This is a genomic window from Mesorhizobium sp. WSM4842, from assembly GCF_055901575.1.
In genome coordinates this window covers 4,658,677-4,878,098 of the sequence record NZ_CM148372.1, presented here as the reverse complement: position 1 = coordinate 4,878,098, position 219,422 = coordinate 4,658,677, and the positions used below count along the sequence as shown (strand labels likewise).

Genomic DNA, 219,422 nt, shown 5'->3' with positions numbered 1-219,422 from the left:
CGAGCTCGGTAAAGCTCGGCTCGCGCCCGACCAGGTCGAGGATGCGCTGATATTCGTCGGGCTTCAGCCCGTGCGCGGCAATGAGTTCCGGAGTGATCGGCACGGAATTGGAAATGGTCATGGGCGGCAATTTATATCCTTGGGATCGAGTCCCCTCTTATCGCAAGCGCGAAGGCCGATACACCCATCAAGCGACGAAAAACGATGGAAAGCCACAGGGGCAGCAACCAGCGAAAGATCGCTACTCGATCCGCAGGTTTCAAGCTGACTCAGGAGAAACTGTCGTAACCGGCACGGCCTTCGTCCAGAAGCCGCCTGATCGCGCCGACGCCGCCCGCGATGTCCTCTCGCCGACTCGGCTGTGAAACGCCGAAACGCACGCCGTGGAAAACCTGCTCGGAACGGCCCGCCTTGAACTCGTCCTCATCATCGATAAGCACGCCATGTTCGAGACAGGCATTCTTGAACGTGCCGGAAAGCCATGGATCAGGCAGGGTGAGCCAGACAAAGGGCACATTGTCCACGGCCTTGAAGTCGAACCCGGCCAGCGTCTCGCGCACGATCGCAATGCGCGCATTGATCTCGACGATGCTGCGCTTGCGCATCTCGCTGGCCTGGCCGGACAGAACCAGCCGGCTACACACTTCGGCCAGCAGGAAGGGGAGGCCGCCCGTCAGCATCTTGTGAGCGACCCGGATCCGGTGGCGATAGGCCGGCGGACAGGCGAGCCAGCCGCCGCGAACACCAGCCGCGACGGATTTCGACAGGCCGCCGGCAACGATGGTCCGTTCGGGGGCATATTCGGCCAAGAGCGGCGTCGGGTCGTCGGTCAGATCGCCATAGAGATCGTCCTCGATCAGGACGACATTGTATTCGCGCGCGACGCGCGCGATGGCCTCGCGCCGCGTTGCCGACAGCGTCACCAGTGTGGGGTTCTTCGCCGTCGGCATCAGGAACAGCATTTTCGGGTGTTTTTGCGCGCAGACGCGCTCGAAATCCTCTGGATCGAGTCCTTCCTCGTCCGACGTCACCAGCGCGGTCCGGCGGCCGATCAGGCCGGCGCTGCGAGAAATCTGCGAATAGGTGAGGTGCTCGAAGACGATATAGTCGCCGGGCGTGGTGAGCGCGGCAATCGCCGCCATAACCGCGGCATGGGTGCCGAGCGTCGGAACGATGCCATCAGGGCTCGGGCGAAACGAATTTCGCGACAGCCAGCTGCAGCCGGCCTCGAACCAGCGGTCGGGAAAATCCCGTGTATAGCTTGAAATTTCATACGGATGGTCCTGCGCCGTGCGCGAGAGCACATCGGCGACAATGTCGCCCTGGCCAATATCCGGCGCAGCCGTGCTGTCGAAGCGCAGCTTGCCGCGAGGCGCATCGATATAGCGCGTGCCTTCCACCTGCGGGTCGGGCGCCAGCAGATCGGTCTTGGTCTCATGCCCGCCCAGGACATAGGTTCCGCGCCCGACTTCGCCGCTCACCAGCCCCCGCTCGCGCAACAATTGGTAGGCTCGGCCGACCGTACCCACGGTCGTGCCGATGTCGTATGCCAGATCGCGCTGCGGCGGCAGTTTTGCCCCCGCGTCGATCACGCCGCGGTCGATGTCCGTTTCAATGGAATCTGCAAGCCGCTGATAGAGGGGCCCGGAGCCGGACGTAAGGTCAGGAAGCCAATTTGTCATGGTGACAATTTTCTATATTGCACCGAATTGAGAGTCAATACATATCGGTTTCGCAATAAAAAGGTACAATCTCGAATTCTGGTAGCAAGAAAATGGCTGCAATCGATACAATCCGTCACACGAGAGCTGAATTGCCCGGAGGCCGGCAAGGCTACATCCGCCGCCTGGTGCGCACGGTCCAGTCACTCGCAAACCGGATCGGCAGCCTGCTGGATCGCAGGCGCAGCCGTCTGGTCTTGCTGGAAATGACCGACGATCAGCTCAAGGACATCGGCATCTCGCGCGCCGATGCCCATCGTGAGGGTCTGAGGCCGTTCTGGGACTGAGAATGCGTCTCGCGTGCCCCCGTCTCGAATAGCGGCGTGGTATATCGGCAGGCCCACCAGGCTGGCGATCTGCAGCAAGCGGGCCGTGACGCTACGCAGCCGCACCGCAGGCCGGATTGCCTGTTTGCCAGCGCGCGATGTCCGAACCGATGCGTTCACCGAGCGGCTCGTTCATCAGCGGACCGTAGACGTCGACGCGGCGTGAATTGCCTTGCGCCTGCACGACCAGCAACGGCTTTCCGCCATAGTGCTTGGCTGGGACCAGCAGGAAGCGCGGTGTGCCGGTGAATGAATTCAGCTCATTGGCCATCTGATAGGGCTTGAAGGCGGGATCCTTGCTGGCGATCCAGCATTTGTGGGCGGCGATCGCCACCTGTTCCATGGCAAGCAGTGCCGCGCTCTTACCCGAAGCCGCCGGCGCGTTCTTCGGCTTCGATTGGCAGGAGGCGAGCACAAGGCCGACGGTGGCGACGAGAGCGAGGCGGGCAATCGTCTGTCTCATGGTCAGGCGGCGCCTATTTCGAGTTCGGAAAAGGGATGAGCGCCGAAGATATCAAGCGGCGATGCCGAGGGCACTTTCGAACAGTGCCCGGCCGTCGCTGCCGCCATGCGCCGCTTCGATCAGGTTCTCGGGATGCGGCATCAGGCCGAGCACATTGCCCTGGCCGTTGATGATGCCGGCAATGTCGTTTATCGAGCCGTTGGGATTGGTGCCTTCCGCATAGCGGAACACGACCTGGCCTTCGCCTTCGAGCCTGCGAAGCGTCTCGGCGTCGGCAAAGTAATTGCCGTCGTGATGCGCCACCGGCGAGCGGATGATCTGGCCCGGCTGATAGCGGCGGGTGAACATCGTGTTCGCGTTGGCGATCTGCAGCTTGACTTGCCGGCAGACGAATTTCAGCGATGTGTTGCGCATCAAGGCGCCCGGCAGCAGCCCGGCCTCGACCAGGATTTGGAAGCCGTTGCAGACGCCGATGACCATGACACCCTTGGCCGCCTTTTCGGCGACCGCCCGCATCACCGGCATGCGCGCGGCAATGGCGCCGCAGCGCAGATAGTCGCCGAAGGAAAAGCCGCCGGGAATGGTGATCAGGTCGACGTCGGGGATTTCGGTGTCGGTCTGCCAGACGGTGACCGGTGGCGTTCCCGAAATCTTGGTCAGCGCCGCGATCATGTCGCGGTCACGGTTGAGGCCTGGCAGGAGGACGACGGCTGATTTCATTTTGGTTCGTAAGGCCTCTGGGCTTCGGCAAGTTCGCGCAGGTCTAAGCGCCGTTCAATATGTTCCAGGCACTCGTCCTCGCGAGCCAGCACGCAGTAGATGTTCTTCACGTCACCCTCGGTGGCAATGAGGTGGCCGCGGATGGAGCCGAGTTCGGACCTTACCTCCCCGAGCGTCAAATCCATCCTGTCCAGCCGCGACTGAATGGACCTGAGGACTTCAAATATCAAGCTTCCATCAAGCTCGGCCATCTGCCCTCCGGCACAACCTCAGGTAATGGCCACACTATAGTTCTCAATCACCGTATTCGCCAGAAGCTTGTCGCACATGGCTTTGAGATCGGTCTCGGCCTTGGCCTTGTCGCTCTCCGCAAGTTCGACGTCGAAAACCTTGCCCTGCCGCACCTGGCCGACGCCGTCAAAGCCCATCCCGGACAGCGCATGTTCGATCGCCTTGCCTTGCGGGTCGAGCACGCCGTTCTTGAGGGTTACGGTAATGCGGGCCTTGATCACGCTGGACATGCTCCTGTTCGAAGTGTTGAGCGGCAAAAATCTCAGTGCGGCTTGCCTTTGACGCCATCGGTCGAGGCGACGAGCACCGGCCCGGCGGGGCGCGGCGGCTCGTTCTCGTTCATGATGCCGAGGCGGCGGGCGACTTCCTGATAGGCTTCGACCAGACCGCCCATGTCGCGGCGGAAACGATCTTTGTCGAGCTTGTCCTGCGTCGCCACGTCCCAGAGACGGCAGGAGTCCGGCGAGATCTCGTCGGCAACGACGATGCGCATCATGTCGCCTTCGAACAGCCGGCCGCATTCGATCTTGAAGTCGACGAGCTGGATGCCGACGCCCATGAACAGGCCGGAAAGGAAGTCGTTGACGCGGATGGCCAGCGCCATGACGTCGTCGATTTCCTGCGGGCTCGCCCAGCCGAAAGCGGTGATGTGCTCTTCAGACACCATCGGGTCGTCGAGCGCGTCGGCCTTGTAATAGAATTCGATGATCGAGCGCGGCAGCACGGTGCCTTCCTCGATGCCGAGACGCTTGGCCAGCGAACCGGCAGCGACATTGCGCACGACCACCTCGAGCGGGATGATCTCGACTTCCTTGATCAGCTGCTCGCGCATGTTGAGCCGGCGGATGAAGTGGGTCGGAATGCCCATCCGGTTGAGATGGTTGAAGATGTGCTCGGAAATGCGGTTGTTGAGCACGCCCTTGCCATCGACGATTTCGTGCTTCTTCTTGTTGAAAGCGGTCGCATCGTCCTTGAAGAACTGGATCAGTGTTCCCGGCTCAGGTCCCTCATAGAGGATCTTGGCCTTGCCTTCATAAATGCGGCGGCGATTTTTCATCTGATCTTTTCTCTGGATTTCCGGGCAGGCGGCAAGCGACCAGTTCCTGTCCGTCTGCCTAAATTAGTGCGGCAACGGTAGGGGTTCAATGCCGGTGTCTATCCCAATCGCACTGTTTGCTCAATCGGCAAATCCTTTCAATCACCGCTTTCCGGAATGAAATGCCGCAGCGCAGCAAGTGACGTACCATATTGACCGGCCCGCAGCCTTTTGGTTTGTGCTGCGGCAATACACATATTTCAACTGCCAACGAATCGGATTGACCGGAGGGATGCCATGAGCAGCATGAAAGATCGCGAGGAGGGCTTCGAGCGCAAATTCGTAATCGACGAGGAACTCCGGTTCAAGGCCTCGGCCCGCCGCAACAAGGCGCTCGGCCTGTGGGCCGCCGAAAAGCTCGGCAAGGCCGGGGCCGACGCCGAAGCCTATGCTAGCCAGGTAGTCCTCGCCGACATCGAGGAAGCCGGCGATCACGACGTTTTCCGCAAGATCCGCAAGGATTTCGACGAAGCCGGGGTCGTCCAGTCGGACCATCAGATTCGCCGCACCATGGACGATCTGATGGCGCAGGCAATCGAGCAGATCAAGAACACCTGATCCTTGCTCTGAGCCAATTGACTCACTGGACCAATCGACCGCCTGGTCTCTCCAGGCGGTTTTTCTTTGCCTTTGCGGCCGTTTCCGGCTGAACTGCATTAGAGCGACATGCATCCATTCGGACGCACAAAGTACGCTCTAAAACTTTGAGTCCTCGCATCGGGCTTTCCGATTTTTTTGGGCCGATGCGAGCGAATAAGGAAGGCGCCCATGCCCCTGAAGTCACGCCTTGCGGCCGATGAAACGTTGTGCACCGCATGGTCCGGCGTGCCTGATGCCCTGACGGTCGAGATTCTTGCCAGACAGGGTTTCGATGCCGTCACGCTCGACATGCAGCATGGCGGACACCACGAGGACAGCGTGCTGCGCGGTCTTGGGCCGGTGCTGGCCGCCAACAAACCGGCGCTGGTGCGCATTCCGGTCGGCCGCTTCGACATGGCCAGCCGCGCGCTCGATTTCGGCGCCGAGGCGGTGATTGCGCCGATGGTGAATTCGGTGGCGGACGCCAGGCTGTTTGCCGCCGCCATGAAGTACCCGCCGCTCGGCGAGCGTTCCTGGGGCCCGACTTATGGCTTTCCGCGTCATGGCAAGGGCGACTATGCCGACTGGCTGCGCGACAGCAACGAGCGCACCATGGCCTTCGCCATGATCGAAACCCGCGCCGCCCTCGATGCGCTCGACGGCATCCTCGACACGCCGGGTATCGACGGCATCTTCCTTGGCCCATCAGATTTCTCGATCGCCTGGTCGAACGGCGCCGCCGTCAACTCGACGCTCGAAAGCATGATGGAAACCGTAGCCTCGATCGCCGAGCGGACACGCAAGGCAGGCAAGCATGCCGCAATCTACGTCATCGAGCCGGCCATCGCCGGCCGTGTCGTGTCGATGGGCTATCGGCTGCTGGCGATGGGCTCCGAGCATGCGCTGATCGGTCTGGGGGCAAAGACCCTGCTGAAGAGCGTGAGGGACTCGATCGGCCCCTAAAGGTCGGTCAGAAATTTCGCAAAAGTCATCGATCCTTCGGGCCATGGGCCGAAGCCGGAATCCGCATTGAGATGGCCAGCATCGCCGGCATCGATGAACAGCGAGCCCCAGGCGCCGGCAATGTCCTCGGCCACATCGAACATGCAGAACGGATCGTTGCGGCTGGCGATCACCACCGAGGGAAATGCCAGCGGCTCGCGCGGGTAGGGACCGAAGGTCATCAGGTGCCTGGGTTTTATCTTGGGATTGGCGACGTCGGGCGGCGCCACGAAGAAGGCTCCGGCGACCAGACGCCGGAACTGCGGCATTGCCTGGACAACGGCGGCGACGCCGAGCGAATGCGCGACGATAACGACCGGTCGTTCTGCCTCGTTGACCGCCTTCGCCACGCTCGCCGTCCAGTCTTCGCGCACCGGCTTCGACCATTCCGCCTGCTGGACACGGCGCGCCGTCGACAATTTCGATTGCCAGCGGCTCTGCCAATGGTCGGGCCCGGAATTGGTGTAGCCCGGCACGATGAGAATGTCTGCATCCCTGACTTTCATGGCGCGCATGTAGCGAGGGACACGGTTTCGTGCAACCGTGCATGATCCCAAAAAGTGTGAAGCGGTTTTTGGACAAGATCATGCGCAAAACAGGGTCTAATCGGTGCGATTGCTCACAAATAGTGAACACCATGTTCGCTTTTTGCCGTCTTGTGTGAACGATCGCGATCGACGATCTGTCATCGGGAAGAAACAGCCGTGTAAATGAGAACCCGGATTTGGACCTGACACGACGTACAATGGTAGGTGGCGCCGGGCTCCTGGCTTTTGGGATCTCGTCGAAGGCCGCCCAAACGGAGACTTTGATGAGCGAACTGCCTTTTGCCGCCACGACCCCGGTCAGCGTTGCCCGCGTCGGGTTGCGCGCGCGGAATGCCGAAAGCCTGGCCGCTTACTATCGCAACGTCGTCGGTCTGCGGGAACTGAGCCGCGCCGGCGGCACGATCACGCTGGGCGCCGCCAATCGTCCCTTGCTCGACATCGAGGCGGATGCAGCGGCGAAGCCCGACGATCCGCGCAGAGCCGGCCTCTTCCACACAGCCTTCCTGCTGCCCAGCCGGACCGATCTCGGGCGCTGGATCAACCATGCCATCGCCAACAAGATCGGCATTGAAGGCGCATCGGACCATCTGGTCAGCGAGGCACTTTACCTGACCGATCCTGAAGGCAACGGCATAGAGATCTATGCCGACCGCCGCCATGAGGACTGGAAGTGGAATGGCGACAAGATAGCGATGGCGACCGAACGGCTGAATATTTCGTCGGTCGTCGCCGACGTGCCGGCCGGCGATGCCGGCTGGCATGGCATGCCGGACAACAGCATTATCGGCCACGTCCATCTGCGCGTCGGTCGCCCGGAAGACGCCGAGGCCTGGTGGCACCAGGAGTTCGGCTTCGACACGGTGGCGAAATATGGTAGCGCGGCGGTATTCCTGTCGTCAGGCGGCTACCACCACCACATCGGCGCCAATTCGTGGCAGAGCGCCGGCGCCGGCCGTCGCGATTCTTCCCGGTCCGGCCTGGCCTGGGTCGAAATGCGTTCCGATAATGTGACTGAGGCAACCACCCGCGAGGATCCATGGGGAACGGTGATCAGGACCGCTCCCGGCAAGGCTTGAGCGTTCTGGAAGCCTGTTAGAGCCGGGCCTTTTCCAACAAGCGGCCGAGCATGAGCAGGCCCGCCGGCCAAAGGCCGAGGCGGGTTTCGTTGCCCATATGGCCGAGATCGCCGGCGTCGGCGAGGTCCGCGCCCCAGGCGGCGGCGAAGGCGGTCGCCTGGTCGAAGGTGACGCGCGGATCGGTACGGCTGGCCACCACCAGGGTCGGAAACGGCAAGCGTTTCAGCGGCATCGGCGCAAAAGGGCGAACCAGGTCGAAGGAAGGATCAGGGTCGTCGACATTGGTTGCGGCAACCAGCAACGCGCCCGCAACCTTGTTGAGTTGGCTTTCGCTGGCGCTGGCCGCCCACTTCACCGCCGTCGCCACCGCCAGTGAGTGCGCAAGCAGCACCACGCGCCGAGGTGCCGCGGCAATCGCTGCGTCCACCCGGCCAATCCAGTCCTCGGGGGTCGGCCTGTCCCATTCGGCCTGCAGCACGCGGCTCGAATTGGGGAACGCCCGGCACCAATGCGACATCCAATGATCCGGCCCGGAATTGCCGCGTCCTGGCAGGGCGAGAAAATCGAATTCTCCAGCCGCGGAAATCATCACGCTTCCCCGAACACACGCTTGAAGATCGTGTCGACATGCTTGGTATGATAGCCGAGGTCGAATTTTTCACGAATCTCGGCTTCGGGCAAGGCTGCGGTGACCTCTTTGTCAGCCAAAAGTTCCTCAAGGAAATCAGCGCCTTGCTCCCACACTTTCATGGCGTTTCTCTGCACCAGCCGGTAGGCGTCCTCACGGCTGACACCGGCCTGGGTCAGCGCCAGTAGCACACGCTGCGAATGCACAAGGCCGCGGAACTTGTTCATGTTCTTCAGCATGTTGTCGGGATAGACGAGCAATCTGTCGATGACACTGGTCAGCCGCGACAGTGCGAAATCGAGCGTCACGGTCGCATCCGGGCTGATCATGCGCTCGACCGACGAATGCGAGATATCGCGCTCGTGCCAGAGCGCCACGTTCTCCATCGCCGGTAGCGCGAAGGAACGCACCATGCGCGCAAGCCCGGTGAGGTTTTCGGTAAGCACCGGGTTACGCTTGTGCGGCATCGCCGACGAGCCTTTCTGTCCGGGCGAAAAATACTCTTCCGCCTCCAGCACCTCGGTGCGCTGCAGATGGCGGATCTCGATCGCCAGCCGTTCGATCGACGATGCGATGACACCGAGTGTCGCGAAGAACATCGCGTGGCGGTCGCGCGGGATCACCTGCGTCGACACCGGCTCCGGCTTCAATCCGAGTTTCTTCGCCACATGCTCTTCGACATAGGGATCGATGTTGGCGAAGGTGCCGACAGCACCTGATATGGCGCACGTCGCAATATCCTCACGCGCGTGCACCAGTCGCTCGCGGCAGCGCGAGAATTCGGCATAGGCCTGCGCCAGCTTGACGCCGAAGGTGGTCGGCTCGGCATGGATGCCGTGGCTGCGGCCGATGGTGATTGTGTCCTTGTGTTCGAAAGCGCGGCGCTTGAGCGCCGCAAGCAGGCCGTCGATGTCGGCCAGAAGGATGTCGCTGGCGCGGGTGAGCTGCACGGCAAAGCAGGTGTCGAGAACGTCCGAGGATGTCATGCCCTGATGGATGAAGCGGGCATCCGGCCCGACGAATTCGCTGAGATGGGTGAGGAAGGCGATGACGTCGTGCTTGGTCACGCGCTCGATCTCGTCGATGGCCTCGACGTCGAATTTCGCGGCCCCGCCCTTTTCCCAGATGGTCTTGGCGGCCTCCTTCGGGATCACGCCGAGCTCGGCCAGGGCGTCGCAAGCGTAGGCCTCGATCTCGAACCAGATGCGGAACCGGGTTTCGGGCGACCAGATGGCCACCATTTCCGGCCGGGAGTAGCGAGGGATCATCCGTCAGTCCTGACTTGCGAGGGCATTCGCCCGCGTCCTAACAGAGCCGGACAAAATGCTCAACGCTGCTGCCGCGCAAACCAGATGCTGGCGAGAGCGAGCGCGATGAAACCGAGCGGAAAATAAAGCCGGATGCCTAGAACGATGAATTGATAGAACGCCGTCGCCATTGTGTGCACGAACTGGATGGCCCAGGCGATGGTCAGTGCGGGTTTCATGCCACTGGGCATAGTAGGAACGGTATTGCAGCGCAAAGAGCCCACCGGTAAGGCCGATCGTAGTGGCAAGAAGGCAGACAAACGCGGCCGCCAAGGCAACTTGCCAATGCCGTCCGAGCGAGACGAGCCGCGCCAGGAACAGGCCAACCGGAAAAGCGAGCGCACCGCCGGCCGCATAGAGCAACGAGACAAAGCGGATCTTTGCCGGAGTCTCCCAGTCGTCCAACAGCAGATTGGCAAGCGCGCTGGCGCCCATCGCTGCGGCCCACAGCAGGGTGCCGCAAACCGCGGCGCGCGGCGATGGCAAGGCCTTGCCGATACGATCGAGTCGGTTGTGTATGGCGGCGAGCGGCGTCACAGCCGGCCGGTTACCGCGATCCAGCGATAGTCCGGCCCTTCGAATCCGTACTGGCGTACCGCGATCAGCACGGCATAGGCGCTGAGGCCCTGCATGGAAAATGTCTGCACCGCGCCGATCCGATAGCCGTTCGGGCAGCCTCTGCTCTTAGGGATCGACTTGTCTTCGTGCAGGAGCTCAGTCTTGCCGCCGTCTTTCGCCTCGATGCGCAGCAAACGAAAGCCGTTGATCTCGCCGAGGCTCTGGCAGGCTTCCGTGTCGTTCATACCGATCTCGTCGAGCCGGAACTCGAGCGGATCATCGACCGGCGAAAAGATCGGCCGCGGGTTGACCACCATGCGGAACGGATCGGCCGAAAGCTCGGTCACCGGGTTGAAGCCGGCGGTGATGCCGCGATTCGCGGTCAATTCCGCCTGCTTGATGATAGCTTCGCCTTTCTGCCGAGCTGCAAGGCGCGCCGCGTCGAGGGTTGCGTTCTCGTTGTCAAGCCGCACCCTGATCGGCGTGCCCTTGAGAAAACTGTCGTCGGCCGTGTCGATATAATAGCGATTGGCATAGGGGAATCCCGACCCGTCCTGGACACCATATTCCTCGAAGGCGAAGATGCCGCCATCCCCAGCGAAGCCGAGGATTTCAAGCTCGGCGACGTCGCCGGCATGCGCGGCGAGCGAGATTGCAAACTGGGCAAGGAGGGAAACGGCAAACAGGGCAAGAATTCGCATCGGATTTCCGTTTGAGCAGCCAGCGTTGTTTCGATCACTATCACGACATCGTCAAAACGTCGTGCCCTCTGAGACGCGAACCCGATGCATCCAATCGCGCTGTCATTTGTTTATGGTGGCAGCTTCACCGCATCGGCCCGAAAATCGGAATCGATTTTCGGAAAGTACGATGCGCTGATTTAAAGTGTTTAGAGCGTCCTTTGCGCGTCCAAAAGGACGCGCGGCGCTCTAATGGAGAACCCACAATGACCGATGCAGCCAGCATTCGCGAACAAATGGAAGTGATCGGCGCCGACGGCGTCCATGTCGGCACCGTCGACAAAGTTGAGGGACAACGAATCAAGCTGACCAAGCGCGACAGCGGCGAGGGCGCTCACAGGGGGCATCACCACTTCATTCCGCTCAGCCTCGTAGCCGAAGTCGAGGGCCAGAAAGTGCGGCTGTCGGCAAATTCGGATGTTGCGGTCACATTCGAGGAAGAGAAATCCGACCCCACCTGATCACGGCCAATAATTACGACCCCATTTTGATTACGGCAGCGCGCATTCAGCGCGACGACCAGACCGGAAACAGGTCGCCATCGGCTGGCGTCGCGGCAAAGACGCCGCGGCTGATGGCGCGCGCCATGGTGGCGCCTGCCGCTGCGTAGAGGTCGATGGCGTCATTGGGCGCGAGCTCGATGCCGCTCTTGCCGGTCGCCAGCGCGAAAACCAGATCCCCGTCGGCCGGCGTGTGTGTCGGCCAAATGGCGCGCACGAAGCCGTCATGCGCTGATATCGCCAGGCGTTTGGCGGCGGCCTTGGTGAGGACGGCGTCCGTGGCGATGATGGCGATGGTCGTGTTGCCGCCGACCTTCGCCCGTTTCCCGATATGCTTGTCGCGAAACTTCAGCAGGATCGTTTTCGCGTCCTCCGGCATCGGCGAGGGATAGCCAAGCCCGCCGAACTCGTCGCCGATCTCGAAGGCCGCTGCCCAGAAGTGGCGGGTTTGGGCGATCGTCACCGACCCGGTCGGATTGACGGCGGCGAGCGCGCCGATGGTGGCCCCGCTGTCGAGCACCGTCGAGGCCGATCCGAGGCCGCCCTTCAGGCCGGAACTCAACGCACCACTGCCCGCGCCGACAGTGCCGAGCGGAAAATCGATGCCGACTGCCTGTGCCGCCTCATAGCCGAGATCGCGGTAAGGCGGATAGCGACCCCAATCCTTGTCGCCGCCATTGCGCAGGTCGAACAGGATCGCCGCCGGCACGATCGGTACCCGAAAGCCGCCGACCTCGACACCGATGCCCCTTTCACGCAGTGCCGCCTGTACGCCGGAGGCGGCGTCGAGACCGAAGGCCGAACCGCCCGAAAGCACCACAGCATGGATCGCCTCGATCGAATTGTGCGGCTCGAGCAGGTCGGTCTCGCGGGTGCCCGGCGCACCGCCCAGGATCTGGACACCGGCCACCGCCGGTTCGTCGCAGACGATGGTGGTCACCCCGGACTTCAGCCTCACGTCGGAAGCGTTGCCGACGCGCAGGCCGGCGACATCGGTGATGAGATTGCGCGGCCCTGTCCGAAACATTATTTGGCCTCCGCCGGCACGAAATGTGCGCCGTCGAAACGGAAGACCCGATAGAGGTTCTCGGTCAAGTCGCCCTTGCCGTCAAAGCGGATGGGTCCGATCGCGGAGCTGAAGTCATGCGCGGTAAGCGCATCGGCTAATGGCTTGCCGGAAGTTTCCGCCAGCGCCGTTGCCGCTTCGGCGATCTCGACCGCCGCAAAGGCCGGCAGCGTGTAGCCGTCCGGCACGATCTTTTGCGCGGCAAAGCTGTCGAGCACCTTGGAGGCGGCGACATCATCCCATTCGGGCGGCGCGATCATCAGCGTGCCCCTGGCATAAGCCACGTCGCCGGGCGGTGTGCGCAGCGCTTCGCCGCCGGCAAAGGTGATGCCGGCATCGAGCTGGCCGGCGTCGCGACCCATGATGGCGATGTCGTCGCCGTCGCCGCCGGCGAAGACATGCGTTGCGCCGGCTTTCCTCAGCCGCCCGATCAGCCCGATCTGGTTGTCGAGCTGCGGCCGGAATGTGTCGACGAACACCGGTTTCAGCGCCGCCTGCTCGGCTGCCGCCCGAAGCGTCTCGGCGATTTCGCGGCCGTAGATGGTGCCGTCGTCGACGACGGCGAACAGTTCGTTCTGCCATTGGCGGGTGAGGATGGAGGCGACTGCGTTGCGCTCGTCGTCGCCGCGCGGCCCGAGACGAAAGATCGGCCAGCCGGTCTTGGCGCGCCGGTCGGTCAGGCTTTCGGTGCGCACGCCGACGGTGATGACCGGTATGTTGGCGTCCTTCAGGATCGGCAGTGCCGCCTCGATCGCCTCGGTGCAGAGGAAGCCGACGACCACGCCGACTTTCGCCGCAGCGAATTCCCTCGCCGCGGCAGCCCCGCCATCGGCCGTGCAGGCGTCGTCGACAACCTTGAGTTGAGCGCCGTTCGCCGCTGCCGCCAGGCCAGCGCCCGCCTCGATCTGCTTGCCGAGGATCGCCGACGGCCCGGACAGTGGTGCTGCGACGCCGACCAGCAGCGTCTCAGCGTTCGCATCACCAGCGAGAGACAGCCAGGCCAGCACCGCTATTGTCGTTGTCCTGGGTCGCATGCGAGCGAAGAATTCCTCTGCCGCGGTCGCCTGTTTGCCGGGGCCACTTCCTGCCAAGACCTAAAGGCTGGTCAGCTTTCACGCAACACGCGAAATTCAAGATGCATGTCAACCACTTCGCTTGTGGCATGCAATATGCCGCCATATATAGCGGTTCGGTTCACCTCGCTTCAAACCAATGGAAATCGCCGGTGCTGAAGAAGAACGACATAGGGCCGCAGGCCTATCGCGACGCGATGAGCCATTTTGCCGGCCACGTCCATGTGGTTACCACCGACGGTCCCGCCGGCAGGCGCGGTGCGACTGTCATTGCAGCCTGTTCGGTCTCGGACACGCCGCCGACCATCCTGGTCTGCCTCAATTGCGAAAATCCCAAGAATGAGCCGTTCGTGAAGAATGGCAGGTTCGCCTTGAACACGCTGGCTTCGGACCAGGAGGCGCTGTCGGTCGGCTTTTCCGGCCTCACAGGTCTGCCCGTCGAGGAACGTTTCGCGTTGGGCGATTGGGACGTGATCTCGACCGGTGCGCCGACGCTGAAGGGCGCGCTCGCCGTGTTCGACTGCGAACTGATCGACACCAAGGATCTGGCCACCCACCGTGTGCTTTTTGGCAAGGTGACAGGCCTGCGCACCGGCGATAATTTGCGGCCGCTGATCTATCACGACCGCGGCTATCACGCTCTGTAGAGGCTCTGGATGGCTGCACCAACGGAGAGAGAATGACCGAGTTGAAACCGCGTCCCGCGCCGCGGACGATCGACGAGACGCTCGATCTGCTGACCGGTGCGGACTATGTGGCAGACCGGTCACTGGCGACCGTGCTGTTCTTATCGCTGCGCATGAAGCGGCCGCTGTTCCTTGAGGGCGAGGCCGGCGTCGGCAAGACCGAGATCGCCAAGGTGCTGGCGCAAGCGCTCGGCCGCCGGCTGATCCGCCTGCAATGCTATGAAGGCCTCGACGTCTCGTCCGCCGTCTACGAGTGGAACTACGCCGCGCAGATGATCGAGATCCGCATGGAAGAGGCGGCCGGCAAGGTCGACCGCTCCGACATGGAGCGCAACGTCTTTTCCGAAAAATACCTGATCCGCCGCCCGGTGCTCGACGCACTGACCGGCAAGGCGGGCGCCGCCCCGGTCTTTCTGATCGACGAGCTCGACCGCACCGACGAGGCCTTCGAGGCATTCCTGCTCGAAATTCTCTCCGACTTCCAGGTGACGGTGCCCGAACTCGGCACGATCAAGGCGCAGGAACCGCCGATCGTCATCATCACCACCAACCGCACCCGCGAGATCCATGACGCGCTGAAGCGCCGCTGCCTCTATCACTGGGTCGACTACCCGAATGCCGAGCGCGAGCTGGAGATCGTGCGCAGAAAAGTACCGCAGGCCAACAGCCGGCTGTCGGCAGAGGTGGTTTCGTTCATTCAGAAGCTGCGCCAGATCGAGCTGTTCAAGGTGCCGGGGGTTGCCGAGACCATCGACTGGGCAGGCGCGCTGACCGAACTCGACAAGGTGGCGCTCGATCCGGAAACCGTTTCCGACACGATCGGCGTGCTGTTGAAATACCAGGACGACATTGCCCGTATAGAACAGGGCGAAGGCCGGCGCATCCTCAACGAGGTGAAGGCCGAGCTTTCGGCGGCGGAGTAGGCGATGGCAACGCCGCGTCCCGAACCGAAAGAGGCCACGCCCGATGGGAGGATCGCCGATAACATCGTCTATTTCGCCCGCACCCTACGCAAGGCCGGCATGCGGGTCGGCCCGGCCTCGGTAAAAGATGCGATCGAGGCGGTGCTGGCCGCCGGTATCGGCTCTCGCGACGATTTCTACTGGACGCTGCACGCCGTACTGGTGTCGCGGCACGAGGATCACCCTACCTTCGACGAGACTTTCCGGCTGTTCTGGAAATCGCACGAGCTGATCGAAAAGATGCTGGCGATGTTTTCGCCAGTTGCGCCGAACAGTCGTGAGAAGCAAAAGCCGCGGGCTGCGGAAACCCGCGTCAGCCAGGCAATGTTCGAGGGCCACCAAAAGAACCAGCCGGTGCAGGAAATCCCCGAGATCGAGGTCGACGCTCGCTTCACGTTTTCCGGGAACGAGGTGCTGAGGGGCAAGGATTTTGCCCAGATGAACGCCGCCGAGATGACTGACGCCAAGAAGGCGATCGCCGAGTTGCGGCTGCCCTTCGACATGGTCAGGACACGGCGTTTCAAATCCAACGCGCATGGCCGACGTATCGATCCGCGCGCCATGATGCGCTCGGCCGCGCGGACAGGCGGCAAACTGATCCTGCCGAAATTCCGGTCGCCGCGCGAGGTTCACCCGCCGCTGGTCGTGCTTGCCGATATTTCCGGTTCGATGAGCCAGTACACGCGCATTTTCCTGCATTTCCTGCATGCGCTGACGGAAAAGCGCCGGCGCGTGCACGCCTTCGTCTTCGGCACCAGGCTGACAAATCTGACGCGGCAGATGCGCCATCGCGATCCTGACGCGGCACTCGCCGATTGTTCGGCGGCGGTGATGGACTGGTCGGGCGGCACCCGTATCGGCGATACGCTGGCCGAATTCAACCGGTTGTGGTCGCGGCGTGTGCTGGGGCAGGGCGCCGTGGTTCTCCTGATCACCGACGGGCTGGAGCGTGACGACGTTGCCGGCCTGTCGGAGGAAATGGAACGCCTGCACAAATCCAGCCGGAGGCTGATCTGGCTGAACCCGCTGCTGCGCTTCGACGGCTTCGAGGCGCGCGCCCGCGGCGTCAAGGCGATGCTGCCGCATGTTGACGAATTCCGCTCGGTGCACAATCTCGACGCGCTCGCCGATCTGTGCGCGTCGCTGGACAAGAATTCGGCGCGCTCCGTCGACCCACGCAGATGGATTGAGGGTGGCGCGAGAAGCGCCGCATAGCCATATGTTTCCTCCGGGAGAAACGGTGATGGAAAACAGCATTTATCTTGATGAGGCGCGCGATCCGCTGATCATTGCGGAAGGCTGGATGAAAGACGGCAAGGATGTCGCCATTGCTACCGTGGTCGAGACCTGGGGCTCGGCGCCGCGCCCGGTCGGCAGCCACCTTGTCATCGACGCGGAAGGCAATTTCCACGGCTCCGTCTCGGGTGGCTGCGTCGAAGGCGCGGTGGTCACCGAGGCGATCGATGTCATCGACAGCGGCAAAGCAAAGATGCTGGAGTTCGGCGTCGCCGACGAAACCGCCTGGCAGGTCGGCCTGTCCTGCGGAGGCCGCATCAAAGTCTATGTCGAGCGGTTGGGTTAGAAGCATGATCCCGAACCAAAGGTCCGCGTCAGCGAAAAGTGGGAACCGGTTTTCGGACAAGATCATGCTCAAACAAGAGATCTTTTGATGGATCCATATGCGCTGAAAACGCTGAACGTCGAACGCCGCGCCCGCCGCGCGGCGATCTTGGTCACCGATCTCGGCGACGGCCGCGACCGCATCGTGCGCGAGGGCGATCAGGTCGCCGGCGAATTGGGCGCTGCGATCGCCAAGGCGTTTCGGTCAGGCAATTCGGGCTCGGTCGAGGCGGAAGGGCGAACCTTCTTTCTCAACGCCCACCTGCCGCAGCCGCGCCTGATGGTGATCGGCGCCGTCCATATCAGCCAGGCACTGGCGCCGATGGCCAAGATCGCCGGCTATCCCGTCGAGATCGTCGATCCGCGCACGGCCTTCGCCACATCAGACCGCTTTCCCGATGTCGCGCTGCATGCCGAATGGCCGGAGGATGTGCTTTCGCGCCAGCCGCTCGACAGCTATACGGCGTTGGCAGCCGTCACCCATGATCCGAAGATCGATGACTTCGCGCTGAAGGCGGCGCTCGACGCCAACTGCTTCTATGTTGGGGCGCTTGGCAGCCGCAAGACCCATGCTAAGCGCGTCGAGCGCCTGCTGGCATTGGGCGCGACCGCCGACCAGATCGCCCGCATCCACGCGCCGATCGGCTTGGACATTGGCGCTGCCAGCCCGGCAGAGATCGCCGTCGCGGTGCTGGCGCAAGCGATCAAGGCATTTCGTTCGCGCGGCTTCGAAGCGAAGGACGCGGCGGCGTGAAGTTTGGGCCGATCCCCGTAGATACGGCTGAAGGCGCGGTGCTGGCGCACGCCACCACCGCCGGAGAACGGCGCTTCCGCAAGGCGCATCGGCTGAACGCCGATGATGTATCTTTGCTCAAGGCAGCAGGGATTTCGGAGGTTGTCGCGGCTGTTCTCGCTCCCGACGATTTGAGCGAGGACGCTGCCGCCGAAAAGATCGCGGACAGCATGATTCATCGCAACATCGAGGCCAAGTCCGCTTCGACCGGCCGGGTTAATCTCCACGCTCAGGCGGCCGGCATCTTCACCGTCGATGCGGCGATGATCGACGCCATCAACGCCGTTGATCCGACGATCACCATCGCCACCTTGGCGCAGCACGCGCCGGTTGAAAAGGGCCAGATGGTTGCAACGGTGAAGATCATTCCCTTCGCGGTCAGCTCCATGCTGGTCGATTCGGTGGCGAGGATCTGCGCCGGCGGCGAGATCTTTGCCGTCAATGTCTATCAGCCGGTCCGTGTCGGCGTCATCCAGACGGTTCTGCCCGGCATCAAGCAGAGCGTGCTCGACAAGACGTTGCGTGTCACCGAAGCCCGCTTGGCGCGGTCGGGCGGCCGGCTGACGGCGGAGCGCCGCACGCCGCACGACGTTGGCACCGTTGCGGAGGCTGCGGTCTCGCTGGCGCGCGATAACGACATGGTGGTGATCTTCGGCGCCTCGGCGATGAGCGATTTTGGCGACGTCGTCCCGGCGGCGATCGAGAAGGCCGGCGGCATCGTCATCCGCGCCGGCATGCCTGTCGATCCTGGCAATCTGTTGGTGCTCGGTACGCTTGGCGGCAAGCGCGTCATCGGCGCACCGGGCTGCGCCCGCAGCCCCAAGGAGAACGGCTTCGACTGGGTTCTTGACCGGTTGATCGCCGGCCTCGACGTGACGGCCAAGGATATCGCCGGCATGGGTGTCGGCGGTCTGTTGATGGAAATCCCGACGCGGCCACAGCCGCGCGAGCCGCTGCCGGCCAGAGCCGAGTTGAAGGTCGATGTCGTGCTGCTGGCCGCCGGCCGCTCCAGCCGCATGGGCGGCCCGAACAAGCTGCTGGCGCTGTTCGACGGCAAGCCGCTGGTCCGCCGCACCGCCGAGCGCGCGCTCGGCTCGAAAGCCTCTGATACAATTGTCGTCACCGGCCATCAGCGCGAGCGCGTGCGGACAGCGCTGTCGGGCCTGGACATCACCTTCGCCGACAATCCGGATTTCGCTGACGGCCTGTCTTCGTCGCTGAAGGCCGGCATCGCGAAAGTTGCCGGCGACGCTGCCGGTGCCATGATCGTGCTTGGCGACATGCCTGGCGTCGCGTCAGCCGATCTCGACAGGCTGATCGATGAATTCCGCAAGTCCGAGGGCCGATCGGTCGTGCGCGCCTCTCATGAGGGAAAGCGAGGCAACCCGGTGCTGTTGCCGCGCTCACTGTTTGCGGCGATCGCTCATCTCGAAGGCGATACCGGCGCGCGCCATCTAGTCGAGGCCGAAGGGCTCGATGTCGTCGATGTCGAGATCGGCAAGGGTGCGTCGATCGATGTTGACACCCGCGAGGCGCTGGAAGGCGCCGGCGGCGTGCTGCAGGATTGACAAACCGAGGCCGAAAAACGCATCCCTGAGGGATGGCTCTCCGTTTACAGCTTCTGACCTTGATTTTTCTTTTGTTTTCGGGTTTGGCGTACGGTCAAACGCTGTCGCTAAAGCCCTTCAAGGACGACCTGTTCGCCTATCCGGCCATCCTCTCTTCCGAGGGCGCCTATACTGTCGTCGACTATCGCGAGCTGCGCGATATCAACGCTCGCGACAAGGTGCCGGAGCGCCGCGCGCAGCCGCGATATGTCGACACCGGTGTGCGCAAGGTGCAGCAGGATCTGCTGCTGAAGACCGACGCCGGCAATATCCGCCACGTCGCCGTCGGTCGCACGCAAGGTGCTGCCATCATCGTGCTCTATTTGCATGGACAGGGCGGCAGCCGTAAGCAGGGCGTCGACGATTTCACCTTCGGTGGCAATTTCAACCGCATCAAGAACCTGATGGCCGGCAATGGCGGCCTCTATCTGTCGCCGGACTTTTCCGATTTCGGCGACACAGGTGCTGCCCAAATCGCCGCGCTGATCGGTCACTATGCCGAACGGTCGCCGGACGCGAAGATCTTCGTTGCCTGCGGCTCGATGGGCGGCGCACTGTGCTGGAAGCTTGCCGCCCGCAAGAATACGGGCGGCCGCATCGACGGGCTCCTGCTGCTCGGTTCGCTGTGGGATGAAAGTTTCTTCTCGAGTCTGGCCTTCAAGCGCCGTGTTCCGGTCTTCTTTGGCCAGGGCAGCAAGGACCCGGTGTTTGCAGTCGAGAAACAGGAAGCCTTCTTCCGTTCGATCCTGACCAAATCGAAAACCTATCCGGCCCGCTTTGTCCGCTTCGAGACGGGCACGCACGGTACGCCGATCCGCATGACCGACTGGCGCGGCACGCTCAACTGGATGCTGTCGAAGGCCCCTTAAGGCGCGGTGTTGTAGTCCACCACCGTCTGCGGGTTGATCTCGCCGTCATAGGAGGCGTCGACATCGTACTGCACCAGCGAGAAATTGCCGTTGCGAAACAGATAGGTCCCGACTGACGAGGCATCGCCGACGCCGCGCCACTTGTTGAGCGACGAGATCGTCTTGGTGGCGTCGTCATATTCGGAATTGACCAGCTGGTCGTCGGTCTGGAAGCCAATGACGTTGATCGCCTCGACCTTACCTTCGCTATTGTTGTTCTCATAGTGGATATCGAGTTCCGGCGAGGCGAACTGCAACTGCCGGACGCCTGATACGTCGTCGTAGACATAGTAGACGACACTCTCATTATAGGCGGCCATCGAGCAGAAAAAGCGGAATAGCCGCGTCTCGAGTTCCGGCTCGTCGGCCTCGGAGCCCGGATACTTGTAGCGGACGGAGTAGGCGTCCGGCTCTGCCAAGGGCTCGCCGCCTGGCATTTCCTTGTCGCATTGTTCGCCATAGGTGGCTGCAAACGCTTTCTTGACCTGCTCCAGCGCCGCATCTTTCTTCGGCGGCGGCGGTCCGTCGCCGCAGCTTGCCGGCACCGCGTCCTCGAAATCGGCCTTGGATGGTTTCAGCGCGCCCTTGTCGATGAAGATCGGGCGGAATGGCGGTTCCTGGATCTGGGCGTTGATCTGGCGCAACGTATAGCAACCGGCAAAGACATTTTCGCTGCCGTCCTTGGCTGTCGCCCGGATGGCGACCGGAACATTGTAATAGATGCTGCCGGCCGCACCGTCTTCGGACACACCACCGGTTTTGACTTCGACGGTGTCGGTGCCGTCATAGCCTTTAACGAAGGCGCCGAAATCCTTGGCCGGCTTGGTTTCGCCGAAATAGTCCCAGGCGCGCGCGAATTCTTGCCGGTTGATGGCGCTGTAGAACGAGCGGATGACCGCTTCGGCGTTCGACCTGTCGTCGACATAGGGCGCTTCGGCGGCGAGCACTGGCTGGCCTGTCACGGCAAGGGAGAAAAAAGCGGTCGCTGCGAAAAGGGCGCTTCTCATCGGGAATCTCCACCAGATGGGAATCCTATCATACCGATTGCGGCGACGTGGTGGCGCTTGAAGAATCGCCCGCGGAGGCGCTAGGTGCCGCCCTCGGCGTTCCCGCCGGATAGGAGATTCATGTGACCATATCGATGTACGAAGCGTCCGTTCCGGTGTTTTCGGCCAGGTTGAAGGCGCTATCCAACGTGCTGAACATCGCCGAGCAGAATGCGCTCGACCGCAAGATCGATCCGCAGGTGTTTTTGACGTCGAGGCTGGCGCCGGACATGTACGCGCTGACCAGGCAGGTGTAGATCGCCACCGACCACGCTAAGGGCGCGCCATCGCGGCTTGCCGGCCGCGAGGTGCCGAAATACGAGGACAGCGAGGCGAGCTTTGCCGATCTCCAGGCGCGCATCGCCAAGACCGTCGACCATCTGGCGACATTTTCGGCTGCCGATATGGACGGCTCCGATGACAGAATGATCGAGCTGAAGCTTGGCCAGCGCGAGTTCTCGATGGCCGGCATGCAGTATCTGCTGCATCTCGCCATGCCCAATTTCTATTTCCACGTGACCACCGCCTACGACATCCTGCGCCACAATGGCGTGCCGCTGAGCAAGGCGATTTTCATGGGATCGCGTTGAAGAATGGCGAGGAGATATCCCGGTCGAGCCGGGATATCCGTGACTAACGTGAGGACATTTCGCGAGCGACACGCGGAAAATCGGCTGGTTTGATGCCGATGTCGGCACGGTCGGCATTGCTCATCGAATGAAGCAGCGCCAGAGCCGCGCGGTAGCGCAGATGTTCCTGCGGACGCGGACGGGCGAACATTTCAGTGAGAAAACCCATGATTCAAGCCCCTGGTTGGTCCTCCCCGAGTCGCAATATAAGCAAATCATGACAATTGTGCAGTGCAGCATTTGCATGGCAGCCATGCTGCACAGGTTTTTTTGATTACCGGTGAAACTTCCGGCGCGGACGGACCGTATAGCTGAACGCCGGCACAGGGCCGGTTTTTCCTCGCCATTCCTGGCGAAATTCCGGACTGCATGAAAAATGCAGTCCGGCTTTTTGTTGTCTGCTGCGTAGCCGTTGGCTGGATTTCATGGAAAAGTCGTCGGCGATTGGCGGCGGGCTTGGAGACAGCCCTCGCATTCCTGTATGCTGTGCCTTCCTCCCCGCGCAGCCGCGCAAAAACTTCCCGCCGGAGAAAGTTCCATGCACAAACGCCGCCTCGGTCGGACCGATCTTCTTGTTTCCCAGATCTGCTTGGGATCGATGACCTGGGGCCAGCAGAACACCGAAGCGGACGGCCACGCCCAGATGGATCTGGCCTTTTCGCGCGGCATCAACTTCATCGACACTGCCGAGCTCTACCCGATCCCGCCCAAGGCGGAGACGCAAGGCTGGACCGAGAAGATCATCGGCAGCTGGATGAAAGCGAAAGGCAACCGCGATCAGGTGATCCTCGCCTCGAAGGTGGTTGGCCGCACCGCCAATGCATGGTTCCGCGGCGGGCGTCCGTCGAAGCTGGTGCGCGCCGACATCTTGGATGCCGTCGAAAAATCGCTGACCAGGCTCAACACCGATTATCTCGATCTCTATCAAATCCATTGGCCGGAGCGCGCCGTGCCGTGGGGCGCCAACCCGAACCGCGTCGGCGCCGTGCCGCTGCGAGCCGATGCCGTCGGCACACCGGCCGGCGAGACGCCGATCGCCGAGACCCTCGCCGTCTTCGACGAATTGGTGAAGGCCGGAAAAATCCGCCATTTCGGCCTGTCGAACGAGAGCTCCTGGGGCGTCATGCGGTTCATCGCCGAAGCCGACAAGGGCCTAGGTCCGCGGCTGGTGTCGCTGCAGAACGCCTATAACTTCGTCAACCGCGGCTTCGAGGTGAATCTTGCCGAAGTCTGCGAGCGCGAACAGGTTTCCCTGCTCGCCTATTCGCCGCTGGGACAAGGTTACCTGACCGGAAAGTACGACCATGGCGCGCGGCCGCTGGGCTCGCGTTCTCAGCTCTTCAACCGCGGTCAGCGTTACGAGACGCCCAATGCCGCGGAGGCGCAGCTCGAGTATAACGAGCTGGCGCGCTCATTCGGCATGGAGCCGGCACTGTTTGCCAACGCCTATGTCGCGAGCCGGCCTTTCGTCACTTCGAGCCTCATTGGCGCGACGACCCTTTCGCAGCTCGAAATGGCGCTGTCTTCCGCCGATGTCGTCTGGACCGAGGAAATGCAGAAGGCGGTCGACGCAATCCACCAGCGTGTCGGCAACCCGTGTCCGTGAGCTGCTTTCCGGCGCTGTAAGGTGTGATTGCCAAACGATTACAAGAGGGAGGGAGAAAAAGTGACTTTTCCGATTGAGGTCGTGCGCGAGAAATTCCCGGCACTGTCGCTGACCGACAAGGGCCGTCGCCGCATCTATCTCGACAACCCGGCCGGCACCCAGGTGCCGCAAGCGGTAGCCGACGCGGTGTCACGCTGCCTGCTGACCACAAACGCCAATCTCGGCGGCTTCTTCGAAACCACGATTGCGGCGCAACAGATCGTCGACGACGCCCATGCGGCGATGGCCGATTTCCTCGGTGCTGCGAGCCCGCAGGAAATCATCATCGGCGCCAACATGACGACGCTGACCTATCACATGTCGCGCACGCTTGGCCGCACGATGCAGCCCGGCGACGAGATCATCCTCACCCGCATGGACCACGAAGGCAACGTATCGCCCTGGCTGCAGCTGGCCGAAGACCTTGGCCTTGTCGTGCGCTGGCTGCCTTTCGACCAGCAGAGCTGGCAGATCGAGGAGGCGGCGCTTGCTGCGCTGCTCACCGACAGGACGCGACTGGTCGCCTTGAACTACGCCAGCAATCTGACCGGCTCGATCAACCGGGTGAAGGCGCTGACGCGCATTGCCAAGCAGGCCGGCGCGCTGGTCTATGTCGACGCCGTGCAGTTCGCGCCGCACGGCCTGATCGACGTCAGGGATCTCGGCTGCGATTTCCTAATCTGCTCGGCCTATAAATTCTTCGGCCCGCACATGGGCATCCTATGGGGCAGACTTGACGTCATCGACGCCCTGAAACCGTATAAATGCCGCTGTTCGTCCAATGCTCTGCCGGAGCGGTTCGAACTCGGCACGCCGCAGATCGAACTGATGGCCGGACTGACGGCCGCGGTCGATTATTTTGCGGAGCTGGGCGCGGCGGCAGGCGGTTCGCGCCGCGCCAGGATCGCCAAGGCGTTCGAAACATCAACAGCTTACGAAAATCCGCTGGCGCAAAGGCTGATCGACGGGCTGTCGGACGTTTCAGGCCTGACGATCCACGGTATCACCGATCCGGCGTGTATCGGGGAGCGCGTGCCGACGGTCTCGTTCACCGTCGACGGCATCGTGCCGGAGACGATCGTACGGCAGATGAATGCGGACAACATCTTCCTGTGGTCCGGCCACAACTACGCCTGGGAGATCGTGCATCAGCTCGGCATTCCGGCCGAGCAAGGCGTCATACGCATCGGCATCGCCCACTACAATACGGCGTCCGAGATCGACGAGACGCTGGAGAGCGTGCATCGGGTTATCGCGATGCTGCGACAGGAGCGATCCTGACGCGACATCCGGCTGATATTAGCGTTTCTTGCCGCCGCCGAACCCGGTGAGGAAGGCAGTAAGATTGTCGCCGAGTTCGTCGCAGAGATAGCCGCCTTCCTGGACGATTACCGTCGGCAGGCCGCGACCGGCGATAGCCTCGCCGATGCGCGAGAAGCCCTGCGTCGTCAGCGATAGTCCGCCGAACGGATCGCCCTCGAAGGCGTCGAGGCCGAGCGCCACGACAAGCGCTTCCGGCGCAAAGGCGCGGATACGCTGGAACGCCACGTCGAGTGCTTCGAGGAACGCGGCATCGCCGGATTTGCGCGCCAGCGGCAGGTTGAAATTGTAGCCGAGTCCGGCTCCTTCGCCGCGTTCGTCTGCATGACCCCAGAAGAACGGATAGAAGCGCACCGGATCGGCATGCAGCGAGACGGTGAGCACGTCCGGCCGTGCGTAGAAAATGCCTTGCGTGCCGTTGCCGTGATGCAGGTCGACGTCGAGGATCGCCACCCGCGCAGCTTGCTTGCGGAGCACCTGTGCCGCGACCGCCGAATTGTTGATGAAGCAGAAGCCGCCGGCGACATCGGCAAAGGCGTGATGGCCGGGCGGACGGCAGAGCGCATAGGCAGCCGGTGCGCCCGACATCACGCCCTCAGCGGCCTCGACCGCGCTCCAGGCGCTCCACAGCGCGCTCCGCCACGTCTCGCCGGAGATCGGGCAAGCGGTGTCGGCCATGTGGTAGCCGGCCTGGCCGACCGCCGATGCCGGATAAGAGCCGCCCCGCGCGATCGGATGGATGTTGGGGATCACTTCGGCCGAAGCGCCTTCGATGCGCTGCCAGCGCACAAAGATGTGCTCGAGAAAATCAAGGTATTCGGGCGCATGGACCGCCGCAACCGGACCAAGCCCGTGATCTCTCGGCCGTTCGATCGTGCAGCCGGCGGCCTTGGCGCCGACGAGCAGCCGTTCGACGCGTTCCGGCTTTTCCGGATTGGGTTTCTGGGCGCCGCTGGAGAGGAACGCCTTGGGATCGTGGCGCTTCTGCTCTTCGGCATAAAAGGCTTTCATCTTGGCTCCTCATCATCGGGTGCATCGGCGAAGGCAAAGAACGCGTCGCCGACGATCTTCTGCACCTGCTCGTAGCTCGACCAGGCAATGCCCAGCCTTTCGTAGAAGGCCTTGGCGGTTTCATTGTCGGTATCGACGGACAGTCTGAGATAGGCGCCGCCGTCCTTCCGGCATTCTCGCGCGGCACGCCGCAGCAGGCGTTCGCCGATCCTGCGGCCGCGAAACCGATCCTCGACATAAAGGTCCTGCACATAAACGCCGGGCCGCCCCATCCAGGTCGAGAAGATCGGGAAATGCAGGCACAGGCCGGCAAACTCGTCGCCGACCTCGGCGATCAGCGTCGAGAAGGCAGGGTTTTCGCCAAAGCCATAGGTGCGAAGGTCCTCGGCCGTAGAAGTGATTTCCCCGGGCGCGCCGATATGAGCGCCAAGTCGCAGGATTGCGGCATGGATCGTTTCGACGTCCTCGACGGTGCCGGGCCGGATGAGAATGTCGTTTGCAGGATCGGTCACGATAAGTGGGGCGCCAAGGTACCCCCCTCTGTCCTGCCGGACATCTCCCCCGACAGGGGGGAGATTGGCAGCGTCAATCTACCCGCACATCCTGCGACGTTCGCGATTGGCGAAAACGACTGGGACATCCGATCCCCCCCTTGCGGGGAAGATGCCAAGTGGCGGCAAAGAGGGCAGGACAGAGGGGGGTGGGACGGAACGCAAGCATCTCAGATCGTCTCAAAAAGCTACCCTATCGCCACCCTTGAGCGCCAGCATCTCGCGCACCTCAGTGGGCGTGGCGACGTCCAGCGACAGCCCGTCGAGCACACTGCGGATACGGCGCACCTGATTGGCATTGGACTTTGCCAGCTGGCGGCCGTCGTAAAGGCTGTCCTCCAGCCCGACGCGGACATTGCCGCCCATCGCCGCCGCAATCGAGATCATTGGCATCTGGTGGCGCCCGGCGGCCAGCACCGAAAACTGGTAACTGTCGCCGAACAGTTTGTCGGCGATGCGCTTCATATGGACCAGATTGTCGGGATCGGCGCCGATACCGCCGAGAATGCCGAACACGAACTGGATGAACATCGGTCCCGACACCAGCCCCCGGTCGCGAAAATGCGCCAGTGAGTAGAGGTGGCCGACATCGTAGCATTCAAATTCGAAGCGTGTGCCGCAGCCCTTTCCAAGTCTTTCGAGCACGGTCTCCATATCGGCAAATGTGTTTTTGAAGATCGTGTCGCGTGTCGCTTCCAGCAGTTTCGGCTCCCACTCGTACTGCCATTGCCTTGGCCGGTCGAGCATCGGGAACAGCGCGAAATTCATCGAGCCCATATTGAGCGAGCACATTTCGGGCTCGGCCCTGAGCGGTGCGGCCAGCCGCTGGTCGAGCGTCATCAGCGATGAGCCGCCGGTGGTGATGTTGATCACCGCGTCAGTCGCCTGCTTGATGCGCGGCAGGAACTGCATGAACACATCAGGATCGGCGGTCGGCCGCCCATCCCCGGGATCACGGGCGTGAAGATGCAGGATCGAGGCGCCGGCTTCGGCGGCCGCGATCGCTTCTTCGGCGATCTGGTCCGGCGTCACTGGCAGGTGCGGCCACATCGACGGCGTGTGCACCGACCCGGTGACGGCGCAGGTGATGATGACTTTTCGTGGCGCCATTTTCAGCTTTCGACCGGCAGGTCGAGCTCGCCGGCCAGCACCTGCAGCGAGTCGCCGATGATGGCGACGATCTCGCCGATCTGCTCGGCAGTGACAATCATCGGCGGCGCCACCATGAAATTGTCGCCGTCGACGCCGCCCTTGACCTTTCGCCCATAGATGATCAGGCCACGTTCATAGGCGAGGTCGAGCAGACGCTGGGTGGCCTTCTTCGCCGGTGCGATCGGCTTCAGCGTATCGGGTTCGGCGACCATCTCGGCACCTAGCAGCAGGCCCTTGCCGCGCACGTCGGCGATAAACGGAAACCGCTTGGCCAATCCCTTCAACTCGGCCATCAAAATATCGCCCATGTCAGCCGCGTTGGCGATCAGGTCCAGACGATCCATCTCGCCGAGCACGGCGAGCCCGGCGGCGCAGGCGAGCGGATTGCCGGCGTAGGTATGGCCATGCTGGAAGCCGCCGGAGGCGAGCAGCGGCTGCACCAGCCGCATCGGTGCGGCCAACGCGCCAAGCGGCGCATAGCCTGAGCCTAGCCCCTTCGACAGCGCGACGATGTCAGGCTTGCAGTTCCAGTGGTCGCCGCCGAGGAACTTTCCGGTGCGGCCCGCACCGCTCATCACTTCGTCATGGATGAGCAGGATGCCGTAGCGATCGCAGATTTCGCGGATGCGCGGGTAGTAGCTGTCCGGCGCCACCAGCGCCGCTGTGGCAGCACCGCCGACCGGCTCCATGATGAAGGCGAGGACGCTTTCCGGTCCCTCGGCGAGGATTTTCTCCTCCAGCATGTCGGCGTAGCGAATGCCGCGCTGTTCCATCGAGAGATTGTCACGGTCGCGCCAGGCGGCCGGCGCCGGCACGGTCGGCATGACCTGCATCATAGGCGCAAAAGTTTCGGCCAGCGCATCGTCGCCGGTGACGGACAGCGAACCAAGCGTGCCGCCATGATAGGAGGGAAAGCGGGTGATCACCTTCCAGCGCCTGGGCTGGCATGTCGCCACTGCCCACTGCCGGGCAAGCTTAATGCAGGATTCCGTCGCTTCCGAGCCGCCCGAGACGAAAAAGATGCGGTCCATGCCTTCGGGGAGTTTGGCGGCTAATGCCCGCGCCAGTTCCTCGGCCGGCTCGTTCTCGAAATGCAGCCGGTAGGCGAAGGTGGCGCGGTCCATCTGCCGCTTCATCGCATCGAGCACGTTGCGGTTGGAATGACCGATATTGGCGACCATCGGTCCGCTCGATCCGTCGATGAAGCGACGGCCATCCTGTGTCCAGATTAGATACCTTCGGCGCGATCGACCAGCGGCCTGCGCAAACTGGACAGATAGAACAGATGCGACGGCGGGCGCGTCTCGGTGTCCGGGGCAGGGGTCTGGGACTTCAGCATGTCAGGATTTTCCGAGATAGCGGTCGAGTACATTCTTGGTGACGCGCTCGACCATCGCGTCCTGCCTTAGCAGGCCGGCGACCCATTCGCAGCTTCCGGCGTGGAACACCTCGCCCTTGCCGCGCGGGAAATTGACGATCATGCCGTTGCCGCGCTTGACCTTTTCGAGATTGGCTTCGCTCGCCTCGCCGAACAGCGTTTCGGCGGTGAAGCGTCCGTCCTCGTCGCCGAGAAACTGGTCTTCGAACGCGATGTCGGCGCTCTCCTCGACTTGGGCAGCCATGCCGACCGCGAGAATTTGCAGCCCGTCCGGTGCGCCGCTGTCGGGGGTGGGGTAAGGCAGGCCGCCACGGATTTCGTGATCGAGCCCATCGACCTCATAGCCATAGACATGGCTGTCGGCGCCGAGCAGGTCGCCGTAGTAGATGCCTGTGCCGGCAAACGCCCAATGCTCCGGCCGGTAGACCGGATAGCCGCGCACGCCGCGCGGCGCGCAACCGCCCCAGCCGGCGTAAAGGCCCCTGGTCGCATTGAGCCCGAAGGTCATGGCACCCGGCCGGCCGATTTCCGGCGCTTCCCAGGAATTCGTGGCGCGGCTCACGTCGCCGCCCCGATAGGCCGGATCCTCGTCGCGGGCGCGGTATTTGTAGCAGATCTGGCGGCGGCCCTCGTCCTCCAGCCTGGTCTGCCACATGAAATTGCCGGCAAAGCGCGCCGCATGGCCGCCGCGTTCGACATGGGCATCGACAGCGTCGCGCATCTCCCAGGTCCAATATTCGTCATGGCCGACGAACACGACGCAGTCATAGCCGTCGAGGATTTCGGGCGAGAAATGCAATTCGTGCTGGCTGGCAAGGTCGACGGCATAGCCGGCGCGTTCGGCAAAACGAAAGAAGTGGCTATCATAGCTTGCCCAGCCGGACGAGGCGTATTTCTTCGAATGGCCGGTGGCGAAAGCCCATTCCATATGCGGATAGCGCGGCGCGGTCTTCGGCGGCACGGCGACCTCGAGCGGCACGCGCGGCGCCTCTTTCGGCAGAACAACAAAGCCGCGGCACCATGGCCGCTGCGTCGACACCATTGGGGCATACTGGTCGCGGTTCGGGCCGGTGATGCCTTCGTAATGATTGGAGCCGCCCCAAGTGTTGTAGGCAAGCCAGGTGCCGGTGGCGGCAACCTGCAGCACACGACCGCGTTTCTTGCCGGGCTGCGGGGTAACCATAAAAAGGTGGTAGCAGCGGATCGGCTTGCCGTCGCGGCCATCCGCCGTCAGCGTGGCGCGGTAGGCTCCGGACGGCCAGTCGTCGCCGACGCGGAATTCAAACGATGCGTCCCAGCCGCAGCCCACGACCGAACATTGGTCGGGTGTATCCTGCCAGCGCGCCGCGATCCCGGCCGTCTCGAACATTTTCGTTTCGGTGCCGCCGTCGCGGACGATCGCCACGCTGAAGCTGGAGGCTGTCGAACTGACATGCAGCGCCACTGTCTCGCCCCGGCTGTATGAAAAACGGTCGCTGTAGCACCAGATCTCGCCGCGTTCGCCATCCATGCCCGGCCACTCCCAGTAGTGGCCGCGCACGGCTTGCCGGCGCTGGTGGGGCGTTAGGCCGAAATCGGGGAATTCGGTCGGCAAGTCAGTCATGGACACCGGCATGATCGGAGATCGCCATTTCGACCATCTGCCGGGCAAGCGTCAATTGGAAACGATCGGGCCAGCGATAGCTGACAGCCGGCCTTGGCCTTGCCTGCCAAACAGATTATCTCACATAGGGCGGCCTTTTCCGCCACGGGAGCCGATATGCTGAGAGTGCAAAAGGTCAAGGTGGACGACATCTACGTGCCGACCGCGCGCAGGAAGACGCTGCATCCCGAGACCGTCCGGCATCTGGCAGAGGACATTCTGGAGAACGGCATGAAGACGCCGATCCAGGTGCGTCATGACGGCAAGCGCCATATCCTGGTCGAAGGCCTGCACCGGCTGGAAGCGGCGAAGTGGCTCGGCGAGACCGAGATCGACGCCTATCTGGTGCAAGCCAAGCGCCACTAAGCTCTCATTCGGCGTCCGCCGGAATCGGCCAGACGAAGTTTTTCGCGAGACCGTGTCGGGCTGCGCGTTGCCCACTCGTCCTTGAGACGGAAACCGGCATTCAAGCCAACTCTTTAGCAAGCAAGTGAGGAGACCATCATGACGACCAAGCTCGATATCGCCCCCAGCTCGGACCGTGAACTGGTTCTTGCCCGCATCATCGATGCGCCGCGCGAGAACGTCTATCGCTGCTGGACCGAGCCGAAACTCGTAACGCAATGGTTCGCGCCAAAGCCGTGGACGACGCCGCGCGCCGAAATGGACGTGCGCACCGGCGGCTCCAGCCTGGTCGTCATGGCGGGACCCGACGGCAACGAATTCCCGAACCCCGGCATCTTCCTCGAAGTCGTGCCGGGCAGGAAGATCGTTCTCACCGACGCCTATACAAAGGCCTGGGAGCCGTCCGAAAAGCCGTTCATGACGGTCGTGCTGACTTTCGAGGATGAGGGCGAGGGCAAGACCCGCTACATCGCCCGGGTTGCGCATTGGTCCGTCACTGACCGCGAAGAGCACGAGAAGATGGGCTTTCACGAGGGCTGGGGCCAGTGCGCCGATCAGCTCGAAGAAGTTGCCAAGCGACTTTGATATCGGCGGGACGCAAGGAGACCGACATGTCCAGATCGATGTTTTTCGCCATTTTCGCCTCGGCTGCGGCGCTCTTCACTGCGCCGGGCGCCACCAAAGCCGAGGAGGCAAAGCCCGCCATGACCTCCGAAATGAAAGCAATGCCGAAGCCGGCGAAAGCCGGCCTGCTGCCGATCAACGGCCTGAATTACTATTACGCCGTCTATGGCCAGGGCGAGCCGCTGCTTCTGCTACATGGTGGGCTCGGCACGACCGACATGTTCGCGCCGATTCTGCCGAAGCTTGCCGAAAATCGCACCGTAATCGGCGTCGACCTGCATGGTCACGGCCGCACCGCGCTCGGCGACCGGCCGCTCAGCCTGGAGGCGATGGGTGACGACATGGCGGCGATCGTCAAGGCGCTCGGCTACGAGCAGGTCGATGTCATCGGTTACTCGCTGGGCGGCGGCGTTGCCTTCCGCATGGCCGTCCAGCATCCCGAAGCCGTGCGCCGGCTGGTCCTGGTCTCGACCGGCTATGCCTCGGACGGCTTCTATGCCGACATGCGCACCCAGCAGGCGCAGGTCGGCGCGGCGATGGCCGACATGATGAAGGACACGCCGATGTACAAGTCCTACGCGGCGGTTGCGCCGCATCCGCAGGACTTTCCGAAGCTGCTCGATCAACTGGGCGCCCATATGCGCAAGGACTACGACTACTCCGCCGACGTGGCGAAGCTGAAGATGCCGGTCATGCTGGTTTTTGGCGACAGCGACATGTACCGGCCCGAGCATGAGATCAAGTTCTATCAGATGCTCGGCGGCGGGCTGAAGGACGCCGGCTGGATGCGCGAGAACCTGTCGCAGAACCGCTTGGCCATCATGCCGAACCGCACCCATTACGACGTGTTCTTCGCGCCGGAACTGGTGGCTGCCGCGCTGCCCTTTCTCAATGGCGAGACCAAGGTCAAGACCTGGGACGAGATCGTCAGCGAAACGAACTGACCGCCTGACAACTGCCTGCCGGCCGTCTCCGGAGATGGCCGGCGACGCTTGTTTCACGTCACGCCTGACCAGAACAGCAGAGCGGCTGCTGAAACCGCACCGCAAGTCCCGCCGGCCGCATCACGCCAACAGATGGCGCCATCAAAGCTTTTCAATTGACGCTGCTATACCGGCAGCTACCTTGCCGCCAATCTTCAGAATGAGGGATGCAGATAATGAGGGGTGCAGATAATGAGGGGTGCAGATATGGCCGGGTATCAGGGTGGCTGCCTGTGCGGGGCGGTGCGCTATCGCACTGATGCTGCACCGATCAACGAGCGCGTCTGCCATTGCCGGCTTTGCCAGAAGGCGTTGGGCGCGGCCTTCAACGCCCGCGTGCTGTTCCGCATCGACGACGTGACGACAGAAGGACCGGTGGCGCTGGTGAATTCCTCGCCCGATCTCAAGCGCGGCTTTTGCCCGGGCTGCGGCACGACGTTGTTTTCCCGGCGCGACTCCGCCGGCATCATCGGCGTCACCTCCGGCTCGCTTGACGATCCTTCCGTGTTCAAGCCACAGATGCATATGTGGACCGCCTCGAAGCAGCCCTGGGTACAGCTCGACGACGGACTGCCGCAATATGAAGGCGCCCCACCCCCGAACTGAAGCACAGGCGAACTGAAGCACAGGCGAACCGAAGCACAGGCGAACTGAAGCACAGGGAGTGCCCAATTTTTTTTCATCCGGGACACGAGATCGCCGGCAAAGCGTCATTGGCGAGCCATCATTGCCGCCTATCTATTACGTGCGGGTCGGCAGTCGAGGAGGCGACGGATGAAGGACAGAATCAACACCCTGGATGAGCTTTTGAGCGATCCGATGGTCAAGCTCGTGATGGAGCGCGACCGCGTGCAGCCGGCCGAGCTTCGCTCGCTGCTTGAAGAAAAGGTTCGCCGGGATGATGCGCCGGTCAATCCCGTCACCGATCGCCCCGACACCGACCGCTTCGTACCGCCCGCTCACATGGTAGCCGAGAGCTGCCATAAGCTATGGCTGTGCGGCTAGGCAGCGGGCCTGCAGGCATCGGCGATCCTTCGCGCCCTCTCTGTCCTGCCGGCGTTCCAAGCAATCACCGCTGCGGCGATGAAGCCATGTATTCTGCTTGCCCTCTCGTCCTAACAATTTGATTCAAACTTTGTTGGTAATTTCTCGTTAGTAATCTGGACTGGTTTGTCCGGCGGCGTTGTCTTGCCCTCGGTCTGTTGTGTTCTGCGTACAGGTCCAGATGCGGTTTTCAGGCGTCGTCATCTTTGTGCTCGCGTCTCTGTGCCTTGCCGGCTGCACATCCACGTCCGGCGTCGACGCGTTGCAAGTGCCGTCCAGCGAGACGACCAGTTCGGTTGTGCGGCCGCCCGCGCCGGTAGCGTCGGTCGGTGCGGCCGATGCGGCACCCGACTTCGCGCAGGAAGAGGCGGGGCAGACTGTGGCTATGGCCACTCCAGAGCCTGTGGAAAGCATCGAACCACCCGCCGAGCCGATTGCCCTGGTGGCGCCGACGCGGCTGGCACAGGCAGCACCGATGCTCGCCGAGCCGGTCCAGCGCTATCGTTTTCGTGACGCCAAGCCGATCAATTTCGGCAGGGCCTCGCCCAGACACCTCGCCGTTCACGGCGTCGACGTCTCGCGCTGGCAGGGCAACGTGAACTGGGGCAAGCTGCGCGCGCAGGGCGCGAACTTCGCCTACATCAAGGCGACCGACGGCGGCGATCATCTCGACCCGATGTTCAGGAAGAACTGGCGCAATGCCGACGCCGCCGGCCTCAAGCGCGGCGCCTATCACTTCTTCTACTGGTGCCGCACGGCAGGCGAGCAGGCCGACTGGTTCATCCGCAACGTGCCGAGGGTCGAGGGCGCCTTGCCGCCGGTGATCGATGTCGAGTGGAACGGCGAATCCAGCTGCAAGCGGCGGCCGTCGCGGCAGAAGGTGCTGGAGAAGATGCAGGTCTTCATGGACAAGCTCGAGCGCCACTACGGCCAGCGGCCGATCATCTACACCGCGCCCGATTTCTACCGCGACAATCTGCGTGGCGCATTTCTGGACTATCCATTCTGGCTGCGCGCGGTGGCACAGCACCCGGCAAAGGTCTATCCCGGCCGCAAATGGGTGTTCTGGCAGTATTCCGGCTCCGGCCTGTCGCACGGGGTGAGGGGCCGCATCGACCTCAACGTGTTCCACGGCGACGAGGAAGCCTGGCGGAACTGGGTTGGTGGGCGGCAGATGGTGGCCGAGGCGGAGTAGGGCGTCCTTCCGGGGCTGGAGCTTCTTGCTGTTCGCGCCTGTGGGGGCTGATCGCGGCCGCAGAAAGCCGCCATTTGCAGGCCAGCATGAGGTGAATATCGACGGACCCTGACCGCCTGTCGCGGAAGTGTCATCGATCCGTCATCGCTTTGAAATGTGGTTCCCGCAAATCAGGTGGCTTCCATTCGAACAGGAGACGCCACCCGTGCCCCGCCATTCCGCGCTTTTCGTCCTGACGGCAGCGCTTGCTGCCTCCGTTTCGCTGCCGGCCCATGCCGACATGATGTTCAACCGGGTCGCGAGCTTCGCGGTCGCCGGAAACCTCCCGGCGGACGTCGAGAAGACCACGCCGACTTCGTCCGAGATCATCACGGCGAGCGAAGACGGCATGACGCTGGTTTATTCCGATAGCCCGCTCGGTGCGGTCGGCTTCATCGACATCGCCGATCCCAAGGCGCCCAAGGCCGGCGGCATCGCCAAGATCGACGGCGAGCCGACCTCGGTTGTGGTCATCGGCGGCAAGGTGCTGGCCGGCGTCAACACGTCTCAGAGCAAAGCCAAGCCTTCGGGCAACCTCACCGTCATCGATCTTGCCTCCAAGGCGATCGAAGGCACCTGCGACCTCGGCGGCCAGCCGGACTCACTGGCGTTCAGCAAGGACGGCAAGTTTCTGGCCATCGCCATCGAGAACGAGCGCGACGAGGATCTGAACGACGGAGAGATTCCGCAGATGCCGGCGGGCGACCTCAAGATCTTCACGCTTGCCGAAGGCCACCCTGATTGCGCGACAATGAAGACCGTCAACCTGGCGGGCATTGTCGAAGTCGCGGCGGAAGATCCGGAGCCGGAATTCGTCGCCTTCAACGAGGCCGGCGAGATAGTGGTCACGCTGCAGGAAAACAACCACATCGCCATCGTCAACGCCGAAACCGGTGCGATCGTCAAGCACTTCTCCGCAGGCTCCGTCACGCTGGACAAGATCGACACCAAGAAGAACGGCGCCTTGTCCTTCGATGGCAAAATGGAAAACGTCGCGCGCGAACCCGACGCCGTGAAATGGCTCGACAATGACCGTCTCGTCGTCGCCAACGAAGGCGACTACAAGGGCGGCTCGCGCGGCTTCACGATCTTCAGCAAGAAGGGCGAGGTTCTCTACGAATCCGGTCCGTCCTTCGAGTACGAGGTCGCCAATGCCGGCCATTATCCCGACGACCGCAACAAGAAGGGCGTCGAGCCGGAAGGTCTCGAGACCGGCACGTTCGGCGAGGACAGACTGATTTTCGTCGCTTCGGAGCGTGGCTCCGTTGTCGGCGTCTACAAGGACACGGGTGCGGAGCCTCGGTTTGTGCAGATCCTGCCGTCCGGCATCGGCCCGGAAGGCCTGGTGGCGATTCCGTCGCGCAATCTCCTGGTCACCGCCAACGAGGCCGACCTGGTCGAGGACGGGCTCGCCCGCTCGCACGTGATGGTCTACGAGCGCTCCGAGGGTCCCGCCACTTACCCGATGATCACGGCAAAGCTCACGGCAGACGGCACGCCGCTGGGCTGGGGTGCGCTTTCGGCGCTCGCGGCAGGCGACACCGCCGGCAAGCTCTTCGCAGCCTCGGACTCGTTCTACGCCAACGCGCCGTCGATCTTCGAGGTCGATGCCACGCAGACGCCGGCGCTGATCACCGGCAAGACCATCGTCACGCGTGGCGGCCATCCTGCACAGAAGCTCGATATCGAAGGCATTGTCGCCGACGGTGAAGGCGGCTTCTGGCTGGCCAATGAAGGCGATCCGGCAAAGCTCGTCCCGCACGCCATCCTGCGCGTCGACGGCAAGGGCGAGATCAAGCAGGAAATCGGCTTCCCGACAGAATTGCTCGCTCATCAGAGCCGCTTCGGCCTCGAAGGCATCACCACCATTGGCGAGGGCGACGACCTGACGCTGGTGATGGCGGTGCAGCGCGAATGGGCCGACGATCCGAAGGGCCAGGTCAAGCTTTTGGCCTACAAGCCGCAGGCCAAGGAATGGTCGGCAGTGCGCTATCCGCTCGAAGCGACCGAAGCTGGCTGGATGGGGCTGTCGGAGATCACCGCGCATGACGGCAAGCTCTACATCCTCGAACGCGACAACCAGATTGGCGACCTGGCCAAGGTGAAGCGCATCTATTCGGTGGCGCTCGACGCCTTCAAACCGGCCAAGCTCGGTGGCGAACTGCCGTTGGTCGAAAAGACGCTGGTGCGCGACATCGTCGGCGACCTGAAATCAGCCACCAACGGCTATGTCATCGACAAGGTCGAAGGTTTCACCATCGACAAGAACGGCGATATCTTCGTCGCCACCGACAATGACGGCGTCGACGATTCTTCCGGCGAAACGCTGTTTTTACGCTTGGGCAACATCAGCGCCGTGAACTGAGGGTGTTATATGGAGCGTCCCCCTCATCCGTCCGCTTCACGGCCACCTTCTCCCCGCTGGGGAGAAGAGGCTGGCATCAACGCTGGCGAACTCCTCTCCCCTTGGGGAGAGGTCGGATTGCCCCGAATTGCCCTTCGCAATTTGGTTGGCAATCCGGGTGAGGGGGCACTTCCGCGAAGCCGGGCGTGGCACGGTCGCTTAGCCAGCGCGCGACGTCTTCCCTGACGGGACATAGACAGGTCTTCGCTGCGGCTGGTTTCGTCGGTGGCATCCGCGGCCGTTTCCACAAGACCCAAGCCGCAGCACATCGGTTGCGGCGTAGCTAGGGCACCTCTACATATTCCGCCAGGCTGACCCCTTTGGGCACATCCAGCCCATCGGCATGCAAGCCTTCGATATGAAAGCGTATTGCGTCGCGAATTTCGGTTTCCACGTCAGGAACCGACGCGCCGGTCGCGATGCAGCCGGGCAGGTCCGGCACGTACGCGGAAAAATTGTTTCCGGCTTTTTCGATCACCACCGCGTAGCGCATGTCATCACTCCTTTAAACCGGACTGCTTGAGGATGCTATTCAGTGTTCCCGGTGCAACCTCTTCAGACGGCTTGCCGGCCACCGTGACGCGGCCGGCTTTGATTTCATGCTTAATATTGGCGATGACTGCCTTTGGTTGCAACCAGATACCAGCTGTCGGTTTCCAGCAGGCGAATGACTTCGCGGACCGTAAGCCGAGGTGGCATCGGTCCTCAGCTGCACCCGCTCGTAGCCCCGCAAGTGTCGCACTTCTCGCACGTGCCGTTCCGCACCATCGTAAAATTGTGGCATTCCGAGCATTCGTTGCCGGTGTAGCCCTGCATCAAGGATTGCTGACGCCTTGTAGCGGCAAGCGCTTTCGCCTCGGCCGCCTCCTGCGCGGCGGCATCGGTGAACAGGCCCGAAGCCTCTTCGGCTTCCTCGTAGACGATATCCTCGACCAGTTCCCTGGCCCGCTCCTCATAGTCACGCTTATAGGCGATCGCTTCGTCGCTGGCCGGCTTCAGCGCCAGCACATTGGAGCCTGAGAACGCCGTCGGCGCCGAGCGAGTGGGGGCGGGAGAGGGACTTGAACCGCCAAACCCCTTAGGGTCGGCGCTCATTCCCGACACCAGTTTGACCGGCGAGACGCCGCGCGTCAGCCCCTTCGAGAACGGCGTCGCCTTGCCTTCGTTGATGCCGCGGCCAAGTGCGGTCTTGTCGAAATCCGACTGGTCGACATGAGCGAGGTCGTGGCGTTCGAGATAGGAAACCGCAAGTTCGCGGAACACATAGTCGAGGATCGACGTGGCGTTCTTGATGGCGTCGTTGCCCTGCACCATGCCGGCAGGTTCGAACTTGGTGAAGGTGAAGGCTTCGACATATTCCTCGAGCGGCACGCCATATTGCAGGCCGAGCGAAATGGCGATGGCGAAGTTGTTCATCATCGCCCGGAAGGCGGCACCTTCCTTGTGCATGTCGATGAAGATTTCGCCAAGACGACCGTCATCGAATTCGCCGGTGCGCAGATAGACCTTGTGGCCGCCGACGACCGCTTTCTGGGTATAGCCTTTGCGGCGGTTCGGCAGCTTTTCGCGGTCGCGATAGAGGCGTTCGACGACGCGTTCGACGATCTTTTCAGTCACCTGCACGGCGCGCTGTGAAGCCGGTGCCGCAATCAGCTGCTCGACGGCCTCGTCCTCGTCGTCTTCGACGTCGGCAAGCAGTGAGGCGTTGAGCGGCTGGGAAAGTTTCGAGCCGTCGCGATAGAGCGCGTTGGCCTTCAGCGCCAGCTTCCACGACAGCATGTAGGCGCCCTTGGCGTCTTCCACCGTCGCATCGTTCGGCATGTTGATGGTCTTGGAGATGGCGCCGGAGATAAAGGGCTGGGCCGCCGCCATCATCTGGATATGGCTGTTGATCGACAGCGAACGCTTGCCGATCTTGCCGCACGGGCTGGCGCAGTCGAACACGGGCAGGTGTTCGGCCTTCAGGAACGGCGCGCCTTCCAGCGTCATTGCACCGCAGACATGGATGTTGGCGGCCTCGATGTCCTTCTTCGAGAAGCCGAGCGCCGGCAGCATCTCGAACGAGAAATCGTTGAGCTGCTCGTCGGTGAAGCCAAAGGTCTCCTTCACCCAGTCGGCACCCAGCGTCCACTGGTTGAAGACGAACTTGATGTCGAAGGCCGATTTCAACGCTGCGTTGAGTGCCGCGATCTTGTCGTCGGTAAAACCCTTTGCCTTGAGCGAGCCGGGGTTGACGGCGGGCGCCTGGTTGACGTTGCCGTGGCCGACAGCATAGGCCTCGATCTCGGCGATCTGGCTTTCCGAATAGCCGAGCGTGCGCAGCGCTTCCGGAACGGCGCGGTTGATGATCTTGAAATAGCCGCCGCCGGCCAGCTTCTTGAACTTGACCAGCGCGAAGTCGGGCTCGATGCCGGTGGTGTCGCAATCCATGACCAGGCCGATCGTGCCGGTCGGCGCGATCACCGTCGCCTGCGCATTGCGGTAGCCATGCTCCTCGCCGAGCTCGATGGCGCGATCCCAGGCAGCCTTGGCGTGGGCGGCAAGCTCCGGCTGCTTCAGGTCGGAGGCGACCAGCGGCACCGGGTTGACGGCGAGTTTCTCGTAGCCGTCCTTGTCGCCACAGGCAGCGCGGCGATGGTTGCGCATGACGCGCAGCATGTTCTGCGCATTGCGGTCGTAATCGGGGAAGGCGCCGAGCTCGGCGGCCATTTCGGCCGAGGTGGCATAGGCCGTGCCGGTCATAACAGCGGTGAGTGCTGCGCAGATGGCGCGGCCCTCGTCGGAATCATAGGGAATGCCTGATGTCATCAGCAGGCCGCCAATATTGGCGTAGCCGAGGCCGAGCGTGCGGTATTCGTAGGAGAGCTTGGCGATCTCCTTCGACGGGAACTGCGCCATCATGACGGAAATTTCCAGCACCATGGTCCACAGCCGAACCGTGTGCTCGTAGGCGGCGATATCGATGCTGCCGTCCGCGTTGCGATAGGGCAGCAGATTGATCGACGCCAGATTGCAGGCGGTGTCGTCGAGGAACATGTATTCCGAGCACGGGTTAGACGCCCGGATCGCGCCGGCCGCGGCGCAGGTGTGCCAGTCGTTCATCGTCGTGTTGAAGTGCAGGCCCGGATCGGCCGACGCCCAGGCGGCATAGCCGATCTTTTCCCACAAATCCCGGGCCTTCAGCGTCTTCAGCACCTTGCCGTCCTTGCGGGCGGTGAGGTGCCAGTCGGCATCCTCTTCGACGGCGCGCAGGAAATCGTCTTTCAGCGAGACCGAATTGTTGGAGTTCTGGCCCGAAACGGTGAGGTAGGCGTCCGAATCCCAGTCGGTGTCGTAGGTCTTGAACGACATCGAGGTGTAGCCCTGCTTGGCGAACTGGATGACGCGGTAGATGTAGTTCTCCGGCACGCCGTCCTTCTTGGCTGCCTTGATCTCGCGCTTCAGCGCGGTGTTGATCGCCGGGTCGAAGCAATCGTCGTCCTGGCCTTCGCAGTTGATGCAGGCCTTCATGATCGCTTCGAGGTGCTTCTTCACGATCTTCGAGCCGGTGACCAGCGAGGCGACCTTCTGCTCCTCATTGACCTTCCAGTCGATGAATTCCTCGATATCGGGATGGTCGGCGTCGACGATGACCATCTTTGCGGCGCGGCGCGTCGTGCCGCCCGACTTGATGGCGCCCGCCGCGCGGTCGCCGATCTTGAGGAAGCTCATCAGGCCGGACGAGCGGCCGCCGCCGGACAGTTTTTCGCCTTCGCCGCGCAGGAACGAGAAATTGGAGCCGGTGCCGGAGCCGTATTTGAACAGGCGCGCTTCACGCACCCACAGGTCCATGATGCCGCCTTCGTTGACGAGATCGTCCTGCACGCCCTGGATGAAGCAGGCATGCGGCTGCGGATGCTCGTAGGAAGATTTCGACTTGGTCAGCTTGCCGGTGAACGGGTCGACATAGAAATGGCCCTGGCTCGGGCCGTCGATGCCATAGGCCCAGTGCAGGCCGGTGTTGAACCATTGCGGCGAGTTCGGCGCGACGCGCTGGGTGGCCAGCATATAGGCGAGCTCGTCGCGGAAGGCGCGCGCGTCTTCCTCCGACTTGAAGTAGCCGCCCTTCCAGCCCCAATAGGTCCAAGTGCCGGCGAGGCGGTCGAAGACCTGGCGGGCGTCGATCTCGGAGCCGTAGCGCTCAGCCTCGGGCAGTTTTGCCAGTTCGGCCTCGTCGGCGACGGAGCGCCACAAGAAGGAGGGGACGTCATTCTCCTCGACCCTCTTCAGCCGCGCCGGCACACCGGCCTTGCGGAAGTATTTCTGCGCCAGGATGTCGGCGGCAACCTGGCTGAACTGCGCCGGCACATCGATGTTGTCCAAGCGGAACACCACCGAGCCATCCGGATTCTTGATCTCCGAAAGCGCCTTGCGGAATTCGATCTCCGCATAAGCCGACTGCCCTTGCTTGGTGAAACGACGCTCGATGCGCATTGGTCCTATCCCTTTGTGTGTCTACATATAGCGCATTTCCCGGGGGATTTCTGCCCCATTGCGAAACGCGCATGTCCGCCGTCTGCCGGCGTTCGAAAACGGCCGGCTCCTTTTCACAGGCTCCGCCCGCCCTGCTGGTCGAACTCCTTGCGAAGTAGCCGTCCAACGCGCTGGCGAACCCTGCGGGTCCCTCAAAACTGAAGTTTTTTCGATTCCCTCAATCGAGGGAAGCTCACACTATCTAGCGCCGAACCTACCTGCAAACACTAAATATAGTGTTAACAGACAATTTATTCCAGTCCGACACTTTTCCCTTTCGTCCCCAAAGACCCCACAATCCCAACGCTTCCGCCGGCCTCGTAAACAGGCGGAAATGCGGCCAAAACGCACATAATCCGGGAAAAAGACCGGGCTCAGAACTTTCCGGTCGCACTCTCAACAGGAGCGCATCGCCTATAAAAGGCGACTCGTTTTGCGCCGTCAAGGATTCGTTTGTGCCGCTTTTGTGACCCCAACATCTTGTGTGTCACATATGTGGATAACGGGGATAGAAAGTGGCCCAGGGAATTTCGATTTGCCCACGCGCGGGCAATCGGCCGCGACAACGCATGCCAAAGCTGGAGTGGCCAAATCGATTCTCTTCGCCAAACAACATCGCCGGTGATGCGCGGCAGGTGCGCGGCTTTGGCCGGTGCGCCTATGCTTGCTCAGGAGAACTGGTGCGGGTCGGCACAGAAATAGGCGATGATCTGGCCAAGGTCCGGCTCGTTGACCATGCGCACGGCCTCGGCGGGGCTGACCCATTTACGGGTGCGCGACCGCTTTTCCTTCCATCGGTCGGCGATCTTGTCGACCTGCAGCGGAAATACCAGGACTTCGCAAGGCACTTCCTCGCCGGAAGCCAATCCCTTGGCATAGAAGTAGCGGCCGGCTTCGTGGTGGGAGACCGTGCCGCGCAGTCCGGCTTCCTCGCCGGCCTCGCGCGCCGCCGCTTCGCAAAGCAGTTCCTTGGCCTCAGGCCAGCCCTTGGGAAGCACCCAGCGGCCGGTATCGCGGCTGGTGATCAGCATGATCTCGACGCCATGCCCGGTATCGCGCCAGGGCAATGCTGCAACCTGCAGGCGGCACGGCGCTGTGCCGAAGAGCCGCTGGACCCTTTCGGCCAAATGGTTGTGCGTTACTGGCGTCGTCAACATCGGAGAAGCTTGCCCCAGCCTCCAGAATCACTTGCCGTCTCGTGAATCTTACGGCTAATCATAAGCAATAAAAGTAAAAAACCTCATACGAACGGGTTAACCACGCCACCAGGCGTCGATTCAGGAAATATCGTGCGCTGCGGCGCTCTTTCAAGAAGTGCTCGCCGGTGCTCTCCGAAGGAACGGCTTGCGCGAATCAGCCGGCGTGGTCGTCAGCGATCGGCTTCTGGTAGGTGAAGCCCATATCCCACGGAAAATAGATCCAGGTGTCCTGGCTGACTTCAGTGACGAAGGTGTCGACCAGCGGCCTGCCTTTCGGCTTGGCGTAGACGGTGGCGAAATGCGCCTTGGGCATCATGGCGCGCACGATGCCCGCGGTCTTGCCGGTGTCGGTGAGGTCGTCGATGATCAGCACGCCGGCGCCGTCATCGGCGAGCAGTGCCGGCGTGACCTCCTTCAGCACCTGCAGCTGCCCCTGGCTGGCGTAGTCGTGATAGGAGGCGACGCAAACCGTCTCAATAACCCGGATGCCGAGTTCACGCGAGATGATAGCGGCCGGAACCAGGCCGCCGCGCGTGATGCAGACGATCGCTTTCCATTGGCCTTTGTTGGCGCCGGCAAGCCGCCAGGCGAGTGCACGCGCGTCGCGGTGGAACTGATCCCAGGAAACGGGAAAGGCCTTTTCGGGAAGGGACATTTTTCTGCGCACTCCGCAGCGCGCGAAAAACCGCGCGCAGACACTTGAAGGAATGCGTGCGGAATTAACTGGAAAGCCTTGGCCTTGGCAAGGGCGGCGGCAGGCGATCCCTGTGGACCTGGTCCTTGTGGACTTACCGTGACAGGAAAGCTGCCACGGGCAGGGTGCGCAGCACCGTGCGGGTGACCCCGCCGAACAGCAGCTGGCGCAGCCAGGAATGGCTGTAGGCGCCAAGTACGAGCAGGTCGGCGCCGGTTTCGGCGACCCTGGTCTGGATCACCTCGTCGACCGAGTGGCCGCCCGATTGCAGCACCGAGACGCTGACGGTGGCGCCGTGCCTGGACAGGGCGGCGGCGATTTCGGCGCCGGCCGCCTCAGGGGCCTCGTCGAGCGTATCCGGCGGGTCGATGACGACAATATCGGTCTTCTCGGCCTCGGTGATGAAGGGCAGGGCGTCGAAGGCGGCGCGCGCGGCTTCCTTGCTGCCGTTCCAGGCAAGCAGCACGTGCTTGAAGCTGGTGATGAGTGGGCCTGAGTGCGGCACGACCAGCACCGGCCGGCCGGCGTCATAGACCAGCGTGTCGACATCGGCGCTCGGATCGCCGCCCGACTCGCGCTGCGCGGCGATGATCAGGTCCGCAGTGCGGACGGTTGGGATGCCGGTCAGCGCGCTGTCTCCGGAAAAGCTCTCGAGACTGCGCCACTCGAAGGACAGGCCGGAATCCTCGATATGCCTGAGGAAGACCGCCCGCAATTTTTCGGCACGCTCCTTGTTCATGTCGGCCGAAACCTGCAGGAATTCGGTGTCGGGAAAGCCGGTCGCCGAGGTGTAGGGGACGGGAAGCGCTTCGGCATGAATGCCGATGAGATGGCTCTCGAACCTGTCGGCAAGCGGAATGGCGCATTCGAGCACGCGCTCCGCGTCCTGTTCGTTCTGCAGTATGGCGACGATGGTCTTGAATCGCATGGTAACCCCTCATTTTACGGCGATCGAAACTCGCCCGCATGAAACGTTACAGCACCACGCTTGGTTCCGGCTAATGCATGTCGCCCAAAGGCATGCCCTCGGGCTTGAACCGAGGGTGCGCAGCGGTTGGGATAACGACATGCATAAAAACAAGAACCTAAAGCGCGTCGAATGAATCCTTTCAGACGCGATGCGCTTTAGATCAGCTGGCCGCGCTGGTGAGGCCTGCGACCATCGCCTCGACATCGGCGCGGGCGGCGTCCAGCGCGTCCTGGCTGCGGGCACGAACGACCAGCTCGGTCCAGAACTTGCCGTCGCCATATTTCGGGTAGGAGCCGATAATCGTATCCGGATGCGCCCTCTGGATGTCACCCAGCGGTCCGCCGACCAGGCCTTCGCCGAACGGACAGTGCACCGTGGCCGACAGCATTTTGGTGCCGGCCTTCAGCGTCGGCACCACATTGTCGAGCATGGCCTGGAAAATCGCCGGCACGCCGGCCATGACATGGACGTTGCCGATGCGGAAGCCGGGCGCGATGGACACAGGATTGTCGATATGGTCGGCACCGCGCGGCATCCGCGCCATGCGCTTGCGCGCCTCGGTATATTCGATGCCGCGCGCGGCGTAGCTCGCTTCCAGCATGGCATGGGCCTTGGCGTCGTATTCGCAAGGCACGCCGAAGGCCTTGGCAATGGCATCCGCGGTGATGTCGTCATGCGTCGGACCGATGCCGCCGGTCGTGAAGACGTAGGTATAGCGGGCACGCAGGGCATTTACTGCGGCGACGATCTCGTCTTCCTCGTCGGGAACGATGCGCACCTCCTTCAGGTCGATGCCGATCACCGTCATGATATCGGCGAGGTGGCCGATATTCTTGTCCTTGGTGCGGCCGGACAGAATCTCGTCGCCGATGACCAGCATGGCGGCGGTGACGATTTCAGGCATGGGAGGCTCCGGCAAAAAGTCAGTTGAGATAACGCGGCGGATGGTTGGCGGCAATGCCCGTATTGATAACGCTGCTGCAGCAGAGCAATCGCATCAGGTCGGCTTCGCCCCTCATTGCCCTGCCGGGCATTTCTCCCCGTATAGTGACGGGGAGAAAGACGCCTTCGCAAAGGATTTCGCCAATCTCCAGGGTTGCAGTAGGGGGTGCCGAGATTGCGGCCAGCACCTTCTCCCCGTCACTATACGGGGAGAAGGTGCCGGCAGGCGGATGAGGGGCGGCGCCGACTTCGACAATTGGCCGAGCACCTGCTTTTGTCTGAAGAGATTGCGCTGGCTGCCGCAGCCTAGCAGGAACGCGTCAATGCCTTCAGGCGCATCGCCGACCGCGAGACTGTCACAGGCGCTATTCCTTCACCGCACCGGTCATCGAGGAAACGTAGTGCTCGACAAAGAACGAATAAAGCACGACCACCGGCAGCGAGCCGATCAGGGCTCCGGCCATCAGCGCTCCCCATTCATAGACGTCGGAGCGGACAAGCTCCGTGAGCACCCCGACCGGCACAGTCTTGTTTTCGGACGACTGGATGAACGTCAGGGCATAGATGAATTCGTTCCATGACAGGGTGAATGCGAATATGCCGGCGGAAATCAGGCCGGGCACCGACAGCGGCAGCACGATCTTGGTGAGGATCTGCCACCGGCTCGCCCCGTCAATGAGCGCGCATTCTTCCAGTTCGAACGGGATGGAGCGGAAGTAACCCATCAGCAGCCACGTGCAGAAGGGTACCAGGAAAGTCGGGTAAGTAAGAATGAGCGCGAAGGGTGTGTCGTAGAGCCCAAGGTTGAACACCATCACCGACAGCGGGATGAACAGGATCGACGGCGGCACGAGATAGGCGAGGAAGATCGCGAGCCCGACCTGCCGCGCCCCCGAAAACCTCAGCCGTTCGATCGCATAGGCCGCGAACACCGCAGCCAGCAGCGACAGGAAAGTGGCGGCAGTTGAGATGATGATCGTGTTGAGCAGCCAGCCCGGATAGGACGTGTCGAACAAGAGATAGCGGATGTGCTCGAATGTCGGATGCACGACCCATAACGGATTGAAATTGGCGTAGTCGGTCATCTCGAGATTGGGCTTAATCGCCGTGATCGTCATCCAGTAGAACGGGAACAACAGCACGATGACGAACACCAGTAACGGCAGATAGACCGTCACCACGCGCCGCGGCAGGCTCTGAAGGTAGCCCATGCCGCCTTCGTCGAGTTCCGGACGTTTCGTTTTTTTTATCGTGGCCATGTCAGTCTCCGCCGCCTTGCTGCCATTTGCGGCGTTGCAGGCCGAAATAGCTGAACAGGATCGCCGCAAGCAGGAACGGGATCATGGCGACCGCGATGGCGGCGCCCTCGCCAAGCTGGCCTCCCGAAATGCCGCGCTGAAACGACAATGTCGCCATCAAATGGGTGGCATTGACCGGTCCGCCGCGGGTCAGCACATAGATCAGCTGGAAATCGGTGAAGGTGAACAGCACCGAGAACGTCATGGTGATGGCGATGATCGGCGTCAGCAGCGGCAGCGTCACAAAACGGAACAGTTGCCAGCGGCTGGCGCCGTCGAGCGTGGCGGCCTCATAAAGCGACTGCGGAATCGTCTGCAAGCCGGCCAGCAGCGTGATCGCCACGAACGGGATGCCGCGCCAGATATTGGCGGCGATGACCGAAGCGCGCGCGTTCACCGGATCGCCGAGGAAATTGATCCGATGGTCGATCAGGCCCATTTCCATAAGCGCCCAGGACAGGATGGAGAACTGCGAATCGTATATCCACCAGAAGGCGATGGCCGACAGCACCGTCGGCACCACCCACGGCAGAAGGACGATCGCGCGGAAGAACGATTTGAAGGGAAGGTTCTGATTGAGGATAAGCGCCAGCCAGAGGCCGAGCGCGAACTTCAGGATCGAGGCGCTTATCGTGTAGAGCAAGGTGTTGAAGACGGAGAGCCAGAAGACCGCGTCATCCGACAAATATTGGTAGTTTTCGATGCCTATGAAGATACCGGGGCGGCCGATTCGGGCATCCGTAAAGCCGAGCCAGATGCCGAGCCCCAGCGGATAGGTGAGGAAGACCAGCAGCAGCGCTGCCGCCGGCAGCATGAAGCCGAAGCCAAGCGCGTTCCGGCTGTCGGCCAGGAGCGACAGGCTCCGCGACAGGATCGACGGACGCGGCTGAACGGCAGCGGACGACACGGCCATAGGACGGCTCCTCATAAGTCTGCTGGCATGGTGGCCTGAGTGGCCGCCACACGATTTCAGGAACCAGACCGGGCAGCGCGGTCGCGGCTGCCCGGCTCGGCTGTGATCAAACGCGATAGTACCGGTTGGCGCGTTTCTCCGCCTCTTCCATCGCCTCCTGCGCCGTCGCCTGGCCGGTCACCGCCTTGGCGAACATGTCGACCAGGACATAGTCGGCCATGGTCGCCGCCGAAGCGTAGCCGAGCGGCCCGGCATAACCGTTGGGACGCAGCGTCGCCGAGGCTTTGGCGTAAGCGGCGTTGTTCGGGTCGGCCGTCCACACAGGATTGTTCTCGAAGGCTTTGAGTGTCTGGCAGCAATAGCCGGCCGAGGAGGTGATCCACTCTGCCATTTGCTGTTCCTCGAACATGAACTGCAGATAGGCCTTGGCCGCGTTGGGGTAGGGCGTGTAGTCGAAGATCACGGCCGTGGTCACCTGGAACAGCTCGACGGATTTTCCGACAGGACCGATCGGCAGGCTGGTCGTGCGCATGTCCTTGGCGATTTCAGCCAGTTTCGGATCATTGTCCTTGTTGGTCTTGGCCGTGTTATACACGGAAATGCCGTTGGCGATGACGCTGAGTTCGCCGGCCAGGAAGGCGCGGTTGTTGTTCACGTCGAGCCAGCTTTCGGTGCCGGGGATAAAGGTCTTGTAGAGTTCCTGCGCGTATTCGATCGCCTTGAGCGTCTCGGGGCTGTTGATCGTCACCTTTCCGCTCTCGTCGACCATCTGGCCGCCATGGCTCCACAGCAGCCAGTGAGCATAGTTGTTGCCGTCGCCGACGCCATGGCCGTGCGTGAAACCGGCCGGATGGCCCTTCGCCTGCAAGGCCTTGCAAAGCTCGAGGAAGCTCGCCGTGTCCTTCGGAAACTCCGAGAAGCCAGCCTCCTTCACCCAGCTTTCCCGATAGACGATGGCATTGCCGATGGTGGCCAGGGGCAGGCCGAGGAATTTCCCCTCCCGCGTCGCATATTGCTTTGGTCCGTCGTGCCAGCCGCCGTATTTCGTGCCGAGATACTCACCCAGTTCCGTCACGTCGTGCAGCTTGTCGGGGTACTGATGCGGGTCGTCGAACCAGACCAACATGAGATCTGGGCCGGAGCCGACATTGGCGGCGACCGCCGCCTTGGGGCGGATGTCCTCCCAGCTTTCCTTGTCGACGCGGACCTCGACGCCTGTCGCCTCGGTGAACCGCTTGGTGTTGGCCAGCCATTGATCCTCATCGCCCTGTACGAAGGGCGACCAGCGCAGCATCCGCAGCTTTGCGCCGTCCTCGGGCTTGTATGTCAACCCCTCCTGGGCAAAGGCGGAAGAGCCGACGAACCGGCTTCCCAAGGCTCCCGCCGCCACGCCGGCGGTCGTGCGGATCACGTCACGTCTGGTGAATTTCATGCTCGTCTCCTCCTGTTTATGTCCTTGCCGTGGTTCTTACTGCCGGGTGCGCATGTCGAAGCGCTGCCCGGTTTCGCCATGAAAAAGATGGATGAGGCCGGGCTCGGCCGTAAGCCGTACGGTCTCGCCCGGCGTGAAGGAATGGCGCTCGCGGAAATTGGCGACGATCTCTTCGCCGCCGGCCGTCCGGCCGATGAGCTGCACTTCCGATCCGGTCGGCTCGACCACCGCGACGGTGACCGGAATACCCTGGTCATCGGACAGCTGCAGATGCTCGGGCCGTATCCCCAGCACCACCTGTTCGCCGCTGCCGATCGAAGGTACTGCGGCCAGCGGCAGGGAAATTCCGCCGGAGCCGCGAAAAGACGGTGAGCCGCCATCAGTTGCGATTTCGCCCCTCAGCATGTTCATGGCGGGCGAGCCGATAAAGCTGGCGACGAAGAGATTGTTCGGCCGGTCGTAGAGTTCCAATGGCGGCCCGATCTGCTCGACGATGCCGTCATGCATGACCACGATCTTGTCGGCCATGGTCATCGCCTCGATCTGGTCGTGGGTGACATAGACCGTCGTGGTCTTCAGCCGCTGGTGCAGTTCCTTGATCTCGGCGCGCATCTGCACCCTGAGCTTGGCGTCGAGATTGGACAGCGGCTCGTCGAACAGGAAGACCGCCGGATCACGCACGATCGCCCGGCCCATGGCGACGCGCTGGCGCTGGCCGCCGGAAAGCTGCCGGGGATAGCGCTCCAGCAATGGCACCAGCCCCAGGATTTCGGCGGCGCGCTTAACGCTGGCAGCGCTTTCGGCTTTCGAAACACCCTTAAGCATGAGCGAGAACGCCATGTTCTCGGCGACGGTCATGTGCGGGTAGAGCGCGTAGTTCTGGAAGACCATGGCGACGTCGCGTTCTTTTGGCGCAACATTGTTGACGACACGCTCGCCAATCGCGATCTGGCCGCGCGAAATCTTTTCCAGGCCGGCGATCATCCTGAGAAGGGTCGATTTTCCGCAGCCCGACGGACCTACCAGCGTGACGAATTCGCCGTCATCTATGTCGACGCTGACGCCGTGCAGAATCTCGACGGTTCCGAATGATTTGTAGACATCGCCAATTGCGACAGACGCCATCGATTTCCTCCCGAATGCTTCCTGCGACGTCTTCGAAGGAAACCGCTTTCCTAACTGGCCGCGGCAGCTCCCAAGTTCCTCCCTGGTCACGCGCGATGATGAAACGGTAGCGCTACCAAGGCTGCCTGTAAAGCGGCTGCGCCGCGAGCACTCTTCTTTGTTGCTCTTGATCGTGAGCGTTCCCAGCGGAACTGAAATTCGCCACGTCCGGGATCATAGCAAGAGCATGACTTGTCAAGCCCCAGCTCTTAAAACCAGAGATGCGAGAAGCCATCAGCAACGACACCAGCCTAGTCGGAAACTTCGGTTTGCGGGCGGTCCCGGCCGTCGGCGAGCTCGTCGTGCCATTTGCCGTCGGCATCCTCGTACTGGATACCGTCCGTGGTGCCGGCGACCTGCTGTTCGGCCGAGGCGATCTCGGCTGCCCGCAGCGCGTCCTCGTGGGTGGGGAACGTCTCCGAAAATGTCTCGCCGACCTTGTAGGCCCAGCCCCCGTCATGCTCGACGATCTTGTAGGTCAGCTTCGCCATGAAATCCTCCAGTGGAAAAAGCTCCGTCTGCTCAATGCAGTTTGCCTTGGGGCAGTTTGCCTTGGGGCAATCTCTCGTCGGGAACCAGCACGTCCGATTCTTTCGCGGCCTCGACCAATGCCCGGCGCGCATCCGCTGTCGAACGATAACCTTCCAGCACTTTTAGGCAAGTGTCGAGAGCATCGCGATGCCGGGGACCACGATTGAGTGGCCAGACCGTCATCAGGCACTCCGCTGCTTCCTGGGTGCTGCGGATCTCACGGTATTTGCCGACATGGCCAAGTTCGACCACGACCGGCTTTTCAAAGGGCTTGTTGTCCATCATCGCCGCCAACGCGGAGCGGCCGATTTGGTTGCACGCCCCTCCGCGTAAAGGTCTCAAGGGTCGCGGGGTCGCGGTCATCGGCGCTGCAGCCATTGGAAATGGCCGCTCAGCCCGCCGCCTTCATCCAGTGCTGCATCGTCGTCACCGAGCGGGCAAGCTGCGGCGCCGGGTGGATCGTCTCGCCGAAGGTGGCCGCGGCGCGCCACGCCCAGCGCGGGTCAGCGAGGAAGGCGCGGGCCAGAGCCACCATGTCGGCACGGCCCTCAGCAACGATCGCCTCGGCCTGCTTCGGGTCGTCGATCAGGCCGACGGCCCGCGTCGGGATGCCGGCGCCGTTGCGCACGGCTTCCGCCAGATGCACCTGGTAGCCCCGGCCCGTCGGCAGCTTCTGCAGGGGCGAATTGCCGCCGCTCGAGCAGCAGAGATAGGCGACGCCCGCTGCCTTCAGCGCCTTGGCCACTTCGATCGCGTCCTCGACATCGAAGCCGCCATCGACCCATTCCTTGACCGACAGGCGCGCCCCAAGCATCAGCTTGGGCACTGCCTTCCTCACCGCCCTGGCGATCTCGATGACAAAACGCATGCGGTTTTCCAGCGAGCCGCCCCAGCGGTCGGTGCGCTGGTTGGAAAGCGGCGACAGGAACTGGAAGATCAGATAGCCGTGTGCCGCGTGCAATTCGATGAAATCGAAGCCGGCCCGCTCGGCCCGCCTTGCCGCCTCGGCGAAGCGTTCGATGATCTGCAGGATCTCTTCATCCTCCAGCGCCCGCGGCACCTGCCAGCCGGTGTCGTAGGCGATGGCCGAGGCAGACACGATCGGCCACGGGTCCTGATCGGCCTTCAGCGGCCCGCCGCCTTCCCAAGGTTTTTGGTTGGAGGCCTTGCGGCCGGCATGGGCAAGCTGCGTGCCGAACCTGGTGCCGGGCGCGGCGACGCGCCTGGCGGCATCCAGCGCACGCCGGGCGGCGGCCTCGTTGTCGTCGGAATAAAGGCCGAGGCAGCCATGCGAGATGCGGCCGCGCCGCTCGACGTCGGTCATCTCGACGGTGACCATGCCGGCGCCGGACATCGCCAGGTTCATCCAGTGGTACAGGTGCCAGTCGCTGGCCGAACCGTCTTCGGCGGAATATTGGCACATCGGCGCCACCGCGATGCGGTTGAGGAAGGTGAGGCCGTCAAGCGTGATCGGATGGAAGAGGGATGTGGTCATCAAAAAGACTCCGGGAGGGGCTGTCGCTATTTAGGCAATGGATTGCGCCCGCGCCATACACGAGGCGGTGAAGCGCTCTGGACCAGTTGGTCAGCAAATGATGCCGCCCAGTCCGGAACAGCCGCCGTCGGCGAAGCTGCCGATCTCCCACTCGAGGGGGAGATCGAACGGCACGCCGGCCTTCGCCAATCTCAAGTCCTGCAACCTGAAGCGGTTGCCCCGGTCACCTCCCGGCTGCCGTTGCTATCGGGATTGCGCGAAGTCCGATTCGCGACTACCCCTCGCGCGGCAGCACGGAGTTCATCATGGAAGACCGCATTCGCATCCGTTCGGAAGAAGTCCTTTCCGACGACTGGGCCGTCCTGAAAAAGACCGTCCTCGATTATCGCCGGCGTGACGGGCAATGGGAGACGCAGATCCGCCAGACCTACGATCGCGGCGACGGCGCGGTGATCCTGCCTTACGACCCCGAGCGCTCGACGGTTCTGCTCGTGCGGCAGTTCCGCTACCCAGCTTACGTCACCGGCCACCGCGAGCCGCTGATCGAGGCATGCGCCGGCCTGCTCGATGAACACGACCCCGAAACCTGCATCCGCAAGGAGGCGGAAGAGGAACTCGGCTACCACCTGAAGGACGTCGAACGGCTGTATTCGCCTTATATGAGCCCTGGCAGCGTGACCGAGCGGCTCTGGTTCTTCGTCGCGCGCTATTCGCCGACCGACCGCATCTCCGACGGCGGCGGCGCGCCGGACGAAGGCGAAGACATCGAGGTCCTGGAAATGCCGCTGGACGAAGCACTGGCCGGCATTTACGACGGCCGCATCATCGACGCCAAGACGATCATCCTGATCCAGCATCTGAAGCTGAACCCGATCCGGGTGTGAGGGCTTTAATTCCTTTCAGTAACGGGCTGAGATGCAACTGGAGGGGAGCAGATCCATGATTGTCAAAAACTTGTCGAAGTTGTTCGGCGCGACCTCGATGGCTGTCTTTCTCCTGGCATCGACTACCCCATCACACGCTGAATCCTAGACGGATCCGAGCTCGTCGGGATCGAGCACTGGGGTTACAGAACGGCTCAATGGTGTATGAGGAAGGCGCCGGCGGATTGGGAACCTATGCCAGCGGGCCACAGGCAAGCCGCAGAGCGCGCCTGGCAGGAATGGCGAGCAAAGCAGCAGCCGGCAGAGTCGCGCGCTGGCGAACGCTCCTACCTAAGCTGCTAGGCCAAGGTCTTAGATGCTGAGGCAAAGGTCTGATCGGCCCTGTTTGGTCCATCCGAAGCCGCGTGAGAGGACGATTAGAACTCCAGATCGCTACTGGCAATGACGAGCGTGGGAGCAAGCGCGCCGGCACCACAACCACGCCCTCGAATACCCCTCCGACGCGGGACGAGGCACGGAATTTGCGACTGCATCATCATATCAGGAAGAGGAGTCAAAATGATGCGTCAAGATGGAACAACAGCGCGAAAAGCAGCAACACGGTGCGTGCCAGAATGGCGCCTCAACAAGAGAACGTTTGAGGTTCCGTACCTCATGAAGCTCGGCAACATTGGCCGCCAGGAAGCGCTGGCTTTGATCGCCAAGCATAATGGGGACAGGGACGAAATCACTGCCGAGCTGTTTTCGCAGAGAGGTCGATCACAATAGCTTACACAATAGGGTTGGACCCATGACCCACCGGGCGTTCGCCGAGAGACTCGAGGATGCTGCCGCGCATATTTCGGAGGTCTCGCGCGCGGACCTGCAAGTCATGTTGATGAACGCAGCCTTGCGGCTGAGGAACACCTCGGGCTTTGCCTTGGAAGCCGAGGTTGACGAGGCGATCGACTTGTTGGCAGCGCAGTTGAAGCTGTCGCGGCCTGAAGTGTTGCAAACGATCGTGCGAGATTGGTTGGTCATTGCCGGCCGGCTGGGTGCCGATACCTTTGATGAGGAGAGCGAGACTGAGGGAATGGCCTAGGCTCGGAACGCGTCGCTGACTCTATCGCCACTCTTCGAGCCCCGGCAACTTCGCGCGCTTCGATCAGCCGGCGGGACCGGCAAAACGCGCCGCGGTCACAGGCGGGCGCCAGGACGCCAAGCGCTTCGCCGGTGTAGGGAGAAATCTGCCAGCCGAAACACACGCTCAGCGCGCGCTCACGCGCCGCGCGGAGGCCGGCCCCGGGCCGCGCATATAGTAGAGCTCTGGCCGGTAACGCGGTGCAACGAATTCGCGAAAGGCTGATGCCAACCGCGTGATCAAAGCCCAATGTTCCATGACCCAAACTTTCCCTTTCAGGAATGCTATGCGCGACCACATCCAGGGGCTCGCGTCCATCGAGGCGCTCCCTATGACCTTGTGTCGGCCGGCGGACATGATGGCAAAGTCCGCGACGCCGACGCCGATACGGTCTCGGGTGATGGACCGCTTGAACAAAACACCGAGTCGGATTGGGCCGCAGTCAGAAATCCCCATGAGGTCTCGGACGACAAGAGAGCCAGCCCTAGGGCCGCGGCCAAGAACACTGCGGGAAGGCCGAACAGAAGCTTGCGCGACATCATTGTCCCAACCTCACACGCCGGTGTTGATATGGAACAGGTCTTTGCGCCCGGCATGCCTGACGCTACGGGGGCAAGAACCGTGCCACGCTTGCCCCGCGCACGATTTCCCGCCGGACTAATCTTAGCCGATGCCGCCTAAGCCGGGGCACGTAGGCGTCCTGTAATGGGTCAATACGCCTTGGCACCGCGATTGCATGGTCAGCTACGCCGGGTGTTGGGACCGGCATTGGGGCGATGGGGGCCTCGCCGCTTCGCGAATGGAGCGGCGAGGTTTTTCATTCAGCCATCAGCCTCTAAGGCGGCTCGACAGCCGATCCGGAGTGACGAGAGGCCGCCAAGATAATCCTGCACATCGATCCTAAGAAAAGACCCCGAGCGGGGGCGGGCTGTCTTCCCCGAGTTCTCCCGCTACCGGTTGACCAGCCACAGAATAATCGAGAGCACGATGCTGATCAGGATCCCGGTGGCGATCGGAAAATAGAACGTGAAGTTCTCACGCTCGATCACGATGTCACCAGGCAGTCGGCCAAGGCCGATCCGTAACAACCACGGCCACAATAGGCCCACCGCAACTATGATGAGACCAACGACAATCAGGGTTCGCGACATGGGGCTGCGTCATGCCAGAAACAATTAGCGCGGGGACAGAGCACTAGCAGAATCCCGTTATGTTCACTGAAACAAAAGCCAAGGATCGGGCCGTTTGCAATCTGACGTCCCACACTCTGGCGACTCCAGTAGACCCTCCCGCTGCCGGCGGGCTTTTTGTTCCGCCTGAGGGACATTTCTGCCGCCGCGCTGTGGCCAGCGCGGCGGCAGAGTGAAGGTCTTCGAAAAGAGCACGGGCGAGCCGCCCTTCAGTGGTGATGGGCGGAAACCTTCTTGACGTATTCGGACACCAGTTCCGTCGGTGCCGACTGACTGACGTCGCCGACGCTAAGGATGCCGACCATCCGCATATTCTTGTTGATCACCGGCAACCTGCGGATTTTCAGTTCTTCCATGTGCCGTACGGCCTTGGCCAGATCGTCGTCTTCGCGGCAGCAGTGAATGCCGGCCGTCATGACATCGCGTGCCGTTGCGGTGCGGCTGTCGAAACCATCCTCCGCCAGTCCTTTGCAGACAATATCGCGGTCGGTCACCATTCCGATCAGTCGGTCGTTCTCTCCGATGGGAATCGACCCGATATCCTGGGCTCGCATCATTTTCGCCAGTTCGGTTACAGCGATTTCGGGGCTGACCCAGTCGACACCCTTATGCATTGCGTCTTTGACTTTCATGGCGGACCTCCCTTGCTGGGGTTGGAGAATGTCCCTCTGTCCCATGTTACCGCGGACGGGGCTTGGCTGCCAGAGTTCGTTCCTCCTGCCGACAGAATAGCGAGTACGAACGAATGTTCCGCTTGGCATTTCAGCAAGAGCTAACGGAACGGAAACGGCTCTCCGCTATTAAATCAAATTCGAGTTTTGCGTGGGGCGTTCCGATGAGTAAGCGCGCCGGGGACCGGCTGGAGTTTATCGAGCCGTTACTGCCGACCCTGGTCGAGAAGCCGCCCGAGGGAGGCGACTGGATCCACGAGGTCAAATGAGGCCTTCCTCTCGATCGCTGCCGATGTAAGGCGCCTTGCCGCGGCGGAGGCGACGTCATGAGCGAGCAACGCCGATGTCGGACGCGCCTGTGATGTATGCGCGATAATCCGCGTCTGCGAACTGGCGGTCGAACAAGCCCGCTGCCTCACGGCGGCGGGGCTTTTTCATTGCCTTCCGGCTACCCCTACGGCTATCCAGAGTCGACTTTTCCAGGGTATCCGCGAGATCCTAAAAAACCAGATTATCATTTGATTTCAATATGGTGCGGACGACGGGAGTCGAACCCGTACGATCAGAGATCGAGGGATTTTAAGTCCCTTGCGTCTACCAATTCCGCCACGTCCGCAGGCCAGTCCTTTTCAGACGCCAGCCAAAGGCCGTCAAGCCATCTTCTGCCATCGAAAAATCTGATCCTGGAAGCACGCCTTTGTCGCTGCGCTGCAAACACCCCTCCACTTCGTCATCCCAGGGCGGAGCAAGGAGCGAAGCGACGGGGCGCAGACCCTGGGATCCTCGCCGTTACCCGCCGGCAGTGCTCCGGCGGACCAGAACCGAACGCTACCACCCGGTTCCGCGAAAAAGCTCGAATCACTCCCGATTGGTCGTCTCGATCAGGTCGATGTTCCATTGGCGCGGCCAGCGCTTGAGCGACTTCTCGCGCTGGATGGCGTGGCGAATGCCGAAATGTTCTTCGTACCAGACCAGACCGCTGCACGCCGTAGCGGCTGGTGAAGCGGGAGCCTTCGCCGGATTTGTGCTCCGGCATGCGGCCGAGATCATGGCGAGCCGATGTAGATCGTGCCGCGCTTCCGGCTCGCGGTCATGGTGGCATAGCCGGTCATGGTGGAAAGGTAGCTGGCGCCGTTGCGGATACAAGCGTCGTTCTGAGCCGTTGCATTCTTCGGCTGAGGTAACGGAATGGATCCCAGGGTCTGCGCCGCGTCGCTTCGCTCCTTGCTCCGCCCTGGGATGACGAAGTCGCAGGGGCCGGCTAATCGCAGACCTTGGAGATTGGTGGTTGCAGGCGGGTCGTCAGCGACGGTCAGTCGAAGAACCAAATCCTCTGTGCAGAGGAACTGGTACAAAACCGCCTTGGCGGCAGGTCCGTGGCGCAAATCAGCGCCGTGCCGAAATCCACAGCCTAGCTGCACCGCGACCCGGCCAGCGGCAACCCGTCCAGCGCGGGGCCAATCACCCGCTGAGATTCAAACAAGATCGCTGGAACCATTTCGGCGCGGCTGAGTTTCGGACTGAAGCTACTGGAACCCCTGACATGGCAGAGTTTGACACAGGACAAGGGAAGTCTGTTTCCAACGCCGTACGGCAATTGCTCCGTTCCGAAGATAATCGCCGGCATTTGCACGACGTGCTAAATCTTGCCGTCGACCCACGACTGCCCAGCACCCTTGCCTCATTGCTTGAGGTGCTTGATCAGGCTAGGCGGGAACCATTTCGGCAATCCCGAAACGAGCGATGACCGGGTAAAACGCGCTAATCTTCTCCTCCACCCCATGGCTCAACGCTACGATATTGAGAAGACACCTGAAGGCACCTGGGACATCATCGATATGTTCACGGGGCTGCCGGTTGTCGAGGTGGGCGTCCCCTTGATCGACATGGCGATCGAAGAGGCCGACGATCTGGTCGAGCTTCTCAACAGCCGCGACAGGGAACAGCGGGACGATACTTAACGGCCGCTTCCCAGGCCACCGCGAAAGCGCGTCCCCCGTTCGGAGGATGCGTTCGGGCTTGCTGACTTGGTAGGCTCCAATTGGTAAGTGGTTCAGCGTCTATTTTGACGCTGTCCCCTACGAACCAAATGGAGAGATTGTCATGCTCAAGCTCGCCTCTGCTCTGGCGCTGCTGCTTGTTGGGACAGCGCCTCTGTTTGCCGACGACATGCCGATGAACGCGGACAGCATCAAATGGGGGCCTGCTCCTGCTGTCCTTCCGGCTGGCGCGGAACTGGCCGTTATGGCTGGAGATCCCTCAAAGGACGGCGCTTATGTGCTGCGGTTGAAGACGCCTGCCGGCTACAAAATTGCCGCACACAATCACCCCACCTCGGAATATGTAACGGTGCTTTCCGGTAACTTCCATATTGGAATGGGCGATAAGCTCGACGAGACGAAAGGCACCGAACTGACTGCCGGCGGCTTCGGGATTGCGCCGGCCGGAATGAATCACTTCGCGTGGACGACAAGCGATACGATTATCCAGGTTCATGGCGACGGGCCGTTCGCGATCACCTACGTCAATCCGGCGGACGATCCGAGCAAAAAGTGACAATTTCTGGGAGTGCAAAGACCCTCTGAACGGCCGGATCAGGCAATTCGAGTTTCTGATCGAAGGTTTCCCCGAACGTCGATTCAGAAAGATCCGCTAACGAGGGGCAACCTGGTCTGCCCAAACTGATTCGTATTCCGGTTGGGGGAGCTTGCCGTGCATGGCGCCTGAAACAGAAACCCGCCATGGCGGCGGGTCGTTGGCGCAAATCAGCACCGTGCCGAAATCAACAGCATAAATGCCGTCACGAAGCAACGAATCGCGGGCTCGCGACGAGACCCGAAAATCGCGGTCGATGTTAAGGCCGGGGAGCGCCCAAGCATCCGCTGATCTTGCTGGTCAAAACGCCATCGGCTTGGCACAGTCGGGAAAACAGGAGTCTCTTCATGGCGAAGACCGCGCGTGCGACGAAACCAAAACCTTGGGCCGAGGCGGCGACGCATCTGGTCGACGTCGCGATGGGCAGGAGGCCCGCCGATCTCGTCATCCGCAACGGGCGCTGGGTCAACGTTCACTCCGGCGAGATCATCGCCGGCACCGACATTGCCGTTGCCGGCGGCCGCTTCGCCTATTGCGGGCCGAATGCCGGTCACGCCATAGGGCAGGGCACCAAAGTGGTCGATGCCGGTGGGCGCTATCTGGTGCCAGGCCTTTGCGACGCGCACATGCATGTCGAGAGCGGCATGGTGACGGTGACGGAGTTCTGTCGCGCGGTCATCCCGCACGGCACCACCTCGATGTTCATCGACCCGCACGAGATCGCCAACGTGCTCGGCCTGCCGGGTGTGCGGCTGATGCATGACGAGGCCGTCGCCATGCCGATCAACGTGCTTGTGCAGATACCGTCCTGCGTGCCTTCGGCGCCGGGGCTGGAGCATGCCGGCGCCGAGCTGACGGTCGCCGATGTCACCGAGGCGATGGCGTGGCAAAACATCATCGGGCTTGGCGAGGTTATGAACTTTCCCGGTGTCGCGGCCAACGATCCGGTGATGGCGGGCGAGATCGCCGCGACGGTAAGGGCGGGCAAGACAGTCGGCGGCCATTACGCCTCGCGCGATCTCGGCCTGCCGTTCCACGGCTACGTCGCCGGCGGCCCCGAGGACGACCACGAGGGCACGCGCGCTGAGGACGCCATCGCCCGCGTCCGCCAGGGCATGAAGGCGATGCTCAGGCTGGGCTCGGCCTGGTACGATGTCGCCTCGCAGATCAAGGCGGTGACAGAGAGCGGGCTCGACCCGCGCAACTTCATCCTGTGCACCGACGACAGCCATTCCGGCACGCTCGTCCATGAGGGCCATATGGACCGGGTGGTCCGCCACGCCATCAGCCAGGGACTGAAGCCGGTGACAGCGATCCAGATGGCGACGCTCAACACCGCCCAGCATTTCAGGCTGGAGCGCGAGCTGGGTTCGATCGCGCCGGGGCGGCTCGCCGATCTGCTGATCGTCTCCGATCTGGCCGCAATGACCATCGACGAGGTCTATGGCCGCGGCGTCAGGCTGGCCAAGGGCGGCAAGCTCGACATCGACATTCCGGCCTATGACTATCCTAAGACGGCAAAGAACACCGTCAAGCTCGGCAAGAAGCTCAAACCAGGGGATTTCGACATCATGGCGCCCATCGGCGCCAACGAGGTGCGGGTGCGGGTCATCGGCGTGATCGAGAACCAAGCGCCGACGCGGGCGCTCGAGGCCGATCTTCCGGTCGAGGACGGGCTGGTCGCCATGGACCGCCGCAACGACGTCTGCCAGATCGCGCTGGTCGAGCGCCACCGCGGCACGGGCGGCGTCACCAATGCCTTCGTCTCCGGCTTCGGCTATATGACCGACTGCGCCATGGCCTCCAGCGTGGCGCATGATGCGCACCACATCATCGTCGTCGGCACCTCCAAGCAGGACATGGCATTGGCGGTCAACCGGCTGGGCGAGGTCGGTGGTGGCGTCGTGCTGTTTTCCAAGGGCAGGGAACTGGCGCTGGTCGAAATGCCGATCGCCGGGCTGATGTCGGACGAGCGCGCCGAAATCGTCGCGGCCAAGGCCGACAAGCTGACCGAGGCGATGCGCCAGATGGGCTGTTCGCTGAACAACGCCTACATGCAGCACTCGCTGCTGGCGCTGGTCGTCATCCCGGAACTGAGGATTTCCGATGTCGGCCTGATCGACGTGACGACGTTCCAGAAGGTCGACCTGTTCGTCTGACAACGACCAAGGGCGAGCCCATGTCACTCAACCGCCGGTGGCGATGGTCAGCACCCTGAACGGCGTGGTGATGACGATCTCGGCGACGGAGCCGACGGCCTTGCCGATGCCCTGGCCGAGATTGTCGATCGGCTGCGCCGGATTGGCTTCCTCCGATGCCAGGCCGGCTGGCGGCGCAGCCGGTCGCCGAGCAACTGCACCAGGAAAGGGTTGTCGGCGAATTTGGCGTGGTTCAGGCGGTCGCCGCCTTTGGTCTTGCTCAGGTCGACCACCGAAACGCCATAGCTGGCGAGGTCGGCCGCGTCGCCATAGTCGCCGACGCGCGGCTTGTCGCCGGAGATCAGGGAGGACAGCCTGAGGGCGCGATCGTCGCCCGAAAGCAGGATGGCGAAAGGCTTGTCGGGCTTGCCGTAGCGGATCATCTGCTTCTTGAACACATCGACGTCGATGTCGGGCGAGGCCAGGATGACATAGCCGAGCTTGTCGCTGAGATCGCGGTCGCCGGTGATGGCAAGCTGGCGCAGCGCTTCCATCGTCACCCAGGTACCCATCGAATGGGCGATGATGTCGATGCTCTTGGCCTTCGTCTTGGCCAGCATGCGCAGCGTCTCTTCGAGATCGTCGCGCGCGGCGTTGGCGCTTTCCTTGTCGTAGATATAACCCGTGGTCTTGCCGCTCGACGCCCATGAGAACAGCACCGGCGTGCCGGAGTATTTCGTGTCGTGCGCGATCTGCGTCAGCCGGTAGATGCCGTCGTTGAAACCGTTGTTGAAGCCGTGTACGAAAACCAGGGCGCGGTCGCCGCGCATCGCGATGTCGGCGCCGACCGCCTTGGCGAATTGCGGGGCGCCTTCGTAGAATTCGACCTCAGTTGCCGTGAAATCCTTCGCCGGATTGCTGTTGGCGGTGCCCCTGACCCGCTCGATGGCGCCGACCCGATGGATCTTCGGAACGGTGACCTCGACGCTGGCAAAACTGGTGGTCGGTGAACGATCACCATCAAACACCTGCCGCGGATCTTTCGTCGCCTTTTTTCGGGTGGTGGCGACGAAGATCTCATGTCTGGCGGCGATGTCGGAGGCAGGCACCGTGACGGTCGTCGTGTTGAGAAGGTCATGTGTCTTGCGACCGGCGCAGCCGGTAACGGCGAGCGCAAACGCTACGGCGAGAACAACCTTCGAACGCACGGTCACGCAGGCTCCCGCAGGAGGGACGTCAAGCTGGTGACGTCGCTCGCCATTTCGATAAAGCCGGGGGCCGGCCGGTCCAGTTGAAAGTGATACGGCGCTGCCGCAACCGTCACCATGCGGGACGAAAGTAACAGGGCGTCGAACGCACCTCACTGCCCGAGCAGGCTGATGCGGTCGGTCACGTCGCGGTCGCTGGCAAATCCGTCATCCTCGCGCAGCCGCTGGCCGATCATCTTCACCAGTTCGGGGTTGTCGGCAAATTTGGTGTGGTTGAAGCGATCCGATCCCTTGACGCTGGAGAGATCGACGACGCTCACCCCGTAGTCGGCGAGGTCGGCCGCGTCCTTGTAGTCGCCGACGCGCGGCCGCGAGCCGGCGATCAGGCCGGAGAGCCGCAGCGCCCGGTCGTCGTCGGACAAAAGCAGGATGAATGGCTTGTTCGGCTTGCCGTAGCGGCGCATCTGGCTCTTGAACACGTCGACATCGATGTCGGGCGAGGCCAGCACGACGTCACCGAGCTTGCCGCTGAGATCGCGGTCGCCATTGATGGCGAGCTGGCGCAGCGCTTCCATGGTAACCCAGGTCCCCAGCGAATGGGCGACGATGTCGATGCGCCGCGCGCCGGTCTGCGAAAGCATTCTCAGCGTCACTTCCAGTTGATCGCGGGCAGCACTGGCGCTTTCCCTGTCGTAGACATAGTCCCGGGTCTTGGCGCCCGACGCCCAGGAAAACAGCACCGGCGTGCCCGGGTAACCGGAATCATGGGCGATCTGGGTGACGCGGTAGACGGCGGCGTCGAAGCCGGTGTTGTAGCCATGGACGAAGACCATGACGCGGCCGCCGCGCGCGGCGATGTCGGCACTGAGCGCGCTGGAGAATTTCGGCGCGGTGTCGTAGCCGACGACGTCGGAGGCCATGAAGTATTTGGCCGGGTCGTTCGACTTGCCGCGCGAGCGCCGCTCGATCTGACCGGTTTCATGGGTCCCCGGCACAGTGACGTTGGCGCGGGCATAGTTCAACGTGGCCGAGCGCTCACGGTCGAAAACCTTGCTGGGATCGTCGGAGCGCTTGCGCGTCGTGGCGATGAAGATGCTGTGGTTGCCGGCGATGTCCGTCACCGGCGCGGACACCATGGCGCTGCCGAGCAGTTCCTCGGTCTGCCGGCCGCCACAGCCGGCAACGAGCAAGGCAAGGACAAGGATGCAAATCTTCTTCAACTCTAGAATTCCACTCCGGCCGAAAGGCTTAATCCAACCTCCGCGAACCCTCCCGGACAGCCGAAGTGCGGCAGAAGTAAGTCATATCCACCCGAAATGCGCTCAGCGCCGCGCGACAGCCATCGCACTGTTGCGCGAAAGCCAGAACGATTGCCCTGATCAAACATGCACGGCGTGTGCTAGCTTCGCGAACACCACAGACGATCCGGGGTAATTTTTCCGATGTCCAGTTTCTCCTCCCGCGTCGCTGCCGCCGCTGCCGCGATCCGCCGGATTTTCCCGGAGACGCCGCTGCAGGAAAACGACTATCTGTCGAAGAAGACCGGCGCGCGCGTGCTGCTGAAACGCGAGGACCTGTCGCCGGTGCGCTCCTACAAGATCAGGGGCGCCTTCAACTTCTTCCGCAAGGCGCTCGACGCCGGCAACGATGCCGAGCTGTTCGTCTGCGCTTCCGCCGGCAACCATGCGCAGGGCTTTGCCTTCGTCTGCCGTCATTTCGGCAAACGAGGCGTGGTGTTCATGCCGGTGACGACGCCACAGCAGAAGATCGACAAGACGCGGCTGTTCGGTGGCGAGTTCGTCGAGATCAGGCTGGTCGGCGACTTTTTCGACGACTGCTACCGCGCCGCCTTCGAATTCACCGAGAGTGCCGGTGCGCACATGGTGCCGCCGTTTGACCACAAGGACATCATCGAGGGGCAGGCGACCGTCGCCTACGAGATATCGGGCCAGATGCCTGGCGCGCGGATGCCCGACATCATCATGCTGCCGGTCGGCGGCGGCGGTCTGGCGGCCGGGGTGACGCATTATTTCGCCGACCAGCGCCGCGACGCGCGCTTCGTCTTCTGCGAGCCGGCCGGCGCGCCAAGCCTGAGCGAGAGCCTCGCCACAGGCAAGCGCATCAAGCTCACCAAGGTCGACAATTTCGTCGATGGCGCGGCGGTGGCCGAAATCGGCCGCGAGCCGTTGCGGCATCTCAGGGCGTTTGCTGCTGACACAGTGCGGCTGATCCCGGAAAACCGGCTCTGCGCGACCATGATCGAGATGCTGAATGTCGAAGGCGTGGTGCTGGAGCCAGCCGGCGCACTGGCAATCGACGCGCTCAAGGATTTTTCGAAGAAGGAAATCAGAGGCAAGACCATCGTCGCGGTGGTTTCGGGTGGCAATTTCGATTTCGAGCGGCTGCCGGATGTGAAGGAAAGGGCGCTGCGTTTCGAGGGGCTGAAGAAGTACTTCATCATCCGCTTTCCGCAGCGGCCGGGCGCGCTGCGCGACTTCCTCGAATTGCTCGGCCCTGACGACGACATCGCCCGCTTCGAATATCTGAAGAAATCGGCGCGCAATTTCGGTTCGGTGCTGATCGGCATCGAAACCAAGGACCGCCGCAATTTCGAGTTGCTCAACGCCAATTTCGAGGCCGAGGGCGTCCAGTATCAGGATATCACCGACAACGAGACGCTGGCCGGGTTCATCATATGAGCGGCCAGGCGAAGATATTCGTTGCGTTGTTTTCCGGCATCAATGTCGGCGGCAACCGCATCGTCAAGATGGCCGAACTCCGGTCGTTCTTCGAGGAGCTCGGCTTTCGCGACGTCGCCACCTATGTGCAGAGCGGCAACGTCGTGTTCCGTTCGGCAAAGGGCAATGCGGCCACGCTGACCAAACAGCTGGAAGCGGCCTTCGAGAAGAAATGGGGATTTCACTCGCGCATCATGGTGCGCGATCTCGGCTGGTTCGAGCGGCTGGTGGCAGAAAATCCCTATCCGGAAGTTGCCGGGGAACCGACGAAGCTTCACGCCTATGTGCTGGAGCGGTCGCCGAACGCCGATGAGGTCGCGCGGCTGGCCGAAAAATGCACCGGTCCCGAACGGTTCGAGATCAGGGGCGACGTGCTTTACCTTCACGCCCCGGAAGGTCTCGGCAAATCGGTGTTTGCCAACCTCATCCCGCGCACGCTGAAAGTGCCCGGCACCGCGCGCAACTGGCGCACGGTGCAGGCGCTGCTGGATAAGGCTGGCCGCGGCGGCTGAACGTGGTCGCCTACGCTGCCGGAGCCTTTTTCCAGTCGAATGTCAGCTCTTCGCGGAAAGCAAAGCGTTTGATGTGGTCGGCGACGACCGTTTCCAGGCGCTCCAGCGAGCCGGCTTCGTCAGCGGTTACCGCGATATGCAGCGCTGCCGGATCGGCATCGAGCACCGTGCGGCCCAGCGAGAGATCGATCGTGCCATGGTTCGGGTCGAACTCGACGGGAAACTTGTGTGCCCAGTGCTTGCAGAGCTGCTGCAGATAACGGCTCGCATGTTCAGTGGCGACATCGGCATGGCTGGTCGGCATGAATGGATTTCTCCTGAGGCAAGATGCGCCAATTTCGGAAGCAGGCGCGATCGCCGGACAGATAGGCGCGATCTCGAGGAACGCCATAAGATGTCCGGCTTGGTCGTACCCGCTCTCGATCTTGTGATGGTTACCAGCTTCCGGTGTTCGGCATCGAAGCCCAAGGCTCGGCCTTGGCCTTGGCCGGGCCTTTCTGCAGAAGCTCGATCGAGATGCCGTCCGGCGATTTGACGAAGGCCATGTTGCCGTCGCGCGGCGGCCGGTTGATGGTGACGCCCTTGTCCATCAGCCGCTGGCAGGTGGCGTAGATGTCGTCGACCTCGTAGGCGAGGTGGCCGAAATTGCGGCCGCCCTTGTAGTCCTCCGGATCCCAATTGTAGGTGAGCTCGATCAGCGGCGCCTTGTGGGCGATGCCGCTCTGCTCGTCCTCAGGCGCGGCGAGGAAGACCAGCGTGTAGCGCCCCTGTTCGTTTTCGTGGCGGCGCACTTCCTTGAGGCCGAGCTTGTTGCAGTAGAAATCGAGCGATGCATCGATGTCGGCGACGCGGACCATGGTGTGGAGGTAGCGCATGTGATCTTCCTCGAAATGTTGCGTTGCGGCGGAACATAGGGGCCACCCGGCCAAAGGGCAATTCCCGATAGCCGGTCCCGCCGGCAAACAACAAATCCGGTATTCCTGCAATGAACCGTGAAAAAAGGCACGGAAGGTCTTGCACACAGCGGAAGCGGCAGTGTTAATCTAACGTCAAGAATCAGTTGCGGTATTCTTGGAAAAAGGGGGGCGTTGTTATGGGGGAAAAGGCCTCTTTCATGGGGCGGGACGGAACCGGTAACGCCTTGCGAAGGGACGAGAGCGGCGATGCGGCCGATCTCGTTGAAGTTGCGGGCGCCATCAAATGGTTCGACGTGGCCAAGGGCTACGGTTTCATTCTTCCCGATGACGGCTCTTCCGGCGATATTCTCCTCCATGTGACGTGTCTTCGGAAGGACGGTTTCCAGACCGCCCTGGAAGGCGCTCGCGTCGTCTGCCTCGTCAAGCATGGCGAGCGTGGATTGCAGGCGTTCCGTGTGCTCTCCATGGATCTCACCACCGCGACCCATCCCGCGGAAATGCAGGATCAGCGCACGCATGTCTCGGTGACGCCGGAAAGCGGGCTCGAGCGGGCGCTGGTGAAATGGTTCAACCGCACCAAGGGGTTCGGTTTCCTGACCCGGGGCGAGGGCACCGAGGACATCTTCGTCCACATGGAAACGCTGCGCCGCTACGGCATTACCGAGCTCAGGCCGGGGCAGGTCGTGCTGGTCCGCTTCGGGCGCGGCGACAAAGGCCTTATGGCTGCCGAAATTCACCCGGATATGGGTACCTTGCCGGTCTCGCACTAAGGTCTCATCCCGATCGAATCGGGACGCTACCTGATGCTTTCTGCTTGACCATGATCTTTTCCGAACCGTAGGTTCGGGATCATGGTTTAGGGCGATGGCCGAGGATTCTGAATGACTTACAGGAACTGGCTGACAACGGGCGTAGTTTGCGCCGCGATCGCCTTTATCGTCGCGACAGGCGCTTTCTTCCATTCGCAGCAACCGGCTTCGGCAGACAGCCGGGCGATGATCCTTGCCGTCGACCCGCAGCCGCTGGTCGCGGTGACGAAAGGCGGCGAACGCTCGTTCTCCGTCGAAATCGCTGACACCTCCGCCGAGCGCGAGGCCGGCCTGATGTTTCGCGAGGAGATGGCCGACGATCATGGCATGCTGTTCGTGTTCGAGGAGCCTCGGGATGTGAGCTTCTGGATGAAGAACACGCCGATGCCGCTCGACCTGCTCTTTGTCGATCAGGACGGCAGGATCCGGGCGATCAAGCAAGGCGAGCCGCAATCCGAGGCGATGATCTCGCCCGGCGAGCCGGTTCGCTTCGTGCTCGAGCTCAAGGCGGGCACCGCCGCCAGGGGCGGCATCGAGGCTGGCGACCTGCTGCGTCACCCGGCAATCGGCACTGCGCACGACTGACCGCGCAGGAACCGTCGCAAATGCAGTTTTTCTCCCATGGCAGCTTTGATCTTGCCTTCCTCGACCGCCAGCCGGCAACGGGGCAGGGCGATCCGGTGCTGATGATCCACGGCTTTGCCTCGACCCATTACGTCAACTGGGTGTCGCCCGGATGGTTCAAGACGCTGAACGATGCCGGCTACCGCGCCATCGCCTTCGACAATCGCGGCCATGGCGCCTCGTCGAAGAGCTATGAGGAGGCCGATTATACGCCGGACCGGATGGCGTCCGACGCTGCGGCCCTGCTCGACCATCTCGGCATCGAACGCGCCCATGTCATGGGCTATTCGATGGGCGCGCGGATTTCGGCCTTCCTGGCGCTTTCCGACCCGGACAAGGTGGCGACGCTGGTCTTCGGCGGTCTCGGCGTCGGCATGGTCGACGGCGTCGGCGACTGGGATCCGATCGCCGCCGCGCTTCTGGCCGACGATCCCGATACCACCAGCCATCCGCGCGGCCGCTCGTTTCGCGCCTTCGCCGACCAGACTCGCAGCGACCGCCGCGCGCTGGCCGCCTGCATTGCCACCTCGCGGGAATTGCTGGCCGAGGCCGACATTGCCCGTATTGCCCAGCCGACGTTGATTGCCGTCGGCACCAAGGACGATATCGGCGGTTCGCCCGACGAACTGGCCGCCTTGATGCCGAACGCCAGGGCCTTTCACATCGAGGGCCGCGACCATATGCTGGCCGTCGGCGACAAGACCTTCAAGCAGCGGGTGCTGGAGTTCTATGCTGAAAATCCGCTGTGAGTTGAGCGGCGGTTGAGTTTGGATGGCTCATGGCTCATGGCTCATGGCTCATGGCTCATGGCTCATGGCCTGAAGAATGCATCGGCTCAGATAAAAGCCGATCGGTAGCGATCCTTCGCGCCCCCCTCTGTCCTGCCGGACATCTCCCCCACTTGGGGGGAGATCGGCCGTCATCCTAGTTTTCGCCAATCGCCACCGCCGCAGGAGTGCGTGGAGCGCCGAAGCTGCCAATCTCCCCCCTCGTGGGGGAGATGTCCGGCAGAACAGAGGGGGGTGCTGTCCCATAGGCGCTAACTTAGGGCATGAGCGTTATCCTTGCTGCGGCGGATTGGCTTTTTCGTCGCCTCGGTGGATCGCAGACGTGGCGGATGATTTCGGCAAAGCGCGCCACGATTTTTCCCGGCCGCATCACGATCAGTATGGCGTTGAGGATTGCAGGACGCAGGAGACTATGCAGCCTCCAAAGGGACAGCGATTGCGCTGTGGGTGGTTTCATCTTCACAGGGGGGAGAGTCGAGAACGTCGGTGACGGCCTCGTCGATCATCAGCGCCAGGATCAGATGGGCTGTCAGCCAGCTTCGAGCGAGCCGCTCATCGCGTGCGGGAAGCTTATGGATACCCATTCCACTCTTGAGCCGCTTGAAGGTGAGTTCGACTTGCCAGCGCAGCCGATAGGTTTGCAGAACCTCGTCGGCCGCCAATTCATCGGCTGGGATCGACGTCAGCAGCATGACGAAGCCTGCTGCGGTGAGGGTCATCGGGTGCAGCCTCTTGCTGCCACGTCGCTGATGCCCTCGCCTTGCCGCCTTCTGTGCTTTTTGCGTGGCCTCCTCATCCTTGCGCTTGACGATGAGCCTCGCCGGCAAGAGCGGCTTGCCTCGGCTCTTGCTTGTGCGGCCTGAATGCTCCAGGAGCACGCTCATCTCGCAAACTTCACCGGGCTGCAAGGGCTCAAAGATGGCGTTCCAGTCGACCCGTTGCCCTTCGGGCGTGGTCAGCCGAACACTGTTCCAGCCCGTGCGCACGATGAAGTCGCCGCCCGCCGCCACCACCTTTTCAAGGGACGGGGTACGAGCGTAGGCGCGATCGCCGACAACGATGTCGCCTTGGCAAAGCGGAACACGAAAGAAGCCTTCACCGCCGCGAGCGTCGCTAATCTCCAGATGCGTGAACCGCGCAAGCGCAGGTTCGTAGGTGGCGTGCAGCCGCCAGTCCGTGCCGGCACTGCCGGGGTGCGAGATCGAACTGCCATCGACGACGCGCAGCCGACGCCCCGTCGCCGCGGTACTTTTGACACAAGCGTTTTCCAGCAAGGCGCCTGCGATGCAGCCAAGCCAATCGGCCGCTCCACGCAAGCGCTTCAAAAGAGCAACATCGGAAAGGCTCGCAACGTCGTTCATCCCGGCCCAGGCGGCCGCCGAGCGCAGGCTCATCCCGCCGGGGCCATAGGCCAAGGCCAGACGCAGCAATGTCGCTGCGTCCGCAACATTGCGACGACGTACCAGCGCTCCCGTCGCTCGCGCCGTCGTGTCAAGATCAACACATTGCGACAGTCTCGAGATCAGAGCCTGCCAGTCGCTTTCAATCGAATCATTCCTCTGCATCTGGCCTAGGAATCACATCTCGATTCCACCAGTCTACCCCTAAGGTTAGCGCCTATGGGGCGCTGTCCCTCCGGCATCAAAAGTTCTGCATAGCAGCGCGCTGATTCGGTGGTTGCGACGCGCTTTAGCAGTTACGCAGCTCATGCCTCAAGCGCCTTGAGCGAACGCGCCATGTTTTGCCGAGCCTGAGCCTCGAACCGCTGCCGGAACTCCTCAGTGTGAAAGATATGCGGGCGGGCGAGGAAACTCTTCAGAACAGCACTGCGACCGGCACGCCACATTGGCTCTTCCACCCAGCCATATTCGCGGCGAACCGCCTGTTCATAGGCATCGAACGCATCAGGCGGCGCACCCAGGATCGCCAGGTCCATATCGAGGAACAGCGCTGCGTCGCGGACGGCGTTCTCGTCGTCAAAGTGCGGCAATTCATGCGTGGCGGTGGCTGATATCATCGCCGTGATGCGGCCAAGGCGCTGCGCATCGGTGCGGCCGGCTAGCTTTTTCTCGGCAAGGGCGGCACTCCTGGCCTCGTTGTCTCTGGCCCGACTGTCATAGATGGCGTCGTGGAACCAGATCGCCGCCTCGACTGCCTCGGGATCATGCAGCAATGCCTTGTAATCATTGGCCAGCACCAGCATCGCCTCGATATGGGCAAGGCTGTGATAGTGGCGGCCCTCGGCCCGGTAGAGCGCGGAAAGCTCGTGCTTCAGCGGCTCGTCGATCAAGGGTTCGTTTTCCATGGCTGCTTGAATTTCCGTGAACCAAATCCATTTGACAAAGCACTAAGGAAAATTGAGTTCAACCGTGTTATGATTTGGCTTATAGAGCATGTCGCCCAAAGTGCGCAGCGGTTTTGGCACATGCGCATCGCCTGACTCACTTTGATCGCGATTCGCATTATGCGGCCGGAGAATAGGCAAGCCGCCAAGCCGGAGACATTAGATGGCCGGAGACCATTGATGAACAGCGTTACGATTGCCCGCCCGACCATGGTGAAGCCGATCGACCCGATCTGGCGCTCGATCCGCGACGAAGCGATGGAGGCGGTCAACCGCGATCCGCTGCTGGCGGCGTTCCTCTATTCGACCATCCTTAACCAGGAAAGCCTGGAGGAAGCGGTTATCCATCGGCTGGCTGAGCGGCTCGCCCATCAGGATATCGGTTCCGATCTCATCCGCCAGACGTTCAAGGCGATGGCAGCCGACGACAACGACTGGTCGTCGACGGTGCGTGTCGACATCCAGGCCTATTACGACCGCGATCCGGCCTGCGACCGCTTCATCATGCCGGTGCTCTATTTCAAGGGTTTTCATGCCATCCAGACGCACCGGCTGGCGCATTGGCTATGGAACCAGGGTCGCCAGGATTTCGCGCTCTACCTGCAGAGCCGGTCGTCCTCGGTGTTCCAGACCGACATCAACCCGGCCGCCCGCATCGGCAAAGGCATCTTCCTCGACCACGCCACCGGTCTCGTCGTCGGCCAGACGGCGGTGATCGAGGACGACGTGTCGATCCTGCACGGGGTGACGCTGGGCGGCACCGGCAAGGCCGGCGGCGACCGCCATCCAAAGATCCGCTATGGCGTGCTGATCGGCGCCGGCGCCAAGATCCTCGGCAACATCGAAGTCGGCCATTGCTCGAAGATCGCGGCAGGCTCGGTAGTGCTGTCGCCGGTGCCGCACAACAAGACGGTTGCCGGCGTGCCGGCCCGCGTCGTCGGCGAGACCGGCTGCGACCAGCCTTCGCGGCAGATGGACCAGCTTTTGCCGTCGCAGTCGATGGACCACGTCGTCAGCTTCGATATCTGATTTCAAGTCCGCGGGGCGGGCAATCGAACTCCGTTTGCCGGCTCCGCCGCCTCTCGGTTCTCGCATATCCGGTCGGCTTGCCTTTACATCGCCATTGTCGACGTGCCAGAAGCGCGCTCAAATGAGCAAGACCGACGATCGGAGAAGACTTTTGAAGCCGGACGAAATCAGAAAGCTGGACGCCTATTTCAAGCGCGTCTTCCAGAACCCCAAGCTTGAAGTGAAGGCGCGGCCGCGCAAGGACGATTCGGCCGAGGTCTATGTCGGCGACGAATTCCTCGGCATCGTCTTCAAGGACGAGGACGACGGCGACTATAATTTCTCGATGGCGATCCTCGACATCGATCTGGCCTGAGCCGGGGATTCGCGGTTACCGGCACGCGCCCGTCATCCCTGGGCGGAGAAGGGGGCTCCGCCGTTTGCGATTTGCCCCCAAAGCGCGTCGCATAATCCCTTCAGACACAATGCGTTAGCGCCCTGTCTTCAGCAAACGCGCAGCCTCGGCGGCGATGGCTGCGTCGAGCGCCTGCCAGTAGCCCAGAAATTCCATGGGAAAGCGGTAGGTGAGGGTGAGATTGTCGCCGACCAGAATGTCGCGTTCGCAGGGCGCCAGCGATTGCGCGGCACTCGGGCCGCTCAGGCAGCGGGCCACGAAGGGGTCCTTGCCCCGGCGATTGGCAACCGCCAGCACCTCGTTGAAATAGCCTGATTTTTCACTGAAGCCGTAGAGCGTCGTGCCGCCCGGGCCGGGCGTGCCGGGCTGGACGATCAGTGCGCTGTAGATCGGCGCGATGCGGCCGCTCATGTCACGCGACATGACCTGTCGTTCGAACGACAGAAAGATGATCCTCTTGCTCGATCCGGTGTGGTTGAAATCGTCGCGGGCGGCCTCGCTGTAACCGTCCATCTCGGGATAGCGCAGATAGAGGTCGAGCCGCGAGGCGGTGCCGTCGCGCCGGGCCTGGTCGAAGCGGATGACATTGGCCGGCACGGCGATGACGTTGTTGCCGATCACCACCTCGTGGATTGTCATGTCGTCGGTGTATCCGGCCATGGCGATCGAGCGGCCAAGCCATTTGCCGCCAAGGCTGATCGCCACCGAAAGCATTGCCAGCCCCGCGAACACGTAGAACACCCGCTTCATCAGCTTGGAATCGACGACGGTGAGTTGCGGACTGTTAGCGGTAGCTGTCTGCTTCATCGCGATCCCCAATTTCGGCCGCCTATCCCAAGATATTTGTCCCCTTGGGGTGTCCTTAGGCGGCACATGTGGCGCGGCACGGCTCTTGCAACGGCGCCTGTCGAACACGACTGTGCGATTTCATGGTAAATGGAAGGTAAAGATGGGTCCGGTCGAACACACACTCTTTGCTTTTACGGTTGGGCTGACGGCGTGCAGCCTGGCCGGATCGGCTATGGAGCTGATATCAGGCCGCCGGCTTGCCTTCGTCGAGCCCTATGTGTCGCCGGCGCATGTGCTGCGCTCGCTCTTCGCGACGGCCTGCGCTGGGCCCCTGATGTTCGCCAACGAAGCCCTCCACACCTGGCGGGAAGGCCGCATTTCCGCCCTGGCGCTGATCTCTTGCGGTTGCACCGCTACGGTCTGGGCCTTGGCGTTGGGCGTCGTGCTGATCGACATTGCATCCCGAGCGGGCATTCTCCTAGGTTCGGCTGATTTTTCAGCGTGAGACGATTCGGAGGCGAAAAATGCCGCTCTATGCGATCGACGGAAAGGCGCCCGGTTTCGAGGACGCGGACAGCAACTGGATCGCGCCCGACGCGACATTGATCGGCGATGTCAGGGTCGGCTGCAATGCAGGCTTCTGGTTCGGCGTCGTCATCCGCGGCGACAACGAGCCGATCGTTATCGGCGCTGATACCAATGTGCAGGAGCACACGGTCATGCATACCGACGTCGGTTTTCCCCTGACCATCGGGCAAAGCTGCACGATCGGCCACCGGGCCTTGCTGCATGGCTGCACGATCGGCGATAACAGCCTGATCGGCATGGGCGCCATCGTGCTGAACGGCGCGAAAATCGGCAAGAACTCGCTGGTCGGCGCCGGCGCGCTGGTCACCGAAGGCAAGGAATTCCCCGACAATTCGCTGATCATTGGCTCGCCCGCGCGTGTGATGCGAGTGCTGGACGATGCCGCGGTCGCAAGGTTGCGCGATTCGGCCGCGCACTACGTCGCCAACGGCAAACGCTTCAAAGCGGGACTGACGAAGACCTGAGGCCAGCCTTGGTCAAATCTTCGGCTATATGGTTCACCGGCATCGCCGCCCCACTCACCGTCCATTGGAGCCGCGCCTGGTCATCGCATTGCGCAGCAACGAAGCGCCGGCTTCAAAGCCGGCATTGTCGGCGTCCTCGAGGGCTGTCGTATAGTCGTCGATGCGGGTTTCGAGCGACGGGTCGGCGCCCGCCGCCAACAGCAGGCGGATGGCATCGACGCTTCGGATGGCGACCGCATAGTGAAGCGGCGTCCAGTCGTTTACGCCCCGCATGTTGAGGTCTGCGCCACCATCGATCAGGATTCGGACGATTTCCAGTCTGTCAGCTCGGTCGGTGGACAGTGCCGCAATGATTGCCGGAAAACCGCCGTGGTGGTGATAGTTCGGGTCCGAGCCCGCATCTAGTAAGATCGATATGAAAGCGGTGGGACTCCAATAGATCGCATACTCCAGTGGATGCCCAAGGCCGAGTTCAAAGGGCATCTGCTCGTCGAACCAGCCGGGTGAGCCGCTGAGAGCCACACCGAGGGCCTCGAAGTCGCCCGCCTTGAACGCGTCGTCGATGGCCTTGAACAGGCGGTGGCGCTCGCATCGATCTTCCGGGATTTCCAACATCGCAGCGATCCGGAGGTTGAATCGGCCGCCATATTGCTCCCATCCGCCGCTGCCTGAAAGCCTCATTGGCGGATTGCGATTGGAGAGCAGATCGATAGCTTTGCGCAGCCGTACGCCGAACTTATCGCATCGACATCAAGTTCGTGATCAGACCTGCCTTGATGTCGAGCGCGGGTCGAGGGGCCTCCGGATGACCGATGTCGTTCAGCTGATCGGGCGTCAAGTCGGCTAGTGCCCTGCGTCTTGCGGCGGTTCGCTGCCACCCCCTGAAGGCAGCGATCATTAGTGCTACGCTTTTCCTGCTAGATCCAAACAGGCGTTTTTTCGACGCGCTGCGCCCGGCGCGAGTTTCCGTATGAGCCATTTCTAGTCTCCCATTTCGAGATTTGCGGCTGGGAGCGTGCCATGCGGGTGTTTTCGGGCTGTTCGGCTGTGCGTGAAAAAAACGGAAAAGGCCGACGAGCTGCCGTTAAATCGGTGTTAAATCGATCTACCGAAATGCTATTCTGCCGCGGCGGTCAAAGTCTGGAGACGGTCTGTGCGCATCAGGTTGCTTGGCGGCCTCGAGGTTACTTCGCCGGAGCGCCGGCCCGTCCGCTTCGCCACGCGCAAGACTTCGCTGCTTTTTGCTGCCCTGGTGCTGGCGGGCCGCCGCGGCCATCGTCGCGAGCAGCTTTGCGAAGCCTTTTGGCCGGGACGAAGCAACGGCCAGGCCCGCAACAGTTTGCGGCAAGCGCTGGTCGACATCCGGCGCTCATTCCCGACTAGCAAGGATGCCACCCTCTACATCGACGGGGATCAGGAAGCCGTCGCGCTGATTGCCGGTCCGGATGAGACGGACATCTCGATCTTCGACCGCAAACTGGAGGAGGGCCGGGTGGCGGATCTCGCCCTCGCCGCCGACCTCTACCGCGGTGGGGTGCTTGCAGGGGAAGCCATTCCTGAGGAACTGGATGAGTGGTTTGGACCCTATCTGAACCGGTATCAGCGCAAGGCGCTGCAGTTGGTCGATCGGCTGAGCCTCGCGTTGCCTACCCCCGACTCAGCGGAAGAGACGGCCTGCGAAGGGCTGGCGGAGAGATTGCTCGCCTCAGATCCCACCGCGGAGGCCGCCCATCGGGCGCTGATCCGGATCCACGCCCATCGCGGTCACGAAAACGCGGCCTTGCGCCAGTTCGAGGTGTGTCGGACTGTGCTGAAAAAGCAGCTGGACGCGGAGCCGGAGGCGCAGACAAGCTCACTGGCGGCTTCCCTGCAGTCCCGCGATCGAACTGGACATCAGCGACCGGGGCCAAGCTCTGGCGTCGCGGCGCCGGCGCAGGTGCTGCCAGTCCCAACGAGACATGATGATCGACCGTCGGTGGCAGTGTTGCCGTTTCAAAATCTGAGCGGCGATCCAACGCAGGACTATTTTGCCGATGGCATTGTCGAGGACATTATCACCGTCCTGGCTCAATTCCGCCATTTGTTCGTCATCGCCCGGAACTCGAGCTTCACGTACAGGGAACGGGCTGTCGACATTAAGCAGATCGGGCTGGAGTTGGGCGTCCGCTATATCGTCGAGGGAAGTGTGCGGAAAGCGGGTGAGCGCCTGCGCATCTCCGGACAACTCCTCGACGCTTCGAGCGGCCTCCACCTGTGGGCTGACCGTTTTGAAGGTACTCTAGCCGAGGTTTTTGATTTTCAGGACCAGATCGCCTCGAGCATAGTCGGCGCGATCACCCCAAAGGTCGAGGAGGCGGAAATTGAGCGCGCCAAGCGCAAGCCGACTGAGGACCTCGACGCCTACGACTATTATCTGCGCGGGTTGGCGTCCCACGACCGAGCGGTCAACACCAAGGAAACCATGGATGACGCTCTGCGGTTCTTCATGAAGGCGATCGGCTGTGACCCGGTGTTCGCTGCCGCCTATGCCCGGGCGGCGCGCTGCTATGCGGCGCGAAAGAGCAACCGCTGGATGATCGATCGCTTAGAGGAGACTGCCGAGGCGACCCGACTGGCAAAGAGAGCGATCGAACTTGGATGGGACGATGCAATTGCCCTTTCGTACGGCGGATACGTGCTCGGCTATGTAGGCGGCGATGTGGAGGAAAGCGCGGCTTGCATCGAACGTGCGCTTGGCCTGAACCCGAACTTGGCTGCGGCGTGGGGTTACAGCGCCTGGGTTCAAGCGTGCTTAGGTGAGCCGGAGAAAGCCGTCGAGCGCGCCGCGCAGGCAATGCGCCTCAGTCCGTTCGATCCTCGCTTTTTTGTTTGGGAATTTTGCACCGCGCTCGCTCACTTTTGTGCCGGGCGCTACAACGATGCTGCTGAGTGGGCGAAAAGGTCTTTGCGCTCGCAACCAAACTACGCGAGTGCGACGCGTGTGGCGACGGCAAGTTACGTCTTGGCCGGTCGGCTTTCGGAAGCCGAGAAGATGATGGCTCGCCTGCGCGAACTCGATCCTACGTTGCGGCTTTCGAATCTCGCCGAGGTGCTGCCGCCGTTTTATCGACCGGACGATCGCAGCAGATATATCGAAGGCCTTCGCAAGGCGGGCCTGGCAGACTAACGCGGTATCACCGTGAAGCGAGGCATGTCGGCTTCACCGACGCATACTGGATTTCGAAAACCTAGCGTAGCCGGATGCTTATTCAGCCGCAGTGGCGGCGGCGCGGTTGCTGGGCACGCGTCACGTAGCCATGTTGGCTAGAAGAACTCACGCGCCGCCCGCGCATCCTGGCTGTCGTCGAGCTTACCGACAAGCTCGCCGTGAGGCGCGATAAATTCACGCGCTTTCTCGACATCTCCAAGGCTTCGAAGACAGCGAGCGAGTTCCACAGCGATACGCAGTTGGCCAATCGCGGAACGCTGCAAGGTAGCGACGTTCGCAGCCTTGTGGAGCATCGTCTCGATCTCGTCAGGTCCGCCACCGCTCTTTTCGCGGATACAGGCTTCGATCCTAAGTACTTCGGCGAGCTGGAAATAGGTTCCGTTGTAGCGGCCGAGCTCGAGGGCAGCTTCAACCGACTTGCGAGCGCTGTCCAGCCTGCCGCTGTCGCCCAGCGCTTCGGCGTAAAGGCCTATCAGATAAGGCAGCCCCATTTCAGCGCCGGTCCGGCGAATGGCAGATATAGCTTCCTCCATGCCGCGCAGGCCGGCCCCCCGTTCCCCGAGCCGGAATTGCCCCCATCCAACCTGGAACGCGGCTTGGCCGACAAGGAGCGGCAACTGGAACTTCTCTGCTATCTGCAACTCGCTTTCCGCCGCCCGAAGCGCGGCCTCAGGCTCCCCCGCGAACATATGGAGGTAGCTGGTCCCCCAATACGCAAGCGCCATGCTCAGCGGATGCTCGAAACGTCCGGCGAGCGCGGTTGCGTCTTCGCACCGTAGCCTTGCCTTATCCGGCTCGCCGGCCAGCCAGGCCGACAATCCCGAGAAGCAGCGGCAGCAGACGCCCGGGTCATGACCGGAGTACTTGTACGTCAGATAATGATCGCGGTCGGGGTCGTAGAGGCCGATGGCGCGTTCCGCATGGTTCTGGGCCGCCGCGGTCTCCCCAAGGAAGAAATTGTTTGTCCAGAACATGTGCTCGGTCTCGATCGCGAGACCGGGATCGCTGTCGTCCTTAGCCATGCCAGCCCATCGGCAGGCCAGTTCCTGCGCCGCTGCCGGCTTACCGCTAAGCATGTAGTATTGGGCTCTCCCGCGCAGCGCCGTGAACAGACGCGCCTGGTCGCCGATCTTACCGCAAAGTTCCTCGGCGCGCTCGAACGCGGCGAGCACTTCGGTCGCACCCCAGCCACGAGCCGCCATGAGGGCCACGCCCCTCGCGAGCTGGAACTCGATCTCTTGCTCATCGGCGTCGGCGACATCGTTGCTCCTCAGCAGCCTGACCCCAAGGTCCAGCTGCTCAAGCGCACTGACGTGCGCCGACCGCCTGATCGCCTTGCGAGCCGAGATCAGAAGATAGCCGACGGCTTCGACCCAGAGGTGAGCCTGTTGCGCGTGTCTGGCCAGGCGTTCGCTGTGCTCCTCAAGCCGGTCCGCATAATGGGCCTTCAATTCGGCAAGCGCAGTCCTGTGGAGCTCAATGAGCGCCGACGATACGATACGTCCTGACACGGCAGTTCGGATGAGGACGTGCTTGAAGCGGACGAAAGCCTCGGGAAAAACCTGAAGCTCCACTAGGAGATCGGCCTTCTTCAAATTCTGGAGGGCGGCATCGAAGCGCAGGCTCGACAGCGTCGCCATCCTTCGTAGCAAGGGCACCGGAATCTCTCCGCCGAAGATCGAGGCGACCTCGGCTACCCGCTTCGAATCCTTGTCGAGACGTTCGAAGCGAGCGTCGACGATCGTCTGGATACTCACCGAAACGATGATCTCGTCGACCTCGCCAGAAGGCCGGTAGTGGCCCGGCTGCCCTTCCAGCTTGCCGGTCTCGGCGAGAGCGCGGACGGTCTCTTCCAGGAACAATGCATTGCCTTTGCACGCATCCCCGACTGCACCGCGGAGCTGCGCCAGCTCAGGGTCCCTGCCAACCAGGTAGTCAAGAAATGCTGCTGCTTCGGCCGTATTGAACGCCGGCAGGCGGATTTCGGAAGGTCCTGCAGCGGCGAAGGCACCGCGATCGTATTCGGGTCGACAGGTCAGGATAAGCAGGCAGCGGACAGTGGGCAGTGCCTGCGCCAGCCGCACCAGGACCCCCTCACTCTCGGGGTCTATCCAATGAAGGTCCTCGACCAGGAGAACGACGGGCTTCCTGCGGCCAAGGAAGAGTAGAAGCCCAACCGCTGCTTCCTGCATGCGCCGGGATCGCTCCTGGCCAGAGATGATAGCCCAGTTCGGATCCTGAATGGGCAGTTCCATGACTGCCATGATCGGATCGAGGAGCCGCTCATCGAAGCCTTGCGCGCTTTGCGCGGCCAGTACCTTTTCGATTGCTATTGGCGGCGCTTCGGTGTCGCCCACGCCGAACAGGGTTTGCAGCAGCTTCCGAATTACGACGAAGCCGCTGCGCAGGTCCGTTTCGAGCGCGCCGACCTCCAGATTCTCAGCGTCATCGTGAGGGATGGCCCCAACGAATTCATGCGTGACACGCGACTTGCCGTGACCGGGATCGCCGACCACGAAAACCGTCTGACCTTCGCCGTCGAATACGTCATGCCAGGCCTTGTTCAGAATCTGCAGCTGCATCTCGCGGCCGACGAACGGCGACAGCTGCGTTTCGGCGCGCAATTGCCAGCGCGAGCGGCCCCGTCTGATCTCGATCACTTCAAAGAGCCGCTGGTTCTTCGGGTATTCCGACAGAAGTGGCGCTGCCAGCGCTTCCATACTGACGAAGCCGCCGGCCGATGCCCGGGTCCTGGCGGTTGCCACCACGAGATCGCGCCCCAACGCCTGGCTCAGCGTATGGGCCACGGACACCGGCCCGCCGCGCACCTCCAAAGCCCGGTCACGTGCCGGGCTGACGATGACGATGCCTGTGTCCAGGGCAGCACGAACGCCGGTCATCCAATCGCCATGGCGCAGCGCGAGCTCGCGCAGCGCGAGTGCGGTCCGGCAGGCAAGTGCAGCATGTCCTTCGAGCGGCTCAGGCGCGCCAAACGACGCGACGAGCTCGTTCTCGGAAATCGTCAGAACCGTTCCTCCGTTGTCGCGCACGAGTGCGGTGGCCTGCATGAGGAAGGGATCGACCCGCTCCAGCGCGACATCGGGAGGCAGGTTCTCCATCACCGGTTCGGCGTATTGGAAATCGGCGCACAGGATCGTTGCCTGTCGCCGGGTCCTCGGGTCGACCGCAACGACCGTTTGCGCCTGAAGCGCCTCGTTGGCAAATGCCGACGCCTCGAGAATGAAGTTGCGGAACGCGGGTTCCTCGGCAAGAAGGATGTGATTGGCGCTTTCCAGTTCGACGAAGCGGGCACCAGTTATCGATCTGGCGAGCTCCAAACCTTCCGAGAAAGGCGCGACCCGGTCGCCGTTGGCATGCAGGACGAGCGCTGGCACATGCAGCCTTTCAAGCGATCGCGATATGTCAATGTCGGCAAAGACATAGCTCAACCGCATCGCGTTTTCCGGCGTGAGTGTCCGGCGCTGCAGCTCATTGAACCAATCCATCTGCACGCGATTGGCGCCCGGTATAAACAGGTTGGTGAACATTTGGCGGAACAATGGGTCGTCCTGACCCCAGCCCCGGCGCATCAACGCCGAGATTGCTTCGCGTCTGACGATCTCCGCCGCATTTCCGCGCGCTCGCCATCCACGAACATATCCCCCCCAAATCAAGAGACCCGCGACCTTCTCGGGATGGCGAATGGCGTATTCGACCGAGAGAGCACAGCCTTGCGATATTCCAAGGAGGACGAAACGGTCGAGGCCCACGGCCTCTACGATGCATTCAAGATCGTCGACGAATGCATCGAAAGACACATCCTCACAGACTGTGTCGGAAAGGCCGTTCAGGCGCCCGTCGTAGCGTACAAGCGTGAAGCCGCTGGACAGGCCGTCGATCCAATGTCCCCAAACCGGGCTTTCCCAATCGAAGTCGAGATGGGACATCCAGTGCGAGGCACGCACGATCGCTGGCCCGGATCCGCTGATGGCATAGGCGATCCGGGTGCCATCGCGGGCATTGACGTAGCGTATCTGCTGCTTACCTGACGAAACCTTCGTCGAAGGCGACGGGACGGGTTCGGGCATAGGCCCCGTCAGCGGAGGTTCGGGGGCCGGCCGGCTAACAGGTCCAGCGGTCGTGCCACTTCGGATCGGGGCAGCGGCGACGGTCAGTCGAGCCTGATCGTTAATGCGGGCGATCTCGTCTGCTAGATCATTGTCTGGAAGAAGTGACTGCAGCGTGTGCAGGTGGGGAAGCGCCCGCTCAGGCTCGTCGCCCAGGCGATCGATCAGGGCGCGTAACGCCTTCATGTGCAGAATCTCGGTCTCGTTCGAACAATAGACGCGCCAAGCCTCGAACGCCTGGCAGCGCGGCAGATAGAGGTCCGACAAGAACGGGCCGGCGAAAGCCGCAGCGATCGCTTCCAGACGCTCTGTAGGCAGCGAACCAACCGCATCGGCCGACAGGCCCCTGATCAGATCGTAGTCGAGCCAGATTAATCCCGGCTTCAGTTGGACCACGTTGCGATCGGCCGCAAGCCGGGTCTCGCCGTCGGCGTTTAAGATCTGGCGCAGCTTCGAAAGGCTCCAACGCAGCGCGCCCCGAGGATCATCAGGGACGTCCCAGAACATCTCACAAAGCCACTCGCGGCGCTGCTGCTTTTGCTGCACGGCCAGATAGGCGAGTAACGCCCGCGTCTTGCGCGATTGCGTTAGGGCCACAGGCTCGCCGTCACGGCGAACCGTGAGGTCGCCAAAGACCCTTACTTCGAAGGCCGAGCTCAATCCGGTTGTCCTAACCGTATGGTCGGCCTTACATTAGCGACGAAGCATTTGGGTTCGCAACACCCAAACCGATGGCGGACGTGTCTTCACGCCCGCCATCGCATTTGACCCGTACTCCGTCACCGGACCTCAGCCCTGCGAGCGATCTCGCAAAGGCGTCTGAAGTTAATCACCCGGTCGAGGTGCTCCCGGACTGCCTCGAGCGGCGGACCTTTGCGGATGTCTTTCCACAGAGTGGATGTCGGGGTTGCATAGATACCGAATGAGATGTTCATAAAGTTGGCTCCTTGGTTTGCAGCGGACCATTCCGCTTAGTTCCTCGAACATGCGTTCTGCCCGTTGGAGACAGCGTGTGGGAGAGCATGGAAATGCGGAGCCGCCCGGCAGCCTATGGCGGCTAATCGAGCGGCACAGTGTAGGTTGTTGCCGTGCCGGACAGGCAAATCTCGCCTGCCGAGTTTGCGATGGTGGTTGACAGCGTGCAGATCGGCTTGTCTTCCCGCACGCTAAGCACCTCCGCGCGTGCGACGATCTCCTCGCCGATCCCGACGGCCTTGAGGAACTTCCACTCGACGCCAAGAAAGACGCTGCCGGGTCCCGGTAAGTCCTCGGCCACCAGAGCATTGAGCAGGCCGGAAGTGACACCGCCCTGAACTATGAGACGGCCGAATACGGTGCGGGCGGATAGGACATCATCGTAGTGGAGTGGGTTTCTGTCGCCGGTCATGTCGCTGAACGCAATGATGTCGCTAGCCCGAGTGATGCGCCTTCGCTCAGCACTGGCCCCGACTTCCGGTTGTCCGAACCGGACTCCGGACCATCCGGATCGTATGGTCGTTTGCATAGCCTTGCTCCTTGTTTTGTGTTTCAGATTGCCTCTAGCTGCGACGTCACTAGCCCTTGCGGGAGAGGCGGAACCTCGCGATCGCGCGCCGCCCGGGCCAAGAGCACAGCGACTTCGGATTTCATCGCCTCGCTGAAGCGCTTGTGGCGTTCAGGTAGCTCTTCGAGGGACCAGTCGAAGGCACTGATGGCGTCCGTGGTCTCAAGGATGGGCAGCGCGAGGCTGTCGCGTACTTCCTGGAACTCCCGCAATGCGGACTCGCGACAGGAAAGTATTGCCGTCGCGGCCCCTTCGGCATCACGCAGGGCGTCGGAAATACCATGCGAGGTCAGCGGATCGCGGAAGAAGCCGGCATCGCCGACCAGCATCCAGCCAGGGCCGTATGCCTGCCGCAATCGGCCGGGCGTGCCGCGGAAGGCCTTCAGACGTTCGCCACCATTGCCGAAGACCCGCGATTCCAATCCGGGTGCCAGCGCTGCCAGGGCAAGCTGTGCGGCGGAAAGATCGAAACGGAACTCCGCGTCAAACCGCTCGGTCGGAACGGATGCGACGATACAGGCAAGCCCGTCATTCGTCGGTATCACGCCGCCGGATAAGTTCTGGCCGAAATACCAGTGGTATCCCGAGAACGCCGGCGCGGGGGCGTAGCCGAAGACATGTGCCACCGAGCACCGCCCCTGCACCAGCGTCCGTGCCTCGACCTTGCGAGCGATAAACGAGCCGAGCCCGTCTGCTCCGACCACGATATCGGCGCTTATCTCGCGAGTTTGGCCGCCGGCATCTCTCAATGCGACGCCGCGAACACGGCGATGTGCGTCGAACATGAGATCATGGACCGGAGTGTCGTGCATAATCGTGGCTCCAGCGGCTCGTGCTGCATCGACCAACATGCGATCAAGCACCGTGCGGCGTGGAGCGATCAGGCCCGGAATATCTGGCTCGGGCCGAATGGGCACCGTGACCTCCTGCTCGCCATAGTGAAAAGTGGTAGACCTGATCACCGGCGCACCGCTTTGGATCAACGGTTGGAGCAGGCCCCAACGCGAAAGCTGCATGACGGCTGGTCGCATCAGCGCGTGTGTAGACAGCGTGTCAGATCTATAGGACTGGCGGTCGACTGCCAGCACCCGCAATCCTGCCCGGGAGAGCAGCATTGCCGTCGAGGCTCCGGCGCAGCGTGCGCCGACGATGATGGCGTCGTAGTGAGAATGTGCGGGGACGACATTGGAAAGCATCGGAATGTCCTTATGCTGCCTTGAGGCCGCTCTGACCGAGATAGTGTGAGACATGGTCGGCGATCGCTTGCGCGTCCGGCCCAACGCCTCCAATGAAATTGGAATCGCGCTTGCGCAGAAAGCGAAAGCCAAGCGCATAGAGGCCGGCGACGGTCGTTATCCCGCCCTTGTGGGCCAGTTCGCCATCGGCGGTGATGACGGGCAGTTTCAGCCATGAAAACGAGCGGCTGTAGCCGGTCGCCCATATGATGGTGCCGATGTCGTCGTTCGCGAACGACAGGCGCTTGAGGCAATTCGTCGGCACCTCGATCGGGGCGGGGGCGCCGGCCATGGATTTGTGACCCGCGAACTGGTCGACCTGGCGAAGGAGCCGGTCCTGCTTGGCGTCCGCCGCCGTGATGCTATCTTTGAGATCATCGGCAAAGCCAATTATCCCGTTCGAGATGCCTTTCAACCGCCCGGTGAGTTCGACTCCGATGCCCTGAAGGGTCGCCAGATCGACATTGGAGCGATCCGCCCGACCGGCAAGTTGAAGTGAAGGCTGTCGTCTGGCGCTGTCGGGATCTGTCAAATCGTCCAGCCGCTGGGACATGAATCCCATATGGTAGAGCCACCAGAAGATATCCTTGTCTCGCCAGATGCGCGGCAAACGCGTGTGCTTGCCGACGGACAGGATTACGCGTCTGCCACTGCGTCGCAGCTCGTCGGCAATCTGGACGCCCGACGACGATGCGCCGACAACCAGCACGCCGCCTGACGCAAGCTGGTCGGGACTTCGGTACTGCGAAGCGTGGATGCTGACCGGTTGGTCCGCGCTGGTATGCAGCGGGAAGGGCATGCTCGGCACGTCGCAATGACCGGTGGCCACAACGACGACTTTCGCCGACCAGTCGCCGGCGGTCGTCCGCAGCCTGAAGCCTTGCCCATCCGGTTCGCACGACAAGACATCGACGTACGAGCGCACCGGCGCTTGCGATCGATGGGCATAGCCAACCAGGGTTTCCACAAACGCGTCGCGGCTCATGTAGCCGTCGGGTTCGGAGCCACAATATGGGGAGCCTGGCAGCCCGTTCAGCCAATTGGGCGTCAAAAGGCGGAGCGAACGCCATGTCGAGGACCGCCACCGTTCGCCAATGCGCCCGCGTTCCAGAACGACATGCGAGATCCCGCGTTTTCGAAGGCAATGGCTCAAGGCGATGCCCGCCTGGCCAGCGCCGACGATGACAACGTCAGCCTGTTCCATATTGTTTCCATCAGTTTTGGAGGCGACGGTTCAGACACCCTCCGAACCGCCTTTCCGGGTGGATCACTGGATGGTTTTGACACCGACCGAAACGGAAACACCGTTCGTCAGCACGTCGAAGACCGCGGACCGTGCCCGTGCCTGCTCGACCAGTTGCTGGAGCTTCTCGGACGGCGCATCGCCCTCGATTTCGAACGCCACCGTGATGTTCTGAAAGCCGTTTCGGACCGCGTCGGAAATCCCGAGGATGCCGCGCAGATCGATGTCGCCATCGACCGAACACTGCACCTTGGTCAGCTTGATGCCGCGCGCCGCGGCGATGTTGGCGACGCCCGCCATCAGGCAGCTGGCGAGCGCATGCAGCAGCCATTCGACCGGGGTGGGGCCGTGATCGGCGCCGCACAGCACGGCCGGGTGGTCGCTGTCGGCGTAATAGGCTTTGGCATGCTTCTGTTCCTGGCCGGCGCCGTGGAAGCCGAGCATGACGCTCTTGCTGTGGGTGCCTTCGACCCACTCGTTGTGGGCGCGGAACTGGAAATTGGCCAGTTCAGGCTGGCCGGCGACAAAGTTGATCGTTGCCAGAAGGTTCGGCGTGTCGACGCCGTTCAACGGTGGCCTTGAGGCCTTGGTGGTGTGTTGCATCGTCTTCTCCAAGTGAATAGTGCGGCGAATTTGCCGGACCGCTTCTTTGTGACGGCGCTGCGTTTGAACGAGGGTGGTTGCGTTCGTGGAATTTGCCATGGAATTGCTTGATCCACATGCTTCCACGCTACGAAACGATCTGCGAGACGTGGGCCTTGTTCAAAGCGCCAAAACCCCGGCGAGGTGATCGCCAGGGATTGCGCGGTTGAGTAATTCTTGTGTTGAAGGCCTGGCCCGACTTCGGGGCAAACCTCTCGCGCCCGTCGAGCCGAGCCTGTTCAGCAGGCCGGGTCAATGTGGATCAGCATCATTTCGCGTTCAAGCGACCGCGTTGAGCGCTGTTGGCAATTGTAAACCGCATGGACGTGACGTGATCGATCTCCGAGCGGCCGATGCCCATGTCGTTGAGCAGATAGTCGGGCATTGAATGTAGCGTGACTCGCTCGCTGCGCATCTTCAATGCACGGAAGGCCAGGCAGATCGCGTATTTGGCAAAGCCGATAGCGTCGAGCCTGTCTCTCGAGGCGGAATAGTTTGCGTGATCGATAGTGGTCATTTTTGTCTCCATCCTCGCGACGCGACCATTCGCGCCGTCGATTAGAGGAGGTTGCGATAAGACCAGGGGAGTGAGCGTTTGAGCCTCCGTCGAATTATGGTCGAATTCGAGGGAGTGGATCCGTTAAACTGCGGATGCAACCACGGGAATCGACAGCCACTGTCAATCCCGGCCGCCGGGCTGGGCCACGGGCGCGTTTGGTTTCAAAGCGCGAACATCGCTAACTTAAGTGCCGATTGTTCCGGCATCGGATACCTCACGCTGCGAGCTGATCCTCGCGGGCAGCCGCGATCATCACACTTGCGAGCGACGCATAGGCTGCCTCCCAAGCCTCGCGGACCGCCGGCGTGAAGGCCGTGCCGAGGCCGGCCGCCATCGTGTCGATGAGCGCTTGCCCGACGATCGGGTAATGATGCTCCTTGAAACCGCAGGCCACATGACGCTTGGCGAGCTCGCGTACGGTCGGAAGGACGGTGTTGGCACGATCCAGTCCGCGCACGACGGAGCCCAGGCTCGCCATCAGCTCTGCGCCTTGCTTGGGCATGTCGCTCGCCAGAAACAGTGCGCGAAGATCCGAGTCGATCGCGAACAGGCGTTCATAGAACAGAGCCGCGGCTGCCACGCGTATCGGGAGGACCTCGTGGAAACTATCCTGGACAAGTCGAATCTGGTCGGGTGTCATTGGCGACGCTCCTGCGCTCATGGCCTGCGTGCGGCTCGACCATCCGCCCAAAACGTTTCGTATGCATGTCGCCCGGCGCGTCGATGTGTTTCAGTTGTGTCTCAATTGGGGTTCGGTTTGCGCCCAGTTGTATTCAGATTCCTTCTGTGTCCTGACGGTGCCCGGAAACCTCTCAATGTGACCAAGCGTCTAGGAAACATTCCCGAACAGTTCTCTGATCACAGATCACTCGAATTTTCATCGCCTGGTAGCTCACGGCCGAAGCTTATTGCGCCGCTGAATTTGTCGCAATCGGACCAATGTCCGCACCGGTCGTCTCCCGCCATTCCCAACGCGCAAGTCGGATCGTCATCACCAGAAGCCAGTACCGCTTGAAAAAGTGGAGCCGGCCCGGGGACGGGGCCGGCTCCTAAAACCCGGTCGTTGGGGACGGGGAGAGTGGGGACTCGACCGGGTTTTTGCGTCGCGTCCTTAGCGGACGCTGGCGACCGCTTCGGAGCGGCCGTCGTTGATCGTTACCCAAACGCCCGAATTCTGGCTCGATTGGCGTTTCAGGTAGGTGTACTCGGTGGCGGTCCAGGACAGCACCCTGGTTTCGAGATTGTCGAGGATGAACTCTCCGAGGCTGGTGCGCACGGTCAGCACCGCGTGGCCGTCTCCGTTCGGCTGGCGCGCAACCGTCATCAGCAGGTCACCGGCCGGAACGCCGATGTTCATCAACGCGCGGCGCTTTTCCAGCGCATAGTCCTCGCAGTCGCCGAAGCCGCTGTTGGGATAGGACCAGACTTCTTCCTTGCCCGACAGTTCCATATCGGTGCGTGGCGCGATCCTGCTGTTGATGGAATTGTTGATGCTCACGATCTTCGCCCACAGCTTGCGGGTCAGCTCGACCGGCGCCTGCTTCGGCGTCCGCTGATTGCATTCCTGCGGAATCTTCTGGCAGAACTCGTAATGGCCGACCGGCTGTGTGGTGCGGCTGCCGGTGTGCATGAAGGCAGGTCCCGCTGCATACGCTGTTCCCCAGGCGGTAAGCTGCATCGCCATTGCCAAGAGCAACAGCTTGCCCCTCGTCTTCTTCATCGTCCAGTCTCCCCGTTTGAGGAGACAATGACACGGTTGGATTTATTCGACGCAAAGGTCCGAAGTAGACATTAAGTAAAACTCCTATAGAATAAACATAAAATTTGAATCGTTTCAGTATAAAATTGTTGAGGCGGTTTCGCGGGAGTCACATCGGCGCGACGCGGTGCCTTGGCGCGGCATCGGTTGGCAGCCCGCGACGGCCGGCGCGGGTCAACAAAAAAACCGGCCGAAATGGGCCGGTCGATTGCGGCAATGTGCGCTGTTTGTCAGGTGCCGGATGCGTTGAATTCGGAATCGAGTGTTTCGGGCCGCTGGATGACCGCGAACTCGATGGCGACGCCGTCCTCGAAATGGCGCACCACCTGGCCGCGCATGGTGCCGAGCATGATCTGGATGCCGATCGCCGGCTTGACATCGATCTCGACCGCGGCGCCCGAAAGCGACAGATCGATGATGCGGCACTGGTACTGGCGCCCGTCACTGAGCTGAAGCACGCTGTTCGGATTGCGCGGCGCCACGCGTTCGTGACGACGGTCCTCCGGCAGATCGAGCTCGTGCTTGTTGGCAAGCCAGGTCAATTGCGCGGCAAGCTTGTCCTTCTTGCGTTCCGACGCGATGACCGTCATCGCGAAACCGTCCTGCAAAATGCGGGTGACGACGCCCTCGATGCGGCCGATGTGATCGATATAGGCGATGACTTTCTCGCCCGGCATGCCGATGCGCTCGGTGCGAAGCGCTACATTGCCCGGCGACATGTCGACCACCTGGCACGGATGTTCGGTGCGATCCTCCAGCATGAAGCGTCCGTAGATCTTCACGCGGACGCGCTGAAAGTTACGCCTTTCAGCTCGGGACGGCGCGGTGTCGACCGCCGCTGACCTCATGACTGCCTACACCCCGTTTGGCATTCCGCGCGTTGATGCGAGGAACTTCGTCGGAAAGCTACAGCAAAGCAGGTTAACAAAGGGGAAAGCCTGACCCCGCTACTTTAGCGTTTTGGACTATTCCTCGCGCCCGCCGTCGAACACGACCAGATGGCGGATGCGGCGCGCCTGGCCGAGCGCCGAAATCGTCTGGGGCGGATCGAGTTCCGACGGGACAAGCGAAGGAACGTCGATGGCCGGCCGGCTCCTGGGGAATTTCGGTTCCTTCTCCGGATCGACGACACGGATTGAATCGATCAGGGCGTCGGCGATCGGATCCGCGCCCAGCCAGAAGGGTTTTTCAGCAGCGCTTATCACACCGAGGCAACGCGGATTTTCGACGCCGCCGTCGAGCGGCAGGGCGAGCAGCTCGAACTTGCTGGAGCGGTCGGTGCGGCTAAAACCTTCATAGGTGATGAGCACTACGGATTTCTGATCGAAGACGCCGTGGATCAGTTTTGAGACAAGCCGCTGGTCCTTCTCGCGCCATAGCGAGGGAAAGGAAAACCCCTTGAGCTCACGGCCATAGACCGCGCAAAGCCTGGTGCCGGCGAGCCGGAATACCGCTTCGCCGCGCGTATCCTTTTCCAGGATGAAGGTGTCGGCCAGCAGCGACTTGATGTCGGCTGGCTCGACTTCCGAACGCTTCGGGGCAGGGCGCCCGTCACGCAGCCGGTTCCAATAATGGAACAGCGTGATCGATCCGTTCTGGTTCATGCTATGCTGCTCCGCGCAATCTGTCGTCTGATGTCCCATCGGTGAACAGAAGGGCGCCCTCCGAGGACCTACATGCGTTGCGGAGCAGGATGCGTGCCAGCATCGTTAACACTTGTTCACGGGTCGGGGTCGTTAAGGTTAACAAGTGGTTTACGTTGCGCCCCGCCCACCCCCGTGGCACGCTAAAACCACTCCAGAAGCGGTCGTTTTGCAGCGATCGGCAGTAGTTCAGTCAAGAGTTTGGGGGAGCACGGGGGCTCGACCAGCCGTTCAAGGGCAACCTTGGACGGCTTCTTTTTGATTCGCGCCAATTTTGATTCGCCCCAGTTTTGACTTGCGTGGGGCGATTCGCCCCTTTGTGAATCGGGTGACCGTGATCTACATGCTCGCGAAGTCGAATCCAGCGACTGAGTGCGAGCCATATGAGCGAACCAGCAAGCCCATCGGAAATCGAACAGGGCGAGGGCGGACCTGTCGGCCGCGAGCCGGAGCCGCGCCGCGAGCCGGTATTCAACATGCCGCCGGTTGTGCTGGCGCTGATCGGCATCTGCGTCGTCGTTCACCTGATCCGGCTCTACTGGCTCACCGAGGACCAGGATTTCTCCCTGCTGATCCGGACCGCGTTCATTCCGATCCGCTATTCCGGTCGCTTCGACCTCGATTTCTACGCGTTTTCGAGCCCCTTCACCTATGCCTTCCTGCATGGCGGCTTTGCTCATCTTGCCGTCAACATAGTGTGGCTGGCGGCTTTCGGCTCACCGCTGGCGAACCGCTTCGGCGTGCTTCGTTTCAGCCTGTTCTTCGCGGCGACGGGGCTGGCGGCGGTGGTTCTGTTCTGGGCCGTGCATCCGCTCGGCCAGGCGCCGCTGGTCGGCGCATCGGGGGCGATTTCCGGCATGATGGGGGCCGCCGCCCGCTTTGGCTTCCGCACCGACCGCTCGTCCGGCAAGGCCGCCTTCGCCGGCGCGCCGCTGCCGATGGCGGCGGTGTTCCGCTCGCGCGGCGTTGTGACTTTTCTTGCCATCTGGATGGTGATCAATCTCGCCACCGGCCTCGTTGCCTTCGCGCCCGGCATCGAAAGCCAGATCGCCTGGGAGGCTCATATTGGCGGTTTCGTCGCCGGCTTCTTCGGCCTACCCGCTTTCGATCGACGGCAGCAGGCGGATGAGTTCATGGTCTGAGCCTCGCCGCACTTGAAAAGCAATCGATCGCGGCGCACGATGTCTGGCACCATCGAAAGCCGGTCAGGGCAGGAAACCGGCAAGTAAAACTGAGGAGGACGCCATGACGGTTAAGGCAATTCTCGAGCAGAAAGGCCACGACGTGTTGACGCTCGGGCCGAACGAAAAGCTGAGCGAGGCCATTCGCATCCTGGCCGAACACAGGATCGGTGCGCTGGTCATCACCAATGGCGATCACAAGATCGTCGGCATTCTTTCCGAGCGCGACGTCGTGCGGGTCCTCGCCAGGGAAGGAGCCGCCGCACTGGATATCGCGGTGCGCTCGGCAATGACGCCCAAGGTGAAGATCTGCAATGAGAACCACACCGTCAACGAGGTCATGGAGATCATGACCAGTGGCCGTTTCCGCCATCTGCCGGTGGAAAAGGACGGCCTGCTCGACGGCATCGTATCGATAGGCGACGTGGTCAAGCGGCGCATCGAGGATGTCGAGCGCGAGGCCGCGGAGATCAGGGCCTACATCGCGACGGCGTGATGCCTTGTTTCTTCAGCCGGCCGGCCGGCTGGATTCGATGTGAAGCGCCAGCTTTGGCTTTGCGCTTGTCTCTTTTTGTGGTTTGCACTAGCGAGTGACTTTCACGTCCGACGTGACGGAATTCACGTTGAGAATTGAATTCCGTCACCGATAACTCGCAGGCCACTATGACCCTCATCGACACCCGCACGCCCGAGCCCAAACGCCTGATATCAGGCGCCACCGGCGACTGGGAGATCATCATCGGCCTCGAGGTGCACGCGCAGGTGACCTCGCAAGCAAAGCTGTTCTCCGGCGCCTCGACGGCTTTCGGCGCGCCGCCAAATGCCAATGTCAGCCTCGTCGATGCGGCGATGCCGGGCATGCTGCCGGTCATCAACGAGGAATGCGTCAAGCAGGCGATCCGCACCGGCCTCGGACTGAAGGCCGAGATCAACCACAAGTCGGTCTTCGACCGGAAGAATTATTTTTATCCCGACCTGCCGCAGGGCTACCAGATCTCGCAGTTCAAGCAGCCGATCGTCGGCGAGGGCAAGGTGATCGTCTCCGTCGGCCCGGACCGGCAGGGCGAGTTCGAGGATATCGAGGTCGGCATCGAGCGCCTGCACCTGGAGCAGGATGCCGGCAAGTCGATGCACGACCAGCATGCGACGATGTCCTATGTCGACCTAAACCGCTGCGGCGTGGCGCTGATGGAGATCGTCTCCAAGCCCGACATGCGCTCCGCCGACGAGGCCAAGGCCTATGTCACCAAGCTGCGCACCATCGTGCGCTATCTCGGCACCTGCGACGGCAATATGGACGAAGGCTCGCTGCGCGCCGACGTCAACGTCTCGGTGCGCCGGCCCGGCGGCGAATTCGGCACGCGCTGCGAGATCAAAAACGTCAACTCGATCCGCTTCATCGGCCAGGCCATCGACTACGAGGCGCGCCGCCAGATCGCCATCCTCGAGGACGGCGGCAAGATCGACCAGGAAACGCGGCTGTTCGACCCCAACAAGGGCGAGACGCGCTCGATGCGTTCCAAGGAAGAAGCGCACGACTACCGCTATTTCCCGGATCCCGATCTTCTGCCGCTGGAATTCGACCAGGCCTATGTCGATGCGCTGGCAAAGGATCTGCCTGAACTGCCCGACGCCAAGAAGGCGCGGCTGATCTCCTCGCTCGGCCTGTCGACTTACGACGCCTCGATCCTGGTGTCGGAAAAGGCGGTCGCCGACTATTTCGAGAAGGTGGCCGCTGGTCGCGACGGCAAGCTCGCCGCCAATTGGGTCATCAACGATCTGCTGGGTGCGTTGAACAGAGCCGGCAAGGGTATTGAAAATGCTCCGGTTTCGCCCGATCAGCTCGGCGCGGTCATCGACCTGATCAAGGAGGGCACCATCTCCGGCAAGATCGCCAAGGATCTGTTCGAGATTGTCTGGAACGAGGGCGGCGATCCGCGCCAACTGGTCGAAAGCCGTGGCATGAAGCAGGTCACCGACACCGGCGCCATCGAAACGGCGGTCGATGAGGTGATATCAGCCAATCCGGACAAGGTCGAGCAGGCGCGCGCCAAGCCGAGCATGGCCGGCTGGTTCGTCGGCCAGGTGATGAAGGCGACAGGCGGCAAGGCCAACCCGCAAGCGGTTAACGACCTCGTCAAGGCCAAGCTCGGGATCGAATAGGATGATGTTCGTTCGCACCGCTGGCGAGCGCGATCTTGCCGCGGTCCGCGCGCTGCTGGTCGAAACCTGGCACGCAACCTACGATGGTATTTATGGTGCTGCCAAAGTCACCGAGATCACTGATGAATGGCATTCGATCGCCTCGCTCAAGGCGCGGCTGACACGGCCGAATTCCGAATTCCTGGTCGCAGACGACGGCAAGCGCATCGGCGGCATGACTTTCGCCGCAGCCACCACCGATGCGAAGATCGTCATGCTGAACCAGCTCTACGTGCATCCGGCCTGCCAGAGGCAGGGGATCGGCCAGGCGTTGCTGGAAGAGGTCGAAGCGAGCTTTCCGGAGGCGCGGACGCTGCGTGTCGAAGTTGAAGAGGCAAACGCTCAGGCAGTCGCCTTCTACCGCTCGAAAGGGTTTTTGCCGGCCGGCAACACCGCCGACTGCGGCGGTGGTTCAGGGCTGCCGGCGCTGATTTTCGAGAAGACGATCGGCTAGATTTGCCTGCCCGGATATGTCGCAGTCGGTTGCGTTTTACGGGCTGCGCCGGTCGGTTGCGGCGCCCTCAATGTTGTCCCTTGAGGACGACAAGATAGCCTCGTTCGACGTGAAGGCGAAAAGCGACTTGCCCCGATGTCTCAGGGTCTTTGAAAGATTTGTCGATGACATAGCCGCCCGTATGGGAGCGCAGCCATCCCTCGGGATTGTCAGTGCTTTCGAACGGCTTCTGCAACCGGGCAAGGAAGCCGACTTCGTCCTGATAGTCGAAGTCGACAGCCCAGGCCGCGTCCTTCCGTTCGTCGATGAAATTCGCCAGCGGCGTGAGATCGTAAAGTTTGAAGGCCGTAGCGGACGCGATTGCATGTCCGATGCCGAACATGGCAAGCATGCAAAAGGCGGCGGCCTTGATCCTGGCGGGCGGCACCTCGGCCATGAAATACCCGAACACGATCGTCGCCAGAGGCAACTCCGGAACGAGGTAATGTGGCTGTTTGCCGGATATAGCGCTGAAAACCAGCACGACGGCCACGAACGACATCGTCAGCAGACGCAGTTCCGAAAGATCTCTTGACCGTGTTTGTATCAAGCCGCGTATCCGCGCCGGCAGGTGCAACCGCCAGACATGCGGCACGAAAATCCACGGGATGAACAAAAGCGGCAGCAGCACGACATAGAAATAGAACGGCCGGCCGTGGGAGTTGTGCAGGTTGCCGGTGACACGCCCTGCCGACTGGTTCCAGACGAGATCGTAGACGAAATCGCCTTTCGTCAGGATGGTCGCAGGCACCAGCCAGATCGCCACCGGGATCAATGCGGCGAGAATTGCCAAGCCCGCCCCGGCGAAGAATTTCGGCGTCGCCAGCCCGCCCTGCCGATCGCGCCAGAACGGATAGAGCAGGATGGGAGCGCCGACATGGATGAGCACCACCGGACCTTTCGTCAAAATACCCAGTCCGATGAACAGGCCCGCCAGCACGGCGTGCCAATGGTTGCCGCTCCTGGCAAAGGCAAGCAACGACAAAAGTGCAGCGAGCACGAAGACCGTCAGCAGCATGTCGAACAGGATCAGCGTCGAATAAATGACGAAGATGGTGCTTCCGGCGACGAGCCAGGGGACACGGCTTACGATGTCGTCGCGTCCGGGAAAGAGGGTTTTTGCCAGACGCGTCGTCAGCCAGATGACGAGCGACGATGCGACGAAGATGACGAGCATCGCGGCAGCCCGGCTTGCGCCGAAAATGTCCCAGGCCAGATCGATAAGCCAGAACAGCAGCGGCGGCTTTTGCAGATAGGGCGCGAAATTCATCGTCGGAACGAAGATCTGTCCGCTCTGATACATCTCCCAGGTGACGCTGAGATATCGCGTTTCATCCACAGGCAGGAGCGGCCGGAAAGCGACCGCGATGCAGATCAACGCAAGCAGGAACAGATAGGGGAGCAGCCGCTCGACATGTGCCGGTATCAAGATTGGGATCCGCGCCAGGAATCGTTCTCATTCCAGCCGAGCATCGATGCTGCGCTCCTGGAGCGCGCAGGACCGCACCATGATTTTGGCCGAATTGTAGCGGAGCCGGCCTGGTAGCTTGGATTCTAAAGATGTCGTCCACAAAGGTCGGAAAAATATGCGGATTGCCTGAACTAGAATTACGGGAATTACGGGAAGTCCGCAAAACACGCCGCAGGTAAGAATTCGGCAGTGGCTAACGCTGAGGCAAAAAAAGGCATGGTGCGACGCACAAAAATATTGCAATGCACTGCAGATGCCGTAACGTCAGGCTCCTGAATGAACGAGGCGGCTTTTCTAAAAGGCCGCCCACCGCAAAGGATGGAAACTATGACCAAGACCGCCGATAAAACTGCTGAAATCACCGAGAACGCAGAAGTCCCGACCGAGGCAACCGATCAGATCCTCGCTGTCGCCGAAAAGGGCGTCGAGCAGTCGAAAGAAGCCTTGTCGAAATTGGCGACCGGCGCCGAGGCGACCCAGAAGGCTCTTGAGTCGTCCTTCGAAACAGCCAAGACCGCCAGCAATGAGCTGTCGCTGAAGACGATCGCCGCGCTGCGCGCAAATGCTGAGGCCAGCTTTGCTCACCTCGAAGCCCTGGTAGCCGTGAAATCGCCCTCCGAGTTCATCGAACTGCAGACTGACTTCTTGCGCAAGCAGGTGGAAAAGACCGTCGAGCAGAGTAAGGAGTTTCAGGCGGCGGCGACGAAAGCCGCCGAAGACGTATCCAAGCCGATCAAAGATGTCTACGAGAAGGCGATAAAGGATCTCAAGGTCGCCTGATTGGCCTAGGCGGAGGGAACTTCCACATTGTCGATGAGCCGGGTTTTGCCCAGCCAGGCGGCTGCGAGCAGGCGTCCGTCACGGTTTCGCAGCCACGGCGCGAGCGCCAGACTCTCGCGCGCCGCGACATAGTCGACTTTGTCGAAGCCAGCCTTGACGAGCGCGCGGCCGGCCTCGGCGATCGCGCTGCCTTCATCCGCGCCTGCCGCTAGTGCCGCTGCCGTCCGGCGCAATATGGCGTTGAGCTGGCGCGCCACCCCGAGCTCGGCTTCGCTCAGATAGGCATTGCGTGACGACATGGCGAGGCCATGTGCGTCGCGTACCGTTGGTGCGCCGAAGATTTCCACCGGCAGATCGAGGTCGCGGCAGAGCTGCCTGACGACGCAAAGCTGTTGGTAATCCTTTTCGCCGAAGACCGCATAATCGGGCAACGTCTGCAGGAAGAGCTTTGCCACGACCGTCGCGACGCCGTCGAAGAAGGTCGGCCGGAAATCGGATTCCAGCCCGGCGGCCGGCCCGCCGACGGAGATTCTGGTGGCGAAGCCGGCCGGGTAGATCTCCGCGACATCAGGGATGAAGGCGAGCTGTGCGCCGGCCTCGGCCAGCCGGTCGAGGTCGCGGGCGAGCTGTCGCGGATATTTGTCGAAGTCTTCACTCGGCGCGAACTGCGTCGGGTTGACGAAGATCGAAACAACGCAGCGTTCGGCCTTTTCCAGCGCGATCCTGACCAGCGAGATATGGCCGTCATGCAGCGCACCCATGGTAGGCACCATGGCAACGCCGAGACCATCGCAACGCCAGTCGCGGATTTGCGCGCGAAGAGCGGCGACACTGTCGATGACGAGAGGCCGGCTCATGCTTTGTCCCGGCTCATTCTTTGTCCCCACTCGTTCTCTGTCCCCACTCATTCTTTGTCCCCACTCATTCTTTGTCCCCACTCATTCTTTGTCGTTGTCGGCTGCGGTTGAAAAGACATGGGCCGGGCCGGGGAATGTCCGGCTTCGCACCTCCGCTGCATAGCTGGCCGCCGCCTGCAATATGACGCTGCGCAGGTCGGCATATTGTTTGACGAATTTAGGCACCCGGTCGACGGTCAGGCCGACCATGTCGTCGATGACCAGGATCTGGCCGTCGCATTCGCCGCTGGCGCCGATGCCGATGGTTGGAATGGAAATGTGCCGGGTGAGGTCGGCGGCGACGGTCTCGACGGTGCCTTCGATGACCACCGAAAACGCGCCGGCCTGTTCGACCGCGTCGGCGTCGCGATAAAGCGCCGTCACATTCTGCTCGGTCCGGCCCTTGATCCTGTAGCCGCCTTCGCTTTCCACCGATTGCGGCTGCAAGCCGATATGTCCCATGACCGGAATGCCGGCAGCGACGATCGCCGCGATCTGCGGGGCAACTGCGACGCCGCCCTCCAGCTTGACCGCCTGGCAACCGGTTTCGCCGACGATCCGCCGCGCCGAGGCAACGGCTTGGCGCGGCGTTGCCTCATAGCTTCCGGCCGGCATGTCGACCACCACGCAGGCCTTGGCTGAACCTCGCATCACCGCTTGTCCATGCGCGATCATCATCTCCAGCGAGGCGCCCAGCGTGGTCTTGTGGCCATGGAGAACCATGGCGACGCTGTCGCCGACCAGAAGCAGGTCGACATGGCCGTCGAGCAGGCGAGCGACCGGGTAGGTATAGGCGGTGAGGCAGACGACCGGCACGCCGCCCTTGCGCAGGCGAATGGCGCCGGCACTGATCCGCAGTTCAGGGTCGGATGCATCCGGGGCCATCTTTACCTCCCTCAACCGCCAATCAGGCTGGGTACCTGCATGGGACGCGCAGAGCATTAGAAAGACCAGGCAGCCTTGGCAAGGCATGCCTCGACAGAGGCGAAAGGCTTGCCAGGTTTGCATCGGTTTTCCGACCGCGATTTGCGTGACGCTTGCGGCAAAACCCTTGCCTTAGCGATGGCCTGACGCCATAAGCAGGAAACAGGCGCCGCCGCTGCCGCCGCGAGGACTTGCCACTAGGACTTGCCACGAGGACTTGGATGAAGACGTTCCTTCTGCAGTTTTTCACCTGGTGGAACAGCCAGACGCTGGGCACGCGCTTCCACACCTGGCGGCATGGCAAGAAAGTCGGGCAGGACGAGGCTGGCAACGTCTACTACGAAGGTGGTGTCGATTCGGAAGGCCGCGCCCGCCGCTGGGTCATCTATCGCGACTATTCGGAAGCCTCGATGATTCCGCCCGGCTGGCATGGCTGGATGCATCACCGCGTCGATACGCCGCCGCCGAGCGACAACTACAAGCCACGCGACTGGCAGAAGCCGCATCAGCCGAACCTTACCGGAAGTGCCGCCGCCTATCGCCCCAAAGGCTCCGTGCTCACCAATCAGCACCGCCCGCAGGTGACGGGCGACTACGACGCCTGGACGCCGGGGACGTAACCGCTCGTCGAGACGGATCGGTCCTTTATCGCCACAATTGGCGTTTAGCTGCTTGCCGATCTGACAGCAGCGACTAGCCTTGGGCGCGACAGAATCACCCCGGGCGCAAACCACCGGACCCTGCATGAGCATTTTCAGCCGAATCTCGATGGGCGGACTGACGGCCGCCGCCGCTTTTGTCGCCTGCGCCATCGCCGCCGCACAGACGCTGGAGGCGCCAGTGGAACCGGGGGCACCGATGGGGCTGGAGCCGCCAATGGAACCGGGGGCGCCGATGGAATTGGAGCCGCCAGTGGAACCGGGGGCGCCGATGGAGATGGAGCCGCCAGTGGATCCGGGGGCGCAAGCGGCACCGGAGGCGCCAGTGGAGCCGGATGCGACAGTGGAACCGGATTCGACAGGGGAACCGGATGCGACAGTGGCTCCGGCGGCACCGGCGGCACCGGAACGCATCACCAATCCCGTCGCCGAATTCGCCGGCATCGACAAGATCACCGGCCGCATCATCACCTTCGATGTCTATATCGACGAGACGGTGCAGTTCGGTGCTTTGCAGGTGACGCCGCGCATCTGCTATTCGCAGCCGCAAACCGAAGAGCCGAAGACCGATTCCTTCGTCGAGGTCGACGAGATCACGCTGGATCGCAAGATCCGCCGTATCTTCACCGGCTGGATGTTTGCCGAAAGCCCCGGCCTCAACGCCGTCGAGCACGCGGTCTACGACGTCTGGCTGAAGGGCTGCAAACAGAAGTCGGAGGTGCCGGCACCCGACGCTGCTAAATCCAATTAGGGCGCCAGATGCGGAATCACCTGTTCGGGATCACATGCTGAGCCTTCCGGAACCGCCTTATTCTCCGTGCGTTGGTCATGGCTGGCATTACGGAGATGTCCCCATGATGGCCAAGAAGAACGAACTCCTCGATCTCGAAAGAGGGTTCTGGACCGGCGACGCTGCCTATTTCAAAGCCAATGCCGACACCGAATGCCTGGTGGCCTTCCCACAGATGGCGCAAACGATGAGCAACGCCGACCTGGCCGGAACCGCGACGGACCCGAACCGCTGGCGCGATCTCGACATCGACCTCAAGGGCATCATCGAGCCGGGCAGCGACATTGTCATGCTGACCTATGAGGCCCATGCCACGCGCGAGAATGGCGAGCCATATGCGGGCGCTGGTCAGCACCGGCTATGTCCATCGCGTCAATGGCGGGAAGATGATGTTCCACGCGCAGACGCCTCTTGAGCCTGCCGCAAAACACTGACCCTGGCGCAGATCACGGGAAAAAGACCGCTTCGCCCTTCAGCGCGTCAGCCAGCATCTTTTCATACTTGCCCCTTGGCACGTCGACCGCGCCGAAGCGTTTGAGGTGCTCGGTGGTGAACTGGGTGTCGAGCAGCGCAAAGCGCCGTTCCTTCAGGCGTTCGACCAGATGCACTAGGCAGACCTTCGACGCGTCCGTTTCCCTGGCGAACATGCTTTCGCCGAAGAACACCCGGCCGAGCGACACGCCGTAGAGGCCGCCAACCAGCCGACCCTCACGCCAGGCTTCGACCGAATGGCAATGGCTCATCCTATGGAGTTCGACATAGGCCTCGCGGATCGGCGCATTGATCCAGGTCGACCGGCGTTCCTCGCGCCTTTCGGCGCAGCCATCGATCGTCGCCTCGAAGTCGAAATCGAAACGGATGTCGAACAGGTTTTTCCGGATCGCCTTCCTCAGGCTTTTGGGCGTGTGAAAACCATCGAGCGGGATGATGCCGCGCGTCTCCGGCCGTACCCAGAACACTTCGGGATCGGTGGCGCTTTCGGCCATCGGGAAGACACCCGAGGCGTAGGCCTTGAGCAACAGGTCGGTCGGGATGCGATAGCCTGGCGCGTAGGGACGGGTCATCGCATCATTATATTCTATAAGTTCACGACCTAATCCTCTTTGGCCAGATATTTTTCCAGCCAGTGGATGTCATACTCGCCATTGGCGATATCGGCATTGCCGACGAGATCGCGAAACAGCGGCAGCGTCGTATTGATGCCGTCGACGACGAATTCGTCGAGTGCCCGCCGCAGCCGCATCATGCATTCGACACGGTTGCGGCCGTGCACGATCAGCTTGCCGATCAGGCTGTCGTAGTAGGGCGGGATCTTGTAGCCGGAATAGACGCCGGAATCGACACGGATGCCGAGGCCGCCCGGCGTGTGGAAGTGGGTGATCGTGCCGGGCGAGGGGGTGAAGGTGCGCGCATCCTCGGCATTGATGCGGCATTCGATGGCGTGGCCCTGGAAGCGGATGTCTTCCTGACGCACCGAAAGCCCAGCGCCCGAGGCGACGCGGATCTGCTCGTGCACGAGGTCGATACCGGTGATCGCCTCCGTCACCGGATGCTCGACCTGCAGGCGCGTGTTCATCTCGATGAAGTAGAATTCGCCGTTCTCGTAGAGGAATTCGATAGTGCCGGCGCCGGAATAGCCAAGATCGGCGATCGCCCTGGCGCAGACGCCGCCGATATGCGCGCGCTCCTCGGCATTGAGGGCCGGCGAGGGCGCTTCTTCCCAGACTTTCTGGTGACGGCGCTGCAGCGAGCAGTCGCGCTCGCCGAAATGCACGCCGTGGCCGGCACCGTCACCGAATACCTGCACCTCGATGTGGCGTGGCTTTTGAAGGTATTTCTCGATGTATACGGCGTCGTCGCCGAAGGCAGCACCGGCTTCCGAACGCGCCGTCTGCAGTGCGACTTCAAGATCCACTTCGCTGCGCGCCACCTTCATGCCGCGTCCGCCGCCACCGGCCGACGCCTTGATGATCACGGGGTAGCCGATTTCGGCGGCGATGCGTTTGGCTTCCTTTTCCTCGGTGACCGCGCCGTCGGAGCCGGGCACCACCGGAATGCCAAGACGCTTTGCGGTGCGCTTGGCCTCGATCTTGTCGCCCATGATGCGGATGTGATCGCCGGTCGGGCCGATGAAGGTGATGTTGTGCGCGGCGAGGATATCGGCGAATTTGGCATTCTCCGACAGGAAGCCGTAGCCCGGATGCACCGCGTCGGCGCCGGTGATCTCGCAGGCCGCGACGATCTGGTGGATGTTGAGATAGCTGTCGCGCGACGGCGGCGGCCCGATGCAGACGCTCTCGTCGGCGAGCCGCACATGCATGGCGTCGGCGTCGGCTGTCGAATGCACCACTACCGTCTGGATGCCGAGCTCCTTGCAGGCGCGCAGCACTCTCAAAGCGATTTCGCCGCGATTGGCGATGAGGATTTTCTGGAACATTTTTCGGCTGTTCCCGGCTCTACTCGATCACGACGAGCGGCATGCCGTATTCGACCGGCTGCGCATCCTCGAACAGGATCGCCGTCACCGTGCCGGCACGGGGCGAGGGGATCTGGTTCATCGTCTTCATCGCCTCGATGATCAGCAGCGTCTGGCCTTCCTTGACCTGCTGGCCGACCTCGATGAACGCCTTGGCGTCGGGCGACGGCGCCAGGTAGGCGGTGCCGACCATGGGCGAGGCGACTGCATTCTTGGACACGTCGGCCGCTGCCGGGGCGGCTGCGGCCGCCGGCTGCGCTGCCGGCGGCGCGTAGGCGGGCTGCGGTGCGGCGACCGCATGGACGGCCGGCGCCTGTCGCGACACGCGCACCTTCAAGTCACCCAGCTCGACCTCGATCTCGGTGAGGTTGGTGTCGTTCAGTATGCCCGCCAGATCGCGGATAAGCTGCTGGTCAACACCATTCTTCTTAATCGACATTTTCGAGCCTTCTGTTTGTTGGCCAGTCATAGGCGTGCGGCCAGCGCCTGTAGCGCCAATGTGTAGCCGAGCGGCCCGAACCCGCAGATCACGCCGACGGCGACCGGCGAGACCATGGAGACGTGGCGGAATGATTCCCGCGCATGGATGTTGGAAAGATGAACTTCGGCGACGGGCAATGGCGCGACTGAGCGGATGGCGTCGTGAATGGCGATCGAGGTGTGGCTGTAGGCGCCCGGATTGATGACGATGCCGACAGCCTTGTCGGCGGCTTCCTGTATCCAGTCGACGAGGTCGCCCTCATGGTTCGACTGACGGAAATCGATCTCGAGCCCAAGCGCCGCACCTGCCTGCTTGCAATCGTCGGCGATCGCGGCAAGCGTCTTGCCGCCATAGATGCCCGGCTCGCGCTTGCCGAGCGCGTTGAGGTTGGGACCGTTCAGGACGAAAACCGTTTTCAAAATGCCGACCTTTTTCCAGTGTGGTTTTGAATCCGAAATTCGCAATACCTTGGAGCAGCGCTTTGAACGAATTTCGGATTCAAAGCCACACTGGCAATTTATACATTTCTGATGTGGTGGATTTGAAGTTCCTGAACGCTGGTGCCACCAAAGTAGCAGGAACTTCAAATCCACCACATCAGCGCCGGCATCAGTCGGCGCGCCGGACCTCTATAATGGGCTTAGACGCCTGCGAAAAGAGCGCAAGTGGGTTCTTTCGCTGTCCACAACAGGCGGAAAATGGCTCGCGCCGAAACCGATTAGAGTGCGGCCTTGGCCGCCTCGATCTTCTCCGCCAGCACTTGCTGGCCGAGTGCCCCGAACACCACCTCGTTGCCGACCACATAGGAGGGCGTTCCGGTGATGGCCAGCTTGTTGGCAATGTCATAGGTCTTGGAGAGGGCCTCGGCGATCGACGGGTCCTTCATCTTCTCGCGCAGCGTCGCTTCGTCGGCGCCGAGCGAAAGCGCTACCTTGATGGCCGCTGCTTCGGTGGCGCGTCCCTGGGCGCCGAGCAGCGCGTTGTGGAACTCGCCGTATTTCTCCGGCATCATCAGGTGGAAGGCCATCGAGACGACGCTCGCCTTCTGCGAATCCGGGCCGAGGATCGGGAACTCCTTGAGCACGAAGCGCAGGTCCGGATCGGCTGTCGTCAGCGTCTTCATGTCCTCCATGGCGCGTTTGCAGTAACCGCAATTGTAATCGTAGAACTCGACGATGGTGACCTTGCCGTTCGGATTGCCGACGACGCCGTCGAAAGCCGAGTTGAAGATCTGGTCCTTGGCATCTTTGATTATGGCGAGACTGGCGAGGCGCTGCGCCTCCTTCTGCTTGGCCTCGAGCGCTTCCTGAGCCTCCAGCAGCACTTCGGGGTTCTTGAGGAGATAGTCGCGGATGATGCCTTCGACTTCGGCCCGGTCGATCTTGGTGTCGGCGGGCGCCGCCTGGGCGATCTGCACGGCATCGGCCTTTGCCGTCTGCGGACTTCCGGTCACGAACCCGAAACCCAGCATGGCGAGAGCGACCGCCACTCCCGTGGTGCCCAGCAGAATTGCCTTGTTCATCGTCCCTAATCCTCTTGCCTGGTTTCCGGCCCGATTGGTCTGACCTCGATTGGTCCGACTACATGTCGCCGCGCACGGTCGGAAGGTTCACTTTTTCTTGCCTGATGGTGCGTAGTTTATGATGTCCTGCGCGCGGATCCAGCCCGGTTCGCCGCGCTTCATTTTCATCTGCGCGCGCATTGCGAAGATCTTGGCATCCTTGTAGGCGCCGGAATAGAAATGGCCTTCGGCGGTTGCAAGATCGGCGGCCGGAATGTTGCCGAGCTCGCCATAGGCCTGCGCCAGATGGCGGTAACCGACGGCGTTTTCCCGGTCGCGCCCGAGGCCCTTGTTGATCTGCACCACCGCTTTCTCCAGGGATTCGGGCGTGCCGATGGCCATCAGCGCCTGGCCGTAGGAGACCGACAGCAACCCGGATCGCGCCGGATCGAGGCTGACCGCCTTGGCATAGGCTTCGGCGGCGGCCTTCGGTCTATTCGCCTTCATCAGGATGTCGCCGCGCAATTCCTGGAAATAGGGGTTTTTCGGCTGTGCCTTGATCAGCGCGTTGGTCTTGGCGAGCGCCCCGGCCAGATCGCCGAAAAGATAGCTCGTCTGCGCGTCGCCATATTGCGAGGCGAGGCTGGCCGGGTTCTTGCGCATTAGCCGCGATGCGGCGGCCTTGCCTCCCATATAAGCGGCGATCTTGATGCGCATCATGTCGTGCCGCTGCTGCAGTGCCGGCGTATCGACCTTGTCGACATAGGGGCTCTGCTTGACCAGGACTTCGAGATTGGCGATGCGTTCCCGCGGCAGCGGATGGCTGATCCGGTAGGGATCGACCTGCGCCCCTGACAGCGAGAGCGCGCTCTGAAAGCGGCCGAAGGTCTTCAGCATGCCCAGGCCGGACTGACCGGTGGCATTGAGATAGGTTATCGCCGAGCGGTCGGCGGTCATCTCTTCGGTGCGCTGATAGGCGAGGATACTGCGCTGCGCCATCTCGCCGCCGCCAGCCGCGACCCCCATGCCGGCGCCGGCGAGGCCCCGGCTTTTGGTGGTGGCGCCGGCGACGATGGCGCCGGCGCCAAGCAGCGTCGCGATGATGGCCATCGTCTTGGCGCGTTCGAGCTGGTTGCGCAATTTTTGCTGGTGCCCACCGGCAATGTGGCCGGCTTCGTGTGCGATGACGCCGATGATCTCGTTGGGCGTCTCCGCCGACATCAGGGCGCCGGTGTTGATGAACAGACGGGACCCGGCAACGAAGGCGTTGAAACTCTGGTCGTTGACCAGCACGATGTCGACGCCGTCTTCCGGCAGGCCCGCGGCCCGGAAGATCGGCCGCGCATAATCGCGTACCAGCGCCTCGATCTCGGCATCGCGCACCACCGGCACGTTTTGCGCTAAGGCGCTGATGGTGCCGGTCACAGCGACCGTCGCGGCAAGCGAAAGCGTCGCGAAGGCGCGCGCTGCCCTGGCTATCGTCGATTTGGGTCGGCTAAACATGGCAGGTCCACTGGTAGACGAGCGGGCGAAGGATGAAAAGTCGGCACTGAAACATTACCGAACTTGTGATCCTCACATCAATCGGGCATTTGTGCGGCGCAGGACGCCAAAGCTCGGCGCCGGCAGCCGACAAGTGCCGACCAAAGGGCCGACCCAAGGGCCGCCCAGGAATGAGGTCAAATGGTTGTATCGCTTTCGCGTCGCGGCGAAGTCGAGCCGTTCCACGCCATGGACATTCTGGCGGAAGCGAATCGGCTGAAGGCAACGGGCGTGCCGGTTGTTTCCATGGCCGTTGGCCAGCCGTCCGACCCCGCGCCGGCCGGGGTCAGGCAAGCGGCGACGAACGCATTGAAGATGGGGCGCATCGGCTACACCGACGCATTGGGTCTTTCCGGCCTGCGCGAGGCGATCGCGCAGCACTATGCCGACCACTACGGGCATGCCGTTTCACCCGGCCGGATCGCCGTCACCACCGGATCGTCGGCCGCCTTCAACCTGGCCTTTCTGGCGATGTTCGATCCAGGCGATCGTGTCGCCATCGCCGCACCCGGCTATCCGGCCTATCGCAACATCATGGCAGCGCTCGGCATCGAGATCGTCGAGATCGAGCTCCACGGTGATGCCTATCTCCACGCCGAACATCTGAAGGCCGCGCATCGCGAAAAGAAGCTGAAGGGTGTGTTGTTTGCCAGCCCGGCCAATCCGACCGGGGCAATTATCCCCGCCGACGAGCTGTCGGCGCTGGTGACGACGGCGCAAGAGCTCGGCATCGCCGTGATCTCCGACGAGATCTATCACCGGCTGGCTTACGCTGCGCCGGACACGACGGCGCTTGCCTACGGCCAGGACGTGACGGTGATCAATTCCTTCTCGAAATATTACTGCATGACCGGTTGGCGTATCGGCTGGATGGTGCTGCCGGAAGCATTGGTGCGGCCGGTCGAGCGCATCGCCCAGAGTCTCTACATCTCACCGCCGGAACTGTCCCAGATCGCCGCGATCGAGGCATTCAAGGCGACCGGGGAATTGGAGGCGGTGAAGGCGCGCTACGCCTGGAATCGCGAGCTTTTGATGACACACCTGCCCGAAATCGGCTTTGCGCTGGCGGCACCGATGGACGGGGCGTTCTACGCTTTCTGCGATGTCACCAGGCACACCAACGACAGTATGGCCTTCGCGCGCAAGATGCTGGCCGAGGCGCATGTGGCGGCGACGCCCGGCCGCGATTTCGATCCGCTTCAAGGCCATCGAACCATGCGCTTTTCCTACGCCGGCAGCCACGATGAGATGGTCGAGGCGATGATGCGCCTCGAACGCTGGCTGAAGTAGCGCGAATGCCGGAACTCGAACAGGCTTTGACCGAAATTGCCGCCGAAATGGCGGAGCGCACGGATCGCGGCGAAGTCGCGACCTACATTCCGCAGCTCGGCAAGGTCGATCCGAAAAAGTTCGGTATCGCCGCCGTGACCAATGACGGTCGCGTGCTGATGGCGGGCGACGCCGATGAGCCGTTTTCGATCCAGAGCATTTCGAAGGTGTTCACGCTGACATTGGCGCTCGGCAATGTCGGCGACGCGTTGTGGCAGCGTGTCGGGCGCGAGCCTTCGGGCAACCCGTTCAACTCGATCGTCCAGCTCGAGCATGAGAACGGCATTCCGCGCAATCCGTTCATCAATGCCGGCGCTATCGTCATTTCCGACATTCTGCTCGCCGGCCACCAGCCGCGCGAGGCGATCGGCGAGATCCTGCGCTTCATCCAGTTCCTGGCCGACGACGAGACCATCATCATCGACCGCGAGGTCGCGGCTTCGGAACGGGCCACCGGTTTTCGCAACTTGGCGCTTGCCAACTACATGAAATCCTTCGGCAATCTCAACCACGCGCCGGACCTGGCGCTGGGCGTCTATTTCCATCATTGCGCCATCGCCATGAGCTGCCGGCAACTGGCTTTGGCCGGCCGCTTCCTTGCCAATGGCGGCAAGAACCCGGCGACCGGCCATTCCGTTGTTTCGGCCGAGCGCGCCCGCCGCATTGGCGCGATGATGCTGACCTGCGGTCATTATGACGGCTCCGGCGATTTCGCCTTTCGCGTCGGCATCCCCGGCAAGAGCGGCGTTGGCGGCGGCATTTTGGCGATCGTGCCGGGCGTGGCTTCGCTCGCCGTCTGGTCGCCCGGCCTCAACGCCAACGGCAATTCCAGGCTGGGGTCGATTGCGCTGGAAAGGCTGGCGAAGATGATGAACTGGTCGGTCTTCGCGCCATAAAGATTTGGGGGCGCCATAGAGATTTGTGAGGCTTCAGACAAGAAAATTCCCGCGCTGTCGACAGGACAGCGCGGGATTCTTTGGTCAAAAGATCAGGCTAAACTACCGAAAAGCTTAGAAAAAGCCTTTCCGCTGCCACCAGCCGGCACGCTTCGGCTTTTCCTCGGTCTTTTCCTCTTCGGCAACAGTCGAAGACACGATCGGCTCAACCGGAGCATCTACCGGTACAGGCTTGCGTCGCGATGGGCGGACCTTCGGTTTTTCGTCGACGGTGGCCATGACTGTTTCCTCCGGAACAGGTGCGGGAGCCTCGGCAGAGGTTTCCGGCTCGGCTACCGGCGTCTCGGCGACGACGTCCGCCGCAGCCTTCTTCGGCTTGGCGGCGCGGCGCGGCTTCTTCGGCTTTTCGGCGCTCGGCATGTCGTCATTGGCCGGAGCAAGGTCCACAGGCTCTTCGACCGGCGTTGCTGCTACCGGCTCGCTGGAGACGGCTACGCCCTCCAAGACTTCGCCTTCGGACCTGTCAGCCGACTCGGCAGTGCCTGCATCGACCTCGCCTTCGTCCTCGCGGCGATTGCGCTTGCCGCCGCGCTTGCCGCGCCGGCGCTTCTTGCCCTGACCTTCATCCACCACTTGACCACCATCCGACGCTTCCACCGCCTCAGTGACGCCGACCTGGTCCTCGTGGTCTGCTTCGACGCCTTCATCGCTTAAGGCCTCGGATACGCCTTCGGCAGTGGCGGGGAGGGACGCGCCTTCCATTGGGGCGCCATGCTCGCGGTCGCGATCCTTGCCGCCGCGCCGTCTGCGGCGCTTGCGGCGCTTGCGGTCGCGGCCTTCGCCATCCTCGCTTGGTCTTGGCTGCTGCGGCTGCTGGGCTTGGCGCGGTTGCTCCGTCGGTGCAACGGCCTCGTCTTCCTCCTCCTCGATGACGATTTCGTCGGCGGGCTCTTCCGGCTCGACATAGGCGGGCAAGGTGCGCACCTCGACGAAGCCTTCAGGCTTTTCAGCCAGCGCGCCGCGGAAGATCGCATAATGCTGGGCGCCGACCGTGTCGTCGGCTTCGACGGTGATGGTCAGGCCGAAGCGGCTTTCGAGCTCCACCAGCGTGCCGCGCTTGTGGTTGAGCACATAGAGCGCGGTCGCCGCCGGCGTCCGCACCGTGATGTGGCTGCGCGAATCCTTGAGCAGAAATTCCTCGATCGCCCGCACCACCATCAGTGCGACAGACGAATCGGACCGCACATGGCCGGTGCCGCCGCAATGCGGGCAAGGCTTCATCGTCGATTCCAGCACGCTGGCACGGATGCGCTGGCGCGACATCTCCATCAGGCCGAAATGCGAGATGCGGCCGACCTGGATGCGGGCGCGATCGTTCTTGAGGTGATCCTTCAGCCGCTTTTCGACGGAGCGGTTGTTGCGATTCTCCTCCATGTCGATGAAGTCGATGACGATCAGGCCGGCAAGATCGCGCAGCCTCAACTGCCGTGCGACTTCCTCGGCCGCTTCCAGATTGGTGTGAAGCGCCGTGTCCTCGATCGAGTGCTCCTTGGTGGAGCGGCCCGAATTGACGTCGATGGCGACCAGAGCTTCGGTCTGGTTGATGATGATGTAGCCGCCGCTCTTTAGCGTCACCTGCGGCTGCAGCATGCGGTCGAGTTGCGCCTCGATGCCATTGCGTACGAAGATCGGCGTGGTGTCGCGGAACGGCTGCACGACCTTGGCGTGGCTCGGCATCAGCATGCGCATGAAGTCCTTGGCCTCGCGATAGCCCTCTTCGCCGGAAACCAGGATCTCGTCGATGTCCTTGTTGTAGAGATCGCGCACCGAGCGCTTGATCAGGCTGCCTTCCTCGTAGACCAGGGCAGGGGCCGTGGACTGCAGCGTCAGATTGCGGACGTTTTCCCAAAGCCGCATCAGATATTCGTAGTCGCGCTTGATCTCGGCCTTGGTGCGGCTTTCGCCGGCTGTGCGCAGGATGACGCCCATGCCCTGCGGCACTTCGAGATCGGCGACGACCTCCTTCAGCCGCTTGCGGTCCTGCGCGTTGGTGATCTTGCGCGAGATGCCGCCGCCACGCGCCGTGTTCGGCATCAGCACCGAATAGCGGCCGGCAAGCGACAGGTAGGTGGTGAGCGCCGCGCCCTTGTTGCCGCGCTCTTCCTTCACGACCTGCACCAGGAGGATCTGCCGGCGCTTGATCACTTCCTGGATCTTGTACTGGCGGCGCACCGGCTTGCGGCGGTTGCGCGCTTCTTCCAGCGCATCCTCGGCGCCGACCGATTCGACCTCATGGTCGTCCAGATGCGAGGACTGCACCTCTTCCAGCATGCCGCGATCATTGTCGGTGGACGTGGCTTCGCCGGCCGAGTCCGGCTGCGCCACGGCTTCGGAAATCACATCCGCTTCAATGCCGGCGGCGATGGAATTGGGTCCGCCTTCGGAAGGCCCAGTCTCATCATGGCTCGTCTCATCATGACTCGCGTCAACATGACCGGCGACATCCTCGCCATGTTCCGAAGTATCGGACGGCGTGTCGATATTTTCGGAAACGGCAGCGACGTTCTCCGCGACCGCATCCTTGCCGTGTTCGCCGCGCTCATTGGAACCGCTGTCATTGGAATCGACAGAATCGTCCGAATCGGCCGCACCTGCATCACGCTTGTGCTCGCCTCGGTCGCGGCTCTTGCCGCCGCGCCGGCGTCCGCGCCGCCCGCGATCGCGGCTCTGGCGGTCGTCGCCTTCGCCGTCCTCATCGTCCTCGTCTTCAGCCTCCTGCGCTTCCGCGCGCAGCAGCGCCTGACGGTCGGCGACCGGAATCTGGTAGTAGTCGGGATGAATTTCACTGAAGGCGAGGAAACCGTGACGGTTGCCGCCATATTCGACAAAGGCTGCCTGAAGCGAGGGTTCGACGCGCGTTACGCGGGCGAGGTAGATATTTCCTTTGAGCTGCTTTTTGTCCTGGGATTCAAAGTCGAATTCTTCAATACGGTTACCGCGAACGACGACAACACGTGTTTCCTCCGGGTGGGAGGCGTCTATCAGCATCTTGTTGGGCATTATTTCGTTTCCCCCCGGCAGCCGTCAGCCGCAGCTTGCGGGGCAAAGCCCGCCGCTGTGAGTGTGGATGAACATGGGTGCCGGGCAATTGAATGTCCGCCGGCCGCTGCCTGAGCGCCATAGCGGTGCCGCCCGCAGCCATAATGGCGCGGTTTGCTGCGGACCTTTCCATGATTGCGCTTGAAGCCATCGTAACCAGCAGAACCTTTTGAACCAAAGCCCGGGAAAACCGGACCAGCTTGTTTGCTCATACAGAGCCGGCGCGGGACAATCCCGGCCGTTTCCTCACGCAGGCGCTTCCCCCGCCACGGGCTCGCACCTGCGAAATTCGTCGCGATCACTTGATACCTTCTTCGCCTGAAGCGAAAGGAGCCGTCGTTCATCTGACCTGTAGCAGGAAGCTGCGGAGAAGGACGGTTCCAGGATTGCAGTGATCCACCATCGCTTTTATGATTTGGCGGGTTGGAAGGCAACCCCGATTTCCGATGCCGGCAAAAAGCAGTTCCGCAACGGAAGCACGGCTTTGAGCGTTGCATGAAAAGGCTTGGTTAACCTTCTCTGGATACCAATCGTTAATCGAGTTCGCGGCCTAACCGGCACTTCTACAAAACGACGACACTCCGACAAACAAGATTGGCCGACAAACAAGATTGGGCGCCTGGCGCCAAACCGGAGCGACTGGAAAGAGATGGGACTGGCAGTCTTCACGCACAAGAGTGGTCGCGCCGGAGGCATTTTTTTCTACGCCGCCTACTTCCGCGCTGCCCAATTCCGCGATGCTTGTCTGGTGTTGCTGGTTGTCGCTTGCCTGGCCTTTTCGCCGGTTTCCTTTGCCGCCGACGCGCCGCTCGCCGTGACGAGCTACAAAATGGCGGGTGACGCCACCAAGATGCGCATCGTCATGAATTTCGACCGCGAGCCCGACGTCAAATGGTTCCTGCTGCGCGGCCCCCACCGTCTGGTCGTCGACCTGCCAAGCACGAAATTCGCCATCAATGCCAAGGATGTGAAGGCGCGCGGCCTGGTCAGGAGCGTGCGCTACGGCGATCTCGGCGAGGGGGTGTCGCGGCTGATTCTCACCGGCAAGGGCCCGTTCGCCGTCGACAGGCTCGACGTGCTCAAGAACGATGACGGCAGCGGCTACCGCATCGCAATCGACATGTCTGCGGCGTCCGTGCGGGAGTTCGACGCCGCTCTTGCCAATCAGGCGCTGACCACCGGCTCGACGGTCTCTTCCGACAAGGGCGGCAGGGTCGGCACCGGCCCGGTCTCCAATCCAGGCCATCGCTTCACCGTCGTCATCGATCCAGGCCATGGCGGCATCGACGGCGGCGCCGAGGGCCTGAACGGCACGGTCGAAAAGAACGTCACGCTCGCTTTCGCCACCGAATTGCGGGAAAGACTTGCCGCAGTCGGCAAATACGACGTGTTCATGACGCGCGAGACGGACCAATTCCTGCGGCTGGACGACCGCGTGCGAATTGCCCGCCAGCACGAGGCCGATCTGCTCATTTCGATCCACGCCGACACGATCAGGGTCAAGGGCCTTCGCGGCGCAACCGTCTACACCGTCTCCGACAAGGCTTCCGATCCCGAAGCGCAGGCGCTCGCCGACCGTGAAAACCTTTCCGATCAATTCGCCGGCATGGAAATCAAGGACGACGGCAAGGAAGTGACCGACATACTGATCGACCTGATCCGCCGCGAGACGCACGGTTTCTCGATGCGTTTTGCCCAAACTTTGGTCGGCCAGCTTTCCACCAGCGTCGGCCTCATCAACAATCCGCAGCGTTCGGCCAGCTTCAAGGTGTTAAAGGCACCGGATGTCCCCTCCGTGCTGGTCGAACTCGGCTATCTGTCGAACGCGAAGGACGAGGCGCAACTGCTCAGCGCCGATTGGCGCGGCAAGGCTGCCCAGAGCATAACCAATGCCATCGCCCTGTTCGCCTCAGCCCGGGCCGGAGCCGGAGCCGGAACCGGAGGCTGAGATATCAGCCGCGCTACAACCAGAGGCAGCGTTGCACGACGACAACACCCTGCACTTATTTCCGCCATTCGAAGGCGAAATTCCAAGCTGCCGCATTTTGCCCACATGGTGGCGACATGGATTTTCGATTACCGGTCGGGATCGTCTCGAAAGCTTGCGCGAAAGGCGGCTTCGTTTAGGGGATTCCCGAACCAAGGACTGGAGCGGGCATGATTCGTCTCATTGGTTATTTCTTCGGCATCGGCACGGCGCTGGCCCTTTTGGTCGCGGCGGGCGTGGCGATCTATATCAGCCATTTGTCGAAGGATCTGCCCGACTACGAGGTCCTGGCCAAGTATGAACCGCCGGTGACGACCCGCATCCATGCGTCCGACGGTGCGCTGATGGCCGAATATGCGCGCGAGCGGCGCCTGTATTTGCCGATCCAGGCGGTGCCGGATCGTGTCAAGGCGGCCTTCCTGTCTGCCGAGGACAAGAATTTCTATAATCATCCCGGCATCGATATGACCGGCCTTGGCCGCGCTGTCATGGTCAATCTGCAGAATTTCGGCTCTGGCAAGCGCCAGGTCGGCGCCTCGACGATCACCCAGCAGGTGGCGAAAAACTTCCTGTTGTCCTCGGACCAGACCTACGAGCGCAAGATCAAGGAGATGATCCTCGCCTTCCGCATCGAGCAGGCCTATTCGAAGGACCGCATTCTCGAGCTTTACCTCAACGAAATTTTCTTCGGGCTTGGCGCCTATGGCGTCGCCGGCGCGGCACTCACCTATTTCGACAAGGCGGTGAATGAACTCACGGTGGCGGAGGCGGCCTATCTGGCGGCTTTGCCGAAGGGCCCCTCCAACTATCACCCCTTCAAATATGCCGACCGCGCCATCGAGCGCCGCAACTGGGTCATCGACCAGATGGTCGGCAACGGCTACGTCACGCAAGAGGAAGGCGCGAAGGCCAAGGCCGAGGCGCTCGGCGTCAAGCCACGCCGCTCCGGCACATATCTGTTCGCCGGCGAATACTTCACCGAGGAAGTGCGTCGCCAGATCAGCGCGCGCTACGGCGAGAATGCGCTCTACGAGGGCGGCCTGTCCGTCCGTACGACGCTCGATCCCAAGATGCAGCTGATCGCCCGCAAAGCCATGCAGAACGGCCTGATGAAGTTCGATACGCTGCGCGGCTATCGCGGGCCGGTGAAGACCATCAGCGTATCCGGCGACTGGGGCGCGCCTTTGAGCGAAGTCAAGGGACTGGACGACGTGCCCGAATGGTCGCTCGCCGTCGTGCTCGACAGCTCGGAGAGCGGCCTGTCGATCGGCCTTCGGCCGACCCGGCAGATCTCGGGCGAACTCGTCAAGGATCGCATCGAAGGCACCGTCAGCCGCGAGGACATGAGCTTCGCCATGCGTCATGTGGTCGGCGGCAAGACGGTCAAGGCCAAATCGCCGGCGGACGTGCTGAAGCCGGGCGATGTCATCTTCGTGCAGAAGAAAGAGGGAACGGACGGGGCCTATATCCTGCGCCAGGCCCCCGAAGTGGAAGGTGGCATGATCGCCATGGATCCGCATACCGGCCGTGTTCTGGCCATGGTCGGCGGGTTCTCCTACTCGCAATCCGAATTCAACCGTGCCACGCAGGCCATGCGGCAGCCGGGTTCGTCGTTCAAGCCGATCGTCTATTCGGCAGCCCTCGACAATGGCTATACGCCAGCTTCGGTGATCATGGACGGCCCGATCACCATCAAGAGCGGCAACACGACCTGGACGCCGAAGAACTACGATGGAAGGACAGCTGGCCCGGCGACCTTGCGGTCCGGCATCGAGAGGTCGCGCAATCTGATGACTGTGCGCCTGGCCAACGACATGGGCATGAAGCTGGTCGCCGAATATGCCGAGCGCTTCGGCGTCTATGACCGTCTGGCGCCGTACCTGCCGATGGCGCTGGGTTCGGGCGAGACCACCGTGATGCGCATGGTGTCGGCTTATTCGATCATGGCCAACGGCGGCAAGTCGATCAAGCCGACGCTGATCGACCGCATCCAGGATCGCTACGGCAAGACGGTGTACAGGCAGGACGAACGCGGCTGCGAAAATTGCAACGCCGCCGAATGGCAGAACCAGCCTGAGCCGGAACTGGTCGACAATTCCGAGCAGGTGCTCGATCCGATGACCGCCTATCAGATCACCTCGATGATGGAGGGCGTCGTCGAGCGCGGTACCGGCGCCACCGTCGCCGAACTCGGCCGCCACATCGCCGGCAAGACCGGAACGACAAACGACGAGAAGGATACCTGGTTCATCGGCTACACGCCCAATCTCGTTGTCGGCCTTTATATGGGCTACGATCAGCCGAAAGGTCTTGGCAAGGGCGCGACCGGCGGCGGTCTCGCAGCGCCGATCTTCAAGGACTTCATGCGCGTGGCGCTGGACGGCACGCCCAATGTCGATTTCCAGGTTCCCGAAGGCATGAAGCTGATCGCCATCAATCGCAAGACCGGCATGGCTGCCAACCCAGACGACGCTGGCGCCTTTATCGAAGCCTTCAAGCCGGGCACCGGCCCCGCCGACAGCTATTGGGTGATCGGCATGGGTGCGGACGGCTCCAACGCCTCCGGCGGCGCGCTGTCGCCACAGGCCAACCAAGCCATCCAGTCCGGCGGCGGCGGGCTCTATTGACATAGGACATGGTGTTCTGGGCCGGCTTTCGAGCCGGCCCATTTCGCTTTACAGGCGGCGGTGCCGTCCCTATGTATCGCGCCAACCCAGCTCTGTTTAAGCAACAGGGCACCATTTCAGCACAGGACAGAACGACCAGCCATGCGCGCGGAAACGCAGAACATTGTCGACGAAATCAGGCAGGCGATAACCCTGCTGAGGAGGCATCTTTGACTGGGATCAAGCCATAAAGCGGCTTGAATACCTGAATGTGCGTGCCGAGGATTCGAGTCTCTGGAACGAACCGCTGGAGGCGCAGAAGCTGATGCGTGAGCGCCAGGGCCTCGAGGAAGGCATCGCAGCGGTCAAAGGCCTCACCCAGGCGCTGGAAGACAATATCGGCCTGATCGAGCTCGGCGAGGAAGAGGGCGACGAGAGCGTCATCGCCGAGGCGGAAGCGGCGATCCGCTCGATGCGCGGCGAAGCAAAGGCCCGCCAGATCGAGACGCTGCTTTCGGGCGAGGCGGACGCCAACGACAGTTATCTCGAAGTCCATGCCGGCGCCGGCGGCACCGAAAGCCAGGACTGGGCCTCGATGCTTCTGCGCATGTACACGCGTTGGGCCGAGCGGCGGCGCTTCAAGGTCGAGGTGCTGGAAGTGCATGACGGCGAAGAGGCCGGCATCAAGTCCGCTACGCTGCTGATCAAGGGCCACAATGCCTATGGTTGGCTGAAGACGGAATCCGGCGTTCACCGTCTCGTGCGTATTTCGCCCTACGACAGCAATGCGCGCCGCCACACGTCGTTTGCCAGCGTCTGGGTCTATCCCGTAATCGACGATACGATCGAGATCGATGTTTCCGAATCGGATGTCCGCATCGACACCTATCGTTCGTCCGGATCGGGCGGCCAGCACGTCAACACCACCGATTCGGCGGTCCGCATCACCCATCTCGCCACCGGCATCGCGGTCGCCTGCCAGGCCGAGCGCTCCCAGCACAAGAACAAGGCGAAGGCCTGGGAGATGCTGCGCTCGCGGCTCTACGAGGAAGAGCTGAAGAAGCGCGAGGCGGTGGCGAACGCCACCGAAGCATCGAAGAGCGATATCGGCTGGGGCCACCAGATCCGCTCCTACGTTCTGCAGCCCTATCAGCTGGTGAAGGATCTTCGCACTGGCGTCGAGAGCACAAGCCCGTCGAGCGTGCTGGACGGCGACCTCGACGATTTCATGGAGGCGTCGCTGTCGCAGCGCATCGAGGGCGGCGCCGGCGAAGTGGTGGCCGATATCGACTGAAGCTCCTACGCCCCAAGCAGCAGGAACATCACGCTAGAGTAACAGGCTCTTCACTGTAATTGAGCGGTCGCTTTATGGCTTTGTTTTTTCATCGAATTTTCCACAACGACATCTACCTCCGGGTTAGATGTTGCAGGCCTGCCGGCACCTGGCCCGGAACCACTGCGAACTGAATCTCGTTATCCGCGATCCCATCTGCCGGGGTTGATGAAGTCACTCTCGTCAACCCCCGGCAGGCTGGTTCCGGTTGCAGATGTCGGCGCTCGGTTGCAAAGCAATTTCTTGCGCCAACAAAGGAATCAGCCCAGCATCCGAAGGGTGGGAGAAAAAGCATTTATGGCCGGACGCGGCGTATCTGCGACCTGACGATCCGGCCACTGGGAAGACACGTTCTGGGAACGGGCAAGCGAAACGCTTGATAACTCGGTGATAGGAACTGCGCCCATGCCCGCTCTCAAGACCCGATCGGCCTCTGCCGTCCAGACGGCGCGCCGCCTCCTGAATTCAATCATTGCGGTGGTGGCTCTGACCGCCGCCATCGTTGCATTTGCAGCGCCGGCTTTGGCGCACGACGCCACGCCGACTGCAGCGAAGCCGCAAGGCTGGAGTTACCCATTCTCCTGCTGTTCTGGCTATGATTGCCGCGCGGTCTCGCAGACGTCGATCAGCGAGCGTCCGGAAGGCTATGTCATCAAAGGGACAGGCGAGGTCGTGGCCTACAGCGATGCGCGGATCAAGAATTCGCCCGATGGCGAATATCACTGGTGCTCGGTCGCCGGCGCCAATGACGGAAAGACCATCTGCCTGTTCGTGCCCCCGTCGTCGTTTTAATGCGTGTCGCCCAAAGGCTTGCCCCAAGGGCCTGAGCGATGGCCTGACCCCCGAGGGTGCGCAGCGGTTTTGGGATAACGATATGCATCATAAAGATCGAAGCGCGCCACGCGTGACGCAGGCAAGCGAGTCTGCTGACAGACGGTTGTCAAGAGCGTCTCTTTATGTTGCCTTGCCGCGGACGGGAGGCAATCGTAAGGGAGGCGTTCATGACAATAAAGGCAAGCTGCCACTGCAGGGCGACGACGTTCGAAGTTTCGCAAGCGCCGCTAACCGTGACGCAATGCACCTGCTCCTTCTGCTCGAAACGCGGCTCGTTGTGGGCCTATTACACCCCGTCGCAATTCAAGCTCACCAGCCCACTCAAGAATGTCTCCTTCTACCGGTGGGGGTCGAAAACGATCAAACACGGTTTCTGCGCCACCTGCGGCTGCGGCACCTTCACCGAAACGCCGGATTGGTCGACCGGCAAGCCGAATTTCGACAATCCGAAAATCAGCGTTAATTCGCGCCTGTTCGACGATTTCGACCTCGATCAGGTCGAGGTCGTCGTGATCGACGGCAAGAATCTCTGGTAGCCGATAGTCTCTGGTAGCCGATCAGAATTGCGCAATACCGCGGCCGTGCAATTGACCGGGAAAAGCCATAGCCAGCCGCTTTTCCCGTTCCATTTTTCGCCGCATTTCATGTTACAAGCATTAGAGCGACGTGCGTCCACTTGGACGCACAAAGTACGCTCTAAGACTTTGAATCTATGTATCGGCCCGAAAATCGATGATTTTCGGGCCGATACAACGGAAGGGCTGATGCGGCGCGCCACCGGTGGGACCGCGGACTGGAGAGGGACTACCGAATGAAAAAGACTGTGCTCGTCGTCGTGGCGACGGCTGTGCTCGTGAGTGCCTGCACCACAACCGATCCGTATACCGGAGAGCAGAAGGTCTCCAACACTGCGGCCGGCGCCGGCATCGGCGCGCTGGCGGGTGCGGGGCTCGGCCTGCTTGCGGGCGGCAACGATCGCCGTAATGCGCTGATCGGCGCTGGCGTCGGCGCGCTCGCCGGCGGCGCCATCGGCGCCACCATGGACCAGAACGAGGCCGAACTGCGCCGGCAGCTTCAGGGCTCCGGCGTCAGCGTCACCCGCACCGGCGACCAGATCATCCTCAACATGCCGTCCGACATCACCTTCAACGTCGACCAGGATGCGGTGAAGCCCGGTTTCTATCAAGTGCTGAATTCGGTAGCACTTGTGCTGAACAAGTTCCGGCAGACCACGGTCGACGTGTTCGGCCACACCGACTCGACCGGTGGCGACGAACACAATTTCGACCTGTCGCAGCGCCGCGCGCTGGCGGTCGCCAACTATCTGTCCGGGCAGGGCGTCGATTCCCGCCGCTTCGCCGTCACCGGCTTCGGCAAGACGCGTCCGATCGCCTCCAATGCGACGGCCGCCGGCCGTGCCCAGAACCGCCGCGTCGAGATCCAGCTTTCACCGCTCACCTGAGCAAGACGAACAAGAAGACGGCATTGCACATGAGAACGGCCCCGCAAGGGGCCGTTCTTGTTTGCTTTTTGCTGGAGTGACGAGCGTCGGCGCCCATCGCTTCGGTTTCATAGTGTCAGGGGCGGGCCGGCTGATCGACAATTGCCGCAACGATCCGGCGCACGATCGGAAGGACAATCAGCAGGCTCGGAAACGCAACAAGCCATGATACGCCCCATGCGTATGACCAAGTCGCCACGAAACCGTTCGTCCAGCCGGTGCCGATCGCCGTCGAAACCGCCGAGATAATGCAGGTCATGAGGATTGAAAGAACGAACGGCATTACCACTGCACTGTAGGAAGGCGGCAGTTTTCTCAGCTTCAACGTCTTTTGCGGTGATGCATGCATGGAAATCTCCAATCAGAAAAATGTGCGTACGTGCTCGTGAGCGCGATCAGGCGACCTGTGCCGTTTGCAGGGCCAGTTCTCGGATAAAGCTTCGTAGCGAACGTGGCTCGCGGCCCAAGACGGCGCGCAATGTCAGACTGTTTCCGCCGAGGCCGTACTTGGCGTAGTGGTCATGTACTTTAGCCAGCAGCTGCAATTGGCGGTCATCGTAGGGAAGGCGGGCATTCGCTGCCCACTCGCCGAAGGTCGGCTCGCCAGCAGAGATCGAGCGGCCAAGTTCCTCACTCATCATTGAAGCGATCTCTTCCCGGCTATGCATGCCGTCCGCGCACAGCTCAAGGGTCGCATAAGACAACCACGCTTCGGTCAATGCGATCGCTGCCACTTCGGCGACATCGCGGTAATCGACACGCGCCAGCTTTGCTGTCTTTGGAAACGGTTCCGAGAAAACCCCATCCCTAACGACGGACGGCCAGGCGGCTGCAATATTCTGCATGAAATTGGCAGGATGCAGAATGGTGTAATCCATGTTCGTCGAATAGAGAGCATCTTCGACCGGCACCTTGCTCGCGTGATTTTTGAGCCTCGTATTGGTCGGCTGGATCACCGACGAGAAGACGAACTTTCGAACGCCTGCTCGTGCTGCAGCCTCCACCGTGGCAACACCCATGGCTGCTTCATCGGGGGCAAAGGCCGGTCCGATGTGAAAGACGCCATCGACGTCCTCGACGGCATTTTCGAGGCTCTGAGGGTCGCGCAAATTGCCGGTCACGACCTCGGATGCTCCGAGCCTCCAGGCCTTTTCGGCGCTCGCGGGGTCGCGAATAAATGCTCGAACGGTGGCATTGCGGCGGACAAGTTCAGGCACAACCAGTCCGGCAAATCGGCCTGTTGCGCCCACGACCAGAACGGTTGGATTGAGTGCTCGCATGACAATTCCCTTCCACGAAGCTTGCCCTTTCGGGATTTTCTTCGAGGCAAATAAAAGGTCGCGAACAGCGTTACAATTGTTTGGCTTTGCGATAGTTTCTCTCGATTTTCGAGAGAAAAGGAGATGCCATGAACCGGATAGATGATTTTGAAGCGTTCATGGCAGTCGTCGAGCACGGAAGTTTGACGGCCGCCGCACGTCGGCTGAACCGCTCACTGCAATCGATCAGCCGGTCTTTGGCGACGCTGGAGGAATCCGTCGGGGTCGAGCTTGTACAGAGAACCACGCGCCGTTCGACACCGAGCGAAGCCGGAGTGGCGTTTTTCCACCGCATCAAACCCGCCGTCGACGAAATAAACGACGCAAGACTTCAAGCCGCCAACCAGAGATCGGAGCCATCAGGTATCCTGCGCGTGAGCGCGCCAGTTCTGTTCGGCCCGGATTTCGTTGTACCTGTCATCGCCGACTACATGCAGATGTATCCGCGGGTCGAGGTTGACCTCCAGCTTTCCGATGGATTTGTTGATCTTGGTGCCGAGGGCCTCGATCTGGCAATACGGATCGGCAATTTGCCGGATTCCAGCTTGCGAGCCAGACGCTTGGGTGCGTTGCGGCGCGTCGTGTTCGGCTCGCCTTCCTACTTTGAACGCCGTGGCCGACCAACGCATCCTTTTGAACTGAGCAAGCACAGCTGCATTGTTCGAACCTCCGACCAGCGTCCAGGTGAATGGATGTTTCAGATTGAGGGGAAACCTCGGGCGGTGAAAGTGGCTGGCAGTTTTCGATCCAATTTGATGGCACCGATCTACGCCGCCGCAGTTCGCGGATTGGGTTTGGGTTACTCGCCCCTCTGGCAGATAAGGCATTCGGTGGACGATGGCCGCCTAGAGGTGGTTTTAAGCGAATTCGAGCCGGTGCCGGTGCCGATGCACGCCGTGTGGCCGGAAGGCAGATCATCGTCAGCCAAAGTTCGCGCGTTTCTGGATATGTTGCCGTCCCGTCCGGAATTCAAAAACCTGTAGCCACCGGATCAAACGAGACGACAGAGCGCGGTCGACCGCTCGTAGCCATAGACTTCGGCGAGACGCGCCCGGTTGCTTCCAACGCGGCGGCGGTCGACCCGCCTAGAACCGGCTCGCCGAGATCCAGCTTTCGCGCCACACCTGAGCAAAGCAAATATCGGACATGAAAACGGCCCCGCAAGGGGCCGTTTTCGTTGGCATTGAGAATTTCTGCTATGATCAGACCTTGGCGACGATGCGCATGAAGGCGGGCATGTCGTCGCCGAATCCGACGGTCGCGTCGTTGTCTTCCTGGCGATGGCGGGCAGGGCGATTGCCGTCGCGCTGCGGCCTGGTGTCGCCGCGTTCCGGCGCACGCTGTTCGTTGCGGTCGGGCGAAGCCTTACGTTCGGGCGAAGCTTGGCGCTCGCTATTTTCCGAGCGGATCGCTTCTTTGTGCGCGCGCCGCTCACCGGCATCGGCGACCGCGGCCTCGGCCACCACTGGCTGTTCCTCGCGCGCCGCATCCGGTGTTGCAGCTTCGCTTTGCCTGGCGTGGCGTTCGCGTGGCTTGCGTTCGCCCCTGTCCTTGCGGTCATCGTCCTTGCGGCCGGCGCGGCGCGGGGCGCCGCGGCCACGGCGGGGAGCATCGTCCTCTCCGCCCTCGCTGGCGACGACCGTCGACAGGTCGCCATCGTGCCACTCGATCTTGTTGCCGATCAGCCGTTCGATTGCGTCGATGTATTTGGTGTCGGATTTGGTGGCGATGGTGAAGGATTTGCCGGAGCGTCCGGCGCGGCCGGTGCGGCCGATGCGGTGGACATAGTCCTCGGCATGGATCGGCACGTCGTAATTGAAGACGTGGCTGACATCGGGGATGTCGAGGCCGCGCGCCGCAACGTCCGACGCAACGAGGTAGCGCAATTTGCCGTCACGGAAATTGGCCAGCATCTGCATGCGCGCGCGCTGGTCCATGTCGCCATGCAGCGCGCCGGCGTCGAAATCATATTTCAGCAGCGAGCGGAAAAGCTCCGAGACCTCGATCTTGCGGTTGCAGAAGATGATGGCGTTCTTCAGCTCCGCATCCTCGGCCCTAATCAGATTGCGCAGCGTTTCGCGCTTGTCCCAGGGTTTCGAGCCGGATTTCACCAGCCGCTGGACGATGTTGGTGGCGGCGGAGGCGGCCTTCGAAACCTCGACGCGCACCGGCGCGTGCAGGAATTTCTCAGTGAGTTTGGTGATCTCAGGCGGCATCGTCGCCGAGAAGAACAGCGTCTGCCTGGTGAACGGGATCATCTCGCAGATACGCTCGATATCGGGGATGAAGCCCATGTCTAGCATGCGATCGGCCTCATCGATGACGAGGATTTCGACGCCGTTGAGCAGAAGCTTTCCGCGCTCGCGGTGGTCGAGCAGGCGGCCGGGCGTCGCGATCAGCACGTCGGCGCCGCGCTCCAGCTTCTTGTCCTGCTCGTCGAACGACACGCCGCCGATCAGCAGCGCGATGTTGAGCTTGTGGTTCTTGCCGTATCTGATGAAATTCTCTTCGACCTGCGCGGCAAGCTCGCGCGTCGGCTCGAGGATCAGCGTGCGCGGCATGCGAGCGCGGGCCCGGCCTTTTTCGAGCCGGGTCAGCATCGGCAGCACGAACGAGGCCGTCTTGCCGGTGCCGGTCTGGGCGATGCCCAAAATATCCTTGCCGAGCAAGGCGTGCGGTATGGCGCCTGCCTGGATCGGCGTCGGTTCGGTGTAACCGGCATCGGTGACTGCGGAAAGGACCTTCGGCGACAGGCCGAGGTCTGTGAAGGTCAACGCTTCTTGAGCGATCTGGGCGTCTGAGGACAAGTTTGGCTGTCTTTGGCTGGTTCGGGGGCGCAACATAAGCAGTCGCGGCAAGCGCCGCGCGCCTGCAAGATTGGTATTGCAGGTAGGCGCAAGCCCACGATTTGTCAACAGAAACGGGCGGGGATTGGCATGATTGTGAAGTCGTAACCTTAATCGCGATGCTTAATCGAACTGGCTATTGCTGTACCGGCTCAGTAACGGAACTGTTCGGCGAGAATGCGCTCGTTCCACGAGTGGCTCGGATCGAACAGCAGCGTCGCCGTCACCGTTGGCGATTCTTGCACCGTAACCGAGGTTACGGCCTTCACCTCGGTGTGGTCGGCGGCGGCGTTCACCGGCCGCTTTTCCGGCTCCAGAATGTCGAAACGAACCGTCGCCTTGTCGGACAGCAGCGCGCCGCGCCAGCGGCGCGGGCGGAACGGACTGACCGGGGTCAGCGCCAGCAGCGGCGCGTCTAGCGGCAGGATCGGTCCGTGCGCGGAAAGGTTGTAGGCGGTCGAGCCGGCCGGCGTCGCGACCATCACACCGTCGCAGTTCAATTCCTCCAGCCGCACTTGCCCGTCCACGGTGATACGGATCTTGGCCGTCTGGTAGGACTGGCGCCACAGCGCAACCTCGTTGATAGCCAACGCCGAGATCGTTTCGCCCTCTGCCGTCACCGCCTGCATCTCCAGCGGACGGATCGTTTCGGCAACGGCCGCCGCGATGCGCCCGGTCAATCCGCTGGCGCGGTATTCGTTCATCAGGAAGCCGATGGTGCCACGGTTCATGCCGTAGACCTTTTTTCCCGTGCTCATCGTGTCGCGCAAGGTCTGCAACAGGAAGCCGTCGCCGCCGAGGGCGACGACGATCTCTGCATCCTCGATGGACGCCTGGCCATAGCGCGCCGACAGGCTCTCCAGCGCCGCCTTGGCGTCGGCTGTGTCGGACGAGACGAAGGCGAAACGGCTGGCGGCTTTGTTCATGGCTCCCCAATGTCGACGGTTGGTGGCGACCGGCTGGTGGCGCCCGGTTGCTTGGGCCGCGCCAGCGCCGGGTTAGCATGGGCGGGCAAATCTGCAAAGGGAGGCATGTGGCGCTGCTCGACACAGCGCCGGGAAGAGCTGCCGGTCAGGTGCTCGCGCATCATATCGGGTGACAAGCGAATGTGATGGTTAAGACGGGGATTAAACTCTCGTAAAGCCGGATCGACCATGCTAGCCGGCAGTGGATGGGCGGCGTGGGGGCCAGCCAGTCGGACCAATCTATTGCCGGTAACACGCCTGATTATCATCGTCCTGATGCTGGGAAGTTTTGCTCTTGCCTTTGCACAACTGGTGCGCCAGTCGGAAGAGACGAGTTTGAGACCCCAGCCCACGGCTTCACGCTGCGGCGACGCCGCCGGCACACCGTGCCCGCAAAGGGCGTTGTGAATTCGCCAGGCACTTCCTGCGATACGAAAGACCGGTGCTTATCGCGCCTGCAGCAGATGGCAGCCGGCCTGCCGCTTTTGTGCGAGATACTCGTCGATAAGCTGGCGATAGCGCACCTTGCCGAAGCTCGGGAAGTGGCCGCCATGCACGACCGCGACTTTGAGCTCGCGCATCCGTAACAGCGTCTCGACATAGTCGTCGACGGCGGAATGATAGACATCGTCGATCAGCGGGCCGTCATAAATGATGTCGCCGGACAGCAGGGTGCCGGTCTTCTTCTCGTAGAGCGCAATGCCGCCGGGCGAATGGCCCGGCGTGTGGATCACCTCGAAGGCGCGGTCGCCGAGATCGATCACGTCGCCTTGTTCGAGCAAGCGATCGGCCGGCGCCGGCAGGATCCCGTAGCGCGCCGTATCCCAGCCTTGCGGCATTCCGTCGAACATTGCGTCGGTGGCATAGCGGTCGGCGAGCGTCCACTCATTGCGCGGATCGGCGAGGATTTCCGCTTCGGCCGCATGCACGCAGCGGTCCGGAAATTCGTGATGGCAGCCGATATGGTCGAAATGGGTGTGGCTCGCCACGCAGGTGAGCTTTCGCTCCGTCACCAGCGGCACATGGCGCCGCAGGCTGAAATGGCCGAGGCCGGTGTCGAACAGAAGATCGTGGTCGCGACCGCTCACATGCCAGATGTTGCAGCGGAAGAACGGCTTGATCCACGGCTCGTGGATCAGCGTCACGCCATCACCCATGCGGATGGTTTCATACCAGTTCGCTGCATCAATGACCGGAAGCGCGCCCATGGCTCAACTCGTCAAAAAGATGATATCGCCAGCGTCGCACGAAACCGCAACGATGTCGCCCGGCTGGACGGCCGCAGCGGCAGCAACCCTGGCGATGAAGTGCAGCGTCGGGTCTTTCTCGGAGACAGCAAGCACGCGCTTGAAGCTGCCTTGAAACACAACGTCGCTCACCTTGGCCGTGCCGAACCCTACAGCGCCGCCGGCCGCGCCGAGGACAAGATGCTCCGGACGGACGGCGAGGGCGACAGTCGTCCCGGCCGGCAATGTGCCGGTCAGCGAAAGCGGTCCGACCTGCGTCGCGACAGTGATTGTTCCGTCCTTCGCCGCCGTCACCGCTCCTGAAATCAGCGTGCTTTCGCCCATGAAAGTCGCGGAAAAGCGCGTCGCCGGCCGCGCATAGACGCGCTCTGGCGGCCCTTCGTCCTCGATGCGCCCGTCATTCATCACCACGCAATGGTCGGCCAGCGCCATTGCCTCTTCCTGGTCGTGGGTGACGTGGATGAAGGCTGTGCCGACCCGTTTCTGGATCGCTTTCAGTTCGTCCTGCATCTGCCGGCGCAATTTTAGGTCGAGCGCGCCGAGCGGTTCGTCGAGCAGCAGTACGGCCGGCTCGACGACAAGGGCACGGGCCAGCGCTACACGCTGCCGCTGGCCGCCGGAAAGCTGGTGCGGCTTCTTGTCGAAGGCAGTCGCCAGACCGACCAGCGCCAGTGCCTCGCGCGCCCGCGCGGCCCGTGTCGCGGCATCGACACCTTGCATGCGCAGGCCGAAGCCGACATTGCTGCCGACGCTCATATGCGGAAACAGCGCATAGTCCTGGAACACCGTCGTCGTCGGCCGCTTCGCCGGCGGCACGGCGGTGCAGTCCTCGCCGCGGATCAGCACTTTGCCTTCGCTCGGCGTGACGAAGCCGCCGAGAATGGACAGCAGCGTCGTCTTGCCGGAGCCCGACGGGCCGAGCAGGATCGTGTAGCTGCCCGGTTCGATCGTCAGCGAGACGTTCTTCAGCACGGTATGCTGGCCGAAGCGGTGCGAGACAGAGCTTATGTCGACCAGTGGCGCGGTCATGCCGGCTTCCTCCGCAACAGCATCAGTTCAAAAAACACCACCAGCACGATGGAGACGGCGAAGACCAGCGAGCCGACGGCGTTGGTCTTGGGATTGAGGCCTGAGCGCAGCAGGTTCCAGATCTCGACCGGCAGCGTCGTGTCGAAGCGCGTCAGCAGGAACGAGATCACGAATTCGTCCCAGGAGAAGGTCATCGACAGGAAGAAGCCGGCGAAGATCGCCGGTGCCATGACAGGCACGGTGATCAGCAGCAGCACCTTCCATTCGGGCGCGCCGAGGTCGCGCGCGGCGCGCTCGATATTGATCTGGTGGTCGCCCATCTGGCTGTAGATGATGGCAAAGCACAGCGGCAGGTTGATAACGACATGGCCGATGCCGGCGGCAAGCAGCGATTTTGGCACGCCGGCCCAATTGAACAGCACCAGCAATCCCATGCCGATGATGAGATAGCTCACTGTCAGCGGCAACGTGATCAGCCCGCGCATCAGGCCTGAGCCCGGCAGGGCGAAACGCGCAAAACCCCAGGCAGAGAGGAAACCCAGCGCGACGGCTGCAGCTGAGGAGAGAGCCGCCACACCAAGCGAATTGACCAGTGCCGAGGTCAGCCGCGTGTCGGCGAGCACGGCGTCGTACCAGCGCAGCGACGGCCCGGTGAAGGGCGGGATCGGAAACGACGTCGCCTGCAGCGAAAACAGCACCAGCACGACCACCGGCAGGAAGATGAAGCCATAGATGGCGACCGCGTAGAGCCAAGAGAAAATACGGACAAGAGCGCGCATGGTCAGGCCCGCTCGATCTTCAGCCAGCGGGCGCAGGCGAGATAGGCGACAGTGACAACCGCCATCAGGATGATCGACAGCGCCGAGGCGAGCGGAAAATCGCCGCGCCGGCCGATCTGGATCATCACCAGCTGCGGCATCAAAAGCTCGTTGTTACCGCCCAGGATCTGCGGCGTGATGTAGTCGCCGATGCACAGCACGAAGGTGAGAAAGGCGCCGACCATGATGCCGGGCAAGGTCAGCGGCAGGACGACATGCAGGAACGTGCGCACCGGCCCGGCGCCGAGATCGGCGGCGGCTTTGCGGTAGCTCGGGCTGAGCTGCTTCAGATTGGCGAAGATCGTCAGCGTCAACAGCATGACGAAGAAATGGACGAAGCCAGTGATCGTGGCCAGCCGTGTGTTGGCGAGCTGCAGCGGCTCGCTGAACAGGCCGGAGCCGGTCAGCGCACGGTTGATCACGCCGTTCTGCGCCAGCACCAGAAGCCAGGAATAGGAGCGCACGACATAGGAGGTCCAGAACGGCAGCACCGCCAGCATCAGCGCCAGCCGCTGCCAGCGCTCCGGCACCTGTTCGGCCAGGATCCAGGCGAAGGGGTAGGCGAGCAGCACCGAAATCACTGTGACGATGGCGGTGACCTGCAGCGAGTTCACCATCGCCTGCCAATAGGCCGGATTGTTGAAGAACTGGCTGTAGTTGGACAGGGTGAAGCCGCCGCCGTCATGCGCCGTAAGGCTGGAAAACCCCATGGCCAGAAAAGGCAGCACGAAGAACAGCAGCGTCCAGCCGAGCGCCGGCGTGACCAGCGCCCAGGGCAGGGCACGCCCGGTGTTTCCAGTAGCGCTCACGACCGGCGACCGGTCACTGCGCCTGCAGCATTTCGGTCCAGACGTCCTGCATTTTCTTGTCGAGATCGGCGTTCGGCGCCGGGTAGGGCTGGGCGCGGGCGAGGAAATCCGGCTGCTCGTCGAAGCGCAGGATCTTCTTCTGCTCGTCGCTCAGCGCCGCCTTGGTGTTCGCCGGCATACCCCAATAGCAGGCAGAGGTCGCAAGCCGCGCCTGGCCTTCAGGGCTCATAATGTACTGGATGAACTTCAGCGCCATGTCCTTGTTTTTGGAATCCTTGAACATGGCCAGCGACTGCGACCACAGCACAGCACCTTCTTTAGGGATGGAGAAGTCGAGGGCTGGGTTCTCCTTGGCCAGCCCGGCCGTCACCCACTCGCCGCCGCCGACCAGAATGTCGACCTCGCCGGTCGCCAGCGCCGTCTGGCTGGCGGTCACCTCGCCGACCAGCTTGGCGTTGGCCTTCATCTTGAGCAGCTCTTCCTTGATGGCGGGAAGGTCGGCCTCGGTCAGTTCGGCGGTCTTCTTGCCGATCGCCAGTGCTGCCATGCCGATGACCGGCAGATAGTAGTCATAGATGGCGATCTTGCCCTTGTACTTGTCGCCGGTCAGCGCGGCCAGCGACTGCATGTCGGCCGGATCGACCTTGGTCTTGTTGTAGCCGATGGTGTTGTAGCCGAATTTTTCGGTGATGCCGTAGCGCTTGCCGTCGACCACGGTGGAACTGTCCATCTTCACTTGGGGAAAGAGGTCGGCCAGCGGCAGTTTGTCTTCCGGCAGCGGCTCGAACAGGCCCTTTTCGACGCCGCGCGGTATGTCGATGCTGTCGATCACCATCACATCCCAGTCGCCGGGTTGCGACTGTTCGACAATCGCCATACCGGCGCCGGTGCCCTCGAACTCCTTGACATTGACCTTGACGCCATTGGCCTCCTCGAAAGGCTGCAGCAGCGCCGGGTCGGCGTGATCGCACCAGATCAGAGCGTTGAGATCCGCAGCCTGAGCGAAGCTGCCCGTCGCCAGCAGCAGTGCTGTCGCAGCACAAGCGGCGTGGAGATGGCTCTTCAGAACGGAAAGCGGATTCTTGGCAGTTGGATTCGGGGTCGTCAGGTGAATGCGCATCGAGTGTTCTCCCTTGCCTTTTTGGCTTGTGGCAAAAATTGAACCAATTCAAAAATTGAGTCAATTCTGTTTTTATGGCAAATAGCCGATATGAGCGGATTGCGGGCAAGGCAAAAGGCGGATCGGCATCGCCGTATCATCGAGGCGGCGGCGGAGCTTTTTCGCGATGCCGGCTATGAAGGCGCCAAGATCGAGACCATCGCAGCTCAGGCCGAGGTCTCGGTCGGCACGATCTACAACTATTACCAGAACAAGGGCGATATCCTCGGCGCCATCGTCTCGATGGAGGTCAACGAGGTGCTCAATGCCGGGCAGGGCGTCGTCGCCAACCCGCCGGCCAATGTCGGAGATGCGCTCGATACGCTGCTCGGCATCTATATCGAGCATTCGCTGCATTATCTCAGCAAGGAGATGTGGCGGCAGGCGATGGCGATCTCGACTCAACTGCCCGACAGCCCGTTCGGCCAGGCCTATACCGCGCTAGACCGGGCGCTGACCGAGCAGATCCGCGCGCTGATCGCCCGGCTGCAGGGGCTCGGCCTGGTGCGCCGGGATATCGATGGACACGCCTTGGGCGAACTGGTGTTCAACAACATGAACATGATGTTCATCGAGTTCGTGAAGCGCGACGGCGCCAGAATTGCCGAATTGCGCGCCGCGATACGCCGGCAGAACCGGATTCTGGTGGCGGCGATCGCGGTGTGAGGGGCGGGATCTCCCGATGGGACTTCTGGTGGCCCGGACGCCGCTAAGCCGCAATCGCGCCGGTTCAATTCAGCCGGTGGTGCGTGGAGCACTCCCGCTGCTGACTTCCCATATCGGCGCGATCGGCGGTTTACCGGGCATGCCTTGGCGGCCGCGCACGCGGAAACGGCACGACGGTCAATGGCGCCTTGCGGAATTCCGCGATGGCTATTTCTTCAATCAGGGAGTCGAGTGCCTCGCCGACGCGTTGGCTCGTTTCGTCCATGCCGCAGAGCCGGTTTTGGGCACACTCCAAGAGCTCGCGCGCTGCAGCGAAGTCGCTTCGCATAACACCACCCGTTGTTTAGCCCACCGCACAGACATTGTCGGCGCGCTAAATTGAGCGATTGCTAATATACACAGGCGCATTTTAATCGAATGGCATTAGAATGGCCGGGAGCAGGAGATGCCGGCCGGTCTGCATCCCTGGTGCTTCCATTGGTTCTGATTCCCTGGGCACGACCCGGAGGACCTGGGGAGGGCATGGGCGCTTTGCGTTGCAGAACGCGGGAGATTAGTCCCGATACGATCTTGGACGGCCGAGAAATTCTCTCGCGGCAGCGATTTGGCGTCGATGCTCGCGGAGGAAGGTCAGGCTGAAACAAATCGAAAAGGCCAGCCCTGAAAGGGTTATCGTTGCTTGCGAGGTCGGATCAGGATCGTGAATTAGCAGGAAGCGGAAACCGAGCGCCAACGCGAGGGCAGCAAGGCTGCCATACATGCCACCAATAAAAGGTGCGATCGTGCGTTTCTGCTCCAACGGCGACTCCTATGGTTACCGCCAGGGAATACCTGTCGTTCCGCTATGGGAATATATGCGTTGGACCTGATATGCTACCGATCCCGACGGCCCCGGCCTGTGGAAATCGGGGATGAGCAGATATCGCCAGCCCGTGCTGTTGTTTACTGGTGCCCCCGGACGGAATCGAACCGCCGACCTTCGGTTTACAAAACCGCTGCTCTACCAGCTGAGCTACAAGGGCACGGCCCTCCGGTTAGCATATTTGTTGTGCCAGTAAAGACAAAACTCCGTTTGAACGCGCCGGAGCTGCCGGCGCGGGCATCCTGAAAACGGCCAATTCGCCTCCTATATTGATCGAAGGTGCAATCGCATAGGCGAGGGTGTCGCATGGTGAGACTTGTCGTCATTGCCCTGGTCGTCGTCGTGGCCTGGATTCTGCTGGTGAAGCTCATCAAGGATTTGAAGGGCGCTAACGTCGACTGGACCGGCGTCACCACCATTATCGGCTTCATCGCGCTTGCCTTCTGGCTGCGCCATATCACCGGCATGGGCTGAGGCCTCCCGCCGGTGCGACTGTCGATCGGCGCTCTCGCCGGTCGTAATTTGCGCGCCTGACTGCAAACCTGTTCAGTTCGGCCGCTTTTGCGCTTTTGAAAAAATCCAAAAAAACCGTCGAACCTTTTTCCTTGCTGCAACGACTGATGGTCAAGAGGCGGGATGGATCGCCTCTCAGACAACGCAGCAAGGAGATCGTCATGTTCAAGCGCACCATCGTTTCCGGCCTCATCGCCACCACTGTCGCCGCCGCCATGCTGGCCGGCACCGTTCAGCCTTCGGCCGCCCATCACAAGCACCATCACAACAAGCACCTTGGCATCGGCATCGCCGCCGGCGTCGGCGGCTTCCTGCTCGGCAGCGCGCTCGCCCAGCCGCGCACCGTCTATATCGAGGAAAATGGCGGCTCATGGCACGTCCGGCGCTGCCTCAACCGCTATCAGAGTTACGATCCGTACTCGGACACCTATGTCGGCTACGACGGCTATCGTCACCGCTGCCGGCTTTGAGGGGAGGTGAACCGTTTCAGGCAAGGGAAAAAGGGGCACCCACTGCCCCTTTTTCAGCTGTCTGGGTTGCAAAATTGAGCCCGGCACCGCAACCGGTTCCAGCGAGGGATGTACAGGGATTTTTCGACAGCTTAGTCTGGCGGTGAAGGCACCAGAGGGAGAGGGACGCTTGGACGAGCACGAACCCAAGGAAGAGCAGATTGAGACGGATTTCCGCAACGGCACGATCACCACCGTCGGCATTCTACTGGGCTTTCTCGCTGGGCTTCATCACGCATTGGGCCGCCAACCCGCTCCCTTGGGAAATCTATCACCTGGCAGCCGTCGTGCCGATTTTGATAGGCATTGCCTTGCAGATACGAGCGCTGCGGTTGCTGCTCGACACAACGTCTCTACAGCGACGCGTCTATGAACGCGCCACCCGCATCTTCATCGCCGGCCTCATCTTCACCGCCTGCGGAGTTGGGCTGGCGATGCTGCTTGATTTCTACGACCTATCGACCAAGAGCGCGGTGCCCGGGGCCTAGCTCATCCTGACAGATGTCGCACCATTCGGCGCCGGTCAGCGCCGCCATGCGCTCGACGCCTATTTTCACCGCTGCATTGGTTGCGCCGGCCGCTGGCACGACCTGATCGTAGGCGCGCAGCGATACGTCGCAATAGACCGGCAACGGCGAGGCGAGGCCGAAGGGGCAGACGCCGCCAATCGGATGGCCAGTGATTTCGGCCACCTGCTCGGCATCGAGCATGCGCGGCTTGCCGCCGAATGCATCGCGCGATTTGCGATTGTCGATGCGCGCGTCGCCGCGGGCGACGACCAGCATGACCCGGTCACCGACGCGCAGGCAGATGGTCTTGGCGATCTGCCCCGGCTCGACGCCGTGCGCCTCGGCCGCGAGCGCGACGGTCGCCGAGCTTGTCGGCGTTTCGATCACCTCGATGTCGGGGGCATACTCGGCGAAGAAGGCTTTGACGGATTGGAGGCTCATGCGTCTTTCGGGCGTCGGCTGGCGGAAGGTGGACGCAAACTTGGCCGTAGCCGGGCGGCTGTCAAGGTGAGCGCGTAGCGCCAATCTCGAAGAGTGAACCCGGTCCGGCGGCGCGGCTTGGTGAAGAAGGGGGCGGCAGACCACCAATCATCCTGGTTATTTCCGTTGCGGCTTCGCGCACCAGGGGGCCGATCTCGACCAGCCGCTCCGGCGTCACCCGCACTGTCGGTCCCGAAACCGAAACCCCGCCGATCGGCTCGCCGAACTCGTTGAAGATCGCGGCGGCCACGCAGCGCATGCCGGGATGCCGCTCCTCGTCGTCGACCGACCAGCCGCGCAGCTTGATCGTCGCCAGGTCGCGGGCCAGCGCCGAGATGTCGGACAGCGTCTTTTCGGTGAAGCGCTCCAGCCCGGCCCGGCGCAGGATGGCGCCGACGCGCTCTGGCTCGAGATGCGCCAGCACCGCCTTGCCGATGCCCGACGCATGGAAGGAACTGCGCGTGCCCGGCCGGAAGAAGGCGCGGATCGCCTGATGCGTCTCGACCTGGCTGACGAAGACGACGCAATCGTCCTCGGCGACGCCGAGATTGGCGGTCTCGCCGGTTTTCTCCATCAGTTCCTGCATGACGGTGCGGGCGCGGTCGACCAGTTTGCGGCGGCGCAGGAATGCCGCGCCCATGCGATAGGTCTCGACGCCGATCGACCAGAGCTGGTCGGTGCCGTCGAACTCGACCATGCCGTGGTTTTCCAGCGTCGTCAGCATGCGGTAGGCGGTGGAGGCGGGGAGGCCGCTCTGCGCGGCGACCTCGCTCAGCGACAGACCGCTGCCGTCGGCGACGATGGCGAGGATGCGCAGCGCCCGGTCGAGCGACTGCACCGAAGCGGCGCCTGACGGACCGTGGAAGGCACGCGGCCGCCCGCGCTGGCGTTTTTCGGTGGTTTCCATGGCGGCATTCTTGCCGATTTCGCCAAATGCGCAATGAAAAAGTTTTTCACCAATTTGCCAGGCAGTTTTATGGAAAACGGAAAACACAATGAAATCAGAATGTAGTCGCCGGTTCTTCGAAATGAAAAAATATTTTGAAAAAATTGAAAAATAGCCGGCGCACTGGCATTCTCGGCCAGCAACAAATTCCGTGGAGGCTGACATGGCCAGGATGCGCGCGGTCGACGCAGCGGTTCTCGTTCTCGAAAAGGAAGGCATTTCCTGCGCCTTCGGCGTGCCGGGTGCGGCGATCAACCCGTTCTATTCGGCGGTAAAGGCGAGGGGTACGATCCGTCACATCCTTGCACGCCATGTCGAGGCGGCATCGCACATGGCCGAAGGGTATACCCGCGCCAAGTCAGGCAATATTGGCCTGTGCATCGGCACTTCAGGCCCGGCCGGCACCGACATGATCACCGGTCTCTATTCGGCCGCGGCCGATTCCATCCCGATCCTCTGCATCACCGGCCAGGCGCCGCGGGCGCGTCTCAACAAGGAGGATTTCCAGGCCGTCGACATCGCCGCCATTGCCGCACCGGTCGCCAAATGGGCGGTCACCGTCATGGAACCCTACCTCGTGCCGATGGCGCTGCAGAAGGCGTTCCACCTGATGCGCTCGTCGCGGCCCGGTCCGGTGCTGATCGACCTGCCGGTCGATGTGCAACTGGCCGAGATCGAGTTCGACATCGATGCTTATGAGCCGCTGGTGCCGTTCAAGCCGGCAATGTCACGCAGCCAGGCTGAGAAAGCCTTGGCGATGCTCAACGCGGCCGAAAAGCCTGTCATCGTTGCCGGCGGCGGCATCATCAACGCCGATGCCTCGGATCTGCTGATCGAGTTCGCCGAAGTCACCGGCGTGCCCGTGATCCCGACGCTGATGGGCTGGGGCGCGATTCCCGACGACCACCGGCTGATGGCCGGCTTGTGCGGGCTGCAGACGTCGCATCGCTACGGCAACGCGACGATGCTAGAGGCCGACTTCGTCTTCGGCATCGGCAACCGCTGGGCCAACCGCCATACCGGCTCGGTCGACGTCTACACCAAGGGCAAAAAATTCATCCATGTCGACATCGAGCCGACCCAGATCGGCCGTGTCTTCGCGCCGGATCTCGGTGTCGTCTCGGATGCCGGTGCGGCACTGAAAATGCTGCTCGACGTCGCCACCGAATGGAAGACGGCGCGGAAACTGCGCGACTGGTCGGGCTGGGCCAGAGAATGCCAGGGCCGCAAGAAGACGATGAAGCGCAAGACGCATTTCGACCAGGTGCCGCTGAAGCCGCAGCGCGTCTACGAGGAGATGAACAAGGCATTTGGCCGCGATACCACCTATGTCACCACGATCGGGCTTTCGCAGATCGCCGGCGCGCAGTTCCTGCATGTCTATAAGCCGCGCAACTGGATCAATTGCGGCCAGGCCGGTCCGCTCGGCTGGACGCTGCCGGCCGCACTTGGCGTTCGCGCCGCCGATCCGCAGCGAAACATCGTCGCGCTTTCCGGCGACTATGATTTCCAGTTCATGATCGAGGAACTGGCGGCCGGCGCGCAGCACAAATTGCCCTATATCCATGTCGTGGTGAACAATGCCTATCTCGGCCTGATCCGCCAGGCGCAGCGCGGCTTTTCGATGGATTTCGAGGTCAGCCTCGCCTTCGAGAACGTCAACCGCAAAGACGATCCCGAGGCTGGCTATGGCGTCGACCATGTTGCTGTCGCCGAGGCCATGGGCTGCAAGGCGGTCCGGGTGCGCAGGCCGGAGGAATTCGCCGGCGCGTTCAAGCAGGCGCAGCGCCTGATGAAGGATCACCAGGTTCCCGTCGTGCTTGAATTCATCTTAGAGCGCGTCACCAACATTTCGATGGGCACGGAAATCGATGAGATCACCGAGTTCGAGGAGCTTGCCGAACACCATGAAGACGCCCCCACGGCGATCGTCATGCTCGATTAAGCTGCGCTGATATTCACGTGATGCCGGCCTGACCTGATCTCACCACAGCTTGGGCCGGGCGAAAACAAGGAGAAACAAGGAGAAACAAGATGCCGCGTTTTTCAGCCAATCTCTCGATGCTCTTTGGCGAGCACGATTTCCTCGACCGCTTCGATGCCGCCGCCCGCGCCGGCTTTAGCGGTGTCGAATATATCGGCCCTTATGACCATGCGCCCGATGTCGTTGCGGCGAGGCTGAAGAAAAACGGCCTGACGCAAGTGCTCTTCAACCTGCCGGCCGGCGACTGGGGCAAGGGCGAGCGCGGCATTGCGGTGTTGCCGGATCGTGTTCCCGAGTTCCGGCAAGGCGTCGCCAAGGCGATCACCTACGCGCATGCGCTGGGTTGCGAACAGGTCAACTGCCTCGCAGGCATCGCGCCGCGAGGCGTCGAGCGTTCAGTGCTGGAAGATGTCTTCGCCGAAAACCTGGCTTTCGCAGCGGAGAAGCTGGCGCAGGCCGGCATCAGGCTGTTGATCGAGCCGATCAACACCCGCGACATTCCGGGCTTCTTCCTGAACTATTCGGACCAGGCCCTGGCGCTCATCGACCGCCTCGGCTCGAAGAACCTGTTCCTGCAATACGACATCTATCACATGCAGATCATGGAGGGGGATCTCGCCCGCACCATCGAGGCAAACCTCGACCGCATCGCGCATATCCAGCTTGCGGACAATCCCGGCCGTCATGAGCCGGGGACGGGCGAGATCAATTTTCCTTTTCTGTACAACCACATCGACCGCATCGGCTATACCGGTTGGATCGGAGCGGAGTACAAGCCGAAGGCCGGGACGGAAGCCGGGCTGGGCTGGTTCCGGGAGTTTGCCGGGAAGGGCAGTTCGGCGGCGTAGGGGTCAAGGATTATTGAAGTCGAGTTCCTTCGCGCCCCCCTCTGGCCTGCCGGCCATCTCCCACACAAGGAGGGAGATTGGATGTCACCGCCGCTTTCGCCAATTTTCGAGGTTTAGAAAGTTACAAGCCAACGCCGAAACTGCCGATCTCCCCACCCGTGGGGGAGATGGCCGGCAGGCCAGAGGGGGGGCGAAGGAACGCGGTCTTAACAAGGAAAAATACCAGGGAGAAAAACTATGGACACCATCGGTTTCATCGGCCTCGGCATCATGGGCGCGCCGATGGCGGGGCATCTGCTCGATGCTGGCTACACCGTTGTCGCCAGCGACCATCGCTCGAAACCGCCGGCCGATCTCGTCGCCAAGGGTCTGAAGACCGTCACCGGCCATCACGCCGTTGCGAAAACGGCCGACATCGTCATCACCATGGTTCCCGACACGCCTGAGGTGGCCGACGTGCTGTTTGGCGAAAACGGTGTCGCCTCGGGTTTGACCGGGGGCAAGCTGGTTATCGACATGAGCTCGATCTCGCCGATCGAGACCAAGGTTTTTGCCAGGAAGATCAACGACCTCGGCTGCGACTATCTCGATGCGCCGGTGTCGGGCGGCGAGGTCGGCGCCAAGGCCGCGTCGCTGACCATCATGGTCGGCGGCGAGGAAAAGGCCTTCGAGCGCGCCAGGCCGGTATTCGAGAAGATGGGCAAGAACATCACGCTGGTTGGCCCGAACAGCGTCGGCCAGACCACCAAAGTCGCCAACCAGATCGTCGTCGCGCTGACCATCGAAGCGGTCGCCGAAGCGCTTGTTTTTGCGTCGAAAGCCGGCGCCGACCCGGCCAAGGTGCGACAGGCGCTGATGGGCGGGCTCGCGGCCTCGCGCATTCTAGAAGTGCATGGCGAGCGCATGATCAAGCGCAGCTTCGCGCCGGGCTTTCGCATCGAATTGCATCAGAAGGATCTTAATCTCGCCCTGGAAGGGGCCAAGACGCTCGGTGTTTCGCTGCCCAACACTTCGACGACGCAGCAATTGTTCAACTCCTGCGCGGCCAATGACGGCGCCAAGGAGGATCACTCGGCGCTGGTCAGGGCGCTGGAGCGAATGGCTCGGCATGAGGTGGGTAGAAGCGAATAGCGAGTAGGGAATAGCGACTAGGGTTGCTAGCCCACCGGTGCAGTGATCCGACTTTCGCTACTCGCTACTCGCTACTCGCTAGAAACTTCCTCGCCGCATAAAGGCTCACCGCGGCGGCGTTCGACACGTTGAGCGAGCGGATCGCGCCGGGCATTTCTAGCCGGGCGAGCGTCGTCACCGTCTCGCGGGTCTTCTGGCGGAGGCCCTTGCCCTCGGCGCCCAGCACCAATGCGACCTTTTCTCCCGAAAAACTCTTCTCGAGTTCCGCCGGTCCGTCGGAATCGAGGCCGATGGTCTGGAACCCGGCCTCGTGCAACTGGCCAAGGGCGTCGGCAAGGTTCTTTACCTCGATCTGGTCGATATGCTCCAGCGCGCCGGAGGCCGACTTCGCCAGCACGCCGGATTCATGCGGGCTGTGGCGCGCCGTGGTGATCAGCGCGCCGGCGCCGAAGGCGACCGCCGAGCGCAGGATCGCGCCGACATTATGCGGGTCGGTAACCTGGTCGAGGACCAGCACCAGCGTTGTATCGCCGAGCGCATCGAGGCGCTTCGGTTTTAGCGGCTCGGCTTCGATCAGCACGCCCTGATGCACGGCATCGGAGCCGGTGACCTTGTCGATGTCTTTCGGTTCGACCATCCCTGTCTCAAAGGGCAGGGCGGCGAGGTCGGCAATCGCCAGCCGCTCGGCGGCGTTGCGCGTCACCAGCATCTTCTTGATCTGCCGGCGCGGATTGTCGAGTGCCGCCCGCACCGTGTGCAGGCCATAAAGCCGCACCAGGCCGTCCGCTGCTGTCTCTCCTGGCGGCACCGGCTGGCGCGGCCTGAACGCCGGCGCGCCGCCGCTTTTCTCGTCGCGATGCGCACGCCGCAGCTTGGCGTAGTGGGTGTCTTTCGGGGTCTTGGGCTTGTTATCGTTGCTCATGGCCGGTTCTATAGCCGTGTCGTCTGTCTATGGATACAGCCGGATACCCTGCTCGGCGGGTCGTCAAGAAATTCAGCGCGTTTGCCGGGATGTTGCGGTTGACAGTTTTGGGCGCTGCCGCCATAAGGCGCTTCGCGAAGGGCTGCTCACGCGGTCGCGACGCGTCGATGCCTCGTTGCATGGCTCCGGCGGCAGACTGGAGAGGTGCCCGAGTGGTTAAAGGGGACGGACTGTAAATCCGTTGGCTATGCCTACGTTGGTTCAAATCCAACCCTCTCCACCACTGCCGGCCCGGAAGCCCTGAAACGCAAAGCATCGGACCGAAAAGTGCATAGCGGTTTTCGGGCGAGAGGCGCGGGTATAGCTCAGTGGTAGAGCAGCAGCCTTCCAAGCTGAATATGCGGGTTCGATTCCCGCTACCCGCTCCAAGCATGCTGTTGAAGTCATTATCAAAAACAACTTCCTTGAAAATGCGCCGTGTCACTGTCTGTGGCGGTTCTGTAGTGCCTGAGCGGCAATGCCGTCATCCACATCGCCAGGTCTTCAGTCGGCGCCTCCGGCGACATGCTCTTCATATTGAGGCAGGTCGTCGGCGATCGTAAACCACTTCGCCTTGGAGCCGACAAAGATGTGCTGGGTCGCGCGGATGGTCGGCTCGTCGACGAGGGTTCCCATGGCGACGTGCACGAAGGCGCCGTCGCGGACGACCGAATAGAGCAATGAGCCGCAGGTCTTGCAGTGCACGTCGTGGCCGGTCTCCTCGCCAAAGATCAGGAGGTTGTCCTCGCCCTTGGTCAGGCTCAGTCTCTCACGCTCGATGCCGGCAAACGGCTTGAAGGCCGAACCGGTGGTGCGCCGGCAGTTCGAGCAGTGGCAGTTGGCGGCGGCGTAGATGAACTCGTCGGCCACCGCGTATTGCACGGCGCCGCACAGGCATTTTCCGGCAAGCATGCGGGTGCCAGCATTCTCCTCGCTTGTCACAGGTTTCTCCATTTTTTGCGGGCAGCGGCCAAGTTGAAATTTGTGGTGTAACCGTTGTTTTGGTCACCACTGCCCAAATTATGCGACGACGGTCAGTCGGCGCCTACGCTCGTCGAGCGACACGATGGTCAGCCCGCTGGCCACCACCAGCAGGATGCCGCTGATCGCCAGCGCGTTCGGCAATTGCTGGAACACCACCAGCCCCGAAATGACCGCCCAGACGGTGAAGCAGTAGTAGAAGGGCGCCACCACCCCGGTCGGCCCGGCGCGATAGGCCATGAAGATGAAGAAATGGCCGAAGATCAGGAACAATCCGGCCCCGGCCATCAGCAGCAAATGATGCGTCTCGGGCATCACCCAACGCTCGGACATCAGATGCGCGACGCCTGAGCCGACCAGCACCACCACCACTGCGGAAATTGCGACGATCATGCCAGGCACGTCGGCGGCGACCCGCCGCCCGGCGAGATCGCGCGCGGCGGCGAATGCCGCATTGCCGAGCGCCAGCAAGGCGTAGACCGAGATGCCCTGCATGGTCGGCTGCGCCACCATCACCGCGCCGATGAAGCCGAGCCCGATCAGCGCCATGCGCAGCCCCCCGATCCGTTCGCCGAACAGGACAGCGGAGCCAATCAGCATGAGCAGGGGAGTGATCTGCCCCAGGGCGGTCGAATCGGCGATCTGCATGTTGGCGAGCGCCACCACGTAGCAAAGGATTGCCGCCAGCTCGAACAGGTTTCTCTGTAGCACTCTCCTGTCGAGGATAAGCGGGATCTGCCTGGCGTAGCCCAGGGCAAGCAGCAACGGGATGCCCCACAGCGTTGCCGCCATCCCGCGCAGAAACAGCACTTCATAGGGCGGCAGCCCTACCGTCGCGAGCTTCAACATGGTGTCGTTGGCGACATAGGACCCGGTCGACAGGATCATGAACAGCGGGCCGCGGATGGCGATCGGAATGTAATGCATCGGATCAGAAAATCAGACCGGCGTCACACCGGCAATGGGCCAGATCCGGTTGTAAATCCGGCAAGGCAGACAGGCGGAAGCGGCGATTACCAATCCACCGAATGCCGGTATCCGCGGAACCTATCTTCGCCAGTACCATTTCCTCTTGTTCGTTCCTATATCCGCGCCACACCCCCGAAAACCGGATCATTGGTTCAGACCGGGTGAGAAAGCCCCGGCCACAAGGCACTTGTGTTTTTCGGCCGCAGTCGCTAATCGCCCCGCATTCGACTGAACTGAAGGTCCAGGCCGTCCAAGGAAAGAGACTATGGCAAAAGGTAAATTCGAGCGTACAAAGCCTCATGTGAACATTGGCACGATTGGCCACGTCGATCATGGCAAGACGTCGCTGACGGCGGCGATCACCAAGTATTTTGGCGAATACAAGCGCTACGACCAGATCGATGCGGCGCCCGAAGAGAAGGCGCGCGGCATCACCATCTCGACGGCGCATGTCGAATACGAGACGGCCGCCCGCCACTACGCCCATGTCGACTGCCCCGGCCACGCCGACTATGTGAAGAACATGATCACCGGTGCCGCGCAGATGGACGGCGCGATCCTGGTGGTGTCGGCCGCCGACGGCCCGATGCCGCAGACCCGCGAGCACATCCTGCTGGCCCGTCAGGTCGGCGTGCCGTCGATCGTGGTGTTTTTGAACAAGGTCGACCAGGTCGACGACGCCGAGCTGCTCGAACTGGTCGAGCTCGAGGTGCGTGAACTCTTGACCAAGAACGAGTTCCCCGGCGACGACATTCCGATCGTCAAGGGTTCGGCACTTGCCGCTTTGGAAGATTCCGACAAGAAGATCGGCGAGGATTCGATCCGCGAATTGATGGCTGCGGTCGACGACTACATCCCGACGCCGGTTCGTCCGCTGGACAAGCCGTTCCTGATGCCGATCGAGGACGTGTTCTCGATCTCGGGCCGCGGCACGGTGGTGACCGGCCGCGTCGAGCGCGGCGTGGTCAAGGTCGGCGAGGAGCTTGAGATCGTCGGCATCCGTCCGACCACCAAGACGACCTGCACGGGCGTCGAGATGTTCCGCAAGCTGCTCGACCAGGGCCAGGCCGGCGACAACATCGGCGCGCTGCTGCGCGGTGTCGACCGCGAAGGTGTCGAGCGCGGCCAGGTTCTGGCCAAGCCCGGTACGGTCAAGCCGCACAAGAAGTTCGTCGCCGAAGCCTACATCCTGACCAAGGACGAAGGTGGCCGTCACACGCCGTTCTTCACCAATTACCGTCCGCAGTTCTATTTCCGCACGACCGACGTGACCGGCATCGTGTCGCTGCCGGAAGGCACCGAGATGGTGATGCCGGGCGACAACATCACCGTCGATGTCGAACTGATCGTGCCGATCGCCATGGAAGAGAAGCTGCGCTTCGCCATCCGTGAAGGCGGCCGCACCGTCGGTGCCGGCATCGTCGTCACCATCAAAGAGTAATCGACGCCGGCATCCGCCGGATCGACAGGGAAGGGCGGTTTTCGGGCCGCCCTTTCTTCGTTGAAGCCTTGCGTGGCGGCCTCGTTGAAGCGGGCACGCCGTAATTTCGAAAGCTGTTGCAAGCCCCGCCATGTCAACTAGTACAGGTTGCATCGAGGGGGCTTTTGCCAAACGTGGTTCCGGGACGCCGTTCAGACAGTATGGCACGGTGGTGGCGCGGGCTGGTTAGTCTGGCGCTGGTGGTCGCCATGGCGATGGCTGGCTTCGCTGCGAAGGCCGAGGATGTCTCCGATCCGAAGACATGGGATCCGAAGTCATGGTACCTTCCGGGCAGTTCGTCAGATGGTTTTTCGGAGATGCAACTCGTCGTCGTGCGCAGCAATGCGACCGGTTGCGAGCCTAATTGTCCGGAATGGATTTCGGCAGAAGGCGCAATCGAGGCCGGCACCCCAGCTAAACTCAAGCGTATATTGAAGACGCTCGGCCGCCGAAAACTGCCGATCATCGTCAATTCCCCGGGCGGCAATGTCGATGCTGCGCTCCAGCTTGGTCGAATAATCCGCAAAAACAAGCTCGATATCGCCGTCGGTACAACCAGGTTTTCCGATTGTTGGCCGGGGATGAAGGACTGCCAAGCCAATGACGGCAAGGGCGCTGCATATTTCGGCATTACGTCCGACGGTGGTGCCATGTGCAACTCCGCATGTCCGCTGATGTTTGCCGGAGGCGTCGGACGCGTGGTCGGCGGTTGGGCCCATCTAGGCGTCCATCAGATCACTACGACCCATTTCCGCACCACACGGCAATATCGAACCACCTATCGGGTTGTGCGGGGCAAAAAATACAAGGTCACCACAGAAACCGTCACTCAAGACAATGTCGGCTACAAGACCTATGAGATGAGCAAGGCGCTTGAGAGGAGGCTGTCGGCCTATCTCAGGGAGATGGGCGTCGGCCGGGGCGTTCTTGACGTAATGAAGGCCACGCCCGCCAGTGATATCCGGCAGATCGCCCTCGACGACATGCTGACCATGAAGCTGGTCACCAGCAGGGACTCCCTCGACATACTTACGCGGGCGGGCAAATGCCGGCGGAGTCCTGCGCCGGCGAACTGCAGAGAGATCCCTGCGAATGCCAAGCCGCCCGAGGCGGCAGCGATCGAGGCGAAGGCCGGACCTTCTCAACCGGCTCAAGTCCTAATTTCTCAGCCGGCCACGCAGGCGGGCGACGAAGGGTCGTACGGCAATCCCCCGCAAACCCTCATAGCATGCATCGGAGGGGGATCGCGGGTAGCTGGGGCGAGCTCCACCTGTGATCCTGAGATGGAACCAATGCCGGCTTGGCGTTGGGGCGTGGCGAGTGGCCCGCACACATCATCGGATATGAAGCCATGATCAGCCGGGGTATGCGACTGGTTGCGCCAGCCGGAGATCGAGACAGAAAAGGGCGGTCCTCGGGCTGCCCAACTCGAACCCGACGCGATGCTGCAGCTCGGGCTGACGACGGGTCCTCAATCGGTGGACGAACTGACCGGCGACACCATCTGCAAGTCGCTGCCGAAGCCCGACAATTGCAGGGTCACGCCGTCAGCCAACGCCGAGGCCGCGGCGCCCCCGGAGCTGTAGCTTCGCGCCGGCCAATAATCGGGGCCGGCGTTGCCGGCCGATATCCGATGCGAAAGGGCGGTCTTCGAGCCGCCCGTCTTGCTTTTTGGTTACAGCCGGCGCCTGCGGCGTCGCAAAACCCTGTTGCAAGCCTTCAAAGCTGAACTAGTATAGCTTGCATTGCGGGGGCTTGCCCGAATGGTTCTATGGCACCGTCTGAATGGCCAGACATGGTGGATGCTTGGGGTGATCTGCCTGGCATCGTTCCTAGTCATGGAACACGCTGCCTTCGCGGCGAACACCAAAAAATCCGCGCCGGATCTTGGCCCGACGATGCGGTTTGTCGTCGTCCGCAGCAGCGCGCCTGGTTGCGAACCGACCTGCCCGGAATGGATATCGGCTGAAGGCTCGATAGAAGCCGGCACGCCGGCCCTGTTCAAACGCACACTCAAGGGGCTTGGTGGCCGAAAACTGCCCGTTGTCGTGGATTCTCCCGGCGGTAACGTCGAAGCGGCGCTGGCGCTTGGCCGGCTGATCCGCAAGAACAAGCTCGATATTGCGGTCGGCAAAACCGGGTTCACCGGTTGCCAGCCCGATGCCAAGGATTGCAAGGAAAAAGACGGGAAAGGCGCTCGCTATTTCGGCAATGCCTATGCCGACGGCGCGATTTGCAATTCCGCTTGTCCGCTGATGTTTGCCGGCGGCATCAGGCGCGTCGTCGGTCAATGGGCCTATCTCGGCGTCCATCAAATCACCACGACCTACATCCGGACGAAATTGCAGTACCGGACCACCTATCGCGTGGTGAGAGGCAAGAAGAAGATCCTCAGCAAGAAGGTCGTCGGCCGCAAGAACGCCGGCAGCTACAAGACCTACGAGATGAGCAAGTCGGTGGAGAAAAGACTGGCGGCCTATCTGAACGAAATGGGCGTCGGCCAGGCCGTGCTCGAGACGATGAAGAACACGCCGGCCAGCACCATTCAGCAACTGACCCCCTACGACATGCTGCAGACGAAGCTGGTTACCAGCCTGGATGCCGTCGACCTGCTGACCGCGGCAACCCTATGCGACACCGATCCGGTGGCCGCGAACTGTAGAGAAATACCGGCGCCGGCCGGCGACGTGGTGGCGTACGCCAAGCCCGCTCCCGCCGCGTCGCTCGAACCCGAAACCGTGCACCGGGCCGATGTTGGCGATATGCGCTTCGTTCTGGTTCGAGGCAGAAGTTTTCTCTGCGATCCCAACTGTCCCGAATGGATCTCCGCTGAAGGCATGATTAGCGCTCAAACGCCGGAACGGTTGCGCCAACTGCTGGACACGATCGGTGATCGGCGACTGCCCGTGGTGATCAACTCGCCGGGAGGTGACGTGCTCGGTGCTCTGGCCGCCGGAAGGCTGATTCGAGAACGCAAGCTCGACGTGGCGGTTGCGCGGACGGACTTCATTGGATGCGAGCCGGACAAGGCGGATTGCACCGCCGAGGATGGCGTCTATGTCGGGCTCACGATCGATGCGAGCGGCGAATGTGGCGCGGCCTGTCCGATCATGCTTGCCGGCGGTGTCAGACGCCTTGTCGGTCCTCGCGCGCAGTTGACCGTGCATTCGATGGGGTTGGAGCAGCGGGTCAAAACCTATCTCAAAGACATGGCAGTCGGACCCGGTCTGCTGGTGGCGATGCGGTCGGTGCCGGCCTCGCGCGATCGGCAGCTCGAACCCGACATGATGTTGAAAGTCGGGCTGACGACCGGGCTTGAATCGGTCGATGAATTTACCGGTCCGACCATCTGCAAATCGGAGCCAATGCCGGAGAATTGCCGCGTGGTGTCGACGTCCGAGGTTCAGGCCGACGCGCCGGTCAAGTTGTAAGGTGCAGCACCGCAGCCGGCCCAAACTGGCCATCGAGGCAGGTTGAGCTCCGCACGATCGTTCCGCTATCGTCGCTGACAGTTGCAATCGAGGATCGGTGATGAACGAGGACGTCCCGACATTGTTCGAATGGGCCGGCGGCACCGAAGCGCTGAACCGCCTGACCCAAACCTTCTACGGCAAGGTGTTTCAGGATCCGATCGTCGGCCCGGTGTTCAAAAACATGTCGCCGGACCATCCTGCCCATGTCGCGGCCTTCATCGGAGAGGTCTTTGGCGGACCGAAGACCTACAGCGAAGAGCATGGCGGCCACCGCGAGATGGTGATGCACCATCTCGGCAAGCATCTGAGCGAGGAACAGCGCCGCCGCTGGATCAATCTGCTCGCTGATGCCGCCGATGAAGTCGGGTTGCCGGACGATCCGGAGTTCCGCTCGGCTTTCACTGCCTATGTCGAATGGGGGTCGCGGCTGGCGAAGATGAACTCCAACCTTGGCGAGACCTGCGACCCGGAGACGGAACCGATGCCGGCCTGGGGCTGGGGCGTGCCCGGCGGACCGTACAAGCCGCCGAGCGCGAAATAGCCCTCTCGCTAGCCCGCTTGGGGCGAAGCGGGGTGACCCTTCCTGAATGCGCCACAATATGCCGCGACGTTCGAGCGATTCGGCAATGAACGAGGTTTGGTGATGCTGATCGCTCATCTTCCGGCTGGCTACATACTCGGTACTTTCGCGCGAAACCGTTGGCCCGGCAGATCGGGGATCATGGCGGCGGCTATGCTCGGCAGCGTCTTCCCGGATATCGACATGCTCTACTTCCATTTTGTCGATGGCCGCCAGACCCATCACCACGCCTACATCACGCATTGGCCGCTCTTCTGGGCAGCGGCCGGCCTTGTGGCATTGTCGCTCGCGAGATGGCGTGATCAGCGATATCTGGCCCCAGTCGGCGCCTTCTTTGCCGCCGCAATGATGCATATGATCCTGGACAGCGTGGCCTCGCCTATAATGTGGCTAATGCCGTTCGACCGGCATGCGCTCGAACTCGTCACGGTTCCGGCCATGTACCGCAATTGGGTCATGAGCTTCATGCTGCACTGGACTTTTGCTCTCGAACTTCTCATATGCGCCTGGGCGCTGGCCCTCGGATTTCGACGATCGCAGCTCGTCGCGGCCACGCCTAAAAACTCGACTTGAGTTCTTGTCCGCTTTATGAAATAGCAGCGCGCGATACGGGCATAGCTCAGTTGGTAGAGCGGCGGTCTCCAAAACCGCAGGTCGTAGGTTCGAGCCCTGCTGCCCGTGCCATTTTTCGAAATGGCCAATTCATGAAAATGTCTGATCTTCTACGCATCGGCCTTTTGAAAATCGCGCGGTGGCTTGCCATATAGGCTGTTTTGAGGCATAAGAGCGCCCATAGCCGGGACGGGACGACTGGATGGTTCCGATGCGGCGTTTGTCATAAAGCGGACACTTGCCACTTGCGTGGATCAAGAATCGGTTTTATGTAGACGAAACAGACACGCGACGCGTGGAGCTGGGAATCCGGCTTTACGCGTCCGATTTGCATGGGCGAAATGATTGCGCTGATTCGGCGCGAACACAGGCTCAGGCGGCACATCCCGGCCAGCGGGATCATCCAGGAGATCCGGTCAACGGGTCTCGCAGACAGGCGGCACATGGCTTCGAAAACCACAAATCCTTTCGTCTTTCTCCAGCAGGTTCGCGCGGAGACCGCCAAGGTGACTTGGCCGTCGCGGCGCGAAACGATGATCTCGACGGTAATGGTTCTGGCGTTCGCTGTGATCGCGATGATCTTTTTCTTTACTGCCGATCAGCTCATGGGCCTCGCGGTCGAGCAGATTCTGGGCATTGGACGCTAAGTCCGGCGATTACGGAGAAGTCTTGAGATGACTGCGCGGTGGTACATCGTCCACGCCTATTCGAACTTTGAAAAAAAGGTCGCCGAGGACATCGAGAACAAGGCCAAGCAGAAGGGCCTGTCCGCTGACATCGAGCAGATCGTGGTGCCGACCGAGAAGGTCGTCGAGATACGCCGCGGCCGCAAGGTCGATGCCGAGCGCAAGTTCTTCCCGGGCTACGTGCTCCTGAAGGCCAACCTGACCGACGCGGTGTTCTCGCTGGTGAAGAACACGCCGAAGGTCACCGGCTTTCTGGGTGACTCGAAGCCGGTTCCGATCACCGAGGCCGAGGCGCAGCGCATCCTGAACCAAGTGCAGGAAGGCGTCGAGCGGCCGAAGCCGTCGGTCACTTTCGAGATCGGCGAGGCGATCCGCGTCTCGGACGGTCCGTTCGCGTCGTTCAACGGTTTTGTCCAGGAAGTGGACGAGGAGCGGGCGCGGCTCAAGGTGGAAGTTTCGATCTTCGGGCGCGCCGTGCCGGTCGATCTCGAATTCGGACAGGTCGAAAAAGGCTGATCCGAAATCCTTGTCGCCCATGCGGCGGTGAGGGGGGCGGCGTGGAAATCGCGGCCAAAACGGGTGGGAGGCGAATGCGGCTTTAGCCGGCCGCAGGAACCGCACCACCAGACTGCAACCGCCGGTGTTGCCCAGATAGTGGGGCCGGCATGAGATAAAGGCAGGAAAGAGATGGCTAAGAAAATTGCAGGCCAGCTCAAGCTCCAGGTTTCCGCGGGCTCGGCGACGCCGTCGCCCCCGATCGGACCGGCGCTTGGTCAGCGCGGCATCAACATCATGGAGTTCTGCAAGGCGTTCAACGCGCAGACCCAGGAAATGGAAAAGGGATCGCCGATTCCGGTCGTCATCACGTACTACCAGGACAAGTCGTTCACCTTCGTCATGAAGACGCCACCGGTGAGCTACTTCCTGAAGAAGGCCGCGAACCTGAAGTCGGGCTCGAAGGAGCCGGGCAAGGTCAAGGCCGGCACGATTGGCCGCGACAAGGTGCGCGCCATCGCCGAGCAGAAGATGAAGGATCTGAACGCGACCGATATCGAGGGGGCCATGCGCATGGTCGAGGGCTCCGCCCGCTCGATGGGTCTGGAAGTGGTGGGCTGAGATCATGGCAAAGATTGCAAAGCGTGTATCGAAGACCCGCGAAGGCATCGATCCCAACAAGGCCTATGCCTTGGGTGATGCCCTGAAGCTGCTCAAGGACCGGTCCTCGGTGAAGTTCGACGAGACCGTTGAAATCGCGATGAACCTGGGTGTCGACCCGCGCCATGCCGACCAGATGGTCCGTGGCGTGGTTAATCTGCCGAACGGCACCGGCCGTACCGTCCGCGTCGCCGTTTTCGCGCGTGGCGACAAGGCCGAGGAAGCCAAGGCGGCCGGCGCCGATATCGTTGGCGCCGAGGATCTGGTCGACATCGTCCAGAAGGGCACGATCGACTTCGATCGCTGCATCGCCACGCCGGATATGATGCCGCTGGTCGGCCGTCTGGGCAAGGTGCTCGGCCCGCGCGGCATGATGCCGAACCCGAAGGTCGGCACTGTCACCACCGACGTTACCGCCGCCGTCAAGGCGTCGAAGGGCGGCGCGGTCGAGTTCCGCGTCGAGAAGGCCGGCATCGTTCATGGCGGCGTCGGCAAGATCTCGTTCGACGTCAAGGCGCTGGAAGAGAACGTCCGCGCCTTCGCCGACGCGGTGAACAGGGCCAAGCCGGCTGGTGCCAAGGGCAACTACGTCAAGAAGGTGTCGGTCACCTCGACGATGGGCCCGGGCCTCAAGCTCGACGTCTCGACGCTGGCGGCGTCCTGATACGAACTATTTGGATCGGCCGCTAAAGGGCTGATCCGCAAACAGAATTCCGGGCCTCCGACTTATCTTGGCGGCCCGGTACCGGAAGTCGGAAGGCTTCCGGACATCCTGTCCGAGATTGCGGGCGGCCCCAAGCCTTAGTTCAAGGGGGGCCTTAATTCATGTGGGCCTGCATGAGACGGGTGAAGACCGGACAACGGAGCGACTGCTCCAATGAAAGGTTCGAACCGTGTTTGCCTTTTGTCTGCGCACCATTCGGCTTGCCGGCTGGTGTGGCGAAAGGGGGCAGGATCCTCGAGCGTCGTTCGGGAGATCCGTTACTGGATGGCCCGACCGGCAAAAAGGCAACCCGACGCCTGTCCTCGTAATGGGAATGTTCCCGTTAACAGGATTGGGGTCAACTGGAGATAGGCAGTGGACAGAGCGGAAAAACGCGAACTCGTCACGGGCCTGAATGAAGCGTTTTCGGGCGCTGGTTCAGTCGTCGTGGCCCACTACGCCGGTATCACCGTCGCGCAAATGAACGACCTTCGGTCAAAAATGCGTGTCGCCGGTGGCACCGTCAAAGTCGCGAAGAACCGTCTCGCCAAAATCGCTCTTCAGGGCACGGACTCCGCATCGATCATCGACCTGTTCAAGGGACAGACGCTGATCGCCTATTCGGAGGATCCGATTGCGGCGCCGAAGGTCGCGTCCGATTTCGCCAAGGGAAATGACAAGCTCGTCATTCTCGGCGGCGCAATGGGCACCACCTCGCTCAACGCCGACGGTGTGAAGGCACTCGCCACACTTCCGTCGCTCGATGAGCTGCGCGCCAGGCTGGTTGGCATGATCGCCACGCCGGCAACCCGGATCGCCCAGATCGTCAACGCGCCTGCGGCTTCGGTCGCGCGTGTCATCGGCGCTTACGCCCGGAAGGACGAGGCGGCATGAGGCCGTTCCTCGCTATCACAAACACACGTTCGAACCTTATGAAGGAATATTGCAATGGCTGATCTGGCAAAGATCGTAGACGACCTTTCGAAGCTGACCGTCCTCGAGGCGGCCGAGCTGTCGAAGCTTCTGGAAGAAAAGTGGGGCGTTTCCGCTGCTGCTCCGGTGGCGGTTGCCGCCGCTGGCGGTGCCGCGGCTGCTGCTGCTCCGGTCGAGGAAAAGACGGAATTCGACGTCGTCCTCACCGAGGCGGGCGCTCAGAAGATCAACGTCATCAAGGAAGTTCGCGCCATCACTGGTCTTGGCCTCAAGGAAGCCAAGGACCTGGTCGAGGCGGCTCCGAAGCCGGTCAAGGAAGCTGTTTCCAAGGCCGACGCGGACAAGTTCAAGGCCCAGCTGGAAGCAGCCGGCGCCAAGGTCGAACTGAAGTAAGCGTTTGATATCGGCGGGCGGCTTCGCGCCGTCCGCCACTCCCTTGGCGCAAAGGGAGGCTGCGTAACGCGAAGAGTACGAAAACCTCTTTCCTGAGGGCCGTGCATCGGCCTTCAGGAAACGGGTTTTCTCCCGTTTTGGCCGGCCACCGTCAGGTGGCGGGTGAACAAATAAGGGCCGCCGCCGAGGTGGCCGAGAATGCAAGGCGAGCCGCGGCGAGGCTCGCCCCGAGAATCGAGCTAAGGAGCGACGATGGCCCAGACACAAACTTTCAATGGCCGCAGACGCGTACGCAAATTCTTCGGAAAGATTCCGGAAGTTGCGGAGATGCCGAACCTGATCGAGGTTCAGAAGGCATCCTATGACCAGTTCCTGATGGTCGAGGAGCCCAAGGGCGGGCGTCCTGACGAGGGACTGCAGGCGGTTTTCAAATCGGTGTTCCCGATTTCCGACTTTTCCGGCTCCTCGATGCTGGAATTCGTGAAGTACGAGTTCGAAGCACCGAAATTCGATGTTGACGAATGCCGTCAGCGCGACCTGACCTATGCCGCGCCACTCAAGGTGACGCTGCGCCTCATCGTGTTCGATATCGACGAGGATACCGGCGCCAAGTCGATCAAGGACATCAAGGAGCAGGACGTCTACATGGGCGACATGCCGCTCATGACCTTGAACGGCACTTTCATCGTCAACGGCACCGAGCGTGTCATCGTCTCGCAGATGCACCGTTCGCCGGGCGTCTTCTTCGACCATGACAAGGGCAAGTCGCATTCGTCCGGCAAGCTGCTGTTTGCCGCGCGGGTCATCCCCTATCGCGGCTCGTGGCTCGACATCGAGTTCGACTCGAAGGACGTCGTGCACGCCCGCATCGACCGCCGCCGCAAGATTCCGGTGTCGTCGCTGTTGATGGCGCTCGGCATGGACGGCGAGGAGATCCTGTCGACCTTCTACAACAAGATCACCTACAAGCGCGCTGGCGACCATTGGCGCATCCCGTTCAACGTCGAGCGTTTCCGCGGCCTCAAGGCGGTTGGCGACCTGGTCGATGCAGACACCAATGAGGTCGTCGTCGAAGCCGGCAAGAAGATCACTGCCCGCCAGGCTCGCCAGCTCGGCGAAAAGGGTCTCAAAGCGATCAAGGCGACCGACGAGGATCTGCTCGGCAACTACCTTGCCGAGGACATCGTCAACTACGCGACCGGCGAGATTTTCCTCGAAGCCGGCGACGAGATCGATGAAAAGACGCTGAAGGTGCTTCTCAGCGCCGGCGATGACGAGATCAAGGTTCTCGACATCGACCACGTCAATGTCGGCGCCTATATCCGCAACACGCTCAACGTCGACAAGAACGAGAGCCGCCAGGACGCGCTGTTCGACATCTACCGCGTTATGCGCCCCGGCGAGCCGCCGACGCTCGAAACCGCCGAAGCCATGTTCAACTCGCTGTTCTTCGACAGCGAGCGCTATGATCTGTCGGCCGTCGGCCGCGTCAAGATGAACATGCGCCTCGAGCTCAAGGCCGAGGATACCGTGCGCGTGTTGCGCAAGGACGACATCCTGGCCGTGGTCAAGACGCTGGTCGAACTGCGTGACGGCAAGGGCGAGATCGACGACATCGACAATCTCGGCAATCGCCGCGTGCGTTCGGTCGGCGAGCTGATGGAGAACCAGTACCGCGTCGGCCTGCTGCGCATGGAGCGCGCGATCAAGGAGCGCATGTCCTCGATCGAGATCGACACAGTGATGCCGCAGGACCTGATCAACGCCAAGCCGGCGGCTGCCGCCGTGCGCGAGTTCTTCGGTTCCTCGCAGCTGTCGCAGTTCATGGACCAGACCAACCCGCTGTCGGAGATCACCCACAAGCGCCGTCTCTCTGCGCTTGGACCCGGTGGTCTGACCCGCGAGCGCGCCGGCTTCGAGGTGCGCGACGTGCACCCGACGCATTACGGCCGCATCTGCCCGATCGAGACGCCGGAAGGCCCGAACATCGGCCTGATCAACTCGCTGGCCACCTTCGCGCGCGTCAACAAGTACGGCTTCATCGAGAGCCCGTACCGCAAGATCGTCAACGGCAAGCTGACCAATGAGGTCGTCTATCTGTCGGCGATGGAAGAGGCCAAGCACCACGTCGCGCAGGCCAATGCCGAGCTCGACAAGAATGGTGGTTTCGTCGACGAATTCGTCATTTGCCGCAATGCCGGCGAAGTGATGATGGCGCCGCGCGAAAACGTCGATCTGATGGACGTATCGCCGAAGCAGATGGTCTCGGTGGCCGCGGCCCTGATCCCGTTCCTCGAGAACGACGACGCCAACCGCGCGCTGATGGGCTCGAACATGCAGCGTCAGGCCGTGCCGCTGGTGCGCGCCGAAGCGCCGTTTGTCGGCACCGGCATGGAGCCGATCGTCGCCCGTGACTCGGGCGCCGCCATCGGCGCCCGCCGCGGCGGCATCGTCGACCAGGTGGACGCGACGCGTATCGTCATCCGTGCCACGGAAGATCTCGATCCCGGCAAGTCCGGCGTCGACATCTACCGGCTGATGAAGTTCCAGCGTTCGAACCAGAACACCTGCATCAACCAGCGTCCGCTGGTGCGCATGGGTGACCGGGTCAACAAGGGCGACATCATCGCCGACGGTCCGTCGACCGAACTCGGCGATCTGGCGCTCGGCCGCAACGTGCTGGTCGCGTTCATGCCGTGGAACGGCTACAACTACGAGGACTCGATCCTCTTGTCCGAGCGCATCGTCGCCGACGACGTCTTCACCTCGATCCATATCGAGGAGTTCGAGGTCATGGCGCGCGACACCAAGCTCGGCCCGGAGGAGATCACGCGCGACATTCCCAACGTGTCGGAAGAAGCGCTGAAAAACCTCGACGAGGCCGGCATCGTCTATATCGGTGCGGAAGTGCAGCCGGGCGACATCCTGGTCGGCAAGATCACACCGAAGGGCGAAAGCCCGATGACGCCGGAAGAAAAGCTTCTGCGCGCCATCTTCGGCGAAAAGGCATCGGACGTGCGTGACACCTCCATGCGCATGCCGCCCGGAACCTTCGGCACCGTCGTCGAAGTGCGCGTCTTCAACCGCCACGGTGTGGAGAAGGACGAGCGCGCCATGGCGATCGAACGCGAGGAGATCGAACGCCTCGCCAAAGACCGCGACGACGAGCAGGCGATCCTCGACCGCAACGTCTATTCGCGCCTGTCCGACGTTCTCGTCGGCAAGGACGCGATTGCCGGGCCGAAGGGCTTCAAGAAAGGCTCGAAGCTGTCGAAGGACACGCTCGACGAGTATCCGCGTTCGCAGTGGTGGCAGTTTGCGGTGGAGAACGAAAAGCTCCAGAGTGAACTGGAAGCCCTGCGTGGCCAGTACGACGATTCCAAGAAGGCGCTCGAACAGCGCTTCATGGACAAGGTCGAGAAGGTGCAGCGCGGCGACGAGATGCCTCCCGGCGTCATGAAGATGGTCAAGGTCTTCGTGGCCGTGAAGCGCAAGATGCAGCCTGGCGACAAGATGGCCGGCCGGCACGGCAACAAGGGTGTCGTGTCGCGGATCGTTCCGGTCGAGGACATGCCGTTCCTCGAGGACGGCACGCATGCCGATATCGTGCTCAACCCGCTGGGTGTGCCGAGCCGCATGAATGTCGGCCAGATCCTGGAAACGCATCTGGGCTGGGCTTGCGCCGGAATGGGCAGGAAGATCGGCGATCTGATCGACGCCTACAAGACGGCCGGTGACATCAAGCCGCTGCGCAAGACGCTCGAAAGCTTCATGCCGGCCAACGACCGCAACGAGCCGATCCGCGACTATGACGACGAGAGTGTCGTTCGCCTCAGTGAACAGATGCGCCGCGGGGTCTCCATCGCGACACCGGTGTTCGACGGCGCGCACGAGGCCGACATCAACATCATGCTGGAGCAGGCGGGCCTGCACACCAGCGGTCAGTCGCAGCTCTATGACGGACGCACCGGCGAGCCGTTCGATCGCAAAGTGACGATGGGCTACATATATATGCTCAAGCTTCACCACCTTGTGGACGACAAGATCCACGCGCGTTCGATCGGGCCGTACTCGCTCGTTACTCAGCAGCCGCTGGGCGGCAAGGCGCAGTTCGGTGGCCAGCGCTTCGGCGAGATGGAGGTCTGGGCGCTCGAAGCGTACGGCGCCGCCTACACGTTGCAGGAGATGCTGACGGTGAAGTCGGACGACGTCGCCGGCCGCACCAAGGTCTACGAAGCGATCGTCAGAGGCGACGACACGTTCGAGGCCGGCATTCCCGAGAGCTTCAACGTTCTCGTCAAGGAAATGCGGTCTCTGGGCCTCAATGTCGAGCTGGAGAACACCAAGCTGGACGACAACCCGGTTCGGCTGCCCGACGCGGCCGAGTGAGCAAGACGTCCGGTCGCGGCTTCCGCGACCGGACGCACCAAATTCTTCGGCCGATGGCCGATCAAGTCGGCGGGCGTTTGGCCCGCGCTAGATGCAAGGGGTTTTCGAGGACCCCGAAAAGGAGAACGGCATGAACCAAGAGGTCATGAATCTCTTCAATCCCCAGGCGCCTGCGCAGGTGTTCGATTCCATCCGGATCTCGCTCGCCAGCCCTGAGAAGATTCTGTCCTGGTCGTTCGGCGAGATCAAAAAGCCGGAGACCATCAACTACCGCACCTTCAAGCCGGAGCGTGACGGCCTGTTCTGCGCGCGCATTTTCGGTCCGATCAAGGACTACGAGTGCCTGTGCGGCAAGTACAAGCGCATGAAGTACAAGGGCGTCATCTGCGAAAAGTGCGGCGTCGAAGTCACGCTGTCGCGCGTCCGTCGCGAGCGCATGGGCCATATCGAGCTGGCCGCGCCCGTCGCCCATATCTGGTTCTTGAAGTCGCTGCCGTCGCGTATCGGCACGCTGCTCGACATGACGCTGAAGGACATCGAGCGCGTTCTCTACTTCGAGAACTACATCGTCACCGAGCCTGGCCTCACCGCGCTGAAGGAGCACCAGCTCCTCAGCGAGGAAGAGTACATGATGGCTGTCGACGAATATGGCGAAGATAGCTTCACCGCCATGATCGGCGCCGAGGCCATCCACGATCTTCTGGCCGGCATGGACCTGGAGAAGATCGCCGGCGATCTGCGTTCGGAGCTGGCTTCGACCACGTCCGAGCTGAAGCAGAAGAAGTATCTGAAGCGGCTTAAGGTCGTCGAGAACTTCATGGAGTCCGGCAACCGTCCGGAATGGATGATCATGAAGGTGGTTCCGGTGATCCCGCCGGACCTGCGCCCGCTCGTCCCGCTGGACGGCGGCCGCTTCGCGACATCGGATCTCAACGATCTCTATCGCCGCGTCATCAACCGCAACAACCGCCTGAAGCGGCTGATCGAGCTGCGTGCGCCCGGCATCATCGTGCGCAATGAAAAGCGCATGCTGCAGGAAGCCGTCGACGCGCTGTTCGACAACGGCCGTCGCGGCCGCGTCATCACCGGCGCCAACAAGCGTCCGCTGAAGTCGCTGTCCGACATGCTGAAGGGCAAGCAGGGCCGGTTCCGCCAGAACCTGCTCGGCAAGCGCGTCGATTATTCCGGCCGCTCGGTCATCGTGACCGGTCCGGAGCTCAAGCTGCACCAGTGCGGCCTGCCGAAGAAGATGGCGCTCGAACTGTTCAAGCCCTTCATTTATGCCCGTCTCGACGCCAAGGGTTATTCCTCGACCGTCAAGCAGGCGAAGAAGCTGGTCGAGAAGGAGCGTCCGGAGGTCTGGGATATTCTCGACGAGGTCATCCGCGAGCATCCGGTGCTTCTGAACCGTGCGCCGACGCTGCACCGCCTTGGCATCCAGGCGTTCGAGCCGATCCTGATCGAAGGCAAGGCTATCCAGCTTCACCCGCTGGTCTGCACGGCCTTCAACGCCGACTTCGACGGCGACCAGATGGCGGTTCACGTACCGCTGTCGCTGGAAGCACAGCTTGAAGCCCGCGTGCTGATGATGTCGACCAACAACATCCTGCACCCGGCTTCCGGCGCGCCGATCATCGTGCCGTCGCAGGATATGGTTCTGGGTCTCTACTATCTCTCGATCGTCAACCAGAATGAGCCGGGCGAGGGCATGGTGTTTGCCGACATGGGCGAACTCCAGCACGCACTCGAGACCAAGGCGGTGACGCTGCACTCCAAGATCAAGGGCCGCTTCCGCACGGTCGATGCGGATGGCAAGGTCGTGTCGAAGATCTACGACACCACGCCCGGCCGGATGATCATCGGCGAGCTTCTGCCGAAGAACGTCAACGTGCCTTATGAGACCGCCAACCAGGAGATGACCAAGAAGAACATCTCCAAGATGATCGACACCGTCTATCGCCATTGCGGTCAGAAGGAGACGGTCATTTTCTGCGATCGCATCATGGCCCTCGGCTTCAGCCACGCCTGCCGCGCCGGCATTTCGTTCGGCAAGGACGACATGCTGATCCCGGATGCCAAGATCAAGCTGGTTTCCGACACCGAGGCTTTGGCCAAGGAATACGAGCAGCAGTACAATGACGGCCTGATCACGCAGGGCGAGAAGTACAACAAGGTCGTCGACGCCTGGGCCAAGTGCTCGGAAAAGGTCGCCGACGAGATGATGGCCCGCATCAAGGCGGTCGAGTTCGAGGACAATGGCCGTCAAAAGCCGATGAACTCGATCTACATGATGTCGCACTCCGGTGCGCGCGGCTCGCCCACCCAGATGCGCCAGCTTGCCGGTATGCGCGGCCTGATGGCCAAGCCTAGCGGTGAAATCATCGAGACGCCGATCATCTCGAACTTCAAGGAAGGCCTGACCGTGCTCGAGTACTTCAACTCGACCCACGGCGCCCGCAAGGGTCTGGCCGACACCGCCTTGAAGACGGCGAATTCGGGTTACCTCACCCGTCGTCTGGTCGACGTGGCGCAGGACTGCATCGTCAACTCCGTCGACTGCGGCACCGACAAGGGCCTCACCATGCAGCCGATCGTCGATGCCGGCCAGGTCGTCGCTTCCGTCGGCCAGCGCGTTCTCGGCCGCACGGCGCTCGACGATATCACGCATCCGGTCACCGGTGAGGTTCTGGTCAAGGCCGGAACGCTGATGGACGAACGCGACGTCGAGCAGATCGAACAGGCCGGCGTCCAGTCGGTCCGCATTCGCTCGGCACTGACTTGCGATGTCAGGGTCGGTGTATGCGCGGTCTGCTACGGACGCGATCTGGCCCGCGGCACTCCGGTCAACCAGGGCGAGGCTGTCGGCGTCATCGCGGCGCAGTCGATCGGCGAGCCGGGCACCCAGCTCACCATGCGTACCTTCCACATGGGCGGTACGGCGCAGGTGGTGGACTCGTCGTTCCTTGAAGCCTCGTATGAGGGCAAGGTCGAGATCCGCAACCGCAACGTGGTGCGCAACTCCGACGGCCAGCAGATGGTCATGGGCCGCAACATGGCGGTGCTGATCCTCGACGAAGCCGGCAAGGAGCGCGCCACGCACCGTGTTACTTATGGTTCGCGCATCTTCGTGGACGATGGCGACAAGGTGAAGCGCGGCCAGCGCATCGCCGAGTGGGATCCCTATACCCGCCCGGTCCTCACCGAAATCGAGGGCAAGGTGGCGTTCGAGGATCTGGTCGACGGCATTTCCGTCCAGGAAACGGCCGACGAGTCGACCGGCATCACCAAGCGCGAGGTCATCGACTGGCGTTCGACGCCACGCGGCAACGACCTCAAGCCGGCGATCGTGGTCCAGGACGCCAAGGGCAAGGTCGGCAAACTGTCGAAGGGCGGCGACGCCCGCTTCCTGCTCTCGGTCGAGGCCATTCTTTCGGTCGAGCCGGGTGCACAGGTTCGCCCCGGCGACGTGCTGGCGCGTATCCCGATGGAAAGCGCCAAGACCAAGGACATCACCGGCGGTCTGCCGCGTGTTGCCGAACTGTTCGAGGCACGCCGTCCGAAGGATCACGCCATCATCGCCGAGATCGACGGCACGATCCGCTTCGGCCGCGACTACAAGAACAAGCGCCGCATCATCATCGAACCGCATGACTCGACGCTTGAGCCGGTCGAATACCTGATCCCGAAGGGCAAGCCGTTCCATCTCCAGGACGGCGACGTCATCGAGAAGGGCGACTACATCCTCGACGGCAATCCGGCGCCGCACGACATCCTGGCGATCAAGGGCGTGGAGGCGCTTGCGTCCTACCTCGTCAACGAGATCCAGGAGGTCTATCGTCTGCAGGGCGTGTCGATCAACGACAAGCACATCGAGGTGATCGTTCGCCAGATGCTGCAGAAGGTCGAGATCACTGCGCAGGGCGACTCGACCTACATTCCGGGCGACCACGTCGACGTGATCGAGCTGGAAGAGGTCAACGAGCGCCTGGTCGAGGACGGCAAGAAGCCGGCCGAAGGCCAGCCGGTGCTCCTGGGCATCACCAAGGCCTCGCTGCAGACGCCGTCCTTCATCTCGGCGGCCTCCTTCCAGGAGACGACCAGGGTGCTGACAGAAGCGGCGGTTGCCGGCAAGACCGACATGCTGCAGGGGCTGAAGGAAAACGTCATCGTCGGCCGTCTGATCCCGGCCGGCACCGGCGGCACGATGAGCCAGATCCGGCGCATCGCCACCTCGCGCGACGAGTTGATCATCGACGAGCGCCGCAAGGCGTCGGGCGTCGAGGTCGCCGATCAGATGCTGACCGACATGGCTTCCGCCGCGCAGTAAGCGCGGCGGTACAGATCTCAGGCAACAAAGCCGTCGGGGCAACCCGGCGGCTTTTTTTGTGTTGATCTCACTTCGCTCGCCCGGTTTGTCACGCAAACAACGAAGAAGGATCGGTCCATGCGCGGGATGCAGCAGCATGCGAACCTGGGAAGGATAACCGCGCTATGCTAATAACCTTCAACAGCAGAACCGGGTGAGGCCCAGTGACTGAGACATTCATCGAGCGTCATTTTGAGCTTGGCGAAGCCGCAAAGGTGGTGGCTCGATTTTTCCGGCCCTTCCGAGGGGATTTGGATTTCTGCTGCGCTTATGAAATCATTTGGCCGAACAGAACGCGTAGGTTTCGAGCCTACGGTATCGATGAAGTGCAGGCTCTCACCCTCGCGTTGATGATGGTCCATGCTGAACTGCTTTGTTCGCCGGAGGCGAAGCGAGGCGAACTTCGCTGGCTTGGCTCTCGTGACCTTGGCCTGCCGTCTGCGCTTCCACCGAGCGATCCGTCCATTCAGTCGTAAAACGCCTCCACTACATTGCGCTTGCCGAGCATGAAGGCGTCGGCGACATGCTGGAGGGGAGCGAGATCGACATCGGAAACGCCGGCGCGCACGATCTCTGCGAAACGCCTGTAGAGCATCGGGTATTCGGCTTCCGGCTCGTCGTGAACGACGCGGCCGTCGACCGCCAGTTTTGAGCCGCCGCCGGAAAGCACCATCGCGCCGTTGTCCGTCTCGGCCAGGATGTCCCAGCTTTGCGGGCCGGTCTGGCGCCAGTCGAGCTCCATCGTCACCGGCAAGCCGTTCGAGGTGCGGAAGGCGATGTGTGCGGCGATCGGGGCGGCGCGGTTTTCGGGAAAATCGAGGATCGACGAGGTGATGAACATCGCCGGCAATATATGGGTCGCGATCGACAGCGCGTTGATGCCGGGATCGAACACGCCGAAGCCGCCCGGAGCCCAGATCCAGTCCTGGTTCGGGTGCCAGCGGCGCACGTCCTCCTTCCAGTTGATGGCTGCCGATCTTATTGTGGTCGAGCCGAGAAAATCGCGCGCGGCCTTGACTGCCGGGGCATAGCGCGAATGCCAGCTGGCGAACAGCGAGACGCCGTTCGCGACCGCTAGCGCCTTCAAATCCTCGACCTCGCTGACCGTGGCGCCGGGCGGCTTTTCCAGGAAGACATGTTTTTTCGCCGCCAGCGCTGTCCGCGCGGCGTCGTAGCGGAACTGCGGCGGCATGCAGAGCGATACGGCCTCAAGCTCCGGCACCGCGTCCAGCATCGCCTCGATATCAGGAAAATTTGCGATCCCGTCCACCTTGCCGTGCCGGCTGGCGGCGGCGACGAGGCGGTAGTCCCGGTCCTTGGCCAGGGCTGGCAGGTGCTGGTCGCGGACGATCTTTCCCACCCCGACGATGCCGAGCTTGATAGGGTTGCTGTTCGAGGACATGGGAGACTCCACGGATTGGAAAATGCACTGCTCCTGGCAGCGATTGGTTCTCTTAGCAGAGAACCGATGCCGGGCAAGTCGCGGGAGGCTCGCTCGGCGGGCCGAGATAGAGCCCGCTTCAGACTGGCCTTGCTTCAGACTGGCCCTGCTTTGACTGGCCCTGCCTCAGACTGGCACGTCGAAGGTGACGATCGACACTTCGCCTTCGAGCGCGCCTTGATAGGCCGACAGGTGCGGCTCGTCGTCGGGCACGCCGTCAAGGTCGCCGATCTGATCGAGCTCAGCCTCGGCGTAACCTTCGGCCGAGAGCGATTCGAGCGCCCGGCGCACCGCCGAATCGTCGTCGGGCGCGACCAGCATGACGTGGACGCCTTCCGGCTTGCCGTCTTTCCTCTTCCACGCCCGGCCGGTGATGATGGTGACCGGGCGCTCATCATTGTCGTTCACGGGCTGATTCCTCCGGGCGAGGGGATCTGTGCTGTTCATGCCTCTTTTTCGCATGAAGCATGGCCGCGCAACAGCCGAAAGCCGGTCACTTTCTTCCCTCCTCTTGCAAAATGGCGAAAGAAAATTACATGCGCTTTTCGCATGGCTGCGAAGCCTCGGTTTCAGCGTAATATTTGGCGCTCCGGGGTTGACGGGCAACAGGCTTGCGAGTAGAAGCCGCCCAGTCAGAACCGATGTGAGGCTCTCCCTTCCGAAGCGACACGCTTTGGAGTTTGCCTCAAACAGGGTTCGTTTTACGAGCGAAAAGACATTTCCGGCGTGCATGAAGCGGTTTCCGCTTCCTCTGCCATTTGTTCGGGCAAGACCGCGAGGCGCGGTTTGTGGCCCGAATTTGCGTATGGAAATGACGCTTTGAGCGGCCCTGACCGGGCGAGACACGGAATTGAGAGACAAGAGGGTTTAATGCCTACCGTCAACCAGCTGATCCGCAAGCCGCGCATTGCGCCGGTGAAGCGCAACAAGGTCCCGGCCATGCAGCAGAACCCGCAGAAGCGGGGCGTCTGCACGCGCGTCTACACAACGACGCCGAAGAAGCCGAACTCGGCGCTGCGCAAGGTGGCCAAGATTCGCCTGACCAATGGTTTTGAAGTGATCGGCTACATCCCCGGCGAAGGCCACAACCTTCAGGAACACTCGGTGGTGATGATCCGCGGCGGCCGCGTCAAGGATCTTCCGGGCGTCCGCTACCATATCATCCGCGGCGTGCTCGACACGCAGGGTGTGAAGAACCGCAAGCAGCGCCGTTCGAAATACGGCGCCAAGCGTCCGAAGTGACCGAAGCGTAGCCAAGGTCATCCCGGACGGCGCCAGGCGACGATCCGGGATCCAGGCCACCACGCAGAATTGAGGCAGAGAAAAAATGTCCCGTCGTCACAGTGCAGAAAAGCGTGAGATCAACCCGGACCCGAAGTTCGGCGATCTGATCGTCACCAAGTTCATGAACGCCGTCATGTATGACGGCAAGAAGTCGGTTGCCGAGACCATCGTCTACGGCGCGCTCGACCAGGTCCAGTCCAAGACCAAGCAGGAGCCGGTCACCGTCTTCCACCAGGCGCTCGACAATGTCGCGCCGCATGTGGAAGTGCGTTCGCGCCGCGTCGGTGGTGCCACCTACCAGGTTCCGGTCGACGTGCGCCCCGAGCGCCGTCAGGCGCTGGCCATCCGCTGGCTGATCGCCGCCGCTCGCAACCGCAACGAGACCACGATGGTCGACCGCCTCTCCGGCGAGCTGATGGATGCGGCCAACAACCGCGGCACCGCCGTCAAGAAGCGTGAAGACACCCACAAGATGGCAGAAGCCAACCGCGCCTTCGCGCACTACCGCTGGTAAAGCGCGAACGAGACTGAAGAGGCACCTCCCATGGCCCGCGAATATAAAATCGAAGACTACCGCAATTTCGGTATCATGGCGCATATCGACGCCGGCAAGACGACGACCACCGAGCGCGTCCTCTACTACACGGGCAAGTCGCACAAGATCGGCGAAGTTCATGACGGCGCTGCCACCATGGATTGGATGGAGCAGGAGCAGGAGCGCGGCATCACCATCACATCCGCCGCGACCACGACCTTCTGGAAGGGTCGTGACGGCAAGATGCACCGCTTCAACATCATCGACACCCCCGGCCACGTCGACTTCACCATCGAGGTCGAGCGTTCGCTGCGCGTGCTCGACGGCGCCATTGCGCTGCTCGACGCCAATGCCGGTGTCGAGCCGCAGACGGAAACCGTCTGGCGCCAGGCCGACAAGTACCGCGTGCCGCGCATGATCTTCTGCAACAAGATGGACAAGATCGGCGCCGATTTTTACCGCTCGGTCGAAATGATCGGCTCGCGCCTCGGCGCGCATGCCGTCGTCATGCAGCTGCCGATCGGTGCTGAGACCGAGTTCAAGGGCATCGTCGATCTCGTCGAGATGAACGCGCTGGTCTGGCGCGACGAAACGCTGGGCGCTGCCTGGGACGTCGTCGAGATCCCGGACGATCTCAAAGCTCGTGCGGAAGAGTACCGCGAGAAGATGATCGAAGCCGCCGTCGAAATGGACGAGACGGCGCTTGAGAATTACCTCGAAGGCAAGATGCCCGACAATGACGAGATCCGCGCGCTGATCCGCAAGGGCACCATTGCGGTGAAATTCTACCCGATGTTCTGTGGCTCCGCCTTCAAGAACAAGGGCGTGCAGCCGCTGCTCGACGCCGTTGTCGAATACCTGCCGTCGCCGGCCGACGTTCCGGCCATCAAGGGCGTCGACGCCAAGACCGACGCCGAGATCGAGCGTCATGCCGACGACAACGAACCGCTGTCGATGCTTGCCTTCAAGATCATGAACGACCCGTTCGTCGGCTCGCTCACCTTCGCCCGCATCTATTCGGGCAAGCTCACCAAGGGCATCTCGGTCGACAACACGGTCAAGGGCAAGAAGGAGCGCATCGGCCGCATGCTGCAAATGCATGCGAACTCGCGCGCCGACGTCGAAGAGGCTTTCGCCGGCGACATCGTCGCCTTGGCCGGCCTCAAGGACACGACCACGGGCGACACGCTCTGCGATCCGCTGCATCCGGTCATCCTCGAGCGCATGGAATTCCCCGATCCGGTCATCCAGATCGCGATTGAGCCGAAGACCAAGAACGACCAGGAAAAGATGGGCCTTGCGCTGCATCGCCTGGCCGCCGAGGACCCGTCCTTCCGCGTCAAGACCGACGAGGAATCAGGCCAGACGATCATTTCCGGCATGGGCGAGCTCCACCTCGACATCATCGTCGACCGCATGCGCCGCGAGTTCAAGGTCGAGGCCAATGTCGGCGCGCCGCAGGTGGCCTATCGTGAGACGATCACCCGCAGCCAAGAGCAGGACTACACCCATAAGAAGCAGACCGGCGGCACGGGCCAGTTCGCCCGCGTCAAGATCCTGTTCGAACCAAATCCGGAAAGCAGCGAATTCCTGTTCGAATCCAAGATTGTCGGCGGCGCTGTGCCGAAGGAATACATCCCCGGTGTCGAAAAGGGCATCAACAGCGTCATGACGTCGGGTCCGTTCGCCGGCTTCCCGATGATCGGCGTCAAGGCGACGCTGATCGATGGTGCCTACCACGACGTGGATTCCAGCGTTCTGGCCTTCGAAATCGCTGGCCGTGCCTGCTTCCGTGAAGCGGCGCCCAGGCTTGGCGTGCAGTTGCTCGAGCCGATCATGAAGGTCGAAGTGGTGACGCCGGAAGATTATGTCGGCAGCGTCATCGGCGATCTGAACGGCCGTCGCGGCCAGATCCAGGGCCAGGAAGCCCGTGGCGTGGCGGTGGTTATCAACGCGATGGTGCCGCTCGCCAACATGTTCAAATACGTCGACAACCTGCGCTCGATGAGCCAGGGCCGCGCGGCCTACACGATGCAGTTCGATCACTACGAGCCGGTGCCGACCGCGGTCGCTCAGGAAGTCCAGAAGAAATACGCGTAACCAGAACGGGTTGCAGCGCTAACTTAATTCAAAGCCCGCACGGGCGAGCAGGAATGGAGACATCACATGGCAAAAGGTAAATTCGAGCGTACAAAGCCTCATGTGAACATCGGCACGATTGGCCACGTCGATCATGGCAAGACGTCGCTGACGGCGGCGATCACCAAGTATTTTGGCGAATACAAGCGCTACGACCAGATCGATGCGGCGCCCGAGGAGAAGGCGCGCGGCATCACCATCTCGACGGCGCATGTCGAATACGAGACGGCCGCCCGCCACTACGCCCATGTCGACTGCCCCGGCCACGCCGACTATGTGAAGAACATGATCACCGGTGCCGCGCAGATGGACGGCGCGATCCTGGTGGTGTCGGCCGCCGACGGCCCGATGCCGCAGACCCGCGAGCACATCCTGCTGGCCCGTCAGGTCGGCGTGCCGTCGATCGTGGTGTTTTTGAACAAGGTCGACCAGGTCGACGACGCCGAGCTGCTCGAACTGGTCGAGCTCGAGGTGCGTGAGCTCTTGACCAAGAACGAGTTCCCCGGCGACGACATTCCGATCGTCAAGGGTTCGGCACTTGCCGCTTTGGAAGATTCCGACAAGAAGATCGGCGAGGATTCGATCCGCGAATTGATGGCTGCGGTCGACGACTACATCCCAACGCCGGTTCGTCCGCTGGACAAGCCGTTCCTGATGCCGATCGAGGACGTGTTCTCGATCTCGGGCCGCGGCACGGTGGTGACCGGCCGCGTCGAGCGCGGCGTGGTCAAGGTCGGCGAGGAGCTCGAGATCGTCGGCATCCGTCCGACCACCAAGACGACCTGCACGGGCGTCGAGATGTTCCGCAAGCTGCTCGACCAGGGCCAGGCCGGCGACAACATCGGCGCGCTGCTGCGCGGTGTCGACCGCGAAGGTGTCGAGCGCGGCCAGGTTCTGGCCAAGCCCGGCACGGTCAAGCCGCACAAGAAGTTCGTCGCCGAAGCCTACATCCTGACCAAGGACGAAGGTGGCCGTCACACGCCGTTCTTCACCAATTACCGTCCGCAGTTCTACTTCCGCACGACCGATGTGACCGGCATCGTGTCGCTGCCGGAAGGCACCGAGATGGTGATGCCGGGCGACAACATCACCGTCGATGTCGAGCTGATCGTGCCGATCGCCATGGAAGAGAAGCTGCGCTTCGCCATCCGTGAAGGCGGCCGCACCGTCGGTGCCGGCATCGTCGTCACCATCAAAGAGTAATTTGGACTTAAACCGATCTGTCGCGGGCGCTGCCCGCGCCGCGCCAGAACAAGGAAGTGACGCATGAACGGACAGAATATCCGCATCCGCCTGAAGGCGTTCGATCACCGGGTGCTTGACGCCTCGACGCGGGAAATCGTGTCGACGGCCAAGCGCACCGGCGCCAACGTCCGCGGCCCCATTCCGCTGCCGACGCGGATCGAAAAGTTCACGGTCAACCGGTCGCCTCACGTCGACAAGAAGAGCCGCGAGCAGTTCGAGATGCGCACGCACAAGCGTCTCCTCGATATCGTCGATCCGACCCCGCAGACGGTCGACGCTTTGATGAAGCTCGATCTTGCCGCCGGTGTCGACGTCGAGATCAAGCTCTAAGGAACCAGAGGGGCGGGGCGACCCGGAACTCTGAAGGAACAAGAGGCGTGGAGGGGCGACAGCCCCGACAGGGAACTCTAAAGGAATTGAACCGATGCGTTCAGGTGTGATTGCAAAGAAGGTGGGAATGACCCGCATCTACAACGATGCCGGGGAACATGTTCCCGTCACTGTTCTCCAGATGGAGAACTGCCAGGTCGTGGCGCAGCGCACGCAGGAGAAGAACGGCTATACCGCCGTCCAGCTCGGCGTTGGCCTTGCCAAGGTGAAGAACACGTCGAAGGCGATGCGCGGCCATTTTGCGACCGCTTCCGTCGAGCCGAAGGCCAAGGTTGCCGAATTCCGTGTCTCCGCCGACAACATGATCGATGTCGGCGCCGAGATCACCGTCGATCATTTCGTCGCCGGCCAGAAGGTCGATGTGACGGGAACCACGATCGGCAAGGGTTTCCAGGGCGTTATCAAGCGGCACCACATGGGCGGTGGCCGCGCCACCCACGGCAACTCGGTCTCGCACCGTACGCACGGCTCGACCGGCCAGCGCCAGGACCCGGGCAAGGTGTTCAAGGGCAAGCATATGGCCGGCCACATGGGTGACACCCGCGTCACCACGCAGAATGTCGAGGTCGTCTCGACCGACGCCGATCGCGGTCTGATCCTGATCCGCGGCGCGGTTCCCGGTTCGAAGGGCGCCTGGATCCTGGTCCGTGACGCGGCCAAGGTTGCGCTGCCGGTCAATGCGCCGAAGCCCGCCGCAATCCGCGCCGTTGCAACCAATGATGGCGCCAAGAACGATGCCCCGGCCACAGTAGATGCCCCGGCCACAGAGGGAGCGGAATAATGGACCTCAAGATCACAACGCTTGGCGGCAAGGACGCCGGCAAGGTGAAACTCTCCGAGGAGATTTTCGGCCTTGATCCGCGCGAGGACATCCTGCAGCGCGTCGTGCGCTGGCAGCTTGCCAAGAAGCAGCAGGGCACGCACAAGACCAAGGGTCGCGCCGAGATCGCCCGCACCGGCGCCAAGATGTACAAGCAGAAGGGTACGGGCCGCGCCCGTCACCATTCGGCACGCGCTCCGCAGTTCCGCGGCGGCGGCAAGGCCCACGGCCCGGTCGTCCGCAGCCACGAGCACGACCTGCCGAAGAAGGTGCGTGCGCTGGGCCTCAAGCATGCTCTCTCGGCCAAGGCCAAGAGCGCGTCGCTCATCATCATCGACGAGCTGATGCTGACCGAGGCCAAGACCAAGGCACTGATCGCGAATTTCGCGACGCTGGGCCTGTCCAACGCCCTGCTGATCGGCGGCGCCGAGCTTGACAAGAACTTCAAGCTGGCGGCCACGAACATCCCGAACATCGACGTGCTGCCCATCCAGGGCATCAACGTCTACGACATTCTGCGCCGCGGCACGCTGGTCCTTTCGAAGGCCGCCGTCGAGGCTCTCGAGGAGCGTTTCAAATGACCGACCTTCGTCACTACGACGTGATCGTCTCGCCGGCGATCACCGAAAAGTCGACCATGGCTTCCGAGCAGAACCAGGTCGTCTTCAACGTCGCCAAGAAGGCGTCGAAGCCGGAAATCAAGGCTGCCGTCGAAGCGCTGTTCGGCGTCAAGGTGATGGCCGTGAACACGCTTGTCCGCAAGGGCAAGATCAAGCGCTTCCGCGGCACGATCGGCCGCCAGAGCGACGTCAAGAAGGCGATCGTGACGCTGGCTGATGGCCAGTCGATCGACGTCGCGACGGGTCTCTGAGCAAGACCGCGAGGACAACAAAGATGGCACTGAAAAAATTCAACCCGATAACGCCGAGCACCCGCCAGTTGGTCATCGTCGATCGCTCGGGCCTCTACAAGGGCAAGCCCGTCAAGGGCTTGACCGAAGGCCTGACCAAGTCGGGCGGCCGTAACAATTACGGCCGCATCACGGCCCGCTTCATCGGCGGCGGTCACAAGCGTACGTACCGCATCATCGACTTCAAGCGCCGCAAGTTCGACATTGTCGGCACTGTCGAGCGTATCGAATACGATCCGAACCGCAGCGCCTTCATCGCGCTGATCAAGTATGACGATGGTGAGCTGTCCTACATCATCGCCCCGCAGCGCCTTGCTGCCGGCGACAAGATCGTGGCCGGCGAAGCGGTCGACGTGAAGCCGGGCAATGCGATGCCGCTGGCCTCGATGCCGGTCGGCACGATCGTCCACAACATCGAGCTGAAGCCGGGCAAGGGCGCCCAGGTTGCCCGTTCGGCTGGCGGTTATGCCCAACTCGTCGGCCGTGACCAGGGCATGGCGATCCTGCGCCTGAATTCGGGTGAGCAGCGCGTCGTCCACGGCTCGTGCATGGCCACTGTCGGCGCCGTGTCCAACCCGGACCACGGCAACATCAATGACGGCAAGGCAGGCCGCACGGTGTGGCGGGGAAAACGTCCGCACAATCGCGGCGTGACCATGAACCCGGTCGACCATCCGCATGGCGGCGGCGAAGGCCGCACCTCGGGTGGCCGCCATCCGGTTTCGCCTTGGGGCAAGCCGACCAAGGGCAAGAAGACGCGGTCCAACAAGGCGACCGACAAGTTCATCCTGCGCTCGCGCCATCAGCGCAAGAGCTAAGAAGAGGTAACGCCAAGTGACTCGTTCGATTTGGAAAGGCCCCTTCATCGACGGCTACCTTCTCAAGAAGGTGGACAAGGTTCGTGAAGGTGGTCGCAATGAGGTGATCAAGATGTGGAGCCGTCGCTCCACCATCCTGCCGCAGTTCGTCGGCTTCACCTTCGGTGTCTACAACGGCCAGAAGCACGTTCCCGTTTCGGTGAACGAGGACATGGTCGGCCACAAGTTCGGTGAATTCGCTCCGACCCGGACCTATTACGGTCATGGCGCGGATAAGAAGGCGAAGAGGAAATAATCATGGGCAAGGCCAAAGCTCCGCGCAGGCTTGCTGATAACGAAGCGCGCGCCGTGTTGCGCACGATCCGTATCAGCCCGCAGAAGCTGAACCTGGTTGCCGCGCTGATCCGCGGCAAGAAGGTCGCGACAGCGCTTTCCGATCTCGAATTCTCGGCCAAGCGGATTTCCGGCACGGTCAAGAAGACGCTGGAATCGGCGATCGCCAACGCGGAAAACAACCACGACCTCGACGTCGATGCGCTGATCGTGGCGGAAGCCTATGTCGGCAAGTCGATCGTCATGAAGCGGTTCCATGCCCGTGGCCGTGGCCGCGCCAGCCGTATCGAGAAGCCGTTCTCGCACCTCACGATCGTCGTTCGTGAAGTCGAAGAAAAAGTGGAGGCCGCATAATGGGCCAGAAAATCAATCCGATCGGTCTGCGTCTTGGCATCAATCGCACCTGGGATTCGCGCTGGTTCGCCAACACCGGCGAGTACGGCAAGCTGCTGCATGAGGACATCAAGATCCGCAAGTATCTTGAGAAGGAACTCAAGCAGGCTGCGATTTCGAAGGTCGTGATCGAGCGCCCGCACAAGAAGTGCCGCGTCACCATCCATGCGGCGCGTCCGGGCCTGATCATCGGCAAGAAGGGCGCCGACATCGAGAAGCTTCGCAAGAAGCTGATGGAGATGACGAAGTCCGAGACGCATTTGAACATCGTCGAAGTGCGTAAGCCCGAGATCGACGCCACGCTGGTCGCCCAGTCGATCGCCCAGCAACTCGAGCGCCGCATCGCGTTCCGCCGCGCCATGAAGCGCGCCGTGCAGTCTGCGATGCGCCTCGGTGCCGAAGGCATCCGCATCAACTGCGCCGGCCGTCTCGGCGGCGCCGAGATCGCGCGCATGGAATGGTACCGCGAAGGTCGCGTGCCGCTGCATACGCTGCGCGCCGACGTCGACTACGGCACGGCCGAAGCACACACCGCCTACGGCATCTGCGGCGTCAAGGTCTGGGTGTTCAAGGGCGAAATCCTCGAGCACGACCCGATGGCTTCGGAGCGCCGCGCCACCGAGGGCGATCATGCCCATGGCGGTGGTGGTGAGCGCGAACGCGGTCGCCGTCGCGAAAACGCCTGAGACAGTTGAGAATTTGGAGTTAGAACGATGCTGCAGCCAAAGCGCACAAAGTTCCGCAAGCAGTTCAAGGGCCGTATCCATGGTGCCGCCAAGGGTGGCACCAATCTGGATTTCGGCGGTTTCGGGCTGAAGGCGCTTGAGCCGAACCGCGTCACCGCGCGTGAGATCGAGGCGGCCCGCCGCGCGATCACTCGCGAAATGAAGCGCGCCGGCCGCGTCTGGATCCGTATCTTCCCGGACGTGCCGGTGACGTCGAAGCCGACCGAAGTCCGCATGGGCAAGGGCAAGGGCGCGGTCGATTACTGGGCGGCGCGCGTCAAGCCGGGCCGCATCATGTTCGAGATCGACGGCGTCAATGAGGAAACCGCCCGTGAGGCGCTGCGTCTCGGCGCGGCCAAGCTCTCGGTCAGGACGCGCTTCGTACAGCGCATCGCAGAATAAGGACGGGCTGATCATGAAAGCCGAAGACATCCGGACCAAGACCCAGGACCAACTGACCGACGACCTGGCCAGCCTGAAGAAGGAGCAGTTCAACCTGCGCTTCCAGAAGGCCACCGGCCAGCTCGAGAAGACCGCGCGCGTGAGGCAGGTCCGCAAGGACATTGCGCGTATCAAGACCATCGCTGCGGAAAAGTCCGCGGCTAAGAAGGCTTAAGGACGAAAACCATGCCAAAGCGCATTCTGCAGGGCACCGTCGTCAGCGACAAAAACGAGAAGACGGTTGTCGTCAAGGTCGAACGGCGCTTCACGCATCCCGTGATGAAGAAGACCGTGCGCATGACCAAGAAGTACAAGGCGCACGACGAGAACAACGCCCACAAGGTTGGCGATCAGGTGTTCATCCAGGAATCGAAGCCGATTTCCAAGGACAAGCGCTGGACCGTCGTGTCTTCGGACCAGGCCTGATCAGGGCGAACGAAACGAATTTTGGACAGACCGGGGAAGGGTGAAGAACCCGTCCCGTTAGAAGAGAAGAAGGCGGCCAGTCATGATTCAGATGCAAACAAACCTCGACGTCGCGGATAATTCCGGCGCCCGTCGTGTCATGTGCATCAAGGTGCTGGGCGGCTCGAAGCGGAAATACGCTTCCGTGGGCGACATCATCGTGGTGTCGATCAAGGAAGCAATCCCGCGCGGCCGCGTCAAGAAGGGCGATGTGATGAAGGCGGTCGTGGTTCGCACGGCCAAGGACATCCGTCGCCCGGACGGCAGTGTGATCCGTTTCGACAAGAATGCGGCCGTTCTCGTCGACAACAAGAAAGAGCCGATCGGCACGCGTATCTTCGGACCGGTTCCGCGCGAACTCCGCGCCAAGAACCACATGAAGATCATCTCGCTCGCGCCTGAAGTGCTGTAAGGAGCCGGACCAATGCAGAAGATTAGAAAAGGCGACAAGGTCGTCGTGCTGGCCGGCAAGGACAAGGGCCGTTCGGGCGAAGTCCTCTCGGTACAGCCGAAGGAAGACACCGCGCTGGTGCGCGGCGTCAACATGATCCGTCGTCACCAGAAGCAGTCCCAGTCCCAAGAGGGCGGGATCATCACCAAGGAAGCGCCGATCCAGCTGTCGAACATCGCGCTGGCCGACCCCAAGGATGGCAAGCCGACTCGCGTCGGCTTCATCTTCCAGAAGGACGGCAAGAAGGTGCGCGTCGCCAAGCGCTCGGGAGAAGTCATCAATGGCTAAGGCTCAAACCAAGCAGGCGACTGCCCAGAACACGCCGCGCCTCAAACAGGTCTACAACGAGACCATCCGCAAGGCGCTGCAGGAGCAGTTCGGCTACGAGAACGAGATGCAGGTTCCGCGCATCGACAAAATCGTGCTGAACATGGGTGTCGGCGAAGCGACCGGCGACTCGAAGAAGCCTTCGATCGCGGCGGAAGATCTTGCGCTGATCGCCGGCCAGAAGGCCGTCGTCACGCACGCCCGCAACTCGATCGCCGGCTTCAAGGTCCGCGAAAAGATGCCGATCGGCGCCAAGGTCACGCTGCGCAAGGAACGCATGTACGAGTTCCTCGACCGTCTCGTGAACATCGCGCTGCCGCGCGTCCGCGACTTCCGCGGGCTCAATCCGAAGAGCTTCGATGGCCGTGGCAACTATGCCATGGGCATCAAGGAACACATCGTGTTCCCGGAGATCAACTACGACAAGGTTGATCAGATCTGGGGCATGGACGTCATCGTTTGTACGACTGCGAAGACGGACGACGAAGCCAGGGCATTGCTCAAGGCCTTCAACTTCCCCTTCCGCCAGTAACGGCAGCGAGAAAAGGAAAAATCTGAAATGGCAAAGACCAGCTCAGTCGAGAAGAACAACAGGCGCCGCAAGCTTGTGGACCAGTACGCTGCCAAGCGTAAGGCCCTCAAGGCGATCATCATGGATCAGTCCAAGCCGATGGAAGAGCGCTTCCGCGCTCAGCTGAAGCTTGCGGCACTGCCGCGCAACTCGGCCAAGATCCGCATCCGCAACCGCTGCGAAGTCACCGGACGCCCGCGTGCCTACTATCGCAAGCTCAAAGTATCGCGCATCGCGCTTCGTGATCTCGGCAACAACGGCCAGATCCCGGGCCTGGTCAAGTCGAGCTGGTAAGGAGGACATAACATGTCATTGAGCGATCCTCTCGGCGATATGCTGACCCGCATCCGCAACGCCTATGGCCGCAAGAAGTCGAGCGTTTCGACGCCGGCCTCGCGCCTGCGTACCCGCGTCCTCGACGTGCTGAAGGCGGAAGGCTATATCCGCGACTACAGCCAGACCGACTTCGACAACGGCAAGTCCGAAATCGAGATCGAGCTGAAGTATTTCGACGGTGCGCCGGTCGTGCGCGAAATCGCCCGCGTCTCGAAGCCGGGCCGTCGCGTTTACGTTTCGGCGAAGTCGATCCCGCACGTCGCCAACGGCCTCGGCATCGCCATCCTTTCGACACCGAAGGGCGTGATGGCCGACCACGAAGCGCGTGAACAGAATGTCGGCGGGGAAATCCTCTGCCAGATCTTCTGATCTGGAGCGCGATCCCGAACCGAACCACACAGTGAAAAGTGGAACCCGGCTTTCGGACAAGATCACGCTCGAAACAGAGACCTGAAACAAGAGAAGTGACGAGGACAACAAAATGTCTCGTATTGGAAAGAAACCCGTTTCGCTGCCGCAGGGCGTGACCGCGACCGTCGACGGCCAGACCGTCACGGCGAAGGGCCCCAAGGGTGAGCTGAAGTTCGTGGTGAACGACGAAGTGCTGGTCAAGATGGAAGGCAGCGAGATCGCTGTCCAGCCACGCGACCAGACCAAGACCGCCCGTTCCAAATGGGGCATGTCGCGCACGCAGATCGTCAACATCCTGCAGGGCGTCAAGGACGGTTTCGAAAAGAAGCTTGAGATCACCGGCGTCGGCTATCGCGCCGCCATGCAGGGCAAGAACCTGCAGCTGGCGCTCGGCTTCAGCCATGATGTCGTCTACGAAACGCCGCAGGACATCACGATCACCGTGCCGAAGCCGACGGAAATCACCGTAACCGGCATCGACAAGCAGAAGGTCGGTCAGGTTGCTGCCGAGATCCGCGAATATCGCGGTCCCGAGCCGTACAAGGGCAAGGGCGTCCGTTACGCTGGCGAGAAGATCGTCCGCAAGGAAGGCAAGAAGAAGTAATTTCAACGCCGCGGGGAGCGGTCGCGGGAGGCTTGTCTACCGCATAGGGTTGCCCCCGTTTTTTGAAGGCAAGGAAACTGATATCATGGGCTCGAAAGAATCCACACAACGCCGCGCTCAGCGCGTCCGCCGCCAGATCAAGAAGGTCGCGGGCGAGCGTCCGCGTCTGTCGGTCCACCGCACGTCGAAGAACATCTACGTCCAGGTGATCGACGACGCCAAGGGCCACACCATCGTTGCCGCCTCGACGCTGGAGAAGGACCTCAAGGGTTCGCTCAAGACCGGTGCAGACACTGCCGCCGCTGTGGCAATCGGCAAGCTGATCGCCGAGCGCGCTTCGAAGGCCGGCGTCAAGGAAGTCGTCTTCGACCGCGGACCGTACATCTATCACGGCCGCGTCAAGGCGCTGGCCGAGGCCGCCCGTGAAGGCGGCTTGAGCTTCTAAAGCATGATCCCGAACCGGAGGTCAGCGCAGCAAAAGTTGCAGACTTTTCGGATAAGATCATGCGAAGGGAAACATGAGTTTCGCCCCCGGCAACCCACAGAGGTGCCGGATATCATTATCAACCGTGCTTCCGGAAAAAAACAAGGAACAGGATATGGCACAGGAACGTAGGGATGGCGGCCGCGGCCGTGATCGCGAAGAGCGCGACGACGGCATGGTGGACAAGCTCGTCCACATCAACCGCGTCGCCAAGGTCGTCAAGGGCGGCCGGCGCTTCGGCTTTGCAGCACTCGTCGTCGTCGGCGACCAGAAGGGCCGCGTCGGCTTCGGTCATGGCAAGGCGCGCGAAGTGCCTGAGGCGATCCGCAAGGCGACCGAATCGGCCAAGCGCGACATGATCTTCGTGCCGCTGCGCTCGGGCCGTACGCTGCACCACGACGTCGAGGGACGCTGGGGCGCCGGACGCGTTCTGTTGCGCGCTGCCAAGCAGGGTACCGGCATCATCGCCGGCGGCCCGATGCGCGCCGTCTTCGAGACGCTCGGCATGCATGACGTGGTCGCCAAGTCGATGGGTTCGTCGAACCCGTACAATATGGTTCGCGCCACCTTCGACGCGCTGAAGAGCCAGATGCATCCCAAGGATGTGGCTGCTGCGCGCGGCATCAAGTATTCGACCCTTCAGGCCCGCCGCGGCACCGCCGTTGCGGCCGAAGAATAGTCGACGCTGACCAGGGATTTTGACCATGGCCAAGAAAGCAACCAAGACCATCACCGTCGAGCAGATCGGTTCGCCGATCCGCCGGCCGAAGGAGCAGCGCGCGACGCTGGTCGGCCTCGGCCTCAACAAGATGCACAAGCAGCGCACGCTGGAGGACACCCCCTCCGTGCGCGGCATGATCGCTGCCGTCCAGCATCTCGTCCGCGTCGTGGACGAGGGCTGAACCAGAGCGCAGGAGAACTCAGATGAAACTCAACGATCTGCGTGACAAGGACGGCGCGACGCATTCCAAGAAGCGTCTCGGCCGCGGCATCGGTTCCGGCTCGGGCAAGACCGCCGGTCGCGGCGTCAAGGGCCAGAAGGCGCGCTCCGGCGTCGCCGTCAACGGCTTCGAGGGTGGCCAGATGCCGCTCTACCGGCGCCTGCCGAAGCGTGGCTTCAACAACATCTTCGCCAAGAGCTTTGCCGTCGTGTCGCTGGCCCGCATCCAGGCCGCGCTCGACGCCAAGAAGCTCGACGCCAAGACGACCGTGACAGCCGAAGCGCTGGTCGCGGCCGGCGTCATCCGCCGCGTCAAGGACGGCGTGCGCATCCTCTCGGACGGCGACATCAAGGCCAAGCTCGCCTTCGACGTGGCCGGCGCCTCCAAGGCTGCCATCGAGAAGATCGAAAAGGCCGGCGGTTCGGTGAAGCTGCCGGAAAAGGCAGCCGCCGAGTAACGGCGATTTGAAGCGCGATCGGCAAGAGTGGGACACGTTTCGCTTTCGATTTGCGCTTTGATTCGAGCAATATGGCGGCCGCATCAACGCGGCCGCTTGCATGTTTGCAGTCCGGAGCTTATCTCGTGAGCTTCGGTGACACGCGCCGCCTGAGTTGCGGGCCATCGAGCGTGACCAAGCGGAGAATCAGGCATGGCTTCGGCTGCTGAACAACTAGCCTCGAATCTGAATTTCTCGGCCTTCGCCAAGGCGGAGGATCTGAAGAAGCGCATCTGGTTCACGATCGGCGCGCTGCTCGTCTACCGCCTCGGCACCTATATCCCGCTGCCCGGCATCAATCCGGACGCATTCGCCCAGGCCTTCTCGTCGCAGAGCAAGGGCGTGCTTGGCATGTTCAACATGTTCGCCGGCGGCGCCGTGGAGCGCATGGCGATCTTTGCCCTCGGCATCATGCCCTATATCTCCGCTTCCATCATCATGCAGCTGATGACCTCCGTCATCCCGTCTCTGGAGGCGCTGAAGAAGGAAGGCGAACAGGGCCGCAAGGTCATCAACCAGTATACCCGCTACGGCACTGTGCTTTTGGCACTGGTCCAGGCCTACGGCATTGCGGTCGGGCTGGAAGGCGGCAACGGCATCGTCAGCGATCCCGGCATGTTCTTCCGCATCTCGACCGTCATCACGCTAGTCGGCGGCACCATGTTCCTGATGTGGCTCGGCGAGCAGATCACCGCCCGCGGCATCGGCAACGGCATTTCGCTGATCATCTTTTCCGGTATCGTCGCCGGCCTGCCGCAAGCCATCTCCGGTACGCTGGAACTTGGCCGCACCGGCGCGCTGTCGACCGGCCTGATCCTGGCGATCATCGTTCTCGCCGTCGTCGTTATCGCGCTGATCGTGTTCTTCGAACGCGCCCAGCGGCGCTTGCTGATCCAGTATCCCAAGCGCCAGGTCGGCAACCGCATGTTCCAGGGCGACACCTCGCACCTGCCGCTCAAGCTCAACACAGCCGGCGTCATTCCGCCGATCTTCGCGTCTTCGCTGCTGTTGCTGCCGGCGACGGTCGCCGGCTTCTCGCAGACGACCAACATGCCAGCCTGGGCCAGCACCGTCCTGGCGGCACTCGGCCATGGCCAGCCGCTCTACATGGCGTTCTATGCGGCGATGATCGTGTTTTTCGCCTTCTTCTATACGGCGATCGTCTTCAACCCGAAGGACACCGCCGACCAGCTCAAGAAGCATTCGGGTTTCATTCCGGGCTACCGTCCGGGCGAGCGCACCGCCGATTACATCGACTATGTTCTCACCCGCATCACCGTCGTCGGCGCCATCTATCTGGTGCTGGTGTGTCTGCTGCCCGAGTTCCTGATTTCAGCGACTGGCGTACCATTCTACCTCGGTGGTACATCGCTTCTGATCGTGGTCAGTGTAACGCTCGATACGGTGGCGCAGATTCAGGGTCACCTGATCGCGCACCAGTATGAGGGCCTGATCAAGAAGTCGAAGCTGCGCGGGGGGAAAAAGGCCAGATGAGGTTGATATTGCTTGGACCGCCAGGGGCGGGCAAGGGGACGCAAGCACAAAGACTGGTAGAAAAATACGGCATACCCCAACTCTCCACGGGCGATATGCTGCGCGCTGCTGTCCAGGCCGGTACCGAAGTCGGCAAGCGCGCCAAGGCGGTGATGGACGCTGGCGAACTGGTTTCCGACGCCATCGTCAACGCCATCGTGGCAGAGCGTATCGATCAGACCGATTGCGCAAAGGGTTTTATCCTTGACGGATACCCGCGAACCCTGGTGCAAGCGGACGCGGTGGAATCGATGCTCTCGGATCGCGGCCTCACGCTCGACGCTGTCATCGAACTTGTCGTCGACGACAAGGCACTGGTTGGTCGAATCGGCAAGCGCGCCGAGGAGGCCATGGCCGCGGGTCTGCCGGTGCGCAAGGACGATAATCCGGCGGTGTTCGAAGAGCGCCTGAAGGAGTACTACAAGAAAACGTCGCCGCTGATCGGCTACTACTATGCCAAGGGCAAGCTGAGAGGTGTCGACGGCATGGCCGACATCGATGCGGTGACGCGACAGATCGAAGTGGTGCTCACGGCTGCGACCCAGCAGGTTGGCCAGGCGGCCAGCTAGAGAATTAAACGATTACGCTTGACTGGAGCGGTTCGCTGGGGTATGGCGGCCCGTCTTCCTATCAGGCATGAGGCTTGCTTGCCCGCAAGGGCAAGGCAGCCGCTTTGAACTGGAAACTCCCGCATGGGCCGGCCTCCACCGGACGCGGGGCAACTTTGATAGCGCCGGCTTGCCCGGCCCACATGGAGAAGAGAAGAACATGGCTCGTATAGCCGGCGTCAACATTCCGACCAACAAGCGCGTCGTCATTGCGCTTCAGTACATTCACGGCATTGGCAAGAATTTCGCCCAGGAGATCGTCGACAAGGTCGGCATCCCGGCCGAGCGCCGCGTCAACCAGCTGACCGACGCGGAAGTGCTGCAGATCCGCGAGACGATCGACCGCGACTATCAGGTCGAGGGCGATCTGCGCCGCGAAGTGTCTATGAACATCAAGCGGCTCATGGACCTCGGCTGCTATCGCGGCCTGCGTCATCGCCGCTCGCTACCGGTTCGCGGCCAGCGCACGCATACCAATGCGCGCACCCGCAAGGGCCCGGCCAAGTCGATCGCCGGCAAGAAGAAGTAATTTAGGGCAGTACGGGAGTAGGGCAGTAAGGCAATAGGATCGGCAGACATACTGCCCTACTGCCGTATTCCCCTACTGCCTTCTCCCTGGTGGAGCCGCTGGCATTACGGCGGTGTAGAGATCAACTGAAAGGACCATCATGGCCAAGGAAGCCACACGTGTTCGCCGTCGCGAACGCAAGAATATTTCGTCGGGCGTTGCCCACGTCAACTCGACCTTCAACAACACGATGATCACCATCACCGACGCGCAGGGCAATTCGATTGCCTGGTCGTCGGCGGGAGCCCAGGGCTTCAAGGGGTCTCGCAAGTCGACGCCGTTTGCTGCCCAGATGGCTGCCGAGGACGTTGCCAAGAAGGCCCAGGAACACGGCATGCGCATGCTCGAGGTCGAGGTCTGCGGACCCGGCTCCGGTCGTGAATCGGCGCTGCGTGCGCTGCAGGCAGCCGGCTTCACCATCACCTCGATCCGTGATGTGACGCCGATCCCGCACAATGGCTGCCGCCCGCGCAAGAAGCGCCGCGTCTAAGAATTACCGAACGCCGCGCGAACGCCAGTAGCGTTCCTCCACGGCATTCCAGGTCGCCCGCCACGATTGGATGGTGGCGGGTCAACGGAAGGAAAGCATCATGATCCAGAAAAATTGGCAGGAACTGATCAAGCCGAACAAGATCGAGTTTTCGTCGAAGAAGAAGACGCTGACCACGCTGGTCGCCGAGCCGCTCGAGCGCGGCTTTGGTCTCACCCTCGGCAATGCGCTGCGTCGCGTGCTTCTGTCTTCGCTGCGTGGCGCGGCTGTGACCGCCGTGCAGATCGACGGCGTTCTGCATGAATTCTCGTCCATCGCCGGCGTGCGCGAGGACGTGACCGATATCGTCTTGAACATCAAGGAAATCGCCATCCGCATGGAAGGTGACGGCCCCAAGCGCATGGTCGTGCGCAAGCAGGGACCGGGCGCCGTTCTCGCCGGCGACATCCAGACGGTCGGCGACGTCGAGATCCTCAATCCCGACCACGTCATCTGCACGCTGGACGAGGGCGCTGAAATCCGCATGGAGTTCACCGTCGATACCGGCAAGGGCTATGTGCCGGCCGACCGCAATCGCGCCGAAGACGCGCCGATCGGCCTCATCCCGGTCGACAGCCTCTACTCGCCGGTCAAGAAGGTTTCCTACAAGGTCGAGAACACCCGCGAGGGCCAGGTTCTCGACTATGACAAGCTGACCATGACGATCGACACCGACGGTTCGATCTCGGGCGAGGACGCGGTGGCTTTCGCCGCCCGCATCCTGCAGGACCAGCTTGGCCTGTTCGTCAATTTCGACGAGCCGCAGAAGGAAGTCGCCGCCGAACAGGTGACCGAACTTGCCTTCAACCCGGCGCTGCTCAAGAAGGTCGACGAGCTCGAACTTTCGGTGCGTTCGGCCAACTGCCTGAAGAACGACAACATCGTCTATATCGGCGACCTGATCCAGAAGACCGAAGCCGAGATGCTGCGCACCCCGAACTTCGGCCGCAAGTCGCTGAACGAGATCAAGGAAGTCCTGGCGGCGATGGGCCTGCACCTCGGCATGGAAGTGCCGGATTGGCCGCCGGAAAACATCGAAGACCTCGCCAAGCGTTACGAAGATCAATATTGAGGCTGTGGCCTCTTGAACCCGGAATGAAGGAGAAGAGCCATGCGCCACGGATTTAAAGGCCGCCGGTTCGCCCGCAGCATAAGCCATCGCAAGTCGATGTTTGCCAACCTTGCCGTATCGCTCATCGAGCATGAGCAGATCCTCACCACCTTGCCGAAGGCGAAGGATCTGCGTCCGATCGTCGAGAAGCTGGTGACGCTCGGCAAGCGCGGCGATCTGCATGCCCGCCGCCAGGTGATTGCCCAGATCGGCAATGAAGGCGTCGTCAAGCGCCTGTTCGACACGATCGCGCCGCGCTACGCCACTCGCAACGGCGGCTATTTGCGCATTATGAAGGCGGGCTTCCGCCACGGCGACAATGCCGCCATGGCGGTCATCGAGTTCGTCGATCGCGACACCTCGGCCAAGGGCGCCGGCGACCGTGCCCGCATCGAGGCAGAAGGCACCGACGAGGAAGCCGCAGCCGCATAAGCTTCGGTTTCCCTGAAAGAGTTCAAAAGGGCCTGCGGGCCCTTTTGTGCATTCTGGAAGCGGTACGGGGCATTGCTGCGATCTTCGTGACTCAGCTCATGTCTTTTCCTCGAGAATAATTCGATTTCATTGCCTTAGCCTTTCATTTTGCACAATCGTCGGGACAATGGCGCCCGACCCGGAGGACTCGGAATGCGCGTAAAACGGATGTCCCTTGTTCTACTCTGCGCCTTGATGGCGCTGGCAGTCGTGCCGGCGGCCAGGCAGGCGCTGGCTCAGGACACCAAGCCCGATCCCGGGCTGTCCGATGTGCTGACCGACATGCTGCGCGGCGCCGAAGGCGAAAATGCCACCTCCGGTCCAGACAAACGCGTGCCGTTTGGCCGCGAGGAGGTGCAACTGTCCTTTGCGCCGCTGGTCAAGCAGACGGCGCCGGCCGTGGTCAATGTCTATGCCTCGCAAACGGCCAAGTTGAGGTCGCCCTTCGACGGCGATCCTTTCTTCGAAGAGTTCTTCGGCCGTTCGCAGCCGCGTGCGCAGTCCTCGCTCGGCTCCGGCGTGCTGGTCGATCCGACAGGCATAGTGGTCACCAATTTCCACCTCATCAAGGACGCCGATCAGGTCAAGGTCGCCACCGCGGACGGGCGTGAATTCGACAGCAAGGTGCTGCTCAAGGACGAGACGCTTGACCTCGCCGTGCTCAAGATCTCCGCCGACAAGCCATTTCCGGTCGTCGCCATCGGCGATTCCGACGCGCTCGAGGTTGGCGACCTGTTGCTGGCCATCGGCAATCCCTTCGGTGTCGGCCAGACCACCACCAGCGGCATCGTTTCGGCGCTTGCCCGCAGCCACATCGGCGTTTCCGATTCCAGTTTCTTCATCCAGACCGACGCCGCGATCAACCCCGGCAATTCCGGGGGGGCGCTGATCAACATGGGTGGCCAGTTGGTCGGCATCAACACGGCGATCTACAGCCGCAGCGGCGGCTCGATCGGCATCGGCTTTGCTATTCCCTCCAACATGGTTCGCGCGTTTGCCGATGCGGCCAAGGCCGGCCGCGACTTCTTCGAGCGGCCCTATATCGGCGCCGAATTCGAGCGCGTGACGCCGCAGATCGCCGAATCGCTCGGTCTGGAGACCCCGACCGGGGCGCTGGTTTCGTCCGTCGAAGAAGCAGGGCCGGCGGCCACGGCGGGGCTCAAGCCCGGCGATGTCGTGCTGTCGCTCAATGGCACGTCGGTCGAGAGTATCGAGGCGCTGGATTACCGGATTGCGACGCTGTCGATCGGCACCAATGCCAGCTTCGCCGTCCTCAGCAAAGGCCAGCAAGCGACGATGGAAATCGCGCTGGAGCGCGCGCCGGAAGGTGCAAAACTCGCGGAAGTGACACTGCGCGGTCGCAGCCCGTTTTCCGGTGCCAAGGTTGCGGAATTGTCGCCCCGGCTCGCCCAGCGGCTCGGCATGCGTGCCGATGTCAAGGGTGTTGCTGTGGTCGACATCAATCGCGGTTCGCCCGCAGCCGATTTCGGCTTCCAGCCGGGCGACATCGTTCGCGAGGTCAATGGCTTGACCATCGATACCGCCGCGACCCTGGAACAGGCAGCCATGGAAGAGACGCGCTGGTGGCGCTTTACCGTCGAGCGCGGCGGGCAGATACTGCGCCAGGTGTTGCGTTACTGAGCCCGAGCGTCGATCCTTCGGACGAGATCGCGCTCCAACGAAACGAAGTGCATGGCCGATCTGTTCAGTGTCGATGAACCGGAAAAGGCGCCGCCCGGCAGGCCGCTGGCCGACCGGCTGCGCCCGAAGAACCTCGGCGAGGTCGTTGGCCAGGAGCATCTGACCGGGCCCGACGGCGCACTGACGCGGCTGATCGGCTCCGGCTCGCTCGGCTCGATGATCTTCTGGGGGCCGCCCGGGACGGGCAAGACCACGGTCGCTCGGTTGCTTGCCGGCGAAACCAGCCTTGCCTTCCAACAGATATCGGCGGTGTTTTCCGGTGTCGCCGACCTGAAGAAAGTGTTCGAGGCGGCGAAGCTGCGCCGCTCCAATGGCCGTCAGACGCTGCTCTTCGTCGACGAGATCCATCGCTTCAACCGCACCCAGCAGGACAGTTTTCTGCCTGTCATGGAAGACGGCACCGTCGTGCTGGTTGGCGCCACGACGGAGAACCCGTCCTTCGAGCTGAACGCGGCGCTTCTGTCTCGCGCGCGCGTGCTGGTCTTCCATTCGCTCGGTGAGGACAGCATCGCAAGACTGCTGGCGCGTGCCGAGGAGACCGAGGGCAGGGCGCTGCCGCTCGACGACGAGGCGAGGGCGATGCTCATCCGCATGAGCGATGGCGATGGCCGCGCGGCGCTGACGCTGGCCGAAGAGGTCTGGCGCGCCGCCAAGTCAGGCGAGGTGTTCGGCGCCGAGGGCCTGCAGCGCATCGTCCAGCGCCGGGCGCCGATCTACGACAAGGGCCAGGACGGCCACTACAATCTGATCTCGGCACTGCACAAATCGGTGCGCGGCTCCGACCCGGACGCCGCCCTCTATTATCTCGCCCGTATGTTCGACGCCGGCGAGGATCCGCTCTATCTCGGCCGCCGGCTAGTGCGCATGGCGATGGAGGATATCGGGCTGGCCGACCCGCAGGCGCTGGTCATCGCCAATGCGGCCAAGGATGCCTACGACTACCTGGGCTCGCCAGAGGGCGAGCTCGCCTTCGCCGAGGCCACCGTCTATCTCGCCAGCGCGCCCAAATCCAATGCCGTCTACACCGCGTTCAAGGCCGCCACACAGGCGGCGAAGGACTTCGGCTCGCTGCTGCCGCCCAAACACATCCTCAACGCGCCGACCAAGCTGATGAAAGAAGAAGATTACGGCGCCGGCTACCGTTACGACCACGACGAGCCGGACGCTTTTTCCGGACAGGATTATTTTCCGGAAAAGATGGGCCGCCGCACATTCTATGATCCGCCCGAGCGCGGTTTCGAGCGTGATATCAGGAAACGGCTCGACTATTGGGCGAAGCTGCGCGGCGAGCGGCAAAAGTAGGCTCGCGCGGCCCTGCGGTCTCTTGAGACCAAGAAGGCCCGAGGTGCCTGACACCGTAGCTTGACCGGCAGGAGGGAGCATGACGTATCATCTGTTGCTTGTCTGTCTTGGCGGCGCGATCGGCGCAATGGCCCGCTTCTTCCTGTCCGGCTTCGTCGCCCGCCGGGTCGGCGAGACCTTTCCCTGGGGCACTATGGTCGTCAACGTTTCGGGGGCATTTGCGATCGGTGTCGTTGCGCATGCGGTGGCGCGCGACAGCATGCCCGCCATCTGGGCCTTTGCCGCAACCGGCGGCCTCGGCTGCTACACCACGGTTTCCTCCTTTAGCCAGCAGACGCTGGCACTGGCGCGCGAGGGCGAATGGCTGCGCGCCGGCGGCAATGTGCTGCTTTCGGTCTTTCTGAGCCTCGGTGGTGTGACGCTGGGCTTTGCCGCAGGAAGTCTTCTGATTGGCAGTGGGGCGCCATGAGCAGCCCGCGGAAGCTCCGCTCCGGCGGGACGGACACCGCCGCAGCAGAGCATGCGGCGCGCCTTATTAGCTGGCGCAAAACGAACGAAGCGGTTCGGATCTATGCGACCGTGGCCGCAGGCAGCATGATTGGCGGCGTGCTGCGGGCGCTTGCCTCGCTGACGAGCACTGCCCTGTGGGGCAATGGATTCCCATTCGGCACGCTCCTCGTGAATATTGTCGGCTCATTCCTCATCGGCTTCTATGCGACATTGACGGGGCCGGATGGCCGCGTCTTCGCCAGCCCGTTGCAGCGCCAGTTCTTCATGACCGGCTTCTGCGGTGGCCTGACAACCTTCTCCGCCTTCAGCCTTGAAACGCTCACCCTCGCGCAAAGCGGGAAGCTTATGGCGGCTGCGGCCAATATCGCGATCTCCGTGGTAACGTGGCTTGCCGCCGTCTGGCTTGGCCACATCCTTGCAGTGCGCCTCAACCGGCTGAGAGGATCCAGGCAATGAAGATACCAAGACAGGCGCAGTTGCTGCGCATATTCATCGGCGAGAACGACAGGGCAGACGGCCGTCCGCTGTATGAGGCGATTGTGCTGAAGGCCCGCGAAATGCAGATTGCCGGCGCTACCGTCCTGCGCGGGGCGATGGGGTTCGGCCATTCCAGCCGGCTTCACACCTCGAAGATCCTCCGTCTGTCGGAGGATCTGCCCCTTGTGATCGAGATCGTCGATGACGAGGAAAAGATAGCCGCTTTCCTGCCCGTCCTTGAAACAATCATGACAAGTGGTTTGATCACACTGGAGAAAGTTCAGGTTCTGCAATATGGAACCGATAACGAATGATCGAGTGTGAGGTTGCGGGTGCCGGTGAATGCCGTTGCATGCCAGCGAAACGGCGATTGGAATTATGGCAGGCGTTGAACAGATCACGGTAGAGGCCGGCGAGGCGGGTATGCGGCTCGACCGCTGGTTCAAGACCCATTTTCCGGGTCTTGGCTTCGGCCATCTGCAAAAACTGCTGCGTTCCGGCCAGATCCGTGTCGACGGTGGCAGGGTGAAGGCTGATACCCGCGTCGAGCCGGGCCAGATGGTCCGCATCCCGCCGCTCGAAGTGGACAAGAAGGGCGAGAGCCCGCTCACCGGTCACTCGATCCGCAACCAGGGCGACGCCGACGTTCTGGCCAAGATGCTGATCCATGAAGATCCGAAAGTCTTCGTCTTCAACAAGCCTGCAGGCCTTGCCGTTCAGGGTGGCTCGGGTGTCACCCGCAATGTCGACGACATGCTGGAAGCCTGGCGCAACCAGAAGGGCGAGAAACCGCGTCTGGTGCACCGGCTCGACCGCGACACGTCAGGCGTGCTGGTCGTCGCCCGCACCAGGCTCGCCGCCATGAAACTTGCCGAGGCGTTCCGGGCGCGTGAGACCAAGAAGACCTATTGGGCGCTGGTCAAGGGCGTGCCGCCGAAGCGCGAGGACAAGATCTCGACCTGGCTGATCAAGGAGCCGACACCCGACGGCGACCGCGTTCGCGTCGCCAAGCATGGCGAAAAGGGTGCCGACCACGCGGTGTCTTATTACCGGATCGTCGAACAGGCGGCGCAGACCCTGTCCTGGCTGGAAATGGAACCCTATACCGGCCGTACCCACCAGCTTCGCGTCCATGCCGCTCACATCGGCTGCCCGATCATCGGCGACCCCAAATATTTCGAGGCCGACACCAATTGGGATTTTCCCGGCGGCATGCAGAACCGCTTGCACCTGCACGCGCGCCGCATCGTCATCCCGCATCCCGACAAGGGTCTTATCGACGTCACCGCACCGATGCCGCCGCATATGCGCCAGAGCTGGAATCTGATCGGCTTCGACGAGGCCAGCGCGGAGGACTAGGTCCAGTGGGTATCGCCACCGATACACTCGACCGCCGCGACAGGGTCGACATAGCGGCCGCCGCCATCATGGTCGGACTGACCTTTTCCTGGGGGCTGAACTACGTCGCTGCCAAGATCTCCTATGCCGGCTATGATCCCGTTTTCCTGTCGATCGCACGGTCGATCATTGGCGGGCTGTGCGTTCTCGCCTGGTGCCGCTGGCGCGGTATTGTGCTTTTTACCCGCGACGGAACGCTTGTCGCCGGCATTCTGGCAGGCGCGCTTTTTGGTCTCGAGTTCCTGTTTCTCTATGTCGGGCTCGAACAGACGACCGTCGCGCGCAACACCTTGCTGGTCAACACCATGCCGTTCTGGGTATTGGTCGGCGGGCATTTCCTGCTGGGCGAACGCATCACCGTGCGCCGGCTCGTCGGACTTCTGCTCGCATTCGCTGGCCTGGTCGCGGTGTTTTCCGACCAGTTGAGCGCCGATTATGGTGCGACATTGACCGGTGACCTGCTCAGTCTCGGCGCCGGCATTCTGTGGGCCTTGACCTACATCGTCATCAAGCGGACGAAATTGGCGGAAACGAGCGCCGAGAAATTGCTGCTCTACCAATTGGCCGGCGCTGCCGTGGTCGGCGCCTTGGTGGCGCCTTTTGCCGGGCCGCCTGTCCGCGACTTCGCCGCGTTGCCGACCTTGGCTCTGCTTTTTCAGGCGGTCTACATCGTCGCCTTCACCTATGTGCTGTGGTTCTGGCTGCTGCGGCGCTATCCGGCATCGGGCCTGTCGAGCTTCACCTTCCTGTCGCCGGTGTTCGGCGTGCTGTGCGGCGCCATCTTCTTGAACGAGCCGCTGACCATTCGTATTTTCCTGGCACTCGGCCTCATCGCAGCCGGCCTGATCATTGTGAATCGGCCGGCCCGAAAACAGATCCCCGGATGAAAGGCTCCGGCATGCGCGATATTCTCAACGACCTCGAAGCGGGAAAGCAGCTCTCCGATCCGGATCCGGTACGCCGTGCCCAGATCCAGATGAAAACGCACCTGCCGAAACGCTTCTACAAAGCCGTCTCGGTCGCACCGGCCGAAGCTGGTTTTGCCCTTCATCTCGATGGCAAGCCGGTTCGCACGCCGGGCAAGGCGCTGCTGGTGCTGCCGACCGAAAAAGCGGCCGCGCTGGTCGCTGACGAGTTCGCTGCGCAAGGTGAGACCATCGACCCGATGACGATGCCGGTCATGCGTCTGGTCAACACGGCCATCGACGGCGTCGCCAGCGACCCGCAGGCGGTACTGGAGGACGTCCTGCGCTTCGCCTCGTCCGATCTGCTCTGCTATCGCGCCGATGCCCCACAAGGGCTGGTCGACCGGCAGAACGAACATTGGGATCCCATCATCGACTGGGCGCGGAGTGCGCTTGGCGCCCGGTTTCACCTCGCCGAAGGGGTGATCCATGTCGAGCAGCCGCGCGAGAGCATCGCGGTGCTCGGCGTTCATCTTGCCCAGCGTGCCGACCCGCTACGGCTGGCGGCCATCCACGTCATGACGTCGCTGACGGGATCGGCGCTGCTGGCGCTGGCCGTCGAGTTCGGCGAGATCGACGGCGACGCCGCCTGGACTGCCGGCCATGTCGACGAGGACTGGCAGGCCGAGCACTGGGGACATGACGCGGAGGCTGTCGCCCGCCGTGCCCACCGCAAACGCGATTTCATGGCGGCGGTCGGTCTTCTAGAGGCGCTCAAGGGCTGACCGCAATCGCCGCCCTCTTTCGTTTCGCATTGCACATTGGAGCGGCGTGCGTTCCAGTTGGACGTGCAAAGTACGCTCTAACACCTTGAATCCATGCATCATGCTGCCCGAAGATCGATTTTCCGATCTTCGGGCCGATGCATTGGACCAAAGTCATAATCCCAAAGGCGGGCTGCCTCTGGGCGGCGCTTTCTGTCATTTCTCGCGGCGATTGCTGCCCGAGTTCGTGTCTAGGCACGACACCGCGCAGCATCAAGCACAGCGAGAAATCACGGGAGGACAAATTCATGGCAATGGCAGCGACCGCCGGCAGAGTAAGCCGCGGCATGACGCGGGAAGAGAAGAAAGTCATCTTCGCTTCCTCACTCGGCACCGTTTTCGAATGGTATGATTTTTATCTCTATGGCACTTTGGCGGCCGCGATCGGCGCCGCGTTCTTCACGCAATATCCCGAAACAACGCGCAACATCTTCACGCTGCTGGCTTTCGCCGCAGGCTTCCTCGTGCGCCCGTTCGGTGCGCTGGTGTTCGGCCGCATCGGCGATCTCGTCGGCCGTAAATACACTTTTCTCGTCACCATCCTGATCATGGGTCTGTCGACCTTCCTGGTCGGCATACTTCCTGGCGCGGCCAGTTGGGGCATTGCGGCGCCGATCATCCTGGTTGCGCTGCGCATGCTGCAGGGGCTGGCGCTCGGTGGCGAGTATGGCGGTGCCGCGACCTACGTCGCCGAGCACGCACCCGACGATCGTCGTGGCTTCTACACGTCATGGATCCAGACGACGGCCACGCTCGGCCTGTTCCTGTCGCTGATCGTCATCCTGACCGTGCAGAATTCGCTGAGCAAGGAAGACTTCGCGGACTGGGGCTGGCGCATTCCGTTCCTGGTCTCAGCGATCCTGCTCGGCATTTCGGTCTGGATTCGCCTGTCGCTCGCCGAATCGCCGACATTCCAGCGGATGAAGGACGAAGGTAAGGGTTCCAAGGCGCCGCTGACGGAAGCGTTCGGCCAATGGAAAAATGCCAAGATCGCCATTCTGGCGCTTCTCGGCCTTACTGCCGGCCAGGCCGTGGTCTGGTACAACGGCCAATTCTACGCGCTGTTCTTCCTGCAGAACGTGCTCAAGGTCGACGGCCAGTCGGTCAACATCATGATCGCCATCGCGCTGGCGCTCGGCACGATCTTTTTCGTCGTGTTCGGGTGGCTCTCCGACAAGATTGGCCGCAAGCCGATCATCATGGCTGGCCTGGCGCTGGCGATCGTCACCACCTTCCCGCTGTTCAAGGCGCTGACCTGGGCAGCCAACCCGGCGCTCGCCACTGCGCAGCAAAACACCCGTGCCACGATTACCGCTGCGCCCGGCGACTGCAAGTTCCAGTTCAATCCGACCGGAACGCGCAAGCCTCTCACGTCGTGCGATATTGCGACGGATTTCCTTGCCAAGAGCTCCGTGCCCTATGACATTGTCACGACAGCGGCAGCGGGGACCGCGGCCAGTGTCAAGATCGGCAACGAAACGGTGACGTCCTATGATGCCGTGGCAGCCGCAGACAAGGCAGCTTCAAGCGACGCCGCGTTCAAGAAGGCAATCAACATTGCGTTGCAGGACGGCGGCTACCCGCTGAAGCGTGCTGCGGCCAAGGTCGCCGACCAGAAGCTTGACGCCTTCGTCGCAGCCAATCCGGAACTGAAGCTCGACGCCGCCGCAATCCGCGCCGGCGACAAGACGACGGTTGCGGCCGACCAGGCGATCAAGGACAAGCTAATGACGGCCGACGAGGCCGCGGCGGGAGCGCCCGAGATCACCGTCTACAATGTCCCGGGAGCAGGCGCCTTTGCGATGTTTGCCGACCCTGAACAGGTCAACTGGGCAAAGGTCATCGGCATCTTGTTCGTCCTGGTCCTTTACGTGACCATGGTCTACGGACCGATCGCGGCGATCTTGGTCGAGATGTTCCCGACACGCATCCGCTATACCGGCATGTCGTTGCCCTATCACATCGGCAATGGCTGGTTCGGGGGCCTGCTGCCAGCAACGGTGTTCGCGCTCAGCGCCTACAGCGGCGATATCTATTACGGCCTCTGGTATCCGGTGGTGATCGCAGCGATGTCGCTGGTCATTGGTATGATCTTCGTCAGGGATACGCTGGGAACGAACTTGCACGCCAAGACCTGATCCTGGCCTAACAGCAAAAATGCAAAGCCCGGCGCGAGTGATCGCGCCGGGCTTTGCATTTCGTCAGAAGCGAGGCGAATGGAAGGGGTTAGCTCTTCCGGTCTTGTCTCGCTTCCTCGATGGCCGCTTCGTGATACCAGCCGCTTCCGAAATCCGTATGGTTGCGCAACGAAGCAAGTTCTGCCGCGAACTTAGCCTTTCCGCTTAAATTTGAGGCAGAAGCGCGCGCTGCCGCCGGGAACATCAGGATTTTGGCCGACTGACGGGCAGGAGTGATTTCCATTGTCGGTCTCCTTTATTCTGCAGAGCCTTGCCGATTCAATCTTTCCCGAACATAGGTTCTGCAATCCAGTTAGGCAACATGATTACGAAAAGATCAGTAGTTGCCTATTATTTGTGCGAAATGTGCTTGTGATTGATCCGGACGCATTGCGGTGACGGCGCAATGAATTTTGTCGGGATCCGGCGTCACTTCTGCCGCATCCTTGCCGGCGAGAATGGCACACGAATTGCTTTTTAATAGTCCGGCAGGTCGGCTGCAGGGTGGCTGGCACGCCAGCGCCGTCCAAGGTTCGGTGATCAAAGCAACGAGAGGCTAGAATGACGAAATACAAGCTCGAGTACATTTGGCTCGATGGATACACCCCGGTTCCCAACCTTCGTGGAAAGACGCAGATCAAGGAATATGCCGAGTTCCCGACGCTCGACCAGCTTCCGCTGTGGGGCTTCGACGGTTCCTCGACCATGCAGGCCGAAGGCCACTCGTCCGACTGCGTGCTGAAGCCGGTCGCCATCTATCCGGACCCTGCGCGCACAAACGGCGTGCTCGTCATGTGCGAAGTCATGATGCCGGACGGCATGACGCCGCATGCATCCAACAAGCGCGCAACCATCCTCGACGACGAGGGCGCCTGGTTCGGCTTCGAGCAGGAGTATTTCTTCTACAAGGACGGCCGCCCGCTCGGCTTCCCCGAGAGCGGTTACCCTGCGCCGCAAGGCCCGTACTACACCGGCGTCGGCTACAGCAACGTCGGCAGCGTCGCCAGGCAGATCGTCGAGGAGCATCTCGACTTCTGCCTTGCCGCCGGCATCAACCATGAAGGCATCAACGCCGAGGTGGCCAAGGGCCAGTGGGAATTCCAGATTTTCGGCAAGGGCTCCAAGAAGGCCGCCGACCAGATGTGGATGGCCCGCTACCTGATGCAGCGCCTCACCGAGAAATACGGCATCGACATCGAATACCACTGCAAGCCGCTCGGCGACACCGACTGGAACGGTTCCGGCATGCACGCCAATTTCTCGACCGCCTATATGCGCGAGGTCGGCGGCAAGGACTATTTCGAGGCGCTGATGGCCGCCTTCGACAAGAACCTGATGGATCACATCGCCGTCTACGGCCCGGACAACGACAAGCGTTTGACCGGCAAGCATGAGACCGCGCCGTGGAACAGGTTCAGCTATGGCATTGCCGACCGCGGCGCCTCGATCCGCGTGCCGCATTCCTTCATCAACAACGGCTACAAGGGTTATCTCGAGGATCGCCGCCCGAACTCGCAGGGCGACCCCTACCAGATCGCCTCGCAGATCCTGAAGACGATCGCCTCCGTCCCGACCAGCGCCCAGGTTTCGGCTGCCGCTTGAACATGTAGTCACGGTGCGGACCTGAGTGTCTGCGTCGTGACTGCTCCTCGTCGCGTCGGCGTTTGCCAAGGGCGACTACACCAACTGCTCGATTGAGTATTTTCTCCATCCCAAACAAAACCCCGCAGGATCGCTCCGGCGGGGTTTTGTTTGTCGCTTAGCCGATCCGGTCAGACCGAATAATACATGTCGTACTCGACCGGATGCGGGGTCATTTCGAAGCGCATCACTTCGGCCATCTTGAGCTCGATATAGCTGTCGATCTGGTCGTCGTCGAACACGCCGCCGGCCTTCAGGAAGCCGCGGTCCTTGTCGAGGCTCTGAAGGGCTTCGCGCAGCGAGCCGCAGACGGTCGGGATTTTCTTCAGTTCCTTCGGCGGCAGGTCGTAGAGATCCTTGTCCATCGGCTGGCCGGGATGGATCTTGTTCTTGATGCCGTCGAGGCCGGCCATCAGCATGGCGGCAAAGGCGAGGTAGGGGTTCGCGCCGGGATCGGGGAAGCGGACCTCGACGCGCTTGGACTTCGGCGACGAGCCGAATGGAATGCGGCAGGAGGCGGAGCGGTTGCGCGCCGAATAGGCGAGCAGCACCGGCGCTTCATAGCCCGGCACCAGGCGCTTGTAGGAGTTGGTCAGCGGGTTGGTGAAAGCATTGATCGCCTTGGCGTGCTTGATGACGCCGCCGATGTAAAACAGGCAGCTCTCCGAGAGACCGGCATATTCATTGCCGGCGAAGGTCGGCTTGCCCTCCTTCCAGATCGACTGGTGGACATGCATGCCCGAACCATTGTCGCCGAAGACCGGCTTCGGCATGAAGGTGGCCGTCTTGCCGTAGGCATTGGCGACCTGGTGCACGACGTACTTGTAGATCAGCATCTTGTCGGCGTTGCGGACCAGCGTGTCGAACTTGATGCCGAGTTCGTGCTGGGCAGCGGCCACTTCGTGGTGATGCTTTTCGACCCGCACGCCCATTTCGGCGAGCACGGTCAGCATCTCCGAGCGCATGTCCTGCGCCGAGTCGATCGGCGGCACCGGGAAATAGCCGCCCTTGATGCGCGGACGGTGACCGAGGTTGCCGGTCTCATAGTCGGTGTCGTCGTTGGACGGCAATTCGGTGGAGTCGAGCTTGAAGCCGGTGTTGTACGGGTCGGCCTTGTACTTGACGTCATCGAACACGAAGAACTCGGCTTCCGGGCCGACGAAGATCTGATCGCCGATGCCTTCCGCCTTCATATAGGCTTCGGCCTTCTTGGCGGTGCCGCGCGGGTCGCGGTTGTAGGATTCTCCGGAGATCGGGTCGAGGATATCGCACAGGATGACCATGGTCGACTGCGCGAAGAACGGATCCATATGCACCGTCTCGGTATCGGGCATCAGCACCATGTCGGACTCGTTGATCGCCTTCCAGCCGGCGATGGAGGACCCATCGAACATGACGCCGTCGGCAAACATGTCTTCCTCGACCTCGACGACATCCATCGTCACGTGCTGCAGCTTGCCCTTCGGATCGGTGAAGCGCAGATCAACGAATTTAACGTCGTTGTCCTTGATCTGCTTCATGATGTCTTTGGCTGTCGTCATGTCATGTTTCCCTGTCTGATGACGTTTCGAGGAAATGATCTGAAATCAGAAAGCTCAGACCGCGTCCATCCCTGTTTCGCCGGTGCGGATGCGCACGACTTCCTCGATGTTGGAGACAAAGATCTTGCCGTCGCCGATGCGGCCGGTCTGGGCCGCCTTGCGAATGGCTTCGATCGCGCCTTCGACCGCCTCGTCGCCGAGCACGACCTCGATTTTCACCTTGGGCAGAAAATCCACGACATATTCAGCGCCGCGATAGAGTTCGGTATGGCCCTTCTGGCGGCCAAAACCCTTGGCCTCCGTAACGGTGATGCCTTGCAGCCCGGCCTCCTGAAGCGCTTCCTTCACTTCGTCTAGCTTGAACGGCTTGATGATCGCTTCGATCTTTTTCATGTAAAAAATGGCCTCCACTGCCAAAAAGACGGGTTGTGAGCCCCGCTTGCGCCTCCTTCAAGCACGAATTGTGCCAATTTGAGGGGATTCGAAGCGGTATCACGCGATTTCGATGCCATGCCGCGTTGGGGGGTAAATTCGCGTCATTCGCTGCGTTGGATGCGTCATGGATACCGGGAACCTACACATTGTCGGCGCTTTCGTCCGCACAATAATTGGGCAGACAGAGCATTTCGTGAGCATTTGTGCTTCGACGAAGCCATTGTCCCCAAGATGTGCTTATGGATTGTGCCACCTCATCACCGTTTGCTTCGAACCGAAAAACTGGACAATGTTTTGACCACAAGGATCGGGCTTGAGCCAATGCGGATCGGCATCCATGAACAATGAAATTTTGTCTCCGACCGAAATTGCTGAGGCCGACCGGTTGACGATCTCCGCCGGACCTCTCGACGGCATTGGCCTGATGCGCAATGCAGGTGCCGCGGTCGCTGCGGTGGTGCTCAAGCGTTATCCGGCAGCGCCAGTCCACGTACTGTGCGGACCCGGCAACAATGGCGGCGACGGATATGTCGTCGCCCGCATTCTTCAGGACAGCGCCATCGACGTCTTGATGTGGGCATCCGGCTCACCCAGGACCGGCAGCGACGCGGCGCTCGCCGCTTCGGAATGCCCGGTCAGGCCTCGGCCGCTGTCGGAATTTGCCGCCGAGACAGGAGCGATCCTGGTCGACGCCCTTTATGGGGCAGGGCTGTCCAAGCCGCTGTCCGGCGATGCCGCCAAGGCGGTCGAGGTTGCGACAGAACTGAACCTGCCTGTGATTGCGGTCGATCTGCCCTCAGGCGTGTCAGGCGAGAGCGGCCAGATTCTCGGCCAGGCATTCCGCGCCAGAATCACGGTAACGTTTGCGCGAAAAAAGCCCGGCCATCTGCTGTTGCCTGGGCGCGAGATGTGCGGCGAGCTCGTGCTTGCCGACATCGGCATCTGCGACGATATCGTTGCGCAGCTTGAACCGCGAACATTCGAGAACACCCCGCCGCTTTGGATAGGGAACTTCCCGGTTCCAGCCATCGACACGCATAAATACAGGCGTGGCCATGTCGGCGTCTTTTCCGGCGGGCCATCGGCGACGGGTGCCGCACGGCTGTCGGCGCTTGCCGCGGCCAGGAGCGGGGCAGGGGCGGTGACCGTGCTGTCGCCGGCGAACGGGCTGCAGGTGAATGCCGCGCATCTGACCTCGATCATGCTGCGCAAGGCCGACAGTGTCGCGGACGTACAGGAATTCATCGCCGGCCGCCGGCCGTCGGCTTTCGTCCTCGGACCCGGATTTGGCGTCGGCGAAAAAACACGGGATTTTGCCCTCGCCGTACTGGCCGCCGGACAGCGGCAAGACGGCCGGGTCGACGGGCTGGTGCTCGATGCCGATGGCATCACCGCGTTTCGCGATACGCCCAACGTTTTGTTCGAAGCCGCCCGCCGCCCGAACGCGCCGGCGCTGGTGCTGACGCCGCATGAGGGCGAATTCGCCAGGCTGTTTCCAGACATCGCCGGAGACAAGAACCTGTCCAAGCTGGCCAAGGCGCGCACTGCCGCCGAGCGTGCCGGTGCCATCGTCGTCTACAAGGGCGCGGACACGGTGATCGCGGCGCCCGATGGCAGGGCAGCGATCAACGGTAACGGCGCGCCATGGCTGGCCACAGCCGGGTCGGGCGACGTGCTGTCGGGCATCATCGCCGGCTTCCTGGCGCAAGGCATGCCGGCTTTCGAAGCCGCCTGCGCGGCGGTCTGGATCCATGCCGAGGCCGGCAGCCGTTTCGGGCCTGGGCTGATCGCCGAAGACTTGCCGCTGGCGCTGGTGCCGGTGCTGCGCGAGCTTGTCGAAAATCGCCACGGGATGACCGCTGAATGAACCGTCGGCTCGCCTTGATCGCTGTGATTTTCGTCAGCCTCTTCCTAGCCAACCTCGCGCGCGCCGAAGGTCCGGTGACGATCGTCGACGATCCGGCCTTGCTTGCCGCCCTCGACGCCAAGGGTTTTGGCTTCGCCGGCATTTTCGGCGTCGATGGCGGGGGCGACCTGAAGGCGCTCTATGACAAGGCGCCTGCTTATCACCAGATCGTCGAAACGGTTGCCGGCGATGTCGCCGCGCTGCGGGCCGAGATGAAGGCTGGCGGGCGGCCGCTCTACGAAGTCACCGACGGCAATGTCGGCCGCATCATGGACATGCACTGGCTGAAGACCGACGCCGCCCGTTTCCGGCTGGTCGGTGTCGTCAACCGGCTCGATCGGCGTGATTTCGCCGATATACGAGGCGACGGGCGCTGCGGCGAGGTGCGTTTCATCTATCGCCTTGCCTACAGCTTCAAGAAAAACGGCAAGGTTCTGGCCTCGCGCCTGCCGTTCAACTTCAATGCTATCTACAGCGCCGCGCCGGACGCCGACGGCGGCTGCGTCGGCGTTGCCGGGCGCTGGACGCCGCAGCTCGACGAGACCGTCGATACCGGCTGGCTCATCGGCGGGCCGCTGGAGAAGGCCGGGCTGACCTTCAAGCAGCTCGAACTCAACGCCCAGGTGGTGCGCTTTCCCTCCGGCCAGGAGACCGAATTTGGCGGGCAGGCTGCCTACCTCATGCGGATTTTTGGCATCGATGGAGAGACGGTCAGCGAAAAGCCGCTGGAAAACACGCCGGATGTGGCGCTGCTTGCCGACGACGCCACGCTGAAAGCAAAACTTGCCGACTATATCAGCGCCAGTCTCGCGGCGGTCGATCTCGGTGTCTACGAAATTCCGCATGAATTCCTGGCGAAGAAAGTCATCTCGTGGTCGACTTTTGGCAGCGCAAGGCAGGCCAATCACCCGTTCACGCCGCTGTTCCAGCCCGCGGATTTTTCTGGGCTCGACTATTCCGCGCTGAAGCTGGTGCGCACGCCGGAAGCGCTGGTCGAGCGGCTGGATAATGGCGCCTGCCAGGGTTGCCATCAGGCGGGGTCGACCGCCGGTTTCCATTTCATCGGCCTCGACGACAAGACCACATCGCCGCTGAACCGCATCGAAGTCGGCATCTCGCCGCATCTCCACGCCGAGATGCCGCGGCGCGAGGCGTGGCTGCGCGCGACCGTCGAGGGCAAGGAGCCGAACCGCCTCCGCCCGCTGTCCTTCGCGCCCCCGGCCGCATGGCAGGACGCCGGCGAGGTCGCCTATCTGCCGGCCGAGGTGGCGATGCCGTGTCTGATGCCGGAGGACGCAAAGCACTTCGCTGCGGGCTGGCAATGCGGCGGCGGCACCGTCTGCACGGTGCTGGCGACTGCATCGGGCGTGCGGACGAAACTGGCGCAATGCCTGTTGCCCAAGGGCAGCGAAAAGATGTTCTCCGGCCATCCATGTCTGACCGGCTCGATCGCCAGCAACCCGGCGCAGCCTTTCAATGACCGCTACAGCATATCAGGCCAATTCGCGGCCTTCGTCACCGATATTTCGCGCACCGCCTACACTTGCCGGCCGCCGAAGATCGGCGTGCCGGCCGGCATCGCCTATCGCGGCTGCAATGACAAGGATCGTGCCTTTGCCGGCTTCAAGCCGGGCAAGCCGATGCCGAACGAGATCTGCGGGCTCGTCGGCGGGAAAAAATTCGACATTTGCGTAGCGACCAACAATTTCGACCAGTGCCTCGGCGGCGCCGTTAATCGCGGCAACAGGCCGGCCTGCTCGGCCGATCATTTCTGCCGCGAGGATTATATGTGCCAGTCGCTGCCGCCCGATACGCCTGGTATCGGCAAGGTGAAAAGTATCGGCTTCTGCTCGCCGACCTATTTTATCTTCCAGATGCGCATCGACAATCATGCCACGCCGTGGTCGGGCGCAGTCCGCGCGACGATGGGCGCGGGGTTCGGTGCGGCGGAAGCGGAGTGACCGGTACCTCGTCGCAAAAATCCAAAGGGATCGCCTACCGATCGAGATAATCGGCGATTTTCGATGTCCATTCACTGTCGAAATGGCGAACTCGCTCTCCGACCATTTCATTGCTCAGCAGGCTCGACAGGGCAGGAACCAAAACCGGCTCTATCGTTGGAACGGAGCTATATCCAAGAGCAGTCAGACGTTCCGACCATGGTGGATGGTCCGCCTTCTCGTCATCGGGGGCGTCCCAGGCCTTCAGTGCATATTCTTGCAGAAGGCTCGTGCTCGACAAGTCGCTGCACACCGCCAGAACTCTATCAAGCGGCGGGCGAGGCGGTGCCATCGCGCCAAGCAACTCACGCTTAAGCGGATTGTAGACCTGGTCATTGAAGAACTTGTCGGCCGCTGCAATCAGGAGCAGGGCGCGTGCTGCTTCGTACGAATCGCCTGACATTGCCGCATGACGATCGGCATCGATTTCCGCTCGTCGCGATAGCCGTATTCCTTCGCGTTCCAGAGAGTACGACAGCGGAGCCAGCATCCAGTAAAACAGGCTGCCGGAAACTGTTTTTCCGGGAGGAGCATATTCGAAGATCAAATCGAAGCTTTTGTCGAGCTCGGCAAGATTGAGACCGCCGTTTGTGTCCCTGTTTTTCAGATGAGCGTTTTCGTGAGCAAGGATTGCCGAAAATGCCTTTTCGTCGGTCACGGCAAGCAACGGGATACCGACGGTCAAGATTGCCCGACGGCCGAGCAGACCCAGAAACGGGCGCTCTTCCCCAATGCTGGCGTTCAGGTCACTGCTTAGCACAATGGTCGTCTGGCTGGCGCGATGTTTGCCAGCCACGCTTTCCCACACTGCCCACAATTTTGGCGCCGAGTCCCGAGTAATCCCTTCCACCCTGCTAGGCCGAAAGCCGGCAAACAATGCTCCAGTTAAAAGAACGAAAGCCAGCATTGCAGCCGGTACGGCAATAACACCGCCCGCGATAACCGCGAGCGGATGCCGATCAAGGAACAGCAGCCAGAGGAGCACCGGGCAGAAAAGCGGCAGAACAAAAAGCAGGACGGCAAATCTGCCGAAGTGCTCTCCCGTGTAGAGGACTAGGCGCGACATCAGCGTCTCACAACGGAATGTTGTCGTGCTTCTTCCAGGGGTTTTGCATATCCTTGTTGCGCAGCATGCGGAGCGCACGCGCAATGCGGCGGCGGGTCGAATGCGGCATGATCACCTCATCGACATAGCCGCGCTCGGCGGCGACGAAGGGCGACAGGAAGCGATCCTCGTAAGCCTTTGTGTGCGCTGCGATCTTCTCCGCATCGCCGATGTCCTTGCGATAGATGATCTCGACCGCGCCCCTAGCGCCCATCACCGCGATCTGCGCCGTCGGCCAGGCATAGTTCATGTCGCCGCGCAGATGCTTTGACGCCATCACGTCATAAGCGCCGCCATAGGCCTTTCGGGTGATGACGGTGATCTTCGGGACGGTCGCTTCGGCATAGGCGAACAAAAGCTTGGCGCCGTGCTTGATCAGCCCGCCATATTCCTGCGCGGTACCGGGCAGAAAGCCTGGAACGTCGACGAAGGTGACGATCGGAATCGAAAAACAGTCGCAGAAGCGCACGAACCGCGCCGCCTTGCGGCTGGCGTCCGAATCGAGCACGCCGGCCAGCACCATCGGCTGGTTGGCGACGAAGCCGACCGTGCGGCCTTCGACGCGCCCGAAACCCGTAACGATGTTTTTCGCAAAATTCTGCTGGATCTCGAAGAAGTCACCCTCGTCGGCAACTTTAAGGATCAACTCTTTGATGTCGTAGGGTTTATTGGCGTTGTCGGGGATCAGCCGGTCGAGCGATAGATCGTGATCGGTGACCGACTGGTAGCATTGGATCTCGGGGATATCAGCCGTATTGGAGGCAGGCAGCAGATCGATCAGCCGGCGCATTTGCAGCAACGCCTCGACGTCATTGTCGTAGGCGCCATCGGCGATCGAGGACTTGGTCGTGTGGACGAAGGCGCCGCCGAGGCTCTCGGCAGTCACCGTTTCGTTGGTGACCGTCTTCACCACGTCCGGCCCGGTGACGAACATGTAGGAGGTGTCGCGCACCATGAAGATGAAGTCAGTCATCGCCGGCGAATAGACGTCGCCGCCGGCGCAAGGGCCCATGATCAGTGAAATCTGCGGGATGACGCCGGAGGCGAGCACATTGCGCTGGAAGATCTCGGCATAGCCGCCTAGTGCTGCCACGCCTTCCTGAATGCGGGCGCCGCCGGCGTCGTAGAGGCCGATGATCGGCGCGCGGTTGCGCAGCGCCATCTCCTGCACCTTGACCACCTTTTCAGCGTGGGCCTCGGACAGCGAGCCGCCGAACACGGTAAAGTCCTTGGCGAAGACATAGACCGGGCGGCCGTTGACGGTGCCCCAGCCGGTGACGACGCCGTCGCCGGCGATCTTGGTCTTCTCCATACCGAAATCGGTCGAGCGATGCTCGACATACATGTCGAACTCCTCGAACGAACCCTCGTCGAGAAAGACGTCTATGCGTTCGCGCGCGGTGAGCTTGCCCTTCTTGTGCTGAGCGTGGATGCGGGCCTGGCCGCCGCCCATGCGCGCCATATCGCGGCGGCGCTCGAGTTCCTTCAGCACGTCCTTCATCGGTCGATCCCCAAAACGGAAGCTGATTTGTGGTAATCATGACGGCAGGCGAGCGCAAGCGCCGCTTCGCCATGGCTTTCGCTGCGCTGCAACATGACGCCCCTTGCATTCCGCGGCGAACTGGGCCATATGCGGCGACATAGGCGCTTGGGCCGGGACTATCCGGCCTTCTCGACGAATGAGACTGGTTGCGTCTGTTTTCCCTCTTTCCGACATATCGGCAAGGCGGCGAAAAAGCCCCGTGGCATGATGCCTGCGGGCACGACAGCGCAGCCGTGCGGACGATAACGTCCGCCGCCTTGTCGTTTCATGACAGTTTTTTCGACGGCAGGTTGTTGCGCCCTGCCGCCATCGATGTTTGCGGCCAGGAGCCGCGTGAAAGAAGAATATTTTGACCAACGAAAACACTTTGACCGGCAAGGACACTGGGGAACTTTCAGGTTTCGCAGCACTTGGAATTACGGGCGCGCTGCTCAAGGCCACCCATGCCGCCGGCTTCACCGATCCGAAGCCGATCCAGGCGCAGGCGATCCCGCCGCAGCTGGAAGGCCGTGACATTTTCGGCATCGCCCAGACCGGTTCGGGCAAGACTGCGGCGTTCGCGCTGCCGATCCTGTCGAAGATCATCGCGCTCGGCACCAAGCGCCGGCCGAAGACCGCTCGCGCGCTGATCCTGGCGCCGACGCGCGAACTCGCCGTGCAGATCGAAGAGATGATCAAGCTGCTCGCCAAGGGCGCGCATGTCTCGACAGCACTCGTGCTTGGCGGCGTCTCGCGCTTCAGCCAGGTAAAAAAGATTGCTCCCGGCGTCGACATCTTGATTGCCACGCCCGGCCGGCTGACCGACCTGGTGCGTGAGGGCGACCTCGTGCTTGCCGACACCAAATGGCTGGTGCTGGACGAAGGCGACCGCATGCTCGATATGGGCTTCATCAACGACGTCAAGCGCATCGCCAGGGCGACCGCGCCAGACCGCCAGACGGTGCTGTTCTCGGCGACCATGCCGGCCGAAATCGCGGAACTGGCCAAGGGCCTGCTTAAGAACCCGATCCGCGTCGAAGTGGCGCCTCACAGCACTGCGGCGGCCGAGATCGTACAGGGCGTCGTCTTTGCCCGCACCAAGCAGAAGCGACAGGTGCTGTCGACGATGCTCGCCGACGAGGCGATGAAGTCGGTCATCATCTTTTCGCGCACCAAGCATGGCGCCGACAGGGTGACCAAGGACCTCGAGCGCGACGGCTTCAAGGCCGCCGTCATCCACGGCAACAAGTCGCAGAACGCCCGCCAGAAGGCGCTGAATGATTTCCGCGAGGGTTCGGTGCGCATTCTTGTGGCGACCGATATCGCGGCGCGCGGCATCGACGTGCCCGGCATCAGCCACGTGGTGAATTTCGACCTGCCGGACGAGGCGGAGAGCTATGTCCACCGCATCGGCCGCACCGGTCGTAACGGCATGGACGGCATCGCCATCACGCTTTGCGACCCGTCCGAGAACAGCAAGCTGCGCCAGGTCGAGCGTATCATCCGCACCAAGCTGCCGATCGTTGCTGACCATCTCGGCAGCCCCGATCCGCAGCGCAATCCCGCCGAAAAGAACGAGCGCAGCTTCGAGCCGGCCAACGACCGCAATGGCCGTCGCGACGGCAGGCGTCCTGGTGGCCAGAACAACGGCTTCGGCAAGAAGCGCTTCGGCGAGGCCTTCGCCGGCGAGCGTAAGCCGGAAGGCGCCAAGCCCTTCAAGGGCAACAACAAGCGTCGTTTCGGCGGCAAGCGGCCAGCGGCGCGGGCTGCGTAATCAGATAGTGCAGCCGGCCGAGCCTGTCGGGCTCGGCCGGCTGCTCACAATTGAAAAAGGCGATCGGAGCGATGGTTCGGTCGCCTTTTTCGCCTGGGATCTACTTCACCACGCCTGTACCCACACGACAATGCGCTGCGCGAGGAAAGCTGTGGTTGCTGGCGACAGCGCGTCACCGGCAATGACGTGGTTGTCCCGATCGCCGGTATCGTCGACCGGCACCAGTTCGTGCGCGGCGCCCCAGCGCCCGGCTATTTCGCGGGTGCGGTCCGGCCGCACGATCCTGTCCGAATCCGAAAAGATGAACAGGGCAGGGATCGTCGCCTTCTCCACCGGCGCGCCATAGGCAAGCTCGGTCAGCGCCACCATCGGCAGGGTCGCCGCGATCGGATAGCGGTAGGTCCAGAATTTCTCGTGCAGCGCATTGCGTGGCACGAAGCTGCGCTGCTTGCCGGCGACCAGCTCGGCGATCTCTCGGCCCCACGGCATGGTCAGGAGTTCGGCGCCGGAAGCCTTGACGCCGAAATTCGGCGAGATGAACGCGATTGCCGCCACCCCCTCCGATGCGCCCGGCTGCGTCGCAGCCCAGGCTGCCAGCGAGCCGCCGGTCGAGGTAGCGATGACGATCACCTTGTCGCCGATCGCCCGGCCTATGGCGAGGGCTTCCTCATAGTCGTTGATCCAGGCGTTGACGCTGCCGTCCGCCATTGCGGCACCGCCCTGTCCGTGGCCGGTGAGGCGGGTGTAGTAAAGATTGGCATCGAGCTGGTCGGCCACCTCGTCCGCCAGCGGACGAACCTCGCCCTTCGACGCCGAAAAGCCGTGGATATAGACGATAGACAGCGGCGTCCTGGCGTGAACCATCGGATTGGCCCAGATGATCTCCTTTTCAAGTCCGTCGCGGATATCAGGCACGGCCGCCTCCCGGCGTGCCAGATAGGCTTGCGGATCATCGCCGATCAGGGAAGAATCGAAGCGAACCGTGGTGTCGACTTGGACGCGCGGGCCAAGCGCGAAGGCGAGGACAAGAATGAGGGCGAAAGCCAGCATTGCAAGCACGATCCGTCGCCCCATCGCAGACTCCGTCCAAATAATCCGCAACCTATGGCCGCGATGGCAGACAGGCAACGGCGTCCCGCCGGCGGCGGGATCGCCGACTTCGATGGCCGGTCTATTCGCTCGGCGGCTTGCGGTCGAAATTCAGCGGACGCGCCTTCCAGTGGGTCGCGGTGCTGATGACCCATCGGCAGAACGGTCTCGGCAGGATTCTGAGCAGCTTCAGGCCCCAGCTCAAGCGGCGCGGGAAGGTGACTTCGAAGCCGCCGGACTTGATGCCGCGCGCCATGCGGCGCGAGGCGCGATTGACGGGCATCAGACCGGGCATCGGCAGCAAATTCTTCTCGGTCAGCGGGGTGTCGACGAAGCCCGGATTTATCACCTGGATGCGGACGTTCATCTTGTCGAAATCGTATTTCAGCGACTCTGCGAGGATATTGACCGCCGCCTTGGTGCCGCCATAGGCGGCCGTGGTCGGCCAGCCGAAATAGGCGGTGACCGAACCGACCAGGACGATATGGCCGCGCGCGCGGACGCGCATGCGTTCGATGACCGGCACCAGGCCGTTGATGATGCCGAAATAATTGACATCGAAGGACTGGCGAAATCCACGGACGGTGAGGTCTTCGCCGGCGGTCGCAATATAGCTCCCGGCATTGAAAACGGCCAAGACGATCGGGCCAAGATCCTTCTCGATCACTGCCACCGTCTTTGCCATGCGTCTCTCGTCGGTGACGTCGCAAGGATAGGCCGTGACATGGCCCGCCATCTGCGCCGTCTCGACAACAAGCGTATCGATCGGATCGTCGTCGAGTGCCGTCACCGCGACGGCATAGCCTTGTTCCGCAAGGTCCTTGGCCAATGAACGGCCGATGCCGCTGCTGCCGCCCGTGATCCACGCGACGCCGTCTTTCGGGTTGGCCCGGTAGAGAGTCATGCTATGCCCTGCGACTTTTTTAGCCTGTGCTCTAGCGGTGAAGAAATCGAATGAAAAGAGCGCTTTTCAGTGGGAGCTTCAACGAATAGCGGAAGGCGACGTCTATTTTAGGAATTGCAGCCCAGAAATGCCGCTGGACCAGACAAATTCTTGCCTTGAAACCGAAGCTTCGGGTTTCTAGGGTTCCGCCGCAAGCATAAAGGAATCTCCATGCCCCGTTCTGTGATCGAAGCGATCGGCAATACGCCTCTGATCCGCCTCAACAAAGCCTCGGAAGAAACCGGCTGCGAGATCCTGGGCAAGGCCGAATTCATGAATCCGGGCCAGTCGGTGAAGGACCGCGCCGCGCTGTTCATCATCCGCGACGCCGAGCAGCGCGGGCTCTTGAGGCCGGACGGGGTCATCGTCGAGGGGACGGCCGGCAACACCGGCATCGGATTGACGCTTGTGGCCAAGGCGCTTGGCTACCGCACCGTGATCGTCATCCCCGACACGCAAAGCCAGGAGAAGAAGGACACGATCAAATTGCTTGGCGCCGAGCTGATCGAGGTGCCTGCCGTTCCCTACAAGAACCCCAACAATTATGTGAAACTGTCGGGCCGCCTGGCCGAGCAGATGGCCCGGTCCGAGCCGAACGGCGCGATCTGGGCCAATCAGTTCGACAACGTCGCCAACCGTGACGGCCATACCCGCACCACGGCGGAAGAAATCTGGGCCCAGACTGGCGGCAAGGTCGACGGTTTCGTCTCGGCGGTCGGCTCCGGCGGAACGCTGGCCGGCGTCGCCTTCGGGCTTAAGTCCAGGAGCAAGGACGTCAAGATCGCGCTCGCCGATCCGCTGGGTGCGGCGCTCTATAGTTTCTACACCACCGGAGAGCTGAAATCCGAAGGCAGCTCGATCACCGAAGGCATCGGGCAGGGGCGGGTCACCGCCAATCTGGAAGGGTTCACACCGGATTTCTCCTTCCAGATTCCGGACGAGGATGCACTGCCGATCGTCTTCGATCTTATCCAGGAGGAGGGTCTGTGCGTCGGCGGCTCGACCGGCATCAACATTGCCGGCGCGATCCGGTTGGCGCGTGAGATGGGTCCCGGCCACACCATCGTGACCGTGCTTTGCGACTACGGCACGCGCTATCAGTCGAAATTGTTCAACCCTGAATTCCTGCGCCAAAAGAAACTGCCGGTGCCGGGCTGGATGGAACAGCGGAGCACAATTTCGGTGCCGTTCGAGAAGGTCGCGTGATGGCTTACAAAACGGAAGCGCTGTTTCGCGACGACGCCTATCTCAGGACGGCTGATGCCACGATTGTCGCCGTCAACGACCGTGGCGGCATCATTCTGGACCGGACGGTCTTCTATGCTACGTCGGGCGGGCAGCCGGGCGATACCGGCACCCTCGAACGCGCCGACGGCAGCCTGATCAACGTTGCCGCCACCATCACCGGCGAGACCAAGGACGAGATCATCCATGTGCCGCCTGAGCAGGCAGTGCTTGAGGTCGGCGAACCGATAAAGCTCGCCGTCGATTGGGAGAGGCGGTATCTGCTGATGCGCATGCACACAGCCTGCCATTTGCTCACCGTCGTCTGCCCGTTCCCGATCACCGGCGCCTCGGTTTCCGAGGACGACAGCCGTGTCGACTTCGACATCCCGGATGCCGGGTTCACCAGGGAAGACGTGACGGCCAGGCTGATGGATCTGGTGCGGGCCGACCACCCGGTCTTTGTCAGGCTGATCACAGACGAGGAACTGGCGGCCAATCCGGGACTGGTGAAATCGAAAAATGTTCGGCCACCCGTCGGCACGGGCAAGATCCGACTGGTCTGCATTGGCGAGAATGCCTCGATCGACAGCCAGCCTTGTGGCGGCACCCATGTAAAGAGCACTGGAGAAGTCGGCGAGATCCATATCGGCAAGATCGAGAAGAAGGGTCGCGAGAACCGGCGCTTCCGAATACGCTTTGGACCGATGCCGCCGGCCTGATAAACAGATGTCAAAGGCGTGCAGGAGAAGAAGAATGGCCGAAGACGGCCCTTTCACCGTCGATGCGGACTGGTTGCAGAAGCGCCTCGGCGAGCCTGGCCTGACCATCGTCGACGCGTCCTGGTATCTGCCGGCGCAGAAGCGCGACGCGCGCGCCGAATATGACGCAGCGCACATTCCAGGCGCCCGTTTCCTGGATCAGGATGCGATCTCGGATCCTGATTCCCCACTGCCGCACACGCTGCCGTCGCCGCAGCATTTCGCCCAATATGTCGGCGCCATGGGCATTTCGGCCGACGACACCATCGTCGTCTATGACGGTCCGGGCTTCTTCTCGGCGCCGCGCGCCTGGTGGATGTTTCGTGTCATGGGGGTGTTCCAGGTCTACGTATTGGACGGCGGTTTCGACCGCTGGAAAGCGGAGGGACGGCCGGTAACGGCGGAGCCGACGAAGATCGCGCCCTGCGTGTTTCATGCCGACTTCGATGCCGCTCGCGTCGCCAGCCTGGCCGATATGCGCCGGATCGTCGAGACCGGGGAAAGCCAGATCGCCGACGCGCGTTCGCCTGGCCGGTTTGCCGGTACCGAGCCGGAGCCTCGCGCCGGCATCCGCTCGGGCCATATGCCCGGCGCGCACAATGTGCCGTTTTCGGCGCTTGCCGAGGACGGCGAGCTGCTGTCGAAAGACCGATTGCGCAAGGTGATCGAGGACGCAGGCATCGACCTGTCGAAGCCGGTTGTCACCTCTTGCGGCTCAGGCGTCACTGCGGCGGCGATCACGCTGGCGCTTGAGACGCTTGGCCATACCGACAACAGGCTCTACGACGGTTCATGGACGGAATGGGGAGGGCTTGGCGATACGCCCGTCGTGACGGGCAAGGATCGACAGTGATGGAAAACGGAGCGCTTGAAGACATCGAGGTCACGGTGACGTTTCTCGAAATGCATGTGCCGCCGGCCTATTCGCCGCCGGTGCCGTACAACCGCCAGGTCGCTCTGCTGAAGACCAAAGACATTCCGCTGCATTTCTACCGCTATTTGATGGATCGGGTAGGCCGCAAATGGCACTGGGTCAACGTGCTGAGGCTGAGCGACGAGGAGCTTTCTGCAGGCATCCATCGCGAGGACCGCGACATCAGGGTGCTGTATCTCGATGGATCTCCGGCCGGCTTCTTCGACCTAAAGCCGCATCTGCCTGAAGAAGTGGAACTTGCCTATTTCGGCATGATGGAGCACGCGACCGGCCAAGGCATCGGCCGTTGGTTCCTCGGTGCGGCGATCGCCGCCGCCTGGTCGCACGGCCCAAGGCGGGTGACGGTGCAGACCTGCACGCTCGACCATCCGGCGGCATTGCCGCTCTACCAGAAGCTCGGCTTTGCACCGGTCGCGCAAAAGAAGGAGATCGTGCATCCAATGACCTTCGCCGAGCGTGCGGCCAGTGTCATGCGGCCATGATTTTCTCCGCAAACTGAACCTATTGTTCATCAATGCTTCAGCTTGTCTTTGCCATCTTGCCGGCACCATCAATGCGGCAGAGGCCGAAGGAGAAAAGACATGCTGACCCGACGCACATTTGCCGCCGCGCTGATTGCGGCCCTCGCCGTGCCGACCTTTGCCGCCGCCCAGGCAACCACGCCTTCGGCGGCGACGATCGAGCGTCAGCTCGAGGCCGCACCCCGCGTTAAGCTGCGCCCGAACCAGCGCGTCTCCATCCGCGAATTCAAGAGGCGGCCGGACCTGCGGCGCATGGCCCGTTCGATCGATATCCAGTCGATCAATTTCGCCTTTGGCTCGGCGGCCATTTCCGAATCGCAATATGGCAAGATCGAAAATATCGCCGATGCGCTTCGGCGCATCCTGCGGCGCGACCGCGGTGCCCGCGTGCTGATCGAAGGCCATACCGACGCGGTCGGCTCTTTCCAGTCGAACCAGATCCTCTCCGAACAGCGCGCCGCTTCGCTGAAGCGCACCTTGGTGCGCGAATTCGGCGTGCCGGACTATACATTGGAAACCGTCGGCTACGGCGAGGAATTCCTGCTGGTGCAGACGCAGAACGAGAATTGGCGCAATCGCCGGGTGACGCTGCGCCGCTTCGACGACTTCATCCGCTGAGCCTGTCCGAAATCCGCATTGGCGGCCATCTGAAGGCGTTTTCTGCGCTTCCGGTTCTCGAAGACACCATCATCTGACTCGCCGCTGTAATTTTCGAAACAGGCTCAGTCACTGCGGTCTGGATCAACAGCCGAAAAAGAGCCTGGCTTGAATGAGTCGCGCTCTTTCCATATCGCTGTCGGTCAAAGCCTACCGCATCGGCCCGAAAATCGGGATCGATTTTCGGAAAGCACGATGCGTAGACTCAAATGTTGGAGCGTCCTTTGCGCGTCCAAAAAGGACGCGTGGCGCTCCAATGATGATGGAGGATCAAACGATGACGATTCGGGTGGTGATGGCCGGTGCGACCGGCTGGATCGGCAAGGCACTGGTTCCGGCGATCGGGGCGCAAGGCGACATGGCACTGGCCGGGGCTGTGTCGCGCAGCGGCGCGGGGCAGGATTCCGGCCTCCTGGTTGGCATGCCGGCCAACGGCATCACCGTTTCCGCCTCGCTGACCGAGGCGCTGGAGGTACCGTCGGACGTGCTGGTCGACTACACCAGGCCGCATGTGGTGAAAGACCATGCGCTGCTGGCCATAGAGAAGGGGCGGCACGTTGTGATCGGCACGTCGGGGCTGGGTGCGACCGATTTCGGCGAGATCGACGCTGCAGCACGCGCCAATCGTGTCGGCGTCATTGCAGCCGGCAATTTTTCGATCACCGCCACGCTGATGAAGCGGTTTGCCCTGATGGCGGCGAAATACGTGCCGGATGTCGAGGTGATCGACTATGCGAGCGCCAAGAAACCCGACGCGCCGTCCGGCACCGCGCGCGAGCTTGCCGAAGCGCTGGCCGATGTCCGCAAGGCTTCGACGGTGCGGCCGGTCTCGGAGGTCTCGGGTGTGCCGGGAACCCGCGGTGCGGCGGTCGGTACGGGCGAGGGGGTGCAGGTGCATGCGCTTCGCCTGCCTTCCTACATCCTGTCCTGTGAGGCGCTGTTCGGCCTGCCCGACGAGCGGCTGACCATTCGTCACGACGCCGGCTCGTCCGCTGCTCCTTACGTGGCCGGCACACTGCTCGCTATCAGGCGGGTACAGGAGATCACAGGGCTGGTGCGCGGTCTCGACGCCTTGATGGACTGATCCAAATTGGCAGGAATCGGGTGGGAGACGCTGGCGCAGCGGCGTAATTTCCGGTCGACGATACCGGAGATTTCGCCATGACCATCCAGTTCAAAGCCTTGCCCACGGAAGATGTCAGAGCCTTGCAGCGCGGCGCGCCGGACGCCTATGGCCTGATACCAGAGCGGAAAATATCCGACGGCGACGGCGTGCCTTGCCGCCACTGCCTGAAGAACGTGACCGCCGGAGACGCCTATCTCATCCTGGCCTACCGGCCATTCCCGGAATTGCAGCCCTACGCCGAAACCGGACCGATCTTTCTGCATGCCGAGGAATGCGAGCGCGCCGCCGAAGCCGAGGCGCTTCCAGAAATGCTCGAAAGTGCCGACTACATCGTGCGCGGCTACGGCAGGGACGACCGCATCGTCTATGGCAGCGGCGGCGTCATTCCAACGGCCGCTATCGCGGCGCGGGCCGAGACCTTGTTCGAGCGCAACGATATCGCCTATGTGCATGTCCGCTCGGCGCGCAACAATTGCTACCAGTGCCGGATCGAGCGCGCGTGACGATCCGGGCGGTATTCATCGGTCGCAGCTGTCGTACGCCTGTCGCATTGTCGCGTTACGGAATGACTGTCGATCGATTTGCCGACCGCGGATGAACCGGCGGGAAGTCTCGATATCAGAGGAAGCGGGGCTTTGGCTCCGCTTTTTTGTTGCCCGCCCTGTCCGCCCCGCATTTCTTCCGCCCCAAAGAAAAAGCCCGCCGGAATGACCGGCGGGCTTTGACTGTTGTCTGGACGGTTTTTAGTTGAACTTGTACTTCGCGCCGATGCGGAGGTATGGAATGAAGGCGTGGAGGTGAGAGTGTCGTCCGGCAGCCCAAGTTCCGACGAGAAATCCTTCTCGGAGAACTGCGAATAGCGGTACTCGAGGCCGACGGTCACGTTGCTGGACATGGCCGTTTCCAGACCACCACCCACCGAGAAGCCGCTGGAGTCCCAATCGAGGATATCGCCGATGGGTGAAGACGCGTTCAGATCGAAGTGCTGCCAACTGTAACCACCGAGCACGTAGGCGAGGGTTGATTCGTTGACTTTCATACCGACACGACCAAGCACATCGAATCCGTAATCAGTATCCAGATTGATCGACCCGCCCGGGATCTCAAGTTCCGAAGTCATGCCGGAGTAGCGGGCATCCACCATGACGCCTGCGACCCAGCTGCCGAAATCATGGTCGTAGCGACGTTCAATTCGCCGAACACGCCTTCGCCACCGATCCCGTTGAACTCGAGGTCGCCAGCCGGCGGAACGTCGATCTGATGCACGATGCACCCGCACCGGCGGCGCCGCCGACGTAGAAGCCGGTCCAGTTGTAGGGCAGGAGCCTCAAAAGAGGCGACGCCACCATTCTGGGCGCCAAAGCCGCAACCTGGAACGTATGCCGCGACGTGTCGAGGTTGAGGGTGCCATCCGGCACACCGAAATCGGAAAGGAGATCATCATTAGTGCCGAAGCGGGTATAGCGATATTCTGACTTGATGGTCCAGTTACTGTTGATGGCCGTTTCAACGCCAGCTCCGACGAAGTAGCCGCTCTGGTCCCAATCGAAATCAAAACCAGCGTTCGTGTCGAGTTTGTATTTCTGCCAGGAATAGCCACCCAGCACATAGCCCAAAGTGTTCGGCGTGAAGAGATAACCAAGCCGCAACCCAGCGTCGAAACCGTAGGTCTCGCGGACCGAAGCTTCAAAACCAGCAACATCGAGCGTGGTTTCAATGTTGCCGGCATGGGCATCCAGAAGTCCGCCGATCAGGAAGCGCGGCGACACCATATAGTCGTACCCAACGGTCAGTTCACCGTAAACGCCTTCACCACCAAAGCCGGTCAGCCAATCGCAAACCGTGAAATTTGCTTGTGGAAAAAAGAGCCGCCGAGGGCGTCGGCGGCTCTGTCGGGAGAGGATTGAGCGGCGGGTTCAGGCGGCGAGAACGGCCTTCGGCTCGACCAACTCATAGCCGAGTGCTTCGGCCACCGCGCGGTTGGTGATCTTGCCCTTGTGGACATTGAGGCCGTTGCGCAAATGATGATCGTCGATCAGCGCCTTCAGGCTCTTGTCGGCGAGCTGCAGGCCGTAATGCAACGTTGCGTTGTTGAGCGCGTGGGCCGAAGTGACCGGCACCGCACCCGGCATATTGGCGACGCAATAGTGAATGACGCCGTCGACCTCATAGGTCGGCGCGGCATGAGTTGTGGCGTGCGAGGTCTCGAAGCAGCCGCCCTGGTCGATGGCGACGTCGACAAGCACCGAGCCTTTCTTCATGCCCGACAGCATCTCGCGCGAAACGAGTTTCGGCGCGGCGGCGCCTGGAATCAGCACGGCGCCGACGACGATGTCGGCCGAAAAACATTCCTCTTCCAGCGCCTCGACGGTCGAGTAGCGGGTGTGGACGCGGCCGCCGAAGATGTCGTCGAGCTGGCGCAGGCGCGGGATCGAGCGGTCGATGATGGTGACGTCGGCGCCAAGGCCGACCGCCATCCGGGCGGCGTGCAGGCCGACGACGCCGCCGCCGAGCACCGTGACCTTGCCGGGCAGAACGCCGGGCACGCCGCCAAGCAGCACGCCGCGGCCGCCATTGGCCTTCTGCAGCGCGGTGGCGCCGGCCTGGATCGACAGGCGGCCGGCGACTTCCGACATCGGCGCCAGCAGCGGCAGGCCGCCGCGGTCGTCGGTGACCGTCTCGTAGGCGATGGCCGTTACGCCGGAGGCCAGCAGGCCCTTGGTCTGCTCCGGATCCGGGGCGAGATGGAGATAGGTGTAGAGGATCTGGCCGTCACGGAGCTGGACCCATTCGTCGGGCTGCGGCTCTTTGACCTTGATGATCATGTCGGACTTGGCAAACACGTCGGCGGCCGTCTTGGCGATGGTGGCGCCGGCGGCGCGATAGGCGTTGTCGTCGGCGCCGATACCGGCGCCGGCACCGGCCTCGATCAGTACTTCGTGGCCATGCGCGACATATTCGCGGACCGAGCCCGGCGTCAGGCCGACGCGGTATTCGTGGTTCTTGATTTCCCTGGGGCAGCCGACGCGCATCTTCTTCTCCTCCTGATCCGGCCCTTTGGGGCACGTTCCCTGTCTAGAGATAGTGAACCATGAATCGTCCCGTAGGTGTTTGCGAATGCGCTTGCGCAAGAGGGCACGGTTCGATAATCGTTGCGCAAAACAGCCGGATTGTCGCAGGAATCCTGAAAAATGCCACTCGACAGGATCGATATCGCCATTCTCGAAACCTTGCAGAAGGATGGGCGGATACCCAACGCGGCGCTTGCCGAGAAGGTCGGCCTGTCGCAGTCGGCCTGCTCGCGGCGGCTGGACAATCTGGAGAAATCCGGAACCATCCGCGGCTATCACGCCCGGCTTTCCAATGCCGCTCTTGGCCACCAGATGACGGCGATCGTGCATATATCGCTGTCGGGGCAATTCGAAAAGACGCTGTCGGATTTCGAGGCGGCGATAAAGCGCTGCCCGAATGTCCTGTCCTGCCACCTGATGTCGGGTGAATACGATTATATCCTGCGCATCGCGGCAAAGGACCTCGTCGACTATGAGCGCATCCACAAGGAATGGCTGTCGGCGATGCCGCATGTGACGAAGATCAATTCATCCTTCGCCTTGCGCGAGATCGTCGACCGGACGGCGGTGGGGATGAAGCCGGAACTTGCTTAGGCCTTGAAGGCCCCCGTCACCACCCGGTCCATCGGGATGTCGTGCGGCTGCGGATAGATGGTGGCAATGCGCTGCAGTTCGTAGCCGACACCGATGACCAGCGGCTTGAAAGGCATTGCCGCCAGTGTGCGGTCGAAGAAGCCGCCGCCATAGCCCAGCCGATACTGTCCCGGATCGATGCCGACGATCGGTGAGATGACGATGTCGGGCAGCACCGGATCGCCTTCAGCCGGGATCGGGATATTCCAGACGCCCTTCTCCAGTCGGTCGCCCGGTGTGTAGGCGCGAAAGACTAGCGGCCGGCCTTTCTCGATCACAACAGGCAGTGCGGTACGGCCGCCGCGCTCATTGACGGAAGCCATCCATGGCCGCAGGTCCGGCTCGCCGCGGAACGGCCAGTAGAGGCTGACCACGCGGCCGGCGACGTCGCCGATAACCGCGTCGAGGCTTTCGCCGATGCGCTGCGACATTGCCGTTCGCGCGTCAGCCGAGACAGCGAGGCGCGCCGCAATCAGCCGCTCGCGCTCGGCCTTGCGCCATCGTTTCACGTCGGTCCAGTCGGATAGGGGCGCCCGGAATTCCAGGTCGTGCATGAAGCAAGGGGGCGAGGAATAGTGAGCCGGACCTTCATCGTCATGATCGCTATCCAAGTTCCACTCCTGTCGTCAGTTTCAATGAAATTATACTCGGCGGCAGGATAGGGCATGTACATTCGCGACATCTTAGGGCGGGCAGTCAGCAAAGTCGGATGTTGTTGCAGTGCAAAAAAGTCCCTACATCAGATTTGGCGACATTGCTCTCCAGCCTTCTCTCCCCGGCCGACCTGTTCTCCCGGAGTGAATGAGATGAACGAATCCAGCCATCATGTCGTCGTCGTCGGGGCGGGCTTTGGGGGGCTCGAATTCACCCGCGCGCTTGACGGTGCGCCGGTGCGCATCACCATGATCGACAAGCGCAACCATCATCTCTTCCAGCCGCTGCTCTACCAGGTGGCGACCACGGCGCTGGCGACCTCGGAAGTCGCCTGGCCGATCCGCCATCTCCTGCGCAAGCGCAAGGACGTGACGACGCTGCTCGTCACCGTCAGCGGCGTCGACCGCGTCGGCAAGCGCGTGCTGTTCGATGATGGCGGCGCGGTCGCCTACGACACGCTGCTGCTGGCCACAGGCGCCCGCCACGCCTATTTCGGCCATGACGAATGGGAGCCTTTCGCGCCAGGGTTGAAGACGCTGGAGGATGCCACCACCATTCGACGGCGCATTCTGCTGGCCTTCGAGCAGGCCGAGCGGGAAACCGATCCCGCCAAGCGCCAAGCGCTGCTGACGCTGGCGATCGTTGGTGGCGGACCGACCGGCGTGGAACTGGCCGGCACCATTGTCGAACTGGCGCACGACATGCTGCGCGGTGAGTTCCGCAACATCGATACGCGGCAGACGCGCGTGGTACTGATTGAGGCCGGTGACCGCATTCTTCCCAATTTTGCGCAAGAACTCTCCGATTATGCCAGCAAGGCGCTTGAGCGGCTTGGCGTGACGGTCGAACTCGGCCGGCCCGTTACACGCTGCGATGCCGAGGGCGTCGTCTTTGGCGACACGCACCTGCCGGCCAGAACCATTCTGTGGGCAGCAGGCGTTGCCGCTTCGCCGGCCGCCGAATGGCTGCGGGTGGCAGCGGACCGCGCGGGCAGGGTGCTGGTCGAGCCCGACCTGACCGTGCCGGGCAGCCCGGAGATTTTCGTCGTCGGCGACGCAGCACACGTCCTGCGGCCGGATGGCCGCATGGTGCCCGGCGTAGCACCCGCCGCCAAACAGCAGGGCCGGCATGTCGCCGCGACGATCAAGGCGCGGCTTGCCGGCGACATGACCCGGCGGCCTTTCCGCTACAAGCATGACGGCGATCTGGCGACGATCGGCAAGCGCGCCGCCGCGATCGATTTCGGCTGGATCAAGCTCACCGGCCGGCTGGCCTGGTGGCTGTGGGGTCTCGCGCACATCTATTTCCTGATTGGATTCCGTAACCGGCTTGCGGTTTCGCTGAGTTGGCTATGGATTTACGCGACAGGTCAGCGCAGCGCGCGGCTGATCACCCAAGGCGATGACGACAGGAACTGACGTCTCCGCCCGCGCACATGCATCCGCACGTTATCTGTTCCTGATGGACTCGACTGGATTAGGCACGCGGCTTTGCTTCGGGCAGGACTTGGCACGTCGTTGAAGCCTGGCACGTCGTTGAACAGGGGCCGCCTCGGACCGCATCATCGACTTGATGTTCGACGGAAAACCAATTGATCCCATGCGGGAATTCGTCGTCGTCACCAACAACTACCGCGCCGGCGGTGGCGGCAATTTCCCGGAGATCAACACCTCGAAGATCATCTGCAAGGCGCCGGACACCAACCGCGACGTGATTGTGCTACCTTATCAGCCAGGGCACGATCAACCCGTCGGCGGTTGCCCTAGACTAAGCCCTGTAAACCACCTGGCGGACATCGATGTAGCTGGCGCGGAAGCCGGCTTCGCAATAATGCAGGTAAAACTCCCAGAGCTTCTTGAAGCGGTCGTCGAAACCGAGTGGGACGATCTTTTCCCATGACCCCCAAAAGCGAAGGCGCCATTCGGCGAGCGTGCGGGCATAGTCGTCCGGGAAAATGCGCTCGCGCAGATGAGCAAGGCCATGGTCTTTGCCGAGCGTTTTCAGGATCGACGGCGTCGGCAGCATGCCGCCCGGGAAGACGTAACGCTGGATGAAATCCGGCCGGGCGCGATAGGTATCGTAGGCTTTCTCGTTGATGGTGATGATCTGCAGGCCGGCGGTGCCGCCAGGCCGCAGGCAATCCTTCATCTTGCCGAAAAACACAGGCCAGTATTTTTCGCCGACCGCCTCGAACATCTCGATCGAAGCGATGCGGTCGTAGGAACCGGTTTCGTCGCGGTAGTCCTGCAGCCTGATGTCGACCTTGTCGGCAAATCCAGCTTTCTGGACGCGTGCGCTGGCGAAATCATGCTGCTCGCGGCTGATCGTCAGCCCGGTGACGCGGCAGCCGATCTCGCGCGCGGCGAATTCGGCAAAGCCGCCCCAGCCGCAACCGATTTCAAGCACGTGGTCGTTCGCGCCGATGCCCGTGTCCTTGGCCAGCGCGCGATATTTGGCGGCTTGCGCGCTTTCCAGATCGTTGGCGCCAGCCGCATAGAGCGCCGACGAATAGGTCATGCTCGGATCCAGCCATTCCTTGTAAAAGGCGTTGCCGAGATCGTAATGCGCCGAAATGTTGCGCTTCGAGCCGGTGCGGGTGTTTTGGTTGAACCAGTGGCGGACACGCTGGACGGCGTTGATCAGCCAGCTGGCGCCGCCGGCGATGCGCTCTCCGATCTCTGAATTGACTACGAACAGTTCCAGGAAACTGGTCACATCGGGACTGTCCCAATCGCCGTCGATGTAGGATTCGGCGATGCCGATGGTGCCGCCGGTGAAGGCGCGGCCGGGCAAGCGCCAGTTCTTGAGCACCAGTTCGGCGTCCGGACCCGGGCCCTTGCCACCGACGAGGACGGCGCGGCCGTCCGGCATCCTCACCTTGAGCGAGCCACGCGGCAGGTTCATCGCCGCCGACAGTACCATGCGCGCCTTGGCCGGCAGGCCTTTGACGGTCTCGGCGAAATTGAATTCGTCCAACCTGACCGCGTCGCCCGACGCAGCGCCGGTGTCTTCCTTGTGAGCCATGTCACGCCCCCCGGGGACTTCTGCGGCGCCGGCGCAAAATCGCCGGTTTCCACACACTCTCGCAGTTCATTCGCCAGGGCGCGAACGCCGCTTCCCGATGAATCCCCGCAGCAATCTTTCATGCCATCAAAGGGAACTTCAAGAGCCAAGGCAAGCGAACACGGATCAATGGATAGATTTTGCGGGAGGGCGCTGATCAACGCCGGAATCACTATGGTTGCAGCCACCCAGATGCAGTAGTTTTAGCCATGCGTTATGTCATCGTCATCTGCACCGTCACGTTCTTCCTGATCTGGGACGGACTCTACAATCAGGGCCGCTATCTCGACACCACGGTCAGCGAGATAACGCGCATCGTGCGCTACATCACCGGGATGGTATAGGTTCTTTTCCCCGCCCAATGCGTTGTCGCCGCGACATCGTTGCCGGTTGACGCGACCGTTTTGCCCACACAAAACACGCGTGCACATCGATCGAGGAGGCTGGGGTTGATCCGGCATATCGTTTTCTTCAGCGCGCGGCACAAAGAGGATGTCGAGGTCGTACGCACGGGCTTGCTGGCGCTGGGCAACATCCCTCATTCCCGTCTTTTCGAGGTGACGCTCAACAGCAAGGTCGACCCGCTTTCGGACGAGATCGACGTGGTCGTTTATGCCGAGTTCGAGGATGATGCCGCGCTGGCCGCCTACAAGGCGCATCCGCTCTATGCCGAGACGACCAGCCAGGTCAAACCGCTGCGCGAATTGCGATATTCGGCGGATGTTGTGGCTGCAACCTGAAGAGAAGCAACGTTACTCCGTCTGAGCGGCGGTCGGTTCGGTCGGATCGGCGCCCGGCCGCTTCGGTGCGTCCCAGACCAGCATGGCGAGAACAGCCATTGCGACGACCGCTGTCGCTATGAACAGGATCTTTCTCATTTTGGACCACGTAGGTTGGTTTTCGGGCAGCGGCAAGTATCCCGGAGGTTCGCGTAATGCGGCCACGCGATCGGCTGCCTTGGATCCTTGCTGCGTCAGGCGAGGCTCTTGAACCAACCTCCGGAATGATGCACACCGCGCCGGCATGACCGAGACGAAGACAGCAGGCCCTTATCCGCCGCGCACCTATCCGCTTGACCATCTTGTGCTGCCGACCGCGAGCCTCGACGTGGCGCGGGCGCGGCTGGTTTCGCTTGGCTTTGTCGTGGCGCCGACCGGCATCCATCCTTTCGGGACGGAAAACTGCTGCGTCTTCCTTGAGGACGGCACCTATCTCGAGCCGCTGGCGGTGGGCAACGATCAGGCGGTGGCGAAAGCGATCGCCGACGGCAACGCCTTCGTCGCGCGCGATCGCGCCTATCGCGACAAGCGCGGCAATGAGGGATTTTCCGCCCTGGCCCTGGGCACCGAAGATGCGGGTGCCGATCACGTGCGCTATGTCGAAGCCGGCCTGTCTGCCGGAGAAATGCTGAGCTTTTCGCGCGCCTTCACCGACCCGGCGGGAAAGAGCGACACGGCATCGTTCAAACTGGCCTTCGCCTCCGGCACCGGGGCGACGGACGCATTCCTGTTCGCCTGCGAGCGGATCAATACGCCGAAGGTAGACCGCACCGCGTTGCAGATCCACCCCAATGGCGCAACCGGCATCATCGAAGTCGTGGCGGTCAGCAACGAGCCATCCGAACAGCACCGATTGATCTCGATCGCGACGCGCAGTCCGGCTGCCGGACAGGGGAGCAGCACTGCGTTTGGCCTGCCGAACGCAACCTTGACCCTGCTTGACCCCGTTGCTTTCGAAACGCGCTTCGACATACCTGCCGGCGCGCCACCGGAACTCCGCTTCGCGGGGATCGTCTTTTCAGTTCGCTTCGCAGACACGGTCGCCAAGCTGCTTGCAGCCAGTTCCGTCGAACACGAAATACGCGGCAATGATATTGTCGTGCGGCCGGCATCCGGGCAGGGTGCGGCCTTCATTTTCCGGGAGATCGCATGAACAAGCCCAATTCGTCCGTAACTGTCGGCAATGTCGTCTTCAGCAACACCGCGCCGCTATCGCTGATTGCCGGCCCGTGCCAGCTTGAATCCCGCCAGCACGCCTTCGACATGGCTGGGGCGCTGAAGGAACTGACTGAGAAGCTGGGGCTGGGCCTCATCTACAAGACCAGTTACGACAAGGCCAACCGCACCTCGCTTGGCGGCACGCGCGGCGCCGGTCTCGATGCGGCGCTGCCCGTCTTCGACGATTTGCGCAAGGCGTTTTCGCTGCCGATCCTGACCGATATCCACACCGAGGAACAGTGCGCGCTCGTGGCGCCGCATGTCGATATCCTGCAGGTTCCGGCTTTCCTCAGCCGCCAGACCGATCTGCTGATCGCGGCGGCAAGAACCGGCAAGGTCGTCAACGTGAAGAAGGGCCAGTTCCTCGCACCGTGGGACATGAAGAACGTTGTCGCCAAGATCACCGGTTCCGGAAACCCCAACGTGCTGGTCACCGAGCGCGGCGCGTCTTTCGGCTACAACACGCTGGTGTCCGATATGCGCGCGCTGCCGATCATGGCCGAGATCGGCGCGCCGGTGATTTTCGACGCCACGCATTCGGTGCAGCAGCCGGGCGGCCAGGGCGGCTCCTCGGGTGGCGATCGGCGCTTCGTCGAGACG

Annotated in this window: 224 protein-coding genes, 5 tRNA genes and 8 pseudogenes (2 of these 237 only partly in view); 139 read left to right on the top strand and 98 right to left on the bottom strand. The window is 62.1% G+C overall.

Annotated features, from left to right (window positions below):
- Positions 1 to 121 carry the 5' end (the start) of a phosphoribosylformylglycinamidine synthase subunit PurL gene (purL, locus tag AC0NIE_RS23760; protein ID WP_473487915.1) on the bottom strand. It extends 2,120 nt beyond the left edge of the window, so only the first 121 of its 2,241 coding nucleotides appear in the window; it begins with the start codon at positions 119 to 121; the stop codon falls past the left edge of the window.
- A gap of 148 nt (positions 122 to 269) precedes the next feature.
- Complete coding sequence (locus tag AC0NIE_RS23755; RefSeq protein WP_473487916.1) at positions 270 to 1,682, bottom strand: aminotransferase-like domain-containing protein; 1,413 nt, start codon at positions 1,680 to 1,682, stop codon at positions 270 to 272.
- 92 nt (positions 1,683 to 1,774) lie between these two features.
- Between AC0NIE_RS23755 and AC0NIE_RS23750 the strand changes: the two genes are divergently transcribed.
- Complete coding sequence (locus tag AC0NIE_RS23750; protein ID WP_473487917.1) at positions 1,775 to 2,008, top strand: DUF1127 domain-containing protein; 234 nt, start codon at positions 1,775 to 1,777, stop codon at positions 2,006 to 2,008.
- 91 nt (positions 2,009 to 2,099) lie between these two features.
- Here the strand turns inward: AC0NIE_RS23750 and AC0NIE_RS23745 are convergent, their stop codons facing one another.
- From AC0NIE_RS23745 to purC, 5 genes are read right to left on the bottom strand one after another with little or no spacing between them, the layout of a single operon-like run.
- Entirely contained in the window at positions 2,100 to 2,510 is a 411-nt protein-coding gene (locus tag AC0NIE_RS23745) for a hypothetical protein (RefSeq protein ID WP_473487918.1), read from the bottom strand.
- Between the two features lie 51 nt (positions 2,511 to 2,561).
- The gene (gene purQ / locus AC0NIE_RS23740) at positions 2,562 to 3,230 is read right to left on the bottom strand and encodes a phosphoribosylformylglycinamidine synthase subunit PurQ (RefSeq protein ID WP_352934825.1); all 669 of its coding nucleotides are present in this window, start codon (positions 3,228 to 3,230) and stop codon (positions 2,562 to 2,564) included.
- A complete protein-coding gene (locus AC0NIE_RS23735) occupies positions 3,227 to 3,481 on the bottom strand; it encodes a hypothetical protein (protein ID WP_473487919.1) in 255 nt (84 codons plus the stop codon). Before AC0NIE_RS23735 ends, purQ begins: the two co-directional genes overlap by 4 nt.
- Positions 3,482 to 3,499: 18 nt before the next feature.
- A complete protein-coding gene (purS, locus tag AC0NIE_RS23730) occupies positions 3,500 to 3,742 on the bottom strand; it encodes a phosphoribosylformylglycinamidine synthase subunit PurS (RefSeq protein ID WP_473487968.1) in 243 nt (80 codons plus the stop codon).
- A 41-nt stretch (positions 3,743 to 3,783) separates the two neighbouring features.
- Entirely contained in the window at positions 3,784 to 4,578 is a 795-nt protein-coding gene (purC, locus tag AC0NIE_RS23725) for a phosphoribosylaminoimidazolesuccinocarboxamide synthase (protein WP_023674725.1), read from the bottom strand.
- Between the two features lie 276 nt (positions 4,579 to 4,854).
- Between purC and AC0NIE_RS23720 the strand changes: the two genes are divergently transcribed.
- Positions 4,855 to 5,175, top strand: coding sequence for a DUF1476 domain-containing protein (locus AC0NIE_RS23720; protein ID WP_473487920.1), 321 nt, complete (start codon positions 4,855 to 4,857; stop codon positions 5,173 to 5,175).
- 210 nt (positions 5,176 to 5,385) lie between these two features.
- The gene (locus AC0NIE_RS23715; RefSeq protein WP_473487921.1) at positions 5,386 to 6,159 is read left to right on the top strand and encodes an HpcH/HpaI aldolase family protein; all 774 of its coding nucleotides are present in this window, start codon (positions 5,386 to 5,388) and stop codon (positions 6,157 to 6,159) included.
- On the opposite strand, the gene AC0NIE_RS23710 is transcribed toward AC0NIE_RS23715, so the two are convergent.
- Positions 6,156 to 6,704: an RBBP9/YdeN family alpha/beta hydrolase gene (locus tag AC0NIE_RS23710; RefSeq protein ID WP_473487922.1), complete on the bottom strand. Its 549-nt coding sequence runs from the start codon at positions 6,702 to 6,704 to the stop codon at positions 6,156 to 6,158. The two genes, AC0NIE_RS23715 and AC0NIE_RS23710, sit on opposite strands and share 4 nt — an antisense overlap.
- Positions 6,705 to 7,009: 305 nt before the next feature.
- Here AC0NIE_RS23710 and AC0NIE_RS23705 point away from each other — a divergent pair, with 305 nt between their 5' ends.
- Positions 7,010 to 7,822, top strand: a complete 813-nt coding sequence (locus tag AC0NIE_RS23705) for a VOC family protein (protein WP_473487923.1) — start codon at positions 7,010 to 7,012, stop codon at positions 7,820 to 7,822.
- A 16-nt stretch (positions 7,823 to 7,838) separates the two neighbouring features.
- Here the strand turns inward: AC0NIE_RS23705 and AC0NIE_RS23700 are convergent, their stop codons facing one another.
- The 4 genes and pseudogenes from AC0NIE_RS23700 to AC0NIE_RS23685 form a co-directional block, all read right to left on the bottom strand.
- Positions 7,839 to 8,411 (bottom strand): RBBP9/YdeN family alpha/beta hydrolase, encoded by a 573-nt coding sequence (locus AC0NIE_RS23700; protein ID WP_473487924.1) that lies wholly within the window; start codon positions 8,409 to 8,411, stop codon positions 7,839 to 7,841.
- A complete protein-coding gene (gene purB, locus AC0NIE_RS23695; RefSeq protein ID WP_473487925.1) occupies positions 8,411 to 9,718 on the bottom strand; it encodes an adenylosuccinate lyase in 1,308 nt (435 codons plus the stop codon). Before purB ends, AC0NIE_RS23700 begins: the two co-directional genes overlap by 1 nt.
- A gap of 59 nt (positions 9,719 to 9,777) precedes the next feature.
- Positions 9,778 to 10,294 (bottom strand): annotated as a pseudogene (locus AC0NIE_RS23690) (hypothetical protein).
- Complete coding sequence (locus AC0NIE_RS23685; protein ID WP_473487926.1) at positions 10,291 to 11,016, bottom strand: DUF2259 domain-containing protein; 726 nt, start codon at positions 11,014 to 11,016, stop codon at positions 10,291 to 10,293. The pseudogene AC0NIE_RS23690 and the gene AC0NIE_RS23685 overlap by 4 nt, the downstream one beginning before the upstream one ends.
- A 245-nt stretch (positions 11,017 to 11,261) precedes the next feature.
- Here AC0NIE_RS23685 and AC0NIE_RS23680 point away from each other — a divergent pair, with 245 nt between their 5' ends.
- Entirely contained in the window at positions 11,262 to 11,516 is a 255-nt protein-coding gene (locus tag AC0NIE_RS23680) for a DUF2171 domain-containing protein (protein ID WP_473487927.1), read from the top strand.
- Between the two features lie 46 nt (positions 11,517 to 11,562).
- On the opposite strand, the gene AC0NIE_RS23675 is transcribed toward AC0NIE_RS23680, so the two are convergent.
- Together AC0NIE_RS23675 and AC0NIE_RS23670 are read right to left on the bottom strand one after the other, a co-directional pair.
- Positions 11,563 to 12,582: a P1 family peptidase gene (locus AC0NIE_RS23675; protein ID WP_473487928.1), complete on the bottom strand. Its 1,020-nt coding sequence runs from the start codon at positions 12,580 to 12,582 to the stop codon at positions 11,563 to 11,565.
- Positions 12,582 to 13,655, bottom strand: coding sequence for a branched-chain amino acid ABC transporter substrate-binding protein (locus tag AC0NIE_RS23670; protein WP_473487929.1), 1,074 nt, complete (start codon positions 13,653 to 13,655; stop codon positions 12,582 to 12,584). The genes AC0NIE_RS23675 and AC0NIE_RS23670 overlap by 1 nt, the downstream gene beginning before the upstream one ends.
- A gap of 191 nt (positions 13,656 to 13,846) precedes the next feature.
- On the opposite strand from AC0NIE_RS23670, the gene AC0NIE_RS23665 reads away from it, so the two are divergent.
- From AC0NIE_RS23665 to AC0NIE_RS23635, 7 genes are all read left to right on the top strand, one after another.
- Entirely contained in the window at positions 13,847 to 14,341 is a 495-nt protein-coding gene (locus AC0NIE_RS23665) for a flavin reductase (protein ID WP_123150093.1), read from the top strand.
- 32 nt (positions 14,342 to 14,373) lie between these two features.
- Complete coding sequence (locus AC0NIE_RS23660) at positions 14,374 to 15,303, top strand: AAA family ATPase (RefSeq protein ID WP_292188720.1); 930 nt, start codon at positions 14,374 to 14,376, stop codon at positions 15,301 to 15,303.
- 3 nt (positions 15,304 to 15,306) lie between these two features.
- Positions 15,307 to 16,557, top strand: coding sequence for a vWA domain-containing protein (locus tag AC0NIE_RS23655; RefSeq protein WP_473487930.1), 1,251 nt, complete (start codon positions 15,307 to 15,309; stop codon positions 16,555 to 16,557).
- Positions 16,558 to 16,585: 28 nt separating this feature from the next.
- Positions 16,586 to 16,924: an XdhC family protein gene (locus AC0NIE_RS23650; RefSeq protein WP_065008152.1), complete on the top strand. Its 339-nt coding sequence runs from the start codon at positions 16,586 to 16,588 to the stop codon at positions 16,922 to 16,924.
- 87 nt (positions 16,925 to 17,011) lie between these two features.
- Entirely contained in the window at positions 17,012 to 17,716 is a 705-nt protein-coding gene (locus tag AC0NIE_RS23645; RefSeq protein WP_473487931.1) for an XdhC family protein, read from the top strand.
- Positions 17,713 to 19,323, top strand: a complete 1,611-nt coding sequence (locus AC0NIE_RS23640) for an NTP transferase domain-containing protein (protein WP_473487932.1) — start codon at positions 17,713 to 17,715, stop codon at positions 19,321 to 19,323. The genes AC0NIE_RS23645 and AC0NIE_RS23640 overlap by 4 nt, the downstream gene beginning before the upstream one ends.
- A gap of 32 nt (positions 19,324 to 19,355) precedes the next feature.
- Positions 19,356 to 20,231, top strand: a complete 876-nt coding sequence (locus AC0NIE_RS23635; protein WP_473487933.1) for an alpha/beta hydrolase — start codon at positions 19,356 to 19,358, stop codon at positions 20,229 to 20,231.
- On the opposite strand, the gene AC0NIE_RS23630 is transcribed toward AC0NIE_RS23635, so the two are convergent.
- Complete coding sequence (locus tag AC0NIE_RS23630) at positions 20,228 to 21,277, bottom strand: DUF1176 domain-containing protein (protein WP_473487934.1); 1,050 nt, start codon at positions 21,275 to 21,277, stop codon at positions 20,228 to 20,230. The two genes, AC0NIE_RS23635 and AC0NIE_RS23630, sit on opposite strands and share 4 nt — an antisense overlap.
- 134 nt (positions 21,278 to 21,411) lie before the next feature.
- Here AC0NIE_RS23630 and AC0NIE_RS23625 point away from each other — a divergent pair.
- Positions 21,412 to 21,906: pseudogene (locus tag AC0NIE_RS23625) on the top strand (DUF1993 domain-containing protein).
- Between the two features lie 43 nt (positions 21,907 to 21,949).
- On the opposite strand, the gene AC0NIE_RS23620 reads toward AC0NIE_RS23625, so the two are convergent.
- Entirely contained in the window at positions 21,950 to 22,114 is a 165-nt protein-coding gene (locus AC0NIE_RS23620; protein WP_023798224.1) for a hypothetical protein, read from the bottom strand.
- Positions 22,115 to 22,483: 369 nt separating this feature from the next.
- Between AC0NIE_RS23620 and AC0NIE_RS23615 the strand changes: the two genes are divergently transcribed.
- Positions 22,484 to 23,551, top strand: coding sequence for an aldo/keto reductase (locus AC0NIE_RS23615; protein WP_473487935.1), 1,068 nt, complete (start codon positions 22,484 to 22,486; stop codon positions 23,549 to 23,551).
- A gap of 60 nt (positions 23,552 to 23,611) precedes the next feature.
- Positions 23,612 to 24,871, top strand: coding sequence for a cysteine desulfurase-like protein (locus tag AC0NIE_RS23610; RefSeq protein ID WP_473487936.1), 1,260 nt, complete (start codon positions 23,612 to 23,614; stop codon positions 24,869 to 24,871).
- A gap of 18 nt (positions 24,872 to 24,889) precedes the next feature.
- On the opposite strand, the gene AC0NIE_RS23605 is transcribed toward AC0NIE_RS23610, so the two are convergent.
- From AC0NIE_RS23605 to AC0NIE_RS23585, 5 genes and pseudogenes are all read right to left on the bottom strand, one after another.
- Positions 24,890 to 25,921: a histone deacetylase family protein gene (locus tag AC0NIE_RS23605; protein WP_473487937.1), complete on the bottom strand. Its 1,032-nt coding sequence runs from the start codon at positions 25,919 to 25,921 to the stop codon at positions 24,890 to 24,892.
- On the bottom strand, positions 25,918 to 26,433 hold the full coding sequence (locus tag AC0NIE_RS23600; protein ID WP_473487938.1) for a GNAT family N-acetyltransferase: 516 nt from the start codon (positions 26,431 to 26,433) through the stop codon (positions 25,918 to 25,920). The genes AC0NIE_RS23605 and AC0NIE_RS23600 overlap by 4 nt, the downstream gene beginning before the upstream one ends.
- Positions 26,434 to 26,652: 219 nt before the next feature.
- A complete protein-coding gene (gene kce / locus AC0NIE_RS23595) occupies positions 26,653 to 27,582 on the bottom strand; it encodes a 3,5-dioxohexanoate:acetyl-CoA acetone transferase (protein WP_473487939.1) in 930 nt (309 codons plus the stop codon).
- A 2-nt stretch (positions 27,583 to 27,584) separates the two neighbouring features.
- A pseudogene (locus AC0NIE_RS23590) lies at positions 27,585 to 28,963 on the bottom strand (aminotransferase family protein).
- A gap of 1 nt (position 28,964) precedes the next feature.
- Positions 28,965 to 30,605 (bottom strand): N,N-dimethylformamidase beta subunit family domain-containing protein, encoded by a 1,641-nt coding sequence (locus tag AC0NIE_RS23585; protein ID WP_473487940.1) that lies wholly within the window; start codon positions 30,603 to 30,605, stop codon positions 28,965 to 28,967.
- Positions 30,606 to 30,761: 156 nt separating this feature from the next.
- Between AC0NIE_RS23585 and AC0NIE_RS23580 the strand changes: the two genes are divergently transcribed.
- The 7 genes from AC0NIE_RS23580 (at position 30,762) to AC0NIE_RS23550 (ending at position 37,299) form a co-directional block, all read left to right on the top strand.
- Entirely contained in the window at positions 30,762 to 31,010 is a 249-nt protein-coding gene (locus tag AC0NIE_RS23580) for a ParB N-terminal domain-containing protein (protein ID WP_095490758.1), read from the top strand.
- A 138-nt stretch (positions 31,011 to 31,148) separates the two neighbouring features.
- Positions 31,149 to 31,634, top strand: a complete 486-nt coding sequence (locus AC0NIE_RS23575; RefSeq protein ID WP_473487941.1) for an SRPBCC family protein — start codon at positions 31,149 to 31,151, stop codon at positions 31,632 to 31,634.
- Between the two features lie 26 nt (positions 31,635 to 31,660).
- Positions 31,661 to 32,617, top strand: a complete 957-nt coding sequence (locus tag AC0NIE_RS23570) for an alpha/beta fold hydrolase (protein ID WP_473487942.1) — start codon at positions 31,661 to 31,663, stop codon at positions 32,615 to 32,617.
- Between the two features lie 246 nt (positions 32,618 to 32,863).
- On the top strand, positions 32,864 to 33,262 hold the full coding sequence (locus AC0NIE_RS23565) for a GFA family protein (RefSeq protein ID WP_473487943.1): 399 nt from the start codon (positions 32,864 to 32,866) through the stop codon (positions 33,260 to 33,262).
- A 168-nt stretch (positions 33,263 to 33,430) separates the two neighbouring features.
- On the top strand, positions 33,431 to 33,661 hold the full coding sequence (locus tag AC0NIE_RS23560; protein ID WP_473487944.1) for a hypothetical protein: 231 nt from the start codon (positions 33,431 to 33,433) through the stop codon (positions 33,659 to 33,661).
- A 220-nt stretch (positions 33,662 to 33,881) separates the two neighbouring features.
- Positions 33,882 to 34,895, top strand: coding sequence for a glycoside hydrolase family 25 protein (locus tag AC0NIE_RS23555; RefSeq protein WP_473487945.1), 1,014 nt, complete (start codon positions 33,882 to 33,884; stop codon positions 34,893 to 34,895).
- 205 nt (positions 34,896 to 35,100) lie between these two features.
- Positions 35,101 to 37,299, top strand: coding sequence for an esterase-like activity of phytase family protein (locus tag AC0NIE_RS23550; RefSeq protein ID WP_473487946.1), 2,199 nt, complete (start codon positions 35,101 to 35,103; stop codon positions 37,297 to 37,299).
- A gap of 322 nt (positions 37,300 to 37,621) precedes the next feature.
- Here the strand turns inward: AC0NIE_RS23550 and AC0NIE_RS23545 are convergent, their stop codons facing one another.
- The 14 genes from AC0NIE_RS23545 to AC0NIE_RS23480 all read right to left on the bottom strand — a co-directional run bounded on the left by AC0NIE_RS23545 (position 37,622) and on the right by AC0NIE_RS23480 (position 52,488).
- Positions 37,622 to 37,831 (bottom strand): type II toxin-antitoxin system HicB family antitoxin, encoded by a 210-nt coding sequence (locus AC0NIE_RS23545; RefSeq protein WP_473487947.1) that lies wholly within the window; start codon positions 37,829 to 37,831, stop codon positions 37,622 to 37,624.
- 4 nt (positions 37,832 to 37,835) lie between these two features.
- A complete protein-coding gene (locus AC0NIE_RS23540) occupies positions 37,836 to 37,913 on the bottom strand; it encodes a type II toxin-antitoxin system HicA family toxin (protein WP_245265364.1) in 78 nt (25 codons plus the stop codon).
- 130 nt (positions 37,914 to 38,043) lie between these two features.
- Positions 38,044 to 41,811, bottom strand: a complete 3,768-nt coding sequence (locus tag AC0NIE_RS23535) for a vitamin B12-dependent ribonucleotide reductase (protein WP_473487948.1) — start codon at positions 41,809 to 41,811, stop codon at positions 38,044 to 38,046.
- Between the two features lie 707 nt (positions 41,812 to 42,518).
- Positions 42,519 to 43,007, bottom strand: coding sequence for an NUDIX hydrolase (locus tag AC0NIE_RS23530; RefSeq protein WP_473487949.1), 489 nt, complete (start codon positions 43,005 to 43,007; stop codon positions 42,519 to 42,521).
- Between the two features lie 196 nt (positions 43,008 to 43,203).
- Positions 43,204 to 43,704 (bottom strand): xanthine phosphoribosyltransferase, encoded by a 501-nt coding sequence (gpt, locus tag AC0NIE_RS23525; RefSeq protein WP_023798205.1) that lies wholly within the window; start codon positions 43,702 to 43,704, stop codon positions 43,204 to 43,206.
- Positions 43,705 to 43,837: 133 nt separating this feature from the next.
- Positions 43,838 to 44,671, bottom strand: coding sequence for a universal stress protein (locus AC0NIE_RS23520; RefSeq protein WP_473487950.1), 834 nt, complete (start codon positions 44,669 to 44,671; stop codon positions 43,838 to 43,840).
- 202 nt (positions 44,672 to 44,873) lie between these two features.
- Positions 44,874 to 45,617 carry a competence/damage-inducible protein A gene (locus AC0NIE_RS23515; RefSeq protein WP_473487951.1) on the bottom strand — a complete coding sequence of 248 codons (744 nt, stop codon included), beginning with the start codon at positions 45,615 to 45,617 and terminating at the stop codon, positions 44,874 to 44,876.
- A 403-nt stretch (positions 45,618 to 46,020) separates the two neighbouring features.
- Positions 46,021 to 46,914, bottom strand: coding sequence for a carbohydrate ABC transporter permease (locus AC0NIE_RS23510; RefSeq protein ID WP_095491989.1), 894 nt, complete (start codon positions 46,912 to 46,914; stop codon positions 46,021 to 46,023).
- Position 46,915: 1 nt separating this feature from the next.
- The gene (locus AC0NIE_RS23505) at positions 46,916 to 47,767 is read right to left on the bottom strand and encodes a carbohydrate ABC transporter permease (RefSeq protein ID WP_374120408.1); all 852 of its coding nucleotides are present in this window, start codon (positions 47,765 to 47,767) and stop codon (positions 46,916 to 46,918) included.
- Positions 47,768 to 47,972: 205 nt separating this feature from the next.
- On the bottom strand, positions 47,973 to 49,298 hold the full coding sequence (locus AC0NIE_RS23500; RefSeq protein ID WP_123149946.1) for an ABC transporter substrate-binding protein: 1,326 nt from the start codon (positions 49,296 to 49,298) through the stop codon (positions 47,973 to 47,975).
- A gap of 36 nt (positions 49,299 to 49,334) precedes the next feature.
- Positions 49,335 to 50,423 carry an ABC transporter ATP-binding protein gene (locus AC0NIE_RS23495; protein WP_192360645.1) on the bottom strand — a complete coding sequence of 363 codons (1,089 nt, stop codon included), beginning with the start codon at positions 50,421 to 50,423 and terminating at the stop codon, positions 49,335 to 49,337.
- Positions 50,424 to 50,713: 290 nt separating this feature from the next.
- Positions 50,714 to 50,953, bottom strand: a complete 240-nt coding sequence (locus AC0NIE_RS23490) for a DUF2188 domain-containing protein (RefSeq protein ID WP_077371423.1) — start codon at positions 50,951 to 50,953, stop codon at positions 50,714 to 50,716.
- A gap of 31 nt (positions 50,954 to 50,984) precedes the next feature.
- Positions 50,985 to 51,278, bottom strand: a complete 294-nt coding sequence (locus tag AC0NIE_RS23485; RefSeq protein WP_123149945.1) for a DUF982 domain-containing protein — start codon at positions 51,276 to 51,278, stop codon at positions 50,985 to 50,987.
- A gap of 106 nt (positions 51,279 to 51,384) precedes the next feature.
- Positions 51,385 to 52,488: an NADH:flavin oxidoreductase/NADH oxidase gene (locus tag AC0NIE_RS23480; protein WP_473487952.1), complete on the bottom strand. Its 1,104-nt coding sequence runs from the start codon at positions 52,486 to 52,488 to the stop codon at positions 51,385 to 51,387.
- 305 nt (positions 52,489 to 52,793) lie between these two features.
- Between AC0NIE_RS23480 and AC0NIE_RS23475 the strand changes: the two genes are divergently transcribed.
- From AC0NIE_RS23475 to AC0NIE_RS23465, 3 genes are all read left to right on the top strand, one after another.
- A complete protein-coding gene (locus AC0NIE_RS23475; RefSeq protein WP_473487953.1) occupies positions 52,794 to 53,372 on the top strand; it encodes an NUDIX domain-containing protein in 579 nt (192 codons plus the stop codon).
- A 558-nt stretch (positions 53,373 to 53,930) separates the two neighbouring features.
- Positions 53,931 to 54,140, top strand: coding sequence for a hypothetical protein (locus AC0NIE_RS23470; protein WP_473487954.1), 210 nt, complete (start codon positions 53,931 to 53,933; stop codon positions 54,138 to 54,140).
- Positions 54,141 to 54,162: 22 nt separating this feature from the next.
- On the top strand, positions 54,163 to 54,453 hold the full coding sequence (locus AC0NIE_RS23465) for a hypothetical protein (protein WP_473487955.1): 291 nt from the start codon (positions 54,163 to 54,165) through the stop codon (positions 54,451 to 54,453).
- Positions 54,454 to 55,442: 989 nt separating this feature from the next.
- On the opposite strand, the gene AC0NIE_RS23460 is transcribed toward AC0NIE_RS23465, so the two are convergent.
- The 4 genes and pseudogenes from AC0NIE_RS23460 to AC0NIE_RS23445 all read right to left on the bottom strand — a co-directional run bounded on the left by AC0NIE_RS23460 (position 55,443) and on the right by AC0NIE_RS23445 (position 57,465).
- Positions 55,443 to 55,643: a DUF2905 domain-containing protein gene (locus AC0NIE_RS23460; RefSeq protein ID WP_473487956.1), complete on the bottom strand. Its 201-nt coding sequence runs from the start codon at positions 55,641 to 55,643 to the stop codon at positions 55,443 to 55,445.
- Between the two features lie 248 nt (positions 55,644 to 55,891).
- Positions 55,892 to 56,314, bottom strand: coding sequence for a CBS domain-containing protein (locus tag AC0NIE_RS23455; protein ID WP_135934866.1), 423 nt, complete (start codon positions 56,312 to 56,314; stop codon positions 55,892 to 55,894).
- Positions 56,315 to 56,883: 569 nt separating this feature from the next.
- Positions 56,884 to 56,969, bottom strand: a tRNA-Leu gene (locus AC0NIE_RS23450).
- Between the two features lie 242 nt (positions 56,970 to 57,211).
- A pseudogene (locus AC0NIE_RS23445) lies at positions 57,212 to 57,465 on the bottom strand (GIY-YIG nuclease family protein).
- Positions 57,466 to 58,050: 585 nt separating this feature from the next.
- Between AC0NIE_RS23445 and AC0NIE_RS23440 the strand changes: the two are divergent.
- The 3 genes from AC0NIE_RS23440 to ade all read left to right on the top strand — a co-directional run bounded on the left by AC0NIE_RS23440 (position 58,051) and on the right by ade (position 61,107).
- Positions 58,051 to 58,314, top strand: a complete 264-nt coding sequence (locus tag AC0NIE_RS23440) for a hypothetical protein (protein ID WP_473487957.1) — start codon at positions 58,051 to 58,053, stop codon at positions 58,312 to 58,314.
- A gap of 142 nt (positions 58,315 to 58,456) precedes the next feature.
- The gene (locus tag AC0NIE_RS23435) at positions 58,457 to 58,909 is read left to right on the top strand and encodes a cupin domain-containing protein (RefSeq protein WP_473487958.1); all 453 of its coding nucleotides are present in this window, start codon (positions 58,457 to 58,459) and stop codon (positions 58,907 to 58,909) included.
- Between the two features lie 386 nt (positions 58,910 to 59,295).
- A complete protein-coding gene (gene ade / locus AC0NIE_RS23430; RefSeq protein ID WP_473487959.1) occupies positions 59,296 to 61,107 on the top strand; it encodes an adenine deaminase in 1,812 nt (603 codons plus the stop codon).
- Positions 61,108 to 61,134: 27 nt separating this feature from the next.
- Here the strand turns inward: ade and AC0NIE_RS23425 are convergent.
- Both AC0NIE_RS23425 and AC0NIE_RS23420 read right to left on the bottom strand, forming a co-directional pair.
- Positions 61,135 to 62,300, bottom strand: a pseudogene (locus AC0NIE_RS23425) (alpha/beta hydrolase).
- A 146-nt stretch (positions 62,301 to 62,446) separates the two neighbouring features.
- Positions 62,447 to 63,514: an alpha/beta hydrolase gene (locus AC0NIE_RS23420; RefSeq protein ID WP_473487960.1), complete on the bottom strand. Its 1,068-nt coding sequence runs from the start codon at positions 63,512 to 63,514 to the stop codon at positions 62,447 to 62,449.
- A 222-nt stretch (positions 63,515 to 63,736) separates the two neighbouring features.
- Here AC0NIE_RS23420 and ilvA point away from each other — a divergent pair, with 222 nt between their 5' ends.
- Both ilvA and AC0NIE_RS23410 read left to right on the top strand, forming a co-directional pair.
- Positions 63,737 to 64,993 (top strand): threonine ammonia-lyase IlvA, encoded by a 1,257-nt coding sequence (gene ilvA, locus AC0NIE_RS23415; RefSeq protein ID WP_473487961.1) that lies wholly within the window; start codon positions 63,737 to 63,739, stop codon positions 64,991 to 64,993.
- Complete coding sequence (locus AC0NIE_RS23410) at positions 64,990 to 65,544, top strand: DUF1697 domain-containing protein (RefSeq protein ID WP_473487962.1); 555 nt, start codon at positions 64,990 to 64,992, stop codon at positions 65,542 to 65,544. Before ilvA ends, AC0NIE_RS23410 begins: the two co-directional genes overlap by 4 nt.
- A gap of 10 nt (positions 65,545 to 65,554) precedes the next feature.
- On the opposite strand, the gene AC0NIE_RS23405 is transcribed toward AC0NIE_RS23410, so the two are convergent.
- Positions 65,555 to 65,848: a DUF2218 domain-containing protein gene (locus tag AC0NIE_RS23405; RefSeq protein WP_473487963.1), complete on the bottom strand. Its 294-nt coding sequence runs from the start codon at positions 65,846 to 65,848 to the stop codon at positions 65,555 to 65,557.
- A 130-nt stretch (positions 65,849 to 65,978) separates the two neighbouring features.
- Positions 65,979 to 66,419 carry a lactoylglutathione lyase gene (gene gloA, locus AC0NIE_RS23400; protein WP_473487964.1) on the bottom strand — a complete coding sequence of 147 codons (441 nt, stop codon included), beginning with the start codon at positions 66,417 to 66,419 and terminating at the stop codon, positions 65,979 to 65,981.
- A 239-nt stretch (positions 66,420 to 66,658) separates the two neighbouring features.
- On the opposite strand from gloA, the gene AC0NIE_RS23395 reads away from it, so the two are divergent.
- The 3 genes from AC0NIE_RS23395 (at position 66,659) to AC0NIE_RS23385 (ending at position 68,643) form a co-directional block, all read left to right on the top strand.
- Positions 66,659 to 67,231, top strand: a complete 573-nt coding sequence (locus AC0NIE_RS23395; protein ID WP_473487965.1) for a cold-shock protein — start codon at positions 66,659 to 66,661, stop codon at positions 67,229 to 67,231.
- 111 nt (positions 67,232 to 67,342) lie between these two features.
- A complete protein-coding gene (locus tag AC0NIE_RS23390; protein WP_473487966.1) occupies positions 67,343 to 67,855 on the top strand; it encodes a DUF192 domain-containing protein in 513 nt (170 codons plus the stop codon).
- A 20-nt stretch (positions 67,856 to 67,875) separates the two neighbouring features.
- Positions 67,876 to 68,643 carry an alpha/beta fold hydrolase gene (locus AC0NIE_RS23385; RefSeq protein WP_473487967.1) on the top strand — a complete coding sequence of 256 codons (768 nt, stop codon included), beginning with the start codon at positions 67,876 to 67,878 and terminating at the stop codon, positions 68,641 to 68,643.
- A gap of 449 nt (positions 68,644 to 69,092) precedes the next feature.
- On the opposite strand, the gene AC0NIE_RS23380 is transcribed toward AC0NIE_RS23385, so the two are convergent.
- Both AC0NIE_RS23380 and AC0NIE_RS23375 read right to left on the bottom strand, forming a co-directional pair.
- On the bottom strand, positions 69,093 to 70,247 hold the full coding sequence (locus AC0NIE_RS23380; RefSeq protein WP_474044109.1) for an IS4 family transposase: 1,155 nt from the start codon (positions 70,245 to 70,247) through the stop codon (positions 69,093 to 69,095).
- Between the two features lie 140 nt (positions 70,248 to 70,387).
- Complete coding sequence (locus tag AC0NIE_RS23375) at positions 70,388 to 70,987, bottom strand: HD domain-containing protein (RefSeq protein ID WP_473488654.1); 600 nt, start codon at positions 70,985 to 70,987, stop codon at positions 70,388 to 70,390.
- A 219-nt stretch (positions 70,988 to 71,206) separates the two neighbouring features.
- On the opposite strand from AC0NIE_RS23375, the gene cysE reads away from it, so the two are divergent.
- Together cysE and AC0NIE_RS23365 are read left to right on the top strand one after the other, a co-directional pair.
- Positions 71,207 to 72,055, top strand: coding sequence for a serine O-acetyltransferase (gene cysE, locus AC0NIE_RS23370; RefSeq protein WP_123151060.1), 849 nt, complete (start codon positions 71,207 to 71,209; stop codon positions 72,053 to 72,055).
- Between the two features lie 151 nt (positions 72,056 to 72,206).
- On the top strand, positions 72,207 to 72,410 hold the full coding sequence (locus AC0NIE_RS23365) for a DUF3126 family protein (RefSeq protein ID WP_013531334.1): 204 nt from the start codon (positions 72,207 to 72,209) through the stop codon (positions 72,408 to 72,410).
- A 114-nt stretch (positions 72,411 to 72,524) separates the two neighbouring features.
- Here the strand turns inward: AC0NIE_RS23365 and AC0NIE_RS23360 are convergent, their stop codons facing one another.
- Positions 72,525 to 73,256: a hypothetical protein gene (locus AC0NIE_RS23360; protein ID WP_473488655.1), complete on the bottom strand. Its 732-nt coding sequence runs from the start codon at positions 73,254 to 73,256 to the stop codon at positions 72,525 to 72,527.
- Between the two features lie 142 nt (positions 73,257 to 73,398).
- Here AC0NIE_RS23360 and AC0NIE_RS23355 point away from each other — a divergent pair, with 142 nt between their 5' ends.
- Complete coding sequence (locus tag AC0NIE_RS23355; RefSeq protein WP_473488656.1) at positions 73,399 to 73,743, top strand: DUF6949 family protein; 345 nt, start codon at positions 73,399 to 73,401, stop codon at positions 73,741 to 73,743.
- Between the two features lie 19 nt (positions 73,744 to 73,762).
- Complete coding sequence (locus tag AC0NIE_RS23350) at positions 73,763 to 74,290, top strand: gamma carbonic anhydrase family protein (protein ID WP_473488657.1); 528 nt, start codon at positions 73,763 to 73,765, stop codon at positions 74,288 to 74,290.
- Between the two features lie 54 nt (positions 74,291 to 74,344).
- Here AC0NIE_RS23350 and AC0NIE_RS23345 read toward each other — a convergent pair whose 3' ends face one another.
- Positions 74,345 to 74,905, bottom strand: coding sequence for an ankyrin repeat domain-containing protein (locus AC0NIE_RS23345; RefSeq protein ID WP_473488658.1), 561 nt, complete (start codon positions 74,903 to 74,905; stop codon positions 74,345 to 74,347).
- 121 nt (positions 74,906 to 75,026) lie between these two features.
- Positions 75,027 to 75,269: a YjiS-like domain-containing protein gene (locus AC0NIE_RS23340; RefSeq protein WP_473488659.1), complete on the bottom strand. Its 243-nt coding sequence runs from the start codon at positions 75,267 to 75,269 to the stop codon at positions 75,027 to 75,029.
- Between the two features lie 174 nt (positions 75,270 to 75,443).
- Here AC0NIE_RS23340 and AC0NIE_RS23335 point away from each other — a divergent pair, with 174 nt between their 5' ends.
- Positions 75,444 to 77,456, top strand: a complete 2,013-nt coding sequence (locus tag AC0NIE_RS23335; RefSeq protein ID WP_473488660.1) for a BTAD domain-containing putative transcriptional regulator — start codon at positions 75,444 to 75,446, stop codon at positions 77,454 to 77,456.
- A 137-nt stretch (positions 77,457 to 77,593) separates the two neighbouring features.
- On the opposite strand, the gene AC0NIE_RS23330 is transcribed toward AC0NIE_RS23335, so the two are convergent.
- From AC0NIE_RS23330 to AC0NIE_RS23285, 10 genes are all read right to left on the bottom strand, one after another.
- Complete coding sequence (locus AC0NIE_RS23330; RefSeq protein WP_473488661.1) at positions 77,594 to 82,285, bottom strand: alpha/beta fold hydrolase; 4,692 nt, start codon at positions 82,283 to 82,285, stop codon at positions 77,594 to 77,596.
- A gap of 397 nt (positions 82,286 to 82,682) precedes the next feature.
- Entirely contained in the window at positions 82,683 to 83,129 is a 447-nt protein-coding gene (locus AC0NIE_RS23325; RefSeq protein ID WP_473488662.1) for a MaoC family dehydratase, read from the bottom strand.
- 23 nt (positions 83,130 to 83,152) lie between these two features.
- The gene (locus AC0NIE_RS23320) at positions 83,153 to 84,364 is read right to left on the bottom strand and encodes an NAD(P)/FAD-dependent oxidoreductase (protein WP_473488663.1); all 1,212 of its coding nucleotides are present in this window, start codon (positions 84,362 to 84,364) and stop codon (positions 83,153 to 83,155) included.
- A gap of 10 nt (positions 84,365 to 84,374) precedes the next feature.
- Positions 84,375 to 85,607, bottom strand: a complete 1,233-nt coding sequence (locus AC0NIE_RS23315) for a flavin-containing monooxygenase (protein WP_473488664.1) — start codon at positions 85,605 to 85,607, stop codon at positions 84,375 to 84,377.
- Positions 85,608 to 85,670: 63 nt separating this feature from the next.
- Positions 85,671 to 86,249 carry an OsmC family protein gene (locus AC0NIE_RS23310; RefSeq protein WP_473488665.1) on the bottom strand — a complete coding sequence of 193 codons (579 nt, stop codon included), beginning with the start codon at positions 86,247 to 86,249 and terminating at the stop codon, positions 85,671 to 85,673.
- Between the two features lie 307 nt (positions 86,250 to 86,556).
- Positions 86,557 to 86,805 carry a hypothetical protein gene (locus AC0NIE_RS23305; protein WP_473488666.1) on the bottom strand — a complete coding sequence of 83 codons (249 nt, stop codon included), beginning with the start codon at positions 86,803 to 86,805 and terminating at the stop codon, positions 86,557 to 86,559.
- A 256-nt stretch (positions 86,806 to 87,061) separates the two neighbouring features.
- Positions 87,062 to 87,487: a globin family protein gene (locus AC0NIE_RS23300; RefSeq protein ID WP_473488667.1), complete on the bottom strand. Its 426-nt coding sequence runs from the start codon at positions 87,485 to 87,487 to the stop codon at positions 87,062 to 87,064.
- A gap of 471 nt (positions 87,488 to 87,958) precedes the next feature.
- Positions 87,959 to 88,567 (bottom strand): transglutaminase-like cysteine peptidase, encoded by a 609-nt coding sequence (locus AC0NIE_RS23295; RefSeq protein WP_473488668.1) that lies wholly within the window; start codon positions 88,565 to 88,567, stop codon positions 87,959 to 87,961.
- A 269-nt stretch (positions 88,568 to 88,836) separates the two neighbouring features.
- Positions 88,837 to 89,454, bottom strand: coding sequence for a PilZ domain-containing protein (locus tag AC0NIE_RS23290; RefSeq protein ID WP_473488669.1), 618 nt, complete (start codon positions 89,452 to 89,454; stop codon positions 88,837 to 88,839).
- Between the two features lie 117 nt (positions 89,455 to 89,571).
- A complete protein-coding gene (locus AC0NIE_RS23285; RefSeq protein WP_473488670.1) occupies positions 89,572 to 90,210 on the bottom strand; it encodes a PAS domain-containing protein in 639 nt (212 codons plus the stop codon).
- Between the two features lie 422 nt (positions 90,211 to 90,632).
- On the opposite strand from AC0NIE_RS23285, the gene AC0NIE_RS23280 reads away from it, so the two are divergent.
- The 4 genes from AC0NIE_RS23280 (at position 90,633) to AC0NIE_RS23265 (ending at position 94,086) form a co-directional block, all read left to right on the top strand.
- Positions 90,633 to 91,391, top strand: a complete 759-nt coding sequence (locus tag AC0NIE_RS23280; protein ID WP_473488671.1) for a rhomboid family intramembrane serine protease — start codon at positions 90,633 to 90,635, stop codon at positions 91,389 to 91,391.
- Between the two features lie 103 nt (positions 91,392 to 91,494).
- On the top strand, positions 91,495 to 91,926 hold the full coding sequence (locus AC0NIE_RS23275; RefSeq protein WP_023798170.1) for a CBS domain-containing protein: 432 nt from the start codon (positions 91,495 to 91,497) through the stop codon (positions 91,924 to 91,926).
- Between the two features lie 167 nt (positions 91,927 to 92,093).
- Positions 92,094 to 93,593: an Asp-tRNA(Asn)/Glu-tRNA(Gln) amidotransferase subunit GatB gene (gene gatB / locus AC0NIE_RS23270; protein WP_473488672.1), complete on the top strand. Its 1,500-nt coding sequence runs from the start codon at positions 92,094 to 92,096 to the stop codon at positions 93,591 to 93,593.
- Between the two features lie 4 nt (positions 93,594 to 93,597).
- A complete protein-coding gene (locus tag AC0NIE_RS23265) occupies positions 93,598 to 94,086 on the top strand; it encodes a GNAT family N-acetyltransferase (RefSeq protein ID WP_473488706.1) in 489 nt (162 codons plus the stop codon).
- Between the two features lie 67 nt (positions 94,087 to 94,153).
- Here the strand turns inward: AC0NIE_RS23265 and AC0NIE_RS23260 are convergent, their stop codons facing one another.
- Positions 94,154 to 95,554 (bottom strand): ArnT family glycosyltransferase, encoded by a 1,401-nt coding sequence (locus tag AC0NIE_RS23260; RefSeq protein ID WP_473488673.1) that lies wholly within the window; start codon positions 95,552 to 95,554, stop codon positions 94,154 to 94,156.
- Between the two features lie 369 nt (positions 95,555 to 95,923).
- Here AC0NIE_RS23260 and AC0NIE_RS23255 point away from each other — a divergent pair, with 369 nt between their 5' ends.
- On the top strand, positions 95,924 to 96,376 hold the full coding sequence (locus AC0NIE_RS23255; protein ID WP_473488674.1) for a phasin: 453 nt from the start codon (positions 95,924 to 95,926) through the stop codon (positions 96,374 to 96,376).
- Between the two features lie 5 nt (positions 96,377 to 96,381).
- On the opposite strand, the gene panC is transcribed toward AC0NIE_RS23255, so the two are convergent.
- Positions 96,382 to 97,233, bottom strand: a complete 852-nt coding sequence (panC, locus tag AC0NIE_RS23250) for a pantoate--beta-alanine ligase (protein WP_473488675.1) — start codon at positions 97,231 to 97,233, stop codon at positions 96,382 to 96,384.
- A gap of 81 nt (positions 97,234 to 97,314) precedes the next feature.
- The gene (gene panB, locus AC0NIE_RS23245) at positions 97,315 to 98,157 is read right to left on the bottom strand and encodes a 3-methyl-2-oxobutanoate hydroxymethyltransferase (RefSeq protein ID WP_473488676.1); all 843 of its coding nucleotides are present in this window, start codon (positions 98,155 to 98,157) and stop codon (positions 97,315 to 97,317) included.
- Between the two features lie 260 nt (positions 98,158 to 98,417).
- On the opposite strand from panB, the gene AC0NIE_RS23240 reads away from it, so the two are divergent.
- From AC0NIE_RS23240 to AC0NIE_RS23230, 3 genes and pseudogenes are all read left to right on the top strand, one after another.
- The gene (locus tag AC0NIE_RS23240) at positions 98,418 to 98,816 is read left to right on the top strand and encodes an NADH:ubiquinone oxidoreductase subunit NDUFA12 (protein WP_473488677.1); all 399 of its coding nucleotides are present in this window, start codon (positions 98,418 to 98,420) and stop codon (positions 98,814 to 98,816) included.
- A gap of 274 nt (positions 98,817 to 99,090) precedes the next feature.
- Entirely contained in the window at positions 99,091 to 99,606 is a 516-nt protein-coding gene (locus tag AC0NIE_RS23235; RefSeq protein WP_473488707.1) for a DUF2155 domain-containing protein, read from the top strand.
- 103 nt (positions 99,607 to 99,709) lie between these two features.
- Positions 99,710 to 100,079, top strand: a pseudogene (locus tag AC0NIE_RS23230) (hypothetical protein).
- A 12-nt stretch (positions 100,080 to 100,091) separates the two neighbouring features.
- Here AC0NIE_RS23230 and aat read toward each other — a convergent pair.
- The 6 genes from aat to AC0NIE_RS23200 all read right to left on the bottom strand — a co-directional run bounded on the left by aat (position 100,092) and on the right by AC0NIE_RS23200 (position 105,606).
- Positions 100,092 to 100,709: a leucyl/phenylalanyl-tRNA--protein transferase gene (aat, locus tag AC0NIE_RS23225; protein WP_095492025.1), complete on the bottom strand. Its 618-nt coding sequence runs from the start codon at positions 100,707 to 100,709 to the stop codon at positions 100,092 to 100,094.
- Between the two features lie 29 nt (positions 100,710 to 100,738).
- On the bottom strand, positions 100,739 to 102,082 hold the full coding sequence (gene accC, locus AC0NIE_RS23220) for an acetyl-CoA carboxylase biotin carboxylase subunit (protein ID WP_473488678.1): 1,344 nt from the start codon (positions 102,080 to 102,082) through the stop codon (positions 100,739 to 100,741).
- A gap of 19 nt (positions 102,083 to 102,101) precedes the next feature.
- Positions 102,102 to 102,560, bottom strand: coding sequence for an acetyl-CoA carboxylase biotin carboxyl carrier protein (gene accB, locus AC0NIE_RS23215; RefSeq protein WP_029353815.1), 459 nt, complete (start codon positions 102,558 to 102,560; stop codon positions 102,102 to 102,104).
- A gap of 26 nt (positions 102,561 to 102,586) precedes the next feature.
- Positions 102,587 to 103,021 carry a type II 3-dehydroquinate dehydratase gene (gene aroQ, locus AC0NIE_RS23210; protein ID WP_031254564.1) on the bottom strand — a complete coding sequence of 145 codons (435 nt, stop codon included), beginning with the start codon at positions 103,019 to 103,021 and terminating at the stop codon, positions 102,587 to 102,589.
- A 299-nt stretch (positions 103,022 to 103,320) separates the two neighbouring features.
- Positions 103,321 to 104,124, bottom strand: coding sequence for a DsbA family protein (locus tag AC0NIE_RS23205; protein ID WP_123151038.1), 804 nt, complete (start codon positions 104,122 to 104,124; stop codon positions 103,321 to 103,323).
- An 87-nt stretch (positions 104,125 to 104,211) separates the two neighbouring features.
- The gene (locus tag AC0NIE_RS23200) at positions 104,212 to 105,606 is read right to left on the bottom strand and encodes a M48 family metalloprotease (RefSeq protein ID WP_123151037.1); all 1,395 of its coding nucleotides are present in this window, start codon (positions 105,604 to 105,606) and stop codon (positions 104,212 to 104,214) included.
- Positions 105,607 to 105,786: 180 nt separating this feature from the next.
- On the opposite strand from AC0NIE_RS23200, the gene AC0NIE_RS23195 reads away from it, so the two are divergent.
- Positions 105,787 to 106,935 carry a pyridoxal phosphate-dependent aminotransferase gene (locus AC0NIE_RS23195; protein WP_473488679.1) on the top strand — a complete coding sequence of 383 codons (1,149 nt, stop codon included), beginning with the start codon at positions 105,787 to 105,789 and terminating at the stop codon, positions 106,933 to 106,935.
- 5 nt (positions 106,936 to 106,940) lie between these two features.
- On the top strand, positions 106,941 to 107,870 hold the full coding sequence (locus tag AC0NIE_RS23190) for a glutaminase (RefSeq protein WP_165848789.1): 930 nt from the start codon (positions 106,941 to 106,943) through the stop codon (positions 107,868 to 107,870).
- Between the two features lie 114 nt (positions 107,871 to 107,984).
- Here AC0NIE_RS23190 and AC0NIE_RS23185 read toward each other — a convergent pair whose 3' ends face one another.
- Positions 107,985 to 110,930, bottom strand: a complete 2,946-nt coding sequence (locus AC0NIE_RS23185) for an Rne/Rng family ribonuclease (protein WP_473488680.1) — start codon at positions 110,928 to 110,930, stop codon at positions 107,985 to 107,987.
- 688 nt (positions 110,931 to 111,618) lie between these two features.
- Here AC0NIE_RS23185 and AC0NIE_RS23180 point away from each other — a divergent pair.
- From AC0NIE_RS23180 to AC0NIE_RS23155, 6 genes are all read left to right on the top strand, one after another.
- Entirely contained in the window at positions 111,619 to 112,917 is a 1,299-nt protein-coding gene (locus AC0NIE_RS23180) for an N-acetylmuramoyl-L-alanine amidase (protein WP_473488681.1), read from the top strand.
- Between the two features lie 209 nt (positions 112,918 to 113,126).
- Positions 113,127 to 115,583, top strand: coding sequence for a penicillin-binding protein 1A (locus tag AC0NIE_RS23175; RefSeq protein WP_473488682.1), 2,457 nt, complete (start codon positions 113,127 to 113,129; stop codon positions 115,581 to 115,583).
- Between the two features lie 141 nt (positions 115,584 to 115,724).
- Positions 115,725 to 116,856 (top strand): peptide chain release factor 2 gene (prfB, locus tag AC0NIE_RS23170; RefSeq protein ID WP_123151031.1). Its coding sequence is split into 2 segments (ribosomal slippage): positions 115,725 to 115,790 and positions 115,792 to 116,856, totalling 1,131 coding nucleotides; the frame shifts between segments, so codons are not numbered across the junction.
- Positions 116,857 to 117,300: 444 nt separating this feature from the next.
- Positions 117,301 to 117,687 (top strand): hypothetical protein, encoded by a 387-nt coding sequence (locus AC0NIE_RS23165; protein ID WP_473488683.1) that lies wholly within the window; start codon positions 117,301 to 117,303, stop codon positions 117,685 to 117,687.
- Positions 117,688 to 117,896: 209 nt separating this feature from the next.
- The gene (locus AC0NIE_RS23160) at positions 117,897 to 118,265 is read left to right on the top strand and encodes a GFA family protein (protein WP_473488684.1); all 369 of its coding nucleotides are present in this window, start codon (positions 117,897 to 117,899) and stop codon (positions 118,263 to 118,265) included.
- A gap of 275 nt (positions 118,266 to 118,540) precedes the next feature.
- A complete protein-coding gene (locus tag AC0NIE_RS23155) occupies positions 118,541 to 119,191 on the top strand; it encodes a YiaD family glycine zipper/OmpA-like lipoprotein (RefSeq protein WP_258117445.1) in 651 nt (216 codons plus the stop codon).
- 115 nt (positions 119,192 to 119,306) lie between these two features.
- Here AC0NIE_RS23155 and AC0NIE_RS23150 read toward each other — a convergent pair whose 3' ends face one another.
- The gene (locus tag AC0NIE_RS23150; RefSeq protein WP_123151027.1) at positions 119,307 to 119,579 is read right to left on the bottom strand and encodes a DUF2798 domain-containing protein; all 273 of its coding nucleotides are present in this window, start codon (positions 119,577 to 119,579) and stop codon (positions 119,307 to 119,309) included.
- A 46-nt stretch (positions 119,580 to 119,625) separates the two neighbouring features.
- Positions 119,626 to 120,510, bottom strand: coding sequence for an NmrA/HSCARG family protein (locus tag AC0NIE_RS23145; protein ID WP_473488685.1), 885 nt, complete (start codon positions 120,508 to 120,510; stop codon positions 119,626 to 119,628).
- A gap of 128 nt (positions 120,511 to 120,638) precedes the next feature.
- Between AC0NIE_RS23145 and AC0NIE_RS23140 the strand changes: the two genes are divergently transcribed.
- A complete protein-coding gene (locus tag AC0NIE_RS23140; RefSeq protein WP_473488686.1) occupies positions 120,639 to 121,532 on the top strand; it encodes a LysR family transcriptional regulator in 894 nt (297 codons plus the stop codon).
- Between the two features lie 219 nt (positions 121,533 to 121,751).
- On the opposite strand, the gene AC0NIE_RS23135 is transcribed toward AC0NIE_RS23140, so the two are convergent.
- The 7 genes from AC0NIE_RS23135 to AC0NIE_RS23105 form a co-directional block, all read right to left on the bottom strand.
- Positions 121,752 to 123,356 carry a DEAD/DEAH box helicase gene (locus tag AC0NIE_RS23135; protein WP_473488687.1) on the bottom strand — a complete coding sequence of 535 codons (1,605 nt, stop codon included), beginning with the start codon at positions 123,354 to 123,356 and terminating at the stop codon, positions 121,752 to 121,754.
- Positions 123,357 to 123,547: 191 nt separating this feature from the next.
- The gene (locus AC0NIE_RS23130; protein ID WP_473488688.1) at positions 123,548 to 124,321 is read right to left on the bottom strand and encodes an NAD kinase; all 774 of its coding nucleotides are present in this window, start codon (positions 124,319 to 124,321) and stop codon (positions 123,548 to 123,550) included.
- Between the two features lie 485 nt (positions 124,322 to 124,806).
- Entirely contained in the window at positions 124,807 to 125,568 is a 762-nt protein-coding gene (locus AC0NIE_RS23125; RefSeq protein ID WP_473488689.1) for an MBL fold metallo-hydrolase, read from the bottom strand.
- Positions 125,569 to 125,571: 3 nt separating this feature from the next.
- Positions 125,572 to 126,636: an ABC transporter ATP-binding protein gene (locus tag AC0NIE_RS23120; protein WP_473488690.1), complete on the bottom strand. Its 1,065-nt coding sequence runs from the start codon at positions 126,634 to 126,636 to the stop codon at positions 125,572 to 125,574.
- On the bottom strand, positions 126,633 to 127,415 hold the full coding sequence (locus tag AC0NIE_RS23115) for an ABC transporter permease (protein WP_473488691.1): 783 nt from the start codon (positions 127,413 to 127,415) through the stop codon (positions 126,633 to 126,635). Before AC0NIE_RS23115 ends, AC0NIE_RS23120 begins: the two co-directional genes overlap by 4 nt.
- A 2-nt stretch (positions 127,416 to 127,417) precedes the next feature.
- Positions 127,418 to 128,263, bottom strand: a complete 846-nt coding sequence (locus tag AC0NIE_RS23110) for an ABC transporter permease (protein ID WP_473488692.1) — start codon at positions 128,261 to 128,263, stop codon at positions 127,418 to 127,420.
- 13 nt (positions 128,264 to 128,276) lie between these two features.
- Entirely contained in the window at positions 128,277 to 129,383 is a 1,107-nt protein-coding gene (locus AC0NIE_RS23105) for a polyamine ABC transporter substrate-binding protein (protein WP_473488693.1), read from the bottom strand.
- Between the two features lie 90 nt (positions 129,384 to 129,473).
- Between AC0NIE_RS23105 and AC0NIE_RS23100 the strand changes: the two genes are divergently transcribed.
- Together AC0NIE_RS23100 and AC0NIE_RS23095 are read left to right on the top strand one after the other, a co-directional pair.
- Positions 129,474 to 130,088 (top strand): TetR/AcrR family transcriptional regulator, encoded by a 615-nt coding sequence (locus AC0NIE_RS23100; protein ID WP_473488694.1) that lies wholly within the window; start codon positions 129,474 to 129,476, stop codon positions 130,086 to 130,088.
- Between the two features lie 16 nt (positions 130,089 to 130,104).
- On the top strand, positions 130,105 to 130,470 hold the full coding sequence (locus tag AC0NIE_RS23095) for a hypothetical protein (RefSeq protein ID WP_473488695.1): 366 nt from the start codon (positions 130,105 to 130,107) through the stop codon (positions 130,468 to 130,470).
- Between the two features lie 171 nt (positions 130,471 to 130,641).
- Here the strand turns inward: AC0NIE_RS23095 and AC0NIE_RS23090 are convergent, their stop codons facing one another.
- Complete coding sequence (locus tag AC0NIE_RS23090) at positions 130,642 to 130,887, bottom strand: hypothetical protein (protein ID WP_473488696.1); 246 nt, start codon at positions 130,885 to 130,887, stop codon at positions 130,642 to 130,644.
- 147 nt (positions 130,888 to 131,034) lie between these two features.
- Positions 131,035 to 131,110 (bottom strand) — tRNA-Thr (locus tag AC0NIE_RS23085).
- A gap of 146 nt (positions 131,111 to 131,256) precedes the next feature.
- Here AC0NIE_RS23085 and AC0NIE_RS23080 point away from each other — a divergent pair.
- The 3 genes from AC0NIE_RS23080 to AC0NIE_RS23070 all read left to right on the top strand — a co-directional run bounded on the left by AC0NIE_RS23080 (position 131,257) and on the right by AC0NIE_RS23070 (position 132,460).
- On the top strand, positions 131,257 to 131,424 hold the full coding sequence (locus tag AC0NIE_RS23080) for a hypothetical protein (RefSeq protein ID WP_473488697.1): 168 nt from the start codon (positions 131,257 to 131,259) through the stop codon (positions 131,422 to 131,424).
- 200 nt (positions 131,425 to 131,624) lie between these two features.
- Positions 131,625 to 131,933 (top strand): BA14K family protein, encoded by a 309-nt coding sequence (locus tag AC0NIE_RS23075; RefSeq protein ID WP_473488698.1) that lies wholly within the window; start codon positions 131,625 to 131,627, stop codon positions 131,931 to 131,933.
- Positions 131,934 to 132,133: 200 nt separating this feature from the next.
- Positions 132,134 to 132,460 (top strand): hypothetical protein, encoded by a 327-nt coding sequence (locus AC0NIE_RS23070; protein ID WP_473488699.1) that lies wholly within the window; start codon positions 132,134 to 132,136, stop codon positions 132,458 to 132,460.
- Here the strand turns inward: AC0NIE_RS23070 and AC0NIE_RS23065 are convergent.
- Entirely contained in the window at positions 132,428 to 132,922 is a 495-nt protein-coding gene (locus AC0NIE_RS23065) for a YbaK/EbsC family protein (protein WP_091591224.1), read from the bottom strand. The two genes, AC0NIE_RS23070 and AC0NIE_RS23065, sit on opposite strands and share 33 nt — an antisense overlap.
- Before the next feature lie 61 nt (positions 132,923 to 132,983).
- Positions 132,984 to 133,868, bottom strand: coding sequence for an HTH-type transcriptional regulator BhcR (bhcR, locus tag AC0NIE_RS23060; protein WP_473488700.1), 885 nt, complete (start codon positions 133,866 to 133,868; stop codon positions 132,984 to 132,986).
- Positions 133,869 to 134,070: 202 nt separating this feature from the next.
- Here bhcR and gcl point away from each other — a divergent pair, with 202 nt between their 5' ends.
- The 3 genes from gcl (at position 134,071) to AC0NIE_RS23045 (ending at position 137,870) form a co-directional block, all read left to right on the top strand.
- On the top strand, positions 134,071 to 135,852 hold the full coding sequence (gcl, locus tag AC0NIE_RS23055; protein ID WP_473488701.1) for a glyoxylate carboligase: 1,782 nt from the start codon (positions 134,071 to 134,073) through the stop codon (positions 135,850 to 135,852).
- An 89-nt stretch (positions 135,853 to 135,941) separates the two neighbouring features.
- The gene (otnI, locus tag AC0NIE_RS23050; protein ID WP_473488702.1) at positions 135,942 to 136,739 is read left to right on the top strand and encodes a 2-oxo-tetronate isomerase; all 798 of its coding nucleotides are present in this window, start codon (positions 135,942 to 135,944) and stop codon (positions 136,737 to 136,739) included.
- 237 nt (positions 136,740 to 136,976) lie between these two features.
- On the top strand, positions 136,977 to 137,870 hold the full coding sequence (locus tag AC0NIE_RS23045; RefSeq protein WP_473488703.1) for a 2-hydroxy-3-oxopropionate reductase: 894 nt from the start codon (positions 136,977 to 136,979) through the stop codon (positions 137,868 to 137,870).
- Between the two features lie 64 nt (positions 137,871 to 137,934).
- Here the strand turns inward: AC0NIE_RS23045 and AC0NIE_RS23040 are convergent, their stop codons facing one another.
- On the bottom strand, positions 137,935 to 138,792 hold the full coding sequence (locus AC0NIE_RS23040; RefSeq protein WP_473488704.1) for a TrmH family RNA methyltransferase: 858 nt from the start codon (positions 138,790 to 138,792) through the stop codon (positions 137,935 to 137,937).
- A gap of 198 nt (positions 138,793 to 138,990) precedes the next feature.
- Here AC0NIE_RS23040 and AC0NIE_RS23035 point away from each other — a divergent pair.
- A tRNA-Tyr gene (locus AC0NIE_RS23035) sits at positions 138,991 to 139,075 on the top strand.
- A gap of 71 nt (positions 139,076 to 139,146) precedes the next feature.
- Positions 139,147 to 139,220, top strand: a tRNA-Gly gene (locus tag AC0NIE_RS23030).
- A 115-nt stretch (positions 139,221 to 139,335) separates the two neighbouring features.
- On the opposite strand, the gene AC0NIE_RS23025 is transcribed toward AC0NIE_RS23030, so the two are convergent.
- Both AC0NIE_RS23025 and AC0NIE_RS23020 read right to left on the bottom strand, forming a co-directional pair.
- Positions 139,336 to 139,785, bottom strand: a complete 450-nt coding sequence (locus AC0NIE_RS23025; RefSeq protein ID WP_473613723.1) for a GFA family protein — start codon at positions 139,783 to 139,785, stop codon at positions 139,336 to 139,338.
- 66 nt (positions 139,786 to 139,851) lie between these two features.
- On the bottom strand, positions 139,852 to 140,739 hold the full coding sequence (locus AC0NIE_RS23020) for a DMT family transporter (protein WP_473488705.1): 888 nt from the start codon (positions 140,737 to 140,739) through the stop codon (positions 139,852 to 139,854).
- Positions 140,740 to 141,046: 307 nt separating this feature from the next.
- On the opposite strand from AC0NIE_RS23020, the gene tuf (AC0NIE_RS23015) reads away from it, so the two are divergent.
- The 16 genes from tuf (AC0NIE_RS23015) (at position 141,047) to AC0NIE_RS22940 (ending at position 160,027) form a co-directional block, all read left to right on the top strand.
- Complete coding sequence (tuf, locus tag AC0NIE_RS23015; protein WP_258117360.1) at positions 141,047 to 142,222, top strand: elongation factor Tu; 1,176 nt, start codon at positions 141,047 to 141,049, stop codon at positions 142,220 to 142,222.
- Between the two features lie 248 nt (positions 142,223 to 142,470).
- Positions 142,471 to 143,616, top strand: a complete 1,146-nt coding sequence (locus tag AC0NIE_RS23010; protein WP_473613683.1) for a COG3904 family protein — start codon at positions 142,471 to 142,473, stop codon at positions 143,614 to 143,616.
- A 21-nt stretch (positions 143,617 to 143,637) separates the two neighbouring features.
- The gene (locus AC0NIE_RS23005; RefSeq protein ID WP_473487410.1) at positions 143,638 to 143,847 is read left to right on the top strand and encodes a hypothetical protein; all 210 of its coding nucleotides are present in this window, start codon (positions 143,638 to 143,640) and stop codon (positions 143,845 to 143,847) included.
- A 177-nt stretch (positions 143,848 to 144,024) separates the two neighbouring features.
- Positions 144,025 to 145,692 (top strand): COG3904 family protein, encoded by a 1,668-nt coding sequence (locus AC0NIE_RS23000; RefSeq protein WP_473487411.1) that lies wholly within the window; start codon positions 144,025 to 144,027, stop codon positions 145,690 to 145,692.
- A gap of 100 nt (positions 145,693 to 145,792) precedes the next feature.
- Complete coding sequence (locus tag AC0NIE_RS22995) at positions 145,793 to 146,275, top strand: group II truncated hemoglobin (protein WP_473487412.1); 483 nt, start codon at positions 145,793 to 145,795, stop codon at positions 146,273 to 146,275.
- Between the two features lie 102 nt (positions 146,276 to 146,377).
- On the top strand, positions 146,378 to 146,887 hold the full coding sequence (locus tag AC0NIE_RS22990) for a metal-dependent hydrolase (RefSeq protein ID WP_473487413.1): 510 nt from the start codon (positions 146,378 to 146,380) through the stop codon (positions 146,885 to 146,887).
- A 35-nt stretch (positions 146,888 to 146,922) separates the two neighbouring features.
- Positions 146,923 to 146,998 (top strand) — tRNA-Trp (locus tag AC0NIE_RS22985).
- A gap of 371 nt (positions 146,999 to 147,369) precedes the next feature.
- Positions 147,370 to 147,573 carry a preprotein translocase subunit SecE gene (secE, locus tag AC0NIE_RS22980; RefSeq protein ID WP_013531408.1) on the top strand — a complete coding sequence of 68 codons (204 nt, stop codon included), beginning with the start codon at positions 147,370 to 147,372 and terminating at the stop codon, positions 147,571 to 147,573.
- 27 nt (positions 147,574 to 147,600) lie between these two features.
- Positions 147,601 to 148,128 carry a transcription termination/antitermination protein NusG gene (gene nusG / locus AC0NIE_RS22975; protein WP_006333333.1) on the top strand — a complete coding sequence of 176 codons (528 nt, stop codon included), beginning with the start codon at positions 147,601 to 147,603 and terminating at the stop codon, positions 148,126 to 148,128.
- 171 nt (positions 148,129 to 148,299) lie between these two features.
- Positions 148,300 to 148,728, top strand: a complete 429-nt coding sequence (gene rplK / locus AC0NIE_RS22970) for a 50S ribosomal protein L11 (protein WP_029352163.1) — start codon at positions 148,300 to 148,302, stop codon at positions 148,726 to 148,728.
- A 4-nt stretch (positions 148,729 to 148,732) separates the two neighbouring features.
- Positions 148,733 to 149,431, top strand: coding sequence for a 50S ribosomal protein L1 (gene rplA / locus AC0NIE_RS22965; RefSeq protein ID WP_095494992.1), 699 nt, complete (start codon positions 148,733 to 148,735; stop codon positions 149,429 to 149,431).
- Positions 149,432 to 149,845: 414 nt separating this feature from the next.
- Complete coding sequence (gene rplJ / locus AC0NIE_RS22960; protein WP_023798119.1) at positions 149,846 to 150,364, top strand: 50S ribosomal protein L10; 519 nt, start codon at positions 149,846 to 149,848, stop codon at positions 150,362 to 150,364.
- Positions 150,365 to 150,418: 54 nt separating this feature from the next.
- On the top strand, positions 150,419 to 150,796 hold the full coding sequence (rplL, locus tag AC0NIE_RS22955; protein ID WP_023680442.1) for a 50S ribosomal protein L7/L12: 378 nt from the start codon (positions 150,419 to 150,421) through the stop codon (positions 150,794 to 150,796).
- A gap of 252 nt (positions 150,797 to 151,048) precedes the next feature.
- Positions 151,049 to 155,185 (top strand): DNA-directed RNA polymerase subunit beta, encoded by a 4,137-nt coding sequence (rpoB, locus tag AC0NIE_RS22950; RefSeq protein ID WP_473487414.1) that lies wholly within the window; start codon positions 151,049 to 151,051, stop codon positions 155,183 to 155,185.
- A 130-nt stretch (positions 155,186 to 155,315) separates the two neighbouring features.
- Positions 155,316 to 159,512, top strand: coding sequence for a DNA-directed RNA polymerase subunit beta' (gene rpoC, locus AC0NIE_RS22945; protein WP_473487415.1), 4,197 nt, complete (start codon positions 155,316 to 155,318; stop codon positions 159,510 to 159,512).
- Between the two features lie 203 nt (positions 159,513 to 159,715).
- A complete protein-coding gene (locus AC0NIE_RS22940) occupies positions 159,716 to 160,027 on the top strand; it encodes a DUF6968 family protein (protein WP_473487416.1) in 312 nt (103 codons plus the stop codon).
- Here AC0NIE_RS22940 and AC0NIE_RS22935 read toward each other — a convergent pair.
- A complete protein-coding gene (locus AC0NIE_RS22935) occupies positions 160,018 to 160,953 on the bottom strand; it encodes a Gfo/Idh/MocA family protein (RefSeq protein ID WP_473487417.1) in 936 nt (311 codons plus the stop codon). The genes AC0NIE_RS22940 and AC0NIE_RS22935 overlap by 10 nt on opposite strands.
- Positions 160,954 to 161,118: 165 nt before the next feature.
- Complete coding sequence (locus AC0NIE_RS22930; protein WP_123150797.1) at positions 161,119 to 161,400, bottom strand: transcriptional regulator; 282 nt, start codon at positions 161,398 to 161,400, stop codon at positions 161,119 to 161,121.
- Between the two features lie 462 nt (positions 161,401 to 161,862).
- Here AC0NIE_RS22930 and rpsL point away from each other — a divergent pair, with 462 nt between their 5' ends.
- The 40 genes from rpsL to AC0NIE_RS22730 all read left to right on the top strand — a co-directional run bounded on the left by rpsL (position 161,863) and on the right by AC0NIE_RS22730 (position 190,186).
- A complete protein-coding gene (rpsL, locus tag AC0NIE_RS22925) occupies positions 161,863 to 162,234 on the top strand; it encodes a 30S ribosomal protein S12 (protein ID WP_006333356.1) in 372 nt (123 codons plus the stop codon).
- Between the two features lie 85 nt (positions 162,235 to 162,319).
- Positions 162,320 to 162,790: a 30S ribosomal protein S7 gene (gene rpsG / locus AC0NIE_RS22920; protein WP_008875664.1), complete on the top strand. Its 471-nt coding sequence runs from the start codon at positions 162,320 to 162,322 to the stop codon at positions 162,788 to 162,790.
- Positions 162,791 to 162,820: 30 nt separating this feature from the next.
- Positions 162,821 to 164,911, top strand: coding sequence for an elongation factor G (fusA, locus tag AC0NIE_RS22915; protein WP_029352192.1), 2,091 nt, complete (start codon positions 162,821 to 162,823; stop codon positions 164,909 to 164,911).
- 66 nt (positions 164,912 to 164,977) lie between these two features.
- Positions 164,978 to 166,153, top strand: coding sequence for an elongation factor Tu (tuf, locus tag AC0NIE_RS22910; RefSeq protein ID WP_258117360.1), 1,176 nt, complete (start codon positions 164,978 to 164,980; stop codon positions 166,151 to 166,153).
- 63 nt (positions 166,154 to 166,216) lie between these two features.
- The gene (rpsJ, locus tag AC0NIE_RS22905; RefSeq protein WP_006205468.1) at positions 166,217 to 166,525 is read left to right on the top strand and encodes a 30S ribosomal protein S10; all 309 of its coding nucleotides are present in this window, start codon (positions 166,217 to 166,219) and stop codon (positions 166,523 to 166,525) included.
- Positions 166,526 to 166,619: 94 nt separating this feature from the next.
- Complete coding sequence (rplC, locus tag AC0NIE_RS22900) at positions 166,620 to 167,366, top strand: 50S ribosomal protein L3 (RefSeq protein ID WP_473487418.1); 747 nt, start codon at positions 166,620 to 166,622, stop codon at positions 167,364 to 167,366.
- Entirely contained in the window at positions 167,366 to 167,986 is a 621-nt protein-coding gene (rplD, locus tag AC0NIE_RS22895) for a 50S ribosomal protein L4 (protein ID WP_027154042.1), read from the top strand. Before rplC ends, rplD begins: the two co-directional genes overlap by 1 nt.
- Positions 167,983 to 168,276, top strand: coding sequence for a 50S ribosomal protein L23 (locus AC0NIE_RS22890; RefSeq protein WP_010909275.1), 294 nt, complete (start codon positions 167,983 to 167,985; stop codon positions 168,274 to 168,276). Before rplD ends, AC0NIE_RS22890 begins: the two co-directional genes overlap by 4 nt.
- Positions 168,277 to 168,299: 23 nt before the next feature.
- Positions 168,300 to 169,133, top strand: coding sequence for a 50S ribosomal protein L2 (gene rplB, locus AC0NIE_RS22885; protein ID WP_029352208.1), 834 nt, complete (start codon positions 168,300 to 168,302; stop codon positions 169,131 to 169,133).
- A 16-nt stretch (positions 169,134 to 169,149) separates the two neighbouring features.
- Complete coding sequence (gene rpsS / locus AC0NIE_RS22880; protein WP_006205463.1) at positions 169,150 to 169,428, top strand: 30S ribosomal protein S19; 279 nt, start codon at positions 169,150 to 169,152, stop codon at positions 169,426 to 169,428.
- 2 nt (positions 169,429 to 169,430) lie between these two features.
- The gene (gene rplV / locus AC0NIE_RS22875; protein ID WP_023799292.1) at positions 169,431 to 169,820 is read left to right on the top strand and encodes a 50S ribosomal protein L22; all 390 of its coding nucleotides are present in this window, start codon (positions 169,431 to 169,433) and stop codon (positions 169,818 to 169,820) included.
- Complete coding sequence (gene rpsC, locus AC0NIE_RS22870) at positions 169,820 to 170,545, top strand: 30S ribosomal protein S3 (protein ID WP_077377560.1); 726 nt, start codon at positions 169,820 to 169,822, stop codon at positions 170,543 to 170,545. Before rplV ends, rpsC begins: the two co-directional genes overlap by 1 nt.
- 27 nt (positions 170,546 to 170,572) lie before the next feature.
- A complete protein-coding gene (gene rplP / locus AC0NIE_RS22865; protein WP_023799290.1) occupies positions 170,573 to 170,986 on the top strand; it encodes a 50S ribosomal protein L16 in 414 nt (137 codons plus the stop codon).
- Positions 170,987 to 170,999: 13 nt separating this feature from the next.
- The gene (rpmC, locus tag AC0NIE_RS22860; RefSeq protein WP_006205459.1) at positions 171,000 to 171,200 is read left to right on the top strand and encodes a 50S ribosomal protein L29; all 201 of its coding nucleotides are present in this window, start codon (positions 171,000 to 171,002) and stop codon (positions 171,198 to 171,200) included.
- Positions 171,201 to 171,211: 11 nt separating this feature from the next.
- The gene (rpsQ, locus tag AC0NIE_RS22855) at positions 171,212 to 171,451 is read left to right on the top strand and encodes a 30S ribosomal protein S17 (protein WP_023799288.1); all 240 of its coding nucleotides are present in this window, start codon (positions 171,212 to 171,214) and stop codon (positions 171,449 to 171,451) included.
- Between the two features lie 82 nt (positions 171,452 to 171,533).
- Entirely contained in the window at positions 171,534 to 171,902 is a 369-nt protein-coding gene (rplN, locus tag AC0NIE_RS22850; RefSeq protein ID WP_006205457.1) for a 50S ribosomal protein L14, read from the top strand.
- 12 nt (positions 171,903 to 171,914) lie between these two features.
- Entirely contained in the window at positions 171,915 to 172,229 is a 315-nt protein-coding gene (rplX, locus tag AC0NIE_RS22845; protein WP_013531428.1) for a 50S ribosomal protein L24, read from the top strand.
- Positions 172,222 to 172,800, top strand: a complete 579-nt coding sequence (rplE, locus tag AC0NIE_RS22840; protein WP_023799287.1) for a 50S ribosomal protein L5 — start codon at positions 172,222 to 172,224, stop codon at positions 172,798 to 172,800. The genes rplX and rplE overlap by 8 nt, the downstream gene beginning before the upstream one ends.
- Positions 172,801 to 172,827: 27 nt before the next feature.
- Positions 172,828 to 173,133, top strand: a complete 306-nt coding sequence (rpsN, locus tag AC0NIE_RS22835; RefSeq protein ID WP_029352223.1) for a 30S ribosomal protein S14 — start codon at positions 172,828 to 172,830, stop codon at positions 173,131 to 173,133.
- Positions 173,134 to 173,145: 12 nt separating this feature from the next.
- On the top strand, positions 173,146 to 173,544 hold the full coding sequence (gene rpsH, locus AC0NIE_RS22830) for a 30S ribosomal protein S8 (RefSeq protein WP_006205453.1): 399 nt from the start codon (positions 173,146 to 173,148) through the stop codon (positions 173,542 to 173,544).
- A 112-nt stretch (positions 173,545 to 173,656) separates the two neighbouring features.
- Positions 173,657 to 174,190 carry a 50S ribosomal protein L6 gene (gene rplF / locus AC0NIE_RS22825; RefSeq protein ID WP_023799285.1) on the top strand — a complete coding sequence of 178 codons (534 nt, stop codon included), beginning with the start codon at positions 173,657 to 173,659 and terminating at the stop codon, positions 174,188 to 174,190.
- Between the two features lie 85 nt (positions 174,191 to 174,275).
- Entirely contained in the window at positions 174,276 to 174,635 is a 360-nt protein-coding gene (gene rplR, locus AC0NIE_RS22820; RefSeq protein WP_292405045.1) for a 50S ribosomal protein L18, read from the top strand.
- Positions 174,636 to 174,789: 154 nt separating this feature from the next.
- Positions 174,790 to 175,353, top strand: coding sequence for a 30S ribosomal protein S5 (gene rpsE / locus AC0NIE_RS22815; RefSeq protein ID WP_006333394.1), 564 nt, complete (start codon positions 174,790 to 174,792; stop codon positions 175,351 to 175,353).
- 25 nt (positions 175,354 to 175,378) lie between these two features.
- Complete coding sequence (rpmD, locus tag AC0NIE_RS22810; RefSeq protein ID WP_006205449.1) at positions 175,379 to 175,576, top strand: 50S ribosomal protein L30; 198 nt, start codon at positions 175,379 to 175,381, stop codon at positions 175,574 to 175,576.
- A gap of 22 nt (positions 175,577 to 175,598) precedes the next feature.
- Positions 175,599 to 176,072, top strand: a complete 474-nt coding sequence (gene rplO, locus AC0NIE_RS22805; protein WP_123151505.1) for a 50S ribosomal protein L15 — start codon at positions 175,599 to 175,601, stop codon at positions 176,070 to 176,072.
- Positions 176,073 to 176,264: 192 nt separating this feature from the next.
- Positions 176,265 to 177,605, top strand: a complete 1,341-nt coding sequence (gene secY, locus AC0NIE_RS22800; protein WP_095494912.1) for a preprotein translocase subunit SecY — start codon at positions 176,265 to 176,267, stop codon at positions 177,603 to 177,605.
- Complete coding sequence (locus tag AC0NIE_RS22795; protein WP_473487419.1) at positions 177,602 to 178,213, top strand: adenylate kinase; 612 nt, start codon at positions 177,602 to 177,604, stop codon at positions 178,211 to 178,213. The genes secY and AC0NIE_RS22795 overlap by 4 nt, the downstream gene beginning before the upstream one ends.
- 199 nt (positions 178,214 to 178,412) lie before the next feature.
- A complete protein-coding gene (gene rpsM / locus AC0NIE_RS22790; protein WP_029352234.1) occupies positions 178,413 to 178,781 on the top strand; it encodes a 30S ribosomal protein S13 in 369 nt (122 codons plus the stop codon).
- Between the two features lie 139 nt (positions 178,782 to 178,920).
- The gene (gene rpsK, locus AC0NIE_RS22785; RefSeq protein ID WP_023799279.1) at positions 178,921 to 179,310 is read left to right on the top strand and encodes a 30S ribosomal protein S11; all 390 of its coding nucleotides are present in this window, start codon (positions 178,921 to 178,923) and stop codon (positions 179,308 to 179,310) included.
- 100 nt (positions 179,311 to 179,410) lie between these two features.
- Entirely contained in the window at positions 179,411 to 180,421 is a 1,011-nt protein-coding gene (locus tag AC0NIE_RS22780) for a DNA-directed RNA polymerase subunit alpha (RefSeq protein ID WP_023799278.1), read from the top strand.
- Positions 180,422 to 180,460: 39 nt separating this feature from the next.
- Entirely contained in the window at positions 180,461 to 180,892 is a 432-nt protein-coding gene (rplQ, locus tag AC0NIE_RS22775; RefSeq protein WP_023799277.1) for a 50S ribosomal protein L17, read from the top strand.
- Between the two features lie 192 nt (positions 180,893 to 181,084).
- Positions 181,085 to 182,572, top strand: coding sequence for a DegQ family serine endoprotease (locus tag AC0NIE_RS22770; protein WP_473487420.1), 1,488 nt, complete (start codon positions 181,085 to 181,087; stop codon positions 182,570 to 182,572).
- A 51-nt stretch (positions 182,573 to 182,623) separates the two neighbouring features.
- The gene (locus AC0NIE_RS22765) at positions 182,624 to 183,934 is read left to right on the top strand and encodes a replication-associated recombination protein A (protein WP_473487421.1); all 1,311 of its coding nucleotides are present in this window, start codon (positions 182,624 to 182,626) and stop codon (positions 183,932 to 183,934) included.
- Between the two features lie 79 nt (positions 183,935 to 184,013).
- Positions 184,014 to 184,403 carry a fluoride efflux transporter CrcB gene (crcB, locus tag AC0NIE_RS22760; RefSeq protein WP_473487422.1) on the top strand — a complete coding sequence of 130 codons (390 nt, stop codon included), beginning with the start codon at positions 184,014 to 184,016 and terminating at the stop codon, positions 184,401 to 184,403.
- A 110-nt stretch (positions 184,404 to 184,513) separates the two neighbouring features.
- Positions 184,514 to 184,900: a fluoride efflux transporter CrcB gene (crcB, locus tag AC0NIE_RS22755; RefSeq protein ID WP_473487423.1), complete on the top strand. Its 387-nt coding sequence runs from the start codon at positions 184,514 to 184,516 to the stop codon at positions 184,898 to 184,900.
- Positions 184,897 to 185,235, top strand: a complete 339-nt coding sequence (locus tag AC0NIE_RS22750; protein ID WP_287342270.1) for a DUF190 domain-containing protein — start codon at positions 184,897 to 184,899, stop codon at positions 185,233 to 185,235. Before crcB (AC0NIE_RS22755) ends, AC0NIE_RS22750 begins: the two co-directional genes overlap by 4 nt.
- Before the next feature lie 64 nt (positions 185,236 to 185,299).
- Positions 185,300 to 186,280 carry an RluA family pseudouridine synthase gene (locus tag AC0NIE_RS22745; RefSeq protein WP_473487424.1) on the top strand — a complete coding sequence of 327 codons (981 nt, stop codon included), beginning with the start codon at positions 185,300 to 185,302 and terminating at the stop codon, positions 186,278 to 186,280.
- 68 nt (positions 186,281 to 186,348) lie between these two features.
- The gene (locus tag AC0NIE_RS22740; RefSeq protein WP_473487489.1) at positions 186,349 to 187,206 is read left to right on the top strand and encodes a DMT family transporter; all 858 of its coding nucleotides are present in this window, start codon (positions 186,349 to 186,351) and stop codon (positions 187,204 to 187,206) included.
- A gap of 11 nt (positions 187,207 to 187,217) precedes the next feature.
- Positions 187,218 to 188,009, top strand: a complete 792-nt coding sequence (locus AC0NIE_RS22735; RefSeq protein ID WP_473487425.1) for an ATP12 family chaperone protein — start codon at positions 187,218 to 187,220, stop codon at positions 188,007 to 188,009.
- Positions 188,010 to 188,296: 287 nt separating this feature from the next.
- The gene (locus tag AC0NIE_RS22730) at positions 188,297 to 190,186 is read left to right on the top strand and encodes an MFS transporter (protein ID WP_473487426.1); all 1,890 of its coding nucleotides are present in this window, start codon (positions 188,297 to 188,299) and stop codon (positions 190,184 to 190,186) included.
- A gap of 88 nt (positions 190,187 to 190,274) precedes the next feature.
- On the opposite strand, the gene AC0NIE_RS22725 is transcribed toward AC0NIE_RS22730, so the two are convergent.
- Positions 190,275 to 190,469, bottom strand: coding sequence for a DUF2735 domain-containing protein (locus tag AC0NIE_RS22725; protein WP_473487427.1), 195 nt, complete (start codon positions 190,467 to 190,469; stop codon positions 190,275 to 190,277).
- A 317-nt stretch (positions 190,470 to 190,786) separates the two neighbouring features.
- Between AC0NIE_RS22725 and AC0NIE_RS22720 the strand changes: the two genes are divergently transcribed.
- Positions 190,787 to 191,827: a glutamine synthetase beta-grasp domain-containing protein gene (locus AC0NIE_RS22720; RefSeq protein ID WP_473487428.1), complete on the top strand. Its 1,041-nt coding sequence runs from the start codon at positions 190,787 to 190,789 to the stop codon at positions 191,825 to 191,827.
- Positions 191,828 to 191,997: 170 nt separating this feature from the next.
- On the opposite strand, the gene glnA is transcribed toward AC0NIE_RS22720, so the two are convergent.
- Both glnA and AC0NIE_RS22710 read right to left on the bottom strand, forming a co-directional pair.
- A complete protein-coding gene (gene glnA / locus AC0NIE_RS22715) occupies positions 191,998 to 193,407 on the bottom strand; it encodes a type I glutamate--ammonia ligase (RefSeq protein ID WP_202362972.1) in 1,410 nt (469 codons plus the stop codon).
- 54 nt (positions 193,408 to 193,461) lie between these two features.
- On the bottom strand, positions 193,462 to 193,800 hold the full coding sequence (locus AC0NIE_RS22710) for a P-II family nitrogen regulator (protein WP_095494897.1): 339 nt from the start codon (positions 193,798 to 193,800) through the stop codon (positions 193,462 to 193,464).
- A gap of 379 nt (positions 193,801 to 194,179) precedes the next feature.
- Here AC0NIE_RS22710 and AC0NIE_RS22705 point away from each other — a divergent pair, with 379 nt between their 5' ends.
- Together AC0NIE_RS22705 and AC0NIE_RS22700 are read left to right on the top strand one after the other, a co-directional pair.
- Positions 194,180 to 195,709 (top strand): NAD(P)H-hydrate dehydratase, encoded by a 1,530-nt coding sequence (locus tag AC0NIE_RS22705; protein ID WP_473487429.1) that lies wholly within the window; start codon positions 194,180 to 194,182, stop codon positions 195,707 to 195,709.
- Positions 195,706 to 197,709 (top strand): hypothetical protein, encoded by a 2,004-nt coding sequence (locus AC0NIE_RS22700; RefSeq protein WP_473487430.1) that lies wholly within the window; start codon positions 195,706 to 195,708, stop codon positions 197,707 to 197,709. Before AC0NIE_RS22705 ends, AC0NIE_RS22700 begins: the two co-directional genes overlap by 4 nt.
- A 34-nt stretch (positions 197,710 to 197,743) precedes the next feature.
- On the opposite strand, the gene AC0NIE_RS22695 is transcribed toward AC0NIE_RS22700, so the two are convergent.
- Both AC0NIE_RS22695 and AC0NIE_RS22690 read right to left on the bottom strand, forming a co-directional pair.
- Entirely contained in the window at positions 197,744 to 198,814 is a 1,071-nt protein-coding gene (locus AC0NIE_RS22695; protein WP_473487431.1) for a M48 family metallopeptidase, read from the bottom strand.
- 7 nt (positions 198,815 to 198,821) lie between these two features.
- A complete protein-coding gene (locus AC0NIE_RS22690) occupies positions 198,822 to 200,354 on the bottom strand; it encodes an acyl-CoA carboxylase subunit beta (protein WP_473487432.1) in 1,533 nt (510 codons plus the stop codon).
- 391 nt (positions 200,355 to 200,745) lie between these two features.
- Between AC0NIE_RS22690 and AC0NIE_RS22685 the strand changes: the two genes are divergently transcribed.
- Positions 200,746 to 202,149 (top strand): DEAD/DEAH box helicase, encoded by a 1,404-nt coding sequence (locus AC0NIE_RS22685; protein ID WP_473487433.1) that lies wholly within the window; start codon positions 200,746 to 200,748, stop codon positions 202,147 to 202,149.
- Between the two features lie 105 nt (positions 202,150 to 202,254).
- Here AC0NIE_RS22685 and AC0NIE_RS22680 read toward each other — a convergent pair whose 3' ends face one another.
- Both AC0NIE_RS22680 and AC0NIE_RS22675 read right to left on the bottom strand, forming a co-directional pair.
- Entirely contained in the window at positions 202,255 to 203,223 is a 969-nt protein-coding gene (locus AC0NIE_RS22680; RefSeq protein WP_473487434.1) for an alpha/beta hydrolase, read from the bottom strand.
- Between the two features lie 97 nt (positions 203,224 to 203,320).
- Complete coding sequence (locus tag AC0NIE_RS22675) at positions 203,321 to 204,142, bottom strand: SDR family oxidoreductase (RefSeq protein ID WP_473487435.1); 822 nt, start codon at positions 204,140 to 204,142, stop codon at positions 203,321 to 203,323.
- 210 nt (positions 204,143 to 204,352) lie between these two features.
- On the opposite strand from AC0NIE_RS22675, the gene AC0NIE_RS22670 reads away from it, so the two are divergent.
- The 7 genes from AC0NIE_RS22670 to AC0NIE_RS22640 all read left to right on the top strand — a co-directional run bounded on the left by AC0NIE_RS22670 (position 204,353) and on the right by AC0NIE_RS22640 (position 209,907).
- Positions 204,353 to 205,387, top strand: a complete 1,035-nt coding sequence (locus AC0NIE_RS22670; protein ID WP_473487436.1) for a cysteine synthase A — start codon at positions 204,353 to 204,355, stop codon at positions 205,385 to 205,387.
- Entirely contained in the window at positions 205,387 to 206,127 is a 741-nt protein-coding gene (locus AC0NIE_RS22665; RefSeq protein ID WP_473487437.1) for an alanyl-tRNA editing protein, read from the top strand. Before AC0NIE_RS22670 ends, AC0NIE_RS22665 begins: the two co-directional genes overlap by 1 nt.
- 34 nt (positions 206,128 to 206,161) lie before the next feature.
- A complete protein-coding gene (gene sseA / locus AC0NIE_RS22660) occupies positions 206,162 to 207,019 on the top strand; it encodes a 3-mercaptopyruvate sulfurtransferase (protein ID WP_473487438.1) in 858 nt (285 codons plus the stop codon).
- Positions 207,019 to 207,582: a GNAT family N-acetyltransferase gene (locus tag AC0NIE_RS22655; RefSeq protein WP_473487439.1), complete on the top strand. Its 564-nt coding sequence runs from the start codon at positions 207,019 to 207,021 to the stop codon at positions 207,580 to 207,582. Before sseA ends, AC0NIE_RS22655 begins: the two co-directional genes overlap by 1 nt.
- A 99-nt stretch (positions 207,583 to 207,681) precedes the next feature.
- On the top strand, positions 207,682 to 208,239 hold the full coding sequence (locus AC0NIE_RS22650; protein WP_473487440.1) for an OmpA family protein: 558 nt from the start codon (positions 207,682 to 207,684) through the stop codon (positions 208,237 to 208,239).
- 316 nt (positions 208,240 to 208,555) lie between these two features.
- A complete protein-coding gene (gene dapB / locus AC0NIE_RS22645) occupies positions 208,556 to 209,362 on the top strand; it encodes a 4-hydroxy-tetrahydrodipicolinate reductase (RefSeq protein ID WP_473487441.1) in 807 nt (268 codons plus the stop codon).
- 77 nt (positions 209,363 to 209,439) lie between these two features.
- The gene (locus tag AC0NIE_RS22640; RefSeq protein WP_192365496.1) at positions 209,440 to 209,907 is read left to right on the top strand and encodes a DUF1203 domain-containing protein; all 468 of its coding nucleotides are present in this window, start codon (positions 209,440 to 209,442) and stop codon (positions 209,905 to 209,907) included.
- A 240-nt stretch (positions 209,908 to 210,147) separates the two neighbouring features.
- Here the strand turns inward: AC0NIE_RS22640 and AC0NIE_RS22635 are convergent.
- Together AC0NIE_RS22635 and ald are read right to left on the bottom strand one after the other, a co-directional pair.
- Positions 210,148 to 211,233: pseudogene (locus AC0NIE_RS22635) on the bottom strand (outer membrane protein); the annotation flags it as partial.
- 87 nt (positions 211,234 to 211,320) lie between these two features.
- A complete protein-coding gene (gene ald / locus AC0NIE_RS22630) occupies positions 211,321 to 212,436 on the bottom strand; it encodes an alanine dehydrogenase (protein WP_473487443.1) in 1,116 nt (371 codons plus the stop codon).
- A gap of 159 nt (positions 212,437 to 212,595) precedes the next feature.
- On the opposite strand from ald, the gene AC0NIE_RS22625 reads away from it, so the two are divergent.
- The gene (locus AC0NIE_RS22625) at positions 212,596 to 213,069 is read left to right on the top strand and encodes an Lrp/AsnC family transcriptional regulator (protein ID WP_023675099.1); all 474 of its coding nucleotides are present in this window, start codon (positions 212,596 to 212,598) and stop codon (positions 213,067 to 213,069) included.
- Here AC0NIE_RS22625 and AC0NIE_RS22620 read toward each other — a convergent pair.
- Complete coding sequence (locus AC0NIE_RS22620) at positions 213,066 to 213,662, bottom strand: 5-formyltetrahydrofolate cyclo-ligase (protein WP_473487491.1); 597 nt, start codon at positions 213,660 to 213,662, stop codon at positions 213,066 to 213,068. The genes AC0NIE_RS22625 and AC0NIE_RS22620 overlap by 4 nt on opposite strands.
- A 252-nt stretch (positions 213,663 to 213,914) precedes the next feature.
- Between AC0NIE_RS22620 and AC0NIE_RS22615 the strand changes: the two genes are divergently transcribed.
- Positions 213,915 to 215,180, top strand: a complete 1,266-nt coding sequence (locus AC0NIE_RS22615; protein ID WP_473487444.1) for an NAD(P)/FAD-dependent oxidoreductase — start codon at positions 213,915 to 213,917, stop codon at positions 215,178 to 215,180.
- Positions 215,181 to 215,307: 127 nt separating this feature from the next.
- Positions 215,308 to 215,518, top strand: a pseudogene (locus AC0NIE_RS22610) (5'-nucleotidase C-terminal domain-containing protein); the annotation flags it as partial.
- A gap of 11 nt (positions 215,519 to 215,529) precedes the next feature.
- Here the strand turns inward: AC0NIE_RS22610 and AC0NIE_RS22605 are convergent.
- Positions 215,530 to 216,786: a class I SAM-dependent methyltransferase gene (locus AC0NIE_RS22605; RefSeq protein WP_473487445.1), complete on the bottom strand. Its 1,257-nt coding sequence runs from the start codon at positions 216,784 to 216,786 to the stop codon at positions 215,530 to 215,532.
- A gap of 248 nt (positions 216,787 to 217,034) precedes the next feature.
- On the opposite strand from AC0NIE_RS22605, the gene AC0NIE_RS22600 reads away from it, so the two are divergent.
- Together AC0NIE_RS22600 and AC0NIE_RS22595 are read left to right on the top strand one after the other, a co-directional pair.
- Positions 217,035 to 217,169: a hypothetical protein gene (locus AC0NIE_RS22600; protein ID WP_473487446.1), complete on the top strand. Its 135-nt coding sequence runs from the start codon at positions 217,035 to 217,037 to the stop codon at positions 217,167 to 217,169.
- Positions 217,170 to 217,274: 105 nt separating this feature from the next.
- The gene (locus AC0NIE_RS22595; protein WP_192364685.1) at positions 217,275 to 217,565 is read left to right on the top strand and encodes a Dabb family protein; all 291 of its coding nucleotides are present in this window, start codon (positions 217,275 to 217,277) and stop codon (positions 217,563 to 217,565) included.
- 12 nt (positions 217,566 to 217,577) lie between these two features.
- Here AC0NIE_RS22595 and AC0NIE_RS22590 read toward each other — a convergent pair whose 3' ends face one another.
- Entirely contained in the window at positions 217,578 to 217,703 is a 126-nt protein-coding gene (locus AC0NIE_RS22590) for a hypothetical protein (protein ID WP_473487447.1), read from the bottom strand.
- Positions 217,704 to 217,848: 145 nt separating this feature from the next.
- On the opposite strand from AC0NIE_RS22590, the gene AC0NIE_RS22585 reads away from it, so the two are divergent.
- Entirely contained in the window at positions 217,849 to 218,757 is a 909-nt protein-coding gene (locus AC0NIE_RS22585) for a VOC family protein (protein ID WP_473487448.1), read from the top strand.
- Positions 218,754 to 219,422, top strand: the 5' portion of a protein-coding gene (kdsA, locus tag AC0NIE_RS22580; protein WP_473487449.1) for a 3-deoxy-8-phosphooctulonate synthase. The gene runs 162 nt beyond the window's last position; 669 of the gene's 831 nt are visible here — the first part of the coding sequence; it begins with the start codon at positions 218,754 to 218,756; its stop codon lies beyond the right edge, outside the window. Before AC0NIE_RS22585 ends, kdsA begins: the two co-directional genes overlap by 4 nt.

What these genes read in the sequence shown, in the direction of transcription:
- AC0NIE_RS23755 (WP_473487916.1), bottom strand. Translation starts at nt 1,682, where the DNA reads ATGACAAATTGGCTTCCTGACCTTACGTCCGGCTCCGGGCCCCTCTAT.
- AC0NIE_RS23750 (WP_473487917.1), top strand. Translation starts at nt 1,775, where the DNA reads ATGGCTGCAATCGATACAATCCGTCACACGAGAGCTGAATTGCCCGGA.
- AC0NIE_RS23745 (WP_473487918.1), bottom strand. Translation starts at nt 2,510, where the DNA reads ATGAGACAGACGATTGCCCGCCTCGCTCTCGTCGCCACCGTCGGCCTT.
- purQ (WP_352934825.1), bottom strand. Translation starts at nt 3,230, where the DNA reads ATGAAATCAGCCGTCGTCCTCCTGCCAGGCCTCAACCGTGACCGCGAC.
- AC0NIE_RS23735 (WP_473487919.1), bottom strand. Translation starts at nt 3,481, where the DNA reads ATGGCCGAGCTTGATGGAAGCTTGATATTTGAAGTCCTCAGGTCCATT.
- purC (WP_023674725.1), bottom strand. Translation starts at nt 4,578, where the DNA reads ATGAAAAATCGCCGCCGCATTTATGAAGGCAAGGCCAAGATCCTCTAT.
- AC0NIE_RS23720 (WP_473487920.1), top strand. Translation starts at nt 4,855, where the DNA reads ATGAGCAGCATGAAAGATCGCGAGGAGGGCTTCGAGCGCAAATTCGTA.
- AC0NIE_RS23715 (WP_473487921.1), top strand. Translation starts at nt 5,386, where the DNA reads ATGCCCCTGAAGTCACGCCTTGCGGCCGATGAAACGTTGTGCACCGCA.
- AC0NIE_RS23710 (WP_473487922.1), bottom strand. Translation starts at nt 6,704, where the DNA reads ATGAAAGTCAGGGATGCAGACATTCTCATCGTGCCGGGCTACACCAAT.
- AC0NIE_RS23705 (WP_473487923.1), top strand. Translation starts at nt 7,010, where the DNA reads ATGAGCGAACTGCCTTTTGCCGCCACGACCCCGGTCAGCGTTGCCCGC.
- AC0NIE_RS23700 (WP_473487924.1), bottom strand. Translation starts at nt 8,411, where the DNA reads ATGATTTCCGCGGCTGGAGAATTCGATTTTCTCGCCCTGCCAGGACGC.
- purB (WP_473487925.1), bottom strand. Translation starts at nt 9,718, where the DNA reads ATGATCCCTCGCTACTCCCGGCCGGAAATGGTGGCCATCTGGTCGCCC.
- AC0NIE_RS23685 (WP_473487926.1), bottom strand. Translation starts at nt 11,016, where the DNA reads ATGCGAATTCTTGCCCTGTTTGCCGTTTCCCTCCTTGCCCAGTTTGCA.
- AC0NIE_RS23680 (WP_473487927.1), top strand. Translation starts at nt 11,262, where the DNA reads ATGACCGATGCAGCCAGCATTCGCGAACAAATGGAAGTGATCGGCGCC.
- AC0NIE_RS23675 (WP_473487928.1), bottom strand. Translation starts at nt 12,582, where the DNA reads ATGTTTCGGACAGGGCCGCGCAATCTCATCACCGATGTCGCCGGCCTG.
- AC0NIE_RS23670 (WP_473487929.1), bottom strand. Translation starts at nt 13,655, where the DNA reads ATGCGACCCAGGACAACGACAATAGCGGTGCTGGCCTGGCTGTCTCTC.
- AC0NIE_RS23660 (WP_292188720.1), top strand. Translation starts at nt 14,374, where the DNA reads ATGACCGAGTTGAAACCGCGTCCCGCGCCGCGGACGATCGACGAGACG.
- AC0NIE_RS23655 (WP_473487930.1), top strand. Translation starts at nt 15,307, where the DNA reads ATGGCAACGCCGCGTCCCGAACCGAAAGAGGCCACGCCCGATGGGAGG.
- AC0NIE_RS23650 (WP_065008152.1), top strand. Translation starts at nt 16,586, where the DNA reads ATGGAAAACAGCATTTATCTTGATGAGGCGCGCGATCCGCTGATCATT.
- AC0NIE_RS23645 (WP_473487931.1), top strand. Translation starts at nt 17,012, where the DNA reads ATGGATCCATATGCGCTGAAAACGCTGAACGTCGAACGCCGCGCCCGC.
- AC0NIE_RS23635 (WP_473487933.1), top strand. Translation starts at nt 19,356, where the DNA reads ATGGCTCTCCGTTTACAGCTTCTGACCTTGATTTTTCTTTTGTTTTCG.
- AC0NIE_RS23630 (WP_473487934.1), bottom strand. Translation starts at nt 21,277, where the DNA reads ATGAGAAGCGCCCTTTTCGCAGCGACCGCTTTTTTCTCCCTTGCCGTG.
- AC0NIE_RS23620 (WP_023798224.1), bottom strand. Translation starts at nt 22,114, where the DNA reads ATGGGTTTTCTCACTGAAATGTTCGCCCGTCCGCGTCCGCAGGAACAT.
- AC0NIE_RS23615 (WP_473487935.1), top strand. Translation starts at nt 22,484, where the DNA reads ATGCACAAACGCCGCCTCGGTCGGACCGATCTTCTTGTTTCCCAGATC.
- AC0NIE_RS23605 (WP_473487937.1), bottom strand. Translation starts at nt 25,921, where the DNA reads ATGAAAGCCTTTTATGCCGAAGAGCAGAAGCGCCACGATCCCAAGGCG.
- kce (WP_473487939.1), bottom strand. Translation starts at nt 27,582, where the DNA reads ATGGCGCCACGAAAAGTCATCATCACCTGCGCCGTCACCGGGTCGGTG.
- AC0NIE_RS23585 (WP_473487940.1), bottom strand. Translation starts at nt 30,605, where the DNA reads ATGACTGACTTGCCGACCGAATTCCCCGATTTCGGCCTAACGCCCCAC.
- AC0NIE_RS23580 (WP_095490758.1), top strand. Translation starts at nt 30,762, where the DNA reads ATGCTGAGAGTGCAAAAGGTCAAGGTGGACGACATCTACGTGCCGACC.
- AC0NIE_RS23575 (WP_473487941.1), top strand. Translation starts at nt 31,149, where the DNA reads ATGACGACCAAGCTCGATATCGCCCCCAGCTCGGACCGTGAACTGGTT.
- AC0NIE_RS23570 (WP_473487942.1), top strand. Translation starts at nt 31,661, where the DNA reads ATGTCCAGATCGATGTTTTTCGCCATTTTCGCCTCGGCTGCGGCGCTC.
- AC0NIE_RS23565 (WP_473487943.1), top strand. Translation starts at nt 32,864, where the DNA reads ATGGCCGGGTATCAGGGTGGCTGCCTGTGCGGGGCGGTGCGCTATCGC.
- AC0NIE_RS23560 (WP_473487944.1), top strand. Translation starts at nt 33,431, where the DNA reads ATGAAGGACAGAATCAACACCCTGGATGAGCTTTTGAGCGATCCGATG.
- AC0NIE_RS23555 (WP_473487945.1), top strand. Translation starts at nt 33,882, where the DNA reads ATGCGGTTTTCAGGCGTCGTCATCTTTGTGCTCGCGTCTCTGTGCCTT.
- AC0NIE_RS23545 (WP_473487947.1), bottom strand. Translation starts at nt 37,831, where the DNA reads ATGCGCTACGCGGTGGTGATCGAAAAAGCCGGAAACAATTTTTCCGCG.
- AC0NIE_RS23535 (WP_473487948.1), bottom strand. Translation starts at nt 41,811, where the DNA reads ATGCGCATCGAGCGTCGTTTCACCAAGCAAGGGCAGTCGGCTTATGCG.
- AC0NIE_RS23530 (WP_473487949.1), bottom strand. Translation starts at nt 43,007, where the DNA reads ATGTTGACGACGCCAGTAACGCACAACCATTTGGCCGAAAGGGTCCAG.
- gpt (WP_023798205.1), bottom strand. Translation starts at nt 43,704, where the DNA reads ATGTCCCTTCCCGAAAAGGCCTTTCCCGTTTCCTGGGATCAGTTCCAC.
- AC0NIE_RS23520 (WP_473487950.1), bottom strand. Translation starts at nt 44,671, where the DNA reads ATGCGATTCAAGACCATCGTCGCCATACTGCAGAACGAACAGGACGCG.
- AC0NIE_RS23515 (WP_473487951.1), bottom strand. Translation starts at nt 45,617, where the DNA reads ATGCCTGAAATCGTCACCGCCGCCATGCTGGTCATCGGCGACGAGATT.
- AC0NIE_RS23510 (WP_095491989.1), bottom strand. Translation starts at nt 46,914, where the DNA reads ATGGCCACGATAAAAAAAACGAAACGTCCGGAACTCGACGAAGGCGGC.
- AC0NIE_RS23505 (WP_374120408.1), bottom strand. Translation starts at nt 47,767, where the DNA reads ATGCTGCCGGCGGCAGCGCTGCTGCTGGTCTTCCTCACCTATCCGCTG.
- AC0NIE_RS23500 (WP_123149946.1), bottom strand. Translation starts at nt 49,298, where the DNA reads ATGAAATTCACCAGACGTGACGTGATCCGCACGACCGCCGGCGTGGCG.
- AC0NIE_RS23495 (WP_192360645.1), bottom strand. Translation starts at nt 50,423, where the DNA reads ATGGCGTCTGTCGCAATTGGCGATGTCTACAAATCATTCGGAACCGTC.
- AC0NIE_RS23490 (WP_077371423.1), bottom strand. Translation starts at nt 50,953, where the DNA reads ATGGCGAAGCTGACCTACAAGATCGTCGAGCATGACGGGGGCTGGGCC.
- AC0NIE_RS23485 (WP_123149945.1), bottom strand. Translation starts at nt 51,278, where the DNA reads ATGATGGACAACAAGCCCTTTGAAAAGCCGGTCGTGGTCGAACTTGGC.
- AC0NIE_RS23480 (WP_473487952.1), bottom strand. Translation starts at nt 52,488, where the DNA reads ATGACCACATCCCTCTTCCATCCGATCACGCTTGACGGCCTCACCTTC.
- AC0NIE_RS23475 (WP_473487953.1), top strand. Translation starts at nt 52,794, where the DNA reads ATGGAAGACCGCATTCGCATCCGTTCGGAAGAAGTCCTTTCCGACGAC.
- AC0NIE_RS23470 (WP_473487954.1), top strand. Translation starts at nt 53,931, where the DNA reads ATGATGCGTCAAGATGGAACAACAGCGCGAAAAGCAGCAACACGGTGC.
- AC0NIE_RS23465 (WP_473487955.1), top strand. Translation starts at nt 54,163, where the DNA reads ATGACCCACCGGGCGTTCGCCGAGAGACTCGAGGATGCTGCCGCGCAT.
- AC0NIE_RS23460 (WP_473487956.1), bottom strand. Translation starts at nt 55,643, where the DNA reads ATGTCGCGAACCCTGATTGTCGTTGGTCTCATCATAGTTGCGGTGGGC.
- AC0NIE_RS23455 (WP_135934866.1), bottom strand. Translation starts at nt 56,314, where the DNA reads ATGAAAGTCAAAGACGCAATGCATAAGGGTGTCGACTGGGTCAGCCCC.
- AC0NIE_RS23435 (WP_473487958.1), top strand. Translation starts at nt 58,457, where the DNA reads ATGCTCAAGCTCGCCTCTGCTCTGGCGCTGCTGCTTGTTGGGACAGCG.
- ade (WP_473487959.1), top strand. Translation starts at nt 59,296, where the DNA reads ATGGCGAAGACCGCGCGTGCGACGAAACCAAAACCTTGGGCCGAGGCG.
- ilvA (WP_473487961.1), top strand. Translation starts at nt 63,737, where the DNA reads ATGTCCAGTTTCTCCTCCCGCGTCGCTGCCGCCGCTGCCGCGATCCGC.
- AC0NIE_RS23410 (WP_473487962.1), top strand. Translation starts at nt 64,990, where the DNA reads ATGAGCGGCCAGGCGAAGATATTCGTTGCGTTGTTTTCCGGCATCAAT.
- AC0NIE_RS23405 (WP_473487963.1), bottom strand. Translation starts at nt 65,848, where the DNA reads ATGCCGACCAGCCATGCCGATGTCGCCACTGAACATGCGAGCCGTTAT.
- gloA (WP_473487964.1), bottom strand. Translation starts at nt 66,419, where the DNA reads ATGCGCTACCTCCACACCATGGTCCGCGTCGCCGACATCGATGCATCG.
- AC0NIE_RS23395 (WP_473487965.1), top strand. Translation starts at nt 66,659, where the DNA reads ATGGGGCGGGACGGAACCGGTAACGCCTTGCGAAGGGACGAGAGCGGC.
- AC0NIE_RS23390 (WP_473487966.1), top strand. Translation starts at nt 67,343, where the DNA reads ATGACTTACAGGAACTGGCTGACAACGGGCGTAGTTTGCGCCGCGATC.
- AC0NIE_RS23385 (WP_473487967.1), top strand. Translation starts at nt 67,876, where the DNA reads ATGCAGTTTTTCTCCCATGGCAGCTTTGATCTTGCCTTCCTCGACCGC.
- AC0NIE_RS23380 (WP_474044109.1), bottom strand. Translation starts at nt 70,247, where the DNA reads ATGCAGAGGAATGATTCGATTGAAAGCGACTGGCAGGCTCTGATCTCG.
- AC0NIE_RS23375 (WP_473488654.1), bottom strand. Translation starts at nt 70,987, where the DNA reads ATGGAAAACGAACCCTTGATCGACGAGCCGCTGAAGCACGAGCTTTCC.
- cysE (WP_123151060.1), top strand. Translation starts at nt 71,207, where the DNA reads ATGAACAGCGTTACGATTGCCCGCCCGACCATGGTGAAGCCGATCGAC.
- AC0NIE_RS23360 (WP_473488655.1), bottom strand. Translation starts at nt 73,256, where the DNA reads ATGAAGCAGACAGCTACCGCTAACAGTCCGCAACTCACCGTCGTCGAT.
- AC0NIE_RS23355 (WP_473488656.1), top strand. Translation starts at nt 73,399, where the DNA reads ATGGGTCCGGTCGAACACACACTCTTTGCTTTTACGGTTGGGCTGACG.
- AC0NIE_RS23350 (WP_473488657.1), top strand. Translation starts at nt 73,763, where the DNA reads ATGCCGCTCTATGCGATCGACGGAAAGGCGCCCGGTTTCGAGGACGCG.
- AC0NIE_RS23345 (WP_473488658.1), bottom strand. Translation starts at nt 74,905, where the DNA reads ATGTTGGAAATCCCGGAAGATCGATGCGAGCGCCACCGCCTGTTCAAG.
- AC0NIE_RS23340 (WP_473488659.1), bottom strand. Translation starts at nt 75,269, where the DNA reads ATGGCTCATACGGAAACTCGCGCCGGGCGCAGCGCGTCGAAAAAACGC.
- AC0NIE_RS23325 (WP_473488662.1), bottom strand. Translation starts at nt 83,129, where the DNA reads ATGCAAACGACCATACGATCCGGATGGTCCGGAGTCCGGTTCGGACAA.
- AC0NIE_RS23320 (WP_473488663.1), bottom strand. Translation starts at nt 84,364, where the DNA reads ATGCTTTCCAATGTCGTCCCCGCACATTCTCACTACGACGCCATCATC.
- AC0NIE_RS23315 (WP_473488664.1), bottom strand. Translation starts at nt 85,607, where the DNA reads ATGGAACAGGCTGACGTTGTCATCGTCGGCGCTGGCCAGGCGGGCATC.
- AC0NIE_RS23310 (WP_473488665.1), bottom strand. Translation starts at nt 86,249, where the DNA reads ATGCAACACACCACCAAGGCCTCAAGGCCACCGTTGAACGGCGTCGAC.
- AC0NIE_RS23305 (WP_473488666.1), bottom strand. Translation starts at nt 86,805, where the DNA reads ATGACCACTATCGATCACGCAAACTATTCCGCCTCGAGAGACAGGCTC.
- AC0NIE_RS23300 (WP_473488667.1), bottom strand. Translation starts at nt 87,487, where the DNA reads ATGACACCCGACCAGATTCGACTTGTCCAGGATAGTTTCCACGAGGTC.
- AC0NIE_RS23295 (WP_473488668.1), bottom strand. Translation starts at nt 88,567, where the DNA reads ATGAAGAAGACGAGGGGCAAGCTGTTGCTCTTGGCAATGGCGATGCAG.
- AC0NIE_RS23290 (WP_473488669.1), bottom strand. Translation starts at nt 89,454, where the DNA reads ATGAGGTCAGCGGCGGTCGACACCGCGCCGTCCCGAGCTGAAAGGCGT.
- AC0NIE_RS23285 (WP_473488670.1), bottom strand. Translation starts at nt 90,210, where the DNA reads ATGAACCAGAACGGATCGATCACGCTGTTCCATTATTGGAACCGGCTG.
- AC0NIE_RS23280 (WP_473488671.1), top strand. Translation starts at nt 90,633, where the DNA reads ATGAGCGAACCAGCAAGCCCATCGGAAATCGAACAGGGCGAGGGCGGA.
- AC0NIE_RS23275 (WP_023798170.1), top strand. Translation starts at nt 91,495, where the DNA reads ATGACGGTTAAGGCAATTCTCGAGCAGAAAGGCCACGACGTGTTGACG.
- gatB (WP_473488672.1), top strand. Translation starts at nt 92,094, where the DNA reads ATGACCCTCATCGACACCCGCACGCCCGAGCCCAAACGCCTGATATCA.
- AC0NIE_RS23265 (WP_473488706.1), top strand. Translation starts at nt 93,598, where the DNA reads ATGTTCGTTCGCACCGCTGGCGAGCGCGATCTTGCCGCGGTCCGCGCG.
- AC0NIE_RS23255 (WP_473488674.1), top strand. Translation starts at nt 95,924, where the DNA reads ATGACCAAGACCGCCGATAAAACTGCTGAAATCACCGAGAACGCAGAA.
- panC (WP_473488675.1), bottom strand. Translation starts at nt 97,233, where the DNA reads ATGAGCCGGCCTCTCGTCATCGACAGTGTCGCCGCTCTTCGCGCGCAA.
- panB (WP_473488676.1), bottom strand. Translation starts at nt 98,157, where the DNA reads ATGGCCCCGGATGCATCCGACCCTGAACTGCGGATCAGTGCCGGCGCC.
- AC0NIE_RS23240 (WP_473488677.1), top strand. Translation starts at nt 98,418, where the DNA reads ATGAAGACGTTCCTTCTGCAGTTTTTCACCTGGTGGAACAGCCAGACG.
- AC0NIE_RS23235 (WP_473488707.1), top strand. Translation starts at nt 99,091, where the DNA reads ATGGAATTGGAGCCGCCAGTGGAACCGGGGGCGCCGATGGAGATGGAG.
- aat (WP_095492025.1), bottom strand. Translation starts at nt 100,709, where the DNA reads ATGACCCGTCCCTACGCGCCAGGCTATCGCATCCCGACCGACCTGTTG.
- accC (WP_473488678.1), bottom strand. Translation starts at nt 102,082, where the DNA reads ATGTTCCAGAAAATCCTCATCGCCAATCGCGGCGAAATCGCTTTGAGA.
- accB (WP_029353815.1), bottom strand. Translation starts at nt 102,560, where the DNA reads ATGTCGATTAAGAAGAATGGTGTTGACCAGCAGCTTATCCGCGATCTG.
- AC0NIE_RS23205 (WP_123151038.1), bottom strand. Translation starts at nt 104,124, where the DNA reads ATGAACAAGGCAATTCTGCTGGGCACCACGGGAGTGGCGGTCGCTCTC.
- AC0NIE_RS23200 (WP_123151037.1), bottom strand. Translation starts at nt 105,606, where the DNA reads ATGTTTAGCCGACCCAAATCGACGATAGCCAGGGCAGCGCGCGCCTTC.
- AC0NIE_RS23195 (WP_473488679.1), top strand. Translation starts at nt 105,787, where the DNA reads ATGGTTGTATCGCTTTCGCGTCGCGGCGAAGTCGAGCCGTTCCACGCC.
- AC0NIE_RS23190 (WP_165848789.1), top strand. Translation starts at nt 106,941, where the DNA reads ATGCCGGAACTCGAACAGGCTTTGACCGAAATTGCCGCCGAAATGGCG.
- AC0NIE_RS23185 (WP_473488680.1), bottom strand. Translation starts at nt 110,930, where the DNA reads ATGCCCAACAAGATGCTGATAGACGCCTCCCACCCGGAGGAAACACGT.
- AC0NIE_RS23180 (WP_473488681.1), top strand. Translation starts at nt 111,619, where the DNA reads ATGGGACTGGCAGTCTTCACGCACAAGAGTGGTCGCGCCGGAGGCATT.
- AC0NIE_RS23175 (WP_473488682.1), top strand. Translation starts at nt 113,127, where the DNA reads ATGATTCGTCTCATTGGTTATTTCTTCGGCATCGGCACGGCGCTGGCC.
- AC0NIE_RS23165 (WP_473488683.1), top strand. Translation starts at nt 117,301, where the DNA reads ATGCCCGCTCTCAAGACCCGATCGGCCTCTGCCGTCCAGACGGCGCGC.
- AC0NIE_RS23160 (WP_473488684.1), top strand. Translation starts at nt 117,897, where the DNA reads ATGACAATAAAGGCAAGCTGCCACTGCAGGGCGACGACGTTCGAAGTT.
- AC0NIE_RS23155 (WP_258117445.1), top strand. Translation starts at nt 118,541, where the DNA reads ATGAAAAAGACTGTGCTCGTCGTCGTGGCGACGGCTGTGCTCGTGAGT.
- AC0NIE_RS23150 (WP_123151027.1), bottom strand. Translation starts at nt 119,579, where the DNA reads ATGCATGCATCACCGCAAAAGACGTTGAAGCTGAGAAAACTGCCGCCT.
- AC0NIE_RS23145 (WP_473488685.1), bottom strand. Translation starts at nt 120,510, where the DNA reads ATGCGAGCACTCAATCCAACCGTTCTGGTCGTGGGCGCAACAGGCCGA.
- AC0NIE_RS23140 (WP_473488686.1), top strand. Translation starts at nt 120,639, where the DNA reads ATGAACCGGATAGATGATTTTGAAGCGTTCATGGCAGTCGTCGAGCAC.
- AC0NIE_RS23130 (WP_473488688.1), bottom strand. Translation starts at nt 124,321, where the DNA reads ATGAACAAAGCCGCCAGCCGTTTCGCCTTCGTCTCGTCCGACACAGCC.
- AC0NIE_RS23125 (WP_473488689.1), bottom strand. Translation starts at nt 125,568, where the DNA reads ATGGGCGCGCTTCCGGTCATTGATGCAGCGAACTGGTATGAAACCATC.
- AC0NIE_RS23120 (WP_473488690.1), bottom strand. Translation starts at nt 126,636, where the DNA reads ATGACCGCGCCACTGGTCGACATAAGCTCTGTCTCGCACCGCTTCGGC.
- AC0NIE_RS23115 (WP_473488691.1), bottom strand. Translation starts at nt 127,415, where the DNA reads ATGCGCGCTCTTGTCCGTATTTTCTCTTGGCTCTACGCGGTCGCCATC.
- AC0NIE_RS23105 (WP_473488693.1), bottom strand. Translation starts at nt 129,383, where the DNA reads ATGCGCATTCACCTGACGACCCCGAATCCAACTGCCAAGAATCCGCTT.
- AC0NIE_RS23100 (WP_473488694.1), top strand. Translation starts at nt 129,474, where the DNA reads ATGAGCGGATTGCGGGCAAGGCAAAAGGCGGATCGGCATCGCCGTATC.
- AC0NIE_RS23095 (WP_473488695.1), top strand. Translation starts at nt 130,105, where the DNA reads ATGGGACTTCTGGTGGCCCGGACGCCGCTAAGCCGCAATCGCGCCGGT.
- AC0NIE_RS23080 (WP_473488697.1), top strand. Translation starts at nt 131,257, where the DNA reads ATGGTGAGACTTGTCGTCATTGCCCTGGTCGTCGTCGTGGCCTGGATT.
- AC0NIE_RS23075 (WP_473488698.1), top strand. Translation starts at nt 131,625, where the DNA reads ATGTTCAAGCGCACCATCGTTTCCGGCCTCATCGCCACCACTGTCGCC.
- AC0NIE_RS23065 (WP_091591224.1), bottom strand. Translation starts at nt 132,922, where the DNA reads ATGAGCCTCCAATCCGTCAAAGCCTTCTTCGCCGAGTATGCCCCCGAC.
- bhcR (WP_473488700.1), bottom strand. Translation starts at nt 133,868, where the DNA reads ATGGAAACCACCGAAAAACGCCAGCGCGGGCGGCCGCGTGCCTTCCAC.
- gcl (WP_473488701.1), top strand. Translation starts at nt 134,071, where the DNA reads ATGGCCAGGATGCGCGCGGTCGACGCAGCGGTTCTCGTTCTCGAAAAG.
- otnI (WP_473488702.1), top strand. Translation starts at nt 135,942, where the DNA reads ATGCCGCGTTTTTCAGCCAATCTCTCGATGCTCTTTGGCGAGCACGAT.
- AC0NIE_RS23045 (WP_473488703.1), top strand. Translation starts at nt 136,977, where the DNA reads ATGGACACCATCGGTTTCATCGGCCTCGGCATCATGGGCGCGCCGATG.
- AC0NIE_RS23040 (WP_473488704.1), bottom strand. Translation starts at nt 138,792, where the DNA reads ATGAGCAACGATAACAAGCCCAAGACCCCGAAAGACACCCACTACGCC.
- AC0NIE_RS23025 (WP_473613723.1), bottom strand. Translation starts at nt 139,785, where the DNA reads ATGGAGAAACCTGTGACAAGCGAGGAGAATGCTGGCACCCGCATGCTT.
- AC0NIE_RS23020 (WP_473488705.1), bottom strand. Translation starts at nt 140,739, where the DNA reads ATGCATTACATTCCGATCGCCATCCGCGGCCCGCTGTTCATGATCCTG.
- tuf (WP_258117360.1), top strand. Translation starts at nt 141,047, where the DNA reads ATGGCAAAAGGTAAATTCGAGCGTACAAAGCCTCATGTGAACATTGGC.
- AC0NIE_RS23010 (WP_473613683.1), top strand. Translation starts at nt 142,471, where the DNA reads ATGGCGATGGCTGGCTTCGCTGCGAAGGCCGAGGATGTCTCCGATCCG.
- AC0NIE_RS23000 (WP_473487411.1), top strand. Translation starts at nt 144,025, where the DNA reads ATGGTTCTATGGCACCGTCTGAATGGCCAGACATGGTGGATGCTTGGG.
- AC0NIE_RS22995 (WP_473487412.1), top strand. Translation starts at nt 145,793, where the DNA reads ATGAACGAGGACGTCCCGACATTGTTCGAATGGGCCGGCGGCACCGAA.
- AC0NIE_RS22990 (WP_473487413.1), top strand. Translation starts at nt 146,378, where the DNA reads ATGCTGATCGCTCATCTTCCGGCTGGCTACATACTCGGTACTTTCGCG.
- secE (WP_013531408.1), top strand. Translation starts at nt 147,370, where the DNA reads ATGGCTTCGAAAACCACAAATCCTTTCGTCTTTCTCCAGCAGGTTCGC.
- nusG (WP_006333333.1), top strand. Translation starts at nt 147,601, where the DNA reads ATGACTGCGCGGTGGTACATCGTCCACGCCTATTCGAACTTTGAAAAA.
- rplK (WP_029352163.1), top strand. Translation starts at nt 148,300, where the DNA reads ATGGCTAAGAAAATTGCAGGCCAGCTCAAGCTCCAGGTTTCCGCGGGC.
- rplA (WP_095494992.1), top strand. Translation starts at nt 148,733, where the DNA reads ATGGCAAAGATTGCAAAGCGTGTATCGAAGACCCGCGAAGGCATCGAT.
- rplL (WP_023680442.1), top strand. Translation starts at nt 150,419, where the DNA reads ATGGCTGATCTGGCAAAGATCGTAGACGACCTTTCGAAGCTGACCGTC.
- rpoB (WP_473487414.1), top strand. Translation starts at nt 151,049, where the DNA reads ATGGCCCAGACACAAACTTTCAATGGCCGCAGACGCGTACGCAAATTC.
- rpoC (WP_473487415.1), top strand. Translation starts at nt 155,316, where the DNA reads ATGAACCAAGAGGTCATGAATCTCTTCAATCCCCAGGCGCCTGCGCAG.
- AC0NIE_RS22935 (WP_473487417.1), bottom strand. Translation starts at nt 160,953, where the DNA reads ATGTCCTCGAACAGCAACCCTATCAAGCTCGGCATCGTCGGGGTGGGA.
- rpsL (WP_006333356.1), top strand. Translation starts at nt 161,863, where the DNA reads ATGCCTACCGTCAACCAGCTGATCCGCAAGCCGCGCATTGCGCCGGTG.
- rpsG (WP_008875664.1), top strand. Translation starts at nt 162,320, where the DNA reads ATGTCCCGTCGTCACAGTGCAGAAAAGCGTGAGATCAACCCGGACCCG.
- fusA (WP_029352192.1), top strand. Translation starts at nt 162,821, where the DNA reads ATGGCCCGCGAATATAAAATCGAAGACTACCGCAATTTCGGTATCATG.
- tuf (WP_258117360.1), top strand. Translation starts at nt 164,978, where the DNA reads ATGGCAAAAGGTAAATTCGAGCGTACAAAGCCTCATGTGAACATCGGC.
- rpsJ (WP_006205468.1), top strand. Translation starts at nt 166,217, where the DNA reads ATGAACGGACAGAATATCCGCATCCGCCTGAAGGCGTTCGATCACCGG.
- rplC (WP_473487418.1), top strand. Translation starts at nt 166,620, where the DNA reads ATGCGTTCAGGTGTGATTGCAAAGAAGGTGGGAATGACCCGCATCTAC.
- rplD (WP_027154042.1), top strand. Translation starts at nt 167,366, where the DNA reads ATGGACCTCAAGATCACAACGCTTGGCGGCAAGGACGCCGGCAAGGTG.
- AC0NIE_RS22890 (WP_010909275.1), top strand. Translation starts at nt 167,983, where the DNA reads ATGACCGACCTTCGTCACTACGACGTGATCGTCTCGCCGGCGATCACC.
- rplB (WP_029352208.1), top strand. Translation starts at nt 168,300, where the DNA reads ATGGCACTGAAAAAATTCAACCCGATAACGCCGAGCACCCGCCAGTTG.
- rplV (WP_023799292.1), top strand. Translation starts at nt 169,431, where the DNA reads ATGGGCAAGGCCAAAGCTCCGCGCAGGCTTGCTGATAACGAAGCGCGC.
- rpsC (WP_077377560.1), top strand. Translation starts at nt 169,820, where the DNA reads ATGGGCCAGAAAATCAATCCGATCGGTCTGCGTCTTGGCATCAATCGC.
- rplP (WP_023799290.1), top strand. Translation starts at nt 170,573, where the DNA reads ATGCTGCAGCCAAAGCGCACAAAGTTCCGCAAGCAGTTCAAGGGCCGT.
- rpmC (WP_006205459.1), top strand. Translation starts at nt 171,000, where the DNA reads ATGAAAGCCGAAGACATCCGGACCAAGACCCAGGACCAACTGACCGAC.
- rpsQ (WP_023799288.1), top strand. Translation starts at nt 171,212, where the DNA reads ATGCCAAAGCGCATTCTGCAGGGCACCGTCGTCAGCGACAAAAACGAG.
- rplN (WP_006205457.1), top strand. Translation starts at nt 171,534, where the DNA reads ATGATTCAGATGCAAACAAACCTCGACGTCGCGGATAATTCCGGCGCC.
- rplX (WP_013531428.1), top strand. Translation starts at nt 171,915, where the DNA reads ATGCAGAAGATTAGAAAAGGCGACAAGGTCGTCGTGCTGGCCGGCAAG.
- rplE (WP_023799287.1), top strand. Translation starts at nt 172,222, where the DNA reads ATGGCTAAGGCTCAAACCAAGCAGGCGACTGCCCAGAACACGCCGCGC.
- rpsN (WP_029352223.1), top strand. Translation starts at nt 172,828, where the DNA reads ATGGCAAAGACCAGCTCAGTCGAGAAGAACAACAGGCGCCGCAAGCTT.
- rpsH (WP_006205453.1), top strand. Translation starts at nt 173,146, where the DNA reads ATGTCATTGAGCGATCCTCTCGGCGATATGCTGACCCGCATCCGCAAC.
- rplF (WP_023799285.1), top strand. Translation starts at nt 173,657, where the DNA reads ATGTCTCGTATTGGAAAGAAACCCGTTTCGCTGCCGCAGGGCGTGACC.
- rplR (WP_292405045.1), top strand. Translation starts at nt 174,276, where the DNA reads ATGGGCTCGAAAGAATCCACACAACGCCGCGCTCAGCGCGTCCGCCGC.
- rpsE (WP_006333394.1), top strand. Translation starts at nt 174,790, where the DNA reads ATGGCACAGGAACGTAGGGATGGCGGCCGCGGCCGTGATCGCGAAGAG.
- rpmD (WP_006205449.1), top strand. Translation starts at nt 175,379, where the DNA reads ATGGCCAAGAAAGCAACCAAGACCATCACCGTCGAGCAGATCGGTTCG.
- rplO (WP_123151505.1), top strand. Translation starts at nt 175,599, where the DNA reads ATGAAACTCAACGATCTGCGTGACAAGGACGGCGCGACGCATTCCAAG.
- secY (WP_095494912.1), top strand. Translation starts at nt 176,265, where the DNA reads ATGGCTTCGGCTGCTGAACAACTAGCCTCGAATCTGAATTTCTCGGCC.
- AC0NIE_RS22795 (WP_473487419.1), top strand. Translation starts at nt 177,602, where the DNA reads ATGAGGTTGATATTGCTTGGACCGCCAGGGGCGGGCAAGGGGACGCAA.
- rpsM (WP_029352234.1), top strand. Translation starts at nt 178,413, where the DNA reads ATGGCTCGTATAGCCGGCGTCAACATTCCGACCAACAAGCGCGTCGTC.
- rpsK (WP_023799279.1), top strand. Translation starts at nt 178,921, where the DNA reads ATGGCCAAGGAAGCCACACGTGTTCGCCGTCGCGAACGCAAGAATATT.
- AC0NIE_RS22780 (WP_023799278.1), top strand. Translation starts at nt 179,411, where the DNA reads ATGATCCAGAAAAATTGGCAGGAACTGATCAAGCCGAACAAGATCGAG.
- rplQ (WP_023799277.1), top strand. Translation starts at nt 180,461, where the DNA reads ATGCGCCACGGATTTAAAGGCCGCCGGTTCGCCCGCAGCATAAGCCAT.
- AC0NIE_RS22770 (WP_473487420.1), top strand. Translation starts at nt 181,085, where the DNA reads ATGCGCGTAAAACGGATGTCCCTTGTTCTACTCTGCGCCTTGATGGCG.
- AC0NIE_RS22765 (WP_473487421.1), top strand. Translation starts at nt 182,624, where the DNA reads ATGGCCGATCTGTTCAGTGTCGATGAACCGGAAAAGGCGCCGCCCGGC.
- crcB (WP_473487422.1), top strand. Translation starts at nt 184,014, where the DNA reads ATGACGTATCATCTGTTGCTTGTCTGTCTTGGCGGCGCGATCGGCGCA.
- AC0NIE_RS22750 (WP_287342270.1), top strand. Translation starts at nt 184,897, where the DNA reads ATGAAGATACCAAGACAGGCGCAGTTGCTGCGCATATTCATCGGCGAG.
- AC0NIE_RS22745 (WP_473487424.1), top strand. Translation starts at nt 185,300, where the DNA reads ATGGCAGGCGTTGAACAGATCACGGTAGAGGCCGGCGAGGCGGGTATG.
- AC0NIE_RS22740 (WP_473487489.1), top strand. Translation starts at nt 186,349, where the DNA reads ATGGTCGGACTGACCTTTTCCTGGGGGCTGAACTACGTCGCTGCCAAG.
- AC0NIE_RS22735 (WP_473487425.1), top strand. Translation starts at nt 187,218, where the DNA reads ATGCGCGATATTCTCAACGACCTCGAAGCGGGAAAGCAGCTCTCCGAT.
- AC0NIE_RS22730 (WP_473487426.1), top strand. Translation starts at nt 188,297, where the DNA reads ATGGCAATGGCAGCGACCGCCGGCAGAGTAAGCCGCGGCATGACGCGG.
- AC0NIE_RS22725 (WP_473487427.1), bottom strand. Translation starts at nt 190,469, where the DNA reads ATGGAAATCACTCCTGCCCGTCAGTCGGCCAAAATCCTGATGTTCCCG.
- AC0NIE_RS22720 (WP_473487428.1), top strand. Translation starts at nt 190,787, where the DNA reads ATGACGAAATACAAGCTCGAGTACATTTGGCTCGATGGATACACCCCG.
- glnA (WP_202362972.1), bottom strand. Translation starts at nt 193,407, where the DNA reads ATGACGACAGCCAAAGACATCATGAAGCAGATCAAGGACAACGACGTT.
- AC0NIE_RS22710 (WP_095494897.1), bottom strand. Translation starts at nt 193,800, where the DNA reads ATGAAAAAGATCGAAGCGATCATCAAGCCGTTCAAGCTAGACGAAGTG.
- AC0NIE_RS22705 (WP_473487429.1), top strand. Translation starts at nt 194,180, where the DNA reads ATGAACAATGAAATTTTGTCTCCGACCGAAATTGCTGAGGCCGACCGG.
- AC0NIE_RS22700 (WP_473487430.1), top strand. Translation starts at nt 195,706, where the DNA reads ATGAACCGTCGGCTCGCCTTGATCGCTGTGATTTTCGTCAGCCTCTTC.
- AC0NIE_RS22695 (WP_473487431.1), bottom strand. Translation starts at nt 198,814, where the DNA reads ATGTCGCGCCTAGTCCTCTACACGGGAGAGCACTTCGGCAGATTTGCC.
- AC0NIE_RS22690 (WP_473487432.1), bottom strand. Translation starts at nt 200,354, where the DNA reads ATGAAGGACGTGCTGAAGGAACTCGAGCGCCGCCGCGATATGGCGCGC.
- AC0NIE_RS22680 (WP_473487434.1), bottom strand. Translation starts at nt 203,223, where the DNA reads ATGGGGCGACGGATCGTGCTTGCAATGCTGGCTTTCGCCCTCATTCTT.
- AC0NIE_RS22675 (WP_473487435.1), bottom strand. Translation starts at nt 204,142, where the DNA reads ATGACTCTCTACCGGGCCAACCCGAAAGACGGCGTCGCGTGGATCACG.
- AC0NIE_RS22670 (WP_473487436.1), top strand. Translation starts at nt 204,353, where the DNA reads ATGCCCCGTTCTGTGATCGAAGCGATCGGCAATACGCCTCTGATCCGC.
- AC0NIE_RS22665 (WP_473487437.1), top strand. Translation starts at nt 205,387, where the DNA reads ATGGCTTACAAAACGGAAGCGCTGTTTCGCGACGACGCCTATCTCAGG.
- sseA (WP_473487438.1), top strand. Translation starts at nt 206,162, where the DNA reads ATGGCCGAAGACGGCCCTTTCACCGTCGATGCGGACTGGTTGCAGAAG.
- AC0NIE_RS22655 (WP_473487439.1), top strand. Translation starts at nt 207,019, where the DNA reads ATGGAAAACGGAGCGCTTGAAGACATCGAGGTCACGGTGACGTTTCTC.
- AC0NIE_RS22650 (WP_473487440.1), top strand. Translation starts at nt 207,682, where the DNA reads ATGCTGACCCGACGCACATTTGCCGCCGCGCTGATTGCGGCCCTCGCC.
- dapB (WP_473487441.1), top strand. Translation starts at nt 208,556, where the DNA reads ATGACGATTCGGGTGGTGATGGCCGGTGCGACCGGCTGGATCGGCAAG.
- AC0NIE_RS22640 (WP_192365496.1), top strand. Translation starts at nt 209,440, where the DNA reads ATGACCATCCAGTTCAAAGCCTTGCCCACGGAAGATGTCAGAGCCTTG.
- ald (WP_473487443.1), bottom strand. Translation starts at nt 212,436, where the DNA reads ATGCGCGTCGGCTGCCCCAGGGAAATCAAGAACCACGAATACCGCGTC.
- AC0NIE_RS22625 (WP_023675099.1), top strand. Translation starts at nt 212,596, where the DNA reads ATGCCACTCGACAGGATCGATATCGCCATTCTCGAAACCTTGCAGAAG.
- AC0NIE_RS22620 (WP_473487491.1), bottom strand. Translation starts at nt 213,662, where the DNA reads ATGCACGACCTGGAATTCCGGGCGCCCCTATCCGACTGGACCGACGTG.
- AC0NIE_RS22615 (WP_473487444.1), top strand. Translation starts at nt 213,915, where the DNA reads ATGAACGAATCCAGCCATCATGTCGTCGTCGTCGGGGCGGGCTTTGGG.
- AC0NIE_RS22605 (WP_473487445.1), bottom strand. Translation starts at nt 216,786, where the DNA reads ATGGCTCACAAGGAAGACACCGGCGCTGCGTCGGGCGACGCGGTCAGG.
- AC0NIE_RS22600 (WP_473487446.1), top strand. Translation starts at nt 217,035, where the DNA reads ATGCGTTATGTCATCGTCATCTGCACCGTCACGTTCTTCCTGATCTGG.
- AC0NIE_RS22590 (WP_473487447.1), bottom strand. Translation starts at nt 217,703, where the DNA reads ATGAGAAAGATCCTGTTCATAGCGACAGCGGTCGTCGCAATGGCTGTT.
- AC0NIE_RS22585 (WP_473487448.1), top strand. Translation starts at nt 217,849, where the DNA reads ATGACCGAGACGAAGACAGCAGGCCCTTATCCGCCGCGCACCTATCCG.